The organism is Thermococcus sp. (assembly GCF_027052235.1).
GTDB lineage: Archaea > Methanobacteriota_B > Thermococci > Thermococcales > Thermococcaceae > Thermococcus.
In genome coordinates this window covers 1-168407 of the sequence record NZ_JALUFF010000027.1, presented here as the reverse complement: position 1 = coordinate 168407, position 168407 = coordinate 1, and the positions used below count along the sequence as shown (strand labels likewise).

Sequence of the window (168407 nt, the reverse complement as noted above, 5' to 3'; positions counted from 1 at the left end):
AGTAGTCCGCGTAGCCCTTCTGGGCGGTTTCTTCTACAGCTGGGTTGGGGCCGGGGGTGCCCATATAGGCAGCGGCCCCTCCGAGCACCAGGCCAAAGAGGCCCAGCACCAGCAATCCAAACCCTACCAATTTTTTCCTCATGTGTCTTCACCTCTCCATATGTAATTCTAATATTACATATGCATGCAGAGTTTATAAAGTTTTCGGGTGTTGAGAAGGAAGGCGAGTATAGTCGATTTTCGCTGGTTCTTGTTCTACAAAACAGGCAATATTTGGAAAAGGGGGAAGAGGAGATAAAAACCCTAAAGCTTCTCCGCCTTCACTGTGAACTTTTTGTTGAGGGGCAGTCCCTCGAAGAGCTCGCTCCCGAGCTCCACCACCGGGAGGTCGGCCTCTATAACCGACTCCCCCTTATCCGTCTTCACCTTGAGGCTCTTCAGCCTCCCCTTCTCTATTCTTGCCGAGAGATAAGTGCCGTCCTCGGCTCTCCCCTCAACGACGAAATCCGTCCCCAGCTCGACGGCGAGCCTCTTGAGAAACGCAGGAGCTGTTTCAGGGGTTATGTGCTCAACTTGCCCGCTTTCCCCTTCAATCTTCACACCGGGGCACTTCATCGAGGCGCAGAACTCCCCGATTGCCGTCGCTATTCCCTTGGCAAAGTTCTCCAGCGGCTTCCCCATTATGGCCTCTCCAAAGCCCGCCCAGCTGGCCGTTACCCTGAGCTTCCCCCCAGCCATCTTGAAGGTAACGGTGAGAATACCTCGCTCCCCCCTGAAGGTGTATATCGCTTCCCTTTCACCAAAGCCGACGTCAAGCTCGAACTCGTAGCCGAAGTTGAAGATAAACCTCGGCACCTTGAAGCGAACCCTCTCACCTCTCAGCTCCTCGAAGTACGGGAAGAAGGGCAGGGTCTTTTTGGGGTCGCTGAGGATTAATCTGAGCGTCTCCCAGTCAGCGGAAACTTCAACTTCCCAGCTTTTCGTTTTCACTTTCCCTCACCGCTTCATCTAGAGAAAAGCCGTAAAAAAGGGTTTCTTAAACCTCAGGTTTAGAACCGAGTAAAGCCTTCCACTTCTCCCTCGTCCTCTTCCAGCAACCCTTTGGCATGAGCTCGCCCTCGGGACAGTAGCCGAGCTGAATGCATCTCGGCCCGAGCTTCGCCCACTTTATTATCGGCCTAAGCTCTTCGTTCTTCGCTATCTCCTCCAGCATCTTCCATGCAACTTCCCTTATCTCCCACTGCGCCCTCTCGCAGGCCCTCAGCCCGAGGAAGTGCTTCAGCTCGCGGAGGTTCATCGTGACAACTATCTTCGTCCTCACAGCCTGAGGCAGGATGAAGCGCGCATCCTCCTGGTGAATCCCCGCGCTGTAGCTTTCCTCGTAGAGTTCAATGGCTTCCCGCATGAGCTTTTTCCACTTTTCGTAGAGTTCGGGCTTTTCTTTGACGCTCTCGGGGATTACAAAGGTTTCCTCAACATCACTTGGGTTCAATTTTATGTAACGCTGTGACTGCTGGGTATAGCTTGCGAGCCTGTGTCTGACGAGTTGGTGCGAACACGCGCGAGAACATCCCTCAATGGCAAAGGTAAGGACTGCGTGCTCAAGGATCGACTCGTGGCCGTAGCCGAGAACCTTCGGGAGGTGCATTTCAACGTCGTTCATGGTCATCCGCTCGAAGGCCTCAGTTTTCCAGCCCTCCCAATAGCTTATCAGTGCTGACCATGTGACAGTTTCAAGCGGTTTTCTTGTATAGTTGACAAGGGTCACGCGGATTTTATCGCCCATTTTCCCCACCGCTTCAACTCATGCTCGCGCTTATTATCCTTTTCTCGGACAACCTTGAAGGTGCGACAGAGGAATGCAAAGAGATGGTCCAATGTGGCAACTTGGCAGTTGAAGTCTTGGCATTAGGAACTTACGTTTGGAAAGTTTTTCTCGACTGGGCATCAAAACCTTCCAAATTGAGTGGGCTTTTTTCGACGAAAGGGTTATTAAACTCCCTCCCCAGCCTTGGACGGTGATGCACATGGTGGTTAGTTTGGCTGGAAGGGACGTTCTCTGCCTTCAGGACTTCACGAGGGAGGAACTTGAGACGATTCTCAAGACGGCCGAGATGATGAAGATATGGAACAAGATTGGAAAGCCCCAACGCGTTCTTGAGGGGAAGACCCTGGCAATGATTTTCCAGAAGCCCTCAACGAGGACGAGGATTTCATTTGAGGTCGGCATTTATCAGCTCGGTGGCTACGGCCTCTACCTCAACGCCCAGGATTTACAGCTCCGCAGGGGAGAGACGATAGCGGACACGGCGAGAGTTCTAAGCAGATACGTTGACGGGATAATGGCGAGGGTTTACGCCCACAAGGATGTGGAAGACCTCGCCAGGTATGCGAGCGTCCCGGTCATCAACGGCCTCTCCGACTTCTCCCATCCATGTCAGGCTTTGGCAGACTACCAGACAATACTCGAGAAGAAGGGCAGGATTCAGGGCCTCAAGGTCGTCTACGTCGGTGACGGAAACAACGTTGCCCATTCACTCATGGTAGCGGGCACAAAGCTCGGGGCAAACGTTGTCGTCGCCACACCGGAAGGCTACGAACCCGACCCGAAGGTCATCAAGTGGGCCGAGAAGAACGCCGCTGAGAGCGGTGGAAGCTTCGAGCTCCTCCACGACCCGGTTAAAGCCGTCAAAGATGCCGACGTCATCTACACCGACGTCTGGGCGAGCATGGGGCAGGAGGCCGAGGCAGAGGAGAGGAGGAAGATATTCAAGCCCTTCCAAGTCAACAAGGAGCTTGTAAAGCACGCTAAACCCGATTACATCTTCATGCACTGCCTCCCGGCCCACAGGGGCGAGGAGGTTACAGACGACGTCATAGACAGTCCGAACAGCGTCGTCTTTGACCAGGCTGAGAACAGGCTTCACGCCCAGAAGGCAGTCATGGCCCTTATCATGGGCGGGATTAAGGTCTGATTTCTCTCTTTTAATCTTCTTTTGAAGGTCACTTTCAAAAACGGCGAACCTTTTAAACCCCACCCCCAACTCCCAACCATGCTCGAAAAGCTCTTCAGCCTCGGCTACTCCAAGACCTTCGCGGAGCGCTATTACCAGCTCTGGGGCGAGAGGGCTTTAAAAATAGCCGAGGCCATGGAAAGGCCCCTTCCGAGGTGCTTCCGCGTTAACACCCTCCGCATCGAGGTGCCGAAGCTCACAAAGCTCCTCAACAAGAAGGGATTCCAGTTCAAGCGAGTTCCCTGGGCGAGGGAAGGGTTCTGCCTGACGAGGGAACCTTTCTCAATAACCTCCACGCCCGAATATTTAAGCGGCCTCCTCTATATTCAGGAGGCAAGCTCAATGTATCCCCCGGTTGCCCTCGAACCGAAGCCCGGAGAAACCGTCGCCGACATGGCATCGGCTCCCGGCGGGAAGACGAGCTACCTCGCCCAGCTCATGGAGAACGAGGGCATTATTTACGCCTTCGACGTCGGCGAGGAGCGCTTAAAGGAGACGAGGCTCAACCTTTCGCGCCTCGGCGTTACGAACACGGTTCTCTTCCATAAATCGTCGCTCTACATAGACGAACTCGGCGTTGAGTTCGATAAAATCCTTCTCGATGCACCGTGCACGGGCTCGGGAACGATACACAAGAACCCGGAGAGGAAAGCCAACAGGACGATAGACGATGTAAAGTTCTGCCAGGGTTTGCAGATGAAGCTCCTTGAGAAGGGTTTGAGCGTCCTCAGGAAGGGTGGAATCCTCGTCTACTCCACCTGCTCCCTTGAGCCTGAGGAGAACGAGTTCGTAATCCAGTGGGTTCTCGACAACTTCAACGTCGAGCTTTTGCCCCTCCGCTACGGCGAGCCGGCCTTAACCAAACCCTTCGGAATCGAGCTGAGCGAGGAAATGGCGAAGGCGAGGCGCTTTTATCCAGACAGGCACGGAACGAGCGGTTTCTTCGTTGCAAAGATAAAGAAGCTCTGACTCAGCTCCCAGACTCCTCAGCCAGTTTTTCCTCGATTTCCCTGAGCTTTTTAAGGACGTCCTCGCTCAGCCCTTTCTCCAGCTCTTCTCTAGCTGCCTTGGCCAGCTCGAACTTTGAACTGAACTTCCCGAGTGACGTCCAGTTGATTTTCTTGCCCTCAACGAAGACGTCTATGTCGCACAAACGCTTGTAGCCGTAGTATTCAATCCCTTTGAGGAGGAACTTGACCTTTTCCGGCTTCTCCCAGGTTAAAAGCTTGAGCTTGTAAACGGGAACGCGCATGAAAGGCCTCGGATAATCCCAGTCCCAGCCCTCTCCGACCACAAAGCCCAGGTCTAAATCCTCGATAACCATCATGAGCCTCTCGATGTTCTCCTCGTAACGCTTTTCGGTATCGTATATCTTGATGGTGAGCTCGTTCCACTGGGGGAGGAGCTTGAAGAGGAGCAAAGGCGCATCGATGCTGAGCTCGCGGTAGACCTGAAGGAAGCCCCGTCTTATCAAAACTGCCCCCTCTATTTCTTCAGGCCCTATCGGAGAGCTGAGCCTTTTCTTCGTGACCCCGACTACAGTATCACCGGCTTCGCCCTCATCGAGGGCATCTCTAAGGGTGGTTACTTTTCCGCCGTACTTTTTGGCTATGAAGCTCAGGGCTTCATCGACATTCTCGGGAACGCGGAGGAATATCAGCGTGCTCTCCACGTGAACCCTCTCCACCGGGAGGTTTCGGTTTATCACGGTGCTTATGACGTAAGGTGCCCCGTGCTTTATCAGGAAACCTGTCTTCGGCGGGAGGGTCTTCTTTATCCATTCTTCTGTAACGAAGAGAACCGTCTCAAACTCCCTGCTCTTCCTTATCGCCTCATCAGTGGGTATCTCATTAACGGAGAATATCTCCCCTATAGCCTTCTTTACAGCATCGCTGTGGACTGTCCTGAGGAAGATTATGGAAGGCCCGAACCGCATAAATCTCATCAAAGTCCCCTCCTCAGCTTGTAACCCCTATAGGTGTCGGTTCCAACCGGATAATCAATCCTCACGGCCTTTCCGCTGGGGAGGAACAGAAAGTTGACGCCGAGGACCGCGTTTAGTCCCTTTGGAATGACCCTGAAGTTGTGGCCGTAGAGTTTGAAGTCAGCCTCAACGCCGGCAACATCTTCCCAGGTGTGCCCGAGGGCCAGCTTCACTCCTTCTATCTCCACAACAGTGCCCGGCTCAACGACGGCATCCCCAAAGAACTCCCTAACCAACTTTGGCTCATCCTCATTGCCCGGGACGATGTAAAGCTCAGCCCCAGAGCCCTTGAGAATTCTCGCAAGCTTCCTCAGCCCGGCCCGGTAGAGGGGGAGTAACTCGGGCTTCCTCTCCAGCTTGACGTTATCAACTAAATCCCCCGTGTGGACTATAATCTCTGGACTGAACTCGTCGATTAGCTTTCCCAGAAAGGGGTAAACGCTCTCCGGCGTGTCGCCTACGTGCATGAGGAGCGTCTCTCCAGATGAAGAGCGGAGTTTTCTGAGCCTTCTTCTTCGCAGGAACCCCAGCATCACGGAAGCACCTTGACATGCTAATTAGACGCGGGAGGCTTTAAATACTCCGGTGGGAACGTGCTATGGTGGTTGGATGAAGGTTCTTGTCCTCGGTGCTGGCAACGTTGGGAGGGCTGTTGCCTGGGACTTACGAGATGAGTTCGAGGTTTACGTCGGTGACATAAGCGAGGACAGGCTGAGGGCCGTCTCGCGCTTTGCGACACCCCTTAGGGTTGACGCAACGGACTTCAACGAAGTCGTTGAGGCCCTTAAGGGCTTTGACCTCGCCGTTGATGCACTACCCGGCCGCTTTGGCTACAGGGTTGTTAAGGCCTCGATAAAGGCCGGCGTTGACATGGTTGACATCTCCTTTATGCCCGGGAACCCCCTTGAGCTCAGGGACGATGCTGAAAAGGCAAAGGTTACGATTATAGTGGACGCGGGCTTTGCCCCGGGGCTGAGCCACATCCTCATGGGCAGAATATGGCATGAGCTGGACGACATGAGCGAGGGTCGCATCTACGTCGGAGGCCTTCCGAAGGAGCCGAGGCCACCACTCTACTACAGAATTACATGGTCACCTAAAGACCTAATTGAAGAATACACTAGACCGGCGAGGGTCATACGGGACGGTGAAGTTAAGGCCGTTGACCCCTTCGAGAGAATTGAGCGGGTTAAGCTGAGGGGGATGGAGTTTGAGGCGTTCCTGAGCGACGGTCTAAGGAGCTTACTTGAGAGCGTCAGGACCGAGAAACTTGAGGAATGGACGCTCCGCTGGCCGGGGCACCTTGAGAAGATGAAGGTTCTCAGAGAACTCGGCTTTTTCAGGCCTGAGCATGTTGACAAGACCCTTGAGGTGATAACCCCGCTGATGACCTACGAGAGCCCTGACTTCACGATAATGAAGGTCTTTGGAAGGGGAACCATTGAGGGGGAGCCAAAGGAGATTGGCTATCTCCTCTACGACGAGGAGCGAGACGGCTTTACCTCGATGGCCCGCGTTACGGGCTTCACGGCCTCGATTATAGCGAGACTCGTGGCTGAGCAGAGCTGTATTTATGGGGTTATTCCACCGGAGATACTCGGGATGAGGATAGACACCTACACCAGGATTATGGAGGGATTAAAGGAGAGGGAAATAAGCGTTGAGAGGTGGGAGAATGCTTCACCTGATAATAGCTGACTCGGAACTGGAGCTCGTGCCAAAGTCGATAGCGGAGCATCCGGCGGTCGTCAACTACGCGAGGAGGAGGGGAAAGAAACCAGAAGAGGTAATACTGGACTCCACCTACCACCATTCCGTCCTGAGGAAGCTCGAAGACGGGGAGAGGCGTGGTAGGCCTGACATAGTCCACCTCTGCCTCCTCAACGCCCTCGAAAGCATAGCCAACAAGGAGGGCCTGCTCAGGGTTTACGTTCACACGAGGAACGACGAGGTCATCTACATAAAGCCCGAGACGAGGCTACCGAGGAACTACAACCGCTTCCTCGGTCTGATGGAGAGCCTGTTCAAAAAGCGGGCCGTCCCAGAGAACCTTGAACTGCTAAGGATTGAGGAGAAAACCCTCGAAGAGCTTGTTAGGGAGATAAACCCCGATGGGGTCTTCGTGATGCACGAGGGTGGAGAACTCATGAAGCCCAGGGACTTTGGGAAAGTTCTGGCGGAACTCAGCGACCCGGTCGTTATCGTGGGTGGATTCCCGCACGGTGATTTCAGGAGTAAGATCGAGGGAAGGAAGATAAGCCTCTACCGCGAACCCCTGATGGCCTGGACGGTGGTCAACGAGGTGATAGTTGCCTTCGAGTTCTCCATGCTCTGACCAAAAACGTTATCTATATAATCCTGTTATTCTACATTTGGTTTCGAACATCTTTGCTACTGTTTCAACCGTGAAGGGTGGTGAAAATGAGAAAGGTCAGCGTGTTGATGGCTCTGCTTATAACGGGATACATACTGGGAATATGGAACTTCCTGATACTGCCCAAGTACTTTATAGTCTTCGGCCTCAAGGGACTAGTGGTTTCGCTGGTTCCAGTCCTAGTGGCCATGTTCCTGATATACAGCGAGGCGGAGAGCACGAAGAGGACGCGCTACCTGATATACGAGCTGTTCTTCAAAGTCGCAAGAACTCCGGCGTTCATATTCACTCTGTTGATGTTCCTCCTGATAATGCTCGGCCTCACTGCCTATCTCTCCTCATGGGGCCTCATATACATCTTCGGCTGGGATACTTCTTACGTTACACTGCTGGCCATACTAACACTGCTCCTCACGGTGCTCCTGCTTCTCCTCGCAAAGGGAAGGGTCCTGGAGTTCATCTCGGGAATTTCAGTGCTCATGATAATCTTCACCCTCGCCTCGGCCTACCTCGTCCGCGAGCAGGCACTTAAGACGGTCACCTCGGAGCAGGCCAAGTTCTACATGCAGCAGGCCGTCAGCGCAATAACCTCCTTCGGAGGAAACTTCACGGTTCAGGGACTGACGATGCTAACGGCATCGGTCATCATAGCCTTCGGTCTCGGTGCGGGAGTTTACTACGTCATAGGTAGCTTCTCGCCCGAAGACCTTGACTTCAAGAGGGTTCTCTTGGGCGTCTTCTTCCTCCAGCTGATACTCAGCTTTGCAGCTGCTTACACGATGGCCTACTCTATGGGACCGGCCTTCCAGGCCTTTGAGAAGAGCGTCCACAACATCAACATCTCACCGGAGGAGAGCTTGAAACTATACACCCAGTTCCAGGCACTCCAGAGCTACGCCACCAACAGCACAACTCCAGTACAGGACTCAATAAAGGTGTTCTTCACCATTCCGAGAATCCTGAAGGGAGTTCCCGGGGCAACCAAGATAATCTACCTCCTAGTCTTATCCCTCTACTTCGCGGGGCTGACAACGCTTATAGTCCTCATGGAGATGGGCAGCCAGATGCTCTCCGAGGTAATGCAACTCGGCAGAAAGTCTGGTCTGACAGTTGTGACACTCATAGCCATAGTCATAGCGGGCGCAATGGCCCTCCAGTCCGTCAGGGTGATGTTCCTCTTCGTCCCCTTCAGCGTCGCGGCGCTGGTGTCGGCACTGGAGGCTTATCCACTCTTTTCATCTGAGCTGACGGCCAACAAGGGGCTTGTGGGAGTTTCAATAGGCTTCCTGATACTCGTCGGTATAGGCACCCTCTACTACGCCCTCCTAAACACTTCAACAGCTGCGAAGCTCGGGGCGATTATAGGCCTGGTCCTTTTCGTGCCGGCCTTTATGAACAGCGTCCTCCTGAAGTCCCGGCGCTGACTTTCAAAAATTTTTTAAACGCCTTTCCCAACCTCAAAGAGAACGCTTAAACGGAGGTATGGAAAATGGGAGACAAGACCAAGGTTCAGGTCAGCAAGCTCAAGCCCGGAAGGTACATCATCATCGACGGGGAGCCCTGCAGAATAGTCAACATAACCGTTTCCTCACCCGGAAAGCACGGCTCTGCAAAGGCCAGGATTGAGGCCGTTGGAGTCTTCGACAGGAAGGTCAGGAGCATTGTCAAACCGACGAGCGCTGAAGTCGAGGTTCCCATAATCGACAAGCGCGTCGGCCAGATTATAGCCATAACGCCCGACACCGTCCAGCTCATGGACATGGAGACCTACGAGACCTTCGACGTTCCGATAGAGACCGGCGTCGAGGACGATGTCAAAGACCAGCTCACCGAGGGCATAACCGTCGAGTACTGGGAGACCCTCGGAAGGATAAAGATAATGAAGGTCAGGGGCGAGTGAGCCTTCTATATTCGTCCCTTTTTGGTTTATTCCTGAAACGCAACTTATATAAGCTGTTTTTTGAGCCCCCTGCCGGGGGTTGAGATGGTAAACTTCGGTGAGCTTATACTCAGGAAGTTCCAGAACATTGCAGGTTCGCGCTACGAGGAGATTATCAAGGCCTATCAGGAGTTCTTCCTGACTGAGGAGGAAATGAAGATACCCGTGATATCATCGATTCTCCTCGCAATCGACAGGTTCTCTCCGGAGCCACCCGAGGAACTCTACGAGGTTCTTGTTTCATACCCGAGTGCAATGGTCAGGGTGGTTTACGTCATAGACATGGCTCTCTGCACCCTCATAAGGGAAACGCTAAGCGAGGAAGAAGCGAGAAAGTTCAGGGAGAGGGAGGAAGCCCTCGGAAGGGAAGCCCTTGGGAAGGTCTCAAGAAAGCTTCACGAACTTGGAATGGACTTCACCATAGAGCTAATCTTTGAGGAGAAAGCCCTTTTCGTCGAGGAGAGTGCTAAAGAACACGACCTCCTCGCGATATCGAGGCATTTCGGCTCCGAGAGTCTGAAAACTCACAACATAAGCCCCCTCGTGTTCAGGATAGTTCAGAGGGTTGAGAAGCCTGTCATAGTTTACTGAAACCGGAGGTGATTTCAGTGAACGCTCCAGAAATCATAGCACTCTCCGTGTTCCTCGGGACGTACGCCTTCATAATGACGGAGAAGCTCCACAGGACTGTGGCGGCGATGGTCGGAGCGTCCGTCGTGCTCATAACCAACGTAGTTCCCTGGGAAAAGGTCCCTGAATACCTCGACCTAGACACAATACTGCTCCTGGCGGGAATGATGGTCGTTGTCAACATAGCCAAGGAGAGCGGGCTCTTCGAGTACATAGCCATAAAGACCGCGAAGTTCTCAAAGGGAAACCCGATGCGCGTTCTACTGTTCTTCTCGGTCGTTACGGCAGTCGTCAGCGCCTTCCTCGACAACGTCACTACGGTTCTCCTGCTAACTCCCATGCTTCTCTACATAACCAAGAGGATGGATGTAAACCCGGTTCCCTTCCTCCTCTCCGAGGTGTTTGCGTCCAACATAGGCGGAACGGCAACCCTCATTGGAGACCCGCCGAACATAATGATAGGCTCGGCGGCGGGGTTAAGCTTCAACGAGTTCATAGCGAACATGACGCCGATAGCCTTCCTCGACCTCTTCGTCACAATCGCCGTTATCTACCTCGCCTACAGGGGTGCCATTAAGGTCAGCCCCGGAAGGGAGGAGGCAATAAGGAACATGATAATGGAGATGAACGAAAACGATGCCATAAGGGACAGGAAGCTCTTCAGGAAGTCCCTCATCGTCATTGGACTTGTAATAGTGGGCTTCTTCTTCCACGACAAGCTTGGAGTGGAGCCGGCCGTTATAGCGCTGACCGGTGCCTCAATCCTGCTCCTGTGGTCTGGAGCATCTCCGGAGCAGGCCCTCGAAAAGGTCGAGTGGGCGACCCTGTTCTTCTTCGGGGCCCTCTTCATAATCGTCGGCTCGCTGGTGGAGACAGGGATAATAGACGCAGTCGCCCGCTGGATGACCGGCGTAATCCACACGGAGAGCGAGGCGATATTCACAATAGCATGGTTCTCGGCAGTTTCGAGCGCGGTCGTCGACAACATCCCTCTGACCGCTACGATGATACCCCTGATAAAGGCCATGGGGACAAGCTTCAACACCTACCCCCTCTGGTGGGCGCTCTCCCTCGGAGCTTGCTTAGGTGGCAACGGAACGGCCATTGGAGCGAGCGCCAACGTCGTGGTCATAGGAATAGCATACAGGGAAGGTATAAGGATAACCTTCGGGGACTTCCTGAAGGTCGGTCTAACAGTTATGTCCTCGACCGTGGCAGTCGGGAGCCTGCTCATATGGCTCAGGTATGCTGTGCTGTGAGGTGGTAGCATGAGGATACTCGTACTTATTGACGGCTCGAAGTGGAGTCAAAAAGCGGCTCTCCACGCCTTTGCGGTGGCGAAGCCAAGGAATGCGAAGGTAGTTCTCTTCTCCGTCCTCGACAGGCGGGAGATAAGGGCGATAGCGTTCCACGCGAGCGTGAGGAGCGGTAGCTTGGAGGAAATACAGCGCTTCGAGGAGACCCTGTGGAGGGAGAACAAGAAGGGGGTAAAGGAGCTCCTCACGAGCCTCCTGGAGCTCGGAAGAAAGGAGGGCATCAACTGCTCGTTCAAGATAGCGGAAGGCCCCGCAAAGGACTTAATCCTCCAGGAGGCAAACTCAGGAAAGTATTCCCTCGTCGTCATGGGTGCCTATGGGAAGAGCGGGAAGACGAGGATAGGCTCAATCCTTGAGGATGTGGTCGGCTACATAAAACCGCCGGTGATGATAGTCCGGTGAGCTAACTTTAAAACCCCTCCCTCCTTTTTTTGCCCGGTGATGACATGGAGTTCCTCTACACTTATGATAGCCTTAGACTTGAGTTCCCCCTAACCGAGCCCGAGAAGGCACGCTTCGTAATCATCGGGGTTCCCTTCGACGGGACAACGAGCTACAAGGCTGGAGCTCGCTTCGGACCGACGCTCATAAGGCACGCCACGCTAAACCTTGAGAGTTACATCCTCGACTACGACATCGACCTCACAGAGGTGCCGATTGCCGACATCGGGGACATCGCAGTTGTTGCCGGAGACCCAAGGAGAACTGCCGACAGGGTTCGGGAGACCCTAGAGGAGCTCAAGATGAAGAATCCGGGGGCGGTTCCAGTACTCCTCGGAGGGGAGCACTCTCAAACTCTTGGAGCTGTTGAGGCCCTAAGGCCAAAAAGCTACGTGGTCTTCGATGCTCACCTCGATTTAAGGGATTCCTATGAGGACAACCCCTACAGCCACGCCTGCGTTGCGAGGAGGATAAGCGAGCTCGGCGTCGAGGAGGCGATGTTTGGGATAAGGAGCGGTACTAGGGAGGAGGTGAACTACGCCGAGGAGAAGGGGATAAGGTGGGTGCACGCGAGGGACTACAGCTTCGATGCCTTCGTTGACCTCGTTGAAACCCTCCCTGAGCCGGTCTACCTCTCGGTGGACATCGACGTCTTCGACCTTTCCCTTGTCCCCTCCACAGGGACCCCGGAGGCCGGGGGTCTGGACTTCTGGGACGTTGTAAGGGCAGTTGAGTGGCTCACGGAGAACAAGAGGGTTGCCGGGCTTGACATTATGGAGGTCGCCGGTGAGAGGCTCGGAGACCCCACAGCTTTAACCGCCGCAAAGCTACTTTTCTACTCCATAGGGGCAATGGCAAGGAAGTGACTCCCAAATTCCCACCTTTTTTCCCAAAACCTGAAAAAGAGTTAGTACAATGTTCTAAAACTCTCCCCGGTGCACAATCTTCCTCACAAAATCTTAAATACCAAGGAGAGGCATTTTTTTCAGGGTGAGGAGTATGGACATAGGGGAAGCCCTCGAAACCTTCCACTCGATGAAGATTAAGGACCTCATGCCAAAGCCAGAGAGGATGCCCGTTGTTGAGAAAGACGCCGAGGTCATCAACGTCCTCAAGATACTCAGGACGAGACACCACGTCTGGGTCGTTGAGGACAGGGAGAGCATGAAGCTGGTGGGTGTCATCAGGTATCTCGACGTCATAGATATCCTCCTTCCGCCGGAGGCCCACAGGTTCAGGCTCGGCATGACAGGAAGAACCATGAAGTCCCTCCTCGGAGGTGCGACTAAGGCCGGAGACGTTGCCGAGAGAAATCCCCTCACGATAGAGGAGGACGCCACGGTGCTCGATGCACTCATGAAGATGAGGAAATACAGGATGCAGGTTCTGGCTGTCGTTGAGGGGGAGAAGCTCGTCGGTGAGGTCAGCCTCAGGATACTGATAGACGAACTCCTAAGACTGATGAAGGTGGGTGGTGCCCAATGGAAACTGTGACGTGGCTTCTTGCAACGATAGGCATCGCCCTCATTCTGGCTAAAATAGGGGACAGCATGATAGAGCGCTTCGAGCTCCCCGGCGTCCTCGGAGAGCTGATAATGGGAATGATCCTCGGAAACCTCGTCTACTTCGGCATAGTCTCTCCCCAGTACCTACCGATAGTCACCGGACAGGGCTTTACCACCGATATAACCCAGATATCTGAGTTTCTGGCAAAACTCGGCATAATCTTCCTGCTCTTTCTGGGTGCCCTCGATACCGATATCGAACAGCTCAAGAAGACCGGCGTTACCGCGACGGTCTCAACTGTTTTGGGAGTCTTCGTTCCGCTGATTATGGCCTGGTTCGCGCTTATGGCCATGGGCTACCCCAGCAGGGAGGCCTTCGCGGGGGGAGTCCTCCTCACCGCCACAAGTATAGGCCTCACCGTTCGCGTCATGATGGACCTCGGTGTGCTCAAGAGCGAGGTTGGAGCGGCTTCGCTGAGTGCAAGCGTCATGGACGACTTCCTCGGCATAGCCCTCGTCATCTTCGCCGTCGGAACAGGGGGTCTTCTCAACCTGACGGTCAAGATAGTGGCGTTTTTCATCATCACGGGTGTAATCTGGTGGTACCTCGTTGACTACTACATCAAATTCGCCGAAAGGCTTCACGTTGAGAAAGGTATTCTAGGGATGGCCCTTGGAATGATGTTCCTCTTCGCGGCTTTGGCCGAGGGCTGGTTTGCTGCTGCCATCGAAGGAGCCTTCATGATGGGTCTAGTCCTCTCAAAGCTCCCCGAAGGAAAGCGCCTCATGGACGATGTAAGAGCTATAGGCTACGGCCTGCTGATACCGTTCTTCTTCGTCCACACCGGGGCCATGCTCAACCTCACGGTCTTCGAGCACAGGAACGCCCTCGTCCTCGCGACCGTGATGAGCCTAATAGCGGTGGTAGGAAAGATAATAGGAAGGGGCTTTGGAGCGTGGATAACGGCATGGGGTAGGGGAAGGGACTTCCTCTTCACGAGGGAGAACTTCTGGATGTCCCTCCAGATGGGCATAGGCTCAGTTCCTAGGACTGAGGTGGCTTTGGTAGACCTGATGGTCGCCATACAGGGTGGGGCGATTCCGGCGAAAGACGCCCCCGAGTTCATAGCGGCGACGCTGATATTCATAACGGTCTCCGTCCTGATAACTCCACCGCTCCTCAAGTGGGCCTTCAAGGTGGAGATAGAGAAGGCAAAGAGGGAAAGGGCGGAGAAAAAGATAAGGCAAGTCCAAGAGACAAAGGAGAAGATAAAGGAACTCAAGGGGCGCTGAGCCCCTCTTTCTTCATCCGAAGAAGGCCCCCATCATGTCCATCTGCTCGTCGCTCATGCTTTTTATTTTGAACTCCGGCATCTCTGGAATCAGCTTTTCGTATTCTTCCTTCGTTATCTCCTTGGCTTCCCCGTTCTCGACGAGGTAGAAAATCCCGTAGTCCGGGTCGCGATAGGCAACGAGGAACCTCTCAACCTCGATGTCGTCGAAGTTCACGAAGATGACGTTTCCCCCAGTGTAGGGTTTCCTGCACTTGAAGGGGAAGCTTGAGGAGTTGAGCATTGCATCCCCAAGGACCTGGTTCGCCCTCTCGCCGTTTATCTCGGTCCAGAACTTCCTCCCCTCGAAGTCGCCTTCAACGACTATCAAGAACCTCTGGCCGTCTAGCTCAATCACCGGAGCGCCTTTTTCGGCCAGTATCTTGAACAGCTCGCCGATTGTTTCAGCGTTCCTAAGCGAGGCAACGAATCCTTCAACCTTCATAGCGTTCACCGCTATCCATTGAAAGGCCGGGTATAAAAGCTTAAGTATTCCCCACCATAGCTAATCGGGGAAACCACTTTGGCCTGGGAAAAGCACTACGTCAGAAAATGGACTGAAGTCCTCGTCTTCTCCTTCCTAGCAGGCCTAATCGGTGGGCTTGGGGCCGTGGTTTTCAGGTTCCTCATAGCGGTCATCCACGGGTTCTTCTTTGGTAAGCTCCTGCCCCTCGTAACTCTCCAAATTGGAGGCTTTAACCTCGGCTACATCCTTCTTCCCGCAACCGGAGCCCTCATCGTCGGCTTCATAGTCCTGTGGTATCCCGAAATCAAGGGCAACGGTATCCCAGAGGTGATAGAGGCGGTCATCTTCAAGGGAGGGAACATCCCCGGGAGCTTTACCATAGCCAAGATAGTGGCGACCTCGATAACGATAGGCTCCGGCGGGAGCGCGGGCAGGGAGGGGCCGATAGGCTTCATCGGGGCTTCCTTAACGTCACTCTTCGCCAAGTGGTTCGGCCTCTCAAGGGAGATGAAGAAGCTCCTCGTCACCTGCGGTTTGGCCGCTGGAATAGCGGGAACCTTCAACACCCCCTTAGCCGGGGCGATGTTCGCCCTGGAAGTTGTTTACATGGGAGCTTTCTCGATAAACCTCGTCCCGATATTTCTCTCGGCTATAACCGGCAACGCCGTAACTCTGGCGCTCCTCAAAAGGGCCTTTGAGGTTGAGATACCGGCCAACCTCGGGCACACCCTTGTGGAGCTCCCGTTCTTCTTTCTCCTCGGGACAATCCTCGGCGTTCTCGCGGCTTTCTACGCCCGCTTTCTCTACGATGTCTTCGACAGGTTCTCGGCTTCGAGGATTCCGGAATGGGCCAAGCCTTTCCTCGGCGGACTGGGAGTTGGTCTAATAGGCTTTCTCCTTCCCGGCTACGGCGTCTTTGGAATAGGCTATGAAGGCATGAGACTGGCCTTCTACGGAAAGCTCGGGATAGGTCTTCTCTTAACTTTGGCACTCGCCAAGATGCTGGCGACTGCCCTGACGATAGGCTCGGGCCAGAGCGGTGGAATCTTTGCGCCGAGCCTCTACATAGGGACAATGTTTGGGGCGTCTTTTGGTGAAATGCTAAACCTTCTCCTCCCGTCCCTCCACGTTAATCCAACGGTTTACGCTCTGGCGGGAATGGCAGCTTTCTTCAGCGGGATGACGCAGGCACCGATAACCCAGATTCTCATGGTGACGGAGCTTACGAAGAGCTACGCTGTTTTACCCGCCGTCATGACCTCCGCGACCATGGGCTTCCTGAGTGCGAGGCTATTCCTGAGGGGCGATTCAGTTTACACCATGAAGCTCACGAGGAAGGGCTACCACATAAAGACCGGGAAGCCGGTCATCCTTGAGACCATCTCGGTAGGAGAGATAATGACCAAAAACCCTGTTTATGTCACCGCTGACATGACGCTCTTTGAGGTGGAGCACCTGATAGCTGAAACCGGCCATGACTGCTTCCCGGTTGTTAACGAGAGGATGGAGGTCATTGGAGTCATCGGCGTCAAGGACATCCTCAAGAGAGCCAGCTCGATGAAGAGGCTTAAGGTCAGGCGCTTCCTCAAGAGGGCCTATGGGGTTACCTATCCAACCGAGACTGCTCAAGATGCCCTCGAAAAGCTGATGGCCTACGACCAGAACCTCCTGCCCGTCCTAGAGAGTCCGGAGAGCAGAAAGCTCGTGGGCGTGGTTACCAAAAGGGACATATACCGCGCCTACTACCGCGGACTGGAGGGCATGTACATAGAATGAGGTGGTTCCATGCAGGTTGATGCTGACCTTCACATTCACTCCCGCTACTCCAAAGCGGTTTCAAGGGCCATGACGATTCCCAACTTGGCTGAAAACGCGCGCTTCAAGGGTCTTGGCTTGGTGGGAACAGGAGACATACTGAACCCAAAGTGGGAGAGTGAGCTCCTCAAATACACCGAAAGAGTTGACGAGGGGACCTACGAGAGAAACGAAATCAGGTTTCTCCTCACGACGGAGGTTGAAGACAGAAGAAGGGTTCACCACGTCTTAATTTTTCCAGACATAGAAACCGTCCGCGAGATGCGGGAAAGGCTGATGCCCTATTCGAGCGATATTGAGACGGAAGGAAGGCCACACCTGAGCCTCTCAGCTGGAGAGATAGCAGACTTAGCGAACGAGCTAGACGTCCTGATAGGCCCGGCCCACGCCTTCACTCCATGGACGAGCCTTTACAAGGAATACGACTCCCTGAAAGAAGCCTACGGCAACGCAAAAATCCACTTCCTTGAGCTTGGCCTTTCAGCTGACTCCGAGATGGCCGACAAAATCAAAGCTCACCACAGGCTCACCTACCTCAGCAACAGCGACGCCCACTCACCGATGCCCCACCGGTTGGGCAGGGAGTTCAACCGCTTTGAGGTGGAGGATACAACCTTTGAAGAAATCAGGAAGGCGATCCTGAAGCGCGGTGGGAGGAAGATAGTGCTCAACGCGGGTCTCGATCCTCGTTTGGGTAAGTACCACCTGACGGCCTGCTCCCGTTGCCACACGAAGTACAGCCTTGAGGAGGCAAAGGCCTTCCACTGGAAGTGTCCAAAGTGTGGAGGCAGGATAAAGAAGGGCGTAAGGGACAGAATCCTTGAGCTTGCCGATACTGACGAGAGGCCGAAGGACAGGCCCCCATACATACACCTCGCCCCCCTCGCGGAGATAATAGCGATGGTGATCGGAAAGGGCGTTGAGACGAAGGCGGTGAGGATTGTATGGGAGCGCTTTTTGCGGGAGTTCGGGAGCGAGATAAGGGTTCTCGTTGACGTTCCGGTCGAGGCTCTGGCAGGTGTTCACGAGGAGGTTGCAAAGGCTATCTGGGCTTACAGGAACGAAAAGCTGATAATCATCCCCGGCGGTGGCGGAAAATACGGGGAGATAAGACTGCCCGAGGAAATCAGAAAAGCAAGCATCGACGAGCTGGAGAGCGTTGAGGTCGAGCTTCCGGAGGAAGAAAGACCAAAACAGAGGAGCATAACGGACTTCTTGGGAGCTAAGTAGAGTTGCCGGATATGAGTGGCAAAATTTGACAAAAGTTGCTGGATATAATTGGCAAGATTTTTAAGAAGTTGCCTGTTAAAATTAGCAAGGTGTGGGGAATGGGGGTAGTCAGGGAGGTCGTGGAGGACTATCTTGAGGTTGAGGTGGAGGGGGTTGAGAGGGAGCTTGAGGTTCCTCTTCCCAGGGTTCCGAGGGCCATAGCAATAACAGGCCCCAGGAGGGCCGGGAAGAGCTTCTACATGCTCCAGAAGTTTAAGCGCTTGCTTTCTCGAATTCCTGCCCTTTATCTGCCTCTTGATGACGACAGGCTCTATCCTCCAACCCTCGACACCCTCAGGGAGTTCCTTGAGGTATTCCACGAAACTTACGGCGAGGGAAGGGGCGTTCTTTTCCTGGATGAAGTTCAGGAAGTCCAAAACTGGGAGCTCTTCATCAAGAGAGCCATCTCGCTTGGCCATACGGTTTTTGTATCGGGTTCCTCCTCAAAGCTCCTCAGCAGGGAAATCGCGACCCAGCTCAGGGGGAGGGGAGTCTCCTTCGAGCTCTATCCCTTTTCCTTCAGAGAGTTCTTGAGGGCCAGATCCTTCGAACCGAGCGAGTCCCTTCCAAGGAAAGCCAGAACCAAGGCCCTTCTCGAAGAGTACCTCAGGTGGGGAGGTTTTCCCGAGGTAGTTCTTGAGGACTCGGAGCTTTTGAAGAGAAAGACCCTCGAAGGATACGTTGATCTGATACTTTATCGGGACGTTGTCGAGCGCTTCGGCGTTAAGAACACGAGGGCACTTAGGCTTTTGCTCAGGTTAATCGGGTCATCCTTTGGCAGGGAGTTCTCAATAAACAGGACGGCCAGGTACATGAGGGGAATGGGAGTTGAAGCCAACAGGAACACCCTCTCGGCCTACCTTGAGCACCTTGAGGACGCCTACATGGTTGTAAGGGTAAGAAAACTTGCACCTCCCAGGGAGAGCGAGAAGGCCCTGCCCAAGGTCTATCTCATCGACACTGGCCTCGCGAGGGTCTTTAAGGAAAACCTGGAACTGGGAAGACTAATGGAATCAGCGGTTCTAACTGAACTTCTCCGTAGGGGGGTTAAGCCCTACTACCTCAAAACCCAGAAGTTTGAGGTTGATTTCGTGATCAGGGAGGGGGATTCCCACAGGCTGATTCAGGTAACGCGCTCTCCGGAGGGGGAGACATTAGAGAGGGAAATCAAAGCCCTTAGAGAGGCCTCAAAGCTTATTCCCGTTCACGAGAAGACCTTGATAACCTGGGACGATGAGGGAGAAATCGAGGGCGTGAGGCTAACGCCCCTATGGCGGTGGCTTTTGGGGGTGAAACCTTGAGGGAATCGGAAATAATCGAGCTGTTCCTCAAACACCTTAAAAGACAGGGAGATCTGCCTCTCGGCGACGATGCTGGAGCTATTAGGCTCGGCAATGAATGGCTCATAGCTACAAACGATATGCTCGTCAGGAAAACCGACGTTCCAGATATGATGACTCCCGAGCAGGTCGGCTTCAAGGCGGTGACGATGAACGTGAGCGACGTTGCCGCGATGGGTGCTAGGCCGATAGGTTTCCTCTTCTCCCTCGGCGTTCCCCGGGATGTGGGGAGGGACTACCTTGAAGGAATCGCTGAGGGAATTGAGAGGGCCCTTGAGTTCTATGACGTTCCTGTTTTGAGCGCCGATACGAACGAGGCAGACGACCTGATAATAGACGGCGTTGCCCTCGGAGTTACAGAAAGGTTGCTCACCCGCTCGGAGGCAACGCCCGGTGACCTGGTATGCGTTACCGGGGATTTAGGGAGGGCCTTAGCGGGCTACCTCGTCTGGAGGGAAGGCCTTGAAGTGCCCGAGAAGACTCGTAAGGCACTCTACGAGAAGTTTCTTGAGCCCAGGGCAAGGGTGAGAGAAGGGACGAAGCTCAGCGGAATAGCCAGTTCTGCCATAGACGTGAGCGATGGCCTGGCTAAGGAACTCCACCTCCTGGCAGGGATGAGCGGTGTTAGAATAGAGCTCAGCTCTGAAAGCCTTCCGATAAGGGAAGAAGTCCTTGAGGTTGCCGGGCTTCTCGGGAGGAACCCCGTTGAGCTGGCCCTTTCGAGCGGGGAGGAGTTCGAGCTCGTCTTTACAGTCGAGCCGGAGAGGGTACCAAGCTTGGACTTCGACTTCTCGGTCATCGGGAGGGTCGTTGAGGGTGAGGGCGTTTACCTCGATGGCAAGCCGCTGCCTCCCCTGGGGTGGGAGCATTTCAATAGAAGGTTGTTCCGATAACGTTTTAAAACCCCCTCCGGTAGTAACCGCCGGAGCGGGAAGAAATGGAGAGCCTCAGGATAGCGCTGGCCTCGGATTGGTTCTATCCAAAAGTCGGCGGGATAGAGGCCCATATGGACGAACTGGCCCGAAACCTGCTTAAGGCGGGTCATGAGCCCTACGTGATAACCCACGACTACCGCTACATGCAACCATACGACGGGGGGTTTCCGTACCCTATAAAGAGGTTCCCGGCCACGTTCTACATAAGGAGATACCACATAAGCCTCAGCCCGACCCAGCTCATCAGGATAAACGAGTTCTACAAGAGCGTTACCTTCGACATAACCCACATCCACAGCATATACTCCCCCCTCGCGATAGCTGTAGCCAACGTCTCTAGGGGGGTAAGGGACATACCCGTGGTCGCGACCAACCACTCGTTCTTCGGAAACCCCCCGATGGCCAGCTTTTTTAGATGGGAACTAAGGAGAAGCCTGAAGAGGGTTGACCACTTCATAGCCGTCAGCACGCCGGTTGCGAGGGACACGGCGGAGCTCATAGGTGACCTCAGGAAGGAGAGGCCGATAACGGTCATCCCCAACGGGATAGACACAGAGACCTGGAGACCCCCGGAAGAGGAGGAGCGCATGAGGGCGAGGGAGAAGCTTGGAGTTGGGGATGAGATAGTGCTCTTCTACGTCGGCCGGATGACCGGGAGAAAGATGGCCCACAGGTTGCCCTTCGTCATAAAACGAGCCCTTGAGCTGGCCGGGATGGAGAAGGACAGGGTCCGCTTCGTGGCAGTTGGTGAGGGCGATAAAAGGCCCGAATTTGAGGAAAACCTGAGAAAGACAGGAATCGGCGAGATAACCTCGCTCTTCGGCTTTCTCCCCCGGAAGAGGTTGAAGGAGTTTTACTGGGCCTCGGACATAGTCCTAATGCCCGGCATCCTTGAGGCCTTTCCGGTGGTCGGGCTTGAGGCGATGGCCTCGGGAAGACCCATAGTAGGCAGGAGGGAGAGCGGTCTCTCGGATATGGTGATCGACGGTCTCACGGGATACCTCGCCCGGAGCGAGGAAGAACTGGCCGAGAGGCTTGCCCTCTTGCTTGAGGACTACGAGCTCGTCGAAAAGATGGGCATCGCCGGAAGGGAGAGGGCCGAGAGGTGCTTCTCCTGGGAAAACATTCTTAAGAGAATCCTCCGCGTTTACAAAAATACCCTAGATAGGGCCGAAGAGTTCGACAGAAAGTATTTACTCTACAGGTTATCGAGGGAGCTGGGATGATCGTGGCAATAACCTTTGACGTCGAACACGACTGCCCCCCTTACCTGACTACCACGAGGGGCATGGAGGAAGGCCTCCCGAGGATACTCGACCTCCTTGAGGAAAAGCGTGTGAAGGCGACCTTCTTCTTTACAGCTGAGATGGCGAAGCGCTTCCCCCACCTTGTGAAGAGAGTAATTGACGAGGGACACGAGCTCGGAAGCCACAACTACAACCACGAGAGGCTGGACAGGCTGAGTAAGGATGAGGGATCAAAGGTCATCGAGAAATCCCTCAGAGTCCTAAGGGAGTTTGGAGATGTTACTTCCTTCCGGGCCCCCAACCTCCAGTTCCCGGATTACTACTATCGTGTCCTTGAGCGGAACGGTGTTCTCGTCGACTCCTCCAAGGCAACCTACAAGGGCTACCGCTCCGGGGTGAGGTTCTTCGGGGAGGTTCTTGAGGTGCCGGCTTCCACGACTAGCTCCGTAATAAGGCTCCCCTGGAGACTTCAAAAGATAATCCACCCCCGGCTGAAAGAACCAAGGGTTTACTTTGCCCATCCCTGGGAGTTCGTGTCAATGCAGAAGGAGAAAATAAGGTGGGACTGCAAATTCAACACCGGCGATAAGGCCCTTGAGCTCCTCGGAAGGCTCATAGACTACTACAAAGGAAGGGCAAGGTTCATGGAGATGTCCGAGTTCTACTCAAAATACCAAAAGCTTAAACGCTGGGCTTCGAACTCAGAGCGGTGGGAGACATGAGGGAGGCGATGTGGTGGGAACCACTTGGAGACGGGGGGGTTCGCTGTAAGCTCTGTCCCCTTAACTGCATCATCAACGAAGGTAAGAGGGGCTCCTGCAGGGTCAGGAAGAATATAGGAGGGAAGCTCTACACCCTCAACTACGGCAAAGTTTCGGCCGTGGGTGCCGACCCAGTTGAGAAAAAGCCCCTCTTTCACTTCTGGCCGGGTTCGTGTGCGTTCTCGATAAGCACCGTTGGATGCAACATGCACTGCAAACACTGCCAGAACTGGGAGATAAGCCAGGCCGACGAGAGCTTTCCCTACCTCCACGACATGACGCCCGAGATGGTTGTAAGAATGGCGAAGCGCTACGGCTGTGAGAGCATAGCCTACACCTATAACGAGCCGGTAATCTGGTACGAGTTCGTGCTCGAAACAGCGAAGCTCGCCAGGAAGGAGGGCCTTTACAACCTTCTCATAACCAACGGCTACATCAACGAGGAGCCCTTCAGGGAGTTGGCCCCTTACATAGACGCCATGAACATAGACATAAAGGCCTTCGATGACAAGTTTTACATGAAGATAGCCAGCGTCCCCAGCGGTGAGCCGAGCAGGAGAACAGCGGTGATAGCCAAGAAGGAATTCGGAATCCACGTCGAGCTGACCTACCTCATAATCCCGACGCTCAACGATAGGGAGGAAGAGATCCGCGCCTTCGCCCGCTGGGTTCTGGAGAACCTCGGGGACGACACTCCGGTTCACTTCTCGCGCTTCTTCCCCCACTACAAGCTGATGCACCTTCCACCAACACCCCTTGAGACCATGGACATGGCCTACAGGGTCGCTAAGGAGGAGGGTCTCAAGTTCGTTTACATAGGCAACGTGCCAGGTCATCCGGGCGAGAACACCTACTGCCCGGGATGCGGAAGACCCGTGATAGTCCGCTGGGGCTTTGAGATAACCGAGTACCATGTTACTCCTGAGGGGAAATGCGAGTACTGCGGTGAGGAAATACCGATAGTGGGCACCTACCTGAAAAAGCGCTATAGTGGAATGTGGTGGTAAAAATGGAAAAGATTGAGGCTATTTTTTACATCGAGGGCCTTTCCAACGACAAGAAAGCTTTGGAAAACGCCCTGGAGGAGATAAAGAAGGAACTCCAGAGGGAGAAGCTCGTGGAAGTTGAGGACATCCACGTTGAGGACATCATAGAGGCCGAGAACGAGCTCCTCAAGTACTCAGGAGTCGTTGAGGCGAGGGTTTCAGGTGGTTTTCAGGAGATGGTAAAGGCCGTCCTGAAGTATGGCCCGGCCATTGTTGAGGTCGTCTCCCCCGGGAAAATTGAGATAAAGGGAGAAGACCTAGCAAAAACCCTTGGTGAAGTCTCTCTCGTCATGGGGAAGCTCATGAACAGGTACGGTAGCCTCGTTGCCTATCCCGACCTCTCCGAGATGCCAATGCCCAGGATAGGCTACTCAAGGGACGAAATAGAGGAGCTCATAACGGACGACAGGAACATACGCTACCGCTTCGTTATAGAGGTCACGGGAAAGGACGAGGAGGGCGTTAAGGAGGTCATGGCCAAGGCCTTCACGCTTGAGGGGTGCAGGATAAACAGCCTTATTCTGAAGGGTGAAACGACCGAAAAAGGGTTTAAGGGCCTCCTAGCTGCGGAACTCCTTTCCACATTTGACGTTCTGTTCCAGCTTACAGCCAAATACGCTCCAGTGGCTATTTCCATCGTCGAGCCAGAGATAATCGATGTAACCGCCAACGAGCTTCAGAACTCACTTACCGACCTAGGCGGTTTCGTCAACGAACTGGTCACCAGACCCCTCAGGAAGAGGCTACTCCCCCAAGGATAATATCGGCAAAAGGCGAATTTGGTATAGGCATTTAATTAAGCCCCCTTTAATTTTTACGGCAATAAGCGAGCTTTTTTCGGCCCGAGAAAGGGTCTGAAAGCGAAAAGTATATATACCCTTTGGGAACAGAAGGATAATGACAACACTTAGAGAGGGCTTTAGCCCAACAACCCAAGGAGGTGTTGTGAAATGAAGGTGAAGAAGATCGCGGCACTCGCAGTTGGTGCCGCAATGGTTGGCGCAACCATCGGCTTTGCCAGTGCTACCACCGTTCCGAACATCCCGAAGAGCTTCTTCGTTAACAACGACGGAACCCCGAACGTTAAAATCGTCGTCGGCAGCAACGCTGCCGCCATGGACGTTGCCAGCGCCGCCGATATAGCCGTTGCCCTTGGAAGCCTGCTCTACACCACCGAGCAGGTTGAGGCCCAGAACGCCTACGTTAAAGTTAAGGAGGTTATACCCCCGGCCAACGCCGCTACCTGGACGATTTACGCTTACAACTACACCACCATCACCCAGGACCACGGGATAAACAACATCACCAGCTGGGCAACCAGCTACGACGAGCTTCCCGACAACTACTGGTGGAACGGAGCCGCTTACACCGCCAACTACACCCAGTGGGAGGACAGCTTCAGCGTCCCGGTCACCCTCAAAGGCAAGGACAGCGTTGGAAAGTACAGCGTTGACTGGCACATAAACATAAACAAGGTCGAGCTCAAGTCCATCGACCCCAAGCCCAAGAACTGGACCAAGGCCGCTCCGCCCAAGAAGGCCGACCTCGTCGTTCCCGCTGGCAAGCTGAGCATCTTCGTTGACTACGTCCTCTACAACTACAGCTACACCGAGACCGAGAAGCAGACCCTTGGTGAACCCGAGTGGGGTACCAAGACCGTCACCAAGACCGTCACCAAGACGGCAATCGGTGACAAGGAAGAGGTCAACGCCATGGGTGGAACCATAAACAAGGTCGTCCTTCCGGGCGTTGGAGCCGGTGACGACTTCACGGTCTTCGGCCAGAGCTACCACGTCTACGAGGTCGGCGACGGAAGCTTCACCGTCGGTTACGTTGACCCCAAGGACCCCGACTGGTTCAAGCTCCACGAGTCAAGGATTATCGGCGACAGGTGGAACGTCACCGTCCAGGACATAAGCCTCAGCCAGGACACCGCCATAGTCCTCGTTACCGACACCACAAACGGCCAGCAGGTTACCGCCCTGCTCAACAAGGACACACCGGTCTACATCTACTACGACAACAGCGGGCAGCTCGTTTGGGGCACTAGCCAGGTCTCAGAGGCCGGAATTATGCTCGACCTCAAGAGCACCTTCGTCGGTATCGACAACACCATCATGGCGAGCATCTACTACGTCTATGACATTGAGAAGTACACAAGCGCCAACTTCCACCCGGCCGCTGGCTGGAACGCCACCATCAGCACCTACCAGAGCAGCGGTGTTTACTACATCGCCAACATAACCCTTATCAACAACAAGGAGCTTGAGGGCAACCCGATTGACATCTTCGGTGCCTACAACCTCATGTACAAGTACGTGCAGAAGGGCTACGATGAGTACTACAACCCGGCCGCTGATGACTTCGTGAAGGCACCCAAGAACAAGAAGTTCATCGTTGCATACGCCTACATCTGCCTCAAGGAGAAGGAGGGCAAGGTCATCGAGAAGGAGCTCAAGGTCGGCGACACCCTGCCGGACAGCGACTACACCGTCGAGGCTATCTACGCGGACAACATTGTAATCAAGCCCGTCACCGAGCCGATAACCGTCATGGACTTCGAGGTTGACGTCAACAACCCAGGCAGCAACCTCATCCTCGTCGGTGGCCCGGTTGCCAACAGCGTCACCAAGTACCTCGTCGACGAGGGCAAGAGCAAGGTTGACTGGTACAACAGCCCAGGCGACGTCGAGTACATCCCGGACGCCTTCGGAAGCTACGGAGCCGTCATCGTCGCCGGTGCCACCAGGAACGAGACCAGGGTCGCAGCCGAGGCCCTCATGCAGTATCTCGCCGAGCTCGCCAAGGAGTGAGCTCCTTTCTTACCCTTTCCTTAACATTTTCTCACTTCTTGGGAGGTTTTAGGGGTGGACAGGAGGGTTCTAGCGTTAACTATAATCGTGCTGATTGTTCTGGCACCTATCGGTTACGTTGCCTACGCATACAGCAACTTTGGCTCGGTTATTAACCCCGGAAAACCCAAGGGAACGTCAAACTACGTCGTTATCTACCACCAAGGCCAGTTCTACGTTCTAACCCCTGAGGACTACGCCAGTGAACTTGCCGGCGGGAAAAAGCTGCCACCCGGTTCAAAGGTCTTCAACGTTACTCTGAAGAGCTACATCACCGGCAGTCCGGAAGTTGACCTCAACCTCACTTTGAGGAGCTTCTACGACCGCTTTACGATAGTCATTGGTGCTCCTTCCGTTCAGGAGTGTAAGAGCAATCCCCAGGCTTATCCAGGAGACTGCCGGATGAGAACCGTTGTGGCAACCGAAGTCTCTGCCCTAACCTCGGCAATATTCTCAGCGAACTACTACATAAAGGCAAAGGGCATGGGCTACGACAACGCGAGCGCGAGGCAGTATGCCTACCAGCAGACCCAGATAAGACACCACATAGCCTACCTCAGCTTCATTACCAAGCTCGACATCGGTAGGGGTAGCCTAGGGAACGAGAAGAACCTCGCGGTCCTGCTCATAGGACCCGCCGAGGGTGCTAAGTGCAACTGCATCTTTGCACCCAGGAGAGGGCTCCTCGTAATCGAGGGAACAAGCGACGAGACACTAAGGGCCGAGGTCGTTCTGATAGAGAACATCATCGGCTTCAGGTGGCCACAGGGGAACAACACGGAAACCGTTCAGATTACAGGGTAATCCGTCCCTCAAGTATTTCCCTTTTATCCTCCCCGACTAGTGAGAAGAACTCCTCCTCACCCCTGAAAGGCCTTTGAGCAAGAATCTTAACGGCCCTCTTCTTCCCTATGCCCGGGATCAGCTGGAGAACCTTGGGGCTCTCGCGGTTCACGTTTATCGGAACCGGAATCCCGGTTATGCTCCTGAAGCCGTGATCCACTATCAGGACGTCGTAAAAGCGGTTCAGGGGGACTTCCTTTGGGATGCCGACGATGAGGGGGTAGCTCCCTATCTGCCTGCCGTAGGTGAGGCCGCTGTCAAAGACCTCAGCCCGGACGTCCCTTAGGACAGTCCCAACCGGAACGACGCGCCTGAGCATCGGCAAATCAATCTCGTGCCTTATCCTGTACTTGTAGTGCTGGATTAAGCGTTTGTGCTTCTCGGTCTTGACCTTCTCACGCATGTGCCAGAGCGGTGTCCCCGGAAATACGACTACCTGGCGGATATTTATGCGCCTCACCATCAGGCCATCGTCGAGCAACCTTTTAAGGAACTGGAAGGTCAGTTCGTAGCTCTTCTTCGTCTCGCCCGGGAGGCCGAAGATGATGTTTATACCCGGCAGAAGCCAGGGCATGCCGTTGTAGCCTCTCTTCCCGCCGACCTCGTTGAGTATCTTCACCGCCTCGTAGGTTTCCTCGGCCGTTGCGTTCAGGTTGTTGAGTCTAGCAACCTTCGGGTCGGCGCTCTCAAGACCGAAGGCGACAACGTTTCCGGGAGTGCCGTACTTGATGAGGGTCTTGGCTATTCTCACGCTCTCCTCGGGGTAGTTCGCTATGACAGCTGGATTCGCGTTGTCCACGTGGAGGGTTTTGACGTGGGGAGCGACGGAGCGTATCCCGGAGAAAAGCTTTTCTACCGCCTCCGGGTTGGGGATTGGGACGCGTCCATTAGGCTTTGCCATGTACGAGAAGATACAGCTCTGCCGTCCAACCCTGAAGTGTCTAACGCCAAGGTCATAGAGGGCCTTCACCTCGGCAATAACGTCCTCAACCGGCCTGTCCTCAACCTTCCGATAGCGGACGGGCTCGGTGCAGAAGGAGCAGCCACCTATTCCCATAGCTTTTGGACAGCCACGCTGGGTTTCAATCTCGACTATGACGAAGTCGGGATAATCGGGAAACTGCTTCACCACTTCCGCCCCAATAATTGCATAATCCCTTAATTCGTTATAATCCCTGAACTGGAAGGGCTCGGCGTCCTTTGGGTTGCTGAAGTAGTCGAAGAGGAACGCCTCAAGGTCGCCGTAAACGACGTGATCGAAAACGGAATTAGCTAAAGATAGCTCGCGCGAGGTTATCTTTGTCCCACCGGCGTGAGCAGAGCCCATGAAGGCCGGTCCGCCGAGTATCTTTTCAGCTTTGTAGTTCTTTATGAACCTCGCTATCTCCTCGACCTGAGAGGGAACTGCCGAGAGGTACTTACCCGGCGTGTGGAGGCCGCCGATGTAGATTATTACATCAGCCTTTTCGAGTATTTCTCGGGTCTTCGGGAAGTTCGGCGTCTTGTTCTTCGTGGCGATTCCTTTCTCTCCTTCAAAGGTTGCCCTGAGGTCGTCTATGGTGAGGTAAAAAACGCTCGCATCCTTCCGAGCCTTCTTTATCGCCCCGTAAGCGTATCGCGGATAAATCCCGAGGTAAGGGGGAACGCCTAACCCCGCTGGTTCATCAGTGTAGCCGTCGATGATGGCAACTATCATGTTCCAATCTCGCGGATTTCAGTTTAAAAATATGGCGAACTCATAGAATGCCCCTATCCCTGAGGTAGAACTGTATTTCAAGGACATCCTCCGGGGACAGCTGAAAAACCCTCTTCCCTGCGAGTGGAACGGAGTTCAGCGCATCCTTTAGGGATTTGGCCTCTCTCCTCCCAAGGCCGAGCATATGGGCCGACTTCTTAAGGGCAGAGCTGACGGTGCTTCTCCTGTGCTGGAAAAGTGCCCTGACAAGGTTTTCGTCCAGCTCGATCCTTTCGGAGGGTGGCTTGGGCTCCAGAATGACGACGGCAGAGTCAACTTTAGGTCTCGGCCAGAAGGCGCCCTTTCCAATGCGCTCGACCAGCTCGGCGTTGGCCTTTGCCCTGAGCATGAGGGAAAGCCGGGAGTAGTTCCTGTCCCCGGGTTCTGCAACCATTCTCTGGGCGAACTCCAGCTGGTATATCAGGACAGCCCTCTCGAAATCCCGCTTGAGCAGCTTAAACGTCACCGGAGAGGAAATCTGATAGGGAAGGTTGGAGACCATCTTGTTGAAGGGTGGCCACTCAACCCTGAGAGCATCCCCCCGGATGAGCTCCACGTTGGGCCACCCATACTCGTTCTTTAGAATCTCAACCAGCCGAGGGTCTTTTTCTATCGCATACACCTTTCCGGCACGCTTTGAGAGAGCATCGGTGAGAACGCCGAGGCCGGGCCCAATCTCAAGAATGGTGTCGCTCTCTTTTATCTCGGCCCTTTCGATGTTTCTCTCTATTATCTCGGGCACTATGAGAAAGTTCTGGCCGAGGTCCCTGCTGGGCCTGAGGTTATATTTGTAAATAAGGGAGAAGAGCCTATCCCTCATCCCCTGAAAATCCTCCTGTGTCCAACGAAGAGCTTGTAACGGTCTTTGCCTTGGAGTTCATCAACTATGCGTTTTGCTATCATCTTTACCGGATCAGGAAGGCCCTTGACGCGCTTTCTCAGGTCTTCAAAGCTCTTAAAGGGTTCTCTCTGGCGCTCCTCGATTATCTCCCACATGTGCTTCTTTCCTATGCCGGGCAGAAGCTCAAGGCTGTGGAGTCTGTTGGTTATAGGGGGAGCAACGTTGAAGAACTGGATGAAGCGCTCCTCGTTGTTCTTAACTATTTCCTCAACAACGTAGGGGAGCTCGGCCTTGGCCGTGTCGGTGAGTTCGTCGTAGGAGAGCTTCTTATTTATGAGGAGTACCTTGTCCCTGTTTCCCTTACCGACGAAGACTCTCTCGTAGAGCATGAGGTCAACCTTTGGAGTAACTTCGAGGAGTGTGAAGGCCTTCTCTCCGATGACCTGGGCCACGGGCTTCCCTGTCCTGCGACCACTCATCAGGTCAACGTAATAGCCCTCAGGAAGGTAGTCAAGAACGTAGGCGTATTCCTCGTACTCAACGTTTCTCCTCTTTTTCTCAATGCTTTCACGGTAGGAGTGCCTCCTGTACCTATCCATACTCTCTCCCCCAGAAACTATTCTGGTCTGAAGTTTTTATACTTTCCTCAAGAAAAGAAGAAATCAATCGAGGGGCCGGTACTCGTCGAGAAGCTTTATTATCTCCTCGGCCTCCTCTTTGCTTGGCATGTGCTCCTCTTTCGCAAAGATTACCCTGATGTCAAAGTAGTCCTCGGGCATTATGTCCACTATCTTTGCCGCGAGCCTTTCGTCGAGCCACTCAAAGAGGCCAGCCAGCCTCTCCTTAAGCTCCCTAGCCTTCTCGGGCGGGAGCTTTGAGAACTTCTCCGCGTGTTCAAGGCTTATCCTTGCCTCATAAAACATGGGCTCCTCCGGGTTCTCCACCATTCCCTCGGCTCTCCTGCGCTCGAGGAGCTCCTTGGCCTCCGCTATTGTGATGAACCTCTCCTCGAGCTTCTTTCTGCCTATCATGGTCATCCCTTCTGAGGCCTGAGATGAACCGGGTGGATGAAGAACGTCTTGACCTTCCCGCCGTCCTTAATCTCCACCACGTAAGCGTCTCCGCGCTTCCCAACGACCGTCCCGGTTCTTCCATGGAACCTTGGGTCCGGCATTCCCTTGTGGTAGCTGGGCTCTATGACTATGTGAACCTTCTGACCGACCTCAAACTCCTGGAGGAACCTAGTGAGCGGCGGCAGGCCTCTCCTCCTTGGACTCTTGCTGAGCTTCCCGCGCGTCTTCCTCCTAAAGCTGTGGGCTTTCTGAACCATACCAATCACCTCTCAGGGTTTCAACACCAACCAAACGTGGACTCCAAACTTTTCAAGCAGGGGCATCTTTTCGCTCCGTTTAGGCTCAGGACTAACCCCCTGGGAATCACTAAAAGCCTCTACACGGGATTTATAAATCTTTCCGACTAGTCGTCAAGGATGTTCAGGACGTCGAGCCTCTCGCACCAGGCCTTCTTTCCGAGCAAATCGCTGACGCTCGGCCTCGTCCTGCCCTTATCTCCCGAGATAAGCTCCTTTATGTAGAGACCGCCGTCGGTGATGAGGCGTAGCTCAAAGTGCCTCTCATCGAGCCATCTAGCCTCGGCTTCGTAAACAATTCTGGTTCTCACTTTGTCAGCCCTCGCTTTTCTCACGCGCCAGGGCGTCCTCTGGTGGATTTCCAAGCCCCTAAGCTTTCTCGCGACTTCCTCTGCCTCCTTAGGTGTTACCCCCTCCTCCACCAGAACTAACGCTAGGTATTCCTTCCGGTGGTTCTTTGTGAGAACTTCCTCAGCTTCCTTCGCCGAGATGAAACGAAGGTTTACAACTTCAACCTTACCGCTCGCGTTTATCTCCTTCGCTACCTCCTCAAGGTTCACCCTTCTCCTCTTTGGCCGCTTTATCTCGACCACAAAGGGCCTTCCATTGCCGAGCATTCTGACATCAACGTCCTCCCTCCCGGCACCCTTGAAGACGCACTTCCCGGCAAAAGCCTTTGAGAAGGCCCGGCAGATTATCGAGGCAACACTCTCATCGAAGTCCGGAAGGGGCGTCTGCGGAATTCCCCGCACGAGCTTTCTGTAACGGCCGTAAACGTAAACCGGGTTTATCTGGAGCTCGATTTTACCGGAGTATGGCTCCACGATGAAGACCACGTCGGGGCTGGCCGATGTTTCCTTACCGGTTTTTCTGCCGAAGGCCTTTCCCAGCTCGCGGTTGAACTCGCGGTTTATCGGCTCGGCGGTCTCGATACCAAATTCCTCCCAGAGCGCCCTTTCCTTTTCCATGATCCCCTCGGGGAAACGCGAGCCTACCCTGAAGGTCTCGAATTCAATGCCCTTTGATGATTCAATCATTCTCTCAACGAGCTCTGGAATCCTTTCAAAAACGTTCCCGCACAGCTCACACCTCTCGGGCCTTTCCAGAGGGGGCAAACCCCTGGAAGACCTCTCCATGTTGAGGACGAAGCGTATGGCCTTTCCCCTTTCCTCGTTCGTCCCCTTTCCGAGCTGGGCAAAAAGCCTCCCTAGGCAGTGGTCGCACAGCCCATGCCTCTCAAGAACCGCTTCCGCCTTCTCAACTATCATCTTCCCACCCTAAACCTTTTTATCGGCCTTCCCTTACTCCGACCGATGATGACTCGAAGGCAGAGGATAATAAGCCTTTTGGAGGAAAGGGACTACTCACCCAGCGAGCTGGCACAGGCACTCGGACTGAGGGGTAAGGGCTCGAAAAAGCTCGTCCTCGATGAGCTTAGGGCCATCCAGAAGACGCTAAAAAGGGAGGGCAAAGTCCTACTGATAAAGCCCGCCGAGTGCAGGAAGTGTGGCTTCCGCTTTAAGCCCGAAATAAAGATACCATCACGCTGTCCGAGATGCAAGAGCGAGTGGATAGAGGAACCGAGGTTTAAGATTGAAAGGAGGGGCTGATATGAGAAAGGTTGAGGAGTTCATGAGGAAACACAACCTTGAGGTTGGGGATTTGGTCAGAATCGTGAAGAGAGAGGGAGATGAGCTTTTGACATTCGAGGGTCTTGTAATGCCGCCCTACGAGCTCTCCCCGGGCGAAACGCTGACCATAAAGCTTGACAACGGCTACAACATCGGAATCCTCATCGATGCCATTGAGAAGGTCGAGGTTCTTGAGAAGGCCGCCGAAAAGCCGAAGATGGCCTTCCAGGAAGTTCTCCCCAAGAGAGAGGGCCTGCCCAACGTTACAATCCTTGGAACCGGCGGAACGATAGCGAGCAGGATAGACTACAAGACCGGCGCAGTTCACCCAGCTTTTACCGCCGAAGAGCTCGCCAAGGCAGTTCCGGAGATATTCGAGATGGCCAACGTGACGCCGAAGCTCATCATGAACATCCTCAGCGAGGACATGAAGCCCGAATACTGGAAAAGGATAGCCCACGAGGTGGCAAGGGCCCTAAACTCCGGTGAGGATGGGGTTGTTATAGCCCATGGAACTGACACGATGGGCTACACTGCCTCTGCCTTGAGCTTCATGCTCAGAAACCTTACCAAGCCGGTCGTTCTGGTTGGAGCGCAGAGGAGCTCAGACAGGCCGAGCAGTGATTCGGCTATGAACCTCACCTGCGCCGTAAAAATGGCCACCAGCGACGTTGCGGAAGTGATGGTGGTTATGCACGGGGAAACGAGCGACACCCACTGTTTAGCGCACCGCGGGACAAAGGTAAGGAAGATGCACACGAGCAGGAGGGACGCCTTCAGGAGCATAAACGACATCCCGATAGCCAAAATCTGGAAGGACAGAATAGAACTCCTCAGGGACGACTACAGGAGGAGGAGTGAAGGCGAGGTAGAGGTTGACGACAGGATGGAGGAGAAGGTCGCGATCCTCAAGGTTTATCCGGGAGTGAGCGACGAGATACTCGACTTTCTGGTTGATAGGGGCTACAAAGGGGTTGTCATTGAGGGAACGGGCCTCGGCCACGTTCCCCAGGATTTCATACCGCACGTCCAGCGTGCCGTTGAGGAAGGTGTAGCGATCTGCGTCACCAGCCAGTGCCTCTACGGCAGGGTGAACCTCAACGTCTACTCAAACGGCAGAAAGCTCCTCAAGGCCGGAGCGATACCCTGCGAGGACATGCTTCCGGAAACAGCTTACGTCAAGCTGATGTGGGTTCTCGGACACACGGACGACCTCGGTGAAGTGAGAAAGATGATGCTGACCAGCTACGCCGGTGAGATAACACCCTACACGAGGTTTGACACCTTCCTGAGGTGATGGAGATGACCGAAAAGTTCGATTACGAAAAGCTCGGCCTCAAGGTCGGCCTTGAGATTCACAGACAGCTCGATACCAAAAAGCTGTTCTCATCAGTCCCGAGCGAGCTGACCGAGAGGGTTGACTTCACCTTTGAGCGACGCCTGAGGCCGACGATGAGCGAGATGGGCGAAATAGATCCAGCCGCTCTGGAAGAGTTCAAGAAGGGGAGGAAGTACATCTACGAGGGCAACTACGAGCTGACGGATCTGGTTTACATGGACGAGGAACCGCCGAGGGGGCCCGATAAGGAAGCCCTGGAGGTTTCGCTCCAGATAGCCTACCTCCTCAACGCCAAGCCGGTCGATGAGGTTCACTTCATGCGTAAAATAGTCATAGACGGCTCCAATGTTTCAGGCTTTCAGAGAACGGCCATAATAGCGATGAACGGAAAGGTTGACACACCCTGGGGAAGCGTGGGCATTCCGACGATATGCCTTGAGGAGGACGCGTGTAGAATCGTTGAGCGGAAGGAGAAGGAGGTAATATACCGTATCGACAGGCTCGGCATTCCTCTGGTGGAGATAAGCACTACCCCGGACATACACCACCCGGAGCAGGCGAAAGTCGTTGCGAAGTACATAGGCGATGCTTTAAGGGCAACCAGAAAGGTGAAGCGCGGATTAGGAACCATAAGGCAGGATTTGAACGTCTCAATAAGGGGCGGTGCGAGGATAGAGATAAAGGGCGTCCAGGAGCTCGACATGATTCCCCTCATCATCGAGCGTGAGGTTGAAAGGCAGGTTAACCTCCTCAAAATCCGCGACGAGCTGAGGGAGAGGGGAGTTAAGCCCGAGGACATCAAAGAGGAGTTCCACGACGTTACCGAGGTTTTCCAGAACACGGAGTCGAAGATAATAGCGAGGGCCATCAGGAAGGGCGGTAAAGTCCTCGCCGTTAAGCTTCCGGGCTTTAGGGGTCTCATAGGCAGGGAGATACAGCCGGGCAGGCGTTTAGGCACGGAAATGGCGGACAGGACCAAGAAGTATGTAAAGGGGATCTTCCACATTGACGAATTACCGAACTATGGAATTACAGAAAAAGAGGTTAATGCGGTTATAGAAAAGCTCGGCCTCGGTGAGAAAGACGCCTTCGTTCTCGTCGCGGCCGAGGAAGAAACGGCCAGGAAAGCTTTAGCCGAGGTCGTTAAGAGGGCTAGGGAAGCGATAGAAGGCGTCCCCGAGGAGACGAGGAGGGCCTTACCCGATGGCAACACCCAGTACATGCGCCCGCTCCCGGGCAAGGCGAGGATGTATCCAGAGACTGACATTCCGCCCATCTTCCTGCCAGAGGAGTACAAAGAGAGTATAAAGGCGAACCTTCCGGAGTTGCCTCAGGAGAGAGTTGAGCGCTACGTTAAGGAGTACAGGATCGACAGGAGCTTGGCGGAGACTCTCGTCAACGACGAGCGCGACGAACTCTTTGAGGAGCTGGTAAAGAAGGGGGTTAAACCATCTCTGGCCGCTTCAATTCTGGTGGTTGTCCTCAAGGGCCTCAAGAAGGAGGTTCCTATAGAGAATATCACCGAGGAGCACATCAGGGGGGCCTTTGAACTGTACATTGAGGGCAAGATCGCCAAGGAGGCCTTCGAGGAGATTTTCAAGGAGCTGGCGAAAAACCCCGAGAGGACCGCGAAGCAGGTTGCGGAGGAGAAGGGACTAACTCTTCTCAGCGAAGAGGAGGTTGAGAGAATAATCGATGAGGTCATCAAAGCCAACATCGAGGTCATAAAGGCCAAGGGCATGGGAGCGATGGGCATGATAATGGGAAGGGCAATGGCGAAGCTTCGTGGCAGGGCCGACGGTAAGCTCGTTAGCTCCCTCGTCAGGAAGAAGATTCAAGAGCTGAGCTAAGCTTTTTATCCCTTTTCTCCAAATTCCTCCCATGAGGTACCGGTATCGAGTGCTCTACTACACCTATCTCTCGAATCCGGAGACCGTTTCGAGGCTCAAGGAATCGCTCAGGGGCTACACCCTCCTGCTGAACCCGGACAGGGCTTCCCTTAGGGACGCCCTCTTAATGACCGCCATGACGAGCGATGAGATGATAATCGCGCGGTCTGGAGATACTTTTCTCATAGCGCCCCTTCAGGACGTTCCTCCGGGCTGGACTTCCGGCGAGGAGTTTCTAGTAAGCAGGGAGCGGGGGCTTGAAAAGGTCGCCGAGGAAATAGCGGGCAGAGAAAAGGGCAGAATGGCCTTGAAGGGCGCCCTGATAGTTGGCCTCATACTCCTGCTCTCATACTTCGGCTACCGCTATCACGCCCTTGAAGCCCTGAACAACCTTCTCCTCCTCATTGGGCTCGTCCTGAGCCTCCTCGGAGGCCTTTTGAGGGGTTATAAGAGGATAAGGGTCAGAGCATCGGCTCCTCGTCACCGCTCGGAGTGAGGGAAAAACTCATCATCCCCCTAGAAGTTGAGGTCAAGGCTTTTAAACATAAACTCGAAGGATACCTCATGAGAAAGGAAATCCGGAGCATCCAGAGAGGGGTAAAGCGGAGTGGCTTTCACGTGGACTATGCGCGAGCGACCTGCCAGATGCTCTCCGACTGCTCAAGAAGGATTGAGGAGGCACTCCGCTCGGCAGGGGTCCCCTACACCCGGCTCGTGGACCCAGACTGCTACTCCCTCACAAGCTTGGCCGGGGACGTGTGGGGCACCGACCTCATGGTTCTTGAGCTAAAGGGGGAACTCAACAGGACGTTTTACATCGTAAGGGGCCCCTTCGATGCCGGAGACATCAAGAGGGAGTTCACCATAGGGTTCAGGGTCAAAAAGCCGGAGGGTCTGAAAGCCCTGCTCTCCTATATCTGCCGGGGAAAGGTTGGAAAGAGACACGCAAAACAGTCGGAGGTAAGCTTCATTCTCAGCTTCATCTCCGGAACACTTACTTCATCGGTTTTAGAGGATCTCAACCCATTTCTTCAGGTCATCATCGGCGTTCTCGTGACGACGCTGATTTTCATAATCCTGGAATACCCCTTATCCCTCCTGTGGCTCAAAGGGGTCAGCCTTGAGAAGAGAAAAGGAAAAGTCCACGTTATGGTTGTGAAAATAGGCAAAAAATCCTAACGCCCGAGCTCCTTGTGAGCCTTCGCGAGGTGCTTGGCAGCTATCGCCGCGAGGAGGGAGAGTTCTCCTGCCAAAACTGCACCGGCAACTATCTCTGCGAATTTCTTGGCGTTCGTTCCCGCTGGCTCTCCTCCACCTGCAACTCCCATAATGCTCAGAGCTTCCCTCTGCGTGGGAACCCTCGTTCCGCCACCGACGGTTCCTATCTCAAGGCTCGGCATGGTGATGCTTATGTAGAGGTCTCCCTCGGGGGTTACCTCCGCCAGAGTTATTCCGTGGGAGCCTTCGGTTATCTGGGCCTCATCCTGGCCCGTCGCTAAAAATATCGCCCCAACTATGTTGCCGAAGTGGGCGTTGAAACCGTAGGAACCAGCCTGAGCCGAGCCGACAAGGTTTTTGCGGTAGTTGACCTCGGCAATCAGTTCAGGAGTCGTCTTGAGCTTCTTCTCCACTATCTCCCTAGGAATTACCGCCTCGGCTATTACAGTCTTGCCCCTTCCGAGAATGAAGTTGGTCGCGTTCGGTTTCTTGTCAACGCAGAGGTTGCCCGAGAGTGCTAAATACTTAACGTCGGGGAAGTGCTCCTCGATGACCTTCATTATCTCCTCGCTGGAGATGGTTACCATGTTCATGCCCATTGCATCGCCGGTCTCGAACTCAAAGCGGAGGTAGAGGTTGTTGCCGACTATGAAGGGCTTGACGTCCCTCAGCTTTCCGTGCCTCGTGACCTTGCTAACTGCCTTCTCTTGAAGGTAGTCGAGGTTGTTCTTAACCCACTCGGCCACTTCCCTCGCCCTCCTCGCATCGGGGCACTTTAGGAGCGGTGCCCTCGTCATCTTGTCGTCTATCAGAGTTGTCTTGACGCCACCGGCCTCGGTTAGGGCAGAGCAACCGCGGTTGACGGACGCAACCAAAGCGCCTTCAGTTGTTGCAAGAGGGATGTAGAATTCTCCCTTCGCGTACTCGCCGTTTATCTTGAGGGGCCCTGCAACTCCCATCGGTATCTGGACGACGCCTATCATGTTCTCGATGTTTCTCCCTATGAGCTGGTTCGGGTCAATGGAGTAGTGGCCTATGTTGTCGAGCTTTACTCCAAGTTTTTTCTCAAGGGCCTTCCGCCTTATTTCAGTGGCGAGCCGCTTGTCCCCGTTTGTGTACTTCTCAACCTGATGGAGCTTTATTTCACCGTTGGCTACCTTTTCCACGAGCTCCTCAAGTTCCATTTCGACACCCCCGGCTCAGCCAAATATCCATTCCTCAAGAACTTCACCAACCTCTCTAAAGGCAACCGCGGCATCGCTGTTCGGCAGGTACCTGACTATTGGGACACCGACGTTTATCGACTCGGGAACATTGTAATCAAAGGGTACCCAACCGAGAACAGGGACGTTGAGGTCTTCCTCAATGGCCTCTATTATCTTATCAACGACGTCCGCGCTCTCCCTGACCTTGTTGAGGACTACTCCGATGTTGAGGTTGTACCTTTCACCCAGGGCCTTGAGCTTCTCGATTTCGTTTTTTACCATCGTTTCGAAGGAATAGATTGGCGAGCGCTCTATTTCCACAACGATGAGCTGGTAGTTTGCAACCTGAAAGGTTGGGAGGGTGTCGAAGGGGACTCCAGTTGGCGAGTCAACGAAGACCACTCCAAACTTGTACTTGACCTTCTCCAAGATGTCAACGAGCCTCTTGGGTGATATACCGAGGACGTCCTGCAGCTGAGTACTGCCAGGCATTACGTAAACTCCGGTTTCCTTGTGCTTGTATATGGCCCACTCGGGGTCTATATCTGGGTTCTTGAGAAGGGTGTGGACGGTGTATTTGACCGTGTCAAGGGCAAAGTGAAAACCGAGGTTGGGGAGGTAGAGATCACCGTCAACGGCTAGAACCCGATACTCCCTCATGGCAAGATACGTGCTGAGGTTGGCCGTCGTGGTGGTCTTACCGGCACCACCCCGTCCAGTAACGACTATCACTGCCATTTCATACCCCTCTACCGTTTTGATTGGTGATTGGGGATATAAGGTTTCCGATTGAAACGCCCAAGGATAGGGCATCGATTGGACAGGAATGACCAGAGAACACCATACCTGTCGGCATGAACACAAAAGGTTTATATCACTCCCGTTCAGATAACGGTTGTAAGGTTAAGGAGATGATCCCCATGGCTGAGAAGATGCAGGCCATTATGAAGACAAAGCCGGCTTACGGTGCTGAACTTGTCGAGGTTGACGTTCCAAAGCCCGGCCCGGGCGAGGTTCTTATAAAGGTTCTGGCAACGAGCATCTGTGGCACTGACCTGCACATCTACGAGTGGAACGAGTGGGCCCAGAGCAGGATTAAACCACCTCAGATAATGGGCCATGAGGTTGCCGGAGAGGTCGTAGAGGTCGGTCCCGGCGTTGATACACTGGAAGTCGGCGACTACATAAGCGTTGAAACCCACATCGTCTGCGGCAAGTGCTACGCCTGCAGGCACAACCGCTACCACGTCTGCCAGAACACGAAGATATTCGGCGTCGACATGGACGGTGTCTTCGCCCACTACGCCATCGTTCCGGCCAAAAACGCCTGGAAGAACCCGAAGGACATGAAACCCGAATACGCAACCCTGCAAGAGCCCCTTGGAAACGCCGTGGATACCGTTTTAGCCGGCCCAATAGCTGGCAGGAGCACTCTCATAACCGGAGCCGGCCCGCTTGGACTCCTCGGGATAGCGGTCGCAAAGGCGAGCGGTGCTTATCCGGTCATCGTAAGCGAACCGAGTGAGTTCAGGAGGAAGCTGGCCAAAAAAGTAGGTGCCGACTACGTGGTTAACCCCTTCGAAGAGGACCCCGTTAAGTTCGTGATGGACGTAACCGATGGAGCTGGCGTTGAGGTCTTCCTTGAGTTCAGCGGTGCACCGAAAGCCCTTGAGCAGGGCCTCAGGGCGGTAACCCCGGGTGGAAGGGTTTCCCTTCTCGGCCTCTTCCCGAGGGAGGTGACGATAGACTTCAACAACCTCATCATCTTCAAGGCCCTCGAAGTCCATGGGATAACCGGAAGGCACCTCTGGGAGACGTGGTACACCGTCTCAAGCCTCATCCAGAGCGGGAAGCTCAACCTCGACCCGATAATCACCCACAAGTACAAGGGCTTTGAGGAGTTCGAGGAGGCATTTGAGCTCATGCGCGCGGGCAAGACCGGAAAGGTCGTCTTCTTCCCGCACAAGGGTTGAAGGTTTCTCTATTCTCTCCTCGCAACCTTTTTTTAGTGGGAAGTACGAATAAGCTAAGCGGTGAGAAGATGACCGAGAGCGTTCACGTACTTATCAGTCGCATTGAGAGGATAGAGAAAGAACTCGAAGAGTTAAAACAAGAACTCCTCAAACTCAAAGCGGAAAAAGAGGAAGCCGAAATCATCCCAGAACAGGAGTATCAGGAACTGAAAAAAGGGCTGAACGCCTTAAAAATAACCCCGCGGAAGGACTGAACGCTGACGACGCCATCCAAGAACTTTTGAGTTAGGTGAAAAAGAGTGTATAATGTCATCGTGGATAAGAGCGTCATCAAAAAGGCCAAGAAATACCTCAAGCCAGCCCACAGACAAAAACTGGCTGAATTCCTTGAGACTCTGAAAACAGATCCTTACCCAGAGCCCCCATATGATTTAAAACCCGTAAGAGGGGAGAGAACAGAACAAACCAACACTTACCGCCTTAGAATTGGCGACTACAGGCTCTTTTACACCGTATATTGGGATGAAAAAAATCATCATCGCAACTGATCTGAAACCGCGGGAGACCACGTACAAGAGATAAACAGCGTCCGGTGGAATCTCATGGTCTTCTCATTACCGCAATTCTCTTAAGTTCTCCCGCACACCCACACCGGGAGGTGGCACTATGGAGCTTAGCTACCAAGAAAAGCTCACGCTCATAAAACTTGGAGAGCTCAAGAAGGCTAAATTCGAAGAGCTGGTGGAGAAGACGGGCCTTGAGCAGGTAGCGGTTATGAGGGCAGTTCTTGGCCTTCAGGCGAAGGGTTTATCCAAGCTCCACGAGAGGAGCGAGAAGGTCGTCAAGCTCACCGAGACCGGAAAGGAATATGCTAAAATCGGTCTTCCCGAGCGGAGGGCCCTGAAGGTTCTGAGGGAAAAGGGCAGAGCTACGCTCGACGACCTCAGGGAGGTTCTCAGCGAGGAGGAACTAAAGCCCATCGTCGGCCTTCTTCGGAAAGAAGGCTGGGCGAGCGTTAGGAAAGAGGACGGAAAGCTCGTTCTGGAGGTTACCGAGAAGGGGCTCAAAGCTGAGGAGAGGCCCATTGATAGGGCACTGAAACTTCTGGCAGAGAAGGGAAGCCTTCCCGCGAAGGAGATAGAAAAGCTCGTCCCGCTCAAGGAGCTCAAGAGGAGGAAGATTGGAGAGGAGGAAACCGTAACCGAGAGAACCGTGGAGATAACTCCAGCTGGAGAGGAGCTGGTAAGGAAGGGCATCGAGCTGAAGAGGGAAGTTTCCGTTCTAACGCCCGAACTCATAAAGTCTGGAAAATGGCGCGAGGTTGAGTTCAGGAAGTTTGACATCAAGGCCCCGGTGAGGAGGATTTATCCGGGCAAGAAGCAACCCTACAGAGCTTTCCTCGACAAGATAAGGAGAAGGCTCATCGAGATGGGCTTCATCGAGATGACCGTCGAGAGCCTCATAGAGACCCAGTTCTGGAACTTCGACGCTCTCTTCCAGCCGCAAAATCACCCCGCCCGCGAGTGGACAGACACTTACCAGCTCAAGTACCCGAAGAGCGGTTACCTGCCGGAGGAAGAGCTCGTTGAGAGGGTTAAGAGGGCCCACGAGGAAGGCCTAGCTGGCTCACGCGGCTGGGGCTACGTCTGGTCGCCGGAGAGGGCGATGCTCCTGATGCCGAGGGCTCACGGAACTGCCTTAAGCGGGAGACAGCTGGCTAAAGGCGTTGAAATACCGGGTAAGTACTTCACGATTCAGCGCGTCTTCCGCCCGGACGTCCTCGACAGGACTCACCTCATAGAGTTCAACCAGGTGGACGGCTTCGTCGTTGGTGAAGACCTAAACTTCAGGCACCTCCTTGGAATCCTTAAGCGCTTCGCGGTTGAAATTGCTGGAGCGAAGAAGGTCAAGTTCCTGCCCGATTACTATCCGTTCACTGAGCCGAGCGTCCAGATGAGCGCCTACCATCCAGAGCTCGGCTGGGTCGAGTTCGGTGGAGCCGGAATATTCCGCGAGGAGATGACCAAGGCTTTGGGCATAGACACTCCGGTCATAGCGTGGGGAATAGGGATAGACAGATTGGCCATGTTCAAGCTCGGCATTGACGACATCCGCTACCTCTTCAGCTACGATTTGAGGTGGCTCAGGGAAGCGAAGCTGGTGTGGTGACTGGCCGTGAAAGTCGAATATCGCCATGGCGTTGATGTCCTCTACGTCAAGGTCTCCGACAAAAAGCCGGTGGATGCTGATATGAGGGGAGATGTTGTGATAGACCTCGATGAGGAAGGAAACGTTGTGGGCTTCGAGATATGGCGCGCGAGAGAGCTAATCCTGCCAGAGTTTATGAAGTTCATCGAGAGGGTAAAGACGAAAGGAAAAGTTGAAAGCAAGGGGTGATACTCATGCCGAAGTTCGACGTTTCGAAGTCCGACCTTGAGAGGCTCATTGGAAAGAGCTTCACCGTTGAGGAGTGGGAGGATCTCTTCCTATACGCCAAGTGCGAGCTCGACGACGTCTGGGAGGAGAACGGCGAAATCTACTTCAAGGCAGATTCCAAGGACACCAACAGGCCCGACCTCTGGAGTGCAGAGGGAATAGCGAGGCAGATTAAGTGGGCCTTAGGAATTGAGAAGGGCCTGCCGAAGTACGAAGTTGAGAAGAGCAACGTTGTAGTTTACGTCGATGAGAAACTGAAAGAGATAAGGCCCTACGGTGTCTACGCTATAGTTGAAGGCCTAAAACTCGATGAGGAAGCGCTAAAACAGATGATAAACCTCCAGGAGAAAGTTGCCCTAACCTTTGGAAGGCGCAGAAGGGAGGTAGCGATTGGGATATTTGACTTCGACAAGGTGAAGCCTCCAATCTATTACAGGGCAGCGGAAAAGGCCGAAAAGTTCGTCCCCCTCGGCTTCACCGAGGAGCTAACGCTTGAGGAAATCCTTGAGAAGCACGAGAAGGGGAAAGAGTACGGGCATCTGATAAAGGATAAGCCCTACTACCCGCTCCTCATTGACAGCGAGGGCAAAGTCCTCTCCATGCCCCCGATAATCAACTCCGAGATAACAGGAAGGGTAACGACCGAAACCAAGAACGTCTTCGTTGACGTGACCGGGTGGGACTTGAGAAAGATCATGCTGGCCTTGAACGTCGTTGTTACTGCTTTAGCTGAACGCGGTGGAAAAATCAGGAGTGTGAAGGTTGTCTATCCCGATTTTGAAATTGAAACACCAGACCTGACGCCAAAGCCCTTTGAGGTCGAGCTGGACTACGTAAGGAAGTTGGCCGGCCTTGAGCTGAGCGACGGGGAAATAAAGGAGCTCCTTGAGAGGATGATGTACGATGTTGAGCTCGAAGGTGGAAGGGCGAAGCTCCTTTATCCGGCCTTCCGCGACGATATAATGCACGCGAGGGACGTTTTAGAGGACGTCCTCATCGCCTACGGCTACAACGAGATCGAGCCGGAAGAGCCAAAGCTTGCCGTTCAGGGCAGGGGGGACAAGTTCACTGACTTCGAGGACGCCGTGAGGGAACTCATGGTGGGCTTTGGCTTGCAGGAGGTCATGACTTTCAACCTTACTAACAGGGAGGCCCAGTACTCGAAGATGAACCTCGAATACGGCAGGGATTACCTCAACAATCCTCCAGCCGAGCTCGTCGAGATAGAGAACCCGATAAGCCCCAAGTGGTCGGCCCTGAGGAACTGGCTTTTGCCGAGCCTGCTCGACTTCCTGAGCCAGAACACCCACGAGGAGTACCCGCAGAAAATCTTTGAGGTCGGGAAGGCGACGCTGATAGATGAGAGCAGAGAAACAAAAACGGTGAGCGAGAGCAAATTAGCGGTGGCCTTGGCGCATCCGCGCGTTACCTTCACCGAGGCCAAGGAAATACTTGACTCGGTAATGAGGCACCTCGGCTTTGAGTACGGGCTTGAAGAGATCGAACACCCGAGCTTCATTCCCGGCAGGGCTGGAAAAATAGTCGTTGGGGGGAAGGCGATAGGGGTTATCGGGGAGGTTCACCCGACAGTTCTTGAGAACTGGGGCCTAGAAATGCCCGTCGCTACCTTTGAGCTCTTCCTGAGGCCCCTCTACACCGAGCCCTACCTATGAGCCCTCCTCCAGGCTTTTCTTTACTATCGTATACATCAGCTCGAAGTTGGCAACGCTGAGCAACACTTCGATATCAAAGGCCTCCTCCATGCTTCCACCTCCCTAAGCCGTTGGAGAGGGCCTTTATTTCCCTTTCTCCTTAAGTTTGGGATATTGTCCGAGATTGTGCTTTATGTATGTAAAGAAAACTGACAGAATGGCAGGGAAACCCATTTATACCGGGCCCCGAAGTCCAGTCCATGAAGCTCGCCCTGAGAGTTGCCTACGATGGAACGGCCTTCTACGGCTTCCAGAGACAGCCCGACGTGAGAACCGTTGAGGGGGAGATAATCAGGGCCCTGAAAAAGCTGGGGGTTATAGAAGACCCCGAAAAAGCGGAGTTTAAAGGTGCCTCCAGAACAGACAGGGGAGTTTCGGCCCTGTTCAACGTCGTCTCCTTCATACCCTCCAAAAGACCTGATCTGGTCAGACCGGAGGTTCTGAACCACCACCTGAGCGACGTCTGGGTCATCGGCGTCGCGGAAGTTCCAGGGGACTTCCACCCGAGGTTCTGGGCGAGGTCGAAGACCTACCGCTACTATCTCGTTGACGAGGGCTTTGACGTTGAGGCCATCAAAAGGTGCTCCCGCCTCTTCGTAGGGAGGCATGACTTCTCGGCCTTCGCAAGGCTCGAACCGGGGAGGGAACCGGTGAGGGAGCTAAAACGGATCGAAATTATCCCGAGACAGGGCTATTTGATAGTTGAGCTCGAAGGGAAGAGCTTCCTGTGGGAGATGGCCCGGAGGATTGTAAACGCCCTGAGACTCTGTGCCCTCGGTCTGCTCGGGGAAGAGGAGATAAGGGAGATGCTCGGGGGGAGTTACAGAAAGAAAGTTCCCCCGGCACAGGCGGAGGGCCTTGTGCTCTGGAGGATAGAATACCCGGGAATAGAGTTCCGGACCGACGAGAAGGGCCTTAGAAAAGCAAGAAGGGATATTTTCGAGCGCTATTCACGAGCCCTTACGAGAGCGGCGCTTTTTGGAGATGCTCTTTTCGAGCTGTAGCTCCATCTCCCTGTCGTAGAACTTTCCGTAGTACTGCTTCAGCGCCTTCTGCCTCTCAAGGAAGTGCGTGAAGAGCAACGGGTCATCGTCCTCAACGTCAACTATGACCGCCTTCATGCCCTTCTTCGGTCTGAGGGCACGGCCTATGGTCTGTATCGTCATTATGTCGCTCTTGCCCCCTCCGGCCAGGATTATCGCCGATATCTCGGGTATGTCAACCCCCTCCTTGAGGAGCGTCGAGATCAGGACGGGAATCTCGCCCCTCTTGTAGGCCTCCAGTATCTCTCTCCTGTTGGGGCTCTTGGAGCTGAGGAACTCGGCCTTTACTCCCCTCTTCTCCAGCATCTCCTTGAGTATCTTGCCGTGCTCGATGCGCTTCACGTCTATTAGAACCCTGTGCCCCTTTCTGGCCAGCTCAACGGCCTTCTCCACAATAGCCCTGTTCCTCTCGTCGTTGTTCATTATCATGTCCTCGTAGAGCTCCTTGTAACGCTCGCTGAACGAGGGCATCGATGACTCGTACTTTATGACCTCAAAGCGGGGTCTTGCCAAAAAGCTCTCCCTGATGAGGTCCTCGGCCTTAACCTCGTAGATTATCGGCCCGACAACGGCCTCTATCTTGAGCTCTTCCCCACGTATCCTCCTCCACGGGGTCGCCGAGAGCCCGAAGCGGTAAACCTGCGGAAGGCTTAACCCAAGCTTGTAGAACTTTTCAGCGGCGGAAGTTCTGTGGCACTCATCGAACATGACAATCGCGTAGTCCCTCTGGAGCTTGTCCGCTCCCCTCGACAGGAGGGTCTGAATCATGGCCACAGTAACATTTTCCTCCTCCCAGCGGTTGTCCCCGACGATGCCAGCTTTCACGCCGAGTATCTCCTCGACTCGTTCGGCCCACTGATAGAGGAGCTCCTTGGTGTGGACTACGATTAGAGCGGAGAGATCCAGCTCGTGTATTATCCTCAGGCCCACAACGGTCTTTCCGCTCCCCACGGGAAGGGCCAGAACACCCATTCTCGCTTTCAGGGCCTTCTTAACGGCCCTCTCCTGATAACGGCGGAGGACGAAGTTCTCGTTCCACGTGGAGTTCAGCTTTGCTCCCCTCACTTTTCTCTCGTCTATGACCCTAACACGGTAGCCTTTGCTGTTGAGGAACTTCTTCACCCTGGGCAGGAGGCCCACCGGAAAGGTCTTCTCGTAGGGATCGTAGAGGCTCTCTGGCTTCTCCCACTTCCCGTAGTCCTTCTTGTAGGTGAGCAAGTCGTAGACGAGGAAGTAGACCTTGGGCTCTGCCTTCTCAATTTTGACCAGTGCGGAGCCGTCGGGTATCCTGAGGGTCACCATGGGCATAGCCAATCAAATCGGGTCTAGAAAAAGGCTTTATAGACCTTTTGGAAGAACCCCCAGAGGTGGTGACATGCTGAGGGAAATACTCGAGGGGTTTGAAGATGTCGTTGTAATCGAGGGGCCCGTGAAAAAGGAACTTGAGGTCACGCGCTACCTCCTGAAGTACAGGGACAGGCCGGTTCTCTTCAAGGACGTTGAGGGCTGGCAGGTTGCTGGCAATATCTGGAGCACCCGCGAGAGGATAGCCACATACCTCGGACTCAGCCGGGATGAGCTACTCCACTTCATAAGCGACGCGATGGAAAACCCTTCTCCGTATAGAACCGTTGAAAAGGCCCCATTCCTTAAGAACTCGACGGAGGACTTTTCGCTCAGGGAACTGCCCGTCCCGAAATACTATCCGAACTGCGGTGGCCAGTACTTCACCTCGGCAATGGTGATAGCCAAGGATAAGGATTTCGTGAACGTCTCCTTCCACAGGATAATGGTTCGCGACGAGAAGACCGGGGCGATAAGGCTCGTGCCGAGGCACCTCTACGCGATGTGGAAGGAGAAAGCTGAAAGGGAAGAAGAGCTCGACGTGAGAATCGTCGTTGGCAACCCCGTTCATCTCCTCTTGGCTGGAGCAACGAGCGTCGCCTATGGAATCAGCGAGCTTGAGATAGCCAGCAGGATGAGCGAGAAGGCCTTTGGAAGGCCCCTTGAGGTGGTCAATCTTGGAGGCATTCCCGTCCCAGTGGAGAGCGAGTTCGTCTTCGAGGCGAAGATAACGCCCGAGCTCGTTGACGAGGGTCCCTTCGTAGACATAACCGGCACTTACGACCATGTGAGAAAACAGCCCTTGGTGGTCTTTGAGAGGATGTACCACGTCGATGAGCCAATCTTCCACGCCCTCCTCCCCGGGGGCTACGAGCACTTCATGCTCATGGGCCTTCCCAAGGAGCCCCAGATATACGCGAGCGTCAAGCGCGTCGTCCCCAAAGTCCACGGGGTAAGGCTAACCGAGGGAGGGGCCATGTGGCTCCACGCGGTGGTTTCGATAACCAAACAGCACGATGGAGATGGCAAAAACGCAATCTTAGCTGCCTTTGCGGGCCATCCCAGTTTAAAGCACGTTGTTGTGGTTGACGAAGACATCAACATATATGACGACCGCGAAGTGGAGTGGGCTATAGCAACTCGCTTTCAGGCGGACAGAGACCTCGTCATAGTGCCCAAAGCCAGGGGTAGCTCCCTCGACCCCTCGGCTGAGAAAAGCTTAACGACCAAGTGGGGGATTGACGCAACCAAACCGCTCGAAAGAAAGAGGGACTTCGAGAGGGCTAGGGTTTAGCCGTTCCGCCTACTCTAACCTTTGTTTCAAGTACATCGAGTAGCCCAACCCTCTCGTAGAGATACCACAGGACAAGAAAACCCAAGGCCGTGGAGAGATAGGGATCAACAAGGTAGAGCGGACTCAGAGCTATAAAGACAACGTAGCCAAGCAGGAACGCCAAGAGTGAGTAGGTCACCCTCTCTTTTCCCAGCTTGTAGGTCGCGTAAAGGCCGGCGATGAGTATTGGTATCTCCCAGGGGACGAGTATGAACTTGCCCCACAGGTGCCATCCCGTTCTGGGGAAACCATACCAGACACCGTCAGGGAAGAAGGGTATTCCACCAGTAAGCAAGTCAGTGAGGAGATGAAACCCATTCCCGATGATTCCCAGCGGGCCGAGGGGTATCATGTAGAGAAACGAGACGAAGCCATGATTGAAGAAAGTCCTGGTAAAGTCCCCCTCCATGAGTAGCATCTGAATGAAGCTGTAATCCGGTGCCGAGTTTGCAATTACGAACAGACCGATGAGCTTTTTGTTCCATCCCCTCCAGAGTCCCACGAAGTAGGCGAGGAAGATGTGCATTGGAAGTAGCATCCACCAAAACACCTGTAGTATCTTCGAGAGTTGAACTTAAAAAGTTTGTTAAACAAAATTGAGAAGTTAAACAAAATACCTAACAATCTTGAGGTCAACTAGCCGATAAACCCTGCTCTTAGATTTCCACGAGCTCAAGGACGAGGTCGGCCTTTTTGCAGTTCTTCCTTAACCTCTCAAGGACTTCCCCCTTACCGCCGAGAACCGGCCAGAGGATTGAGTCGATGTGCAGGGGTGGAATGCCCGTTTCGAGGGCTATCCTCCTCCAGAAGCCCACAGGCGGCTCGCTGGTGAAGCGCCTCGTATAGGCGTTTATCCTGACGTCATCGGGGATGTCTATCTCCATCGGATAGGGAACGAACTCCCCGAAGGCTATCCTGCCGGCGTATCCGAACATCTTAACTGCGAAGACTATCGTTTTGGCGCTCTTCTTTGAGCCGAGAACCGAGGCGAGTTCATCCCTCAGCCCCACCATGTCCTCGAAGTAGAACCGCCTGAGGTCGTCCATCCCCAGGGAGTTGAGGAAGGGCTCAAGCCTTTCGAGGCGCCTCAGCTTCCCCGCTACGAGCCTCCTGTTGGTTCTCGAAGAGGGAAGAAACCGGGCGTAGGCCTCGGCGATTCCCTCTATCCGGGGTTCGGATGAGAAATGCCTTGAGAACTCCCACCACCAGTCCTCGCCCTTACCGGTCAGCTGGTAGCTAACGAGCGCGTTTGCAATGACGAGCTTCATAAAGAGTTCGTCGTTTTTCAGGTTCTCCCTAAGGCGGGCGAGCGCCTCGAACTGCAGGTCAACCCTCTCCTCAATCGTCCTAGCACACTCAAGACCGAGCTCCCTCAGTATCTCAACCAGCCTGGAGACCCTCTCCTTATCCTCTCTGTATTTCACCTTCACGAACCTCTCAAGGGTCATCCCGCCACGCTCCTCAGTATTTTCTGGATGAAGGCGTTCTCCTCAACTATTTCAGCACCGCTGTTCCTCGGAAGGCCGAGCTCGACCTTCGCCCTCAGCCCAAGTTCCTTCAGATACTCGTGGAGCTCAAGGGAAAGCCTCTGGAACTCGGACTTCAGGATGAGGCCGTAGACTGTCGGCCCCCAGCTGCTCTGGCCGGCACCGTAGGTCTTCCTCTGGAGGAAGTCCAGGATGAGCCTCACGTCCTCCCTGAACTCTCCTCCCTGGAAATCCTTAAAGTGCATCCCGACGAGCCTCTGTACAGCCGAAAGGTGCTCCCCAAAGGCCCTGATGTTGCCCTCCTTTAGTGCAGGCAAGAGCCCTAGGAGGATGCGGTGGCTTATTTCTCTGGCCACTTCAACGCTCCCGAAGGCTGAATCCATAACGGGTTTTTCCTCCTCTTCATCGGGCCCGGGTTTGACCTCCGGGATAACGAGGAGAAAGGCCCAGTCAGGGGGAACCTCTTCCCTCAGGATAAGGGGAGGAATCCCGTCCTTAACTCCGCCGTCGAGGACGAAGCCCCCGTGGGCGAAGGAGTATATGCCCGCCCCGCTGTTTTTACCTCTCCCAAGGGCCCGGGCGATGTCCGTGAGGGAAACCCTGAGGCCATTCATCCTCGCCACACCAGTCCCAACCGCCAGGCTGAGCTGGGTCGTCGAGCCAAGGCCGACGTGTCTCGGTATGGCCTTCCTGACCTCAACGTAGTAGTTCATCCCAGTATCAAAGGCGGAGTTCATTTTGCGCAGGACCTCTGCTATGGTTTTCCTGTCCTCGCCTTCAGCAACTATCTCGGTTCTCTCGTAGGGCAGAATTCTCAGCTCGTAGCCCCCTTCGAGGGCAACCCCGAGGCTTCCGAAGCGCCTCCCAAGGCTTCCGGTGGGGTCTATAAGCCCGAGGTGGAGCCTTCTGGGTGTTCTGACTATCATCCTCTCACCCGGTGAAGTTGAGGGATGGGGCTTTTAACGGTTTAGCGGAACTCCCTATGGTGGTGGCATGAGGTTCGCGGGTGTCAGTCTTAAGGAGCCTGCGGTCATGGGTGTGATAAACGTCTCCCCCGAGAGCTTTTACAAGGGGAGCGTCCGGAAGGATGAGAGAGCCCTCGCCGAAACGGCCGTCAGGATGGTCGAGGAGGGGGCGTCGTTCATAGACATAGGGGCAAAGTCAACCGCACCCTACCTCGAAACAAGGATACCGCTTGAGGAGGAAATCAGGAGGGCAGTATGGGCCGTCGGGGTCGTGAAGGACGTCGTTGACGTTCCGATAAGCATAGACACCGCCAGCGCCAGGGTTGCGGAGGAGGCCCTGAAAGCCGGGGCGGAGATAATAAACGACGTAACCGGCTTTAAAGGCGACCCTGAGATGCCGAAGGTGGCCTCGGAGTACGGAGCGCCGGCGGTTCTCTGCGCCCACGGGAAGGTCAGGAACTTTTCGGACCCCGTGAGGAGGGTCGTTGAACTCCTAGAGGAGAGCCTGACTATAGCAAATGAGCATGGCGTTAAAGAGGTCGCAGTTGACCCGGCTATAGGTTTCCTCCGTCCAGAGTGGCCCCCTTGGTATGAGTGGGACTCAAGGGTAATAGCCAACCTCAACGTCCTCAAGCTCTTCGGGAAGCCGATACTCATCGGTGTCTCAAGGAAGTCGTTCATAGGTGCGATAACCGGGAGAAAAGACCCGTCTGAGAGGCTCTACGGGAGCATCTCCGCGACTGCAGTTGCCGTTCTAAAGGGAGCCAACATCGTGAGAACCCACGATGTCGGTGAGACGCTGGATGCTATCAGGGTGGCCCGCTTCATCGCCGGGTTCTCCCCCTAGACTTCTCCTTCTTCCACTCATCAACGAGGGTGAGGAGGAGCGAAAGCGAAAGCGGGCCGATTATAACCCCAACGAAGCCAAAGGCTATGTAGCCCCCGAATATACCAACGATGCTCACCAAGGCGTTTACACCCCACTGTCTTCTCCCCAGCTTCTTCACGAGGAAAACATCGGGCATCGGGGAAATCAGGGTCGCACCGTAGAGGGTGAGCGCCAAGGCGGCGCCGAGCCTACCGACAGTGTAGAGGTAGAAAGCTCCCCCAAGCCAAACCATCCAACCCCCCACAAGGGGAAGCAGCTCAAGGATTACGGTGAGTATGCCCGCTGCTATAGCTCCACCGGCGTCGGAGATGCCGTAGATGTAGAAGGCCAGCGCCATCATAATCCCCTTGCCGATGCTCACGAGGAGCCAGCCCCTCAGCATGTAGTGGAGCGTTCTGGCACCGCTCTCCACGAGCTTCTGGGCCAGCTCCCTGTTTGCAGGGGGGAGGAGGGAGTAGAGCTCGTTCTTTATCTCGATTGCGTTGACGAGGACGCCGTAGAAGGCGAACACCATAACGACGACCTGAAGGGCGAGCTTGGGGAGGGAATAGGTGTAGCCGAGGACGTAGGCGTTGAAGCGCTCCGTTATGGCCTGAGAAATCCTCATCGTGAGGTCGTAGGTCGCCGGCGGGAGGTGTATTCCAAGGAGCCAGCTGAAGAAGGTGTCAACGTACTCCGCAAGGGAGAGCTTGATGTCGTTAATCCAGAGGGCGAAGCCAAGGATGAAGAGGAATGAAATAACCGTGAGAACCCCGGTCAGGATAAAAGCCGACCAGCGGTTGCCCACTTTATCCGAGAGGCGTTCGTGGAGGGGATAGAGGATGTAGGCGAGGGTCACGGCTATGATTATCGGCGATATGACGGGTTTCACGGTCTCCCATGTGAGGTAGAGGATTACGAGCGAAATGACGGCCCATACTGCTGTCTCAAGTTTCATCGAGCATCCCCAGGTATTTGAGTATGAGCCCGGCCATCGAGGGCTTGGTGAATGTTATGAGGTAGCCGGCTTCATCGAGGAAGAAGTCCCTTCCGATGGCTATCAATCTCTTCCCGACCTTCCCTATGCGGGCCTTCTCAAGGTCTATCCTCTCCTTAACCCCTTCAGGGGCATCCACGGCCGAGAGGGTCTTTTTGAGCCTCTCGATAATGCTCCTGTTGACGAACTTAACCGGGCTCGGCTCAACATCGCCGGGGAGAATTTCCTTCCCCTCAAGGGGAATCCCCCAGAGCTCCTTGGCGCACTCGAAGGGATAGACGTAGTCCTCCCCATAGTCGGGAAGGTAGAGCTCCCTTATGATGGCGAGGAGAAGCTTCCTGGCATCTTTCCCGTAGAACTCCACGCGAACCTTGAATTTACCGTCCTCAAAGCCGTTCTCAAACACCTCAAGCTTCTCCTCGCAGAGCACGCTCTCACCCCCCTATGTACGGCCCCACGTAGCGCGGGTCGAGGTAGAGGGCCCGGCTACCGTATACGGTGAACCCAGAGGGGCTTTGGAGGTTCTTGTATATAACAACTTTGGCGCCCGTCACGTTCATAAGACCCTCAAGGACCGATATGGCGGTGTCTATTCCACCCGTCTCGTCCACGAGGGTTCCTGTGACGTTCTCCGCGAACCACGTCCTTCCCGTTGCGAAGTCCTTGACGGCGCTCATGTTCATCCCCCTGCCCCCGGAGACGGCCTTAAGGAAGGCTTGGAAGTAGGTGTTCACCATGCCCGATATCATCTCCTTCTCTTCCTCGGTTAGTCCGCGCCACTCAGCGCCCATGTCCTTGTAGGGGCCCGTCTTGAAGACCTCAACCTTTATGCCGTTCATCTCGTAGTTCTTCTCTAAGTTATAGTGGACGTAGATGACCCCTATGCTCCCGACCTCCGCAAGGGGGTCCGCTATTATCTTATCGGCACCGACAGCCACGTAGTAGCCACCCGAGGCCATTATTCCCCCGGAGTACGCGACAACCGGTTTTACCAGCGAAAGCTTCCTGACCTCAGAATATATCTCCATCACCGGCCCGACGCTCCCGCCCGGGCTCTCAATCCACAGCAGAACCCCGCCAACGGAGGAGTTCGAGGCGAGCTCCCTGAGGAGTGGCACGACCTGGAGGGCAGTGTACTCATCTATGATTCCGAAGAGCGGGACGATGGCTATGGTGCCGTTTCCTGTCCGGTTTATGAGGGAACGGAGGAAGCTTATCTGGTCTTCGAGTTCCCTCTCCTGAAAGGTGGCGTTGCACCTGAGGCTGACGTTAAGGGTGTTCTCCTCAACTGGCTTCACCGTGGCGTTCGCCGGAACGATGTAGGGCGATGCCGAGTGATAGATGATTGCTATCGCCACTGTAGAAAGCGCAAGAAGGAGCGCGAGGACTGCCGAGACGTACTTCCAGAGGTTCTCCCTCATTCTCTCACCGCCGGGATTTCCACGTGGAGCTTTTAAACTCTGCCCTCGCTAAGCTTTTATATCCCCGGGGCAACTCCCTTCAAGGTGATGGTATGGAGATAGGGGTTACGATATACCCGCACTTCATCACGAAGGACAAGAGCCTGGCCTCAATCCTCGCGGACGTGAAGATAAAGAACTACGACTTCGTCTCAATATTCCCCCACGCCCTAGGCCTGATAAAGAACGGTGCCGTCGTCGAAAGGAAGCTAAGGTCCGTTGAAACCACGCTGAAGGGCGTTGGCATAGACTACATCGTCAGAATGCCGATATCGGTGAACCTTCGCGACCACATCTACTACAGCAGGCACTTCCGAGTTGCGAAGGCGGTTGCGGACGTTGCGATAAAGCTCGGGGCAAAGGTAATCGTCATGCAGAGCGGAAAAACAGGGAGGCTTGACCTTGAGATTGAGGCGATACAGCAGCTAGCCGACATGGTCGGGCCCTTCGGCATAAAGATAGCCCTTGAGAACACCTTCAGCGTTAAGGACACGCTCTACGTCGTTGACAACGTTGACAGGGAAAACGTTGGCTTCGCCCTTGACGTTGCCCACGCCTTCCTGAGCGCACAGGGCAACGACGAGAAGCTCCTTGAGGACGTCAAACTCGGAACCGAGAAGACAGTCATACTCATGATTCACGACAACTTCGGAAAGCTCTTCCCGCAGGTTGAGCCAGAGGACGCTTTGGCTTACGGCGTCGGCGACCTCCACCTCCTGCCCGGCGAAGGGAGCATACCCTTCGGAAAGGTTCTCAGGCTCTTCGGCGACGTCCCTCTCCTCCTGAAGGTTAAGGACCCCGAGAAATTCGCCAAGATACCCAACAAGCAGGGATTGATAGAGTTGCTCACGAGCCTTTGAGCCCGAGTCTCTTCCCTATTTCCCCGTAGAGAACCGCAAGGGCTTTACCTATCGCCTCTTTCTTTCTCGTGAAGTGGGTAACGTCCTCGCTCAGGCTCTCGCGGATTATCTCAACGGCTTCCTCAATCGTTATCAGGCCTTCAAGCCAGGCATAGGCAAAAATCGCCTCGGCAACGTCTCCTCTGGCATGCTTGTCGCTTCTCGGTGGCGCGAGCTTTCTAAGGCCTGACATCTCAAGGGCCATGCTGAGGGATGCGTTTGGAACCCTCTCCCCTGTTGGCCTCCCGAGGTATTCGCTCAGGGCTAGGGAAAAGACGAAGTTGAGGAGGGAATCACCGAACTTTGCAAGTCCCCTGTCGGTGAATTTTCTCGGATAGGAAAAAGAGACCAAGGGATTCACCCTTCAAGGGCCTTCTTCCAGGCCTCAAGGGTCTCTCTGGCCCGGTCAAATATCTTCTCCGCGGCCTCTTCAAGGGCCTTCTCCGGGGTGACCTTGCCGTCGGTGACAACCTTAAAGCGCGGTTTCCTTGCCATTAGGATGGGATGCTCTATGGTGTAACCGGCAAAGGTAACGTGCCTGTTCTCCTCAAGGTACTCCTTGAGAAGGTTCGCGAAGGTGTGGTCTTCCCCCTCAATGTAGAACTCCAGCAGGTTCTTTTCCCGCCTGATGATCTCAATCTTCATCAGCATCACCTTTTAAAGCCTTGAGTAGCTCCTCCAGGGCCTGCTCCTTGTTCTTGACCAGTTCGTATTTAAACTTATCCTCCTTCCACTCGGCCAGACCCAACTCGACAAGGGTCTCGATGACCTCCTTGGGCGATATGCCGAAGGCAACTGAAACCGGGACGACAACCTCCCTTATCTGCCTCGTCGTCTGGAGGGCTATCTCCGAGAGCGCCTCGCCGAGCTGGGAGACGAACTCAACTGCCTCCTCCCAAGGCATGGAGGTTATCAGCTCACCGTCCCTGAGCTCGGCCCTCTCGCCGAGAAGCTGGAGAGCCTTCAGGAGTATGGGCGTTGAGACGCTCGTTCCGGCCTCCCTCAGGAGGTCGTCAACGGAGTAGTGGTAAAGCCCCCTCCTGTCCGGATAGAGCTTGGCCCTCACCCTGTTCTGAATCTCCCTTATCTTGCTGATAGCCTCCTTTATCTCGTCCTTCGTCCCCTGGACGTTTATCTTGAGGGAATCCAGCTTCCCGTGGACGTAGATAAAGGCCGGCAGACGGAGCCTCTGGAGCTCCTTCATGAACTCCTCCTTCTCCCTGTCGTCCCTGACGTGGATTGTGATTACCCTCTTGGCCCTCATAGAGACACCTTTATCTTTCTGTAGAGCGGGGAGAGCTTCCTCGTCTCGACGTTGCCGCAGCGCGGGCAGATGAGCTTGTCCCCGCGCCTTATTAGAGGAGTCCTGCAACGGGAGCAGAGGGCGTAGACGACCCCCATCTCGGGTTCCCTCGTGGAGAGCTGTATGGGGCTCTTCTCGTTGGCTATCACCCTAGCCCTTACGACGTCCCCTATCTTGAACTCCTTGCTCAGGTCTTCAACGAAGCCCTCCTTGACCTGGGAGATATGGATTCCAGCGAGCTTTGACGTCGCTATCTCCCTGTCGTTTTCCCTGCCCTCTATGGCCAGAAGCTGTACTATAACGGCCTGGGGCTTGACCTCTATGACCCTCGCGAGGACGACGTCCCCTACCTTTGGCAGAGGGGGTGTATCAGTCACGGGCTCGACGCTTATTTCCATCCTCTCCCTGTTGATCCTGACTTTACCCGCCCTCGTGGCGTAGAGCTCGCCGTTCTCCTCTCTGACACCCTCCCCCGGAAGAAACTCCTCGATAACGCCTAGGTAATCACCGGGGAGCACGAGCTGGCCGTCTTTGGCACTCCTCTTATCCTCCATTCCCACACCTCCGTGAAAGTTCCGGCCCGGATTTTTTAAGCCTTTAGTTTTATAAGGGGCGGGAGAAAAGTTTTAGTAATTCAGACAAAGTTCCGGTGGTGGTTGAGATGAAAATGCTTCTGATACACGCGGACTACCTCGAATACGAGGTCAAGGACAAGGCCCTGAAGAACCCCGAGCCAATAAGCGAAGAGCAGAAGAGGGGAAGACTTGACGAAGTTCTGGCGGTTTTCATAAGCGTCGAGAAAGTCGACGAGTCAAACCCAGAAGAAGTCGTCGAGAAGGCCGTGAAGGAAATCAAGGAAGTGGCTGAACAGGTAAAAGCCGAGAGGGTCTTCGTTTACCCCTTCGCCCACCTGAGCAGTGAGCTGGCGAAACCCGATATAGCTCTCAAAGTGCTCCAGAAGATCGAGGAGAGGCTTAAAGAGGAAGGCTTCGAAGTTAAGAGAGCGCCATTCGGATACTACAAGGCGTTCAAGCTGAGTTGCAAGGGACACCCACTCGCTGAACTCAGCAGGACGATAGTGCCAAGCGGGGAGGCTGTAAGCAAGGAGGAGCGCAACATAGCCCTTGAGAAGGAGGAAGAGCTGAAGAGCTACTGGTACATCCTCACTCCTGAAGGTGAACTCATCGAGGTTAACAAGTTCGACTTCACCGGTCACGAGAACCTCAGGAAGTTCGCCAACTACGAGATAAGCAAGAACAGGATTGCCGAGGGGGAGCCTCCCCACGTTAAGCTCATGCTGGAACACGAGCTCGTTGACTACGAGCCCGGAAGTGATCAGGGCAACCTCAGGTATTATCCGAAGGGCAGACTGATAAAGGGCCTCCTTGAGCAGTACGTCACCGAGAAGGTCATTGAATACGGTGCCATGGAGGTCGAGACGCCCATCATGTACGACTTCGAGCATCCAGCTCTGGAGAAGTATCTCAACCGCTTCCCGGCGAGGCAGTACATCGTTAAAAGCGGCGACAAGAAGTTCTTCCTCCGCTTTGCTGCCTGCTTCGGTCAGTTCCTCATAAAGAAGGACGCCACCATAAGCTACCGCAACCTTCCATTGAGAATGTACGAGCTTACAAGATACTCCTTCAGGCGCGAGAAGAGCGGTGAGCTCTCAGGCCTGAGAAGGTTAAGGGCCTTCACGATGCCCGATATGCACACGGTAGCGCGCGATTTAAAACAGGCCATGGACGAGTTCAAGAAGCAGTACAAGCTCAGCATGGAAGTCCTTAAGGGGGTCGGCCTTACTCCGGAGGATTACGAGGTCGCCATACGCTTTACAAGGGACTTCTGGGAAGCTAACAAGGACTTCATAGTCGAGCTGGCAAGGATAATAGGCAAGCCCGTCCTCATCGAGATGTGGGACCAGAGGTTCTTCTACTTCATCCTCAAGTTCGAGTTCAACTTCGTGGACAACCTCGACAAAGCGGCCGCTCTGAGCACCGTCCAGATCGACGTTGAGAACGCCGAGCGCTTCGGCATAACCTACTACGACGAAGAAGGTAAGGAGCGCTACCCGCTCATACTCCACTGCTCGCCGAGCGGTGCGATAGAGCGCGTTATGTACGCCATCCTTGAGAAGCAGGCAAAACTTCAGGCGAAGGGAATAAAGCCGAGCTTCCCGCTCTGGCTCAGCCCGATACAGGTCAGGGTTATACCCGTCAGCGATGATGTGATGGACTACGCGCTCTATGTAGCAGGCAAGCTTGAGGGTGCAAAGATAAGGGTTGACGTCGACGACACCAACGACAGGCTCAACAAGAAGATAAGGAAGGCCGAGAAGGAGTGGATTCCCTACATCATCGTCGTCGGCAAGAACGAGAAGGAGCAGAACACCGTAACGGTGAGGAGGAGGGAGGATGGCAAGCAACTTGAGATGCAACTGGAAGACCTGATAAGGGAGATAAAGGGGAAAACCGAGGGCTTCCCGTACAGGCCGAGGCCTTTACCGCTCCTCCTCTCAAGGAGGCCGAAGTTCAGGGGCTGAAGGCTAAACCTTTCCTTCTCTTTTTCTCTCAGTGCCCCGAGAGAACATGGTTTATGAACTCCCTCGCCTCACCGCTGAACTGGTCGAGGGAGACAGGATTGCCGAACTTGTCGTAGACCTTTCCGTCCTTGAAGTTTATCTCGAATATTTCATAGCGCTCCTCGCTCTTCTCGTGGAGCTTGATACCGTGCTCCTTCAGGTGGTCTTCAAGGCTCTCTATGTCAACGTATTTTCCGCAGACCTCACATTTGTAGAACTGCCAGAAAATGTAATCCTGACCGGCGAGGCTGTTGGACTTTATGTGGTTCACAAGGGAAGCACCGAGGTACTCGTAAACGTCTTCCTGTATGAGCCTCCCGTCCTTCTCAACTACCTTGAAGCCGGCCCAGACTATGTGATCGTTTATGTCCGCGAGCGTGGCCTTAAGGTAGCGATACGTCAGGACGAAGGTTCCGTCCTTTATGTAGAAAACTCCCCTGTCGGGAATCGCGACGAGGTGTATTCCCTCCACATCCCTTCCCGCCAGGGAATCCGCCTCCTCCCTGTTCTTCGCCACGTCTATGACGACCTCAACGTTGCTCCTCTTGTGTACGCCAGTTATCGAGCTCCCGTCTATCTCCCAGTGATACTCATCGAGATATCGAACCTGTGAGTACACTTTCTTGATTCCCGGACTTAGTTCACCGTAGCCCATGCTACCCACCGCTGAGAAGTCGAAGCCAACGTTAATAACTTTAGCGGGAAAACTTTAAAAGCCCTCAACGGCCGAAGCGCCTCTGCCTCCTCTGGAACTCCCTGATTATCCTCAGGAAGTCTATCTTCCTGAACTCCGGGAAATAAACGTCAACGAAGAAAAGCTCACTGTATGCTATCTGGTAGAGGAGGAAGTTGCTTATCCTGACCTCACCGCCAGTTCTTATCACGATATCCGGGTCGGGCATGTTGGGGTAGTAGAGGTAGTTCTTTATCAGCTCCTCGTCGATGTCCTCGGGCCTTATCTTCCCGGCCAAGGCATCCCTCACTATATCCCTGACGGCATCAGCTATCTCACTCCTTCCGCCGTAGGCCAGGGCTATGTTGAGGGTGTAGTTCGTGTACTTCCTAGTGGCCCTCTCAGCTTCCTCCGCAGCTTTTCTGACGTTCTCGGGGAGGAGCTCCTTTCTCCCGAGGACGTTGACCCTTATACCGTACTTATGAACCCTCTCGTCCCTCACGACTTCCTTAAACTTCTTCTCGAAGAGGTTCATCAGCGCTTCGACTTCCTCCCTCCTCCGGCGGAAGTTCTCGGTCGAAAAGGCGTAAACCGTGAGGGTTCTTATCCCCAGCTCCCGGCACCATTCGAGGATTTCCTCAAGCTTTCTGGAACCGAAGAGGTGTCCATACCAGGGCGGTTTTTCAATCCTCCTCGCCCACCGCCTGTTGCCGTCCATTATTATCGCAACGTGCTTTGGAATCTCTCCCGACTTGACCCTCTCAAAGAGGTAGCGCTCGTAAAAGTCGTAGGCGGGCTTGAAAACAATATGGGGGATGTGAGAAAGAAGCCTGTAAATCATCTCTTCTCACTCTATCCTCTTTCTCCCCTTGAGGTGCATCTCGGCAAGCTCCATGTATATCTCGGCGTTCTTCTTCGTCCACTCGATTTCCTCCTCGCTGAGTTTCCTAACTACCTTTCCGGGGACGCCTATGACGAGGCTGTAGTCGGGTATCTCCTTGCCCGGGGGGACGAGGGCTCCCGCGCCTATGATTACGTGCTTCCCTATCTTGGCCCCATCGAGGATTATCGCGCCCATACCTATTATCGTGTAGTCGTCGATTGTTGCCCCGTGGACGACTGCGTTGTGGCCGATGGTGACGTACTTCCCGATCCTCGTCGGAATGCCATGGGAAGTGTGTATGCTGACGTTGTCCTGGACGTTGGAACAGCAACCAACGTAAATCTGCTCTATGTCCCCCCTGAGAACAGCGGACGGCCAGACGCTCGTTTTCTCCTCCAGAACGACGTCTCCGATTACGGAGGCAGTCTCATCAATAAACGCCGTCGGGTGAATTTTGGGCCTCCTACCGTTGAGCTCGTAAACGGCCATTTCAATCACCGGGTTATAGTTCCGGGGAGAACTTATAAAGATAACCGGACAACGTATGACTGGGAAGTGCAATGAAGTACAGACGGGGGGCCAACGCGGAGAGGGAGCTCGCAAGGATGCTCGAAAGTGCCGGCTTTGCAGTCGTCCGCTCCGCCGGCAGTCACAGGGTCGATTTGATAGCCGGAAACGGGAAGTTGTACCTCTGCATAGAGGTCAAGAGCACGGGGGAGGAGAGATTATACATCCCGAAAGAAGATGTGGAAAAGCTAATCTCCTTCTCGGAGCGCTTCGGCGGAAGGCCCCTCCTAGCGGTCAAGTTCAGGGGGAGGGGGTGGAGGTTCTTCCATCCGAAGGCACTGAGTCCCAACGGAAAGAGCTACCGCGTTGAGCCCTCAATGAGCTTCCTGACCCTCGAAGAGGTTACCGGAAAACAGCCAACCCTGCGGGAGGTGCTCGCCCGTGAAAAGGCTTAGCCTCGTTCTCATCCCAATCCTGCTTCTCTCAATCGGGGCCGTTCTCTCCCCAGCCAACGCCGGCGAGACGGTTCTGATAATAACCCCCCTGAAGGAGGTCATCAACGCGATTCCCGGGGAGACGGTTACGATACCGTTCCAGATAAAAAACCTCGGAAACGACACCGTGGGAAACGTTACCGTTTACGTGACCGGCCCGGCTGAGGGGTTCGTTTATCAGACGAAGCTCATAAGGGTTCCAATAGCCCCAAACGGAACCCTCAATGAAAGTCTCAGCATCAAAGTACTCCTGATTCCCCCGGGAGTTTACAACCTCACAATCGTCGCGAGAACCGGTTCAGTCTACACTCAAGCACGGGTGAAAATCAGGGTCGGTATTTTGAGCGATTACTCCCTCGACATTGAGGTCGGTAAGGAATACATTTACGGGCACGACGTGGGGATAAGGCTGATCGTCAAATCCAAGTCAAACGGCGTCCTGCTGGGGACTATCGGGTACTCAATATCCCGCGACGGCGTCAGAATCGCTGAAAACGAGAGCTCAACCTACCTCCGGGCAGGGGAGAGCTGGGAAAAGAACATAACCCTCCACAGGCCCGAGACTGGAAACTACACGGTTACTCTATGGGCCAACCTTGGGGGCAAGTTCAGGAAGGTCACCAAGACCTTCAGGGTCTATCAGAGGAAGCTCTCGTACAGGGCCTTCTTCAAGAACGGGGCCATAACGGTCGTGGTCTACAACTCCAGCGGCGGTGTCCCCGGGATAAGGGTGGCCATAAACGGTGTCGAGTTCACAACGGACGAGAGCGGGAAGGTCTCATATGCTGTGGACAAACCCGGAACCTACGAGGTCGTCCTCGACCTTGACGGAAAAATCGTGACGACCTTCGTCGAGGTAAAGAGGCTCTTCATAAGCTACCAGCAGAGGAACTCGACGCTGATAATAAAGGTCGTGGACTCCACGGGTCTTCCCGTGCCGAACGTCACCCTCTCGGCATCGGGGCCCCTGGGGAAGGACTACGCGGTTACGAACTCCTCGGGGCTGGCAACTATAAACCTCAACAAGACCGGCTACGGGACGCTGATGGTCTCTGCGCAGAGCGACGACTACATAGGGGCGCAGGCTGTTGTTCAGGTGATTAAACCGGCGAGACCCTCGACGACCACATCCTCGACCACTCCCCAAACGAGCAGTAACGTAACCTACAGCGTTCCAACCACGACGACATCAGAGGGGAAAAGCGGAAGCGGTTTGATGGCCCTCATCCTTATAGCCAGCGGGCTAATCCTTGCGGGAACATCGTATCTTGCCTTCGCCACCCCTTTAGTTCACGAGGAAACCCTCGACCGCTACTACTTTGCCAAGCTCAGGGCACCGCGCCTGAGGAGGATTCACTACCGCTTTGAGAGGTCCGTTAACGCGAGGGAAGTCAGGGTCACCAAGGGAGAAGCCAGAGTAGAGGACGGGAGGATTGTCTGGGAGGTAGAACTTGAACCCGGTGAGGAGGCCCAGCTGCAGGCCATCCTTGGATAAACCTTATTAAGTCAGCTAAACACATTGAGATGGAAATCTAAACGGAGGCGAAAGCCATGGTGAACCTTGAACTGCTTAAGAAAATAGTTGAAGCCCCGGGCGTTTCCGGATACGAGTTTCTGGGGATAAGGGACGCCGTAATAGAGGAGCTGAAGGATTACGTGGACGAGATAAAGGTTGACAAGCTCGGAAACGTTATAGCACACAAGAAGGGAAGCGGGCCAAAGGTTATGATAGCGGCCCACATGGACAAGATAGGCGTCATGGTCAACCACATAGACAAAGAAGGCTACCTCCACGTCATTCCCGTTGGAGGCGTTGACCCGAGAACCCTCGTTGCGCAGAGGATAAGGTTCTTCACGGAGAAGGGCGAGCGCTTTGGTGTTGTAGGCCACATACCGCCACACATTCAAAAGCCGGAGGACAGGAAGAAGGCCGCTGATTGGGACACCATAGTCGTTGACGTCGGTGCAGACAGTAAAGAGGAGGCCGAAGAGCTCGGCTTCCGCGTTGGAACCGTTGGCGAGTTCGCCCCGGCCTTCACAAAGCTCACGGAAAACAGAATAGCAACACCCTATCTCGACGACCGCGTTTGCCTTTACGCGATGATTGAAACGGCCAAGGCTCTTGAGAACCACGAGGCCGACATCTACTTCGTCGCCAGCGTTCAGGAGGAGGTTGGCCTCAGGGGTGCCAGGGTTGCCAGCTACTCGATAGACCCGGAGATAGGCATAGCGATGGACGTTACCTTCGCCAAGCAGGTCGGCGACAAGGGGAAGATAGTGCCAAAGCTCGGCGGCGGCCCGGTTATGGACGTAGGACCAAACATCAATCCAAAGCTCAGGGCCTTTGCCGATGAGGTTGCCAAAAAGTATGAGATACCACTCCAGGTCGAGGCTTCGCCGAGGCCGACCGGAACCGACGCGAACATCATGCAGATCAACAGGGAGGGCGTTGCCACCGCCGTGCTGAGCATACCGATACGCTACATGCACAGCCAGGTCGAGACCGCTGACTTGAGGGACATAGACCTCACAATAAAGCTCGCCAAGCACCTCCTTGAGGAGCTTAAGCCAATGGATTTAACTCCCTGACTTTTCTTTCCCTCGAAAACTTTATTGGCTCTCTTCTCCAATCTTAACCGATGTCGATGATACTGATCGTCCCGATTGGCAGGGTAGACGACACCGTACTGGAGGAAGTCGCCAGGTTCGTTGAGAATTACTACTCCCGCTTTGGGCTCTCCACCAAGGTAATGCCCGAGATTCCGGTGGAGCCGTTTTCCAGCGCCTTCAACCCAATGAGGAGACAGTACCTCGGTCGGGTCTTCCTGCCGACCTTAGCTGGTTTTCTGAAAAAGGTGGGGGGAAAGGCCGTTCTTGGCGTTACAGAGGTTGACCTCTACGAGGAGGGGTTAAACTTCATCTTCGGCCTTGCGAATCCATCCCTTAGGAGTGCCATAATATCACTCCGCAGGTTAAGACCCGAGTTCTACGGGGAAAGACCGGATGAAGAACTCTTAAAGGAGAGGGCCATCAAAGAAGCTATGCACGAGCTCGGGCACGTCTTTGGTTTGAACCACTGCCCGAACCCGAGGTGCGTTATGCACTTCTCCAACTCGATACTGGATACCGACCTTAAGGGGCCCCTCTACTGCCCCGCCTGTGAGGAGAAGCTGTCAAAAAACCTGGAGGTGTTGATGTGATAGAGGTGGAACTGAAGGGCTACGCCGACGAGAAGATCTTTGAGCGGGTCAGGGAAAGGTACAAGCTTTTGAGGAGGGAATACCACGAGGACACCTACTTCCAGCATCCCTGCAGGGATTTCTCCGAGACCGACGAGGCCCTCAGGATACGGGTAAAGCGCTTCAACGGACACTTCGAGGCCTTTATGACCTACAAGGGACCGAAGCTCGACAGGGAATCAAAGACTAGGAAGGAAATAGAAGTCGAGCTGACTGATCCGGATAAGCATCTCCAGATACTTGAAAGCCTGGGCTTCGTTGAAGTGCTCACGGTGGTGAAGAAGAGGGAGAAGTACTACGTCGAAAAGGGCGTTGTGATAACCCTGGATGAAGTTGAGGGGTTAGGAAAGTTCGTTGAGATTGAGACCATCGTTGAGGACGAAACGAAGGTTCCAGAACTCGTCAGAAGGATGAAAGAGATTCTCCTTGACCTCGGCGTGAGGAGATTCGAGAGGAGGTCCTATCTGGAACTCCTCCTTGAGAAGGAGGGAAATCATGGAGAAACTTAAGGTACTCTTCGAGCGCGAAAGACCCAAAAGGTCCGAGGTTGAGATACTGGAGCAGATAGAGAGCCACGTCGAAGCTGGGGATATAAAGGGTGCCTTAGGCTTCCTTGAGGAACTACGTTCCCAGTTCAACACCTTCGTGGCCCTTAGAATAATCCTCAGGGAGCTTGTTCGGCGCCTGAAAGTTGCTTCCGACTCCGAAAAAGATGAGTTAAGGATTGTCCTAAAGGAGTTGATACCTCACATAAACGGGCTTGAATCCAACAGACAGAGGGCCCTCCTTCTCGGGGAAGTCGCGAAGGCCTTTTACCTTCTGGGTGACGACTTCAATGGGGATTTAGCCCTTAAGGCCTCGATAAACCTGGCGGAGGAGTACCCTGACCTTCTAAAAGAAATCCTGATGTCCCTCATTGAGGAGGGCCTCCTTTCAAAGGCAGGCTTCGCCTTCAGGATGGTGAGGAACAGGGATGTCATAGAGCCGGTTTTCGTCCACCTTGTTGAGAAGTTCTATGAGGAGGGCAGGGAGGACGTTGCTTTCTCTATTCTCAAAATGATTTCAAGTCCGTTTCACAGGGCAACCGCTCTCTATTACATCGCGATGGTTGAAGAGAACAGGAACCGGGGAAAGGCCATCAGGCTTGTCGAAACTGCTATGAGGGAGGCTGAAAAAATAAAGAACCCGGATACAAGACTCGAACTTATTCTCAAGCTGAGCGACTACCTCCACTCCCTCAGAGGAGAGCGCCTCAGCGTTATGGACATACTCGCCCAGTCACTTTCGCCTAAGGTAGGAAATGAGGAAGATGACGCTAATCAGGAACACGAGGGTTGAGAATATCTCAAGCCTTCCAATCCACATCAGAAGTATGAAGAGGACTTTCAGATCAACCGGCATTGAGGGGGACGTTATGCCGATGCTGAGACCAACGTTTCCCTGAGCGGAGGCAACCTCGAACATGGCATCTGCAAGACCGGCCTTCACGCGGAGCATCGTGTATATTGTCCCCGCGAGAAAGAAGGCTAAATACGTCATCGTAAAGCTCATTACCTCCTGTATGTCCTCGTCGCTGAAGACGTAGTTCCCGACTTTTCTTCTTATAACTGCCCCCCTTGGGAGTATTGCACTCTGTATCGTCCACTTGAGGCTTTCATACATCAGGGTAACCCGGATGAGCTTTATTCCGCCTGAGGTACTACCAGCCCCTCCCCCGATCACCATGAGTATCGCCAAGATGAATTTTGAGACCTCTGGGTATGTGGAAAGGTTCGATATCTGAAAGCCCGTACAGCTTATTGCCGAGACTGCATGGAAGACGGCCCCCTGAACCGCCTGGCCGATTGGATCCCCAACCTGGTAGAGGCTGTAGGCGATTATCGCAACAGCGGGAAGAAGGAAGAAAAAGAGATATCTGACCTGTATGTCCTCGAAGAAGGGCTTAAGTGAGCGGTTCTTGAAGAGCTTGTAGTGAACGGTGAAGTTAACGGCACCCAGTATCATGAGGAAGATTGTGACCGCGTTTATTGCAGGGCTGTGGAAGAAGCCTATGCTCTGGTCGTGGGTGCTCATACCACCCGTCCCGAGGCCGGTCATTGAGTGAGTGAGCGCATCGAAGGGGCTCATCCCGTTGAGGTAGTAGAGGTAGGCCCCAACGAGGGTCAGGACGAGGTAAATCTGGAAGATGACCTTGGATGTGTTGACCAGATTCGGCAGTATTCTCTCGCTCCTGGCTTCGGCTTTGTAGAGTCTCGCAGCGGCGACACCGGGTCTTATTAGGATTGTAAGGGCGACGAGAACGATGCCTATACCCCCAAGCCACTGCATCCACGCGCGCCAGAAGAGGAGCATCTTCGGATAGGTCTCAAGATGGCTCATCATGGTAAGTCCCGTTCCCGTCCACGCGCTCATGCTCTCAAAGTACGAGTCAAGAAAAGACATCTTGGCTATACCCATAAATGGAACGACGCTGACGAAAGAAGCGAATAGCCATGTGAAGGCCGCAGCTATCATTGCCTGCCTCAGGTTAACGTCCTCAATCTTGTGCGAGTGCCTACCAAGCCAGGCCCCGAGGAGAACGCAGGCCATCCCGGGCAGGGCAAAGTAGGGCACGTAACCGATCTCAGTCGGATAAAACCAGACAAGAAGAACCGGAAAGAGATAGGCGAGACCGACCCCCTCAAGTATCGAGCCTATAAGGTTCCTGACGACGAAGAGGTCATTGCCAACGTTGATGCGCTTTCCGAACTCCAGCATCGCCCCACCGTCCGTAGGGCTTAGGAAAGGAGAATAAAAGGTTTTTCCCAGAGTACCCTCCACAGTGAGTCACGAGGTTCCAAAAAGATAGGTAAGGTTTAAGGGCAACCTAACTTACTGCATTGGGTGGTTTAACGTGATGGGAGAGGCGCTTGAGAAGCTCATAAAGGCCGGCGAAATAGCAAGGCAGGTCAAGAAGGAGGTCGCTGAGCTCATCAAGCCCGGCACTAGGCTGTACGATATAGCGGAGTTCGTTGAGAGGAGAATAGTCGAGCTCGGGGGAAAACCAGCGTTCCCCTGCAACCTCTCGATAAACGAGATTGCAGCTCACTACACGCCCTACAAAGGCGATGAGAGTACCCTCAGGGAGGGGGACTACCTCAAGCTCGACTTAGGTGTCCACGTCGACGGCTACATAGCGGACACGGCTGTGACCTTCAGGGTCGGTATGGAGGAGGACGAGCTGATGGAGGCATCAAGGGAGGCCCTTGAAAACGCCATAGCTACTGTGCGGGCCGGAGTTCAGGTCAGGGATGTTGCAAAGGCCATAGAGGAGACGATAAGGGGAAAGGGCTTCAACCCAATAGTCAACCTCAGCGGGCACAAGATAGAGCGTTACAGGCTCCACGCCGGCGTTAGCATTCCCAACGTCTACCGCCAAGCGGACACCTACGTCCTTCAGGAGGGAGACGTCTTCGCCATAGAGCCCTTCGCGACAAGCGGTGCCGGACAGGTCATAGAGGTTCCGCCAGCGCTCATTTTCATGTACGTCCGGGACAGGCCCGTCAGAATGCTCCAGGCGAGGAGGCTTCTCATGCACATAAAGAAGAACTACAAGACCCTCCCCTTCGCTTACCGCTGGTTGCAGGGCTTTCTACCGGAGGGACAGCTCAAAATGGCCCTTGCCCAGCTCGACAAGGCCGGGGCAATATACAGCTACCCAATCCTCAGGGAAATAAGGGGAGGGATGGTCAGCCAGTTCGAGCATACCGTGATAGTTGAGAAGGACGGGGCGTATGTGACGACGTGAGCAACTCACGGAAGGAACCTGAGGCTCTCGCGTACCTTCCCCTCAACCTTTTCAAAAGGATATGTGATAACTTCCGCAACCCGGAGCTTTCCGGAGGAGTAGTCGGCATAGAGAGCCCAGCCGTAACGGGTTTTCAGCGGAAGGGCCTCCCACTCGCCACCTCTGACCTTTGCAATCTCCACAAGCTCTCCAGAGGTCTTGCCGGCCATTTCCTTTGGTGAGAGGTAGAGCCTCGCAAAGCTGTTCTTTGAATTTCTCACGGCGTCCTTCCAGCGCCAGAGGAAGTAATCCCTCACGTCACCAACACTTTCGAACTGAATCACCCTGGAGTCAAAGTTCGCGGGCTCGCTCTTCTCGGGTAGGTGGTGGGGGAGAAACCTGTTGAAGGTTGCCGTGAATATTGACGCGCTCAACGATAGCACCTTGTACACCTTGCCACCGAATATTGGCTGACTGTTCGGATGTAAGGGAAAGAATAGCAACGAGACTTCATCGCTCTGCCCATAGGCAAACCTCAGATTGTCGAGTTCTCGAAAGAGGGCTTTGGTCGTTTCGATGAACAGGTTTACGAGCCTCATGTCGAAGGGCTTTTCAAGGCCTCCAGTCCAGCGGGAGAAAGACCTGCCGTCAAGGCGGATTACAAAGGGCTTTCTTGGATCCAATCTTCCGCAGTGGTATCTTCTCTCAATCGAGCGCATTCTCCTAACCAGTGGATTGCCTTCCACCCTTCGCCCCATGAGAACCGCCCGAAAAGGTTGTGGAAGGGCTCGGCAGTTGGCGCCGGGGCAGGGATTTGAACCCTGGTGGGCGGACGCCCACGGGATCTCGAGTCCCGCGCCTTCCCAGGCTAGGCTACCCCGGCGCGGTTTGAAGTTTCCCGGAGCGGTCTTATAAATCTTTCCTCGAAAAATTTATTAACCTGAATTAACTAAAAGTGTCACGGTTGCAAAGGTTTAAATTCGTGGGAAGCGAAGTATAAAATGCAGGAGGTGGCAGAAATGGTCGGAATTCAGGTGCAGGAGGTAATGACGGACAGGTTCAGGAAGATAGACATCGACGCCCCCCTTTCTGAGGCGATAGGCATCTTCGAGAAAGAAGACCCCGATCTCATTCTGGTCTTCGATGGCAACCTGTATAAGGGTGTTCTCACGCAGGACCTGATTATACGCTCCCACCTCAAGTGGGACCCCACAAAGGCAAAGGTTAGGGACGTTTACAAGCCCGCCCCAGTTATAGAGCCTCGCGAGGATCTTAGCAAGGCCGCAAAGCTCATGATGGAGGTTGACCTCCGCTCCCTTCCTGTTGGGGAGTCAAAGGCTGAAATCATTGGGGTTATAAACGACCTCGCCGTCCTTGAAAAGGTCGCGGAAGGGGACTTCGGAAAGAGAAAAGTTGAGGAGTTCATGACGAAGGACGTTATAACCCTCAGACCGGACGACACCGTCGCAAAGGCCCTCGCTACTATGCGCGACCACGCCATATCCAGACTCCCTGTTGTGAACGAAGAAGGCAAGCTTGAGGGCCTCGTGACACTCCACGACCTCATCATAAGGTTCATCAAGCCCCGCTTCAAGGCGCAGGCCGGTGAACTGGCCGGAGAGAAGATACCCCCCTTCAGCATGCCCCTCAGAGACGTCATGATAAGGGGCGTCATAACAATTCTGCCAGATGCAAAAGTCAGGGAAGCCGTGGCAACGATGAAGGACAACGACATCGACGGCCTCATCGTCGTCAACGAGGAGGACAAGGTGGTCGGTGTTCTAACGGTCAAGGACCTGCTACTTCCAGTATCAAAGATGACTGAGAAGGAAGCAAGGTTTTACCTTCAGCTCGGCGGTGACGCATCAATACTGAGCGACTTCACGAGGGAGAGAATAATCCAAGACATAAGGCGCTTCGTTGACGGTTATGAAGACCTTCTTGGCAACGAGGGCATAATCTATCTCCACATAAGGCGCTTCCCAGAGAAGTTCAGGGGAGTTCACCTCTACCAGGCCAGGATGAGAATAGTCACCGACAGGGGAGTCTTCGTGGCAACAGGGGAGACGTGGGGCGCCATACAGGCAGTTCACGACGCCCTCAGAGCTATAGAGAGACAGCTACTTCAGAAGGCGGAGCTTGAAAAGGACATACGTTACGCAAAGCGGTTCATAGAGAAACTCGGTCTTTGATTTCTCCAAATTCCCTTTCCAATATTCTAACCTGTTTCTCATCCAGCGTCGTTGGATCGATCATTATAACAACCCGGGCACCACGTGTTATTGCCCTGTCCTTCAAATCGGCTAGGAACTTGAGAACTGTCCTGAAGTTATTCTCAAGTATTAGGTATTCCACGGAGTCAATATAAACCATCCGATATCCCGAATCAAGGGCACGAGTTATCAAATCCAAGAGTATTCCAAGCCGGGTTGGACTTATGGCGTAGATATGGGGGGATTTGCGCAGCTCCCCTTCCGTGGCGCGTGTCACCCAGAAAACCATTGCAGAAGGATCTAGAAAGGACTCAAGGTCCCGAAGGTCGCTCCTTGTTACAAGAATCGCCCCCCTCAAACCACTTAGCAAACGCAGGAGATCCTTTCCGGGGGATGTGAGGAGAAGGGTTCCCGGAGTGACGTTCTCTCCGGATGAGCCATGAAGCCTCTCAACCGGCCAGAAGGCCACCCCCAGAGCGCCGAGTGCCATCGTCAGGCGGAACAGCGTCCCGAACGCAAAGCCATACGGCCTAAACCAGTCAAGTGAAACCGTGAAGGGGTACGTTGCGTTCAGAATACCAAGGGACATCATGCTTATGGAAAATATCCTGGAGTAAACGTTCTCGGGCAGGGAATACCTGAATATTGTGTAACCCAGATAGAAGTAACCGATGGAATATACGAAAAGAGGAACTGATGTTTTGATTGCAAAGCTAAGATTAAGTTCAACAGCGTTTGTTCCCACGACCCAGAGATACGCCACAAGACCAAGAAGAACCGGAAACGCCGTTTTTTCAGGAGGAGGCGATTTTTCCTTCACATAAACAGCAGCGACCATTGCGAGTATTCCCTGGGAGAGCGTGTTAACGAGGTCGAGAACAAAGGCAACATCGGGATGTAGATGAAAACCCAGGGGAGCAAGAAGAAACCTTTCGGGGTCAAAAGTAGCCAGAGTAAAGGCCAGAGTCATGTAAATCCACTCCGCACTCCTCTCCCGATAGGACTTGTAACCGGCAACGAGGAGCAGGGTAGCCCTTGAAAGAACGTTGAAGAGGTAAACAACCTCACCGCTCAAACTCTACGCACCTCTTTCTCCTGTCTCAGCACCACCAGGCTGTTGGGCGGGATGTTTTTATCGACCACCACCGCGGGCCCAACAAACGACCCGCTCCCTATCTTCCTGCCAGGATAGATGCTAACATTTATTCCTATTTTAACGTTGTGGCCTATTATTGCCCCAAGTTTATAACGCCCGGAGTCCTCAAGCTTGCCCTTTATCTCGACCTTGACATTGCCCTTATCATGCCTGAGGTTGGCCGTTATCGTTCCGGCCCCTAAGTTGGTGTTCTCCCCGATTATCGAGTCACCCACGTAGTTGAGGTGGGGGGCGTTGGAGTTGTCCATTATGATGGAGTTCTTAACTTCCACGGCGTTTCCGATGTGACAGTTGTCCCCGATGCTCGTATAGGGCCGTATGAAGCAGTTCGGACCTATGCGGGAGTTCCGCCCAATCTTCACAGGGCCGATGATGTAGGCCCCGCTCCTCACCACAGTGTTCTCGCCGATTTCAACCGGCGGGATTATCGTTGCGCCCTCCTCGACGGTTCCCCTTATCTCGTGCCTGAGCTTGTTCCTGAGGAGGTACTCGTTGAGCTCAAGGAGGTTCCAAGGCCTGCCTATGTCGTTCCAGTAGCCCTCGTATGGGACTGCAACGACCTTGAGGCCGGCCTCGACCATGAGGTTTATCGTGTCGGTTATCTCGTACTCACCGCGCTCGCTCAGGGGGGTCTTCCCGATGAAATCGAAGACCTCGCTCTTGAAGGCGTAAATACCGAGGTTTGCGTAACCCGGGACGCTGCCCGGCTTCTCAACGATGCTCCTAACAACGTTTCCCTCGACCTCAACCTTTCCAAAATGACTCAGGTCACCGAAGTGCTTGACGACAAGGGAAGCATCGGCGTTCTCCTTCCTGAAGGCAGATATAAGCTCTCTGATGGCCTCGGCCTCGAAGTATATGTCCCCGTTTACGGCTATAAAGTCCTCATCAACGCTCTCTGCGGAGCTCTCAATGGCCTTGGCAGTCCCCTCCCCAGGGAGCTGTTCGACGTAGGTTATCGGCTTGCCCCTGAACTCATCGCCGAGGGAGTTGATTATCCACTCCTTCTTGTACCTGACGATTATGACGAACTCGTCAACAAAGGGGTAAAGGTTTTCCATCACGTACTCGATTATCGGCCTGTTGGCGACCTTCAGAACGACCTTCGGCCTGTCGTCTGTCAGTGGCCTCAACCTTTCTCCCCTTCCAGCTGCTAGGATAACACCCTTCATACCAGCACCTCCAAGGAGTACACAACAACCGCAATCAGACCGAGAATGACCAAGACTTCCTTACCCCTGCGCTCCGCAAGGGCAAGGAGCAGGTAGATAACGATAAGGGAAGTTATAAAGCCAGACAGGAAGGCTGTGAACGGCACCCATACGTCCCCTGAGGAGTTCCATGGGATTAGGGCGAGCTTGAGGAACATGTAAGCTGGGGCCACCCAGAGGGTCCATTCAAGGACTTCCCTAGGCTTGTGCCGGGGGAGAATGAGTGCAGAAAGGACGAAACCCGTTCTGGAGAGCGAACCGAGGACTGCAATTCCACCTGCCAGACCGGCGGAGAGGGAATCTACCATGCTGGGTTCCTCGGGGAGCTTTTCGTCCGGGTCCTTAAGGGGATTAAGATGTGGCCGGAGGGAGTAGAGGACTATAATTGCCCCAAGAAGAAGGTTTACAACGGCCGAAACCTCCTTGGGCAGGTCGGGAGAGAACCTCCACAGGGGGTAACCCACGAGCACCGTAAAGAGGCTTGCGAAGGCCACGAATTTGAGGGGAGCCCGGTATATCCCCCTCATGGCATGGAGGCACTCCCTCGAAAACTCGTCGCGGAAATAAAAGAGGACTGCAAAGGCAACGCCGAGATAGGCCGGGACAAGGAGGTAGGAGTACTTCGAGATGAGAGAGGCGAGGGGCTCACCTTCAGGGCTGAGGGGCAGTATTGATGCTAGGGCCACTATGAAACCCGAGAGTATGGCGTCAACAATCGTTATCATCCTATCACATCCCAAATTTTAAACGGATAAAAATAAACTTTTCGTGGTGGTAGCTTTGGTGAGGGCCAGGATAACGATACTGTACGAGAACCACTCGGGCTTCAAGAAAGGCCTTATGGGAGGACACGGCTTCTCCGCACTCGTGGAGGGTCATGGAAGGAGGGTACTCGTTGACACCGGCACGAACGGGAGGGTTCTCCTCAACAACATGGACGAGCTGGACGTCGAGCCAGATTCCATAGACTACGTCTTCATAACACACGGCCACTACGACCACACCGGCGGACTTAAGGCCTTCCTTGAGGCCCGCTCAAGACCAGTAAAAGTCATCGCACACCCCGGCATCTTTGTGAGGAGGGTGGCACTGAAGCCCGAGAGGAGGGAGATTGGCATACCCTTTGAGAAGGAAGAGCTTGAGGAGCTGGGGGCCCGCTTTGTCCTGAGGAGAGAACCCTTCGAGTTTACGGAAGGGTTCATGAGCTCGGGGGAGATAGAGAGGGAAACATGGGACAGGGCAGTCGGCTACCTCGCTGAAGATGACCTCAAACCCGACCCAGTGAAGGACGACATCGCCCTGATAATCGACCTCGGGGAGAACGTCGCTGTAATAACCGGTTGCGGACACTCTGGCGTGATAAACATAGCTAACCACTCCATGAAAGTTTCCGGAAAGCCCGTAAAGGCCCTCGTAGGTGGCCTGCACCTCATAGGGGCGAAGCCGGAAACGCTGGAGGACGTCGTTAAAAACCTCGACGTTGAGTTCCTTTTCGCAGGCCACTGCACCGGCCTTGAATCCTTCGCATACCTGAGGTGCCAGATGGAAGGGGTAGAGCCCCTCCACGTCGGGAAGAGTGTGGAGCTCTAGCGATACTTTTTTATATTTTCGCACCGACTAAGGTCTTAGAATAAACCCATGGGGGTGGAACTATGGACGTGAACGTTTTGAACAGGTACGAAGGCCTCTTCGAAAAGCTCGGCATATTGCTCGTGGTCGTGTTTTTCCTGCTGGTGATAGCGGGCTTTAGCGATGTCTCCGGTGTCGGGAAGATTATGACTCTCGTTCTGCTATTCATCGTCGGGCTGGCCTCTCTGGCTGGCTACATCATAGCCCATTCCCTCGATTGAATAGCTTTTTAAAGCCCCTCCCCAACTTTTTCTCCGCGAGAGAAGGGGAGGGGTGAGAATGAAGAACCCGTTTGAGAAGATGCCAACGGTTCTTACCGCTGACGAGCTCATCGATAAGGCCTTCAGGAGGGCCGAGAAAGCCGCTTCGGCGTTTAACCCTGTTGGCGGAAAGGTGGCAAAGGCGAGGGGGAGGGAAGAACTTAGGGTAAGAACTGTATCCAACGTCATCAGGGACAACCTGAGGAAGATACTGGACAGAACACCGGGCGTTTCAACGCTCCCGAAGTTCTATCAGGAGCTCGTGGATACACTCGTTGACCGCGACCAGTTCCACCGCTCGCTGGCGAGGGTTAACTGGGCGATAAAGACGATAAGGAACCTTGAAATCAGGCACGTGGAGAAGATACGCTACTCGCGGGACCCGGTTGAGATAGCGAAGCTCAGAAGGGCCTTCTACGGGCGCGTCGCTGACATACTGCACGAGATAGACGATGACTTGAGGTACCTCAACAGGGCAAGGAACGTTCTCAAGGGGTTACCGGTTGTTGACCTTGAGCTACCAACGGTAGTTATAGCCGGCCACCCCAACGTGGGCAAAAGCACGCTTTTGAGGGCCCTGACCAACGCAAAGCCAGAGGTTGCGAGCTATCCCTTTACCACCAAGGGCATAAACGTCGGCCAGTTCGAGGAGCACTACCTCCGCTATCAGGTCATAGATACGCCCGGTTTGCTCGACAGGCCCCTCAGCGAGAGAAACGATGTTGAGAGGCAGGCAATCCTAGCCTTAAAGCACCTCGCGGACCTGATAGTCTACATCTTCGACCCCAGCGAGCACTGCGGTTATCCTGTTGAGGAGCAGACCCACCTCTTCGAGGAAATCTACCGGGAGTTCGGCGAGTTTCCCTTCATAGTTGCGATAAACAAGGTGGACATAGCGGAGGAGGAGAAGATTAAGAGAATCGAAAACTTCGTCCGCTCGATGGGCCTCGAACCTGTGAGGATTTCGGCCCTAACCGGGGAGGGCCTCGACGAGCTCAGGAAGCGCGTTGTAAAGGTTGTGGAGCCAAAGGCCAGAGAGCTGGCGAAGAAAATCATGGAGAAGGAACTCAGAAAGTACAGGGAAGGTTCCGAGCTTTAATTCTTTACTACCTTCTCCCATATTACAGCTTAAAGGTTACAAAAGCATAAGACAGAGAAGGCAAAGCCGAGAGGAATCAGGCGTTCTCCTCCTTTATGAGAACGGCGTTGACAACACCGTCCTGACCGGGCCTGCTCGTGACGATGGCCTTCCCTATCTCGGTCTCTATGATGGCGCCCTTGGTTATTATGTTCCTCCTCGCGTACTGCCTGTTGGCCGGGTTCTCGACGACGTTGAGTATCTTGACCTTCTTGCCCTTGCCGTTCTCGAAGACGTTGGCGTAGAGGGCACCGACGAGGCGAACCTTCCTGTTACCGCCGAACGTCCTTATAATCTTCCTCTTCTCGACGTCCTCAACGACCCTGGTGTTCGCGGGTTCCCTACCGAGCTCCCTCTTCCTCTTCTTCCTCGCGAGGACAATCCTTCCTCCCGAAGGTTTCTTAAGTGATCTTCCCTGCCAGATTGCCATTTATCTCACCCCGATTAGCTTGACGACCCATCGCCACTTTCGGGAGTTCGTTTATAAGCTTTTCCTAGGGAGAAGCCTTTTAAGCTCCGATGCCTTACCATTGGTGGTGGTTTCATGGGCGCCCTTCACGCCTTCTCAACGGCCTTCTCACTGGTCTCGGGGGAGAAAAAGGCCTACGCAGTCATCCTCATAGCGGTGCTAATACTCATCCCTCTGGGAACCGCCCTCGGGCTGTCTTCCGATGAAGGGCAGGTCTTCAAGGAGACCAGAATGGGAAACGTGACCTTCGAGGAATACGGGGCGAAGGAGCTGAGCAACACCCTCGTTGAGAACCTCAGGAACCTGCTCATCTACTCGCTGATAGCCCTCGTCCTCTTCTCCTCTATCCAGTATGGGGTCACGAAGGCCTACATCCTCTTCTCAAGGGGAGAGGAATACTCAATGGGCGAGCTCCTCCTTGAGGGGCTGAAGCACTTCCCAGGGGTCATAGTGGTCAACATCCTCGGTTACCTATCCCTGATGCTCCTCTCAGCCATCCCAATCGGGATGGTGATTACGGGTGCTGTGGTGGGCGAGAAGGGACTCGTGTTGCTCTTACTTGGTGTGGCGCTCATCATAGCCATAATACCCTTCGGGATAGCCTTCTCAGCCATTCTCGTACCGGCGTACATTGAAGAGGGCAACGTGGGTGCTTTCCTAACGGCCTTAACTCTGGCCCTCAGAAACTTCCTCAGCTCTATAGGGCTGGGTGTTCTCCTGCTACTCCTGCTACTCGGGGTTTCGGTTGTACTTGCACCCATCCTCCTGCTCGCTTACCTGGCCATGCCCGGGAGCACAGCTCTGGCCTCGGTGGTAATTGCCCCCTTCGATGCCTTCATTGTAGCATTCATCTGGGCCTCAGGGGTGGTATTTTACACCGACCTGAAGGGAAAGGAGAGGGAAAAAGAGTTCCTCTACTGACGCCTTTCCCTCGCGGCCTTGACCAGTCCCCTGAAGACCGGTGCCGGGCTCATCGGCCTCGACTTGAACTCGGGATGGAACTGGGTCGCTATGAAGTAGCTGTGGCCCGGCAACTCAAGTATCTCCATCCTTCTCTCGTCGTCGCCGGCGATACCGCTGAAGACCAGCCCCGCTTTCTCGAACCTCTCGATGTAGTCTGGATTCACCTCCCAGCGGTGTCTGTGCCTCTCGTATATCAGCTCCCTTCCGTAGAGCCTGTGAGCTAAGGTTCCCGGTTTTACCTTAACGGGGTACACCCCGAGGCGCATCGTTCCGCCGAGCCTGTCCAAACCCCGTTGCTCGGGCATCAGGTCAACGACTGGGTGTGGGGTTTGAGGATCTATCTCGGTCGAGTGCGCCCCCTTAAGCCCGAGAACGTTCCTCGCGAACTCGACGACAGTCAGCTGGAAGCCGAAGCATATTCCGAGGAAGGGTATGTCGTTCTCTCTGGCGTAGCGTATGGCCTCTATCTTCCCCTCGCTCCCCCTAGCTCCAAAGCCCCCCGGAACTATGATGCCGTCGACACCCTCCAGAAGGGCGGTTCCTTCCCTCTCAACGTCCTCCGCCTCTATCCAGCGTATCCTCACCTTGACATCGTTGGCCACGCTGGAGTGCTTTAAAGCCTCTTTTATGCTGAGGTAGGAGTCGGCTAACTTAACGTACTTTCCAACGATGGCTATCTCGACCTCATCGCTCAGGGACTTGTACTTCTCCACCATCTCACGCCAGGCGTCGAGTTCCGGCTTCCTCTCTGGAAGACCGAGCCTCTTCGTGAGGTAAGCGGGGAGTCCCTCCTTTTCAAGGAGGAGAGGAACCTCGTAGGTGTCTTCAACGTCGTAGGCGCTGACGACGGCTTCTTCCGGAACGTTCGTGAAGAGGCTTATCTTCTTCCTCGCCCCCTCCTCCAGCGGGTCCTCTGAGCGGGCCACTATCGCATCCGGCTGGATTCCGAGGGAGCGGAGCTCTTTAACGCTGTGTTGAGTTGGCTTGGTCTTCTGCTCGCCAACGACCTTCAGTTTGGGAACGTAGGTGACGTGGACGAAGGCGACGTTGTCCCTGCCCTCTTCGAGCTGCATCTGTCTCGCCGCCTCAAGGAAGGGCATGCTCTCGATGTCGCCGACGGTTCCGCCTATCTCAACGACAACCACTTCATAGTCCCTCGCGATTCTCCTTATGCGCTCCTTTATCTCGTTGGTGATATGAGGGATAACCTGAACCGTTGCTCCGAGGTATTCTCCTCTCCTCTCCTTCTCGATGACGGCAGAATAGACCTTCCCGGTCGTTATGTTGTGGTCGAATGTGAGGTTGGTATCCAGAAAGCGCTCGTAGTTTCCCAAATCCAGGTCAACCTCACCGCCGTCGTCGAGCACAAAAACTTCCCCGTGCTGATAGGGGTTCATCGTCCCGGCGTCGTAGTTGATGTAGGGGTCGATCTTGATGTTGGTCGTTCTAAATCCGCGCGCCTTCATGAGCATCCCGAGGGAAGCGCTGGTTATGCCCTTTCCGAGACCGCTAACGACACCGCCCGTGACAAAGATGAACTTCGTCATGATAAAACCTCCCTGCGTTATGTCGTTGGTTGATTGGGGAGTGCTTAAAAGTTTTATCAAAATTGGCGGAGAGGGTTAGGAAGAGGATAAAAGGGAGGGAATTTACTCATCCAGCTCGATGCCGTTGCCCTCCTCCTCGGTGAGCTCCCTTATCTCGTAGACCTTGAGGGGAACCTTCTTTAGGGCCTTTCCAACAACGGCCTTAGCTATTCTGACCGCATGTTCAACCGTCTGGGCGTTGTAAACCTTGAGGGTCAGGTACATGCCAACGAGCCCGACGTTCCCGACGACGAAAGCGCTCTCGAAGTGGGCACCGCAGACCGGGCACTGGGAGTAGCCGAGCTCGACCCTCACGAAGTCCAGCTTCTCCTTGTTGAGGGCCTTAGTTACCTTGCTCACCGCGACGTTTATGGCATCCTCGCTCGTCTCAACGTCCCTAACGATTATAGGTGCCTCAAGGACAACCACGTAGTCCCCCATTTCTCTCACCTCACCCAAACGCGAAGAGCCTGTCGTCCTCACCCCTGAAGACGCCAAGCCTTACGCCCGCATCGATAAAACCGTGGGCGTAGTTCAGGGCCGCAAAGGCCGTAACGTAATCGCCCCTCTCGTAGTAGTATCTGGCGTCCTCAAAATAGCTTCTCGCCATGGTCAAAAAGTCCTCGGCGACTTTCATAAGGAGGCTTTTCTCGTGAACGGCTATTTCCAACCGGTTTAGTGCTTCTTCGGTTATTTTGAAGTACTTGAGGAGCTTCTCCTCCGTTATCTCTCGGCCCACCGGTCTCGCCTCGGTCGTCCTTTGAAAGCCTTCTTATAAACCTTACCAAAGCTTCACCAAAAAAGTTTTGACTCAAATGGGCGCATGATATGTCGCATGCCTTTTGATCAATCTCAAAAAAGCACACACTTTTTCGCCAGCACTTGCTTTACAGGGCTGTAAGGGGGGCAGTGGGAAGTGTCGCCCCCCTGGGGGTCCCGACGTCATCGCAACCCCATACTCGTCGGGCAGGGGAAGATGGAGTGAAAGCGATAAAAGGCTTATGGCTCGAAAGCTTTTATAACCCAAGTCCCAACCGAAAGCGGTGCGAAACATGGGTGGAACCGTGAGCAAGATAATACACTTCAGGGATGAGGAGGAGTTTATAGACGATATGGACTCCGCTCTGGAGCGCTTTTCCTATCTGGCGAGCAAATACGGCCATAATCCCGTCGAGGGAGTACTCCTGTGGGACTACATTGGGATAAAGGACGATGAAGGCGTGAAGGTCTTTCGGGTTGGGGAGTTTCCCTTCGTCGAGGGCACTCTGAAGCTCGACCTTGAGAAGATACGCATCATCGAGCGCTATTTCGACGAGATGGAGAGCAGGCTTGACGAGCTAACAGTTGAGGAGATAAACTACTTCGTCGAGATGCTGAACGATGCCCTTGGGGAGGAGAGGGTTTATTACGACGCCTACAACCTAGGCCTCGACAGGAACACCGCCTACATAATCCTCAACATCGCCTCCGTCCACTACCTTGAGACAATCCTTGAGGGAAGGGACAAGGAGCTCTTTGAGGAGGCTATTGGAGCACTTCTCAAATACCTATGAGGTGGTGGGGAATGCTCTTCAAGAAAAGGGGCGTATTCACCGAGAGGGACGCGGAAAAGGTCATAGGGTGGATGAGTGCCCATCCCGAGGAGAGAGAGCTGATAGTCATGGCCGAGGGAGTTACCGCCGAGGCGAAGAGAAGGCTCTGGGACTACGCGAGAGCGGTTCATCTCATGGCAGACATGACCGGCGAGGAGAGGAGCGTTAAGGTGGAGATACTGGAGGGCTTCGTGAGCGAGAGAGTTAAGGGACTCAACGTGGAGGAGTTAAAGCCATGAGGCTCATAATGGCTGAGGTCTTCAACAGCTGGCAGGGCGAGGGGGGAAGCGTCGAAGGTTCAGCCTTCGGGAGAAGGCAGATTTTCGTCCGCTTCGCCGGTTGCGACCTTCACTGTAATTATTGCGACTCAAAACAGTACATCGATGCATCCCGCGTTTTCCGCTGGCGCTATGAGGTAGAACCCTTTACCGGAAAGTTCGAGTATAAGCCGAATCCGGCTTCGCTTGAAGAGGTCGTTGATGCAGTTCTACGGCTTGATACAGGGGATATACACTCGATAAGCTACACCGGGGGAGAGCCGACGCTCCAGATAAAGGGTCTGAAAGCCTTAATGGAGCGCATGAAAGAACTCGGTTTCGATAACTTCCTTGAGACCCACGGGGGTCTTCCAGAGCTTGTTAAGGAGGTTGCTCCTCTGGTGGACTACGCGAGCGTGGACATAAAGGACGAGACGGCTAAAGCCACGGAAGACTGGAAAGGACTCGTTCTCAGGGAGGTCGAGAGCATAAGGATTCTTAAGGGGGAAGGCGCAAAGGTCTACGCCAAGCTCGTCGTTACCTCGGAGACGAGGGCTGAAAACGTTCGCTGGTATGCGGAGATTTTAAAGGGACTTGCACCGCTGGCGATACAACCGAGAGAGCCGATTGAAATAAGCCAGGAGAGGCTTATGGAGCTCTACCGCGAGGCCGCGCTGGTAATGGGAAGAAAGAACGTCGGGCTCAGTTTTCAGGTGCATAAGTACCTCAACGTTCTCTGAGAGTGTTTTTAAGACCAATCCCAAACTTTCCCCGGCGATGATGAGATTGGCCTTTGGGGTACCGATGCCCGGGATCGACGGCCTGAGCCACCCGTCAAATTTTTAAATCCCCTCTTTTAGTTACCTTCGGAAAGATTAAGGGGGTGGTGCCATGCCAGTGATAGAGGAAGTGACTGCCCCGAGAAGTCTCGAAAGGGTCGGCATGCACTCCCACATAAGAGGTCTCGGCCTCGACGAGAACGGAAAGGCGAGGTTCATAGCGGACGGAATGGTCGGGCAGGTTAAGGCAAGGGAAGCCGCGGGAATAGCAGTCGAGCTCATAAAGCGCGGTAAGCTCGCCGGAAAGGGCATCCTCCTCGTCGGGCCGACCGGTTCTGGTAAAACGGCCATAGCGATGGGAATAGCCAGGGAACTTGGTGAGGACGTTCCCTTTGTCCAGATAGCGGGGAGCGAGATTTACTCGGCCGAGGTCAACAAGACGGAGTTCCTTAAGCAGGCCATGAGAAGGGCCATAGGGGTTAGAATAAGTGAGGAGAGGAAGGTGTACGAAGGCGAGGTTAAGGAGATTAGAATAAACAAGACGAGGCATCCCTTCAACCCCTACGTGGAAGTTCCGGAAAGCGTCGTGATAACCCTGCGCACTAAAGACGACGAGAAGACCGTCAGAGCGGGCAGGGAAATAGCCTATCAGCTCATGGAGCTCGGCGTTGAGGAGGGAGACGTCATCCAGATCGATGCAGAAACCGGAAGGGTCTCGAAGATTGGAACCACGAAGGAGGAAGAGGGACTCTTCTTCAAGAGGAAGGTCAACCTTCCGAGCGGGCCGGTTCTCAAGATAAAGGAGTTCACCTACACGGTTACGCTCCACGACTTGGATGTCGCCAACGCGCGCGGAAACATCTTCGGCCTGCTATTCAGCACGGGAGCCGAGATAAGCGACGAGATAAGACAGCGCGTTGACGAGACCGTAAAGAGCTGGGTGGAGGAAGGAAGGGCAACGCTTGTCCCGGGGGTTCTCTTTATAGACGAGGTTCACATGCTCGACATAGAGGCGTTCTCCTTCCTAGCGAGGGCGATGGAAAGCGAACTGGCGCCGATACTTATCTTAGCAACCAACCGTGGAAGGACAAAGATAAGGGGAACCGACATAGAGGCCCCGCACGGGATTCCAATAGACATGCTCGACAGGCTCCTGATAATCAACACCGAGCCCTACAAGAAGGAGGAAATCCGCGAGATAGTCAAGATTCGCGCAAAGGAGGAGAAGATAGAGGTCAGCGAGGAGGCGATAGAATACCTTGCCGAGCTCGGCGAGAAGACCAGCCTCCGCTATGCCGTCCAGCTCCTAGCTCCTGCAAGCGTTCTGGCTAAAGGCGGAAGAGTCGAGAGGGAGCATGTGGAAAAGGCAAAGGAGTACTTCGCCGACCTCAGGAGGAGCATGGAGTTCGTCGAGAAGCTTGAGGGCATGCTGAGCTGATTTCTTTTCCTTTCTTTTAGTAACACTTTTAAGCCTTGGTGGATTAACACCTCCGGTGAGAGAATGCGCCGAAGTTATGCCCTTCTCATCGCCATCCTGATTATCGGAGTGCTTACGAGTGGATGCCTCTCAACCACCGGCTCGGCTCAAAGTCCATCCAGCATTGAGGACACTTCCAGCATTTCACATCACAGTCCCAGCAAACAGGCAGGGACTGAAACCTCCCCGGCAGCTGCGAGGGTGAAAACAGCCGAGATAAACGGCACGTTCTCCGGCTATCTGACTGCTCCCCTAACTGTTTTTGAGGAAGTCGAGCGGTTTCTTGAGGGCATAAACGCAACGCTATACACGTTTGAGGTGGAGATAATCGGGGAGAACTTCAACACCAGCGTTACCCTTTACGCCCTGAAGCTCGTCCCTCCTTTTGTTCCCCACGACTTTAACGTCACAGTCAACGCCCATCCAGTTAACGGGACGGTTTTCATCTCCTACGCCCGGAAGATTCCGGTTTCCATCGAAGCGGGAGGCATTGGAACGACATCTTACCTCGAAGTGCAGCCCCAAGCTGTCCTGAAAGCCTCCGGCGCCCTAGACAAAGCCGAGCTGAACAACCTCAACGGCTCCACGATTCTAACCCTTGGGGAAACCAGAGGGGAGCTCAGGCTTATCCTCAGGCTCGCTAACTCCGGAAGCTACACTTTCATCGTTCTCCACAACGGCACGGAGATTACATCAGCCCGTATGGAGGTGGACGGATGAGGAGACTTTACTGGGCGGTTCCCTTTCTGGCCTACTCTCTCGCCTACCTGTTCTGGGAGTTTAGACCCACCCTCGCATTCTTCGTTGCCCTGAACTGGCTGGTCTTCCTCATGGAATACCGATACGGAGGGGAATCAAGGGAAAGCGAAGAACTGACGGCCTTTGGGGTCAGTATGGCACTCCTTCTCCTCCCGGTTGGAGGATACATAACCGTTTTCGCCGAGCTCTTTACTGCTTTCACCTTCGTCTTTGAGTTTCTCGTTGTCTCATTAAAGGCCAGGAAGCTTTAACCTTTCATTATCTCCATCAGCTTTCTGCTGAGGTCAAGGTGAAAGGTGAACTCACTGTAAAGCCCGTCCTTGCCTGGGAACGCCAGCTTGAGCTCGTTGAGGGCAACCTTGCCCCCGAACTCGCCGAAGATTACGATGCCGTTCACCTCGATGACACCAAAGACGGCCGAGAGGTTGAAGAGCAACGTCCTCAACTGGTAGGCCGAGACTTCGTGGTGGCCAAGGCTTTCCCGGGGGTATTTGAAGAGGAAGTACTCAAGGCCCTCCATCTCGGCAACGTCCGTTACAGCTATGTCCGCCGTGAGAAACACCACCAAAACCGGGCTCATCGTGTCGTAGCGCTTCAGGGTCTTCACTATAAGCTCGTCGTTGTTGTGGACGGGCTCACTCACGCTTTCCGCTATGATTATCCTGTCTTTCAGCCTCTCGAACTCCTTTAGGGCTATGTATGCAGCTTTCCTGCTCTTCTTCGTCCGCCTGTTGTTGAACTCCCTGAGCAGGTGGGGGTTTCTGACGACCCTTGAGAGTTCCTCCAGTTGCTTCCTCCGGTATTTGTAGTTCATGGCCTCCTCTATCTCCTTTTTAACCCCCTCGGCCACTATTATCTGGTAGCCGTCGAGGGGTCGGTAGGAGGAGATGAAGCGGTGGTAGAAGAGGTTCGTGTCGGGGGCGAAAACGACGCCCTTCCTCAGCCTGCGGTAGAGCTCAAGGGTTCTCTCGAACTCGTCAAGGTTCTCGTACCTCACTATGCCGGAGGAAATAAAGCATTCGTAGAAGTCGCTCCACGTGGGAAGCTCCGAGGAATGCCCCCGGGAAAGGGCATTAAAAGCTCTCCTCTCGGCCAGGACGGTTAGTTCGTACCCTCTCGCCGAAGGTCTAACCTTGAGAAGGGGAAGCTCGTAGAGGGGGTAGGAAACTTCGAGTTCTCCTTTCTCGGCCAGAAGGTTGATCAGTATCTGAAGTTCAGGCTTCTGTATCACGACTTCTCCCACAGCCCAGCCCCCATGAAGTTCTTAACGGGTTGCAAGTGAGCCGGAATCATCATGTAGGGCCTGTTCGGGAAGTCCCTGTCGAGAAGTCCCATGTAGACGATGAAGGAAACGGGAAAGTTGATTGACTGCACTATCGCCGCGGCGACAATGGCCTTTCTACCGGAGGTTATGTCTATCCCTATGCCATACCCCTCTCCGGCGAGCTCCGAAAAGAGCTCATGGAACTTCTTCTCAGCCTCGTTGAAGCCGTAGTCAGGTAAAACGACTGTAAATATCTCAGGGTTCATGCTGTAAGCCGAGGAGAGAACATCGAAGGCCCTGACAACCTTTCTAAGGCCTTCCCTATACCTCTCCTCGGTGAAGATGTACAGCCTCTCGATGCCCCCCATCCCGTACTCCCTGAGGAGCTTGTAGTAAGTGTTCACAGACGCCCAGGGCGAACGGCCCAAGATACTCACGTAGGCGAGCTTTCCAGCCATTTTACTCCACCATTATCAAGCCGTAGAGGACGCTCTCGGAGAAGTCTATATCCACGAGGGAGCTCAGCTCTATTCCCACGGCGTCAACGCTCGGCCTGACCTTTTCAGGCATCCTGCATGCTTGACCCCTCTCAAAGGGGCAGTCGTCGCAGAGGTTGCAGTTGCCCGGGAAGAGGGCCATCGCGTAGAGCTTGCCCTCCTTGAAGAGCTCGGCTTCCCTCTTGAGGAGCCAGAGAAGGGCTTTCCGCTTTTCCTCTTCAAAGTCCTCCATGTTTATTGAGAACTTCACGAGGAGGGCCTTCCTAAAGCTCCCAACCCACTCCTTAGCTTCCCTCCAGTCCGGGGCGTGGGGAGGGCACGAGGGCCTTTTACTGTACATGAGACAAGCACGGCACTTCCAGACCGGCCTCGGCGAAACCACTATGCTCGAAGCGGCAACCTCCTTCTCCCACAGGATCTCCATCGGGCATCAAGAGAATATAGGAGGGGTAAAGTTAAAAATGCATTGCCAACGCTCAGGGAAGTGCCAGTGACTCTCCATCAAGTTTGTTGTTGATGGATTTAACAACTGAAAAGACGTACCTGCCCTTCTCCTTGGTTACCTTGATAACTGTGGTCGCTATCTCCTCCAAGAGGGGGAGGAAATGAGGACAGCTGGTTCCCAAAAGATCCCTGTTAATGAAATATAGGGCTATCCTGCGGTCATCACCAGTATAGCTCAAGATAGAGTTGACCGTTTTCATATTATCGTGCATATCGGATATCAAGAACAGTTTATCCAAGCCAAGCACTATATTCACTACGCCCCCTCTGGAGATGAGGGGCTCGTAAACCCGTGAATACTGGGTTTGTCGTATGGCATATTGATCGAGCCTAAGGCGGGCCACAACGTTCCCCACCTTCAGGGTTCCGCCCTCCTTTATGACTTTGAGTTCGTCCACAATACCTATGTCCCAACCAGCGAGCTTTAAGTGAGAAATCTGAATGTAGAGGGTATCGAGAATATCATCAACAATGACCTCGTATCCCTTTGTCTTCGCCCATTTAACGGCATAGTAAAACCCAAGGGCCGGAGACGTTAGCGAATCATGCTCTATAAGAACCGTTTCTCCCGGTTTTAAGCTATCCCATAACCAATCGGCCTTCTTGATCACTTAATCACCCCCAGTTATCACCGGGCAATGTTTCTACCTGTATGTATATAAACTTATGGAATGACAAATGTCAAAAATTATAACGCAGAAAACGGGAACTTACAACCCCCCACCATAACATTTTGTTCTAATCGGTTATCAATCCATCAGCCTGCCGCCGTTGACGTCAACCACTTCCCCGGTAACATGGTCGTTTTCGAGGAGGAATATCACGGCGTGGGCTATCTCCTCTGGTTTTGCTATCTCACCCGTTAGGGAGAGCTTTCTGAGTTTTTCCTTTATCTCCGGACTAATCAGGTCTGTATCAACCGGACCCGGAGCGACGGCGTTGACGAGTATATCAGGCGCCAGATGCCTTGCGAGGTTGAAGGTGAGGGCTATTAAGCCACCTTTAGATGCAGCGTAGTGCGGGCCAACAGTTCCGCCGTCCTTGCCGGCTATGGAGGCTATATTGACGATTTTGCCCCTCTTCATGTACTTCAGAACCTCCTGCGTTACTATGAAGGCCCCCTTGAGGTTTACAGCCAAAACGGCGTCCCAATCCTCGTCGGTGACATCCATCGGTCTTAGGGCCTTTCCAAGAATCCCGGCGTTGTTCACAAGTACGTCTATCCTGCCAAAGCGCTCGATTATCTTCTCCACCATAGCCCTGACTTCCTCCCTCTTGCTGACGTCAGCTTTAACGACAAGCGTTTCAACGCCGTATTGCCTGCAGGCTTCTTCCGTCTTCTTGGCCTCCTCCTCGCTGTGGGCATAGTTTATGACGACGTTCGCCCCTCTCTTTGCGAGTTCAACCGCTATGGCCCTCCCGATACCCCTCGCGGAACCTGTAACGAGGGCAACCTTGCCCTTAAGCTCCATGGCAACCACCACTGAAGATTGAACGTTCCGATTAATAAACATTGACGCGAAACATTTTTACGTTTAGAAACGTAATACTTACCATGAAAGGGATAATCCCCTGGATACTCGTTGCGCTGGTCATCCTCGCGGCAGGTTGTGTTTCCCAGGAAAGACCTGAAGGAGGTGTTGGGATGACGCTGAAGGTTGGCTCCGTTTTCCACAACGGGGAGTTCATACCGAAGAAGTTTACCTGCGAGGGGGAGGACTGGAATCCCCCAATCTACATCGGGAACATCAGCGAAAAGGCAAAGAGCCTCGTTGTTATAGTTGATGACCCCGATGCTCCGGGAGGAACCTTTACTCACTGGATAGCATGGAACATACCACCGGTGGGTGAGATACCCGAGGGTCTGCCAAAGAAGGAAGTCGTGGAAGAGCCAATCCACATTGTTCAGGGCAGGAACGACTTCGGAAAGATAGGCTACAACGGCCCGTGCCCGCCGAGGGGAAAGCCGCACCACTATCATTTTAAGGTCTACGCCCTCGATACAGAGCTCAAACTCAAGCCCGGTGCCACGAGGAAAGAGCTTGAGAGGGCAATGGAAGGCCATGTGATTCAGTGGGGAGAGGTCGTAGGGCTCTACGAGAGGAAGTGAGTCTACTTCTCCATCAATTTTACCACCAGGTTTATGGCACTCTGAAATGCCGACAGGAAGTTCAGCGTAAAGAATATCCAGTCGCCTATGATGTAGGAGTAGACAGTGAGCAGGCTAGCTGCGACTACGTAGATTATTATGAACTCAAGGTTGAGAGGGCAGTGCCTTTTCCTCACCGTCTCAACCGTCTGAGGAACCCACGAGCTGACGAGGAGTATCATGCCCAAAAGACCTATTATCTGTCCCCACTCCATTTTCTCACCCCGGGGAAAATCTGAGGTGGCCAAAAAAGCGTTGTGGAGGGATTTCTGTCAAACATGCCCCCGAAAAGGGAAAGTTTTATCAGATTCACGCTAAACCTCGCTCGCCAGCCTCGACATGGCCCACGTCTTGACGTCCTCATCGAGGATGTCGTTTATCAGCTTCATCGCGCCCTCAAGGTCTCCCCTCCGGGCGAGGGCCAGGGCAACCTCCGCCTGAACCTTCGAGCGGTTGGAAATGTCGGTTATGTACCGGGCTATCCTCAGAGCCCCCTCGGGCTTTCCCATCTCAAGGAAGTCGAAGGCGAGAGCCATGAGGGACTTTGTAGAGCCATCTCCATGAATTTCCAGAGCGGTCTCTATGGCCTTCTTAAGGGCCTCGGAGTAATCCCCGCCCATCTTCGCCATCTCGACGGTTATCTCGTTGAAGGCCTTCGAGCGGACGGGAAGATCCGGAATGTCCCCTGCTAATTTCAGGGCCTCCTCAAAGCGACCTCCCCTGATGAGCTTCATAACTGTCTCGTAGAGCGCCCGTGAACGGTACCATGACTGCATAGCACATCACAACCTTTCTCCTAAGAGGAGGATTTAAGGCTTCCGGAGGTAAGCTTTTAACGGTGCCCGAGAACCTTCTCGGGTGGTTGGATGAAGAGGCTCGCAATGGTACTGCTACTCGTTTTCCTCATCGGCGTCGCCTCGGGCTGTGTGGGGAGCAACGGGGGAACGACCTCAACGAAAAGCTCCCCCGCGGGAACGACTACCACCACAGCGTCCGTGGCCAAGTTCGTTGAAGTTAAGGGATACAGGATATACCTCGACAGAATACACTTCTATATGTACGGGATGAAGACGTGCCCCCACTGCAGGCGCATGCACGAGCTTATCCCTGAAAAGTTCGGAAGTGAGGCCCTTACCTACTACGAGCTCGTTGACAACGAGACAAACCAGAAACTCCTCGGCCAGATCGCCCGGCTGACCGGTATAACCGGCGTCCCGGCCATAGCGATAACCTACAACGGAACCCTCTACGCGGTGATAGAGGGCGAGTTCAACGTCAGCGCAACGCCAGAAATAATCGCGGCGGCAATGCAGAACAACGGCACACTACTCTTCGTCGGGAAGACCTACCTCCTCCCGCGCAAGGACGAGAAGTCGAAACTCCTCATCAACGCCCTCTACAGGCTCTTTGTTAGGCACGAACCGGTGGACGTTCAGAAGATACTCAGTGAGCTGAATTCGAGTTAACCTACCGTTTCCAACTTTTTGTTCCAGAAAGGGAGAAAAAGGGCCCGATTGAGCATTAAAGCATGAAGGCGGAAGTCAAGGCACTGACTCTCATAGTGAGCCTTTCCCTGGGCCTGAGTGCTCTCGCGCTCTATGCCATAGGCCTCACGTGGTTCATCCCTCAGTTCTTTGCCCTCTCGATGAGCGACTCGGTGAACCCCTGCACCTTCGTAATATACACGATGTTGCTCATAGCCCTCTCCGTCAGGGACGTGTCAAGGGGAAGGCTTTACCTCATAGGCTCGGCCTTCATAGTGGCCGTTTATCTCTCCTACTATCTCCTCGGCGTTGGGTTGCTCTACCTGGGACAGTACATCCCGCTCTGGGGGGCTGGCGCTTTAGCCATAGCTTTTGGAGCATACACGATAGTGACTGGCCTCATGGAAAAGTCCCGCATCGGGGGAAAGAAAGAGATCAGGAGGAGGATTTTCAGCGCTGAGGCGACCTTCATAGGTTCGTTCGTTTTAGGCATCGTTGTTTCAACGACGCTCCTGCCCTGTTCTGCCGGAAGCTACCTCGTCTACGCCACGATAATAGCCCACGGAAGCAGGGAGATGGCCTTCCTCCTGCTGGGACTCTACAACGTCATATTCGTTCTCCCGCTTGTGGTCATACTGCTCGCCATGGGGAGCGTTGCTGAGAGCAAACGCTTTTCCCGGGCGATGGTGAGGCACAGCAGGGAGCTCTCGGTCATAGCGGGCCTTTTGCTAATCGGCATAGGCCTGTGGGTGCTCCTTTAGAGAAGCATTTAGAGATGCAAATGTAAGAAGAGAAAGAAAAACTCACTCTTTCTTCTCGGTTTTGGCATCTTTCTTTTCAGCAGGCTTCGGCTGGGGCCTCTTCGGGGGCCTGAGGCCGTAGCCCACTATCTTGAACTCCACCTTTGAGCCGTCGCGGAGGTGGTAAATGTAGGTTCCGTCGGACTTTTTCTCTATCCTCTCGACCGGGAAGCGGTAGTCACCGAACTTCTCGTTGATCTCCCGAACCTTCTCAGGGTTTATCGGAACCCAGTTGTAGAGCTCAAGCTCCTCCTCAACGCCACCCGTGGTCAGTATGTAGCTCTCGCTGAAGCCCAGCGCTCCCGTCGGGCAGACGTCAACGCAGAACTGGCAGAAGGTGCATCTTCCATAGTCGACCTTCGGGTGGGGCCTCTTCTCAAGCTTTCCGTCAACCTCTATCCACGTCATCTCTATTGCCCTGGCCGGGCATATCTGGCCGCAGAAGTTACAGCCAATGCACTTCTTCCAGTCGAGGGTGTGGAAGCCCCTGTATTTGGGAGCGGGCTCTATCTTCTCGTAGGGTATCTTTATGGTTACTGGCTTCTTGAAGAGATACTTGATGCCCATCCAAGGCTTGACGAAGGACTTCTTGAGTTTGACTTTATCCTCGCCAACAACTCTTGCCATACCCATCACCTGTCTATGTCCGGCGGGCAATTGTCAAGGGTCTTCAATATGACCGGCACGTCTGCCAAGCGGGCACCCTTAAGGAGCTCCTCAAGCACTGTAACACCATGACTCTGGCTCGGTCCCCTTATGTGGACTCTGTAGGGCTTGTGGGTTCCATCGCTGACAACGTAGGCACCAAAGTCGCCCTTTGTTGACTCGACGTGGGCGTAGGCGTCTCCTTTGGGCGGCTTGAACCTTGGAAGGGCCTTCAGGCGGGCATCCTGAACCATGTAGGGCCCGCTCGGCGGCCCCATGTCGAGTAGCTGTTCAAGGATGTAGAGGTCCTGCTCCATCTCGTATCTCCTGACGAGAACTCTGGCCAGGCTATCGCCCTCTTTGAGGACAGGAACCTCAAAGTCGAGCTCGGGGTAGAGATAATACGGGTCGTCCTTTCTGACGTCGTAGGGAACTCCAACCGCTCTCAGGTTCGGGCCGGTTACAGCGTGCCTGAGGGCGAAGCGCTTGTCCATAACACCGACTCCCTCAGTCCTCTCGAAGGTGATGTAGTTGTCGAAGAGTATCTCGTCAAAGTCCTTGAGCTTGCCCTTAAGGTACTCGACGGTGTCGCGGAGCTGTCTCAACCAGCGGTCGCCGGGTATGTCCCTCCTAACGCCACCGGGCACGGTGTAGATGTGGTAAACCCTACCTCCGGTTAACTCCTCGAAGAGGCGCATGAACCTCTCACGGTAAGCTGCCGCCCACTGGCCCGCGGTATAGAGACCGATCTCGTTTCCAAAGCCCATTATCCAGAACATCCAGGCACTCAACCTTGCCATCTCAAGGACGACGTTCCTTATCCATATAGCCCTCTCAGGCACCTCCCAGCCGACTATTTCATCGACTGCCATGGAGTAAATGTTCTCGGGAACGTCGCTCTCGGGAACGCAGATACGGAGGAGTAATGCTATGTTGGTGAAGTATGGCCTCTGCTCCGCCAGCTTCTCAAAGCCTCTGTGGAGGAAACCGGGGTTTACTATAGCCTTCTCAACCCTGTTGCCATCCATCTTCAGGATTATGCTGAAGTTCTCGGTTGCCATGTGCTGCGGCCCAAAGAACAGCTCGTAGGTGTCCTTGGCTATGGGGTGAAGGTACATGTCGTGCTGTTTTGCCTCTTCCCTAAGCTCCTTTGGGACTTCCAAATTCGCCATGAGCATCACCTCAGATTACGTAATTCGTCTTGCTCTCGTCATACCTGTCGAAGTCGTCTCCATAGATTGCCTTCACGTAGGAGAGCATGTTGAAGTCCTTCCTGAGCGGGTGCTTCTCGTATTCTCTCGGCTCAAGGATGAAGGGCCCTAACCTCGGGTTGCCCTCGAAGGTTATTCCAAAGAACTCGTGTGCCTCCCTCTCGTAGGTCTCTGCAACAGGCCAGATGTCCATGACCGTTGGGAGCTTTGCCCCTTCCCTTGGAATTCTCGTCCTTACAAATGCATGAACGCTCTCGCCCACGCTCCAGAGCTGGTAGATGACCTCGAATTCGCCCTCCTTGAGCCAGTCAACGACGCTTATCTGCATGAGCATCTCGAAGGCCTCGCTTGCAAGCTCAAGGAACTCGTGTATCCTTTCAGCTGGGACTTTGAATTCAACCCTCCTCTCGCGCCTGACGTTGCCTTCGGCGTACGGTGCCTTCTCGATGAGAGATTTAACGAGCTTTCCTTCCTTCGTGTCTGGAAGCTTGGTCTCCTCGACCTTTTCTTCAATCTTCTTCTCGTTCATATCCATGCCAACCACCTCTTGGCCTCCTTCTCGCGCCATCCTTCACCGAAAAGCTCGTCCTGATTTTTCCTGTACCACTCGTAGTTCTCCCTGTACCTCTTCCAGCCGTCGGCTTCACCGCTCTCTATCTTGCGCATTATCTCCATTATGCCGTCCATAACTGCTTCCGGTCTAGGCATACAGCCCGCTATCGCAACATCTACTGGGATGTACTTGTCGAGCTGTTTGACCACGTTGTAGGAGTCCCAGTAAACACCACCGTTGATCGGGCAGGAGCCGTGGGCTAAAACGTACTTCGGGTCCTGCATCATCTCGTAGGTAATGATTATCCTCTTGAGGGTCTTCGGAGTCACATAGCCGGTAATGAGGAAGAGGTCGGCCATCCTCGGGGAGGGATTCGGCATCATACCGAACCTCTCGACGTCGTAGCGCGCCGTAAAGAGGGGTGGCATCTCTATGCCACCGCAACCGGTACAGAACGCCACTATCCAGAGGCTCTTCTTCCTGGCCCATCTGAAGAGGGGCTCGAAGAGCTTGAACTCCCGGAGCTCGTAGCTTATGAAACCTTCATTCTCACCCATTCACATCACCTCACATCGTCAGCAGTACGGCTATTATTCCGATTATCGTCGGCCACTTCCAGAAGAACTTCGCGGCCTGATCGATGGTGAACCTCGGGTAGATGCTGGCCACGAATATCGCTATGAAGAGCACCGCTATCTGCTTGATGAGCAGCTCAAGGAGGTTGCTTGCCCCACCTAGGAAGAGCACCGCGAAGAATGCCGTCTCGGCGAAGAGCTGGACCGCGTGCTGGGTGAAGAGTAAAGCCGCATGCTTGCCACCGTACTCGACCATCGGACCCATGGAGATTTCTGCGGGGGCTGTGATTATGTCGAAGGGCTCAAGGCCGAGGAATGCCTGGAAGACTATGTCGAAGACTATGAAGGCCAGCAGTAAAGCCGGAACGGTTATGCTCCATCCGTGAAGTTGCTGGAGCGCCACGAGCTGGCCCAGCTTGAAGGTTCCCCAGTGCTGGACGAGTGCTATTATGGCCAGACCGTAGGGAAGTTGCATGGCAACCATGGTTAGGAGTCCACGCTGGACACCCACCGCTGAGTAGGGGTTGCCCGAGCTCATGGCACCGAGCATTATCCCGAGCATCGGCACCTCAAGGAGGTAGGCGACGACGATTAAGTCGGCGTTGGTGCTGAAGAGCTGGAAGTTACCCATGGGTATGAAGAGGAGCGCCGTTATGGTCGCTCCAAGGGCAAACACCGGCCCGAAGTTGTAGATGAAGCCGTGGCTGACGCTCTCCTTCTTGCCGAGGAGCTTTAGAGTGTCTATGATGGGCTGGTAGATGGGAGGCCCTATCCTCCTCTGTATCCTCGCCATGGCTTTTCGCTCTATGCCCATGAAGATGAAGCCCATGAAGGTCGCGTAGATGAGTATCCCTATGGCCTCAAGTGCAAGCTTCCACGCGAACATTCACAGCACCCCCCACAGCGCTAAGATAAGGAGCACTATCGCCAGATACCACGAATAGCTCTGGGCGTTCCCGTTGTAGAACCCTTCCCTGAGCCAGTCCGCGAAGTCCTCGGCTATGCCTGCTAATCTCTCGTAGAACCTGTCCCAGCTGTACTTGAGCCAGAAGTCGAGGGCCTCAGCGAGTGGTCTGTAGAAGTTCCTCCTTATGCTGAGGTTGTACTCCCCAGTTACAGGGTTGGCCGACTGGTAGGTGTCGGTAACCGGTATCCTCCTCGTCTTCGCGCCGTAGATGTATATGAGACCCGCTATGCTCAGGCCGAGGACGAGGAGCACCGTGACCAGAAGGGCGTTGTAGGTTCCCGTTGGTGTGACGAGCCTGAAGTAGTCCCCTCCAACTATGGTGTTTCCAAAGAGCTTGTTGAGGTATTCTGTGACAAGTCCGGGAGCTATTCCGAAGACCAGGTTCGGTACCGCCAGGATGACCATTCCAATGAGGAGCGGGAGCGGTGCCTCCTTAACACCCTCAAGGTCGCTCGGCCTCTGGCCGAACCATACTGCATAGAGGAACCTCACGACGTAGGCGAAGGCCAGTCCACTGCCGAGGAATATTGCACCTGCCACGAGGGGCATGTGGGCCTGTATGGCCGCCTCGTAGAGGAGCCACTTGCTCGCGAAGCCGGCCATCGGGGGTATTCCCGCAAGACTGAGAACCGCTATGAGTCCCATGGCGAACGTCACCGGCATCTTCTCTGCCAATCCACCGAAGTCCTCAAAGCGGGTCTTGCCGGTTCTGAGGATTATCGCAGCCGTAACCAGCCAGAAGAGGCCCTTGAATATCGCGTGGCTGAGGACGTGGAAGAGGGCTCCTGCAAAGCCCAGTCCCGTTCCAAGGCCGAGACCGAGGAGGATGTAGCCGACCTGACCGACCGATGAATAAGCGAAGAGTTTCCTTATGTCCTCCTGGAGCACCGCAAGGAAGCTCGCGACGACGACGGTTATTGCACCTATCCAAGCCAGTATGTATGCGAAGACCAGGTGGTTGTGGAAGACTCCGAGGGCGGTGTAGAGCTTTGCTCCCATCAGGATGTAGAGGAGCACAAAACCGTAAACGCCAGCCTTGCTGAGAGCACCGCTGAAGAAGGCCGTGTAGCTCTGGTCGTTCTCGCTGTAAGCCCCCGGCGCCCAGACGTGGAGCGGAACGGCGCCGGCCTTGACGCCAAAGGCAACGAGGAAGAGCGTGTAGATTAATGCCGTCTCGCCCCTGCTTATGGCACCAATCATCGCGTCGAGCTGGAGGGCCTGCCTTATCGTGTTGAAGTCGAGTGCCCCAGTCTTGGCGTAGATTATGCCTATTGCCACGAGCATCGAGTAGGCGCCGATGACGCTGAGCACGAAGTACTTGAGGGACTCGTGCCTGTTCCTTCTCAGAACCATCATGAAGCTTCCGAAGGTCATGAGCTCCCAGAACAGGAAGAAGCCCACGAAGTCCGAGCTGAGGAAGACGCCAAGGACGCCGGTGAAGCTTATAAGGGCAAAGAGCCAGTCATAGGAGCTCTTAGAGGTGCTCGCCATTCCGAAGGCCATCGCGACGCCGACTATTGAAGCAACGGTCGCGAAGTACCAAGTGAGCATGCTCAGCTGGAAGCCGAGGGTGAAGCCTCCAACAGTGAAGCTGTAGGTTATGGACTTACTCGTCACCGTGCTGTAGTAGTAGGCAAGCACTCCGATTGGAATGGAGGCGCCGATTATGCCTATCGCCTCGCGGATTACCTTGAAATCGAGGAGCCACGCCAGGAAGCCCGCTATGAGCGGTGCGAAGAGAATCACAATCAGCAGGTTCATGCTCCCACCCCCATGAGTGGAACGTTCTTGATGTACTGGGCGACGTTGAAGATGTCGCTACCGGCCTTCTGGGAAAGGTTCCAGACGTAGTTCGGGTAAACGCCTATTGCCACGATGAGGGCTATCAGGAGCAGCATTATCGCCACCAGAGGGACGCTTTCCCTGAGCCTCTCGCCCTCCCCTGCGAACCATATGGTGTGCACCAGCCTGAAGTAATAGACAGCCTCAACAACGCTCGCGCCCAGCACAAGCGCGGCTGCCCATGCGTAGCCTGCATCAACCGTGGCAAGGATTATCCTCAGCTTGCTCCAGAAGATGTTGAAGAGCGGTATCCCAACCGCGGACATTGAACCCACGGTTATTCCGAGGGCAGTCAGCGGCATCCTCTTTCCGAGGCCACGGAAGTTCTCGATGTCCGCTCCGCCGAGCTGTACCGCCACGTAACCGACGCCGAGGAAGAGAAGAACCTTGATGATCGCGTGGTTGACCATCTGGAAGACGCCTGCATCAACACCTGCCTGGGTTCCGAGTGCAAAGGCCAGGCCTATCAGACCGACCTGGCTTATCGAGGAGTACGCTATCATCCTCTTGACGTTCCTCTGCCTCAGGGCCGAGAACTCTGCAACCACGACTGTCAAAGTCGCCATTGCTATTAGCAGGTAGAGGACGTTCTTCCATGTCCCAACTGCGCTCATCAGGTAGAGTATCCTGGCGAGGGCGTAGAGGCCTGCCTTCACGACAAAGGCCGAGAACATCGCCGTTACTGGATGGGGTGCCGCCTGATAAGCGTCGGGCGCCCACGCGTTAAGCGGGAAGAGCTCGGCCTCGACGGCAAGGCCGAAGATCACCAAAGCCAGGGCAATCTGAGCAACGGTCGGGTTTATGTTGCCGGCCAGCTGGGCTATCTGAGCCATGTTGAGCGTCCCGGTGGCGCCGTAGATGAGGGCAACGCCTATCAGGAAGAAGCTCGAACCTATGCCCCCCAAAACCATGTACTTCAGCGAGGCTTCGGCCGCTTCACCGGTCTTGTTGTAGGCGGTGAGGGCGTAGGCAGTTATGGCAGTTATCTCCATGAAGACGAAGAGGTTGAAGATGTCCCCGGTCGCTATCATTCCGGTCGCTCCCAGCATCAGGAGGAGGAAGAGCATGGCGTACTTGTCGAATGGCTCAACATCCACCGCCCTGAAGTTGAAGACCGCCATCAGGAAGCTCACGAGGGCAACTATGAGGACGAAGAGCGCCGCGAAGGGGCCTATGTATAGGTCTATGCCGACCGGTGGCTTCCATCCTCCCGCCATCACCACTATCGGCTTCCCGGTAGTGTAGACCTCCTCGAAGACCCATGTGGCTATTCCTACCTGTATCGCCGTTATTATCAGCACGTAGGCCTTTATGGCCTTCCCGCCAAGCCCCTTTATCAGGGGGACGAAGAACGCGCTTATGAGGGGTAGGGCTATGAGGAGCGAAGCGTACTGCACGTTCATCCTCTCAACCTCCTTATCTCCTCAACGTTGAGGGTGCCATACCTCTGGTAGAGGATTATAGCAACGCTAAGGGCCATGGCTGTGGTGGCAACGCCGATGACTATTGCCGTCAGAACAAGGGCCTGGGGAATCGGGTCAACAGCCTGGTTGGGGCCTATTCCCTCGCTCAGTATTGGTGCGCTCCTCCCAGAGACGTAGCCTATGCTTATAAGGAGAAGGTTAACGCCGGTCTCCATTATGCTCAGACCGATGAGCATCTTCAGGACGTTCTTTTTCACGAGGACGGCGTAGAGGCCGATAAGGACGAGCGAGATGGCGCCGAAGTAGTAGACACTGATCATTCTCTCACCTCCTCCTTGAGCATGTTGTCGATGATTCCACTGAGCTCCGTGCCGACCTTGATGCCTATGATGGTGTAGATCACAGGTATGAAGCCACCGCTGAGGATTCTGCCTATGTTGTTGACGCCAAAGTGCCACGTCTGCCATATCCAGTCGAAGAGGAAGTAGCCACCTATTGCGAGACCTATGAGGCCGACGAGAACGTAGCTCATTCCCGCTATGCCCTCGGTGTTCTCAAAGGCCCTGTGGGGTATCTCGTACATCGTGTAGGCCATGTAGAGCAGTAGGAACGCCGTCGCTATGGTAGCTCCTCCGGGGAAGCCTCCTCCCGGGGTCAGGTGTCCGTGGATGAATATGTAAGCACCGAAGAGCATCACGAACGGTGTGAGAAGCCTTATGCCAGTCTTCAGGACTATCGAGCCCTCGGTCTTGGCGGTTCTCTCCCTCCTCTTCGCCCAGAGGAGTGCTCCAACGCCCGTTGAGGCTATGAACAGAACGGTGACCTCACCGAGCGTATCGAAACCACGGTAGTTGACGACAACGGCCGTTACCGCGTTGACAGCCCCGGTCTGGCGGATGACGTTGTCGAGGTAGTACTTGCCGACGAGCATCTTGTCCTGCCCGAAGGGAACGCCGGCGAGCCCTTGGGCGAGCCAGTAGCCTATTATGAGGAGCGTTATTATCGCGAGGGAGCGCTTGAGTATGCTCACCATCTTACCCACCACCCGGGCCTTTCTTCCTCCTCGCTCTCAAAGCGCTGGGTTCTCTTTATGGCGAATATGAACACCGCACCGCTCAGGGCAGCGCCTATTGCAGCCTCGGTCATTGCAACGTCCGGCGCCTGGAGCATCAGGAAGAGTATTGAGGCGAAGAGGCTTACGGCAGCCATACCCACGGCCGCTGCCAGCAGGTCGCGCCATTCAACGGCAAAGATGGCCGACAGTATCATGACGCCAACCAGAATGTACTCGATGCAAGCAAAGCAGTTCATTCGCTCACCTCCTCGGCAGAGGACTTCCCGGCGAGATGTTCGGCGTACTTGTCCACAACGCTCCCGTGCCAGAGCGGGATTCCACGCTTGTAGGCTGCCCTTATGAGGGCGTGAGCACTTATCGGGTTGGTCAGGAGAATAAATCCGGCGACCGCTATGGTCTGAACCACCCACGACCACGACATTCCCTCGCCGACCGCCCAGAGACCCGTGCCGATGATGACTCCAAGGGAGCCGAGGGTGGCGCTTTTTGTGGATGTCTGCATCCTGTTGTAAACGTCAGGCATTCTGATAAGGCCCAGTGCCGAGAGGAAGTAGAAGAACGTCCCTATGAGGACAAGGGCCTCACCGAGTGCTGAGAGCGCGTTCATAGGCCTCCCTCCAGATATCTTGCGAAGGCTATAACACCGCCGAAGGCCAGCAGGGCGTAAACCAGGGCAACGCTGATGTATATCATCCTGCCGTAGTAGAGGGCGAAGAGAACCATCAGCCCGGTGGTTATCGTCGTCATTATATCCACCGCAACGAGCCTGTCGACGGTCGTTGGCCCTCTAAAGACCCTGTAGGTGCTGAGGAGCGTCGCTATCGCTATTAACGCGAGGTAGATGTTTATCCCTATCATCCGAAGATCACCTTCAGGAACTTTTCAAAGGGCTGGGTTATGTGCCTAGAGGCGTTCCTAACGTGCTCCTCATCGGTCTCGGCCTTGAGAACGTCATCCTGAACCCATATCCAGTGTATGAAGTAGTTGTCCCCGTCGACATCGAGGGTTATAGTTCCCGGGGTCAGGGTTATCGAGTTCGCTAGGGAGAGCTTTCCGGTGTCGCTCTTAAGGACTGTTCTACACTTCACTATGCCCGGCCGTATCGGCCTCTTTGGGTGGAGGACGCGGTACGCTACGTCGAGGTTGGCCATTATCATTGCCCACAGGAAGTACGGGAGGTAAGCTATGGCGTAGGCAACCCTCCTTGGATGGAGGTTCGCCAGACCGGCCTTTGTGAAGACGTCGTAGGTCAGGGCCGCAACTATAAGGGACAGCACGAAGCCCGTTGCGAGCTCCTGCGTGTCAAGGCTCGCCGTTAGAAGGAGCCATATACCAAACAGCACGATTACCGTGTACGCGAACTTACTGGCGCGACTTGCTTCTTCCATATCCAACCCTCCGGAGGTTATGGCATCATCCAGAGTGGTGACTATTGACCCTTCTTAACCACGATTTATAAACCTTACCGGTAAAACAGAAAGGTTTAGAACTTTTGGTTGAAATAGAGGCCCCTAATTTGTCCCATAGTCTAAAAAAGTGGCCATCGAGGCCCTTTTTCCAAGAAGAGGTAACAAAAGGTATTTAGGAAGATGGGAACTGAAAACGCAAAAAATTCGAGGCTAGTATATCGAAATCCTCTTAACTCCCTCAAGCTTCGAGAGCTCGTTGATGAGGTCTCCGGGTATTGGCTTCTCTGTGATTATCGTCAGCGTTGCCTCAGGGTAGAGCTCCGGGTCCTCGGCCACAACCTGGACGATGTTTATTTCGCGCTCCGCTATCTTCTGGGCTATCTTTGCAAGTATTCCTATGGCCCTCGGCTCGGGTTCTATTTCTATTACCCCATAGCCAACATGTCTTCCAACGTACTTCATATGAACTGTTGGCTCAAGGTTCATGTATATGTCCCTCAGCTCCGGTATCTTGAGAATCATGCCAACGGTTTCCTTTACAACCCTCCTGTCAACGTCGAGGGCCTTGGCTATCTTGGTATAGGGAACCTCTATGTTGCCGGCCTTAATCTTCATGTCGTCCGAGACTCTGAGACCGTACTTGAGCAGGGTCTTTGCTATCTGCTTTCTCACGGGATATTCATCAAAGTAATGTTCTATCTTACCCCACATACCCTACCACCCAGTTAAGTTCACCAGTAGACTTTTTAATCCAATGGTATTAAAATGTTTCCATGTCAGCATGGCTTCAAGGGGGCCATCTTTAAAAGGATTCTCGTCTCATTAAGATGGATGTTTTATCCATGAAGCGGTTTTTTAAGCCGAGCTCAGAAACGCATCAACATGATTGAGCTCAGACTTCCACACTCAAGGTTCGAAGATATGGGCGAGAAGGTCAGGCTCATCTGGCGCGAGACGCTCTACGCGGATTTCGACAAAAGCGAGATTGAGAGGGCAATAAGAAAGAAGTTTCGGGTCTCCCCCGAGATAAGCGTCCGCGACGGTGCGCTGGTCATCAACACCGACAACGAGAAGGTCGAGGGCTACGTGGCACTGTATATCCAGAACAACCTTGGAGGGCTCCTCAGGAACCGCTACACGCGGAGAAAGGTCATCTACATCCACGAGGGCCTTGACGTCCCGCTCCTCGGCTACAACGCCTTCGGTCTGATAGACAGGGGGACGAACCTGATACAGATCAGGGGAGTAAGCGGATGCAACCTAAGCTGCATCTTCTGTTCCGTTGACGAGGGCCCCTATTCGAGAACCAGAAAGCTCGACTACGTCGTTGACATAGACTACCTCATGAAGTGGTTTAATGACGTTGCCAGAATAAAGGGGAGGGGCCTTGAGGCTCACCTCGACGGCCAGGGTGAGCCTTTAATTTACCCATTCAGGGTGGAGCTCGTTCAGGCTCTTCGCGAGCACCCGAACGTCTCCGTCATCTCGATGCAGAGCAACGGGACTCTCTTGAATGACAAGCTCGTTGAAGAGCTGGCTGAGGCCGGGCTGGACAGGGTAAACCTCTCGCTACACTCCCTCAACCCGGAGAAGGCCAAGATGCTGATGGGAATGAAGAGCTACGACCTTGAGCACGTTCTGGACATGGCGGAGGCTCTGGTCAACGCCGGAATCGACGTTCTTATCGCTCCAGTCATAATCTTCGGCATCAACGACGACGAGGCGGAGGCCTTCATAGAGTTCGCTCGAAAAATAGGCGCTGGAAAGCGCTGGCCGGCTTTGGGCTTCCAGAACTACGTCCCCTACAAGTTCGGTAGAAATCCAACTATAGCAAAGGTAAAGCCCTTCAAGGAGTTTTACGCCTGGCTGAGAAAGCTGGAGGAGAAGACTGGCATGAAGCCTCTAGTCCTCAAGCCGATCCACTTTGGAATGGAGAAGAGGGAATTTATCCCTCTAGCATTCAGGCCGGGGGAAATAGTTAAAGCTGAGGTAGTGCTCCCCGGGAGGATAGAGGGGGAAATGCTCGCAAAGGCCAGAAACAGGCTCATTGAAGTCGTTGGCACAAAGGCCGAAATTGGAGACAGGATAAGGGTGAGGATTGTAAGGACGAGGCACGGGATTTACATCGGGACTGAGGTCTGAGAAAACGTTTTAAGGTAATAACTCTACCTCACATGGGTGGTGGGGTTGAAGAAGCTTTCTGTAGTGCTCCTCATCCTGCTCGGCATCGGCCTTATAATCAGCGGTGCAATTGCCGAGGAAACCTATGTAGGCTCTGACTACTCTGGCGAAAGCCACCGCTCCCTCTCGTACCTTCCAGTTCAGGGGCAACCCCCGAAAGAGGTTCCCGAGAACAGCGACGTTGTCTACATAGCGGTCTACGCGGATGGAAAGCTAAAGGATGCGATAGCAGAGGCCCTCAGCAGGGTGGTTCAAAGCAGGGGGCTCAAGCCAGTGCTCGTCGAGGATTACAGGGAATACGACCTCAAAGGCAGACTCGTCGTTGCGTTCTTCCCGGTTGAGGGAACGAAAAAAGACCCCCTCTCCAGAGAGGTCTGGCTTTCTGGAGTACTCTACTACTCCTACCCCGGCGACGCCAAGTCGATATTCAACTCAACCCTCAGGTATTCACTCTCGAAGTCAACCATAGACGACTACGCCTCCAGAATATGCCAGACATCGGAAAAAAGGGCGGTAGAGGAAGGCTTTAAGGAGAACGAGTGCGGAGTGGCCTACTGGTGGAACCTGAAGGCCAAGGTTGGCACCCTGACGGACGGAGACCCCTACGAGCTGATTGCGGAGGAGATCTCTTCTGCCCTCGCGAACATGCTTGCCTCTAAATGAACCTTGAGCTTTTTACTCTCAGTTCCCCCCTCTCGTAAAGTCCGAGGAGTATCTCGGTTATCCTCTCCCCGGCCTTGCCGTCCCCGAAGGGGTTCTCGGCATCTCTCATCCTCTCGTAAAAGTCCGAATCGTTGATGAGGAGGTCAAGGTAGTGGAGAACTCTCTCCTTCTCAAGGCCAACCAATATGTTCCCACCGGCCTTAACGGTCTCCGGCCTCTCGGTGTTGTAGCGGAGGGTCAGGCAGGGAACGTTGAGGATTATCGCCTCCTCCTGAACGCCACCGGAGTCCGTCATTACGGCGAAGGCGTTCTTCTCAAGCTTGAGGAAATCAAGGTAGCCAAGGGGCTTGGTTACGATGAGGTGCTCAATCGAGCTAACTCTCTCCCAGAGGCCGAACTCCACAAGCCTCTTCCTCGTCCTCGGGTGCATCGGGTAAACGGTCCTCATGGGAAGGGATTCGAGTACCTCAACAAGCCTGCTCAGGTTCTCCCTGCTGTCGGTGTTTTCCGCCCTGTGGGCTGTTAAGAGGATGTACTCACCCGGCCTGAGGGAAAGCCTTTCCAGGATGTCGCTCTTCCTCTCAGCAACGGCCGAGTTCTGGAGGACGGCATCCACTATCGTGTTGCCCGTCACGTAGACGTTCTCGGTTATGCCCTCTCTCTCAAGGTTTTTTCTTGCTTCCTCGGTTGGGGGGAAGAGGACATCGCTCGCGTGGTCGGCGAGAATCCTGTTTATCTCCTCGGGCATAGTTCGGTCAAAGCTCCTCAGTCCTGCTTCAACGTGTGCAACGGGGATTTTAAGCTTGACGCTCGCGAGGGCTCCAGCCAAAACCGTGTTGGTGTCTCCTTGAACTATCGTAACGTCGGGCCTCTCCTCCATGAGAACCCTCTCGATCCCAATCATCGCCTTTCCGGTCTGCTCCGCCTGAGTCCCGGAGCCAACCTCAAGGTGGTAATCAATGGGGGGCAGTTCAAGCTCCCTGAGGAAGACGCTACTCATCTCGTAGTCGTAGTGCTGACCGGTGTGAATAAGGAGTGGCTTAATTCCCCTCTCAAGGAAGCCCCTTATCACGGGGGCGAGCTTTATTATCTCGGGCCTCGTGCCGAAGACCAGAGCAGGCTTCAAAGGTCGCCCCTCCCAATGCCCTTGAAGAGAAAGCCCCTCGGTGGCCTTTCGACTACGTGCCTTCCGTCAACAAGTATTCTCGCGCGCATGAGCTTCCCGGCTTCATCCCAGTTGATTTCCCTAAAGGCCGAGTGGTCGGTCGCTATTACCGCCGCATCGGCCCCCTCAAGGGCCTCCTCAAGAGTACCTGCAGTCCCGCCGACGAAGGGGTCATAGGTTCTCACCTCACCAACATCGTCCTTTATAGCATCCACAAAGGCCAGTGCGGGGGAGTTTCTGGTGTCGTCGCTGTCGCCCTTGTAGGCAAGGCCGAGAACCGCTATAACGGCCTCCCCCGGCGGGATATTCAGCTCCCTGAGGGCGGAAAAGAGCAAATCCTTGGTGAAGAGGGGCATTGAGTCGTTTATCTCCCTCGCGAGCCTTATCAATCCAAAATCCTCCCTGGCGGGCCAGAGAAGCAGGTGTGGATCCTTCGGAAGGCAGTGGCCACCAACGCCTATGCCAGGCGTGTGTATCCTGACCCTCGGATGGGTGTTGGCAAGTTCAATCGCCTCGAAGACGTTTATGCCATACTGATGGGCCAGAAAGGCGAACTCGTTTGCAAGGGCTATGTTAACGTCGCGGAATGTGTTCTCCATGAGCTTGACCACCTCGCTGACGGTCGAGCTGGTCTTGAAGGTTCTTCCCTTCACAAAGGCCCGATAGAGCTTTTCCGCGAGCTCTGCACCATCAGGGGTTATGCCACCGAATATGCGGGAGTTGTAGACCAGCTCTTTGAAGATTCTTCCCGGCATGACCCTTTCCGGCGCGTGAACCATGTAGAAGTCCCTTCCGGCCTTCATACCTGTGGCCCTCTTAATTCTCTCGGCCATCCTGAGGGTGGTCATCGGGGGCACGGTGCTCTCTATGACTATGAGGGCCCCCTTTTCCATGGCCCCGGCAACCGTATCCACGGCGCTCTCCAGATAGCTCAGGTCCGGTGAGCCATCACTTTTCAGTGGCGTCTGAACGCATATTATGTAGGCGTCCTTGCCCTTTATATCCTCTGGATTTGAGGTGGCCCTCAGGTTTCCGGACTCTACGGCCCTCTTTAGGAGGGTGTTTATCTCGGGCTCGGAGATGTGGGCCCTTCCGGCGTTTATCTTCTCAACGACCTCCTCCCTGATTTCATAGCCTATGACCTTAAGGCCGGAGTTTGCGAACATTATCGCCGTTGGGAGGCCGATGTATCCAAGGCCTATCACCGCTATTTCCCTGAACTCCATGCTCTCACCGAGCATCCTTGGAAAGGGGCAATAAAAGTCTTTTCCAGAAAACGGTTTTTGAAAGCTTGAAATCCAGTTTCAAAGGCTCCCAAATGAAAAACGCTCTTAGAAGGCCGTAAGAAGTCCGAAAGTTTTTCAGGGACAGTATGGGTGTCAGTTCACCAAGAGAAAGCGTTAGAAACGGTTTTTGGCCCAGAAAACTCCTTAGAAACCCCGGAAAAAACCCTTTTACAACCGTTTTTTGGAAACGCTTATATTGGACAAAGTCGTCCATTGAAAGGGTGGGTAGAATGAAGGTATGGGTTGACATAACGAACGCTCCTCACGTTCACTTCTTCAAGGGTGTAATAAGGGAACTCGAAAAGGCCGGTCACGAGGTTCTCATAACCACGAGAGAGTTCGACGGCCTGACGGGCATCCTCGACATGTTCGGCTTTGACTACTACGTCGTTGGTAAACACGGCGGTTCAACCCTTGAGGGCAAACTCCTGGCGAGCGCTGAGAGGGTCTACAAGCTCTCCCGGCTTATAATCGAGGAAAAGCCCGACATGGCCATCTACAAACACTCCGTCGAGGCCCCGAGGGTGGCCTTCGGCCTCGGAATACCGAGCATAGGCTTCGTCGACAACGAGACGGCCGTTGCCCAGAACAAGCTCTTCCTACCGCTCACCAGGCTTGTTCTCTATCCAAAAGCGATAGACGCCTACGACCTGATTAGGTGCGGGGCAGACCCAAACGGCATGAAAGCCGTCAACGGCTTCTCCGAGCTGGCCCACCTCCACGGCTTCAAACCCGAGCGGAAAGTCCTGAGGGAACTCGGGTTGAAGAGGAACGGCTACGTAGTTATGCGCACCGAGCCGATAAAGGCCAACTACTTCAACGGGCCCGAGAAAAGCGTCCTTGAGGACGTAATACCCCTCTTACCAGAGATTCCCATCGTGCTCTTCCCAAGGACGGAGGAGCAGAGGGAGCGCTTTGAGCGTTTTGACAACGTGATAATGCCCGAGAAGCCCGTTGACAGCCTCAGCCTGCTCTACTACGCGAGGCTCATGATCGGGGCGGGTGGGACGATGAACAGGGAGGCGATAGCCCTCGGGACGCCGACGATATCAACGTACCCCGGAAGGTTGCTCGCGGTTACCAAGTGGCTCGTCGAGATGGGCGTTGAGTTCCATTCCACTGATCCCTACGAGGTCGCCCAAATCGCGGAGAGGCTTATTGAGAACCAGAAGGGCTTCCGCGCCTACATCAGGGGAGTCATTTCCGGCCTTGAAAACCCGATGGAAACAATACTCAAGGAGATAGAGACCTACGAGACTGAAGGAACGTTTGAGGTCTCACCCGAGACCGGCAACCTTGGGGGTTACGTAAGCCTCTACGAACGCCGCAATTAGGAGGAGCAGAAGGGTCAGCAGGTAAAGCTTCAATGCGATCTTTACACCCTTTTTGAAGCCTTCGCTGGCTTCTTCGGCTTCCCTTATCCTCCTGTACCACTCAAGCCCGGCAGCGCCCGCGAGGAGAAAGCCGGGAATCTCAAAGATGCCATGGGGGACGAGTCCGAGGAACAGCTTCTCCGCCGGAAAGCCCTCAATGGACAGGAATCCTGAGACGATGCCAACGACCACACCGTTGAAGCCCACCATGAGCCATGGGCCGATGCCGAAGAACAGGCCCGATAGGAGAACCATCAGGGCAACCATTGAGTTGTGGACGAATATCCTGAGGAAGTTCTTAAAGGGGTCCGGAGATAGGGGCCCTATCTCCCGGGCTAGCCTGCCCACGAAGGCGCCCGCGTTTTGCGGGTTCGAGTAGGCGTAGGCAATACCAGCCAACAGGCCCAGAAGAAAGACAAACGAGAGGTAAAGCAGATACCTCCAGACCCGCTTCACTTCATTCACCCTTAATGGCCTTTTTGAGGGCTATTTTGAAGTCCTCAATGTTTACAAAGGGCATCTCCACATCGAGCCTCATCGCGAAGAACTCGTCCATCAGGTGTTCGAGCTCTTCAATTCTGTGGCCTTCAAGGGTTTCCTCAAGTTCGTGGATGGCCTCCTCAGGGTGAACGAAAAAGTCCCCGGTTATTCTGACATGCTCGACAACACCGTTTTCCTCATCGAACTCAATCCTTATGAGGCCCTTCTTGGCCTTGTGCTCCCCTAGATGGTGCTTCATACTCATCCCCGCTCTAAACTCTCGGGAGAACTTTTTAAAGGTTGGGTTAAAGTGGGAGCGGTGGTGAAGATGGCGTATAGGGAGATTCAGGAAAGGGCGAGGCTCGCTCTCAGGGAAGCCTTAAAGGAGATGCTCAGCGAGGAGGGGAAGAATTGGGAAGGCGAGATAACCTTCGACGACACCCCAAGTCTTGAGTTGGGCGACTTCGGAACGGCAGCTGCTTTCCAGCTCGCGAGGGTCTTCAGGAGGGCTCCAAAGCTCATAGCCGAAGAGCTGGTTAAGAGGGTGGAGAAAAACCTCCCGGAGGGAATACTGGAGGTAAAGGCGGTAAACGGTTACATAAACTTCTACGTTGACTACTCCTACTTCGGGAAGGCCCTCATGGAGGAAATCCTTGAGAAGGGAAAAGCATACGGCGAGAGCAACGTGGGGAAGGGTAAGAAGGTCATCGTCGAGCACACCTCGGTAAATCCGACCAAACCCCTACACATGGGTCACGCGAGGAACGCCGTTTTAGGCGATACAATGGCAAGGATAATGAGAAAGCTCGGCTACACCGTCGAGGTTCAGAACTACATAGATGACCTTGGAGTCCAGTTCGCCCAGGTTCTCTGGGGCTACCTCCACCTTAAGGAAGAGTTCGAGAGGATTGAGGCTGAGTTAAGGGAGAAGGGTCTCAAGGAGGACTTCATAGACCATGTGATGGGCCTGCTCTACGTCGAGGTGAACAAAAGACTTGAGGAGAATCCAGAGGTGGACAAGCAAGTCCGCGAGCTGATGAAGAAGCTCGAAGAGGGCAAGGGAGAGATAGCCGAAACCGGCAGAAAGCTGGCCGAGAGGGTTGTTAAGGCCCAGATGCTGACCACATACCGCATGGGAATAACCTATGATTTGCTCAGCTGGGAGAGTGACATAGTGAGGAGCGGAATTTTCAGCGAAGCCTACGAGCTCATTGAGGCCAACGAGAACTTCTTCTGGGCGAAGGAAGGCAAATACAAGGGCGCCTTCGTGATGGATTTGAGAAAGCTCTTTCCAGACATGAAGAACCCGTTTTTGGTACTCAGGAGGAGCGACGGGACTGCAACCTACACGGGCAAGGACATAGCCTATCACCTCTGGAAGTTCGGTAAAGTTAAGGCAGACATGCTCTACAAGCTCTGGGATAAGCTGGGGAACCACGAGACATGGACGACTGCCCCGGACGGAAAGGAGATGCCCGGGAAGTTCGGAAGGGCCGATATAGTCATCAACGTGATCGGCGCGGAGCAGAGACACCCACAGATGGCCATAAAGTACGCCCTCCAGCTTCTCGGCTTCGAGGATTCAGCCGAGAACTTCCACCACCTGGCTTATGAGCACGTGATAAGGGAGGAAGGCAAGTTTTCGGGAAGGAAGGGAACGTGGGTCGGATTCACCGTTGACGAGGTGCTCAACGAAGCAGTTCAGAGGGCGAGGGAGCTGGTAGAGCAGAAGAACCCGAGCCTGAGCGATGCTGAGAAGGACGAGATAGCGGAAGCGGTTGGCGTCGGCGCGGTGCGCTTCAACCTCGTCAAGTACAGTCCCGACAAGATTATCACCTTCCGCTGGGACGACGTTCTGAACTTCGAGGGTGAGAGCGCCCCGTACATCCAGTACGCCCACGCCCGGTGTGCCTCAATAATTAGGAAAGCCGAGGAGAACGGCATAGACACAGACTGGAAGAGCCTCCTTGAGAAGGCGGACTTTACAAAGCTCACCAACCGCGAGAAGGAACTAATAAAGCTCCTTGCCAAGTTCCCTGAGGTTATAGAGCAGGCAGGCAGGGACATTAAGCCACACCTGATTCCAGCCTATCTCAACGAGCTCGCCTCTCTCTTCAACAGGTTCTACATGGACCACCCCGTGCTCAAGGCCGAGGAGGGAATCAGGGAGGAGAGACTACTCCTCGTTTTGGCGGTCAAGCAGGTTCTTAGGAACGGTTTGGAGATTCTCGGCATAGAGGCCCCGGAGAGGATGTGAGCTACTCCTTCAACACATTTTCCACGACGGGATCTATAATCCTGTACTTCCCGTTTTCCCTAGTTATCCACCCCATCTTTTCCAAGTTTCTCAGGAGTTCGCTCAGTCTTGCGTTTGTTACTGGGCCCGCTTTGACCTCCACGTAGTCCTTAATGGCACTCCAGCTGGTCAGCCCTATAGCTATCGCCCTGAGAATGAGTGAATACCTCCCGCTCCTCTTTTCCAGCTCTTTCAGTTCCTCCCTGATGAGGGCCCGGGCCTTTCTCATCGTCATGTCGAGGGCCCTCTCGAAGTCCCCCCTCTTCCAGTAGTGGAAACCGAACTCGACCAGCCAGCCGGGAATTCCGTCGAGTTCTCCAACGGCGGTTTCTATTTCTCCCTCTGGGACGCTCATGTCAACTTCCTCAAAGCCCCTCCTGAGGAACTCTTGGGAGAGTTCTCTGGTGAAGGGTTTGACCTCAACCTCCTCGTATATCCTCCCGTAGAGCGGACTTGAGTAGTCGTCGAGGCCAAGGAAGTTGTGGAGAAGGCCTACCTCAGAGCCTGTGAAAACGAAGCCCAAGTTCTCAAGAGAGTCGTACGCATACGCTACACCCGCTAAAAGTTCCTTTCCTCCCCTTGAACCGTAAAACCTCAGGTACTGGGCCTCATCAAAGGCTATGATGACTTTTTTGCCGGCTTTCTCCCCAGTGAGTTCAAAAAGTCCAGGAGGTCAACAAAGGTAGCTTCCCTCGGTTTGAGTTGTACTCCCGCGATGCTTACTCCCTCCACCGATATTCCACGCAGAAAACCAACTCTTCCCTTTCCAGTGAGAACGTTTCTTATCTCTCTGACCAGTGCGACCTGACTCACGCTTCCCCCTGTGGAATAGAGCTTTCTCGCGTCGATATACACCCCAATCTCATCACACTCGTTTAAAGCCACTCTGAGGAGTGAGCTCTTACCAATCCTCCTTATTCCGATTAGGAGCGTTATTGGATACTCCCTCATACCCCCAAGTAGAGCCCCTATCTCCTCATCCCTATCGAATATCTCTCCCCTTCGCTCCTTCGGTCGCGGATCGAACAGCATAGGTACCGCCCCCGATACTAAGTAGCGGTGCCCTCGGGGGCTTAGCGAGGGCCACCAACGATCGGTACCGATACTTAAGACTTTCTATGAACAACCCTAAAATACCCCCTCCACCTAAACCATCCGGTGATTTCATGCAAGGCGTTATAGTGCCCCTTGTTACTCCGTTCAACGGGGACTACTCCATAGACGTCCCGGCCCTTGAGGAGCACGTCGAGTACCTTCAGAAGGCCGGCGTGCATGGAATATTCGTCAACGCGACAACCGGCGAGTTCACGAGCCTTAGCAGGGAAGAGAGGAAGTTTCTGGCCGAGAAGGGCCGTGAACTGATAACTTCGGCTTTCTACCTCATGGGAACAGCATCTTCGAACACCTTCGAGGTTATCGAACTCACCATGCATGCCCAAGACATCGGGGCAGATTACGTCGTCATAGCACCGCCATACTACTGCCCCCTGAGCGAGGAGGCGCTCTTTAAACACTACGCAATGGTGGCCGAGAAAGTGGATATTCCCATTATACTCTACAACATCCCCTCCTGTGCCAACCCCCTGAGCGTTCCCCTTATCAAGCGCCTCGCCCTTGAGTACCCGAACATCGCTGGCGTTAAGGAGACGATAGATAGTATAAACCACATCAGAGACGTCATCCTCGAAGTCAAAGGCGAGAGGAAGGACTTTAAGGTCTTTACCGGCCTCGACGGGCACTTCCTCAACACGCTCATCCTCGGAGGTGACGGAGGGATAATGGCCTGCGCCAACTTTGCCCCAGAGCTTCACCTCGCGGTGTGGAAGGCCTTTCAGGAGAAGCGCTTTGAGGAGGCCTTTGATGGGGCAAGAAAGCTGGCGAAGCTCTCGAAGATCTACAACTTCGCTTTGTCCTTCGCCTCGGCGATAAAGCTGGCAATGTCCATCATGGGCTTCTCGATAAAGCCCGTTCTGAGGCCACCGTATGTGATTGACGGGAAGGAGAAGAGAGAAGAGATAAAGAAGTTGCTGGAGGAAGTTTTGGTCCAGCGTCACTGAATCCTGTACCTCAGTATTGCCCCGAGGCCACCGAAGGCCTTGTAGAACTGCTGGCCCTCCTCGGTGTCGAGGGAGATTATCTCAACGTTTGAACCCGCTTCCTCCGCCATCTTTATTAGCTCCTCGGCAACGTCCCATTTCTCGAAGGTGAGGTTCTGACTGCCACACTTGGGGCAGTGAGTCAGCCTTTTCCTGTAAACGTGGAACTCCCCCTCGCTCATGGTCTTCTCCTCGCTCCAGCCACAGTTATTGCACTTCACCCTCACGCGAACCTTATCGTAGCCCTCGCTGATGAGGAGCGTATCCACCGCTCCGAGCTCAAGGGCCTTCCTCACTTCTTTCTCGCCGTAGGTTATCATTCCCGTGTCCTTGACAAGGTGCCTGAAGAACTCCTGGATGAGCTTTTTCTCCTTCACAGCCTCGTGGTCCTTTAAGATGTCGCTGGCCTTCTCAACGAGCTCCCTGAGGCCGTACTCACCGCTGTAGCTTATGTCAACAACACCGATGATTCTCTTCCTCAGTTCGTGGTGGAGGTAGTCGCCCTCCACGAACTCCTCCTTGGTCGGCCCGGGGCCGCCTATGATTATGCCCTTCAGCTCACCCTTCTCAAGGAGCGGGAGGAAGGCCTTGTTGGCGTGCTCTCCGATGCGCTTCATGAACTCGTGGGTTTCCTGCTCGCGGATGCGCTCGTAACGCCTCGCCGACTGACCACCGGCCCTCGTCTTGCCAGGAACGTTGGAGGTGAGCTCGTCGATGACTTCTATCCTCTTTCCGCGGAGTAAACCGATGGTCGCCTCGTTCTTCTCGACGGTTATAAGGCCGTAGGCATCCTTAACGCGGAGCATCTCTTCGAGGGGTTCCGTAACGAAGGTCTGGTCGCATCGGTAGAGGCGAACCTTTAGGGGTTCCGGCGGAACTATAGCCCACAGCCTTATGTCACTCACTCCCTCCTGCTCGCTCACGTTTCCGACGAAGAGAGCCAGTCCGTTCTCAGGAGTTTTTCGGTAGAGCTTTAGGTGCTGCATTGCCCGCTCAAGGGCACCGAGGACGTTCTTTCGAGTTGATTTGCTCTTGATGTTCTGGGCCGTTCCGTACTCCTCTCGCAACTGTTGCATGACCTTGTTTATGTCGTATCCCGCTGGGATGTAGAGGCTGACAAGCTCGGTTGCACGACCTCGATAGCTCTTCAGCTCCTCAACCTTCTTTTTGAGCTCGTACATTTCGGCTGACTTGTGAGACATGAGCATCACCTCTATTCTCTCGCCTGAAAGAGGGCACGAAGGGGAATTTATAAAGGTTTGGAGGCCCCAATGTGGAAAAGAACTGAAGACGAAGAGTCCGGGATTTTGGCTGTAAACCAAAAAGGACGAGAGGAACTCACGCAGAGAGCTTCTCAAGGGTCTCCTTCGCGATGTCACCGAGAGGAACCCACTTCTTGCCCTCGAAGGGCAGTACAACCTTGTCCTGAACACCGGTGAGTTCCTCCACGAGAGGCCTCAGCTCCCCCAGACCAAGCTCGCCGATCAGGACTAGAAGGAATCCCTTTTCCTCTTTGTTGCCTTCGAGAAGGCCTTTCCTGATTTCTTGGACCATCCATTTGCGGTAATCTCTTATTAGCTCAGGGAACGCCTTAACGAGGCTGTAGGTGAGTATCATGGCGTTCTCCTTGACGTAGGGGTTCCTGCTGTTAACCAGGCCCATTATCTTCCTGAAGTGCTCTCCCGAGATGTGCTTTTTGATTACATCCCTCTTGGCTTCGAGCACTTGGGTAAGTGCCAATAGTGCATCCCCAACTATTCCGGGGTTGTTATCCTCAAGTAGTTGAACCAGGGCTTCCATAATCTTCCTGTCCTTTATTGCCTCCTGAACGAGCAAATCGAACTGCCCTTTTTCTAGCAACTCCTTAACCTTTTTCTTCTTGGAGCCAAAGCCAAAGAGCGGCATCCCCATCACCCAAATATAGATTAGTCTAGAACATACTCAACAGTTTCAAGTTAAAAAATGTTTGCCGCCTAATAATCACCGCTAGGGATTAAATTTTTATACGGTACATCCACTCCAGTGAGGGTAGGTGTTCCCATTGGGAAACAGGTATGGGTTGTTACTTTCTATTTTTGCTGGCATCTATACGATTCTCATTTCAATTTACTCAGTGCTAAGACACTACATGTACCTTACGGCCGGTTATGATCTCGGAATATTTATGCAGTCGCTATGGACAACCGTTCACGGAGAAGGCTTTTTCTTTAACACAGCTGAGTGGCAGGACGTGGGGACGTACTCTCATTTTGGGGTCCACAATAGTCCAATCCTTTTTATTCTCCTGCCCATATACCGGCTACTTCCCCGAGCGGAGGTTCTCCTTGTACTCCAATCGATTGCAGTTGCGGCAGGGGCATTAACTCTATTTCGCCTTGCTAGGCTAATGCTTGATGAGAAAAGGGCGTTTTATATATCCCTGATGTATCTTCTCAACCCATTAGTTCAAGGCCTCAACTTCTTTGACTTCCATCCAGTCACTATAGCGGTTCCTTTCATATTTCTCCTGCCATACTACATTGAACGAAAGCTTTACCTGCGTGCCATTCTTGTAGCCTTCCTCGTACTCTCAGTTAAAGAAGACTCGGGGTTAATTCTAATCAGCATTGCTTTGATGTATGTGTTTCGAGAGTATGGCTTGAAACTCCTAGTGAACCCAAGAAGATGGAGAAACACTGTCGGAGAAGAGAAGTTCATACTCCTGCTTCTTGTGATGGGAGTACTTTGGATAGCAATCAGCATCTTTCTCGTAATTCCCCACTTTAACGGCGGGAGGTATCCCTACTTTTCAGATGACACTCTAAGGAGGTATGGGGGAAAGGTATACCCTGATAAAATTGCTGTATACTCCCTCGCAGCCCTGCTCAGTACAGCCTTCCTACCACTCCTCAATCCCAAGCTCTTCAGTGCTTCTCTGTTCCTGTGGTTAGAATTATTTCTCTCAAACTGCCCAACAATGTTGATCATTGGAACGCAGTATCCCTACATGTTGGCCCCAATGCTTTTCATAATCTCAGTGTACAATCTCAGATATTTAAACGAAGAAAAGCCAAGATTTCGATTTAATTTAAAGGCACTAGTGACGGTTTCACTTGTCTCAATGCTACTTTTCTCCCCAGAGTTTCACTTGATAGATGCTCCCGACTATGTTGCTAACCCAAACTTTCAGGGATTGGTTATCAGTTACATCAAGTGGAAGCCATATCTTCAAATACTGGACATGGTTACGAAGAAACTCGACGAAAGCAACTGTACTATAGAAACCCAGGACACCCTGTTTCCCCACCTAGCCAACAGAATTAATACCTATCATATCGTTACACCTTTTAAGAATACATATCTCGAAAATAACTCTATAGTGCTTATGGCAACTTCACTCTCCGACTATAAATTTTCGATTAGGTACCTGAACAGCAGTAGATTTAAAGACACAAAGTACATTTTGATAAATGTGAACGACTTAATTCTCTCCTGTTACAACAGAACGGGGGATGACTACAAACAGTTTAGACAGTGCATCTATACTGCCGTTGAGAGAGACATCAAAAAATGTGAGAAATTGGGGGCCAGGAATCAATGGGAGTGAGGAAGAGAAGAAATGGCCTGATAACATTGGGGGCAATCCTAATACTGTTCCTCACCTTGAGATACAAACTCATGTTACCCATGAACTCTTACTATGACTATGATGAGGGCACTTACCTCCTAATTGCCCGCCTGATAAACCAAGGCCACCTCCCATATCGAGATGTGTTTGCCGTGCACCCTCCCCTTTTCTACTACCTCCTAGCATTATGGCTGAGAATTTTCGGGGACAGCCACGTAGTTGGCAGAGCTCTCTCCCTGATTTTGGGGCTTATCTCGGTTGTCATGGCCTATTTTGTGGGGAAAGAGGTAAAGAACGAGAGAGCCGGGCTACTGTTCTCCCTCCTGCTTGCCACGGACCCCCTAATGCTCAGGATGAACACGGCAGTCTATCATGAGACCTTGATAGAGCTATTCACGGTTGCCTCGCTCTTTTATTTTGTAAGGTATCTAAAGACTGAGAGAATGAGTTGTGCTTACCTCTCACTTGCCATTGTGAGTATTGGAAGTTCTGCAAAATTTACAATAATCCCCCAGTTGCTGGCGCTCTTCACGTTCATCCTTCTCTACAACTCGAAAGAAACCAGGGAATACCTGAGAAAAATCCCGGGCTACTTCCTAACTTTCAGGCAGGGTGGGGTTATACTCGCAACTTACCTGCTCTGGACGCTAGTGGCGGTCGCGGTGGTTACCCTTTACCCCACAGACCTTTCAAGGATAGTGCTGGCAGTTCCAGGGATTCATCCAATGAACAAGATGGGCAACCTCTACACGGCGGTTCTCTTTCTGACGGTCTGGGCAATTATGACGGTTTACCTCTTCCGCATACGATACGCCGGAAAGCTCTGGCCCTTCATTAGAGCCCTCATTGGAGAGTACAGGCTCGTTCTCATTCTCACTGCAGTCGTTATAGCCTCAAAGGCCATTGTGGAAGTCCCCCTCGGTCTGATGGTGTCTCCAAATTACATCCACCAGACATACCTTTTACAGAGCAACAGGGGTTTTATGTTCATGAGCCTCTTCTGGCTGGTTCACAGGTCGCTTTCCCAAATCGAGTCGAGCTCGCTGGAGCTTCTAACTCCTTGGTTGGGAGTTACAGCACTCCTCCTCATTGTTCTCATGGCCAGACTCCTCGGGATTAGGTTTAAGGTATCCCCTGAACTGAGTGCCCTTCTCTTTCTGAGCGGGGTCTTTTACCTGCTCCTAATCCCAATCATCCCGAACCCGAGGTTCATATATCCCCTTATTCTCACCTCATATCTAGCCCTCATCTACACTGTGGAGAGTATCTTGGAGGGATTCACCCTCAGAAGAGTTGTGGGCATTTCCATTGCCATGCTTGTAGTACTGGGGACAGCGGATGCGGGCATTGTGGTGAATTACCCCAAGGGCCAGCTGAAAATTCCCCACGCACTCCACGATAGAGAAATGAGGGATGACTTAGGTGAGTACTTGGAATGGGCCGAGCTAAAGGGCACATACCTTCCAATAAACCCGATGGATGGCTATTACCTCCACCTAAAGGTTATCCCGTATTTGGTTGATACCTTTGGATTGGGTTACCTCAAGGGAGATTCCCTGCTATCCCTTGTGAGGGAATACAAACCGGACTATATAATCTTCAGCACATGGATGTTTGCAATCATGGAAAAAGACGAGTCCATGAGGAGGATATACGGGAAACTGCTCAGGTATTCGGTTCAGAATGGCACGCTGCTGTTTGCCGAGGGCTTTTCAAACGGCGAGAGGATGGAAATGTATAACATGAAAGAAAAATCTACATGGGGCATTGAGCTCAACGGTTCCACGATATACTTTGAAGGCTCCTGCGGGAGTATAGGAATACTCCCCCTTATAGGCTCGTCACCGGTAGTCGGGGTGAAGTTAAAGCTCGTTTCCAACGGGACCTATAACATAACGGTGATTTCGCAGGAGGGAGAAAGAGAAGGGAGAATTGTTATTGGAGAAAGCATTTCCATAATCCTTCCGGGAACGCTTTTAGAAATCAAATCAAAGGGGCCGGTTTATCATGGATTCAGGCCCGTTAACAACACACCTGTAAAAGATTCGAGAGTTTACACTCCCAAGGGATGTTTGAGGTTAACGGGTACACTCTACAAAAAAGATAACGACATAGTGGCCGAGGGAAATAATCTAAAGATAGCTTCAGGGTGTGGAAATCATTGACTCAAGGACATCCGTTGTTCTGTTGACGGTGGTGTTAATCTGATGTCCCTCAACGTGTATAGCGGAAGCCCTGGCAGTAATGAACCTTCTTATCACAAAGAGGGCAACAAGACTACCACCAGCCATCATGAACACGAACTCAAGCGAGGTCTGGGCCCTACGCTTCATTCTTCATCCCGAATGTTGTATAATAACCAACTCCTTAAAAACTTTTTTGAGTAATAGAAAATTCAAAACTTGAGAAGAAAAATTGGAAACTTTCCAACTTCAGCCTTCACCCGCTGCTAAGCAGGCTCTGGAGCGTGCTGTTTATCTGCTGCTCCGCTTCACTAGCGGTCTGCTTGGCGCTGCTTCCCTTGTTCCTGAGCTGCCTAACGACTATCAGGATTATGACCAGAGCGGCGGCAATCATGAACAGGTACTCAATCGCACCCTGGGCCTTCCTCTTCATGGACATCACCTCCTTAGGGTTTTTTCAATTATATACTTTTCAAAAAAATTTATATAAGTTTCTGCTCAAAATTGAGGGAAGAATACTCATAATTGAAAAAGTCGCAAGGAGGGCGACAAATTGTTGTTTGCATTCCAATGTGAGTCTGCAAGTATTGAAGAATGTATCACCGAACTCAATCAAAGATCAGAAAAGATACTAAGTGGTGTCCCCGGGATAATAGAATCCTCAAAAATCTCACTGAGCTTTGGTGCCTTTATGAACCTCATGGTGGTAGTTAACGTATCCCCAGATTTGCCGGCAAAAAAGGTTATCCTAGTGGACTACTCATCGGGAAGGGGAAAGGAGGATGCAATTTCTGAAGTTCTCAGAAAAATTAACACCAAGATACCCGAGGATGCAACGGTGGTTGATTTTGAAGTGAAGACGTACACGACTCCCGTAACCAGGAGAACCTATGCGGTTGGTATTGTAGTATACAACATCCCAATGGGGAAAAAACCTCTGCGCGAGTTCACCGTCCAAGAGAGAAGACAGCTTCTGGCGGGTGTCCTAAAGGCCTTTGAATACAATCCAAAGATTCTCAACATATCAGAACTCGCGAGGGTCTTCGGAGTTTCCAGGGATTCGATATACTATGACATAGAGCAGATACTCAAGGAGAGGAGAAGGGGTTAGGTACTCCAGAGGGGCCTCGGAGTGGCCGTTAGGAGGAATATCAGAAGTGCAACCAGAGCCAGTAAGATGCGGGATTTTGAAATCGGGCTCACCTCGTCGAGGGCTCCCGGGTTACCGGCCATGCCTATGAAGAGAACGAGGAGCCCCCAGATGAACCAGCCGGACCAGAGGTAGCCGAGTCCGAAGAGAAGAAATGCCACGAAGAGGGTTATGTAGCGGTGAGCCCTCTCGCTTATGAAGGCCCTCAACACATGACCTCCGTCGAGCTGGGCAACCGGGATGAGGTTCAGGAACGTTACAAGAATTCCAACCCATCCCGCGACCGCGACGGGGTGAAGGAAAACCACGTAGTCACTGGGAGTCCTTAAGACGCTCCTCATCAGGAGCTCAAAAAGAAGGTTCGTGCCGAAGTAGACACCACCGCTCTGCTGGGGAACTAAGCTTGGAGGAACAACTATCGACATCTTCAGTCCGATCAGAGTCACCGGAACCGCAACCAGAAAGCCAGCTATCGGCCCGCTGACGCCGAGGTCTATAGCGGCGTTCCTCGTGGGAAGGGGAGACTTTATGCGTATAACCGCCCCCAAGGTTCCTATGAGGCTGAAGGGGAAGGGAATGAAGTAGGGCATCGTTGCCTTGACGCCGTGGTAAGCAGCTGCTATCTTGTGGCCGAGCTCGTGGGTGCCAATTATTGCCATAACGCTGACCGAGAAGGAGAGGGCTATAAGATAGGGATTTCTGAGACCGGGTAGAGAATAGTGGTCAAGGGTTGCTATGTAGGTCTGAGCCAAGACGTAACCGGAGAAAAACGTCGTGAGTATCGTGGTCAGGAGGAAAAGCCAGGGCAACCAAGGGTTGTCAGGCTTGACCTCTCCGGCTGGGAACACAAAGAGGAGAACCTTCCCCTGACGCTTCTTTAGTGCCCCCCAGTAGCCGAACCTTTCCAACCCCACTAAAACCCGCTCAAAGTTGTTCTCAAGTATCTCCTTCACCTCGAAGACGTGAACGTTGCCGTCCGACTCGACGAATGAGAGAACGTAGAACTGGCTGAGAAGAGCCTCAAGCTCTGGAGGTGGCGAAGTCTGAACTGTAGGGGTCTCCTGGGGAGCCTCAGAAGTCTCATCTGTGTAGCCAACGAGTATCATGTCTCCCCCGCACTTGGGGCACGAGCCTTCAAGCATGGGCTCCGTCGAGTCCCTAACTTCCCTGTAACCGCATCTAACGCACTCGTAGATTCCCTTTCTCATGGCACTCCTCCTAATGGTGATGACGTTAAAAGCTTATTCTTCGACCTCAACCTCACCCCTGTCAGCGTCGACCTTAACCTTAACCCCGCTCTTCAGCTTCGAGACGTCTATGCCGTCCACCATCGGAATGCCCGCTATTATTGCTCCGGTCGCGACTATAGTCTCTGCCTCGCCGACTATAATGGCCTTTGGTGCCTTTCCGTTCTTCTTGAGGGCGTAGATGACGTAGGAACCGACTGTCGAGCCCTTTCCACGCGGGAAGGCGAGTATCTTCCCGGCTATGCTCTCCCCGCGTATGTCGCTCTCAGCGTCGGTGACGACTCCGGTCTCGGGGTCAACCCCACCCAAAAAGGAGAGGGGCTTTTGAGAAACTATGAGCTCTCCCTCCACCTTTCCACCAACGATTTTCCTTCCCTTAAGCTTCATTCTCCCACCTCACGGGGCCTCCTTTATGAGGTTCTCGGCGTCGTCAAGTCTGACGTTAAACCCGAAGGAGCGGAAGTAGAAAGCTGACTTCCCGCTGTTGGTCGCTATGCCATTATACCAGCCCTTTATCGGCGAAACAACGAAGCAGGAATCGGCTATAATCCTCCCGTTGTAGCGCTCTATCACATCGGTATAGCCCAAGCTGTCAGCCAGTGCTTTCACAGCTCTGCTAGCCGTTATGAAGAGCGGTATCTTCAGGGGCCTTCCGCGCATCGCCAGAAGTTCCGCTATTTCCTTCACCTCTATGATGGAAGCGTGCGGACAGCCGATGAGTATCATATCTATCTCGCTCCAGTCGTCGCTGAACTGCTCCCTAACGGCTTTGATGTCGCCATCTTCAACTGTTATCGTTTCGAGTTTATCTACTATTGCCCCCTTATACTCCGGTGTCTCGCCCTCGACGTGGTAGAGCGCTATAGAACCGCTAGCTGCCATCGACGCGCCCATCTCTTTCAGGAACTCGGTTTTTTCGGGCCTTATGCCCCTGAAGTAGGGAACGTCGTTCCCAAGGGCCCTGCCGAGGTGGTAGCCCAGAGTCGCGTAGTCGACGAAGGTTTTCACCTTCGCTTGGACATCGACGATTACAGTCGCCTTTCTGTTCTCCTCAAGATGCAGTCCGTAGTTTGGAGTTTTTCCAACTATGGCGGAGGCGAGGCTCGATGGTCCGCCCTCCCTGTTCGTTCTAGCACCAATTACGGAGTTCGCGAAAATAACCGCTGAACTCTCGCTCCATGCTATGTGGTCGCCGAACTTTGGCAGGTTCGCGCCGTAGTAGGGGGTGCAGGTTGATGTGACTTCTATCCCCATCTCGCGGTAGAGATTGAGAACCTCGGCCTGCTTCTCCATGAACTCGTCGTCGCCTATTCCAGCCGGGTTCAGGGTGGTGTAAACAGAGACCTTCGCCCCGGCGTTCACAAAGTCGCGCAGGAACTCGATTCCGGCCTCGCCTATGTTCTTGTAAGAGACTCCCGCTACTTGGGCGCTCTTTATCGGGATGAGCCTGTCGGCGCCGTAGATATCCCCGAGGGCGACGAGTATCTCCATCGCCTTCTGGAGAGCGTAGCCGTACTCCCCGGCCAGAACCAGCTCCTCTTCCTTCGTCAGGTACATACAACCACCATCCCAAGTTCGTCCGGGAGAATATAAAGGCCACCCCGAAAGATTTATAAACCTCCCCCGGACACTAAAAAACGGGTTGAGCAGCGGGGTGGGGCAGCTAGGAGTGCCCGCCGGGCTCATAACCCGGAGGTCGGAGGTTCAAATCCTCCCCCCGCTACCAGCTGTTTTTGAGCCTTATAACACGCCCTTCTCTTCGAGTTCCTTCGCGAGGAGTGCGACCGTTAATATGCCCTCAAAGACGCTTCTGAAGTTTGGATTTTCTCCAAACTGGGCAAAGAGCGTCCCGAAGTTCTCGTGCCACGCGTCGACCTGCTTCCTCCCCCTTCCTGTTATGATGTAGACGACCCAGCCCTTTTCCTCAAGGCGCTCCACGAGCTTCCAAGCGGAGCCCATGTCGTTCTCGGCAACTTCAATCCCGAACTTTTCCCTAACCTTTTCCAGCAGTTCCTCCATTGGAAACACCTCACAGCATCATTTTCAGGGCAACGAGGACGAGTATAACGGCAAAGGCCTTCCTCAAAATTACCGGATTGAGCCTGTGAACGGCCATCGCACCAGCTCTCGCTCCGACGATGAGGCCAGGTGCGAGGATGATCGCCGAATAAACGTCAACCTGCCCGAGCCTGTAGTGGGCGAGTGCCCCTGCAAGGGCCGTAAAGAAGAGCGAGAGGCTCGACGTGCCTACGGCGTATCTCATCGGAAGACCTATGTAGGTGTGGAACAGGGGGACGTTGAGGACGCCACCGCTTATACCGAGAAGGCCAGAAGTCAGGCCCGCCAGAACCCCCACGACGGGAACACGCCGGTAGTTCACCTCCCCCACCTCGGGGACGCACTCCCTCTTTTCCTTCGCCATGACGTAGGCGAGATAGATTAGCAGAAGGGCGAAAATCACCTTAAGTAGCCTGTCAGGAAAAAACGTCGAAAGGTAAGCGCCCAGCACGGCGGTTGGTATGGAAAATGCCTCCTTTATGAGAACCACCCGAAATAGAACCGTCCCCTTCCGGAGGTGGGTGTAGGCCGAGGCGAAAGCACTTATTGCTATGCAGGCAAGGCTGGTTCCTATGGCGAGATGAATTGGCTCACCGAGCATCGTCAGGGTCGGGACTATTAAAAAACCACCGCCTATGCCGAAAAGCCCTGCAATGAGCCCGATGACGAGCCCGATGAGGAAGTCGAGGAGGTAGGAGAGCATGGGAAAAGATTGGAAGGGCCTCTTAAAAAACTGACGAAAGCCTTTTTTAGTGTTTGTGAAAACTGAAAATATGAGACCAAAGGTCATCCTCTACTGGTTCCTCGTCAGTCTGGCGTTCACCCTCACCCAGCCGGGGGCAATAGCCTTCGCCAACTGGGACGCTCCCTACGGTTTTTACAAAGACCTCTCCGCCTGGATGTCCTGTGCTGGAGCATTTCTTATCATCGCAACCGCCTACGGGCTAATCGAGTGGAGAAGAGGAAAGCTGAGTCCCCTTCATCCCCTTGGCGCGGGGATTGTAACAACACTCACAATTCTCCTCGGCTACTGGGCGGAAGGCCCAATCAGGGGTCAGATGGGCTATGGAAGTCCAAACATTCTGGTTTTCATTGCAGGGGGCTTTATCGGGCTTTTGCTGGCCTTGATGTTGCTCCCCATAATGATACCCTCTTTCCTCGTGGATGGACTGGGCGGGCTCTACTACCCCTACGACAAGCCCCTTATCGTTGCGTGGCTTATCTCGCTGGCGGTTTCGGCGATACTCCTAGGTATATACATCAAAATCAGAAGAAAAGGGGCTACGGAACCGGGTAGCCCAGCCCCTTGAGAACCATTCTCACAGCTAAAAAGGCCAGAACTATGGCGAAGGCCTTGCCGAGGGAAGAAGCCTTAGTCCTCTTCGCTATCTTAGCACCGAGCTGGGCGCCGATTATCAACCCGGGAACGAGGAGGAGAAGCCACTCAACTTCGACGTTGCCCATCATGTAGTGCTTCAAAGCCCCGCTCGTTGCCGTGAAAACGATGGCAAAGCTTGAAGTTGCCACCGCGTAGTGTATCGGAAAACCGATGGCTGTAAGGAAGGGCACGTTTATGGCACCACCGCCTATGCCGAGCAGACCGCTGGCGATTCCGGCTATGAAGCCGCCAACCGGGATGAGCCTGTAGTCGAGCTTCACATCTTCAAGCCTGACCTCGTGCGGCTCGGCGCTTTTCTTCCTGTAAATCTTTATCGAGACGAGGAAGAGCACAACACCGAAGATGACCTTGAGCTGGGCGGAGCTTATGTAGCTCGTTGACCATGCTCCTATGTATGCACCCGGAACGGCCGTTGAGGCCAACAGAAGACCGGCTTTGTAGTGGATTCTGCGCTGCCTGTGATACGCTATGGCCGAGCTTAGCGACGTGAAAACCACAGCTGCACTCGAAGTTCCAACGGCATGATGTATCTCAACTCCGAGGAAGTTGAGGGTAGGCACTATAAGAAAACCCCCTCCGAGCCCGAACATTGCAGCGAGGAGCCCTATGAAGACCCCAATCGCAAAGTAGCCGGCGTATTTGAGCAGGTATTTGAGCAAACGACCACCTCCGCTTTCCCCAAATTGAATGAACCGAGAGGCTAAAGCTCAAAGGCGATAGCCTCGATGAGCTTTATCAGCGTCTTAAGGTCGCCGAGATGAAGCATCTCGACCTCGCTGTGGAGGTATTTAATGGGCACGCTCAAAGCGAGAACCTCGCTCTTGTGCTGGAAGACCGATGCGTCGGTTCCACCGCCTGTAACGCCAACCTGAAGAGGGATTTCGTTCCTTTGAGCGATTTCAGCGACCTTCCTTGCGAGAGCTCTGGTGTAGATGGCGGAGCTGTCGACGGCCCTTATGACCGCTCCCCCGCCAAGCTTAACGTCGCCGGTCAAATCTCCACAGCAGGCGAAGGAGTCTATTGCGAACGCGTACTTGGGCGAGTACCTCTCCGCCAAAAAGCGCGCGCCCTTGAGGCCTATCTCCTCCTGAACGGTGAAGGCAAACATCCACCTCCCATCGAGGTCGTGGTCGACGAGATCTTTGATTGCCTCAACGAGCGCCACAACGCCAAAGCGGTCATCCAGCGAGCGGGTCGAGACGTAACGGCCGTTCAGAACCGCGAAGTGCTTCTTGAAGACCGCGTAGTCGAGAACCTTAACGCCGAGCTTTTCCGCCTCTTCCCTGCTCTCCGCGCCTATATCAATGACAAGCTTGCTCCACGGAACCGTGTCGAACTTCCGCTCAAGGTTAAGGTGAACGGGCAGGACGCCGATAACACCGTCGAGCTTCCCGTTCTCGGTGACAACGTCTAAATGCCTCCCGTACAGAAGCCTGTCGTCTATTCCTCCGATTTTCCTGAAGGTCAGCTTCCCATCCTGCCGGATTCCGGTAATCAAAAGCCCGATCTCATCCATGTGGGCCATGAAGATTCCCTTAAGTTCGCCCTCGCCGAGCTCGACGAGGAGGTTTCCGATGGCGTCAATTGTGTAATCCGCGTAGGGTTCCACCCACTCGGCTATCTTTTCCCTGACCTTCTCCTCGTAGCCGGAAATTCCGGGGACGGAGGTCATCTCCCTGAGTTCTCCGATAAGCATCTCAACGCACCTCACAGCATCTTAACCTCTTCCGGCGGGCGGATTTTGAGAACCTCGCGGTTCACGAGGTCTTTTGGAACTTCACCACGCAGAACCGCGAGGAGGTTCTTCACTGCCTGGAATCCCATGTCCTCCATTGCTTCCCTCGAAAGACCGGCGTAGTGAGGCGTTAAGACCGTTTCCCATTCGTATTTAAAGAGCTCGTGCTCCTGAACTGGCTCCTTCTCGAAGACATCGGTGGCGTAGCCCTTAAGCTTGCCCTCTTCAAGGGCCTTAACGACCGCTTTCTCATCAACCAGCGTTCCGCGCCCTATGTTCACCAGGTACTTGCCCTCAAGGAGCTTTATCCTCTCCTCGTTGATTATGTGGTAGGTCTCGGGCGTTGCGGGAAGCGCTAAAATAACTATATCACTCTCCCTCAGGACGTCCTCCAACGGTTTGTAAACTGCACCAACTTCCCTCTCGATATCCTCTTTCCGTGAGCGCGACCAGTAGAGTATCTCCGTCCCCATCGTCTTCATTCTCCTCGCTATTGCCTTCCCTATTGCCCCCATGCCGAGGATACCAACTTTCTTGCCGTAGACAGTCTCAATTTCTTTAAACCCGCCCCACACGGTCTTGTGTGAGTCCCACTTTCCCGAACGGATGAACCTGTCCGTGTAGGCTATCTTCCTGAGGAGCGCTATAGTTAAGCCAACGGCGAACTCGGCAACGGCCTCGCTGAGCCAGCCGGAGACCTTGGTAACGTAAATCCCGCGCCTCGTGGCCTCTTCAACGTCAACGTGGTCGTAGCCAGCTGAGTGACAGCTTATCACCTTTAGCTTTTTCGCCCTCTCGATGACCTCCTTTGGAAAGGGGTTTAAGGGAGAAACTATCACGCCATCAAATTCACCAATCCTCTCCTTGAGCTCTTCAACGCTCGGGTACAGAATGAACTCGACGTCAGCGTACTTCTTGAGTTCCTCAAGGGGTTTGCTCTTCATCTTGAATAGAACAGCCACCTTCGGCCTCATGTTATCACCTTAAGATGAATATCGAAACGGAGCTAATAAGTTTTTTGGAAACCGGGAAAACTTAAAAAGCACCTCGGGGGTTTCCCTTTAGGTGGTGTCAATGGGCAGGGTTAAGAGAGAACGGTGGAGCAAGGAGTTCAGCGAGTGGTACAACGAGATTATAGAGACGGCCGGGATACAAGATAAGCGCTACCCGGTTAAGGGAATGAACATATGGCTCCCCTACGGCCTTAAAATCATGCGAAACATAGAGAAGTTCATCCACGAGGAGATGGAGAGAACCGGCCACGACGAGGTTCTCTTCCCGGCTTTAATCCCAGAAACCGAGTTCCAGAAGGAGGCCGAGCACATAAAGGGCTTCGAGGACGAGGTTTACTGGGTTACCCATGCCGGTTTAGACCCGCTCGATATAAGGCTCATCCTCAGGCCGACGAGCGAGACCGCTATGTACTCCATGTTCTCCCTCTGGATACGGTCGCACGCGGATTTGCCCTTCAAGATATACCAGATAGTCAACGTTTACAGGTACGAGACCAAGCACACGAGACCGCTCATCCGCGTCAGGGAGATAAGCAGGTTTTTCGAGGCCCACACTGCCCACGACAGCTATGAGGACGCTGAGAGGCAGATAAGGGAAGACCTTGAGATATTCGACAGGCTCGCAAAGTTCCTAGCCCTGCCCTACATAGTCTCAAAGAGACCCGAGTGGGACAAGTTCCCGGGGGCTTACTACTCTCTCGGAGCAGAGGTCATGATGCCCGACGGAAGGACGCTCCAGATAGGGACGATGCACAACTACCGCCAGAACTTTGCCAAAGCCTACAACATCCAGTACGAGACAGAGACGGGAGACCATGAATACGTCCACCAGACGACCTTCGGAATGAGCGAGAGGCTTTTGGCGGCGGTCATAGCCATACACGGCGATGACAACGGTCTCGTCCTGCCCCCGACGATAGCACCGATACAGGTGGTAATCGTCCCCATCCCGAAGAAGGATGCAAAAGTCGACGTCTTCGCCTACGCGAGGGAGATAGCGGAAGAACTCAGAAACGCCGGAATCCGCGTCCACGTCGACGAGAGGGACATAAGACCGGGCAGGAAGTACTACGACTGGGAGCTGAAGGGAGTTCCGGTGAGAATAGAGGTCGGCCCGAGGGACGTTGAGGGCGGAAAGGCCGTCATAGCGAGGCGCGATACCCTCACAAAGGAGGTCGTTGAGAGGGATGAGCTCGTCGAGGCAGTCAGGAAAACCTTCGACGAGATAATGGAAAACCTCTATAACAGGGCGAAGGAGTTCCTCGAAAGGCACATCAAGCGCGTTGATACGATAGAGGAGGCAAAAGAGGTCTTCGAGGACAGGCGTGGGGTAGTGGAGATTCCCTGGTGTGGAGAGGAAGAATGTGGTCTGAAGATGGAGGAAGAGCTCGACGCCAAGATGCTCGGTGTTCCCTACCCGCTTGAGACCGCCAAGGCACCGGAAGGGAAGAAGTGCCCCGTTTGTGGAAGGGAGGCGAAGTTCATAGCGAGGTTCGCGAGGACTTACTGATTTCTCTTTCCCTTTTGGGTAATTTACTCCAGAGTAAATTACTTACGGGTAAACTACAGCCCGGGAGGCCCTCCCATGATACTCGGAATCCACGACGGCCATGATGCAGGAGCCGTTCTCATAAGCGAAGAGAATATTTTTGCAGTTAACGAGGAGCGCCTAAACAGAATCAAGAAGTACCGTGGTTTTCCAGAGCTCAGCGTAAGGAAAGTTCTTGAGATGGCCAAAGTGAAGCCGGAAGACGTTGAAGTCATAGCCGTTGCCGGGATTTTCAGGAAGCTCTCCCGCCTGAGGGAGCTTGAGGCCAACCTTAAGAGCCTCTTCGGGCCGGAGTTTAAGAGGAAGGTTCTCTTCGTGGAGCACCATTTAGCTCACTCCGCCTCTGCCTACTATACGAGTGGCTGGAGGGATGCCCTCGCTGTGAGCATTGACGCCGCCGGCGACGGCCTGAGCTCCTCCATCTACGTGGCCAGAGACGGGGAGATGATAAGGATAGCCCAGAGCACCTACGTTGACTCCCTCGGCGACTTCTACGCCTCCGTTACCGAGCTTTTAGGATTCAGACCGATGAGGCACGAGGGCAAGGTCATGAGCTTGGCCGCCTACGGAAAACCAGCCTATGATTTGAGCTCGGTAATCGAGCTGAACGGGCTGAGCTTTGAGAACCACCTCGGGGTCATAGGAGTTGAGGCGACGAAAAAGCTGGCGGAGTTCTTCAGGTTTCCGCTGAGGCACTCGAAGGAAATCGCACTTAGGCTGAAGAAGGGCGAACTCGACGGAAAGCTCCAGAGGAAGGCGATAGAGATAGCCTCCAGTGCGCAGGCCCACCTTGAGAAGCTGGTTGAAGAGCTGGGCCTGAAACTTAGGGAGAAGGGTCCGAGACTGGCCTACGCTGGTGGAGTGGCTCAGAACGTCAAGGCAAACGCAATCTTAAGGCACGTTTTCGGGGACGACAACCTCTGGGTATTTCCGGCCATGGACGACGGCGGGTTAGCCTTCGGGGCCGGAATCTTCGTTAAGGCCCAGATGGAGAGGCTCGACGGTAGGTGGGGGCCCTTCAAGCTTGAGCACGTCTACCTTGGGCCAGAATACGGGCAGGATTACGTGGAGGACTTTCTGAGAAAGGAGGGCCTTGAGTACGAGGAGGTTGACGTTTCGTCCTTCGTCGCCGATGTCCTCGTTGAGGGAAAGCTGGTTGGCCTCTTCCAGGGGGGGATGGAGTTCGGGCCGAGAGCCTTAGGAAACCGCTCGATTTTAGCCGACCCGAGAGATGAGAGCGTTAAGAAAAGGCTTAACGTTGCCCTGAAGAGGGACGTCTTCCAGCCCTTCGCACCCTCACTCCTCTGGGAGAAGGCCGATGAATACCTTGCGGACTTAAACGGGACGCCCAACGAGTTCATGACGATGAGCTATAAGGCAGACGAGGAGTTCAGGGAGCTCGCCCCTGCGGTGGTTCACGTCGATGGAACGACGAGGCCTCAGGCAGTTAGGAAAGAGGTTAACGAATCATACTATTCTGTAATTAAAGAATTCCATAAAAAGACAGGACTTGGAGCTGTTCTGAACACCAGCTTTAACATGCACGGCGAGCCGATAGTCTGCTCCCCTGAGGACGCGCTGAGAACCTTCAGGAAAGCTGGGCTTGACGTCCTGCTCTTCGGCAACTACGTCGTATCTCGCTGAGAGCCCCTGTTACGGGATTTCGGACTTTCTTATTTCCCTTTTCAGAAAATAAGCCCATATCAGAGTTCTGGAAGTCTTTAGTAACCTCCCGTAACTGTTTAACAGGATGATATATTGATGGCAAAAATCGTAACGAAATTTTTTCAGGATTTTGAAGAATGGCCTCTCAGCCTTTCTCAAGGCCGGACCCCTATTCAAATTGGACTTTTTGGCTTAAAAACGAGTTTAAATAGCCAAATCCATATTTGCATCCCATAGCTTGCCCCGGAAGTCTCATGCCCATCCTTATCCATGCCAGTGTATTGGGTGATAAAACGGGAGCTTCCTGTGAAAAAGATGCCTATGGCCCGCGAATTGGGGGCTTTTGAGGGCTTTTTGAAGTAACCTCCGGAGAAAGGCTTATAAGATTCAAGCCCTCTCATTCTTTTGTTGGGCGAATACTCGAAAAAACCGCCCTGTTGCAATAAGACTCTTGGAGAATTGAAACAGTTCAGGGGGGTAGCAGACCCAGAGGCCGTTATCGGTTGCAATAAGACTCTTGGAGAATTGAAACGAATTTCCTTCATCTTCATCCCCTCCTTTTCAATTCTGGTTGCAATAAGACTCTTGGAGAATTGAAACGACGCTCCTTCAAGGTTTCACCCATTCCCGTCATGTTCGTTGCAATAAGACTCTTGGAGAATTGAAACCGGCCATGACCGCACCCACGAGCCAATAAAACACGTTGCAATAAGACTCTTGGAGAATTGAAACAAAGGTGGTTGGAAATTGATCTCTGTTCGTGAGGACAGTTGCAATAAGACTCTTGGAGAATTGAAACCGTGATGATTATCCACTGAACCGGCTCGTCGTTCTGAGTTGCAATAAGACTCTTGGAGAATTGAAACCTACGAGGACTTTCATACCTTCTCCCCTCCGCAGTTTGTTGCAATAAGACTCTTGGAGAATTGAAACTGATATCTTCATGGGCGGCTGGCGCTCCACGCTCCCACGTTGCAATAAGACTCTTGGAGAATTGAAACTCATCAGGGACTTCATAGAGATTACTGAGGCAGGAGCGTTGCAATAAGACTCTTGGAGAATTGAAACCCTCCCTTTTTTTGCCCGCCAATCCACCGCCCGCCTTGTTGCAATAAGACTCTTGGAGAATTGAAACTTGTGGGCTTGATGATAATTACCTCCTTCAACTCCTCGGTTGCAATAAGACTCTTGGAGAATTGAAACTTGCTTAGCCCGAAGACCTCACGGGCCACGTCCTCGTGTTGCAATAAGACTCTTGGAGAATTGAAACTTGTTTCTTCCAATCACTCCACCTCCGCGAACGTGTGTTGCAATAAGACTCTTGGAGAATTGAAACTGGCGGGACTTCTCGGGGAAGAAGCTCGCTGAGACGAGTTGCAATAAGACTCTTGGAGAATTGAAACAGGCGAGAGGATTTCCTCGCTTTCCTCACTCATTGCGGTTGCAATAAGACTCTTGGAGAATTGAAACGCAACTTTCCCGGCGGCCCTACCAACATTCCATGCCCGTTGCAATAAGACTCTTGGAGAATTGAAACTCGAAAATGAAGAACAGAAAATTAAGAAGCCTTGGTTAGTTGCAATAAGACTCTTGGAGAATTGAAACGCCACCTGTCGCAGAGAAGGTAGAGCTTGCTACCTCCTGTTGCAATAAGACTCTTGGAGAATTGAAACATAACCCCTATACGTTGGCTCGACATCATAAGCGTCGTTGCAATAAGACTCTTGGAGAATTGAAACTGAACTCATAGATGTGGCGGGTGAAGCCATTGGCAAGTTGCAATAAGACTCTTGGAGAATTGAAACTACGCTTATGAGGGCTTCATAAGGGACGTTCTAATCGGGTTGCAATAAGACTCTTGGAGAATTGAAACTAGACTGCATCTACTATGAGGAACACGCTTAACAGGAGTTGCAATAAGACTCTTGGAGAATTGAAACAAGGCCTACCCGAATAGGGGAAATAGAGGGTGAGGGGCGTTGCAATAAGACTCTTGGAGAATTGAAACGTGAGGCTTCCGCCATAGCGCCCTGGAAGGCTTGCGGTGTTGCAATAAGACTCTTGGAGAATTGAAACTGAGCTCCCTACGACGGGTTATCGTCTCGGGCGTTAGGTTGCAATAAGACTCTTGGAGAATTGAAACTTGCAGAGCTTGCAAAGCTGTTCACAACTCCAGCCGTTGCAATAAGACTCTTGGAGAATTGAAACTAATCGAGAAAGTTACCTTGAACTTAGGCAGTACAGCGTTGCAATAAGACTCTTGGAGAATTGAAACGCTGCTCAGCATCTGAGCTGTTGAAATAAACGCTGAAAGTTGCAATAAGACTCTTGGAGAATTGAAACCGTTGCTGTCTGCGACCATTTCGTTGTATCTCTTTACGAGTTGCAATAAGACTCTTGGAGAATTGAAACCCATCCCATCCTCGCCCCACTCTGTCCGGTAGCGTATGTTGCAATAAGACTCTTGGAGAATTGAAACTATCTCAATCCCCCTCAGAATATAATGTATGGTATGCTGGTTGCAATAAGACTCTTGGAGAATTGAAACGAGAACGGCACGGTTCAGCTGTTTGCTAACGAAACTGTTGCAATAAGACTCTTGGAGAATTGAAACGAATAAGTGAAGAAATGAAACGCTCTACATAGCTTGTCGTTGCAATAAGACTCTTGGAGAATTGAAACCGTGATGTATTCGCTTGTGAGCTTTTCGTGAGAAAGCGTTGCAATAAGACTCTTGGAGAATTGAAACTCAAGTCATTCTGAAGCTCCTTCTCCGTCTTATAGACGTTGCAATAAGACTCTTGGAGAATTGAAACGAAGATTGAGGAGACGGACATGGGTGCAATTGACAGCAACGTGTTGCAATAAGACTCTTGGAGAATTGAAACCTGCCCAGTCAGCGATACGGCTCAGGAAGGCCATTTGTTGCAATAAGACTCTTGGAGAATTGAAACAACACTTGTACCCTCGCCTGGTCGAGAAGGGTGGCGAGTTGCAATAAGACTCTTGGAGAATTGAAACTTTTATGGCTTCATTGTAATCCTTTATGCTCATTGACGTTGCAATAAGACTCTTGGAGAATTGAAACGACGCCAAGACCCTCAGGGAGCAAGCACAGAGGGACATGGTTGCAATAAGACTCTTGGAGAATTGAAACAATATATGACTTCATCTGGGCAATCTGGGACGGCTATGTTGCAATAAGACTCTTGGAGAATTGAAACTTCGTCAAGGTTTTTTGGGAGTTTAAAGCTACTACCCTGTTGCAATAAGACTCTTGGAGAATTGAAACTACTTGCTGTTCTTCCTCTTGCTGACCTTGTAGTAAAGTTGCAATAAGACCCTGCAACAAGATTCTAAAAGAATCCAGTCCGCTCTTTCAGGCTTTGATGTCTGTTTCTGCGCTTCAAAGTCCATTTTTTCGGTGAGGTAACGTTATAAACATTGGGGAGAAGCCCCCTCGGTGGTGTTGATGGCGCTGAGCGACAGACTTGAACTGGTCAATCCTTCGGAGATAAGGAGGCTTTTCGACCTCGCCGCGGGTATGGAGAACGTCATCTCACTCGGAATAGGCGAGCCGGACTTCGTCACGCCCGCTCACATAAGGGAGTACGCGAAGGAGGCCCTCGACAAAGGGATGACCCACTACGGCCCGAACGCTGGCCTGCCCATGCTCAGGAGAGCCGTGGCGGAGAAGCTGAGGGAGCAGAACGGCATCGAAGTTGACCCGATGAGCGAGGTCATGATACTCGTCGGGGCCAACCAGGCCTTCCTTATGGGCATGGCAACGTTCCTTAAGGACGGAGAGGAGGTTCTCATCCCGTCCCCGATGTTCGTCAGCTACGCCCCGGCCGTTGTTCTAGCGGGAGGAAAGCCTGTTGAGGTTCCAACCTACGAGGAGAACGACTTCAGGCTGAGCGTTGATGATTTGGAGAAGCACGTCACCGGGAAGACCCGCGCGCTCATCATAAACACGCCCAACAACCCGACTGGAGCGGTTCTCACGAAGAAAGACCTTGAGGAGATAGCGGACTTCGCGGTCGAGCACGACCTGATAGTGCTCAGCGATGAGGTCTACGAGCACTTCGTCTACGATGGCGCTAAGAACCACAGCATAGCCTCCCTCGACGGGATGTTTGAGAGAACCATAACGATAAACGGTTTCTCCAAGACCTTCGCGATGACGGGCTGGCGCCTCGGCTTCGTCGCTGCTCCAGCATGGATCATAGAGAAGATGACCCGCTTCCAGATGTACAACGCCACCTGCCCGGTGACCTTCGTCCAGTACGCTGCTGCGAAAGCCCTCAGAGACCCGAGAAGCTGGGAGGCAGTGGAAGAGATGCGCAGAGAGTACGACAGGAGGAGGAAGCTCGTCTGGAAGCGCTTGAACGAGATGGGCCTGCCAACTGTTAAGCCAAAGGGGGCCTTCTACATCTTCCCGCGCATCAGGGACACAGGTTTGACAGACCACCAGTTCAGCGAGCTGATGCTCAACGAGGCCAGGGTTGCCGTTGTTCCCGGTTCGGCCTTCGGTAAGGCTGGCGAGGGCTACATAAGGATAAGCTACGCCACGGCCTACGAAAAGCTTGAAGAGGCAATGGACAGGATGGAGAAGGTTTTGAGGGAAAAGAGACTAGTCTGATTAAAGTCTCTCAAGCTCAACCTCCCTCACGACCCTTTTCTTTTCGTCGAAGTCTATGACCGCGTAGTAGTTCCTGAAGAGCGGGCCGGGGTTTACGATTACCGTCGGGCCAAGCCTGTCAACGCTTCTCGCCTCGTGGATGTGCCCGGTGACGACGAGCGGTGGCTCTTCCCTCTCGATGAACTCCCTGAGTGCCGAACTGCCGACGTGAAGGCCGGAGTGAACCCTGTCAGCCTTCGTGTCTTTTGGGGGAACGTGGGAGAGTATTATATCCCCCTCCCTGTAGTTGCTCTCAAGGATTCTCGCTATCTCCTCCTCGCTCAGCTCCCAGACTGTGCTGAAGGGCGTAACGTTCGAGCCACCGATGCCGACGAAGCCAACCCCACCGACCTCGACCCTCCTGTCGTGTATCCCCACCCCGAGCCCCTCTAGGAAGGCCGGGACGTCCCTGCCGTCGCAGTTGCCGTGGACGGCCAGAAGGGGCTTTCCAAGGGAGAGAAGCTGTTCAAGGACTTTTCTTGCTGTCTCTGCCCCAGAGAAGTTCGTTATATCGCCGGCGATTAGGAGAACGTCAAAGGATTGCTCCCCGAGCTTCTCGACGAGCCTGCGAACAGGCCCGGCCCTTCCGTGGATGTCCGTGATGGCCACTATCCTCATTCTCATCACCCCACTCTGAGAGGGAGGGCCAGTTTAAGGGCCTTTCTTCGACGATTGGCTAAATCTGTTTAAGCGTTCACCGTAAACCTTATAAGGTTTAGGAGCACCTAATAGTTAGGTGGAGCCCATGGAGAGGGTTAAGTCAATACTGAAGAGGCGCCTTGAGGTCGTGAAGAAGAGGAAGGAGCTCCTCACCCTTGAGGAGGCAAGGCTTGTGAGGATGGCGAAGCAGAGGAAGGAGGTCGCCCACAAGCTCTCAAAGGTCAAGAAGGAGAGGTTTGCAGTAATGGCCGAGGAAGCGAGGCTCATAAGGATAATAAAACAGCACCACAGCGCAACCTCGTGAAGGAATAAAAAAGCGTCAGAAGACGCTTATCTTGTCCTCAAGTATCATTTTCTGTATCTTTGTTATGTTGGCCAGCCACTCGTCGGCTATCTCGTAGGCTGGCTTTTCGAGGACGTCTATTGAGTAGTCCTTCTCGGGGATTATCTGGATGCTCGCAACGAGAGGCTCGTCAATGGGCTTGCCTATCTGGCTGAGTATCCTGACGTAGACCTCCTTAACCCCCTCGACCTGCTCGGCTATGTCGTTGGCTATTAGCATCGAGAGGATGTTGTATATCTTTCCGACGTGGGAAACCGGGTTCTTTCCGGCTGCTGCCTCCATACTCATGTGCCTGTTCGGGGTTATGAGCCCATTGACGCGGTTGCCTCTGCCAACGCTACCGTCGTCTCCAGCCTCCGCGCTGGTTCCTGTTACTGTGATGTAGTATATGCCGTTCTTCGGGTCGTCGGCGGTGTTTACGTAAACCTTCGTCGGCCTCTCGGTGTGTGCCTCCACGATTTCCCAGGCTGCGTCGTGAATGGCCTCTTTAACCGCCATGTAGTCATCGGGGTTGTCCACCTCGCTGTCAACTATGGCGGCAGCGATAGTGAGGTCTATCTCGTCGCCCTTCCTGAGGCCCATGACCTTTATGTCCTCACCAACTGCCGGCCACTCCTTCTTGAACTTCTCGCTGTTGAGAAGCTTTTCCGTCTCAAGGACTATCCGCTCGGTCTCGCTGAGCGGTGCGTAGCCGACGCCGAAGCTCGTGTCGTTCGCGAGCGGAATCGGGTTCTCTCTGGCCTTGTTAAAGACCCCAACGAGGTCAACGCTTCCCTGGCCTATGCGGGAGTCTATGACGACGTGGTTCTCGATGTCGAGGTGCCTGACGGCCTTCTTGAGGTACTCCTTCGCGGCCTTTATGGCGACCTCGTGAACCGGGAAGAGCTCCCTGTCAACGAGCTCAACGGCCCTTCCGGAGAGGAGGATGTAGATGGGCTTTATGACCTCCCCACCGCCGAACCTCGGGTAGGCCCTTCCGCCAACGACCTCGACCTGGTCGGTGTTGTGGTGGAGGATGATTCCATAGCGCTTTATGTACTCCCTGCTGAGGGCCCTGCTTACCGCCTCGGCGATGCCATCTGCTATGCTGTCGGGGTGGCCTATTCCCTTCCTTTCAACGAGCTCGACCTTCTGCATCTCGACCGGGGTTCTTACCATTTCCTCAACGACGATGTTCCTTACCTTTTCAGCCATGAGCGTCACCACCTTTCCTTTCAGCAGAACCAGCTCAGTCGGTCATCTTATATAATTTTCGGCATAGGAAAAGCCCACTCTCATTCCTGAGAGTTATTAACATCGAAACCCTTAAAGGCACCGCCAAAAAATTTTCAATGACGGTCCCGCCCGGTGGCCCGGGCCCGGGAGGGGGCTGAGCCGTCGATGAGCGGGTGCGACGATGCCGGGCGGACAGGGCCCGCCCTCCGGACTGCCTGAGACTGCCGGGTGGCAGGCTATGAAGGCCGGGGATCGGCCGGGCCCACACTTTTAAGGTTCTCCTCCAACCCTCAAGCGGTGATAGGTCTTGGAGATAGAGGAGATAGTCGAGGCCATAAGAGCCGAGCTCGATGAAAAGGATTCTCTCAGGGAGGAGGCCCTCAAGCTGACGCGGGAAATCATAAGGCTCAGCGGGGACACGATAAAGGCCCTCCACAGAGGAGAAGTTGAGAAAGCTGAAGAAAGGTTTAGGAACGCCGGGGAGAGGGTGAAGGAACTCAGGGAGAAGCTGAAGGAGCACCCGGACCTCTACTACACCGGCTACGTGCAAAGTGCACACCAGGAGTACGTCGAGTCGGCGCTCTTCTTGAGCTACGTCACAGGCAGGCCGTATCCGACTCCGGATGAACTGGGCGTTCCAAAGGCCGACTACGCCCTCGGGATAGGGGACTTCATCGGAGAGCTGAGGCGCCACTTCCTCCTCCGCCTCCTTGAGAGCGATTTAGATGGGGCCGAGAGGGCATACCGCGAGATGGAGAGAACCTACAACGCCCTGATGACCCTCGAATACCCCAAGGGGCTCGTGAACATCCGGCAGAAGCAGGACCAGGCAAGATACGTCCTTGAGAGAACCCTGGAGGACTTGACGAGGGCTAAGCTGGGAAACGAGCTGGAGGAAATGCTTGAGGGCCTCATGGAGAGACTCAGCTAGGGGACTTCTGGAGATGACAGAGGAGAAGCTGAGACTAATAGCCGAGATACAGAGAAAGCTCGCCGGGAGAGTTGTGGAAAGACCGCTCCCGGTAGGGAAAGTGAAGAGAGTCGGTGCAGTTGACGTCTCCTACAGAGGGGACATGGCCTTTCCAGCCTTCGTTCTCTGCTCATTCCCCGAATGCGAACCGCTGAAGACAAGGACTGCAAAGGTTAAAGTTGGCTACCCCTACGTTCCCACCTTCTTCTTCATCCGCGAGACCGGCCCAATTCTCAGGGTAGTCCTCAGGGAGAAGTTCGACGTCCTCCTTGTTGAGGGACACGGGAAGGCCCATCCCAGGGGATACGGCTTAGCCAGCCATGTTGGGCTGGTTCTCAAAAAGCCCACGATAGGCGTCGCAAAGAGGCCCCTCCGAGGGGTTTCCCGGGAGCTGTACGTGAGGGTGGGAAAAGCTTATGTAAGCGCTGGGCATCTCGTTGACTTGGAGTCAGCAGTAAAAATCGTCGAGTCTTTGGAGGTGAGGGGCTACCCGAGACCGCTGAGGCTCGCAGACAGACTTTCGAGGGTGAGAAGATGAGAAAGATACTCCTACTTATCAGCCTTGCAAAGAGGGGCGCACTCGGAAAGATGACACCGGTAACCGTGAGGGAGCTCGCGGGGGAGCTTGGAACATCCCCACAGACGGTTCTGAGGCTCCTCAGGGAGATGGAAAAGGAAGGCCTCTTGAGGAGGGAAAGCCGGGGAAAGAGGACGCTCGTCGAGGTAACAGCCGAGGGCGCCCGCTTCCTTGAGGAGCTGTGCGAGGAGATAACCGAGGCAATATCCGGGGGTGTGATAATAGGGGAGGTCGTCTCGGGTCTCGGAGAGGGGGCCTACTACGTTAAGCTCTACGCCCCGCTCATAAGGGAATACCTCGGCTTTGATCCCTACCCGGGGACGCTAAACGTCAGGGTTCTCTTCCCAAAGACCGTGTTCGACGCCCTCTGCAACGTCAGGCCGGTGATACTCCCAGGATTTGTCAAAGACGGGAGAACCTTCGGGGACGTCAAGGCCTATAGGGTCAGAATAGATGGCGTTGAAGGGGCGATAGTTATACCTTCAAGGACTGTCCATCCCCCCAAGATAGCTGAGGTAATAGCCCCGATAAACCTCAGGGAGAGGCTCGGCCTTAAGGACGGGGACAGGGTTAGACTGGAGGTCGTTAGGGAATGAACTGGAGGGGAGTCGTTGCAGTAGCCGGCCTCGGCGCCTTTCTGGGCTTCCTTCTCGTGGTTTTCTCCTACGACTCCTTCGAGAACGAGCTCTTCCTTTACGCCATCCCCCTCGGTGCCGTAGCCGGAGCCTTCGCGGGAAGTAGGGTTGAGGAGAAGTTTACCGCATCATCCCTCGCGTTTCTCCTCGGTCTGGCCGTTACACTTACCCTGGGCCTCCTCTGGGGAAGGTGGGGAATCGGGAATGCGAGGTTCTTCTTGGCCTTCGTTACGGTTTTGATGCTGTTAATAAAACCATCCAGCCTGAAGGACGTTGCACTCGTTCCGGCCGACTACACGGGGGGTTTCGCGCTCTCCCTTCTCATCCTGAAGTTCTACGGACCGATACAGGCCGTTGAGGGCGGAATCCACGCCATCGTGGTCTTTTCGGGGATGGCCCTAACGCTGTCCTTCTTCGCCTCGCTGGGCAGGTGGGGCTTTGAGAAGTTTCGCTCCATCGGGAAAGACAACGCTTAAATACGTCCACCGATAACCAAATCCGGTGATTGAAATGGTGATGCGCCTTTCGAAGCTCTACGGCAAGCAGATTTACAACACCAAGGGCTACTACGTTGGCTACGTTGACGAGGTCTTAATTCAGATCGACAGGGGAGAGGGAAAGGTACTGGCCCTCGTCCTGCCCGGAGAAAAGGTGGGCATACCCTATGACAGGGTGACTGCCATAGGCGACATCGTCCTCGTGAGGGCCAAGGAGGATTAGCCCTCCTTTACCTTTAGTGCCTCAAGGAACTTCTCCGTTATCGCCTCCTCCACAAGCCGGAGAAGGGAGTTTTTGTCCTTCGCAAGGGTGAATATTCCAAGTCTTATCCTCGCTCCCCCAGCGCGGGCATGGCCTCCGCCGCTGCCCATTTCACCGAAGGCCTCCCTCATCACCGCCCCTATGTTCACCCTTACGTCCCGGGTTCTCGCGGATATCTCAATGCTGTCGTCAACTATACCGAAGACAAGGACGGTATTTATTCCCTCAAGCCTGAGGAGAAAATCAGCGGCCTCCGCTAATGCGTCTCTGTTTGTTATAAAACCAACGTTGCTTATCACTATGTTTTTGTAAATCCTTCTGTGGAGTATCGCCTTGGCCAGCACCTCGGCGGTTTCGGTGCTTATATCCGGGTGTTCAATCTTATCGAGTAGCTCGTAATCAACCTTACCCGCAAGGTACTCGATGGCCTTAAGGTCAACGTGGCTGAGCTTGGAGAACTTCTTGGTGTCAACGTAGATGCCGTAGAAAAGGGCAGTTGCAAGCAGAGGGGTAACTTCGAGGTTAAGCCCCCTAAGGTACTCAACTATTATTGCGGAGGAGGAGTTAACGTCAGGGCGTATGTCGAGGAAGGCACCCCTCGGTATGTAATCCGAAAGATTCTGAAGAATTTGATGATGATCTATAACCACCTGTATCTTCTCGTAGTCGGACTTCTCAAGGATTGTTATGTTGCCGTTTGGCTGGCAGTCCACAAGGGCTATGAATGGGTAGCGCTTGAGCTCGTATGAACCCCGCGAGACCTTCATGAGCTCGATACCGAGAAGGTTCACAAAGGCCCTGTTTTCGTGGTGGGTTATCTCACCGCCGTAGACTATCTTCGTCTTGAAGCCGAGGGTCTGGGCTATGAGGCCAAGCCCGGCGGCGCTCGCTATTGAGTCTGGATCAGGATTGTCGTGCATCACTATGAGGAGGGAGTCCCCCTTTTCGCGGAGGGCTTTGAGGTGCTTTATGAGTAGGTTGACGTTCTTCCGTTCTCCAATCATCTCGACAGTCCTTATCATAGCCTCCCTGAGGGCCATTCTGGGGGATATTCCATAATCAACCCTCACATCTGACTCGAACTCCTCCAAAAGCTGTCTTCTCAGCTCATCGAGCGTAACACCATCCGGAAGAACAGTGAGTATTGGGACGTCCTTGTTGTTAGTCCGTATAACGTAGATGGTCTTTTTTATTGTGTTGAGGTCAGCAGTCGTTATTATCACAAGATCCACGTTCTCTATGCCCGCTTTGAGAAGTGTGGCAGTGTAGGAGAAGTCACCGTGGACAACACGAAAACCACCTTCTTCGAGGGATTTGGCCCTGAGTTCATCCCTTTCAACGATGGTAACATCGAACTCCCCCTTAAGGGCCTCAGCTATTGAGCGACCTATGATACCGCCACCGAGGATGAGCACCCTCATGAGCACCACCTTGATTTGCACAACAATGTTTAAATATAGGCTCTGATATACCAATATGCGGAATCTTTAGTTGCAGATTTCTCTATTTCGACAGGGATATATATAGCTAATGGTGATGGCGATGCAGCTACCGGACAAGGCCCCCCTCTCAGAAAATGTGGTCATAACCTCAAGGGAGGAACTGGCGAAGCTCGTAAGCGAGGCCCTTTCAAAGGGCAGTGGGGCTTTTCTTAAGGCCTTCGCAAAGGACAGCAGAGGAAAGTACTACCTAACCGTGCTCTTCGATAGGACAAAGGTTCTGGCGGCCGAATGCCTTCTCCTAGACAGCGGGCAGACGCTCATCGGGGCCGATGCCGTTGAACTCTTCAAATCCATTCTTTCAAACCCGATGGTCGTTGATGTCTACGCCCTGGATGAGATAGAACTCAAGATGTCAGTGGCCGAGAACCTCGAAGCATATTCCGAGACACCAAAGGTTCAGCTCTCAGAGCTCTTCGGGGAAAATCTAGAGGTCTCAAAAGTAGCTCCTCCAAAACCTGAAGTGAAGCCCCCCGAGGTGAAACCAAAGCCCGTCGCGCCTGCACCCAAACCGGCCCCTCAACCGGCCCAGCCAGTCCCCAAAAAGCCGGAGGTCATCGTCAACTTTACCGGCGGAACGCTTCCCGAGAGCGCTTTCCAGAAATACGCCGAGAACATAATCAAAGAGTCCCAGAGGATAAAGGGCCTTAGAATATGGAAAATAGAGTTCGACGCTAACGTTGGCGAGGGCGTCGTTTACCTCAACGTCAGGGTCTACGGAACCTCCGAGAGCGGGAACAAGAGGGAGATTGAGATAGCCGAAAAGAGGGTGTTCCACATAGTCAGCAAGCACGCCCCGGTTCTCCTCAGAGAAGCGGAGGTCAAGCCAATCCTCAGGGACATCAGCGTGGTCATAAACGGTCGGGAGGTCAAACCTCAGGAGATAGTGGAAACGGAGAAGAAAAAAGAGGGTAACGTCACGGCCGATGGCAGAATAAGGCTCTCCGTCCTTGAGGATGTATGGCCCTACTTCAGCAACTTTGCAAAAACAGTCGTTCAGGAGATAGAGGAAGCGGGGATAAAGGTAACGAGGGCATACTTTGACGTGAGGGGCAGGAGGGAGTTCGAAGTCAATCTAGCGGTTGCGGTTGAAAGTTCCCTTGACAGACCCTCCGTAGAGAAGATGATAAGGACTATTCTAACCAGACATGCCAGAGAGCTCGGCCGGACGATCGCCCGTTACATCTCCGTCCATAGAATTGATGTTGAGCTCATAGAGATTCAACCAGAGATCAAACCAACAGCTCCGACAGTGACATCCACCAAAGCGGCTGAGATACTTGCCAAGAAGGAACTCCTTGAGAAGGAGGTTGAAAAGCTCCTCAAAGAGGCTGGAATTGAAGAGCTAAGCCACCTGACCGAAACCAAGAAGAGGGAGGCCGAGCAGACCCTCCTCAAGAGCAGGATAGAACCCGCAATAGAGACCCTCAAAAGCAGGGTTCACGCGGAGCTCAAACTGATTCCGAGGGCAACGTTCAAGTGGCTCAAACTCAACCATGAGGTTCAGGGTGGAACCGTTTACGTGGATATGGAAGCGAGCTTCGCGAAGGAGAACGTGGGAGGACTGTTCGGGGCGTACTCGGCCGTCTCAGATGAAAAAATAAAGCAGGACATCAGGGAGACCGTGCTCAGAATCATCAGAGAGGTTTCCAGGGAGTACGGCGTTCCGATAAGTCTCCGCAGACTCAACGTAATCCTTCGCTGACTCTTCTTTTTCAATTTCAGCACTCAAGATCGTCATCATCCCTGCGTCAGCACTGCCGAGATCATCATCAAAGGAAGAAAAAACTCCGCGGTTTAAGTTTTTTTCATATCCTCATCGAAACGCTAAATCGCTAATTTTTTAAGCTTCTCCACCAGTGGACAGCCATGAACACTCTACTCGGTGTAACTCTGGCCCTCATATCGGCCTTTTCCTGGGCCTCCGCAACCATACTCGTCAGGATAGGCCTACGAAACCTTTCGCCTGTAGGGGCCAACATCTTCAGGCTATACATTGCTGGAAGCATATTTCTCCTGACGTTTTATGTAACCGGTAACCTGTCGGCGTTTAAGCTTCCCCCGCGATTGCTGCTCCTTGCCTTCACCTCAGGGGTTTTTGGCTTCGTAATCGGTGACTACTTCTACTTCCATGCCCTCAAGAGGATGGGGGTTTCAAGAACCGTCCCCATAACCTCCACATACCCTCTGTGGACGATACTCTGGGCGGTGCTCTTTCTCGGAAAGCAGGTCAAGCCCCAGGTGGTTATCGGGGCAATCCTAGTTGTGCTCGCCATAATCATCGTCAAGCGCGCCGAGGAAGAAGAGAACACCGACAGGAAGGGTTTTATATTTGCGTTCCTTGCACCAATCTCTTGGAGCGTGGCTATAGTCCTGATGCAGTACCTCACGGCCTACATCCCCAACCTCCAGCTGGCGGGGTTAAGGATGATATTCGGGGCTGTTGGCATCTCCCTCTTCCTTCCGAGGTATGGGCGGGAGGTCATCAGCATGCGGTTTAAGGAAGTCCTATCGCTGACGGGTGCCTCCATTCTCGGTCTCGTCGTGGGACAGTACCTCTTCGTTTACTCCGTTGCACTGGTTGGGGCGCCCATAGCGGCACCCGTCTCGGCGATAAACCCGATAATAGCCTCCCTTCTAGCTGTTCTGCTCCTCAGGGAGAAGCCTAACAGGCGCATCTTCGAGGGCCTTATCCTCGCGGTCGTTGGTGTAATACTTATATCGACGGCTTAAGTTTTTAAGGAAGAGACCTCAGAACAGAATGCCGACAGCGGGGGGACAATCGTCTCCTCGCACGGGCTCGGTCAACCCGCCTCCGCGAGGTATCGGGTTCCGTGAGCGGAGCGTGCTCACGCCGAGCCCACAGGGCCGGGAGCATCCACCCGCGCGAGCGATGAACGCGGGCCTCTGTGCCCGGCCCACACTTCGACGCCCTTCTGAGGAAAGCTTATAATACCCGGAACTGACCAATAACTGGTGGTTATTTATGGTCGTAATTCCCCGGCCCATTGATCCCAGGGAGATACGCAGGATTAGAAAGGAACTCGGCATAACCCAGGAGGAGCTAGCCAGGAAAGCTGGGGTGACCCAGGCTTACATAGCAAAGCTTGAGGCCGGGAAGGTTGACCCGAGGCTCTCCACCCTCAACAGAATCCTGCAGGCCCTCCTCGAATGCAAGCGCGCGAGGCCCAGGGCAAAGGACGTGATGTCCTCACCGGTAATCTCGGTCAAGCCCTACGAGAGCGTGGAGAAGGTAATAAAGCTGATGAACACCCACAACATCTCCCAGATACCGGTGATTTCTGGCAACAAGGTCGTCGGCTCCGTAACGGAAAGAACCCTCGTCAGGAAGAGCCTCGAATACGAGGACATCTACGGCAGGAAGGTAATGGAAATTATGGAGGAGCCCTTCCCGATAGTCAATGAGGAAGAGGACCTTGAGGTCGTCAAATATCTTCTTGAAGAGCATCCCGCGGTTCTCGTTCAGAACAGAGAGGGCAAAATCGTTGGCATAATAACTCGCGTTGACATCTTCAGGACAAAGGGCTGATGGAGAAATTATCCATCAACTTTATATACTCCCACCCGAACCCCACCTGGACAAAACATCCAGGTGGTTGAAGTGAAGTCCCGGGCATTCCTGCTTCTGGTACTCCTGATAGGGGCCGTTGTGGCCTCCGGATGTATGGGCTCGAACTCCGCAAACACCCCGAGCACCACGAAGAGCCCGGAGCAAAGTCTCTCAAAGACCCAGACAGCGTCGCAGGCAACCTACAGATCTCACTACCCCCTTGAAGTCAGGGACTTCGCCAACAGGACTGTAACGATAAAGACCGAGCCCCGGAGAGTCGTCTCTCTGGCACCCAGCATAACAGAGGACCTCTATTACCTCGGCCTCCTCGACAGGGTCGTCGGAATCACTGGCTATGAAGACTGGCCGGAGGAGGCAAAGAAAATAGAGTCCGTCGGTGGTTACGGTGCCTACGCCAACCTTGAGGTCATAGCGAGCCTGAAGCCCGACCTAATCTTAGCTGACAGCGCGGTCTTTTACAAGGAGGGCTTCCTCGAAAACCTCGAAAAGATAGCACCGGTGGTAATCATTGACCCGAAAGGCATTGATGAGATACCGAGGGCGATAGAACTTCTCGGGAAGGTCTTTGGAAGGGAGGAAAAGGCCAAGGAAGTCATTGAAGAGTTCAACGCTAAGGTTAATGCACTCCGCGAGGCCACCTCCGGAAAGGAGAGGCCGAAGGTCTTCTACGTCGTCTGGCACGACCCCCTCACAACGGCCGGCGGGGACACCTTCATAAACGATGTAATCTTCCTCGCCGGAGGAGTCAACGTTTTCAATGACACTAAGGGCTGGCCTCAGGTGAGCAGGGAGGAAGTCCTAGCCAGAAACCCCGACGTTATAGTTCTGACCCCGCACTGCGGTCTCGGGCTTGAGGATGCCTACAGGCTCTTCGCCGGCACGAAGGCCGTTAAAACCGGCCACGTTTACCTCATCGAAAACGAGAACGACCTGATTCACCCCAGCCCCCGCATAGTGAGGGGAATTGAAGCTATGGCAAAGCTCCTGCATCCTGAGGCCTTCAAAACCAGGTACCCGCTAACGATAAGGGACATGATGAACAGAACTGTAACAATAAAGGCTGAACCCCAGAGGGTTGTTTCCCTGGCACCGAGCATAACCGAGACGGTCTTTTACCTTGGAGCGGGAGATAAGCTCGTTGGCGTGACCAAGTGGGCCGACTGGCCACCGGCGGTGAAGAACATAACCAGGGTCGGTGGTTACGGTGCCTACGCCAACCTTGAGGTCATAGCGAGCTTAAAGCCCGACCTGATTTTAGCTGATAACGCCGTTCTCTACAAGAAGGGCTTCCTCGAAAACCTCGAAAAGATAGCACCGGTGGTAATACTCAACCCGAAGGGCATCGATGAGGTATACACCCAGGTCGAGCTCCTCGGAAAGGTTCTCAACAGGGAGGAGCAAGCACTACTCGTGACGGCAGAGATGAAGGCCAGAATAGGCTCCATTCAGGGAGCGGTCTCAAACCTTACCAGGCCCAAGGTTATGTACCTGATAAGCACCTACAACGGCTACTGGATAGCAGGGAAGGACACCTTTGCAGACGACCTCATAAAGCTCGCCGGGGGAGAGAACGCCTTCGAGGACGTGACCGGCTGGAAGGCGGTGAGCGCGGAGGAAATAGTGGCCAGAAACCCGGATGTCGTGGTAATAGCATCGGCCTACGTCAGCCCGGACATCTTCTGCTCGGGCCCGCTCTCAACGATAAAGGCCTCGAAGGAGGGCAAAGTGTACACCGTCAGCGACCCCAACGTCTTCCAGAGGCCCAGTCCAAGGGTTGTTCTAGCTCTTGAGGAACTTGCGAAGCTCCTCCACCCGGAGGCCTTCAAATTCACGCCACCGGCCCTTGCCTGCCAGACGAACTCAACCGCCAACGCAACGGGATGATTTTTAAGCCATCCCCCTTTCTATTTTCGGGTGCCCGTTATGGAGAGGAAAACAGTTTATCGGGTTCTACTGCTCATCGTCCTGTTGCTGGCGGTCGTTTACACGTTCGGCGTCATAGGGGTCGTCCCCTTCCGCTGGAGCGAGTACATAACCATCTTCATGGTGCTCCTCTTCATCGCCCTCCGCTTCAGTAAAGGTCCTCAAGCCTAGACGTCGAGAGGTATAGGAAGAGGAGCGTTAACATCAGGAGCACCAGCAGGGAATAAACGGGGTTGACGACGTCGTAGTAGTGGAGCATGGAAAAGCGCAGGCCCTCGACGGAATACGTCATGGGGGTTGCGAGGCCAACTGCCAGAAACCAGTGGGGGAAGAGGAGGAGCGAAACTATTGCCCCGCTGGTGAACATCATCGGGAGCCTCAGGAGGTTCAGCCAGGTCATTGCGTTTATCGGGTTCTCGACGACGAGGGCTATGTAGAGACCGATGCCTGAGAAGCACATGGCCGAGAGGATCAGGAAGAGGACGAGCAACCAGGGGTTCCAGATTCCGTAGACCATGAAGGGCCTCAGGAAGATAAGGCTCGTGAAGCCAACGAAGAGACCAAAGACCGAACCGACGAGAACCTTGGCGAGGACTATCTCAAGGTAGCCAACCGGCGCCACGAGGAGCCTTTCAAAGGTTCTCAACCTCCTCTCGAAGATAACCGAAGAGGAGACAAAGGAAGTGGTGCCGAAGAGCACCGAGATGCTGAGCAGACCGGGGGCGAGGTGGTCAACGTCGCCGAAGCGTATCGCAAAGGCCAGCGTGAAGACGAGGGGGAACACTATCCCCCAGCTTATTGAACCGGGCTTTAGGACGTATTCCCTGAGCTCCTTCTCGGCCATTGCAAGGATTTTCACAGGGGACACCCCCCGCAGGGACAGCCACCTTCAGTCAGTTCGACGAAAACGTCCTCAATGCTCGGCAACTCGGTGCAGATGTGTTCTATCCTGAATCCCAGCTCGGCCTTGAGGGAAAAGAGGAACTCTATGAACTCATCCGGGTTCTCAACTTCGAGGACGAGGTTGCCCTCTTCAAACGTGGGCTTGTAGGGCTCCAGTCTCTTTAACAATGCTGACGTTATGGGCTCAACGGAGAGACGAACAATTACTCCCCTTCCGACAAGCTTTTTCAGCTCGTTGCGCTTCCCCTCAGCGATTATCTTTCCTTCGCGTATTATGGCTATCCTCTGCGGAATGGTCTCTGCCTCAAGCATGTTGTGGGTTGTCAGGAAGACCGTCATGCCCCTCTTGTTGAGGAGACGTATTAAACCTCTCACGGCCTTCGCAGAGTTTACGTCCAATGCCGTTGTCGGCTCGTCGAGGAAGAGCACCTCGGGCTCGTGTATCAGGGCGGAAGCTATGGTAACCCTCCTCTTGAAGCCCGAGCTCAGCTTCCCGAACTTCGTGTCGGCTGGAAGGTCAAACTCCCTTATCAGCTCGGCGACCCTCTCCCTGGGGGCGTCGTAGAGCTTGGCCATAAAGAGCAGATTTTCTCTAACGGTGAGCTCCTCGTAGAGGTTCGATATGTCCGGAACGAGACCTATTGAGCGCCTGACAGCCAGCCTCTCCGTTTTCACGTTGTAGCCGTTCACGTAGGCCTCGCCGGAGGTTATGGAGGTTAGGGTCGTCAGCATCCTGACGGTTGTTGTCTTCCCTGCACCGTTCGGCCCGAGGAGGGCGTAAGCCTCCCCCCTCTTAACCCTGAACGATATCCCCCTTACAGCCTCAACGTTTCCGTACCTCTTCACAAGGTTCTCGGCGACTATCGCTTCCTCCATAGCAGTGCCCCCAAGAGGAATACCCCAACCAGCAGGCCGGCCAGGATGTAGGGGTTTACGCCGGCTTTCCGGGATTCAACCGTGCTCGACGTTTCGGCTCTAGCGTTCCCGAGAGACCACGCCACTATCACGCTGTAGCAGTTCTGGACGTCGTGGGAGCCGTACTCGGTCAGGAAGTAGCCCCTGGGTGAGAAGGCCACATGGTAGGCGGTGCCGTTGAAGCGCTGGAACCACACCACGCTCCCGTTCTGGCCTATCAGCTCGGCCTCATTGGCGAAGGAGACTGCCGTGTAGTTGTCCTTGGTCGCGACGTCGTAGGCGTAGCCTATGAGGGGAACCGAGTAGATTAACTTCCCGTTTAGCGAAAACAGGGTGACGTTGCCGAAGCTTCCGGCAACGGCTACGGCCTTACCGTCCGAATCAACGGCCCTGGCGTAGCCGTTGAAGTGCCTCCTCCACAGCTCCTTTCCGGTGTTTGTAAAGACCACGAGCTCGCTCCACTCCTCTGACTTTGGCACCACGAGCGCTATAATCCTCTCCCCGGCAACCACAATCTTCCTCACCGCCGAACCGGGGGAACTGCTCCAGAGGGGCTTTCCGTCGAGAGAAAAGGCCCAAATCCCGGAATCGGAGCCAGCGTAGAGGGCTCCTCCGGAGATTACCGCACTCCATGTATAGTTGCCGACCTTCCTCTCCCAGTTGAGCTTTCCGTCCCTGAACAGATAGATGTATCCCGAGGCATCGCCCGCAACAGCGACGGAGCCGTTGTCGCTAACAGAGACCGTAACAACGGCATTTCTCAGCCTGTGCTCCCAGATCGGGCTCTTGGAGTCCTTGAAGGCCTGAACCCAGCTACCCTCCGTGCCTATAACAAGGACGTTGTTTTCCGAGAGGGCTGTGGAGTACGCTATTCCCCTCGTCGGGGCCTTGAGGATAAGCTTACCGTCGGGACTCAGCAGTTCGGCGTAGTAACCAAAGGCCAGCCCTATGTAACCCTCAGAGTTGATGGCCATTGAAAAGACTGCACATGTATCGGAATAGCTCCAGACCTCTGAAGGTGCGGCGTAAACGGGAAGGGCAAGTAAGAGTATCATGATGAGAACGAAGAGAGACCTCATTTCACCACCGGATAAGGTTTGGAGAAGCCCTTAAATCTCTATTGGTTGAAAAGGGGAAAGAGTCAGCCACGAAGGGCATCGTAGGGGAAGTTAACCTTCTCAACGAAGGCCCTGCCTCCCTTGCCCTCGATGAAGACCATAGCCATAGGGTAGTTTATCCTAACCTCAGTCCCGTCCTCCTTTCTGGTGTTCACTGGGGGAAGGATGTACGTCCAGTTGCCCAGATACTTCTCGGGAGGGATGCCCACGATGGAAAGCGTTGTGTTCACCGGGAGGGGAACCAGACGGTAACTCATCCCGAAGGCCTCAACGCTTGGGACTCCCGCACCGATGAGCCTCACGAGGTAACCCTTCTCAGTCCTCTCAACCTCAAAGTTCAGGTTCATGCCGAGGCTCATCTTCGGTTTTCCCCTGTACTCGACCTCAACCGAGACGTAACTGCCGTTCTTGAGAATAGCAGTGAGGGGGAGCATCCTCCAGCCGGAGTCCAGCGGGGGCGAGAACCTATCAGAGGGTATGACGTAAACGCCCTCACCGAGCGGAAAAGCTGGAGTGAGGTTGACGACGTCTTCCGAGACCCTGAGAAGGATTAAAGGGGTCTCGCTCCCCGAGCTGACGGTCTTTTTGGTTCCGATGAGAAAGAGGCTCACGTTGACCTCAAGGTTGAGGGCAGTCCAGTTCTGGATGACTGAGATGTTTGGAGTTTCTTTCACCCGGAGCGAGAACGGGACGGGTTCCTTGGAAAAGCCCATCCTGACGCACCCGACACCGGCGACCGTAGCTAAAAGCAGGAGTAACACAAGCACCACTGCCTGCGTTCTCATGGTTAAAACACCGAAGGGTTTTAGGAGAAAAGGAAATTTAAAGGTTTTGGGCCTCACATGCCCCCGCTGACTGCCAACTCGATTATCCTCCTTATCTCAACGAGGAACTCCATCGGAATGTCCTTCAGCATCGGCTCAAGGAAGCCCTTGACTATTAGCTGGGTCGCCTTCTCCTCGTCGAGTCCACGGCTCATAAGATAGAAGAGCTCCTCCTCGCGTATCTTTCCTATCGCCGCCTCGTGGCTCAGCTCGGCATCATCTACCTTGCTGATGAGTCCGGGATAGGTCTCCATAACCGCTTTGTCGCTCATCAGCAAAGCATCACAGCTTATGTGGCCCTTCGTCTTTGGAGCCTCAGCCGTTATTATACCGCGCGTTATGACCCTGCTCTCGTCCATTATTACCGCTTTGCTCGCGTTTATTCCGGCTGCGCCTTTACCCTGGAGGTACATCTCTCCGCCGAGATCAACGTACCAGTCCTTCTGGCCGAGGAGGATGCCGTTAAGCTCGACGTAGCCATTTTCATCCACCCAGTACTTCGGGTTGGCGGTGTTGCTCTTGCCCGTTCCCAGCCCGACGGTGGTGTTTATGAAGCGCGCGTTCTTCCCTATCCTAGCTCTCGTCATAGGTCTCGTGTGGACGTATTCAGGCCAGTTCTGCAAAACGGTGAGTTGGCCCTTGGCGTTTTCGCCGAAGTATGCCTCGGTCATGTCGAGGTGGAGCGAGTGTCTGACGAGTATCGGCGCTGTACAGCCCTCAATAAGGTGGAACTCCGTGTTGGGTTCGGCGATTATGATTATGTGCGGTGCCTGAGCTAATGCACTCTCCTGGATTAAGAAGAACAGGTGAAGCGGGAAGGGAACCTTTAATCCTTCTTTGACGTAAAGGAAGATTCCACCGTTCCACACCGCCGTGTGATATGCTGTCAGCTTGCTTTCATCAACGCGGAAGAGCCTGAGGAAGTGCTCCCTTACTATATCTGGATATTTCCTGACGGCCTCCTCAGTCGGGAGGACGATGAGACCCTTCTTAGCCCACTCCTGAAGGAACTGGTTGTAGATAACGCCGGTGTCGGTCTGAACCGCTAAGCCGGCTATGTATTTCTGCTCGACCTCGCTTATGCCGAGTCTGTCCAAAAGGGCCTTCATCTCGGGCGGCAAATCCTCAAGGCTTTCAATGTGCTCTGGAACCCCTTCAACTTCAGGCTTCGCTATGAAGTGGAGTAAATCCTCCTCGCTTATCACGGGGTCGTTGTGGGGCGCCCTCTCAAAGGCTTCCAGAGCCTTGTAGCGAATCCTCGTCATCCACTCGGGCTCTTTGTTCCTCCTCGCGAGTTCTTCAATCTGGTTCTCTATTATGGCCTTCGCATCACTCATGGTTATCGTCTCAGTCATCGCAACCACACTCCTCGAATATAACTTGGAAGCCCTTCTCCTCAATCTCTCTCACGAACTCACCACCGCGGTTCATAACTATCCTCCCATCCCTCATGACGTGAACCTGGAAGGTGCTTGGGTCGAGGTGGCCGAGAATTCTTCCGTAGTGGGTGATCAGGAGTATCGCCGTCCCTTTCCGGTGGAGCTCCTCTATCTTCCTGCTTATGACGCTCAGCGAATCAACATCAACGCCACTGTCAGGCTCATCGAGGATGAGGAGCTTTGGCTCTATAAGGAGTGCCTGAAGGAGTTCGAGCCTCTTTCTCTCCCCACCGGAGAAGCCTACGTTTACGTAGCGGTGGAGGTCTTCCTCGGTGAACCAGAGTTCCTTTGCCTTCTCAACTATCATGTCGTAGGCCTTAACGGGGTCGATGCTCTTAAGCTCCACAAGAACCTGCTGGAGGAACTCGATTATCTTTACCCCCTCCACCTCCGGAGGAACCTGGAATGCCAAAAAGATTCCCCTCTTGGCCCTTTCGTCAGGACCGAGCCCGTTGATTTCCTCTCCCTCGAAGAGGATTCTGCCCTCGGTTATGGTGTACTTTGGATGGCCGGCTATCGTTAATGCCAGCGTTGATTTTCCGCTCCCGTTCGGTCCCATTATCACGTGGAACTCGCCGGGTTCAACTGAGAGGTCAACGCCCCTCAGTATCTCCTTGTCCTCAACTGAAACGTGAAGGCTCTCAACTTTGAGCATTAGCTCACCTCCGTGGGTAGCGTTCATGGGACGTTTTTTAAGAATTTCTGGACAGAAATGGGAAACAAATATCAGAAGAGGGGGAGGCTCTCCCTTATCTTCCTCAGGAGCTCGTCCTTGGCGGGAGAGTCCTCAAGGGCTATCTCAAGCACCTCGTCTATCCTCTCCACAGGGTAAATCTCTATTCTCTCGGCCTTGTCCGGGCTGAGGAAGACGTCCTTCTCGTTGGCCTTGGGGATTATGACCTTCTTTATCCCGGCCTCTATGGCCGCCTCTATCTTGGGTGTTGCGCCCCCAATGGGGAGAACTTCACCGCGGACGCTTAGCGAACCCGTCATGGCAACGTCCTGCCTTATGGGGATGTTCTCAAGGGCCGAGATAACGGCCGTTGCAACGCTTATGCTTGCCGAGTCCCCTTCAACGCCCTCGTAGGTCTGGAGGAACTGGACGTGGATGTCGTAGCGGCTTATGTCCTCGCCCTTGTAGCGCTTGATTATCGCCGAGACGTTCTGGACGGCCTCCTTCGCTATCTCGCCGAGCTTTCCGGTGACTATTATCTTGCCCTCCTCCTTGCTTGCCGCTGGAGCGACTACGGCCTCTATCGGCAACACTATACCGCTGGCCTCCCCAATGACGGCCAGACCGTTGACCCTTCCTATCTCGCTCCCCTCGGTCTTTATGACCTGGTACTCCTTCTTCCTCTCGATATACCAGTCGGCAAGCTGTTTCTCCAGTGGTTTCGCCAGTTTGAGGGCCTCAAGGACGTCCTCCCTCTCGACGTACCTCTTGCCCTTCTTGACCGCTATGTCGCCAGCAGCTCTGACTATTCCACCCAGATCGCGAAGGCGGAGCGTGAGGTGGCCCTTCCTTCCTGCCCTCTTCTGGGCTTCTCTAACTATCTCCTCAACGGCATCCCTTGTGAAGTGGGGAATCTTGCCATCACGCTTTACCTCCTGAGCAACGAACTGGACTAGTTTTCTTCTGTTCTCTATCGTGTCTGGCATAGTGGTGCGCATGTAGACCTCGTAACCGTAGCCCCTTATACGGGAGCGAAGAGCGGGATGCATCTTGTCCACTGTATCAAGGTTTCCGGCAGCGACGAGGATGAAATCACACGGCACCGGCTCAGTTCTCACCATGGCACCGCTCGAAAGCTCGCTCTGGCCCGTTATGGGAAACTTCTTCTCCTGCATCGCCGTGAGGAGGCTCTGCTGCATCTTCAGGCTTAGCGTTGCTATCTCGTCTATGAAGAGGACGCCCTTATGGGCGCGGTGTATCATTCCGGGCTCAACGCGCTCGTGGGCCGGCGTGCCGAGTCCGCCTGAGTTCTTGACGAAGAGGCCGTTGGCGAGCAGGTTGCCCTTCTCCGTGGTGAGGTTGTAGGTTACCTCAACTTCCTCCCAGGTCTCGATGAACGTTCTCCTTTTGCCCTTCAGAATCTTTTCAAACTTCTTTCTCAGCTCGTCGGCTCTCTTGGCATGTCTTGATTCCTTTGCCCCCTCAAGGTATTTCCTGACCTCCTCCAAGAACTTCGTCCTCTTTGCGGGGGAGAGAGTTATCGGTACAAATTCGAGGAAGGTTAGGACGTTGTCTACTGACTGGGAGAGGATTAACCTGACCTTGTGCTTGCCCTTTGCCTCGTCAATCCTGAGCTTTGCCTCGATTCCGAAGAGGCCCAGATACCATGCCAGCTCCTCGAAGAAGGGAACTTTCTTTTCGAGCTCATCGGTGAGTTGGGCTATCTCAAGGGTTCCGTTGAACTTTATGCCCTCCCCATACACTGCAAACCTCGGAACGCTACCGTCTCCGCTGTAGAGACCGTCGAAGAAAGCAAGGAAGAGGGAGGGCTTGAGCCTTATCCACCACGGAATTTCAAGTTTTACCTCTGTTTTATTGCCCGTGGGTGCGCCGAGGGCCACGAAGAACCTTATTATCCTCCTATCCCACGTTCTGAAGAGGATACTCCTCCCCCTAGCTTGGCGGTTCTCCTTTATCTCATAGTTAAACTCGCCGAAGAGCTCTCTAAGCATCTCCACGAACTTTTCAACCGCTTCTCTTTCGCTGGAGATGAAGCTGAGCGTGTTGAGGTTCTTGTCTATGCTACCGTCGCTGAAGAGAGCCCCCATGAGGAGGGCGATTTTTTCGAGTCTCTCATCCTCGCTAGTGAGTGGAAGGAGGCCAAGCTTTCTGAGCTCCTCGGCCATTTTCAGGGACTTTGGCTTTGCTCCTTTTTCCCACCAGCGGAGCGTGCTGACCTTTATGCCCAGTTCCTTGGAGGCTCTCTTGTAGCCGTGACCGGTTTTTTTCCGATACTCCTTCCAGCGAGAGTATTCCCTGATTTTCTCTTCCTCGCCGTAGGTTCTTGCAATGGAGAACTCATCAAGAATTACCAGTGGATGCCTAACTAGCTCGTCCTCGGAGGTTATCTCCCCTGCCTCTTTGAGGCCCGTAAGGGTGTAAACCTTATGCTCGGGCGTAAGGGTGAACCAGTAGTCCTTCTCCAAGTTAACCACTCGTCTCAGTTTCTGCTTTCCCAACCTCTTGTTCGCGTAGAGAAGCTTTGTAAAGCCATCCTTTGTGAGCACCTCAACGTTTTTGTCCCTGAAGTCGTGGTAGACGACCTTAATGTCCCCGTCCATACCCTCTCCTGAAGGGTCCTTTAGGGCCCCTTCAACGAAGTTTTTGAGCTTAAGAGCCATTATTCTGCCGTTTTCCCTGATAACAATGCTCTCCTTCCCGCTAAAGCACTGGAACGGGTCGTGTCTGACATCGCCGAGCAGAGCACCGGCGTGTGCGCCGGTTGCGTCAACGAAGGGAGCTTTGCTCCTTCCGCAGTTGTCAACGAGTAGTTTGGGCACCAGAACGGTGTTGCGGAAGCGCATGTTGGAGAGGGCCATCATGGTCAGTATGATGACGAAGAGGCCCATCAGGAGTGTAGTCGCTGAGAACTGGAGGAAGAGGGCGAACATCACCGTCAGCATGACGAAGAGCAGTATGTAGGACTTTATGCTCTCCTGACTCTTGGCCTTCTCGCGATACTTCTGAACTATCCTCCTTCCCTGGCAGGCCGGGACAGTTTTGATTTTAGGCATGTTCTCATCTTCCGGATTGGGGAAGACCAGTATGTCCTCAAGGTTCTCCGTGGGTAAGAGTTCTGCCATCGCCTGACCAAGCATTGACTTTCCGGTTCCGGGTTCGCCTATGAGGAGGACGTGTCTTTTCTGGGTGGCTGCGGTCTTTATAACCTCCACGGCGTGATCCTGGCCGATGACCTGGTCTATGAGCTTCTCGGGAACCCTGATTTCCTCAGTCGTATTGAAATCAACCCCTAGCTCAAGACTCTCCCCGTACTCACGTGGGGTGAACCCATCAACCTTCTCCTCACCCATTTCCAGTCCCTCTTCTACCTACTAAGTCCCAATGCTCGGGCCCACTTATAACCTTTATCGAGCCTAGAAAAAGATAAAAGAAGGGAGCGAGAAGTCTGAACGGTGGGGGTTATGAGGGTTGAAGACCACGTCGCGTTCACGGCAAGGCACCTTGACTGGGAAGTCGCGAAGAAGCTCACCGAGATGGAGGATGAAAAGATAGCGCTCTTCCTGTCGGCAGTTTCGAACTCCGTCAACGAAAGGATTCCCTTCTACTTCGGAGAGGTTCTCGACGTCGAAGGGCTTACTTCCCTCGCTGAAGAGCTGAGGAGAGAAAACCTCACCGAAACCGTAATGCTCCTCAAGTCCCCGGGCACTGCCAGAAAGCTTGGGGCCCTCGTAAAGGAAACCGATAAGAAGCTGAAGAAGCTCCTCGTCGATGCCTCCAGGGCCCTCCTCGTCAGGGAAGCCCTGCGCGGTATAGCGCCCGTTGACTACCCGGGGGGTAGTTTGAAGGGAGTTGAGGTTGAGTTCCCCTTCGAGGGGCCCCACGTGAACTTCACCGCAAAGCACGGCAGGTGGATAGTCGTCAAGAGGCTCATAATAGACGAAAAAACCCCGATGGTTGACGTTGCCAGATTGCTGGCGAGCATAAACGAGACCGCGACGCTGAAGATACCCGCTTACGCTGGAATCAACATCGAGGGCATCGAGAAGGAGTTCCCATTCAAGAAGGTCAAGAAGGGCGACATACCAAAGGTCATAGAGGCCTACGAGGCACTGGAGGTTGAGGCCTTCGCGGAAGAGCCCTTCATCGAACACGCCCGCGTCTTCGCGCTCCGCACGGCCCTCGGTAAGATAGGCCTCCCCCTGGACGTCCCCTCGAAGAACCTTGAGAAGTACCTTGAGAAGAAAGTATGATGACGCCGAGGACACCCGAGGGAAGCCAATGAGGACTCTTCGCTTCGCTGACGCCAGATAGAGTCCCACACCGATTTATTTTCTATTTTGAAGCTTTTTCTTACCTTATGAACTGGAACACTTCCCGAAAAGTTTTTAATAACATTTGTGAACTAATATCCCGGGGGTGATGGGTATGGTGAGCAGGGTTCCCGTTTACACCGAAAACGCTCCCAAGCCGATAGGGCCATACAGCCAGGGGATAATCGCCCACAATCCGGACAAGGTAATATTCGTTTCGGGCCAGATACCAATAAACCCCGAGACGGGAGAGCTGGTAAAGGGCGACATCAGAGTCCAGGCGAGGCAGGCAATAGAGAACCTCATAGCAATACTTGAGGCAGCGGGGGCGACGGTTGATGACGTCGTCAAGGTGACCGTTTACCTCGACGACATAAAGGACTACGAGGAGTTCAACAGGGTTTACGAGGAGTACTTCGGCCATTCGAAGCCAGCGAGGGCCGTCGTTGAGGTCTCGAAGCTCCCCAAGGGAGTCAAGGTCGAAATCGAAGCGATAGCCGTGCTGTGATTTCGAAGCCTTTTTAACCCAGGACTCCCCTTTTTCCACCATGAGGGAAGTGAAAATAAGGAGGGAACTCCTGGAGTACCTTCTCGAACTAGCCAGAAACGCCTATCCAAACGAGTTTGCAGGCTTCCTGCGGGAAAAGGACGGGGTCTTTGAAGAAGTCCTGATAGCCCCAAACCCCCACTCGGGTCCCCGTTCGGTTTTCTTCGATACGTGGATGCTCCCCTACGACGAGAGCGTAAAGGGGACCGTACACTCTCATCCATCTCCAAACCCTCACCCTTCCGAGGCCGATCTTGAGTTCTTCTCAAAGTTCGGAGGGGTTCATATAATAATAGCCTGGCCCTTCACCGAGGAGAGCGTGAGGGCCTACCTGAGCGATGGAAGCGGGGTCAGGATAAGGATTGTCGAGTGATTCAATTGAAAAATCTTATTAGGAGATTGTTCCTTTATTCCTCTGGTGAACGGCAATGAAGGTTAAGGAAATCGTGGAGAAGCTTAACGAGAGGCAGAAGAAGACTGTAAGAAAGTGCATCGAAAACTGCGGGCTTCCCGAGCTTGAAGCAGAGGTCGAGGCAGAGGTTCCAACGGACGTCATCGAGTTCCTGAAGGTTATAGCCAACCCCCTCCGCTTCAAGATACTCAAGATGACCCGCGACCACTGGCTCTGCGTCTGTCTTTTAGCTCAGGTTCTTGAGGCCGACCAGACCCTCATAAGCCACCACCTCAGAACCCTGAAGAGGCTTAACCTAGTTGAGGAGAGGAGAGAGGGCAGGATGCACTTCTACCGCGCAAGGAGGGACGTGATAGAGAACTACCTCAAGAAGGTCGGGGTGGAGTTGCTTGGTGAATGAGGAGCAGAGGGCCGTTGATGAGCTCGTGAAGGAGCTCGGTGGCTACTGGAAGCCCTTTGAGATGCTCGCCGCTCTGGTTGAGGAGGTAGGCGAGCTGGCAGATGCAATGCTGGCCTTTGAGGGCGTCAAGGGAAAAGCTGACAGGGAGAAAGTCGAGGAGGAGTTGGGGGATACACTGTTTGCCCTAATCTGCATAGCCAATTACTACGACATAGACATCAGGGGAGCAATACTGAAAAGCGTTTCAAAGTATAGGGCCAGGGACGGATGAACGAACATGTTCATGTTACACACCGTTAAAATTTTTTCCCGGAATCTCCGAACCTTTTCCTTATTAGGATGACCTAATGAGACATTTGAAGGGTATTAACCAAAACCTTTTTATACAGAATATCAAACCAAGAATGAGAAACAAACGGAGGTGGGCACATGGTTGATAAAATAACCCCCATAGACCTTCGTATTTTAAAGTTGCTGTCCAAGAATGCACGCCTCACATACAAGGAGCTTGCCGAAATGCTCGGAACAACGAGGCAGAGAATTTCACGGAGAATGAACCGGCTTGAGCAGAACGGTGTCGTTCTCAGGTACACAGTAATTCCGAACTATGACCTCCTCGGCTACATCCACGTTATCCTCGGCGTCACCGTAAAGCCTGGTATCGACCTTGACGAGGTCATAAAGGAGCTTGAGAAGGATGAAAACGTGAAGATAATCCAGCGTGCCCTCGGCTCCCACAACCTCGTGCTTCACATTATAGGGCCGAAGGACATGAAGGAGCTTGAGAAAATAATTTCCGGGGTTACGAAGAAGATACCCGGGATAGACAATCTCGACATCACCTTCATAACAGAAACCGTCAAGTTCGAATCCCTCTGATTTCCTTTCTCTTCTTCATGGTAATGGAAAAGCGTAATAAATCCCCACCATAACAAGGCCCGGGTGTGCAGTGATGCTGGAGCGGCTCCTCATTGACGGTGCAGTGGTAACAGTACTCGGCCTCGGTTCCTACAAGATGAGGGCCCTTGATGGCAAGGGGGCAACGGCGGCGGCAATTCTTGGCCTCATAGTCATCGAGTTCGGGGGTGTTTATCCATTTCTCGCCCTGTTCACGTTCGTTGCACTAGGAGTGGTAGCCACCAAGTACCGCTACCGGGAGAAGGCAAAGCTCGGCCTCGCTCAGTCCAACGGTGGAATAAGGAGCTGGGGCAACGTCCTTGGAAACGGCCTCGCACCCCTTCTATTTGTCCTCCTTGAGGTTCTCCTCAAACAGGACGCCCTCTGGGCCGGAACCTTTGCGAGCATAGCAACCGTCAACGGGGACACCCTCGCGAGCGAGCTTGGAAAGGTATTTGGCAAGAGACCCCGGCTGATAACAAACTTCAAGCCTGCCAAACCCGGGACGAACGGTGCTGTATCATTGGAGGGGGAAATTTTCGCCTTTCTGGGGGCTATTACGATAGCGCTCTTTGCGCTTCCGCTCACAGCCGACAAGCTCAGGATGTTGCTCGCGGTTACTCTCGGAGGATTCATAGGGGTTAACATCGATAGTCTCATCGGGGCAACCCTCGAAAACAGAGGGATAACGGACAATAACTCAACGAACTTTCTGGCAAGCCTTCTGGGCGGAATAACCGGTGCGCTGGCCTTCTTCATAATGGGCGGATGATGACTACGGCGGATTCCCGAGCGGTGAGGACGACCTTAGGGTCTGACGCCAAAAAAGAAAAAGTCACTCTTCACCCTTTCTCAAAAACTCCTCGTAAATCCCCCAGAGGGAAACGAGTGTCGCCGGAATTCCATGTTCGGTGGCGAAGGTCATGTATGGAGCGAGGTCAACGACGTAATCGGCGAACCTGAAGAGACCGCGGGGTATTCCCTCGCGGGAGCCTATGAAAACCACTATCTCCCTGGCGTAGTGCATGTCCCTCGCGAGCTTCTCCTTGACTTCCGCCAGCGTGGGCCCCTTCGGGTCGGTTATTATCAAAAGCCTCTTGTTCCTCCTCTTGTCCCTGACGACCTGATAGAGGTCCCATAAAGAAACGGGAACCTTCTCCACCTTCCAGGGATAGGCATCCTTCTGAACCCTATACCTGCTCTCCTGGCCGACCTTGACACCGCGGAGGAACTCCATAAGCTCAAAGGCGTCCATCTTCTCCTTGGGGGCTATTATGAGTTCCTTGACCTCAAAGGCTTGGGCAGCCCTGCCGATTTTCTCCCCAAACTTCCTGCAGGCCTTGTAGTCGCCCCAGTAGGGCATCTGGACAACCGTGAGCTTGGAGAAGAGCTTCCTCGCGTCTATCTTGTCCGGGGTGTACTTCCTGAACTCCTCGCCGGGCAGAACGGAGACGTAGGCTTTATCTCCGATTATCTCGACGTGGACGACTTTGTCGGGCCAGCTCAGGTTAACATCTGCCCCGGTAAGCTCCCTCACCCTTGCCCCGAGAACCCTGTTGACGTCGATGCTCGAAAAGTTGTGCTTTCCGCGCCTCTTGGTTTTCACCGCGAAGGTCTCGTTCTCACTTATGAGGGGAGCTATCGCCTCGGCCGTGCCTGCTATCGCCTCCAGATCGGCCGGAACTTCCTTCAGAACCGGAATTACGCGCTCGACCTCCGGTACCTCAAGAAGCTTTTCCTCCGCTTTGCTGTCATCTGTCTCGACGAGAACAAGCCCTGTGTAGCCCATTGGGGCTATCCATACCTTGGCATCGGGGAGGATTTCTTTGATGTAGTTGCCGGCGACGGCCTCCATGTCACGCTGGGTCTTGACTAGGAACTTCATGATGGCACCTCCGGGAAAATCGACGGAAGGATTAAAAAGCGTGCCGGTTGAGTAGAAGAGACCGGGGCCTCAGGCCCCCGGCTCGGCGAGAACCTTTATCTTCCTGACCTCTGCGCGCTTTATCGGGTATATCTTCCTCGCTTCCTTGGCTATCTCGCTGGCTATCTGGCCGTTCACCGACTGAAGGACGAAGTCAGCGAAGTTAAGCTCCTCGGCCTTCTTGTAGATGATGTCCTGGATTATTTTCCTTATGGCCCTCTCCTGACTGGTCTGTATGCGCCTGTAGGCTATTACCATGCCCATAACGCGAAGCTTGTAGCCGTCCTTGGTGGTGATGTTGAATATGCCGTCAACTCTCGTCGTCCTCCTCCTGACGAGGGAGCGAATGTAGCTCCTCGCAAGGGTGTGGCCCTTGAACTTGGTGTAGGCGTTCTGCCCCTTCACGTCGTAGACCTGGAAATAGAGCTTGACGTGGCTCTTGGTGAAGTCTCCCGTGAGGTCCCTCAGGGTGGTCTCAACAACCCTACCTATGACCTTTTCGGGATCGTCAGCCGGGGTAAGGCCTATCTCCTTGCTCCCGAAGAACTCGGGGGCGTAGACGATGTACCAGTCCTTCATCTTCCACTTGTCCTTTGCCGCGGCGGCCCTACGCCTTGGGTTACCCTTTGCCATCTTAACACCTCCACTTCACACCTTTTCGGTCATTTCCTCCGCGATCTTGACCGAAAACACTAAATCATCGAGCGCTTTGATGAGTGTCTCAATCTCGCCCGAGTATTTAACCTTTGTTATAACGTCTCCATCAACCCATCGGGTTACCACATTTAAACTTTTCTTTAGCCCCTCCGGGATCGCCTCGTTGTCAACCTGAACGGCCCGGGCAACGGCTTCCGCCTTCCGGCGGTCACGGTAGTGCCAGACCAGCTCGACGGAAGCTTCAATCTTCACCCTGCTTCCCCTCCACCTGTCTGGCAAGGGCCTCGTTCAGCAACTTTATGAAGTCCTCTATCCTGTCCCTCGGGAACCTTATGCCGGCCGCTATGGCGTGGCCCCCTCCTTCGCCACCGAGCTTTTCGGCGACTTCCCTCAAGGCCTCCCCGAGGTGATAGCCCTTCTCCAGGGCCCTCTCTGTGGTTCTTGCGGAGCCCTTTACCAGATTCTCGTCCTCCTCGCTGTCGGCCAGCACGACCACGGGCTTTTCCGGATTGGCCAGGCCAGCGTTTATCGCCATGTTAGCCGCTATTCCGACGAGGGTGTCCCTGATGTTCTTTCCAGCATAGAAGACGTAAGCATGCTCTCCCTCCTCAACCATGCTCCAGTTCTGGATTATGAACTTCCTCGCCTCTATCTGCTCCCTCTTGTACTCCTCAAGCATCTTGACTGCCTTCTTGAAAGCGTCCTCGTCGCCAAGGCAGATGGCAACGCCGAGGGTTCCAGCGTTTAGGCGACCCGTCGCGTTCAGCAGGGTTGCGAACTCCCTAGCCTCGTGCCTCGGGTCGCCCTCAGGGTAGAGGGGACTAACCACGACGTCACCGATGAGTCTGTCTATGGCCTCCTTAGGCGAGGCGTGCTTTATCATGTGAACCAGAAGGGCCTCGTGGAGCTTTCTCTTCTCTTCCTCCCGCAACTGCCAGTACTTCAGCTCGGGGTCAAAGCCCCTGCTCCTGAGCCACTCTATGGCCTTCCTCTCGTCGCCCGTTATCTCCGGTATCTCCGGGTTGGTCGCATAGGCAAGCATCTGATAGAGGGGCCTGCTCTCCCTTCCGAAGAGCCTTAGCTCCTTCCTGACCTCAAGGATTCCAAGTTTTTTCCCGTCCTCGATTATTTCGAGGTTGAGGCCATGAAAGGTTCCGTCTATTTCCTGCATGTCCCCAACTGCGCCGACCGTGGCTATGTAGGCAGAGTCCATGTTCTTCCCCTTCATCTCCCTGGCAACGAAGTAGGCAACACCGGAACCGCTTAAATCGCGAACGCTGTTGGCCCCGAAGGGGACTGGGTTCACGAGGACGTGGGAATCACTGGAGAAGTCCCCTTCAGGGGGATGATGATCAGCCACGACAACGGTGGCAAAGTCGAGCTTCTTCTCTATGAGGCCGATTGAACCACTCCCTAGGTCGCTGAAAACGTAGATTTCCCTTCGCTCCTTGGCGAGCTCCTCGATGAGGTCTTCGCTGACCTGCTTGACAATGCTGAGCTGAAAGCTCCCGCCCTCCCTCGCGACAGCCTTGGCCAGAATCGCGCCAGCGGTTATTCCATCGGCGTCGCGGTGGGAGATGAGCCTTATGGTGTGGCCTAACTCGATGTGCATCTTGATTAGCTCCGCACCCTCCCTGACCCGCTCCAAAAAGGCCTCCCTGTCCATGGTATCACCGCAAGAAGAAGAAAGGGATTAACGAACGAGCAGCTTTGCCTTCTCAGGATCGTAGCGCCACTTTGCGGGCAACTTTCCGGTTCTCCTGTAGTACTTGACGAGTCTCCTTATCTTGCTCTCGATGAGCTGGAGGCCCCTCCTTGAGTGCTTGTCCTTCGGGTGCATCTCAAGGTGCTTCCTCAGGTTAACTGCCCTCCTGATAAGGGCCATGAGGTCCTCCGGTATCTCCGGGGCAAGGCCATTCTCCTCAAGGATCTTGGTTATCTTCTTCCCCGTCACAAGCTTAACGCTCGGGATGCCGTACTGATCCCTGAGGATTGTCCCTATCATGGCCGTGCTGTAGCCTTCCTTCCTGAGCTTTACAACGAGAGCCTCGACCTCCTCCGCCGTGTACTCAATCCAGGTCGGCGGAGCGGTCCTCGGAGGCTTCTTTGAGCCTGACTTACCCCTCTTTCTCGCGTGTATCCTTGCCATACGAACACCTCCCGGTGACGGCCAGCTCCCGCCAGCCGCCCCTTCGGCTTGGAATCGAAACCGGCTTTAAAAGGTTTGCCGTTACGATGTATGGCAGATTACCTCGCCCCTCCCCCTTCCCCTCCAGCTACACATGTCAACGAGGTTTCCATGGGAGTCATAAAGATAAGCTGTATCACCCCTATTTCTCCAGACAGGCCTTCTCATTCCCCAGTATAGGTCGGTCTCCGTATTGGTTCCCCTTCCCGTGTGAATTGTGACCGTTGCCCCCGGCTGCAGAACGAAGGGGGGAAAGATAAAGGGGTGTCTCCTGCTTCTCCTGCCGTTACCCAGAAGCTTCCAGCCCGTCAGGTTGGCAGGCTCATCACCGATGTTCTTCAGGACGACATATTCATCATTCAAATCAAATATGTCGGGAATAAAACGTCCACCAGCATCATAGTGAACCTTCAATATGACAACTTTCGCCCCCTCAGCTGTCCAGACCTCTACCTCAGGCACGGACTCAACGGCGTTCATAACAGCCCTGATGGTGAAGAGTATTATGACCAGAGAAACAGCTATGATGAGAAGATACTCAAGCGTGCCCTGTCCTTTTTTCATCCCATACCACCATTTCAGATTTGGACGATAAAGTATATAGGGGTTTCCCAGAAATGTGGCTTGCAAAATTCAATTGAGAATAAGGAAAAGAAAATGTCGTCGAATGGAACGATTTGGAACGTTTTTACAGGCAACGTTTCACCGTATCCTTAATAACCCCAAACGCAGTAGTGAAAACGGTGGGGACACGTGAGAAAGACATGTTCAACCCTCCTGCTGATTGGTATACTCATCACCTCACTGCTTCCGGTCTCCCTTGTCCAGGGAGATGGAGCAAAAGCACCCGAAGGGCTTCCAAAAGCCTCGCTTGAGCTACTCCGGATACTCAACATAACCTCTGGTTACGTCTCATCGCTGATAGACAACGAGAGCCAGGAGAAAGTTACCGAACTCTATCAAAACGCCTCCGAGCTGAAAAAACTTGCGGAGAAGCTGTACTCCGAGGGGAACTACACCGGGGCGATGAAAGTAGCAATCGAGGCCATGCACCTCTACAAGGCGATACTCGTCTCGATCCGCGTTGGAGAAACCCCCGGAAATGAAATACTGGCAAGAGCACTCGTTGAGCTCCACATAACAGAGCACGCCCTAAAATACGCCAACAGAACTCTGAAAAGGCTCTGCCACGGAGGAGGAAACTGCATCCTCCTTAGGGAGAACTACAACGAGACCCTGAGGGCATTCCTGAAGGTGAAGGAAGACGTTGAAAAGAAGAACTACACCGCGCTCGGGGCAGACCTACAGATGATGGTCAAGGCCAGGAAATCCCTTGAGGAAGCGATGAGGGTCTCAATGAAGTTTGCCGTCGAGAGAAACACCCCACTGCTTGTGGAGGCCCAGCTGAGGGCCCTTGACAAACTCATAGCGAGGCTTTCCGCTCTCAACACCAGCGACCCCGAAATGAGGGAACACATAGCCGAGCTGAAGAGCGAGAGGGTCCTGCTCCTTGAGGCACTCAAAGAGAACAACCCGCAGAAAGCCCTTGAAATACTGAAGAGCCTCAGGATGGAGGTCATGAGAACAATACGGCTAATTGGGCGTGAGAAGAGAGCCGGCGAAGGACAGTGGAAGTTCCCGGAAAAACCCGATAAACGAGGGCAGAACGGGAGCAGAAAAAGAGGACATGGGGGAAACCATTGAACTCCAGTTTTCCTTTGAGAACCTTCAAAAATACTCGGGAGGTAGTGCGGAATGAGAAAAGTCATCCTCACAGTGCTCCTGACCTTTATCATCCTCTCACCTGCGAATGCACAGGGAAGTTTCAACTCAATAAGCATAGAGGTTTACAACACCGGTTACGTCAGAGTCACGGAGATTTTTGTCCCCTCAAACGTTACAGTGGTAATTGAAGTTCCCCTCCTGACTAAGGACGTAGAGGCCTTGAGTGTGGCTGACGAGAACGGGAACCCAGTTCCCTTCGAGCAGAACGGGAGTACCGTCGAAGTTTACCTGACCGCCAACGTGAGCTTTCTCAACATTACCTACTTTACCACCGAGCTGACTTCCAAACAGGGAGACGTGTGGACTTTGACCTTCAGCTCACCGATTCCGGTGACGGTAACGTTCCCCTCCGGAACCGTCATAGTTGACCTGAGCGACGTCCCCCTGAAGATTTCAGGAAACTCGATAACGATGCCCCCCGGAAACCAGAGCATATCTTACACTCTACCTCTACCGATAACCGAAACTACAACCGAAACCAGCACAACATCAACCATTACGGAGACATCAACCACCAAAACCACATCATCGAGCACCACCAAAACCTCAACTACAGCCCAGACCTCATCCGAGAGCAGGAGCAGCAGCTCAAGTCCCGCCCCCACTTCCTCCCCCTGGCCGGTGCTCGGGGCGGTCGTTCTGGTGCTCCTCGCCGGGGCAGGTTTCTTCCTGTGGAATAGGTCGGGAAAAGGGAACACTGAGGGTGAGGATGAACTCGTTGAGAAGCTGAAGGCCCTCGACCTGAGCGAGGAAGAAATGGAGGCCCTCCTCTATATCCACAGGCACGGAGGAAGGGCTAGGCAGGCAGATGTGAGAACCGCCCTCGGACTGCCCAAGACCACAGCATGGAGGATGTTCAACAGGCTAGCCGAGAGGGGACTCGTGAGGATATACAAAAAAGGCAAGGAGAACTGGGTAGAGCTAAAGCTCTGAAATCTTCCCTTGTTTTTTAGATATCTTTGTTTAAAGCCTCCATTCGGTTGAATGGAATCATCTGAAACGTTTGTTCCACTGGAGTCCTCAAATAGGAGTTGAGCCAAGCTGGTAACGGTGATCGGCATGAAGAGGGGTCTGGCACTGGCGGTGACCCTCTTGCTGGTAGGTAGTGTTATACCACTGGGCCTCGCCACCAACACAACCGCGAGCAACGCGACCGGAAGCACCTCTGTGCTCCTTGACAACACCACCAGGGAAGGGGTCATAGCAACGCAGCTAATCAAGGAGCTCCAGAGGTTGGCCAGCTTCGCCGAGAAGAAGATAGAACCGATTAAGGACAGGCTCCCTCAGAACTCAAGCATAATCAAGTATTACGAGCTGGCCGAGGAGTACAGAGGGAAGGCCCTTGAGGAGTACAACGAGAGCGACTACCACAACTCAATCCTCGACTCCCTGACTGCGATGCACTACTACAAGAGGGCTCTCTCAAGGCTCAGAGAGGGCAGGGAAAGAGTTGAAGAGGCGAAAGCCCACGTTAGGGCACAGGCTGAAAGGATGAACGAGTACCTCGCCTTCGTGAGAAAGGTCATAACTCTGGCGCAGGAACAGGGAATTGACATCACCAACCTGAGCAGGGCCTACAACGAGACCGTCGAGGCCTACAAGACAGTTCTGAACGACCTCAGAGAGAAGAACCTGACCAGAGCTAGGGAAGACCTTGAGGTTCTCAGAGAGAAGATGATACTCCTCAACAACGAGTTCAGAATGGTTCGCCGGGAGCTGGCCTACAAGAACGCCGACAAGATAGTCAGCGCCTTCCTCAGAAAGGGCGAGAGGGGAATCGAGATAGCAGAGAAGGCCATAGAGTTTGGAGAGAATAAAGGCTACAACGTTACCGAACTCAAGGAGAGACTGGACGCCTTCAAGGCCCTCTACGAGCAGGTCAAGAACCTCTCGGCTGAAGGGAAGTACGACGAGGCACTCTCTCTTATTCAGGAGAACGGGGAGACCATAGCGAAGTTCCACGGGGCAATAACCTTCGTTATGAGGAAGGTTCATGAGAGGGAAGTCCAGAAGAGAGCCAGGAACATGAAGGCTTTCCTCAGAGAGATAGCTGACAGGATTCAGAAGGACAGGAGAGCCCTTGAGGGGCTTGAAAAGAAGGGCGTCGACACGAGGAGGGCGGAGCTCCAGCTGAAGGTTGCGGTGGAAGAGCTGAAGCTGGGAGTAGAGCTCGCAAGGCACGGGGAGCCAGCGAAGGCCAAGGCGCACTTTGAGATTGCCCTTGACCTGCTGAACCGCGTCGAGGGCTTCATCCTCACCCACTCCTGACCTTTCTTTTTGAGGGGGGCTGATAGAGTGGAGGGGAAAATAAGCGTCGTCCTGCTCATATCCCTCATCTTTTACGGGCTGGTTAGTGCCCAGTATACCACCTCTTCCCTCGTTCTGACCGTTTATGAAGACGGCTACGTGAAGGTCAACTACGAGTTGCTCCCCGATGAATACGTCTCCCAGATGGAGGTTCAGCTCCTCGGTGCTCACATTGAGGACGTAATGGTTGAGGACGAGAACGGAAATCCCCTGGACTATCAGCTCAACGGCAACGAACTCATGGTCTTCACTGACAACGCCAGCGTCGTAAACATAACCTACTACACCCCCGACCTGACCTCGAAGCAGGGAATCGTGTGGACGCTCAACCTGTCCTCCCCAGAGCCCTTCACGGTCGTCCTCCCTGAAAACGCTGTCGTCGTTGACCTCAGCGACATCCCCCTCCAGATAGCGGGCAACAGGATAACGATGCCCCCGGGGAACCAGAGCATCTCTTACACCCTGAGCGAGAGAGTGACAACGTCGGGAGCAGGTGGAACAGCAGAAAATACCGCTGGAAGGTCAGTTACCATTCTCCTCGTCCTTGTGGGTATCGCCCTTGCAGGGGGCGCGACGTATCTCGGAATGAAAAAGAAATCAGGGGGCTTCGGCGGCAGAATGCCAACGAGGGAGGAGTTTGAGGAGAGACTTAACAACCTCGACCTCAGCGAGGAGGAGAAAAGGGCATTGCTCTACCTCTTCGACAGGGGTGGAAGGGCGAGCCAGGCGGAGGTCAGGGAAGCCATAGGACTTCCGAAGACGACCGCATGGAGGATGTTCAAGAGGCTGGAGAAGATGGGTCTCGTGAGAATTCTTAAAGGGAAGAAGGAAAACTGGGTGGAGCTGAGGTTCTGATCACCTTATCCTCGCTCCCAGCTTTACTTCTTTGTCCGGCATGAGC

The 168407-nt window shown here is 53.8% G+C and carries 184 protein-coding genes, 2 tRNA genes and 1 CRISPR repeat array; of the genes, 94 read left to right on the top strand and 92 right to left on the bottom strand.

Annotated elements, in window-relative coordinates:
* Positions 1–303 precede the first annotated feature (303 nt).
* Together MVC73_RS03375 and thyX are read right to left on the bottom strand one after the other, a co-directional pair.
* Positions 304–990, bottom strand: coding sequence for a hypothetical protein (locus MVC73_RS03375; RefSeq protein WP_297506843.1), 687 nt, complete (start codon positions 988–990; stop codon positions 304–306).
* 46 nt (positions 991–1036) lie between these two features.
* Complete coding sequence (gene thyX, locus MVC73_RS03370) at positions 1037–1786, bottom strand: FAD-dependent thymidylate synthase (protein ID WP_297506841.1); 750 nt, start codon at positions 1784–1786, stop codon at positions 1037–1039.
* 241 nt (positions 1787–2027) lie between these two features.
* Between thyX and argF the strand changes: the two genes are divergently transcribed.
* Together argF and MVC73_RS03360 are read left to right on the top strand one after the other, a co-directional pair.
* Positions 2028–2975, top strand: coding sequence for an ornithine carbamoyltransferase (argF, locus tag MVC73_RS03365; protein ID WP_297506914.1), 948 nt, complete (start codon positions 2028–2030; stop codon positions 2973–2975).
* A gap of 78 nt (positions 2976–3053) precedes the next feature.
* The gene (locus tag MVC73_RS03360; RefSeq protein WP_297506839.1) at positions 3054–3983 is read left to right on the top strand and encodes an RsmB/NOP family class I SAM-dependent RNA methyltransferase; all 930 of its coding nucleotides are present in this window, start codon (positions 3054–3056) and stop codon (positions 3981–3983) included.
* Position 3984: 1 nt separating this feature from the next.
* Here the strand turns inward: MVC73_RS03360 and MVC73_RS03355 are convergent, their stop codons facing one another.
* Together MVC73_RS03355 and MVC73_RS03350 are read right to left on the bottom strand one after the other, a co-directional pair.
* A complete protein-coding gene (locus MVC73_RS03355; RefSeq protein WP_297506837.1) occupies positions 3985–4959 on the bottom strand; it encodes a hypothetical protein in 975 nt (324 codons plus the stop codon).
* Positions 4959–5531, bottom strand: a complete 573-nt coding sequence (locus tag MVC73_RS03350) for a metallophosphoesterase (RefSeq protein ID WP_297506835.1) — start codon at positions 5529–5531, stop codon at positions 4959–4961. Before MVC73_RS03350 ends, MVC73_RS03355 begins: the two co-directional genes overlap by 1 nt.
* Before the next feature lie 76 nt (positions 5532–5607).
* On the opposite strand from MVC73_RS03350, the gene MVC73_RS03345 reads away from it, so the two are divergent.
* The 10 genes from MVC73_RS03345 to MVC73_RS03300 all read left to right on the top strand — a co-directional run bounded on the left by MVC73_RS03345 (position 5608) and on the right by MVC73_RS03300 (position 14496).
* Positions 5608–6696: a saccharopine dehydrogenase family protein gene (locus tag MVC73_RS03345; protein WP_297506833.1), complete on the top strand. Its 1089-nt coding sequence runs from the start codon at positions 5608–5610 to the stop codon at positions 6694–6696.
* Positions 6674–7333, top strand: coding sequence for a 16S rRNA methyltransferase (locus MVC73_RS03340; RefSeq protein ID WP_297506831.1), 660 nt, complete (start codon positions 6674–6676; stop codon positions 7331–7333). The genes MVC73_RS03345 and MVC73_RS03340 overlap by 23 nt, the downstream gene beginning before the upstream one ends.
* A gap of 86 nt (positions 7334–7419) precedes the next feature.
* A complete protein-coding gene (locus tag MVC73_RS03335; RefSeq protein WP_297506912.1) occupies positions 7420–8796 on the top strand; it encodes a sodium-dependent transporter in 1377 nt (458 codons plus the stop codon).
* A gap of 65 nt (positions 8797–8861) precedes the next feature.
* Positions 8862–9272, top strand: coding sequence for a translation initiation factor IF-5A (locus MVC73_RS03330; protein ID WP_297506829.1), 411 nt, complete (start codon positions 8862–8864; stop codon positions 9270–9272).
* 84 nt (positions 9273–9356) lie between these two features.
* Complete coding sequence (locus tag MVC73_RS03325) at positions 9357–9902, top strand: universal stress protein (protein ID WP_297506827.1); 546 nt, start codon at positions 9357–9359, stop codon at positions 9900–9902.
* A gap of 17 nt (positions 9903–9919) precedes the next feature.
* Positions 9920–11200, top strand: coding sequence for an ArsB/NhaD family transporter (locus MVC73_RS03320; protein WP_297506825.1), 1281 nt, complete (start codon positions 9920–9922; stop codon positions 11198–11200).
* Between the two features lie 9 nt (positions 11201–11209).
* A complete protein-coding gene (locus MVC73_RS03315) occupies positions 11210–11659 on the top strand; it encodes a universal stress protein (RefSeq protein WP_297506823.1) in 450 nt (149 codons plus the stop codon).
* A gap of 44 nt (positions 11660–11703) precedes the next feature.
* Entirely contained in the window at positions 11704–12564 is an 861-nt protein-coding gene (gene speB / locus MVC73_RS03310; protein WP_297506821.1) for an agmatinase, read from the top strand.
* Positions 12565–12697: 133 nt separating this feature from the next.
* The gene (locus MVC73_RS03305; protein ID WP_297506910.1) at positions 12698–13192 is read left to right on the top strand and encodes a CBS domain-containing protein; all 495 of its coding nucleotides are present in this window, start codon (positions 12698–12700) and stop codon (positions 13190–13192) included.
* Positions 13180–14496, top strand: a complete 1317-nt coding sequence (locus MVC73_RS03300; protein ID WP_297506819.1) for a cation:proton antiporter — start codon at positions 13180–13182, stop codon at positions 14494–14496. Before MVC73_RS03305 ends, MVC73_RS03300 begins: the two co-directional genes overlap by 13 nt.
* Positions 14497–14508: 12 nt before the next feature.
* On the opposite strand, the gene MVC73_RS03295 is transcribed toward MVC73_RS03300, so the two are convergent.
* Positions 14509–14979 (bottom strand): hypothetical protein, encoded by a 471-nt coding sequence (locus tag MVC73_RS03295; protein ID WP_297506908.1) that lies wholly within the window; start codon positions 14977–14979, stop codon positions 14509–14511.
* Positions 14980–15057: 78 nt separating this feature from the next.
* On the opposite strand from MVC73_RS03295, the gene MVC73_RS03290 reads away from it, so the two are divergent.
* The 10 genes from MVC73_RS03290 to MVC73_RS03245 all read left to right on the top strand — a co-directional run bounded on the left by MVC73_RS03290 (position 15058) and on the right by MVC73_RS03245 (position 27069).
* The gene (locus MVC73_RS03290) at positions 15058–16776 is read left to right on the top strand and encodes a chloride channel protein (protein ID WP_297506817.1); all 1719 of its coding nucleotides are present in this window, start codon (positions 15058–15060) and stop codon (positions 16774–16776) included.
* Positions 16777–16785: 9 nt separating this feature from the next.
* Positions 16786–18045, top strand: coding sequence for a TIGR00375 family protein (locus MVC73_RS03285; RefSeq protein ID WP_297506815.1), 1260 nt, complete (start codon positions 16786–16788; stop codon positions 18043–18045).
* A 98-nt stretch (positions 18046–18143) separates the two neighbouring features.
* Complete coding sequence (locus MVC73_RS03280; protein ID WP_297506813.1) at positions 18144–19385, top strand: ATP-binding protein; 1242 nt, start codon at positions 18144–18146, stop codon at positions 19383–19385.
* A complete protein-coding gene (locus MVC73_RS03275; protein WP_297506811.1) occupies positions 19382–20317 on the top strand; it encodes a thiamine-phosphate kinase in 936 nt (311 codons plus the stop codon). The genes MVC73_RS03280 and MVC73_RS03275 overlap by 4 nt, the downstream gene beginning before the upstream one ends.
* 44 nt (positions 20318–20361) lie before the next feature.
* Positions 20362–21585: a glycosyltransferase family 4 protein gene (locus MVC73_RS03270; RefSeq protein ID WP_297506809.1), complete on the top strand. Its 1224-nt coding sequence runs from the start codon at positions 20362–20364 to the stop codon at positions 21583–21585.
* Positions 21582–22328, top strand: coding sequence for a polysaccharide deacetylase family protein (locus MVC73_RS03265; RefSeq protein WP_297506807.1), 747 nt, complete (start codon positions 21582–21584; stop codon positions 22326–22328). The genes MVC73_RS03270 and MVC73_RS03265 overlap by 4 nt, the downstream gene beginning before the upstream one ends.
* The gene (gene amrS, locus MVC73_RS03260; RefSeq protein ID WP_297506906.1) at positions 22325–23374 is read left to right on the top strand and encodes an AmmeMemoRadiSam system radical SAM enzyme; all 1050 of its coding nucleotides are present in this window, start codon (positions 22325–22327) and stop codon (positions 23372–23374) included. The genes MVC73_RS03265 and amrS overlap by 4 nt, the downstream gene beginning before the upstream one ends.
* A gap of 2 nt (positions 23375–23376) precedes the next feature.
* Complete coding sequence (locus tag MVC73_RS03255) at positions 23377–24174, top strand: hypothetical protein (protein WP_297506805.1); 798 nt, start codon at positions 23377–23379, stop codon at positions 24172–24174.
* Positions 24175–24363: 189 nt separating this feature from the next.
* A complete protein-coding gene (locus MVC73_RS03250; protein WP_297506803.1) occupies positions 24364–26226 on the top strand; it encodes an S-layer protein in 1863 nt (620 codons plus the stop codon).
* Between the two features lie 54 nt (positions 26227–26280).
* Positions 26281–27069: a hypothetical protein gene (locus MVC73_RS03245; RefSeq protein WP_297506801.1), complete on the top strand. Its 789-nt coding sequence runs from the start codon at positions 26281–26283 to the stop codon at positions 27067–27069.
* On the opposite strand, the gene MVC73_RS03240 is transcribed toward MVC73_RS03245, so the two are convergent.
* The 6 genes from MVC73_RS03240 to MVC73_RS03215 form a co-directional block, all read right to left on the bottom strand.
* The gene (locus tag MVC73_RS03240) at positions 27059–28804 is read right to left on the bottom strand and encodes a radical SAM protein (protein ID WP_297506799.1); all 1746 of its coding nucleotides are present in this window, start codon (positions 28802–28804) and stop codon (positions 27059–27061) included. The genes MVC73_RS03245 and MVC73_RS03240 overlap by 11 nt on opposite strands.
* A 40-nt stretch (positions 28805–28844) precedes the next feature.
* Positions 28845–29663: a 16S rRNA (adenine(1518)-N(6)/adenine(1519)-N(6))-dimethyltransferase RsmA gene (gene rsmA, locus MVC73_RS03235; protein ID WP_297506797.1), complete on the bottom strand. Its 819-nt coding sequence runs from the start codon at positions 29661–29663 to the stop codon at positions 28845–28847.
* Positions 29660–30283: a DUF655 domain-containing protein gene (locus MVC73_RS03230; protein ID WP_297506795.1), complete on the bottom strand. Its 624-nt coding sequence runs from the start codon at positions 30281–30283 to the stop codon at positions 29660–29662. The genes rsmA and MVC73_RS03230 overlap by 4 nt, the downstream gene beginning before the upstream one ends.
* A gap of 63 nt (positions 30284–30346) precedes the next feature.
* Positions 30347–30715 (bottom strand): RNA polymerase Rpb4 family protein, encoded by a 369-nt coding sequence (locus MVC73_RS03225; RefSeq protein WP_297506904.1) that lies wholly within the window; start codon positions 30713–30715, stop codon positions 30347–30349.
* Positions 30716–30717: 2 nt separating this feature from the next.
* On the bottom strand, positions 30718–31014 hold the full coding sequence (locus MVC73_RS03220; protein ID WP_297506793.1) for a 50S ribosomal protein L21e: 297 nt from the start codon (positions 31012–31014) through the stop codon (positions 30718–30720).
* A 146-nt stretch (positions 31015–31160) separates the two neighbouring features.
* Positions 31161–32321 (bottom strand): tRNA pseudouridine(54/55) synthase Pus10, encoded by a 1161-nt coding sequence (locus MVC73_RS03215; RefSeq protein WP_297506791.1) that lies wholly within the window; start codon positions 32319–32321, stop codon positions 31161–31163.
* A 45-nt stretch (positions 32322–32366) separates the two neighbouring features.
* Here MVC73_RS03215 and MVC73_RS03210 point away from each other — a divergent pair, with 45 nt between their 5' ends.
* From MVC73_RS03210 to MVC73_RS03190, 5 genes are all read left to right on the top strand, one after another.
* Positions 32367–32663, top strand: coding sequence for a transcriptional regulator (locus MVC73_RS03210; RefSeq protein WP_297506789.1), 297 nt, complete (start codon positions 32367–32369; stop codon positions 32661–32663).
* A 1-nt stretch (position 32664) separates the two neighbouring features.
* Positions 32665–33981: a Glu-tRNA(Gln) amidotransferase subunit GatD gene (gene gatD, locus MVC73_RS03205; protein WP_297506787.1), complete on the top strand. Its 1317-nt coding sequence runs from the start codon at positions 32665–32667 to the stop codon at positions 33979–33981.
* A gap of 5 nt (positions 33982–33986) precedes the next feature.
* Positions 33987–35873, top strand: coding sequence for a Glu-tRNA(Gln) amidotransferase subunit GatE (gene gatE / locus MVC73_RS03200; protein ID WP_297506902.1), 1887 nt, complete (start codon positions 33987–33989; stop codon positions 35871–35873).
* A 31-nt stretch (positions 35874–35904) separates the two neighbouring features.
* Positions 35905–36408, top strand: a complete 504-nt coding sequence (locus MVC73_RS03195) for a hypothetical protein (RefSeq protein ID WP_297506785.1) — start codon at positions 35905–35907, stop codon at positions 36406–36408.
* A 68-nt stretch (positions 36409–36476) separates the two neighbouring features.
* Positions 36477–37091, top strand: a complete 615-nt coding sequence (locus MVC73_RS03190) for a hypothetical protein (protein ID WP_297506783.1) — start codon at positions 36477–36479, stop codon at positions 37089–37091.
* Here MVC73_RS03190 and hmgA read toward each other — a convergent pair.
* Together hmgA and MVC73_RS03180 are read right to left on the bottom strand one after the other, a co-directional pair.
* Complete coding sequence (hmgA, locus tag MVC73_RS03185) at positions 37088–38314, bottom strand: hydroxymethylglutaryl-CoA reductase (NADPH) (protein ID WP_297506781.1); 1227 nt, start codon at positions 38312–38314, stop codon at positions 37088–37090. The genes MVC73_RS03190 and hmgA overlap by 4 nt on opposite strands.
* A 15-nt stretch (positions 38315–38329) precedes the next feature.
* Positions 38330–39073 carry a MinD/ParA family protein gene (locus tag MVC73_RS03180; protein ID WP_297506779.1) on the bottom strand — a complete coding sequence of 248 codons (744 nt, stop codon included), beginning with the start codon at positions 39071–39073 and terminating at the stop codon, positions 38330–38332.
* Between the two features lie 182 nt (positions 39074–39255).
* Here MVC73_RS03180 and tdh point away from each other — a divergent pair, with 182 nt between their 5' ends.
* From tdh to truA, 7 genes are all read left to right on the top strand, one after another.
* A complete protein-coding gene (tdh, locus tag MVC73_RS03175) occupies positions 39256–40308 on the top strand; it encodes an L-threonine 3-dehydrogenase (protein WP_297506777.1) in 1053 nt (350 codons plus the stop codon).
* 68 nt (positions 40309–40376) lie between these two features.
* Positions 40377–40562: a hypothetical protein gene (locus MVC73_RS03170; RefSeq protein WP_297506776.1), complete on the top strand. Its 186-nt coding sequence runs from the start codon at positions 40377–40379 to the stop codon at positions 40560–40562.
* A 45-nt stretch (positions 40563–40607) separates the two neighbouring features.
* Positions 40608–40856, top strand: coding sequence for a type II toxin-antitoxin system RelE/ParE family toxin (locus MVC73_RS03165; RefSeq protein ID WP_297506774.1), 249 nt, complete (start codon positions 40608–40610; stop codon positions 40854–40856).
* Between the two features lie 118 nt (positions 40857–40974).
* A complete protein-coding gene (locus tag MVC73_RS03160) occupies positions 40975–42477 on the top strand; it encodes a phenylalanine--tRNA ligase subunit alpha (RefSeq protein ID WP_297506771.1) in 1503 nt (500 codons plus the stop codon).
* A gap of 6 nt (positions 42478–42483) precedes the next feature.
* The gene (locus tag MVC73_RS03155) at positions 42484–42705 is read left to right on the top strand and encodes a DUF2283 domain-containing protein (RefSeq protein ID WP_297506769.1); all 222 of its coding nucleotides are present in this window, start codon (positions 42484–42486) and stop codon (positions 42703–42705) included.
* Between the two features lie 5 nt (positions 42706–42710).
* Positions 42711–44417 (top strand): phenylalanine--tRNA ligase subunit beta, encoded by a 1707-nt coding sequence (gene pheT, locus MVC73_RS03150; RefSeq protein WP_297506767.1) that lies wholly within the window; start codon positions 42711–42713, stop codon positions 44415–44417.
* Between the two features lie 239 nt (positions 44418–44656).
* Positions 44657–45460, top strand: coding sequence for a tRNA pseudouridine(38-40) synthase TruA (gene truA / locus MVC73_RS03145; protein WP_297506765.1), 804 nt, complete (start codon positions 44657–44659; stop codon positions 45458–45460).
* Here truA and MVC73_RS03140 read toward each other — a convergent pair.
* Positions 45407–46801, bottom strand: coding sequence for a DEAD/DEAH box helicase (locus MVC73_RS03140; protein ID WP_297506900.1), 1395 nt, complete (start codon positions 46799–46801; stop codon positions 45407–45409). The two genes, truA and MVC73_RS03140, sit on opposite strands and share 54 nt — an antisense overlap.
* 73 nt (positions 46802–46874) lie before the next feature.
* Here MVC73_RS03140 and MVC73_RS03135 point away from each other — a divergent pair, with 73 nt between their 5' ends.
* Positions 46875–48137, top strand: coding sequence for a UbiD family decarboxylase (locus MVC73_RS03135; protein ID WP_297506763.1), 1263 nt, complete (start codon positions 46875–46877; stop codon positions 48135–48137).
* Here the strand turns inward: MVC73_RS03135 and MVC73_RS03130 are convergent.
* From MVC73_RS03130 to MVC73_RS03120, 3 genes are all read right to left on the bottom strand, one after another.
* Entirely contained in the window at positions 48127–48726 is a 600-nt protein-coding gene (locus MVC73_RS03130; RefSeq protein ID WP_297506761.1) for a hypothetical protein, read from the bottom strand. The two genes, MVC73_RS03135 and MVC73_RS03130, sit on opposite strands and share 11 nt — an antisense overlap.
* A gap of 106 nt (positions 48727–48832) precedes the next feature.
* Positions 48833–49624 carry an N-glycosylase/DNA lyase gene (locus tag MVC73_RS03125; RefSeq protein ID WP_297506759.1) on the bottom strand — a complete coding sequence of 264 codons (792 nt, stop codon included), beginning with the start codon at positions 49622–49624 and terminating at the stop codon, positions 48833–48835.
* On the bottom strand, positions 49621–50589 hold the full coding sequence (locus tag MVC73_RS03120; RefSeq protein ID WP_297506757.1) for a beta-ribofuranosylaminobenzene 5'-phosphate synthase family protein: 969 nt from the start codon (positions 50587–50589) through the stop codon (positions 49621–49623). The genes MVC73_RS03125 and MVC73_RS03120 overlap by 4 nt, the downstream gene beginning before the upstream one ends.
* A 67-nt stretch (positions 50590–50656) precedes the next feature.
* Between MVC73_RS03120 and folP the strand changes: the two genes are divergently transcribed.
* The gene (gene folP / locus MVC73_RS03115) at positions 50657–51475 is read left to right on the top strand and encodes a dihydropteroate synthase (RefSeq protein WP_297506755.1); all 819 of its coding nucleotides are present in this window, start codon (positions 50657–50659) and stop codon (positions 51473–51475) included.
* Here the strand turns inward: folP and MVC73_RS03110 are convergent.
* From MVC73_RS03110 to sppA, 3 genes are read right to left on the bottom strand one after another with little or no spacing between them, the layout of a single operon-like run.
* On the bottom strand, positions 51453–52454 hold the full coding sequence (locus MVC73_RS03110; protein WP_297506753.1) for an AI-2E family transporter: 1002 nt from the start codon (positions 52452–52454) through the stop codon (positions 51453–51455). The two genes, folP and MVC73_RS03110, sit on opposite strands and share 23 nt — an antisense overlap.
* Positions 52444–52923, bottom strand: a complete 480-nt coding sequence (locus tag MVC73_RS03105) for a PH1570 family protein (protein WP_297506751.1) — start codon at positions 52921–52923, stop codon at positions 52444–52446. The genes MVC73_RS03110 and MVC73_RS03105 overlap by 11 nt, the downstream gene beginning before the upstream one ends.
* Positions 52924–52927: 4 nt before the next feature.
* Positions 52928–53914 (bottom strand): signal peptide peptidase SppA, encoded by a 987-nt coding sequence (gene sppA / locus MVC73_RS03100; RefSeq protein WP_297506749.1) that lies wholly within the window; start codon positions 53912–53914, stop codon positions 52928–52930.
* Positions 53915–54006: 92 nt separating this feature from the next.
* On the opposite strand from sppA, the gene MVC73_RS03095 reads away from it, so the two are divergent.
* Positions 54007–54813, top strand: a complete 807-nt coding sequence (locus tag MVC73_RS03095; RefSeq protein ID WP_297506747.1) for a sugar phosphate isomerase/epimerase — start codon at positions 54007–54009, stop codon at positions 54811–54813.
* On the opposite strand, the gene MVC73_RS03090 is transcribed toward MVC73_RS03095, so the two are convergent.
* Genes MVC73_RS03090 through MVC73_RS03075 form a run of 4 tightly spaced genes read right to left on the bottom strand, consistent with a single transcriptional unit; the run spans position 54800 to position 56709 of the window.
* The gene (locus MVC73_RS03090) at positions 54800–55204 is read right to left on the bottom strand and encodes a ribonuclease III family protein (RefSeq protein ID WP_297506745.1); all 405 of its coding nucleotides are present in this window, start codon (positions 55202–55204) and stop codon (positions 54800–54802) included. The genes MVC73_RS03095 and MVC73_RS03090 overlap by 14 nt on opposite strands.
* Positions 55205–55209: 5 nt before the next feature.
* On the bottom strand, positions 55210–55497 hold the full coding sequence (locus MVC73_RS03085; RefSeq protein ID WP_297506743.1) for a DNA-directed RNA polymerase subunit L: 288 nt from the start codon (positions 55495–55497) through the stop codon (positions 55210–55212).
* Complete coding sequence (locus MVC73_RS03080) at positions 55487–56116, bottom strand: DUF2067 family protein (protein ID WP_297506741.1); 630 nt, start codon at positions 56114–56116, stop codon at positions 55487–55489. The genes MVC73_RS03085 and MVC73_RS03080 overlap by 11 nt, the downstream gene beginning before the upstream one ends.
* Positions 56113–56709 (bottom strand): exosome complex RNA-binding protein Csl4, encoded by a 597-nt coding sequence (locus tag MVC73_RS03075; protein ID WP_297506738.1) that lies wholly within the window; start codon positions 56707–56709, stop codon positions 56113–56115. Before MVC73_RS03075 ends, MVC73_RS03080 begins: the two co-directional genes overlap by 4 nt.
* 107 nt (positions 56710–56816) lie before the next feature.
* Here MVC73_RS03075 and MVC73_RS03070 point away from each other — a divergent pair, with 107 nt between their 5' ends.
* Positions 56817–58697, top strand: coding sequence for a threonine--tRNA ligase (locus MVC73_RS03070; RefSeq protein ID WP_297506898.1), 1881 nt, complete (start codon positions 56817–56819; stop codon positions 58695–58697).
* Positions 58698–58725: 28 nt separating this feature from the next.
* Here MVC73_RS03070 and MVC73_RS03065 read toward each other — a convergent pair whose 3' ends face one another.
* The 3 genes from MVC73_RS03065 to MVC73_RS03055 form a co-directional block, all read right to left on the bottom strand.
* Positions 58726–59391, bottom strand: a complete 666-nt coding sequence (locus tag MVC73_RS03065) for a TBP-interacting protein (RefSeq protein WP_297506896.1) — start codon at positions 59389–59391, stop codon at positions 58726–58728.
* Positions 59392–59455: 64 nt separating this feature from the next.
* Complete coding sequence (gene uppS, locus MVC73_RS03060) at positions 59456–60250, bottom strand: polyprenyl diphosphate synthase (protein ID WP_297506736.1); 795 nt, start codon at positions 60248–60250, stop codon at positions 59456–59458.
* A 6-nt stretch (positions 60251–60256) separates the two neighbouring features.
* Positions 60257–60781 carry a gamma carbonic anhydrase family protein gene (locus MVC73_RS03055; protein ID WP_297506894.1) on the bottom strand — a complete coding sequence of 175 codons (525 nt, stop codon included), beginning with the start codon at positions 60779–60781 and terminating at the stop codon, positions 60257–60259.
* A gap of 71 nt (positions 60782–60852) precedes the next feature.
* Here MVC73_RS03055 and hjc point away from each other — a divergent pair, with 71 nt between their 5' ends.
* The 6 genes from hjc to MVC73_RS03025 are packed head-to-tail and all read left to right on the top strand — an operon-like array spanning position 60853 to position 65870.
* Entirely contained in the window at positions 60853–61254 is a 402-nt protein-coding gene (gene hjc, locus MVC73_RS03050; RefSeq protein ID WP_297506734.1) for a Holliday junction resolvase Hjc, read from the top strand.
* Positions 61241–62788, top strand: coding sequence for a hypothetical protein (locus MVC73_RS03045; RefSeq protein WP_297506732.1), 1548 nt, complete (start codon positions 61241–61243; stop codon positions 62786–62788). The genes hjc and MVC73_RS03045 overlap by 14 nt, the downstream gene beginning before the upstream one ends.
* Positions 62789–62844: 56 nt before the next feature.
* Complete coding sequence (locus MVC73_RS03040) at positions 62845–63882, top strand: lysyl aminopeptidase (RefSeq protein WP_297506730.1); 1038 nt, start codon at positions 62845–62847, stop codon at positions 63880–63882.
* Positions 63883–63938: 56 nt separating this feature from the next.
* Positions 63939–64493 (top strand): archaemetzincin family Zn-dependent metalloprotease, encoded by a 555-nt coding sequence (locus tag MVC73_RS03035; RefSeq protein ID WP_297506892.1) that lies wholly within the window; start codon positions 63939–63941, stop codon positions 64491–64493.
* Positions 64490–65041: a class IV adenylate cyclase gene (gene cyaB, locus MVC73_RS03030; RefSeq protein WP_297506728.1), complete on the top strand. Its 552-nt coding sequence runs from the start codon at positions 64490–64492 to the stop codon at positions 65039–65041. The genes MVC73_RS03035 and cyaB overlap by 4 nt, the downstream gene beginning before the upstream one ends.
* Entirely contained in the window at positions 65028–65870 is an 843-nt protein-coding gene (locus MVC73_RS03025) for a hypothetical protein (protein ID WP_297506726.1), read from the top strand. The genes cyaB and MVC73_RS03025 overlap by 14 nt, the downstream gene beginning before the upstream one ends.
* Here the strand turns inward: MVC73_RS03025 and MVC73_RS03020 are convergent.
* On the bottom strand, positions 65811–67289 hold the full coding sequence (locus tag MVC73_RS03020; RefSeq protein WP_297506724.1) for a TrkH family potassium uptake protein: 1479 nt from the start codon (positions 67287–67289) through the stop codon (positions 65811–65813). The two genes, MVC73_RS03025 and MVC73_RS03020, sit on opposite strands and share 60 nt — an antisense overlap.
* Before the next feature lie 139 nt (positions 67290–67428).
* Here MVC73_RS03020 and map point away from each other — a divergent pair, with 139 nt between their 5' ends.
* A complete protein-coding gene (gene map, locus MVC73_RS03015; RefSeq protein WP_297506890.1) occupies positions 67429–68319 on the top strand; it encodes a type II methionyl aminopeptidase in 891 nt (296 codons plus the stop codon).
* A 5-nt stretch (positions 68320–68324) separates the two neighbouring features.
* Here the strand turns inward: map and MVC73_RS03010 are convergent, their stop codons facing one another.
* Together MVC73_RS03010 and MVC73_RS03005 are read right to left on the bottom strand one after the other, a co-directional pair.
* Entirely contained in the window at positions 68325–69056 is a 732-nt protein-coding gene (locus MVC73_RS03010; protein WP_297506722.1) for a tRNA(His) guanylyltransferase Thg1 family protein, read from the bottom strand.
* 38 nt (positions 69057–69094) lie between these two features.
* Positions 69095–69181 (bottom strand) — tRNA-Ser (locus tag MVC73_RS03005).
* A 136-nt stretch (positions 69182–69317) separates the two neighbouring features.
* Here MVC73_RS03005 and MVC73_RS03000 point away from each other — a divergent pair.
* A complete protein-coding gene (locus tag MVC73_RS03000; RefSeq protein WP_297506888.1) occupies positions 69318–70490 on the top strand; it encodes a CBS domain-containing protein in 1173 nt (390 codons plus the stop codon).
* On the opposite strand, the gene MVC73_RS02995 is transcribed toward MVC73_RS03000, so the two are convergent.
* Genes MVC73_RS02995 through MVC73_RS02985 form a run of 3 tightly spaced genes read right to left on the bottom strand, consistent with a single transcriptional unit; the run spans position 70468 to position 73603 of the window.
* Positions 70468–71586: a DUF835 domain-containing protein gene (locus tag MVC73_RS02995; RefSeq protein WP_297506721.1), complete on the bottom strand. Its 1119-nt coding sequence runs from the start codon at positions 71584–71586 to the stop codon at positions 70468–70470. The genes MVC73_RS03000 and MVC73_RS02995 overlap by 23 nt on opposite strands.
* On the bottom strand, positions 71583–72839 hold the full coding sequence (glmU, locus tag MVC73_RS02990) for a bifunctional sugar-1-phosphate nucleotidylyltransferase/acetyltransferase (RefSeq protein WP_297506719.1): 1257 nt from the start codon (positions 72837–72839) through the stop codon (positions 71583–71585). The genes MVC73_RS02995 and glmU overlap by 4 nt, the downstream gene beginning before the upstream one ends.
* Entirely contained in the window at positions 72836–73603 is a 768-nt protein-coding gene (locus MVC73_RS02985; protein ID WP_297506718.1) for an undecaprenyl-diphosphate phosphatase, read from the bottom strand. Before MVC73_RS02985 ends, glmU begins: the two co-directional genes overlap by 4 nt.
* Before the next feature lie 115 nt (positions 73604–73718).
* On the opposite strand from MVC73_RS02985, the gene MVC73_RS02980 reads away from it, so the two are divergent.
* The 3 genes from MVC73_RS02980 (at position 73719) to MVC73_RS02970 (ending at position 75866) form a co-directional block, all read left to right on the top strand.
* Complete coding sequence (locus tag MVC73_RS02980) at positions 73719–74468, top strand: MBL fold metallo-hydrolase (protein WP_297506886.1); 750 nt, start codon at positions 73719–73721, stop codon at positions 74466–74468.
* Positions 74469–74530: 62 nt separating this feature from the next.
* A complete protein-coding gene (locus tag MVC73_RS02975) occupies positions 74531–74728 on the top strand; it encodes a hypothetical protein (RefSeq protein WP_297506716.1) in 198 nt (65 codons plus the stop codon).
* Positions 74729–74786: 58 nt separating this feature from the next.
* Positions 74787–75866, top strand: a complete 1080-nt coding sequence (locus MVC73_RS02970; RefSeq protein ID WP_297506714.1) for an NOG1 family protein — start codon at positions 74787–74789, stop codon at positions 75864–75866.
* Between the two features lie 76 nt (positions 75867–75942).
* Here the strand turns inward: MVC73_RS02970 and MVC73_RS02965 are convergent, their stop codons facing one another.
* Entirely contained in the window at positions 75943–76335 is a 393-nt protein-coding gene (locus MVC73_RS02965) for a 30S ribosomal protein S8e (protein ID WP_297506712.1), read from the bottom strand.
* Between the two features lie 114 nt (positions 76336–76449).
* On the opposite strand from MVC73_RS02965, the gene MVC73_RS02960 reads away from it, so the two are divergent.
* Positions 76450–77295, top strand: coding sequence for a hypothetical protein (locus MVC73_RS02960; protein WP_297506710.1), 846 nt, complete (start codon positions 76450–76452; stop codon positions 77293–77295).
* Here the strand turns inward: MVC73_RS02960 and pyrG are convergent.
* From pyrG to MVC73_RS02945, 3 genes are all read right to left on the bottom strand, one after another.
* On the bottom strand, positions 77289–78884 hold the full coding sequence (gene pyrG, locus MVC73_RS02955; protein WP_297506708.1) for a glutamine hydrolyzing CTP synthase: 1596 nt from the start codon (positions 78882–78884) through the stop codon (positions 77289–77291). The genes MVC73_RS02960 and pyrG overlap by 7 nt on opposite strands.
* 102 nt (positions 78885–78986) lie before the next feature.
* Positions 78987–79364, bottom strand: coding sequence for a DUF555 domain-containing protein (locus tag MVC73_RS02950; protein WP_297499695.1), 378 nt, complete (start codon positions 79362–79364; stop codon positions 78987–78989).
* A gap of 10 nt (positions 79365–79374) precedes the next feature.
* Complete coding sequence (locus MVC73_RS02945) at positions 79375–79662, bottom strand: DUF357 domain-containing protein (protein WP_297506706.1); 288 nt, start codon at positions 79660–79662, stop codon at positions 79375–79377.
* Positions 79663–79975: 313 nt separating this feature from the next.
* Here MVC73_RS02945 and MVC73_RS02940 point away from each other — a divergent pair, with 313 nt between their 5' ends.
* From MVC73_RS02940 to MVC73_RS02915, 6 genes are all read left to right on the top strand, one after another.
* Complete coding sequence (locus MVC73_RS02940) at positions 79976–80476, top strand: hypothetical protein (protein WP_297506884.1); 501 nt, start codon at positions 79976–79978, stop codon at positions 80474–80476.
* Between the two features lie 11 nt (positions 80477–80487).
* Positions 80488–80754 (top strand): hypothetical protein, encoded by a 267-nt coding sequence (locus MVC73_RS02935; RefSeq protein WP_297506704.1) that lies wholly within the window; start codon positions 80488–80490, stop codon positions 80752–80754.
* Entirely contained in the window at positions 80751–81512 is a 762-nt protein-coding gene (locus tag MVC73_RS02930) for a 7-carboxy-7-deazaguanine synthase QueE (RefSeq protein WP_297506702.1), read from the top strand. Before MVC73_RS02935 ends, MVC73_RS02930 begins: the two co-directional genes overlap by 4 nt.
* Positions 81513–81663: 151 nt before the next feature.
* A complete protein-coding gene (locus MVC73_RS02925; protein WP_297506699.1) occupies positions 81664–82989 on the top strand; it encodes a RuvB-like helicase in 1326 nt (441 codons plus the stop codon).
* Positions 82990–83052: 63 nt separating this feature from the next.
* Entirely contained in the window at positions 83053–83748 is a 696-nt protein-coding gene (locus MVC73_RS02920) for a hypothetical protein (protein WP_297506697.1), read from the top strand.
* Positions 83745–84038, top strand: coding sequence for a hypothetical protein (locus MVC73_RS02915; RefSeq protein ID WP_297506695.1), 294 nt, complete (start codon positions 83745–83747; stop codon positions 84036–84038). The genes MVC73_RS02920 and MVC73_RS02915 overlap by 4 nt, the downstream gene beginning before the upstream one ends.
* Here MVC73_RS02915 and MVC73_RS02910 read toward each other — a convergent pair.
* The 5 genes from MVC73_RS02910 to MVC73_RS02890 form a co-directional block, all read right to left on the bottom strand.
* Complete coding sequence (locus MVC73_RS02910; RefSeq protein ID WP_297506693.1) at positions 84035–85030, bottom strand: PIN domain-containing protein; 996 nt, start codon at positions 85028–85030, stop codon at positions 84035–84037. The genes MVC73_RS02915 and MVC73_RS02910 overlap by 4 nt on opposite strands.
* Positions 85015–85509: a hypothetical protein gene (locus tag MVC73_RS02905; RefSeq protein WP_297506691.1), complete on the bottom strand. Its 495-nt coding sequence runs from the start codon at positions 85507–85509 to the stop codon at positions 85015–85017. Before MVC73_RS02905 ends, MVC73_RS02910 begins: the two co-directional genes overlap by 16 nt.
* A 1-nt stretch (position 85510) precedes the next feature.
* Positions 85511–85972, bottom strand: coding sequence for a DUF2284 domain-containing protein (locus MVC73_RS02900; protein ID WP_297506689.1), 462 nt, complete (start codon positions 85970–85972; stop codon positions 85511–85513).
* A gap of 52 nt (positions 85973–86024) precedes the next feature.
* Positions 86025–86663 (bottom strand): DUF257 family protein, encoded by a 639-nt coding sequence (locus tag MVC73_RS02895; protein ID WP_297506687.1) that lies wholly within the window; start codon positions 86661–86663, stop codon positions 86025–86027.
* 138 nt (positions 86664–86801) lie between these two features.
* Positions 86802–87524: a 3-oxoacyl-ACP reductase family protein gene (locus MVC73_RS02890; protein WP_297506882.1), complete on the bottom strand. Its 723-nt coding sequence runs from the start codon at positions 87522–87524 to the stop codon at positions 86802–86804.
* Between the two features lie 83 nt (positions 87525–87607).
* Here MVC73_RS02890 and MVC73_RS02885 point away from each other — a divergent pair, with 83 nt between their 5' ends.
* On the top strand, positions 87608–88162 hold the full coding sequence (locus MVC73_RS02885) for a YbhB/YbcL family Raf kinase inhibitor-like protein (RefSeq protein WP_297506685.1): 555 nt from the start codon (positions 87608–87610) through the stop codon (positions 88160–88162).
* Positions 88163–88164: 2 nt separating this feature from the next.
* Here the strand turns inward: MVC73_RS02885 and MVC73_RS02880 are convergent, their stop codons facing one another.
* Positions 88165–88416 carry a hypothetical protein gene (locus tag MVC73_RS02880; protein ID WP_297506683.1) on the bottom strand — a complete coding sequence of 84 codons (252 nt, stop codon included), beginning with the start codon at positions 88414–88416 and terminating at the stop codon, positions 88165–88167.
* 99 nt (positions 88417–88515) lie between these two features.
* Positions 88516–88977, bottom strand: a complete 462-nt coding sequence (locus MVC73_RS02875) for a hypothetical protein (protein ID WP_297506681.1) — start codon at positions 88975–88977, stop codon at positions 88516–88518.
* A gap of 90 nt (positions 88978–89067) precedes the next feature.
* On the opposite strand from MVC73_RS02875, the gene MVC73_RS02870 reads away from it, so the two are divergent.
* Positions 89068–89667 carry a glutaredoxin gene (locus MVC73_RS02870; RefSeq protein WP_297506679.1) on the top strand — a complete coding sequence of 200 codons (600 nt, stop codon included), beginning with the start codon at positions 89068–89070 and terminating at the stop codon, positions 89665–89667.
* Between the two features lie 62 nt (positions 89668–89729).
* Positions 89730–90446, top strand: a complete 717-nt coding sequence (locus MVC73_RS02865; RefSeq protein ID WP_297506677.1) for a cytochrome c biogenesis CcdA family protein — start codon at positions 89730–89732, stop codon at positions 90444–90446.
* A 42-nt stretch (positions 90447–90488) separates the two neighbouring features.
* On the opposite strand, the gene nuoI is transcribed toward MVC73_RS02865, so the two are convergent.
* The 14 genes from nuoI to MVC73_RS02795 all read right to left on the bottom strand — a co-directional run bounded on the left by nuoI (position 90489) and on the right by MVC73_RS02795 (position 100897).
* Positions 90489–91112, bottom strand: a complete 624-nt coding sequence (nuoI, locus tag MVC73_RS02860) for an NADH-quinone oxidoreductase subunit NuoI (protein ID WP_297506880.1) — start codon at positions 91110–91112, stop codon at positions 90489–90491.
* A gap of 5 nt (positions 91113–91117) precedes the next feature.
* Positions 91118–92302, bottom strand: coding sequence for an NADH-quinone oxidoreductase subunit D (locus MVC73_RS02855; protein ID WP_297506878.1), 1185 nt, complete (start codon positions 92300–92302; stop codon positions 91118–91120).
* A 10-nt stretch (positions 92303–92312) separates the two neighbouring features.
* Positions 92313–92876 (bottom strand): NADH-quinone oxidoreductase subunit C, encoded by a 564-nt coding sequence (locus tag MVC73_RS02850; RefSeq protein WP_297506675.1) that lies wholly within the window; start codon positions 92874–92876, stop codon positions 92313–92315.
* Complete coding sequence (locus tag MVC73_RS02845; protein ID WP_297506673.1) at positions 92867–93451, bottom strand: NADH-quinone oxidoreductase subunit B family protein; 585 nt, start codon at positions 93449–93451, stop codon at positions 92867–92869. Before MVC73_RS02845 ends, MVC73_RS02850 begins: the two co-directional genes overlap by 10 nt.
* 10 nt (positions 93452–93461) lie before the next feature.
* Positions 93462–94355, bottom strand: coding sequence for a respiratory chain complex I subunit 1 family protein (locus MVC73_RS02840; protein ID WP_297506671.1), 894 nt, complete (start codon positions 94353–94355; stop codon positions 93462–93464).
* A complete protein-coding gene (locus MVC73_RS02835) occupies positions 94356–96197 on the bottom strand; it encodes a proton-conducting transporter membrane subunit (RefSeq protein WP_297506669.1) in 1842 nt (613 codons plus the stop codon).
* Positions 96194–97681, bottom strand: a complete 1488-nt coding sequence (locus tag MVC73_RS02830) for a proton-conducting transporter membrane subunit (protein ID WP_297506667.1) — start codon at positions 97679–97681, stop codon at positions 96194–96196. The genes MVC73_RS02835 and MVC73_RS02830 overlap by 4 nt, the downstream gene beginning before the upstream one ends.
* A complete protein-coding gene (locus MVC73_RS02825; protein ID WP_297506666.1) occupies positions 97678–98022 on the bottom strand; it encodes an NADH-quinone oxidoreductase subunit K in 345 nt (114 codons plus the stop codon). Before MVC73_RS02825 ends, MVC73_RS02830 begins: the two co-directional genes overlap by 4 nt.
* Positions 98019–98726 carry a Na(+)/H(+) antiporter subunit B gene (locus tag MVC73_RS02820; RefSeq protein ID WP_297506876.1) on the bottom strand — a complete coding sequence of 236 codons (708 nt, stop codon included), beginning with the start codon at positions 98724–98726 and terminating at the stop codon, positions 98019–98021. The genes MVC73_RS02825 and MVC73_RS02820 overlap by 4 nt, the downstream gene beginning before the upstream one ends.
* A 2-nt stretch (positions 98727–98728) precedes the next feature.
* Positions 98729–99013: a DUF4040 domain-containing protein gene (locus tag MVC73_RS02815; protein ID WP_297506664.1), complete on the bottom strand. Its 285-nt coding sequence runs from the start codon at positions 99011–99013 to the stop codon at positions 98729–98731.
* Complete coding sequence (gene mnhG / locus MVC73_RS02810) at positions 99010–99384, bottom strand: monovalent cation/H(+) antiporter subunit G (protein WP_297506662.1); 375 nt, start codon at positions 99382–99384, stop codon at positions 99010–99012. The genes MVC73_RS02815 and mnhG overlap by 4 nt, the downstream gene beginning before the upstream one ends.
* Positions 99381–99635 carry a monovalent cation/H+ antiporter complex subunit F gene (locus tag MVC73_RS02805; protein WP_042689377.1) on the bottom strand — a complete coding sequence of 85 codons (255 nt, stop codon included), beginning with the start codon at positions 99633–99635 and terminating at the stop codon, positions 99381–99383. Before MVC73_RS02805 ends, mnhG begins: the two co-directional genes overlap by 4 nt.
* Positions 99632–100165 carry a Na+/H+ antiporter subunit E gene (locus MVC73_RS02800; protein WP_297506660.1) on the bottom strand — a complete coding sequence of 178 codons (534 nt, stop codon included), beginning with the start codon at positions 100163–100165 and terminating at the stop codon, positions 99632–99634. The genes MVC73_RS02805 and MVC73_RS02800 overlap by 4 nt, the downstream gene beginning before the upstream one ends.
* Before the next feature lie 231 nt (positions 100166–100396).
* Positions 100397–100897, bottom strand: a complete 501-nt coding sequence (locus tag MVC73_RS02795; RefSeq protein WP_297506658.1) for a regulator — start codon at positions 100895–100897, stop codon at positions 100397–100399.
* A 171-nt stretch (positions 100898–101068) separates the two neighbouring features.
* Between MVC73_RS02795 and MVC73_RS02790 the strand changes: the two genes are divergently transcribed.
* On the top strand, positions 101069–102328 hold the full coding sequence (locus MVC73_RS02790) for a radical SAM protein (protein WP_297506656.1): 1260 nt from the start codon (positions 101069–101071) through the stop codon (positions 102326–102328).
* A 36-nt stretch (positions 102329–102364) separates the two neighbouring features.
* The gene (locus MVC73_RS02785; protein ID WP_297506655.1) at positions 102365–103030 is read left to right on the top strand and encodes a hypothetical protein; all 666 of its coding nucleotides are present in this window, start codon (positions 102365–102367) and stop codon (positions 103028–103030) included.
* On the opposite strand, the gene wecB is transcribed toward MVC73_RS02785, so the two are convergent.
* Positions 103023–104156 carry a non-hydrolyzing UDP-N-acetylglucosamine 2-epimerase gene (gene wecB, locus MVC73_RS02780; protein ID WP_297506652.1) on the bottom strand — a complete coding sequence of 378 codons (1134 nt, stop codon included), beginning with the start codon at positions 104154–104156 and terminating at the stop codon, positions 103023–103025. The two genes, MVC73_RS02785 and wecB, sit on opposite strands and share 8 nt — an antisense overlap.
* Positions 104153–105436, bottom strand: a complete 1284-nt coding sequence (locus MVC73_RS02775; protein WP_297506650.1) for a UDP-N-acetyl-D-mannosamine dehydrogenase — start codon at positions 105434–105436, stop codon at positions 104153–104155. Before MVC73_RS02775 ends, wecB begins: the two co-directional genes overlap by 4 nt.
* 275 nt (positions 105437–105711) lie before the next feature.
* Between MVC73_RS02775 and MVC73_RS02770 the strand changes: the two genes are divergently transcribed.
* A complete protein-coding gene (locus MVC73_RS02770; RefSeq protein ID WP_297506874.1) occupies positions 105712–106815 on the top strand; it encodes a DUF354 domain-containing protein in 1104 nt (367 codons plus the stop codon).
* On the opposite strand, the gene MVC73_RS02765 is transcribed toward MVC73_RS02770, so the two are convergent.
* Both MVC73_RS02765 and MVC73_RS02760 read right to left on the bottom strand, forming a co-directional pair.
* Positions 106759–107310, bottom strand: a complete 552-nt coding sequence (locus MVC73_RS02765; protein ID WP_297506648.1) for a stage II sporulation protein M — start codon at positions 107308–107310, stop codon at positions 106759–106761. The genes MVC73_RS02770 and MVC73_RS02765 overlap by 57 nt on opposite strands.
* Before the next feature lies 1 nt (position 107311).
* A complete protein-coding gene (locus MVC73_RS02760; protein ID WP_297506872.1) occupies positions 107312–107593 on the bottom strand; it encodes a lipoate protein ligase C-terminal domain-containing protein in 282 nt (93 codons plus the stop codon).
* A 69-nt stretch (positions 107594–107662) separates the two neighbouring features.
* Here MVC73_RS02760 and MVC73_RS02755 point away from each other — a divergent pair, with 69 nt between their 5' ends.
* Entirely contained in the window at positions 107663–109591 is a 1929-nt protein-coding gene (locus MVC73_RS02755) for an arginine--tRNA ligase (RefSeq protein WP_297506871.1), read from the top strand.
* A 1-nt stretch (position 109592) separates the two neighbouring features.
* On the opposite strand, the gene MVC73_RS10865 is transcribed toward MVC73_RS02755, so the two are convergent.
* Positions 109593–110228, bottom strand: coding sequence for an ATP-binding protein (locus MVC73_RS10865; protein ID WP_366938922.1), 636 nt, complete (start codon positions 110226–110228; stop codon positions 109593–109595).
* Between the two features lie 20 nt (positions 110229–110248).
* Positions 110249–110662, bottom strand: coding sequence for a hypothetical protein (locus MVC73_RS10860; RefSeq protein WP_366938919.1), 414 nt, complete (start codon positions 110660–110662; stop codon positions 110249–110251).
* A 134-nt stretch (positions 110663–110796) separates the two neighbouring features.
* Between MVC73_RS10860 and MVC73_RS02745 the strand changes: the two genes are divergently transcribed.
* A complete protein-coding gene (locus tag MVC73_RS02745; RefSeq protein WP_297506646.1) occupies positions 110797–111687 on the top strand; it encodes a dihydrodipicolinate synthase family protein in 891 nt (296 codons plus the stop codon).
* Here the strand turns inward: MVC73_RS02745 and prf1 are convergent.
* Entirely contained in the window at positions 111681–112928 is a 1248-nt protein-coding gene (gene prf1 / locus MVC73_RS02740; RefSeq protein ID WP_297506869.1) for a peptide chain release factor aRF-1, read from the bottom strand. The two genes, MVC73_RS02745 and prf1, sit on opposite strands and share 7 nt — an antisense overlap.
* A 136-nt stretch (positions 112929–113064) precedes the next feature.
* On the bottom strand, positions 113065–113637 hold the full coding sequence (locus MVC73_RS02735) for a hypothetical protein (protein ID WP_366938918.1): 573 nt from the start codon (positions 113635–113637) through the stop codon (positions 113065–113067).
* A gap of 130 nt (positions 113638–113767) precedes the next feature.
* On the opposite strand from MVC73_RS02735, the gene MVC73_RS02730 reads away from it, so the two are divergent.
* Entirely contained in the window at positions 113768–115312 is a 1545-nt protein-coding gene (locus MVC73_RS02730; RefSeq protein WP_297506644.1) for a DUF2079 domain-containing protein, read from the top strand.
* Positions 115313–115485: 173 nt separating this feature from the next.
* Positions 115486–117498, top strand: coding sequence for a glycosyltransferase family 39 protein (locus tag MVC73_RS02725; protein ID WP_297506642.1), 2013 nt, complete (start codon positions 115486–115488; stop codon positions 117496–117498).
* Here the strand turns inward: MVC73_RS02725 and MVC73_RS02720 are convergent.
* The gene (locus MVC73_RS02720; RefSeq protein WP_297506640.1) at positions 117478–117666 is read right to left on the bottom strand and encodes a hypothetical protein; all 189 of its coding nucleotides are present in this window, start codon (positions 117664–117666) and stop codon (positions 117478–117480) included. The two genes, MVC73_RS02725 and MVC73_RS02720, sit on opposite strands and share 21 nt — an antisense overlap.
* A 106-nt stretch (positions 117667–117772) precedes the next feature.
* Positions 117773–117949 (bottom strand): class III signal peptide-containing protein, encoded by a 177-nt coding sequence (locus tag MVC73_RS02715; protein WP_297506865.1) that lies wholly within the window; start codon positions 117947–117949, stop codon positions 117773–117775.
* 258 nt (positions 117950–118207) lie between these two features.
* Here MVC73_RS02715 and MVC73_RS02710 point away from each other — a divergent pair, with 258 nt between their 5' ends.
* Positions 118208–118627: a hypothetical protein gene (locus MVC73_RS02710; protein WP_297506638.1), complete on the top strand. Its 420-nt coding sequence runs from the start codon at positions 118208–118210 to the stop codon at positions 118625–118627.
* Here the strand turns inward: MVC73_RS02710 and MVC73_RS02705 are convergent.
* From MVC73_RS02705 to MVC73_RS02695, 3 genes are read right to left on the bottom strand one after another with little or no spacing between them, the layout of a single operon-like run.
* Positions 118624–119874: a site-2 protease family protein gene (locus MVC73_RS02705; RefSeq protein ID WP_297506636.1), complete on the bottom strand. Its 1251-nt coding sequence runs from the start codon at positions 119872–119874 to the stop codon at positions 118624–118626. The genes MVC73_RS02710 and MVC73_RS02705 overlap by 4 nt on opposite strands.
* Before the next feature lie 33 nt (positions 119875–119907).
* A complete protein-coding gene (locus tag MVC73_RS02700; protein ID WP_297506634.1) occupies positions 119908–120300 on the bottom strand; it encodes a DUF126 domain-containing protein in 393 nt (130 codons plus the stop codon).
* 9 nt (positions 120301–120309) lie between these two features.
* The gene (locus MVC73_RS02695) at positions 120310–121470 is read right to left on the bottom strand and encodes an aconitase X catalytic domain-containing protein (protein ID WP_297506632.1); all 1161 of its coding nucleotides are present in this window, start codon (positions 121468–121470) and stop codon (positions 120310–120312) included.
* Positions 121471–121561: 91 nt separating this feature from the next.
* Between MVC73_RS02695 and MVC73_RS02690 the strand changes: the two genes are divergently transcribed.
* Positions 121562–121639 (top strand) — tRNA-Met (locus tag MVC73_RS02690).
* Positions 121640–121653: 14 nt separating this feature from the next.
* On the opposite strand, the gene MVC73_RS02685 is transcribed toward MVC73_RS02690, so the two are convergent.
* Both MVC73_RS02685 and MVC73_RS02680 read right to left on the bottom strand, forming a co-directional pair.
* Positions 121654–121932, bottom strand: a complete 279-nt coding sequence (locus MVC73_RS02685; RefSeq protein ID WP_297506630.1) for a hypothetical protein — start codon at positions 121930–121932, stop codon at positions 121654–121656.
* Positions 121933–121942: 10 nt separating this feature from the next.
* Positions 121943–122674, bottom strand: a complete 732-nt coding sequence (locus MVC73_RS02680) for a sulfite exporter TauE/SafE family protein (RefSeq protein ID WP_297506628.1) — start codon at positions 122672–122674, stop codon at positions 121943–121945.
* 70 nt (positions 122675–122744) lie between these two features.
* Here MVC73_RS02680 and MVC73_RS02675 point away from each other — a divergent pair, with 70 nt between their 5' ends.
* On the top strand, positions 122745–123281 hold the full coding sequence (locus MVC73_RS02675; protein ID WP_297506626.1) for a hypothetical protein: 537 nt from the start codon (positions 122745–122747) through the stop codon (positions 123279–123281).
* Here the strand turns inward: MVC73_RS02675 and MVC73_RS02670 are convergent.
* From MVC73_RS02670 to MVC73_RS02660, 3 genes are read right to left on the bottom strand one after another with little or no spacing between them, the layout of a single operon-like run.
* Positions 123253–124017: a sulfite exporter TauE/SafE family protein gene (locus MVC73_RS02670; RefSeq protein ID WP_297506863.1), complete on the bottom strand. Its 765-nt coding sequence runs from the start codon at positions 124015–124017 to the stop codon at positions 123253–123255. The genes MVC73_RS02675 and MVC73_RS02670 overlap by 29 nt on opposite strands.
* Before the next feature lie 53 nt (positions 124018–124070).
* Positions 124071–125066, bottom strand: a complete 996-nt coding sequence (locus MVC73_RS02665) for a M42 family metallopeptidase (protein ID WP_297506625.1) — start codon at positions 125064–125066, stop codon at positions 124071–124073.
* An 11-nt stretch (positions 125067–125077) separates the two neighbouring features.
* Positions 125078–126079, bottom strand: coding sequence for an NAD(P)-dependent oxidoreductase (locus tag MVC73_RS02660; RefSeq protein WP_297506623.1), 1002 nt, complete (start codon positions 126077–126079; stop codon positions 125078–125080).
* A 100-nt stretch (positions 126080–126179) separates the two neighbouring features.
* On the opposite strand from MVC73_RS02660, the gene proS reads away from it, so the two are divergent.
* The 3 genes from proS to MVC73_RS02645 all read left to right on the top strand — a co-directional run bounded on the left by proS (position 126180) and on the right by MVC73_RS02645 (position 133974).
* Entirely contained in the window at positions 126180–127628 is a 1449-nt protein-coding gene (proS, locus tag MVC73_RS02655; RefSeq protein ID WP_297506861.1) for a proline--tRNA ligase, read from the top strand.
* A 75-nt stretch (positions 127629–127703) separates the two neighbouring features.
* Positions 127704–129311, top strand: a complete 1608-nt coding sequence (locus tag MVC73_RS02650) for a carbamoyltransferase (protein WP_297506621.1) — start codon at positions 127704–127706, stop codon at positions 129309–129311.
* Positions 129312–129768: 457 nt separating this feature from the next.
* A CRISPR array of direct repeats spans positions 129769–132691; the repeat unit is 30 nt; unit sequence GTTGCAATAAGACTCTTGGAGAATTGAAAC.
* Between the two features lie 113 nt (positions 132692–132804).
* A complete protein-coding gene (locus MVC73_RS02645) occupies positions 132805–133974 on the top strand; it encodes a pyridoxal phosphate-dependent aminotransferase (protein ID WP_297506859.1) in 1170 nt (389 codons plus the stop codon).
* Here MVC73_RS02645 and MVC73_RS02640 read toward each other — a convergent pair whose 3' ends face one another.
* Entirely contained in the window at positions 133975–134631 is a 657-nt protein-coding gene (locus tag MVC73_RS02640) for a metallophosphoesterase (RefSeq protein ID WP_297506857.1), read from the bottom strand.
* Between the two features lie 127 nt (positions 134632–134758).
* On the opposite strand from MVC73_RS02640, the gene MVC73_RS02635 reads away from it, so the two are divergent.
* The gene (locus MVC73_RS02635; protein ID WP_297506855.1) at positions 134759–134977 is read left to right on the top strand and encodes a hypothetical protein; all 219 of its coding nucleotides are present in this window, start codon (positions 134759–134761) and stop codon (positions 134975–134977) included.
* Positions 134978–134992: 15 nt separating this feature from the next.
* On the opposite strand, the gene MVC73_RS02630 is transcribed toward MVC73_RS02635, so the two are convergent.
* Positions 134993–136210, bottom strand: a complete 1218-nt coding sequence (locus tag MVC73_RS02630; RefSeq protein ID WP_297506619.1) for a methionine adenosyltransferase — start codon at positions 136208–136210, stop codon at positions 134993–134995.
* A gap of 328 nt (positions 136211–136538) precedes the next feature.
* Here MVC73_RS02630 and MVC73_RS02625 point away from each other — a divergent pair, with 328 nt between their 5' ends.
* From MVC73_RS02625 to MVC73_RS02605, 5 genes are read left to right on the top strand one after another with little or no spacing between them, the layout of a single operon-like run.
* Positions 136539–137162, top strand: coding sequence for a haloacid dehalogenase (locus MVC73_RS02625; RefSeq protein ID WP_297506617.1), 624 nt, complete (start codon positions 136539–136541; stop codon positions 137160–137162).
* A 13-nt stretch (positions 137163–137175) separates the two neighbouring features.
* A complete protein-coding gene (locus MVC73_RS02620) occupies positions 137176–137739 on the top strand; it encodes an endonuclease V (RefSeq protein ID WP_297506615.1) in 564 nt (187 codons plus the stop codon).
* Positions 137736–138374 (top strand): CTP-dependent riboflavin kinase, encoded by a 639-nt coding sequence (locus tag MVC73_RS02615; protein ID WP_297506614.1) that lies wholly within the window; start codon positions 137736–137738, stop codon positions 138372–138374. The genes MVC73_RS02620 and MVC73_RS02615 overlap by 4 nt, the downstream gene beginning before the upstream one ends.
* Positions 138371–138889: a hypothetical protein gene (locus tag MVC73_RS02610; protein ID WP_297506612.1), complete on the top strand. Its 519-nt coding sequence runs from the start codon at positions 138371–138373 to the stop codon at positions 138887–138889. Before MVC73_RS02615 ends, MVC73_RS02610 begins: the two co-directional genes overlap by 4 nt.
* A 34-nt stretch (positions 138890–138923) precedes the next feature.
* Positions 138924–139133, top strand: a complete 210-nt coding sequence (locus MVC73_RS02605; protein ID WP_297506853.1) for a PRC-barrel domain-containing protein — start codon at positions 138924–138926, stop codon at positions 139131–139133.
* Here the strand turns inward: MVC73_RS02605 and MVC73_RS02600 are convergent.
* Positions 139130–140593, bottom strand: coding sequence for a DHH family phosphoesterase (locus MVC73_RS02600; protein WP_297506851.1), 1464 nt, complete (start codon positions 140591–140593; stop codon positions 139130–139132). The two genes, MVC73_RS02605 and MVC73_RS02600, sit on opposite strands and share 4 nt — an antisense overlap.
* A gap of 115 nt (positions 140594–140708) precedes the next feature.
* Here MVC73_RS02600 and MVC73_RS02595 point away from each other — a divergent pair, with 115 nt between their 5' ends.
* The 5 genes from MVC73_RS02595 to MVC73_RS02575 all read left to right on the top strand — a co-directional run bounded on the left by MVC73_RS02595 (position 140709) and on the right by MVC73_RS02575 (position 146357).
* Positions 140709–142376 carry a hypothetical protein gene (locus MVC73_RS02595; protein WP_366938917.1) on the top strand — a complete coding sequence of 556 codons (1668 nt, stop codon included), beginning with the start codon at positions 140709–140711 and terminating at the stop codon, positions 142374–142376.
* 164 nt (positions 142377–142540) lie between these two features.
* Entirely contained in the window at positions 142541–143404 is an 864-nt protein-coding gene (locus MVC73_RS02590) for a DMT family transporter (RefSeq protein ID WP_297506610.1), read from the top strand.
* A 253-nt stretch (positions 143405–143657) separates the two neighbouring features.
* Positions 143658–144221, top strand: a complete 564-nt coding sequence (locus MVC73_RS02585) for a CBS domain-containing protein (protein ID WP_297506608.1) — start codon at positions 143658–143660, stop codon at positions 144219–144221.
* A gap of 72 nt (positions 144222–144293) precedes the next feature.
* Positions 144294–146147: an ABC transporter substrate-binding protein gene (locus tag MVC73_RS02580; protein WP_297506606.1), complete on the top strand. Its 1854-nt coding sequence runs from the start codon at positions 144294–144296 to the stop codon at positions 146145–146147.
* Positions 146148–146177: 30 nt separating this feature from the next.
* Positions 146178–146357, top strand: a complete 180-nt coding sequence (locus MVC73_RS02575; RefSeq protein WP_297506916.1) for a hypothetical protein — start codon at positions 146178–146180, stop codon at positions 146355–146357.
* On the opposite strand, the gene MVC73_RS02570 is transcribed toward MVC73_RS02575, so the two are convergent.
* From MVC73_RS02570 to lonB, 7 genes are all read right to left on the bottom strand, one after another.
* Positions 146335–147045, bottom strand: a complete 711-nt coding sequence (locus MVC73_RS02570) for an ABC transporter permease (protein WP_297506604.1) — start codon at positions 147043–147045, stop codon at positions 146335–146337. The two genes, MVC73_RS02575 and MVC73_RS02570, sit on opposite strands and share 23 nt — an antisense overlap.
* On the bottom strand, positions 147042–147965 hold the full coding sequence (locus MVC73_RS02565; protein WP_297506602.1) for an ABC transporter ATP-binding protein: 924 nt from the start codon (positions 147963–147965) through the stop codon (positions 147042–147044). The genes MVC73_RS02570 and MVC73_RS02565 overlap by 4 nt, the downstream gene beginning before the upstream one ends.
* Entirely contained in the window at positions 147950–149083 is a 1134-nt protein-coding gene (locus tag MVC73_RS02560; RefSeq protein ID WP_297506600.1) for a PQQ-binding-like beta-propeller repeat protein, read from the bottom strand. Before MVC73_RS02560 ends, MVC73_RS02565 begins: the two co-directional genes overlap by 16 nt.
* Positions 149084–149145: 62 nt before the next feature.
* Positions 149146–149907, bottom strand: a complete 762-nt coding sequence (locus MVC73_RS02555) for a hypothetical protein (protein ID WP_297506598.1) — start codon at positions 149905–149907, stop codon at positions 149146–149148.
* A 53-nt stretch (positions 149908–149960) separates the two neighbouring features.
* Positions 149961–151301, bottom strand: coding sequence for a SufD family Fe-S cluster assembly protein (locus MVC73_RS02550; RefSeq protein WP_297506597.1), 1341 nt, complete (start codon positions 151299–151301; stop codon positions 149961–149963).
* Positions 151294–152040, bottom strand: coding sequence for a Fe-S cluster assembly ATPase SufC (gene sufC / locus MVC73_RS02545; protein WP_297506595.1), 747 nt, complete (start codon positions 152038–152040; stop codon positions 151294–151296). Before sufC ends, MVC73_RS02550 begins: the two co-directional genes overlap by 8 nt.
* Positions 152041–152111: 71 nt before the next feature.
* Positions 152112–155429 carry an ATP-dependent protease LonB gene (gene lonB / locus MVC73_RS02540; RefSeq protein ID WP_297506593.1) on the bottom strand — a complete coding sequence of 1106 codons (3318 nt, stop codon included), beginning with the start codon at positions 155427–155429 and terminating at the stop codon, positions 152112–152114.
* A 111-nt stretch (positions 155430–155540) separates the two neighbouring features.
* Between lonB and MVC73_RS02535 the strand changes: the two genes are divergently transcribed.
* From MVC73_RS02535 to MVC73_RS02505, 7 genes are all read left to right on the top strand, one after another.
* Positions 155541–156329, top strand: coding sequence for a DUF2666 family protein (locus tag MVC73_RS02535; protein ID WP_297506847.1), 789 nt, complete (start codon positions 155541–155543; stop codon positions 156327–156329).
* A gap of 175 nt (positions 156330–156504) precedes the next feature.
* The gene (locus MVC73_RS02530) at positions 156505–156897 is read left to right on the top strand and encodes a Rid family detoxifying hydrolase (protein WP_297506845.1); all 393 of its coding nucleotides are present in this window, start codon (positions 156505–156507) and stop codon (positions 156895–156897) included.
* 40 nt (positions 156898–156937) lie between these two features.
* Positions 156938–157309 carry a Mov34/MPN/PAD-1 family protein gene (locus MVC73_RS02525; RefSeq protein WP_297506591.1) on the top strand — a complete coding sequence of 124 codons (372 nt, stop codon included), beginning with the start codon at positions 156938–156940 and terminating at the stop codon, positions 157307–157309.
* A 55-nt stretch (positions 157310–157364) separates the two neighbouring features.
* Complete coding sequence (locus MVC73_RS02520) at positions 157365–157748, top strand: metalloregulator ArsR/SmtB family transcription factor (protein ID WP_297506590.1); 384 nt, start codon at positions 157365–157367, stop codon at positions 157746–157748.
* Complete coding sequence (locus MVC73_RS02515) at positions 157741–158019, top strand: MazG nucleotide pyrophosphohydrolase domain-containing protein (protein ID WP_297506588.1); 279 nt, start codon at positions 157741–157743, stop codon at positions 158017–158019. The genes MVC73_RS02520 and MVC73_RS02515 overlap by 8 nt, the downstream gene beginning before the upstream one ends.
* 158 nt (positions 158020–158177) lie before the next feature.
* Positions 158178–158627, top strand: coding sequence for an Lrp/AsnC family transcriptional regulator (locus MVC73_RS02510; RefSeq protein WP_297506587.1), 450 nt, complete (start codon positions 158178–158180; stop codon positions 158625–158627).
* Between the two features lie 73 nt (positions 158628–158700).
* Positions 158701–159417 (top strand): TIGR00297 family protein, encoded by a 717-nt coding sequence (locus tag MVC73_RS02505; protein WP_297506585.1) that lies wholly within the window; start codon positions 158701–158703, stop codon positions 159415–159417.
* Positions 159418–159480: 63 nt separating this feature from the next.
* Here the strand turns inward: MVC73_RS02505 and MVC73_RS02500 are convergent, their stop codons facing one another.
* From MVC73_RS02500 to MVC73_RS02475, 6 genes are all read right to left on the bottom strand, one after another.
* A complete protein-coding gene (locus MVC73_RS02500) occupies positions 159481–160530 on the bottom strand; it encodes an SPOUT family RNA methylase (protein WP_297506583.1) in 1050 nt (349 codons plus the stop codon).
* A 69-nt stretch (positions 160531–160599) separates the two neighbouring features.
* Positions 160600–161202 carry a 30S ribosomal protein S3ae gene (locus tag MVC73_RS02495; RefSeq protein ID WP_297506581.1) on the bottom strand — a complete coding sequence of 201 codons (603 nt, stop codon included), beginning with the start codon at positions 161200–161202 and terminating at the stop codon, positions 160600–160602.
* Between the two features lie 15 nt (positions 161203–161217).
* The gene (locus MVC73_RS02490; protein WP_297506579.1) at positions 161218–161478 is read right to left on the bottom strand and encodes a KEOPS complex subunit Pcc1; all 261 of its coding nucleotides are present in this window, start codon (positions 161476–161478) and stop codon (positions 161218–161220) included.
* Positions 161468–162892 (bottom strand): DHH family phosphoesterase, encoded by a 1425-nt coding sequence (locus MVC73_RS02485; protein WP_297506577.1) that lies wholly within the window; start codon positions 162890–162892, stop codon positions 161468–161470. The genes MVC73_RS02490 and MVC73_RS02485 overlap by 11 nt, the downstream gene beginning before the upstream one ends.
* A 27-nt stretch (positions 162893–162919) precedes the next feature.
* Entirely contained in the window at positions 162920–163375 is a 456-nt protein-coding gene (locus MVC73_RS02480; protein ID WP_297506575.1) for a 30S ribosomal protein S15, read from the bottom strand.
* Positions 163376–163456: 81 nt separating this feature from the next.
* Positions 163457–163978 carry a lamin tail domain-containing protein gene (locus tag MVC73_RS02475; protein WP_297506573.1) on the bottom strand — a complete coding sequence of 174 codons (522 nt, stop codon included), beginning with the start codon at positions 163976–163978 and terminating at the stop codon, positions 163457–163459.
* A gap of 189 nt (positions 163979–164167) precedes the next feature.
* Between MVC73_RS02475 and MVC73_RS02470 the strand changes: the two genes are divergently transcribed.
* The 4 genes from MVC73_RS02470 to MVC73_RS02455 all read left to right on the top strand — a co-directional run bounded on the left by MVC73_RS02470 (position 164168) and on the right by MVC73_RS02455 (position 168361).
* A complete protein-coding gene (locus MVC73_RS02470; RefSeq protein ID WP_297506572.1) occupies positions 164168–165118 on the top strand; it encodes a hypothetical protein in 951 nt (316 codons plus the stop codon).
* A 51-nt stretch (positions 165119–165169) separates the two neighbouring features.
* Entirely contained in the window at positions 165170–166132 is a 963-nt protein-coding gene (locus tag MVC73_RS02465) for a MarR family transcriptional regulator (protein ID WP_297506571.1), read from the top strand.
* Between the two features lie 126 nt (positions 166133–166258).
* Positions 166259–167467, top strand: coding sequence for a hypothetical protein (locus MVC73_RS02460; protein ID WP_297506569.1), 1209 nt, complete (start codon positions 166259–166261; stop codon positions 167465–167467).
* Positions 167468–167494: 27 nt separating this feature from the next.
* Complete coding sequence (locus tag MVC73_RS02455; RefSeq protein WP_297506567.1) at positions 167495–168361, top strand: helix-turn-helix domain-containing protein; 867 nt, start codon at positions 167495–167497, stop codon at positions 168359–168361.
* Positions 168362–168407 lie beyond the last annotated feature (46 nt).

Coding starts and splice junctions, on each gene's coding strand:
- thyX (WP_297506841.1), bottom strand. CDS start 1,786: ATGGGCGATAAAATCCGCGTGACCCTTGTCAACTATACAAGAAAACCG.
- argF (WP_297506914.1), top strand. CDS start 2,028: ATGGTGGTTAGTTTGGCTGGAAGGGACGTTCTCTGCCTTCAGGACTTC.
- MVC73_RS03360 (WP_297506839.1), top strand. CDS start 3,054: ATGCTCGAAAAGCTCTTCAGCCTCGGCTACTCCAAGACCTTCGCGGAG.
- MVC73_RS03355 (WP_297506837.1), bottom strand. CDS start 4,959: ATGAGATTTATGCGGTTCGGGCCTTCCATAATCTTCCTCAGGACAGTC.
- MVC73_RS03350 (WP_297506835.1), bottom strand. CDS start 5,531: ATGCTGGGGTTCCTGCGAAGAAGAAGGCTCAGAAAACTCCGCTCTTCA.
- MVC73_RS03345 (WP_297506833.1), top strand. CDS start 5,608: ATGAAGGTTCTTGTCCTCGGTGCTGGCAACGTTGGGAGGGCTGTTGCC.
- MVC73_RS03340 (WP_297506831.1), top strand. CDS start 6,674: ATGCTTCACCTGATAATAGCTGACTCGGAACTGGAGCTCGTGCCAAAG.
- MVC73_RS03335 (WP_297506912.1), top strand. CDS start 7,420: ATGAGAAAGGTCAGCGTGTTGATGGCTCTGCTTATAACGGGATACATA.
- MVC73_RS03330 (WP_297506829.1), top strand. CDS start 8,862: ATGGGAGACAAGACCAAGGTTCAGGTCAGCAAGCTCAAGCCCGGAAGG.
- MVC73_RS03325 (WP_297506827.1), top strand. CDS start 9,357: ATGGTAAACTTCGGTGAGCTTATACTCAGGAAGTTCCAGAACATTGCA.
- MVC73_RS03315 (WP_297506823.1), top strand. CDS start 11,210: ATGAGGATACTCGTACTTATTGACGGCTCGAAGTGGAGTCAAAAAGCG.
- speB (WP_297506821.1), top strand. CDS start 11,704: ATGGAGTTCCTCTACACTTATGATAGCCTTAGACTTGAGTTCCCCCTA.
- MVC73_RS03305 (WP_297506910.1), top strand. CDS start 12,698: ATGGACATAGGGGAAGCCCTCGAAACCTTCCACTCGATGAAGATTAAG.
- MVC73_RS03300 (WP_297506819.1), top strand. CDS start 13,180: ATGGAAACTGTGACGTGGCTTCTTGCAACGATAGGCATCGCCCTCATT.
- MVC73_RS03295 (WP_297506908.1), bottom strand. CDS start 14,979: ATGAAGGTTGAAGGATTCGTTGCCTCGCTTAGGAACGCTGAAACAATC.
- MVC73_RS03285 (WP_297506815.1), top strand. CDS start 16,786: ATGCAGGTTGATGCTGACCTTCACATTCACTCCCGCTACTCCAAAGCG.
- MVC73_RS03280 (WP_297506813.1), top strand. CDS start 18,144: ATGGGGGTAGTCAGGGAGGTCGTGGAGGACTATCTTGAGGTTGAGGTG.
- MVC73_RS03270 (WP_297506809.1), top strand. CDS start 20,362: ATGGAGAGCCTCAGGATAGCGCTGGCCTCGGATTGGTTCTATCCAAAA.
- MVC73_RS03265 (WP_297506807.1), top strand. CDS start 21,582: ATGATCGTGGCAATAACCTTTGACGTCGAACACGACTGCCCCCCTTAC.
- amrS (WP_297506906.1), top strand. CDS start 22,325: ATGAGGGAGGCGATGTGGTGGGAACCACTTGGAGACGGGGGGGTTCGC.
- MVC73_RS03255 (WP_297506805.1), top strand. CDS start 23,377: ATGGAAAAGATTGAGGCTATTTTTTACATCGAGGGCCTTTCCAACGAC.
- MVC73_RS03250 (WP_297506803.1), top strand. CDS start 24,364: ATGAAGGTGAAGAAGATCGCGGCACTCGCAGTTGGTGCCGCAATGGTT.
- MVC73_RS03240 (WP_297506799.1), bottom strand. CDS start 28,804: ATGATAGTTGCCATCATCGACGGCTACACTGATGAACCAGCGGGGTTA.
- rsmA (WP_297506797.1), bottom strand. CDS start 29,663: ATGAGGGATAGGCTCTTCTCCCTTATTTACAAATATAACCTCAGGCCC.
- MVC73_RS03230 (WP_297506795.1), bottom strand. CDS start 30,283: ATGGATAGGTACAGGAGGCACTCCTACCGTGAAAGCATTGAGAAAAAG.
- MVC73_RS03225 (WP_297506904.1), bottom strand. CDS start 30,715: ATGATAGGCAGAAAGAAGCTCGAGGAGAGGTTCATCACAATAGCGGAG.
- MVC73_RS03220 (WP_297506793.1), bottom strand. CDS start 31,014: ATGGTTCAGAAAGCCCACAGCTTTAGGAGGAAGACGCGCGGGAAGCTC.
- MVC73_RS03215 (WP_297506791.1), bottom strand. CDS start 32,321: ATGATAGTTGAGAAGGCGGAAGCGGTTCTTGAGAGGCATGGGCTGTGC.
- MVC73_RS03210 (WP_297506789.1), top strand. CDS start 32,367: ATGATGACTCGAAGGCAGAGGATAATAAGCCTTTTGGAGGAAAGGGAC.
- gatD (WP_297506787.1), top strand. CDS start 32,665: ATGAGAAAGGTTGAGGAGTTCATGAGGAAACACAACCTTGAGGTTGGG.
- gatE (WP_297506902.1), top strand. CDS start 33,987: ATGACCGAAAAGTTCGATTACGAAAAGCTCGGCCTCAAGGTCGGCCTT.
- MVC73_RS03195 (WP_297506785.1), top strand. CDS start 35,905: ATGAGGTACCGGTATCGAGTGCTCTACTACACCTATCTCTCGAATCCG.
- MVC73_RS03190 (WP_297506783.1), top strand. CDS start 36,477: ATGAGAAAGGAAATCCGGAGCATCCAGAGAGGGGTAAAGCGGAGTGGC.
- hmgA (WP_297506781.1), bottom strand. CDS start 38,314: ATGGAACTTGAGGAGCTCGTGGAAAAGGTAGCCAACGGTGAAATAAAG.
- MVC73_RS03180 (WP_297506779.1), bottom strand. CDS start 39,073: ATGGCAGTGATAGTCGTTACTGGACGGGGTGGTGCCGGTAAGACCACC.
- tdh (WP_297506777.1), top strand. CDS start 39,256: ATGGCTGAGAAGATGCAGGCCATTATGAAGACAAAGCCGGCTTACGGT.
- MVC73_RS03170 (WP_297506776.1), top strand. CDS start 40,377: ATGACCGAGAGCGTTCACGTACTTATCAGTCGCATTGAGAGGATAGAG.
- MVC73_RS03160 (WP_297506771.1), top strand. CDS start 40,975: ATGGAGCTTAGCTACCAAGAAAAGCTCACGCTCATAAAACTTGGAGAG.
- pheT (WP_297506767.1), top strand. CDS start 42,711: ATGCCGAAGTTCGACGTTTCGAAGTCCGACCTTGAGAGGCTCATTGGA.
- truA (WP_297506765.1), top strand. CDS start 44,657: ATGAAGCTCGCCCTGAGAGTTGCCTACGATGGAACGGCCTTCTACGGC.
- MVC73_RS03140 (WP_297506900.1), bottom strand. CDS start 46,801: ATGGTGACCCTCAGGATACCCGACGGCTCCGCACTGGTCAAAATTGAG.
- MVC73_RS03135 (WP_297506763.1), top strand. CDS start 46,875: ATGCTGAGGGAAATACTCGAGGGGTTTGAAGATGTCGTTGTAATCGAG.
- MVC73_RS03125 (WP_297506759.1), bottom strand. CDS start 49,624: ATGACCCTTGAGAGGTTCGTGAAGGTGAAATACAGAGAGGATAAGGAG.
- MVC73_RS03120 (WP_297506757.1), bottom strand. CDS start 50,589: ATGATAGTCAGAACACCCAGAAGGCTCCACCTCGGGCTTATAGACCCC.
- folP (WP_297506755.1), top strand. CDS start 50,657: ATGAGGTTCGCGGGTGTCAGTCTTAAGGAGCCTGCGGTCATGGGTGTG.
- MVC73_RS03110 (WP_297506753.1), bottom strand. CDS start 52,454: ATGAAACTTGAGACAGCAGTATGGGCCGTCATTTCGCTCGTAATCCTC.
- sppA (WP_297506749.1), bottom strand. CDS start 53,914: ATGAGGGAGAACCTCTGGAAGTACGTCTCGGCAGTCCTCGCGCTCCTT.
- MVC73_RS03095 (WP_297506747.1), top strand. CDS start 54,007: ATGGAGATAGGGGTTACGATATACCCGCACTTCATCACGAAGGACAAG.
- MVC73_RS03085 (WP_297506743.1), bottom strand. CDS start 55,497: ATGAAGATTGAGATCATCAGGCGGGAAAAGAACCTGCTGGAGTTCTAC.
- MVC73_RS03080 (WP_297506741.1), bottom strand. CDS start 56,116: ATGAGGGCCAAGAGGGTAATCACAATCCACGTCAGGGACGACAGGGAG.
- MVC73_RS03075 (WP_297506738.1), bottom strand. CDS start 56,709: ATGGAGGATAAGAGGAGTGCCAAAGACGGCCAGCTCGTGCTCCCCGGT.
- MVC73_RS03070 (WP_297506898.1), top strand. CDS start 56,817: ATGAAAATGCTTCTGATACACGCGGACTACCTCGAATACGAGGTCAAG.
- MVC73_RS03065 (WP_297506896.1), bottom strand. CDS start 59,391: ATGGGCTACGGTGAACTAAGTCCGGGAATCAAGAAAGTGTACTCACAG.
- uppS (WP_297506736.1), bottom strand. CDS start 60,250: ATGATTTACAGGCTTCTTTCTCACATCCCCCATATTGTTTTCAAGCCC.
- MVC73_RS03055 (WP_297506894.1), bottom strand. CDS start 60,781: ATGGCCGTTTACGAGCTCAACGGTAGGAGGCCCAAAATTCACCCGACG.
- hjc (WP_297506734.1), top strand. CDS start 60,853: ATGAAGTACAGACGGGGGGCCAACGCGGAGAGGGAGCTCGCAAGGATG.
- MVC73_RS03040 (WP_297506730.1), top strand. CDS start 62,845: ATGGTGAACCTTGAACTGCTTAAGAAAATAGTTGAAGCCCCGGGCGTT.
- MVC73_RS03035 (WP_297506892.1), top strand. CDS start 63,939: ATGATACTGATCGTCCCGATTGGCAGGGTAGACGACACCGTACTGGAG.
- MVC73_RS03025 (WP_297506726.1), top strand. CDS start 65,028: ATGGAGAAACTTAAGGTACTCTTCGAGCGCGAAAGACCCAAAAGGTCC.
- MVC73_RS03020 (WP_297506724.1), bottom strand. CDS start 67,289: ATGCTGGAGTTCGGAAAGCGCATCAACGTTGGCAATGACCTCTTCGTC.
- map (WP_297506890.1), top strand. CDS start 67,429: ATGGGAGAGGCGCTTGAGAAGCTCATAAAGGCCGGCGAAATAGCAAGG.
- MVC73_RS03010 (WP_297506722.1), bottom strand. CDS start 69,056: ATGGGGCGAAGGGTGGAAGGCAATCCACTGGTTAGGAGAATGCGCTCG.
- MVC73_RS03000 (WP_297506888.1), top strand. CDS start 69,318: ATGGTCGGAATTCAGGTGCAGGAGGTAATGACGGACAGGTTCAGGAAG.
- glmU (WP_297506719.1), bottom strand. CDS start 72,839: ATGAAGGGTGTTATCCTAGCAGCTGGAAGGGGAGAAAGGTTGAGGCCA.
- MVC73_RS02985 (WP_297506718.1), bottom strand. CDS start 73,603: ATGATAACGATTGTTGACGCCATACTCTCGGGTTTCATAGTGGCCCTA.
- MVC73_RS02980 (WP_297506886.1), top strand. CDS start 73,719: ATGGGAGGACACGGCTTCTCCGCACTCGTGGAGGGTCATGGAAGGAGG.
- MVC73_RS02975 (WP_297506716.1), top strand. CDS start 74,531: ATGGACGTGAACGTTTTGAACAGGTACGAAGGCCTCTTCGAAAAGCTC.
- MVC73_RS02970 (WP_297506714.1), top strand. CDS start 74,787: ATGAAGAACCCGTTTGAGAAGATGCCAACGGTTCTTACCGCTGACGAG.
- MVC73_RS02965 (WP_297506712.1), bottom strand. CDS start 76,335: ATGGCAATCTGGCAGGGAAGATCACTTAAGAAACCTTCGGGAGGAAGG.
- MVC73_RS02960 (WP_297506710.1), top strand. CDS start 76,450: ATGGGCGCCCTTCACGCCTTCTCAACGGCCTTCTCACTGGTCTCGGGG.
- pyrG (WP_297506708.1), bottom strand. CDS start 78,884: ATGACGAAGTTCATCTTTGTCACGGGCGGTGTCGTTAGCGGTCTCGGA.
- MVC73_RS02950 (WP_297499695.1), bottom strand. CDS start 79,364: ATGGGGGACTACGTGGTTGTCCTTGAGGCACCTATAATCGTTAGGGAC.
- MVC73_RS02940 (WP_297506884.1), top strand. CDS start 79,976: ATGGGTGGAACCGTGAGCAAGATAATACACTTCAGGGATGAGGAGGAG.
- MVC73_RS02935 (WP_297506704.1), top strand. CDS start 80,488: ATGCTCTTCAAGAAAAGGGGCGTATTCACCGAGAGGGACGCGGAAAAG.
- MVC73_RS02930 (WP_297506702.1), top strand. CDS start 80,751: ATGAGGCTCATAATGGCTGAGGTCTTCAACAGCTGGCAGGGCGAGGGG.
- MVC73_RS02925 (WP_297506699.1), top strand. CDS start 81,664: ATGCCAGTGATAGAGGAAGTGACTGCCCCGAGAAGTCTCGAAAGGGTC.
- MVC73_RS02920 (WP_297506697.1), top strand. CDS start 83,053: ATGCGCCGAAGTTATGCCCTTCTCATCGCCATCCTGATTATCGGAGTG.
- MVC73_RS02915 (WP_297506695.1), top strand. CDS start 83,745: ATGAGGAGACTTTACTGGGCGGTTCCCTTTCTGGCCTACTCTCTCGCC.
- MVC73_RS02905 (WP_297506691.1), bottom strand. CDS start 85,509: ATGGCTGGAAAGCTCGCCTACGTGAGTATCTTGGGCCGTTCGCCCTGG.
- MVC73_RS02900 (WP_297506689.1), bottom strand. CDS start 85,972: ATGGAGATCCTGTGGGAGAAGGAGGTTGCCGCTTCGAGCATAGTGGTT.
- MVC73_RS02890 (WP_297506882.1), bottom strand. CDS start 87,524: ATGGAGCTTAAGGGCAAGGTTGCCCTCGTTACAGGTTCCGCGAGGGGT.
- MVC73_RS02885 (WP_297506685.1), top strand. CDS start 87,608: ATGAAAGGGATAATCCCCTGGATACTCGTTGCGCTGGTCATCCTCGCG.
- MVC73_RS02880 (WP_297506683.1), bottom strand. CDS start 88,416: ATGGAGTGGGGACAGATAATAGGTCTTTTGGGCATGATACTCCTCGTC.
- MVC73_RS02875 (WP_297506681.1), bottom strand. CDS start 88,977: ATGCAGTCATGGTACCGTTCACGGGCGCTCTACGAGACAGTTATGAAG.
- MVC73_RS02870 (WP_297506679.1), top strand. CDS start 89,068: ATGAAGAGGCTCGCAATGGTACTGCTACTCGTTTTCCTCATCGGCGTC.
- MVC73_RS02865 (WP_297506677.1), top strand. CDS start 89,730: ATGAAGGCGGAAGTCAAGGCACTGACTCTCATAGTGAGCCTTTCCCTG.
- nuoI (WP_297506880.1), bottom strand. CDS start 91,112: ATGGCAAGAGTTGTTGGCGAGGATAAAGTCAAACTCAAGAAGTCCTTC.
- MVC73_RS02855 (WP_297506878.1), bottom strand. CDS start 92,302: ATGGCGAATTTGGAAGTCCCAAAGGAGCTTAGGGAAGAGGCAAAACAG.
- MVC73_RS02850 (WP_297506675.1), bottom strand. CDS start 92,876: ATGGATATGAACGAGAAGAAGATTGAAGAAAAGGTCGAGGAGACCAAG.
- MVC73_RS02845 (WP_297506673.1), bottom strand. CDS start 93,451: ATGGGTGAGAATGAAGGTTTCATAAGCTACGAGCTCCGGGAGTTCAAG.
- MVC73_RS02840 (WP_297506671.1), bottom strand. CDS start 94,355: ATGTTCGCGTGGAAGCTTGCACTTGAGGCCATAGGGATACTCATCTAC.
- MVC73_RS02835 (WP_297506669.1), bottom strand. CDS start 96,197: ATGAACCTGCTGATTGTGATTCTCTTCGCACCGCTCATAGCGGGCTTC.
- MVC73_RS02830 (WP_297506667.1), bottom strand. CDS start 97,681: ATGAACGTGCAGTACGCTTCGCTCCTCATAGCCCTACCCCTCATAAGC.
- MVC73_RS02825 (WP_297506666.1), bottom strand. CDS start 98,022: ATGATCAGTGTCTACTACTTCGGCGCCATCTCGCTCGTCCTTATCGGC.
- MVC73_RS02815 (WP_297506664.1), bottom strand. CDS start 99,013: ATGAACTGCTTTGCTTGCATCGAGTACATTCTGGTTGGCGTCATGATA.
- mnhG (WP_297506662.1), bottom strand. CDS start 99,384: ATGAACGCGCTCTCAGCACTCGGTGAGGCCCTTGTCCTCATAGGGACG.
- MVC73_RS02805 (WP_042689377.1), bottom strand. CDS start 99,635: ATGATAGGGATAAACATCTACCTCGCGTTAATAGCGATAGCGACGCTC.
- MVC73_RS02800 (WP_297506660.1), bottom strand. CDS start 100,165: ATGGAAGAAGCAAGTCGCGCCAGTAAGTTCGCGTACACGGTAATCGTG.
- MVC73_RS02795 (WP_297506658.1), bottom strand. CDS start 100,897: ATGTGGGGTAAGATAGAACATTACTTTGATGAATATCCCGTGAGAAAG.
- MVC73_RS02790 (WP_297506656.1), top strand. CDS start 101,069: ATGATTGAGCTCAGACTTCCACACTCAAGGTTCGAAGATATGGGCGAG.
- MVC73_RS02775 (WP_297506650.1), bottom strand. CDS start 105,436: ATGCTCGGTGAGAGCATGGAGTTCAGGGAAATAGCGGTGATAGGCCTT.
- MVC73_RS02770 (WP_297506874.1), top strand. CDS start 105,712: ATGAAGGTATGGGTTGACATAACGAACGCTCCTCACGTTCACTTCTTC.
- MVC73_RS02760 (WP_297506872.1), bottom strand. CDS start 107,593: ATGAAGCACCATCTAGGGGAGCACAAGGCCAAGAAGGGCCTCATAAGG.
- MVC73_RS02755 (WP_297506871.1), top strand. CDS start 107,663: ATGGCGTATAGGGAGATTCAGGAAAGGGCGAGGCTCGCTCTCAGGGAA.
- MVC73_RS10860 (WP_366938919.1), bottom strand. CDS start 110,662: ATGCTGTTCGATCCGCGACCGAAGGAGCGAAGGGGAGAGATATTCGAT.
- MVC73_RS02745 (WP_297506646.1), top strand. CDS start 110,797: ATGCAAGGCGTTATAGTGCCCCTTGTTACTCCGTTCAACGGGGACTAC.
- prf1 (WP_297506869.1), bottom strand. CDS start 112,928: ATGTCTCACAAGTCAGCCGAAATGTACGAGCTCAAAAAGAAGGTTGAG.
- MVC73_RS02735 (WP_366938918.1), bottom strand. CDS start 113,637: ATGGGGATGCCGCTCTTTGGCTTTGGCTCCAAGAAGAAAAAGGTTAAG.
- MVC73_RS02720 (WP_297506640.1), bottom strand. CDS start 117,666: ATGAAGCGTAGGGCCCAGACCTCGCTTGAGTTCGTGTTCATGATGGCT.
- MVC73_RS02715 (WP_297506865.1), bottom strand. CDS start 117,949: ATGAAGAGGAAGGCCCAGGGTGCGATTGAGTACCTGTTCATGATTGCC.
- MVC73_RS02710 (WP_297506638.1), top strand. CDS start 118,208: ATGAACCTCATGGTGGTAGTTAACGTATCCCCAGATTTGCCGGCAAAA.
- MVC73_RS02705 (WP_297506636.1), bottom strand. CDS start 119,874: ATGAGAAAGGGAATCTACGAGTGCGTTAGATGCGGTTACAGGGAAGTT.
- MVC73_RS02700 (WP_297506634.1), bottom strand. CDS start 120,300: ATGAAGCTTAAGGGAAGGAAAATCGTTGGTGGAAAGGTGGAGGGAGAG.
- MVC73_RS02695 (WP_297506632.1), bottom strand. CDS start 121,470: ATGTACCTGACGAAGGAAGAGGAGCTGGTTCTGGCCGGGGAGTACGGC.
- MVC73_RS02685 (WP_297506630.1), bottom strand. CDS start 121,932: ATGGAGGAACTGCTGGAAAAGGTTAGGGAAAAGTTCGGGATTGAAGTT.
- MVC73_RS02680 (WP_297506628.1), bottom strand. CDS start 122,674: ATGCTCTCCTACCTCCTCGACTTCCTCATCGGGCTCGTCATCGGGCTC.
- MVC73_RS02675 (WP_297506626.1), top strand. CDS start 122,745: ATGAGACCAAAGGTCATCCTCTACTGGTTCCTCGTCAGTCTGGCGTTC.
- MVC73_RS02665 (WP_297506625.1), bottom strand. CDS start 125,066: ATGCTTATCGGAGAACTCAGGGAGATGACCTCCGTCCCCGGAATTTCC.
- MVC73_RS02660 (WP_297506623.1), bottom strand. CDS start 126,079: ATGAGGCCGAAGGTGGCTGTTCTATTCAAGATGAAGAGCAAACCCCTT.
- proS (WP_297506861.1), top strand. CDS start 126,180: ATGGGCAGGGTTAAGAGAGAACGGTGGAGCAAGGAGTTCAGCGAGTGG.
- MVC73_RS02650 (WP_297506621.1), top strand. CDS start 127,704: ATGATACTCGGAATCCACGACGGCCATGATGCAGGAGCCGTTCTCATA.
- MVC73_RS02645 (WP_297506859.1), top strand. CDS start 132,805: ATGGCGCTGAGCGACAGACTTGAACTGGTCAATCCTTCGGAGATAAGG.
- MVC73_RS02640 (WP_297506857.1), bottom strand. CDS start 134,631: ATGAGGATAGTGGCCATCACGGACATCCACGGAAGGGCCGGGCCTGTT.
- MVC73_RS02635 (WP_297506855.1), top strand. CDS start 134,759: ATGGAGAGGGTTAAGTCAATACTGAAGAGGCGCCTTGAGGTCGTGAAG.
- MVC73_RS02630 (WP_297506619.1), bottom strand. CDS start 136,210: ATGGCTGAAAAGGTAAGGAACATCGTCGTTGAGGAAATGGTAAGAACC.
- MVC73_RS02620 (WP_297506615.1), top strand. CDS start 137,176: ATGACAGAGGAGAAGCTGAGACTAATAGCCGAGATACAGAGAAAGCTC.
- MVC73_RS02615 (WP_297506614.1), top strand. CDS start 137,736: ATGAGAAAGATACTCCTACTTATCAGCCTTGCAAAGAGGGGCGCACTC.
- MVC73_RS02610 (WP_297506612.1), top strand. CDS start 138,371: ATGAACTGGAGGGGAGTCGTTGCAGTAGCCGGCCTCGGCGCCTTTCTG.
- MVC73_RS02605 (WP_297506853.1), top strand. CDS start 138,924: ATGGTGATGCGCCTTTCGAAGCTCTACGGCAAGCAGATTTACAACACC.
- MVC73_RS02600 (WP_297506851.1), bottom strand. CDS start 140,593: ATGAGGGTGCTCATCCTCGGTGGCGGTATCATAGGTCGCTCAATAGCT.
- MVC73_RS02595 (WP_366938917.1), top strand. CDS start 140,709: ATGGCGATGCAGCTACCGGACAAGGCCCCCCTCTCAGAAAATGTGGTC.
- MVC73_RS02590 (WP_297506610.1), top strand. CDS start 142,541: ATGAACACTCTACTCGGTGTAACTCTGGCCCTCATATCGGCCTTTTCC.
- MVC73_RS02585 (WP_297506608.1), top strand. CDS start 143,658: ATGGTCGTAATTCCCCGGCCCATTGATCCCAGGGAGATACGCAGGATT.
- MVC73_RS02565 (WP_297506602.1), bottom strand. CDS start 147,965: ATGGAGGAAGCGATAGTCGCCGAGAACCTTGTGAAGAGGTACGGAAAC.
- MVC73_RS02560 (WP_297506600.1), bottom strand. CDS start 149,083: ATGAGGTCTCTCTTCGTTCTCATCATGATACTCTTACTTGCCCTTCCC.
- MVC73_RS02555 (WP_297506598.1), bottom strand. CDS start 149,907: ATGAGAACGCAGGCAGTGGTGCTTGTGTTACTCCTGCTTTTAGCTACG.
- MVC73_RS02550 (WP_297506597.1), bottom strand. CDS start 151,301: ATGACTGAGACGATAACCATGAGTGATGCGAAGGCCATAATAGAGAAC.
- sufC (WP_297506595.1), bottom strand. CDS start 152,040: ATGCTCAAAGTTGAGAGCCTTCACGTTTCAGTTGAGGACAAGGAGATA.
- lonB (WP_297506593.1), bottom strand. CDS start 155,429: ATGGGTGAGGAGAAGGTTGATGGGTTCACCCCACGTGAGTACGGGGAG.
- MVC73_RS02535 (WP_297506847.1), top strand. CDS start 155,541: ATGAGGGTTGAAGACCACGTCGCGTTCACGGCAAGGCACCTTGACTGG.
- MVC73_RS02530 (WP_297506845.1), top strand. CDS start 156,505: ATGGTGAGCAGGGTTCCCGTTTACACCGAAAACGCTCCCAAGCCGATA.
- MVC73_RS02525 (WP_297506591.1), top strand. CDS start 156,938: ATGAGGGAAGTGAAAATAAGGAGGGAACTCCTGGAGTACCTTCTCGAA.
- MVC73_RS02520 (WP_297506590.1), top strand. CDS start 157,365: ATGAAGGTTAAGGAAATCGTGGAGAAGCTTAACGAGAGGCAGAAGAAG.
- MVC73_RS02510 (WP_297506587.1), top strand. CDS start 158,178: ATGGTTGATAAAATAACCCCCATAGACCTTCGTATTTTAAAGTTGCTG.
- MVC73_RS02505 (WP_297506585.1), top strand. CDS start 158,701: ATGCTGGAGCGGCTCCTCATTGACGGTGCAGTGGTAACAGTACTCGGC.
- MVC73_RS02500 (WP_297506583.1), bottom strand. CDS start 160,530: ATGAAGTTCCTAGTCAAGACCCAGCGTGACATGGAGGCCGTCGCCGGC.
- MVC73_RS02495 (WP_297506581.1), bottom strand. CDS start 161,202: ATGGCAAAGGGTAACCCAAGGCGTAGGGCCGCCGCGGCAAAGGACAAG.
- MVC73_RS02485 (WP_297506577.1), bottom strand. CDS start 162,892: ATGGACAGGGAGGCCTTTTTGGAGCGGGTCAGGGAGGGTGCGGAGCTA.
- MVC73_RS02480 (WP_297506575.1), bottom strand. CDS start 163,375: ATGGCAAGGATACACGCGAGAAAGAGGGGTAAGTCAGGCTCAAAGAAG.
- MVC73_RS02475 (WP_297506573.1), bottom strand. CDS start 163,978: ATGAAAAAAGGACAGGGCACGCTTGAGTATCTTCTCATCATAGCTGTT.
- MVC73_RS02465 (WP_297506571.1), top strand. CDS start 165,170: ATGAGAAAAGTCATCCTCACAGTGCTCCTGACCTTTATCATCCTCTCA.
- MVC73_RS02460 (WP_297506569.1), top strand. CDS start 166,259: ATGAAGAGGGGTCTGGCACTGGCGGTGACCCTCTTGCTGGTAGGTAGT.